The 172,991-nt window shown below is 39.8% G+C and carries 153 protein-coding genes and 2 tRNA genes (1 of these 155 only partly in view); 105 read left to right on the top strand and 50 right to left on the bottom strand.

The genetic code is table 11. The annotated features are described in order from the left end of the window. The first annotated feature begins 866 nt into the window (after window positions 1-866). Window positions 867-1,847, top strand: a complete 981-nt coding sequence (locus PPBDW_RS12655) for a sugar-binding transcriptional regulator (RefSeq protein ID WP_036795899.1) — start codon at window positions 867-869, stop codon at window positions 1,845-1,847. A gap of 107 nt (window positions 1,848-1,954) precedes the next feature. Beyond that, a tRNA-Sec gene (locus tag PPBDW_RS12650) sits at window positions 1,955-2,049 on the top strand. Between the two features lie 9 nt (window positions 2,050-2,058). On the opposite strand, the gene selB is transcribed toward PPBDW_RS12650, so the two are convergent. From selB to fdnG, 5 genes are all read right to left on the bottom strand, one after another. Next, window positions 2,059-3,984: a selenocysteine-specific translation elongation factor gene (gene selB, locus PPBDW_RS12645; RefSeq protein WP_036795898.1), complete on the bottom strand. Its 1,926-nt coding sequence runs from the start codon at window positions 3,982-3,984 to the stop codon at window positions 2,059-2,061. Window positions 3,985-4,001: 17 nt separating this feature from the next. Further along, window positions 4,002-4,892 carry a formate dehydrogenase accessory protein FdhE gene (gene fdhE, locus PPBDW_RS12640; RefSeq protein ID WP_036795897.1) on the bottom strand — a complete coding sequence of 297 codons (891 nt, stop codon included), beginning with the start codon at window positions 4,890-4,892 and terminating at the stop codon, window positions 4,002-4,004. A 102-nt stretch (window positions 4,893-4,994) separates the two neighbouring features. Further along, complete coding sequence (locus PPBDW_RS12635; RefSeq protein ID WP_036795896.1) at window positions 4,995-5,630, bottom strand: formate dehydrogenase subunit gamma; 636 nt, start codon at window positions 5,628-5,630, stop codon at window positions 4,995-4,997. After that, window positions 5,627-6,502, bottom strand: a complete 876-nt coding sequence (fdxH, locus tag PPBDW_RS12630; RefSeq protein WP_036795895.1) for a formate dehydrogenase subunit beta — start codon at window positions 6,500-6,502, stop codon at window positions 5,627-5,629. The genes PPBDW_RS12635 and fdxH overlap by 4 nt, the downstream gene beginning before the upstream one ends. A 3-nt stretch (window positions 6,503-6,505) precedes the next feature. Next, complete coding sequence (gene fdnG, locus PPBDW_RS12625; protein ID WP_146145932.1) at window positions 6,506-9,520, bottom strand: formate dehydrogenase-N subunit alpha; 3,015 nt, start codon at window positions 9,518-9,520, stop codon at window positions 6,506-6,508. 946 nt (window positions 9,521-10,466) lie between these two features. Here fdnG and mepA point away from each other — a divergent pair. Further along, window positions 10,467-11,276 (top strand): penicillin-insensitive murein endopeptidase, encoded by an 810-nt coding sequence (mepA, locus tag PPBDW_RS12615; protein WP_107187655.1) that lies wholly within the window; start codon window positions 10,467-10,469, stop codon window positions 11,274-11,276. Between the two features lie 87 nt (window positions 11,277-11,363). On the opposite strand, the gene PPBDW_RS12610 is transcribed toward mepA, so the two are convergent. Continuing rightward, window positions 11,364-11,618 (bottom strand): YfhL family 4Fe-4S dicluster ferredoxin, encoded by a 255-nt coding sequence (locus PPBDW_RS12610; protein ID WP_036795890.1) that lies wholly within the window; start codon window positions 11,616-11,618, stop codon window positions 11,364-11,366. A 5-nt stretch (window positions 11,619-11,623) separates the two neighbouring features. Further along, a complete protein-coding gene (trhP, locus tag PPBDW_RS12605; protein WP_036795888.1) occupies window positions 11,624-13,012 on the bottom strand; it encodes a prephenate-dependent tRNA uridine(34) hydroxylase TrhP in 1,389 nt (462 codons plus the stop codon). 313 nt (window positions 13,013-13,325) lie between these two features. Between trhP and PPBDW_RS12600 the strand changes: the two genes are divergently transcribed. Next, window positions 13,326-14,783: a permease gene (locus tag PPBDW_RS12600; protein ID WP_036795887.1), complete on the top strand. Its 1,458-nt coding sequence runs from the start codon at window positions 13,326-13,328 to the stop codon at window positions 14,781-14,783. A gap of 133 nt (window positions 14,784-14,916) precedes the next feature. Here the strand turns inward: PPBDW_RS12600 and rdgC are convergent, their stop codons facing one another. After that, on the bottom strand, window positions 14,917-15,828 hold the full coding sequence (gene rdgC, locus PPBDW_RS12595; RefSeq protein ID WP_181316444.1) for a recombination-associated protein RdgC: 912 nt from the start codon (window positions 15,826-15,828) through the stop codon (window positions 14,917-14,919). 233 nt (window positions 15,829-16,061) lie between these two features. Here rdgC and PPBDW_RS12590 point away from each other — a divergent pair, with 233 nt between their 5' ends. The 5 genes from PPBDW_RS12590 to PPBDW_RS12570 all read left to right on the top strand — a co-directional run bounded on the left by PPBDW_RS12590 (window position 16,062) and on the right by PPBDW_RS12570 (window position 24,489). After that, complete coding sequence (locus PPBDW_RS12590; RefSeq protein ID WP_036795883.1) at window positions 16,062-17,303, top strand: exonuclease SbcCD subunit D C-terminal domain-containing protein; 1,242 nt, start codon at window positions 16,062-16,064, stop codon at window positions 17,301-17,303. Between the two features lie 5 nt (window positions 17,304-17,308). After that, window positions 17,309-21,106, top strand: coding sequence for an AAA family ATPase (locus tag PPBDW_RS12585; RefSeq protein ID WP_036795881.1), 3,798 nt, complete (start codon window positions 17,309-17,311; stop codon window positions 21,104-21,106). Window positions 21,107-21,284: 178 nt separating this feature from the next. Further along, window positions 21,285-21,974 (top strand): phosphate regulon transcriptional regulator PhoB, encoded by a 690-nt coding sequence (phoB, locus tag PPBDW_RS12580; protein WP_036795880.1) that lies wholly within the window; start codon window positions 21,285-21,287, stop codon window positions 21,972-21,974. A gap of 153 nt (window positions 21,975-22,127) precedes the next feature. Further along, window positions 22,128-23,462 carry a phosphate regulon sensor histidine kinase PhoR gene (gene phoR, locus PPBDW_RS12575; protein ID WP_036795879.1) on the top strand — a complete coding sequence of 445 codons (1,335 nt, stop codon included), beginning with the start codon at window positions 22,128-22,130 and terminating at the stop codon, window positions 23,460-23,462. Between the two features lie 22 nt (window positions 23,463-23,484). Beyond that, window positions 23,485-24,489 (top strand): PstS family phosphate ABC transporter substrate-binding protein, encoded by a 1,005-nt coding sequence (locus tag PPBDW_RS12570; RefSeq protein WP_201798171.1) that lies wholly within the window; start codon window positions 23,485-23,487, stop codon window positions 24,487-24,489. Between the two features lie 88 nt (window positions 24,490-24,577). Here PPBDW_RS12570 and PPBDW_RS12565 read toward each other — a convergent pair whose 3' ends face one another. The 4 genes from PPBDW_RS12565 to PPBDW_RS12550 form a co-directional block, all read right to left on the bottom strand. Beyond that, window positions 24,578-26,734 (bottom strand): autotransporter domain-containing protein, encoded by a 2,157-nt coding sequence (locus tag PPBDW_RS12565; protein WP_036795878.1) that lies wholly within the window; start codon window positions 26,732-26,734, stop codon window positions 24,578-24,580. Window positions 26,735-27,218: 484 nt separating this feature from the next. Further along, on the bottom strand, window positions 27,219-28,742 hold the full coding sequence (gene ppx / locus PPBDW_RS12560; protein WP_036795877.1) for an exopolyphosphatase: 1,524 nt from the start codon (window positions 28,740-28,742) through the stop codon (window positions 27,219-27,221). Then, window positions 28,729-30,816, bottom strand: coding sequence for a polyphosphate kinase 1 (gene ppk1, locus PPBDW_RS12555; protein ID WP_036795876.1), 2,088 nt, complete (start codon window positions 30,814-30,816; stop codon window positions 28,729-28,731). The genes ppx and ppk1 overlap by 14 nt, the downstream gene beginning before the upstream one ends. 115 nt (window positions 30,817-30,931) lie before the next feature. After that, complete coding sequence (locus PPBDW_RS12550) at window positions 30,932-31,438, bottom strand: glycine cleavage system transcriptional repressor (RefSeq protein WP_036795874.1); 507 nt, start codon at window positions 31,436-31,438, stop codon at window positions 30,932-30,934. 175 nt (window positions 31,439-31,613) lie between these two features. Between PPBDW_RS12550 and PPBDW_RS12545 the strand changes: the two genes are divergently transcribed. From PPBDW_RS12545 to phoU, 4 genes are all read left to right on the top strand, one after another. Then, on the top strand, window positions 31,614-33,842 hold the full coding sequence (locus PPBDW_RS12545; protein WP_036795873.1) for an ABC transporter permease subunit: 2,229 nt from the start codon (window positions 31,614-31,616) through the stop codon (window positions 33,840-33,842). Between the two features lie 14 nt (window positions 33,843-33,856). Continuing rightward, window positions 33,857-35,494, top strand: coding sequence for a phosphate ABC transporter permease PstA (gene pstA, locus PPBDW_RS12540; protein WP_036795872.1), 1,638 nt, complete (start codon window positions 33,857-33,859; stop codon window positions 35,492-35,494). 68 nt (window positions 35,495-35,562) lie between these two features. Beyond that, window positions 35,563-36,360, top strand: a complete 798-nt coding sequence (pstB, locus tag PPBDW_RS12535) for a phosphate ABC transporter ATP-binding protein PstB (RefSeq protein ID WP_173425437.1) — start codon at window positions 35,563-35,565, stop codon at window positions 36,358-36,360. A gap of 11 nt (window positions 36,361-36,371) precedes the next feature. Then, the gene (gene phoU / locus PPBDW_RS12530) at window positions 36,372-37,079 is read left to right on the top strand and encodes a phosphate signaling complex protein PhoU (protein ID WP_036795870.1); all 708 of its coding nucleotides are present in this window, start codon (window positions 36,372-36,374) and stop codon (window positions 37,077-37,079) included. A gap of 93 nt (window positions 37,080-37,172) precedes the next feature. Here the strand turns inward: phoU and PPBDW_RS12525 are convergent, their stop codons facing one another. Further along, a complete protein-coding gene (locus PPBDW_RS12525; RefSeq protein ID WP_036795869.1) occupies window positions 37,173-37,913 on the bottom strand; it encodes a copper homeostasis protein CutC in 741 nt (246 codons plus the stop codon). A gap of 219 nt (window positions 37,914-38,132) precedes the next feature. Then, entirely contained in the window at window positions 38,133-38,744 is a 612-nt protein-coding gene (locus PPBDW_RS12520; protein ID WP_036795868.1) for a peroxiredoxin C, read from the bottom strand. A gap of 131 nt (window positions 38,745-38,875) precedes the next feature. On the opposite strand from PPBDW_RS12520, the gene PPBDW_RS12515 reads away from it, so the two are divergent. The 3 genes from PPBDW_RS12515 to aceA all read left to right on the top strand — a co-directional run bounded on the left by PPBDW_RS12515 (window position 38,876) and on the right by aceA (window position 43,425). Next, on the top strand, window positions 38,876-39,778 hold the full coding sequence (locus PPBDW_RS12515; RefSeq protein ID WP_036795867.1) for a hydrogen peroxide-inducible genes activator: 903 nt from the start codon (window positions 38,876-38,878) through the stop codon (window positions 39,776-39,778). A 688-nt stretch (window positions 39,779-40,466) separates the two neighbouring features. Beyond that, the gene (aceB, locus tag PPBDW_RS12510) at window positions 40,467-42,080 is read left to right on the top strand and encodes a malate synthase A (protein WP_054262074.1); all 1,614 of its coding nucleotides are present in this window, start codon (window positions 40,467-40,469) and stop codon (window positions 42,078-42,080) included. Between the two features lie 37 nt (window positions 42,081-42,117). Further along, the gene (gene aceA / locus PPBDW_RS12505; protein ID WP_036795865.1) at window positions 42,118-43,425 is read left to right on the top strand and encodes an isocitrate lyase; all 1,308 of its coding nucleotides are present in this window, start codon (window positions 42,118-42,120) and stop codon (window positions 43,423-43,425) included. A gap of 62 nt (window positions 43,426-43,487) precedes the next feature. On the opposite strand, the gene PPBDW_RS12500 is transcribed toward aceA, so the two are convergent. After that, on the bottom strand, window positions 43,488-43,970 hold the full coding sequence (locus tag PPBDW_RS12500; RefSeq protein WP_036795863.1) for a CBS domain-containing protein: 483 nt from the start codon (window positions 43,968-43,970) through the stop codon (window positions 43,488-43,490). 272 nt (window positions 43,971-44,242) lie between these two features. Here PPBDW_RS12500 and queA point away from each other — a divergent pair, with 272 nt between their 5' ends. The 5 genes from queA to secF all read left to right on the top strand — a co-directional run bounded on the left by queA (window position 44,243) and on the right by secF (window position 49,933). Further along, entirely contained in the window at window positions 44,243-45,295 is a 1,053-nt protein-coding gene (queA, locus tag PPBDW_RS12495) for a tRNA preQ1(34) S-adenosylmethionine ribosyltransferase-isomerase QueA (RefSeq protein WP_036795861.1), read from the top strand. 294 nt (window positions 45,296-45,589) lie between these two features. Continuing rightward, complete coding sequence (tgt, locus tag PPBDW_RS12490) at window positions 45,590-46,717, top strand: tRNA guanosine(34) transglycosylase Tgt (protein WP_036795860.1); 1,128 nt, start codon at window positions 45,590-45,592, stop codon at window positions 46,715-46,717. A gap of 26 nt (window positions 46,718-46,743) precedes the next feature. Then, complete coding sequence (gene yajC / locus PPBDW_RS12485; RefSeq protein WP_036795859.1) at window positions 46,744-47,082, top strand: preprotein translocase subunit YajC; 339 nt, start codon at window positions 46,744-46,746, stop codon at window positions 47,080-47,082. Between the two features lie 37 nt (window positions 47,083-47,119). Beyond that, window positions 47,120-48,973, top strand: a complete 1,854-nt coding sequence (gene secD, locus PPBDW_RS12480) for a protein translocase subunit SecD (RefSeq protein WP_036795858.1) — start codon at window positions 47,120-47,122, stop codon at window positions 48,971-48,973. A gap of 12 nt (window positions 48,974-48,985) precedes the next feature. Continuing rightward, window positions 48,986-49,933: a protein translocase subunit SecF gene (gene secF / locus PPBDW_RS12475; protein ID WP_036795856.1), complete on the top strand. Its 948-nt coding sequence runs from the start codon at window positions 48,986-48,988 to the stop codon at window positions 49,931-49,933. A gap of 265 nt (window positions 49,934-50,198) precedes the next feature. On the opposite strand, the gene suhB is transcribed toward secF, so the two are convergent. Then, the gene (gene suhB, locus PPBDW_RS12470; RefSeq protein ID WP_036795855.1) at window positions 50,199-50,999 is read right to left on the bottom strand and encodes an inositol-1-monophosphatase; all 801 of its coding nucleotides are present in this window, start codon (window positions 50,997-50,999) and stop codon (window positions 50,199-50,201) included. Between the two features lie 243 nt (window positions 51,000-51,242). Here suhB and trmJ point away from each other — a divergent pair, with 243 nt between their 5' ends. From trmJ to PPBDW_RS12360, 22 genes are all read left to right on the top strand, one after another. Then, entirely contained in the window at window positions 51,243-51,983 is a 741-nt protein-coding gene (gene trmJ / locus PPBDW_RS12465; protein WP_036795854.1) for a tRNA (cytosine(32)/uridine(32)-2'-O)-methyltransferase TrmJ, read from the top strand. A gap of 109 nt (window positions 51,984-52,092) precedes the next feature. After that, on the top strand, window positions 52,093-52,608 hold the full coding sequence (gene iscR, locus PPBDW_RS12460) for a Fe-S cluster assembly transcriptional regulator IscR (protein WP_036795853.1): 516 nt from the start codon (window positions 52,093-52,095) through the stop codon (window positions 52,606-52,608). 31 nt (window positions 52,609-52,639) lie between these two features. Then, window positions 52,640-53,854 carry an IscS subfamily cysteine desulfurase gene (locus PPBDW_RS12455; protein WP_036795851.1) on the top strand — a complete coding sequence of 405 codons (1,215 nt, stop codon included), beginning with the start codon at window positions 52,640-52,642 and terminating at the stop codon, window positions 53,852-53,854. A 33-nt stretch (window positions 53,855-53,887) separates the two neighbouring features. Continuing rightward, complete coding sequence (iscU, locus tag PPBDW_RS12450; protein WP_036795849.1) at window positions 53,888-54,274, top strand: Fe-S cluster assembly scaffold IscU; 387 nt, start codon at window positions 53,888-53,890, stop codon at window positions 54,272-54,274. A 17-nt stretch (window positions 54,275-54,291) separates the two neighbouring features. Continuing rightward, window positions 54,292-54,615, top strand: coding sequence for an iron-sulfur cluster assembly protein IscA (gene iscA / locus PPBDW_RS12445; protein ID WP_036795847.1), 324 nt, complete (start codon window positions 54,292-54,294; stop codon window positions 54,613-54,615). Between the two features lie 88 nt (window positions 54,616-54,703). After that, on the top strand, window positions 54,704-55,219 hold the full coding sequence (hscB, locus tag PPBDW_RS12440) for a co-chaperone HscB (protein WP_036796471.1): 516 nt from the start codon (window positions 54,704-54,706) through the stop codon (window positions 55,217-55,219). A 33-nt stretch (window positions 55,220-55,252) separates the two neighbouring features. After that, window positions 55,253-57,106, top strand: a complete 1,854-nt coding sequence (gene hscA, locus PPBDW_RS12435; protein ID WP_036795846.1) for a Fe-S protein assembly chaperone HscA — start codon at window positions 55,253-55,255, stop codon at window positions 57,104-57,106. Window positions 57,107-57,108: 2 nt separating this feature from the next. Further along, the gene (gene fdx / locus PPBDW_RS12430) at window positions 57,109-57,447 is read left to right on the top strand and encodes an ISC system 2Fe-2S type ferredoxin (RefSeq protein WP_036795845.1); all 339 of its coding nucleotides are present in this window, start codon (window positions 57,109-57,111) and stop codon (window positions 57,445-57,447) included. A gap of 128 nt (window positions 57,448-57,575) precedes the next feature. Further along, window positions 57,576-57,773 carry a Fe-S cluster assembly protein IscX gene (iscX, locus tag PPBDW_RS12425; RefSeq protein WP_036795844.1) on the top strand — a complete coding sequence of 66 codons (198 nt, stop codon included), beginning with the start codon at window positions 57,576-57,578 and terminating at the stop codon, window positions 57,771-57,773. A 147-nt stretch (window positions 57,774-57,920) separates the two neighbouring features. Continuing rightward, window positions 57,921-59,204: an aminopeptidase PepB gene (gene pepB / locus PPBDW_RS12420; protein ID WP_036795842.1), complete on the top strand. Its 1,284-nt coding sequence runs from the start codon at window positions 57,921-57,923 to the stop codon at window positions 59,202-59,204. A gap of 111 nt (window positions 59,205-59,315) precedes the next feature. Then, window positions 59,316-60,593 (top strand): aminopeptidase PepB, encoded by a 1,278-nt coding sequence (gene pepB / locus PPBDW_RS12415; RefSeq protein WP_036795840.1) that lies wholly within the window; start codon window positions 59,316-59,318, stop codon window positions 60,591-60,593. Between the two features lie 67 nt (window positions 60,594-60,660). Next, the gene (gene ndk / locus PPBDW_RS12410) at window positions 60,661-61,089 is read left to right on the top strand and encodes a nucleoside-diphosphate kinase (RefSeq protein WP_036795839.1); all 429 of its coding nucleotides are present in this window, start codon (window positions 60,661-60,663) and stop codon (window positions 61,087-61,089) included. 248 nt (window positions 61,090-61,337) lie between these two features. Then, window positions 61,338-62,459, top strand: a complete 1,122-nt coding sequence (rlmN, locus tag PPBDW_RS12405) for a dual-specificity RNA methyltransferase RlmN (protein ID WP_036795838.1) — start codon at window positions 61,338-61,340, stop codon at window positions 62,457-62,459. Between the two features lie 57 nt (window positions 62,460-62,516). Then, a complete protein-coding gene (gene pilW, locus PPBDW_RS12400; RefSeq protein ID WP_036795836.1) occupies window positions 62,517-63,275 on the top strand; it encodes a type IV pilus biogenesis/stability protein PilW in 759 nt (252 codons plus the stop codon). After that, window positions 63,265-64,230 carry a cytoskeleton protein RodZ gene (gene rodZ, locus PPBDW_RS12395; protein ID WP_036795834.1) on the top strand — a complete coding sequence of 322 codons (966 nt, stop codon included), beginning with the start codon at window positions 63,265-63,267 and terminating at the stop codon, window positions 64,228-64,230. The genes pilW and rodZ overlap by 11 nt, the downstream gene beginning before the upstream one ends. Before the next feature lie 16 nt (window positions 64,231-64,246). Further along, complete coding sequence (gene ispG / locus PPBDW_RS12390) at window positions 64,247-65,359, top strand: flavodoxin-dependent (E)-4-hydroxy-3-methylbut-2-enyl-diphosphate synthase (RefSeq protein WP_036795833.1); 1,113 nt, start codon at window positions 64,247-64,249, stop codon at window positions 65,357-65,359. Between the two features lie 104 nt (window positions 65,360-65,463). Further along, the gene (gene hisS, locus PPBDW_RS12385; protein ID WP_036795832.1) at window positions 65,464-66,732 is read left to right on the top strand and encodes a histidine--tRNA ligase; all 1,269 of its coding nucleotides are present in this window, start codon (window positions 65,464-65,466) and stop codon (window positions 66,730-66,732) included. Window positions 66,733-66,745: 13 nt separating this feature from the next. Beyond that, window positions 66,746-67,357 (top strand): YfgM family protein, encoded by a 612-nt coding sequence (locus PPBDW_RS12380; protein ID WP_036795830.1) that lies wholly within the window; start codon window positions 66,746-66,748, stop codon window positions 67,355-67,357. A gap of 10 nt (window positions 67,358-67,367) precedes the next feature. After that, window positions 67,368-68,531 carry an outer membrane protein assembly factor BamB gene (gene bamB, locus PPBDW_RS12375; RefSeq protein WP_036795828.1) on the top strand — a complete coding sequence of 388 codons (1,164 nt, stop codon included), beginning with the start codon at window positions 67,368-67,370 and terminating at the stop codon, window positions 68,529-68,531. A gap of 176 nt (window positions 68,532-68,707) precedes the next feature. Then, entirely contained in the window at window positions 68,708-70,213 is a 1,506-nt protein-coding gene (der, locus tag PPBDW_RS12370) for a ribosome biogenesis GTPase Der (protein ID WP_036795827.1), read from the top strand. A 74-nt stretch (window positions 70,214-70,287) separates the two neighbouring features. Then, window positions 70,288-71,196, top strand: coding sequence for an alanyl-tRNA editing protein (locus tag PPBDW_RS12365; RefSeq protein ID WP_243423013.1), 909 nt, complete (start codon window positions 70,288-70,290; stop codon window positions 71,194-71,196). 441 nt (window positions 71,197-71,637) lie between these two features. Next, window positions 71,638-71,868 (top strand): zinc ribbon domain-containing protein, encoded by a 231-nt coding sequence (locus PPBDW_RS12360; RefSeq protein WP_036795826.1) that lies wholly within the window; start codon window positions 71,638-71,640, stop codon window positions 71,866-71,868. Between the two features lie 70 nt (window positions 71,869-71,938). Here the strand turns inward: PPBDW_RS12360 and xseA are convergent, their stop codons facing one another. Next, window positions 71,939-73,291: an exodeoxyribonuclease VII large subunit gene (xseA, locus tag PPBDW_RS12355; protein ID WP_036795825.1), complete on the bottom strand. Its 1,353-nt coding sequence runs from the start codon at window positions 73,289-73,291 to the stop codon at window positions 71,939-71,941. A 273-nt stretch (window positions 73,292-73,564) separates the two neighbouring features. On the opposite strand from xseA, the gene guaB reads away from it, so the two are divergent. The 3 genes from guaB to PPBDW_RS12340 all read left to right on the top strand — a co-directional run bounded on the left by guaB (window position 73,565) and on the right by PPBDW_RS12340 (window position 78,630). Then, window positions 73,565-75,028, top strand: coding sequence for an IMP dehydrogenase (gene guaB / locus PPBDW_RS12350; protein WP_036795823.1), 1,464 nt, complete (start codon window positions 73,565-73,567; stop codon window positions 75,026-75,028). Between the two features lie 113 nt (window positions 75,029-75,141). Continuing rightward, entirely contained in the window at window positions 75,142-76,725 is a 1,584-nt protein-coding gene (gene guaA / locus PPBDW_RS12345) for a glutamine-hydrolyzing GMP synthase (RefSeq protein ID WP_036795821.1), read from the top strand. A gap of 345 nt (window positions 76,726-77,070) precedes the next feature. Next, window positions 77,071-78,630, top strand: a complete 1,560-nt coding sequence (locus PPBDW_RS12340; protein WP_036795820.1) for an AbgT family transporter — start codon at window positions 77,071-77,073, stop codon at window positions 78,628-78,630. 142 nt (window positions 78,631-78,772) lie between these two features. On the opposite strand, the gene fghA is transcribed toward PPBDW_RS12340, so the two are convergent. Beyond that, the gene (gene fghA, locus PPBDW_RS12335) at window positions 78,773-79,621 is read right to left on the bottom strand and encodes an S-formylglutathione hydrolase (protein WP_036795819.1); all 849 of its coding nucleotides are present in this window, start codon (window positions 79,619-79,621) and stop codon (window positions 78,773-78,775) included. Window positions 79,622-79,711: 90 nt separating this feature from the next. Next, window positions 79,712-80,842 (bottom strand): S-(hydroxymethyl)glutathione dehydrogenase/class III alcohol dehydrogenase, encoded by a 1,131-nt coding sequence (locus PPBDW_RS12330; protein WP_036795818.1) that lies wholly within the window; start codon window positions 80,840-80,842, stop codon window positions 79,712-79,714. Between the two features lie 226 nt (window positions 80,843-81,068). Here PPBDW_RS12330 and PPBDW_RS12325 point away from each other — a divergent pair, with 226 nt between their 5' ends. Next, entirely contained in the window at window positions 81,069-81,959 is an 891-nt protein-coding gene (locus PPBDW_RS12325; protein WP_036795816.1) for a LysR substrate-binding domain-containing protein, read from the top strand. Between the two features lie 13 nt (window positions 81,960-81,972). Continuing rightward, window positions 81,973-82,506: a tRNA adenosine(34) deaminase TadA gene (tadA, locus tag PPBDW_RS12320; protein ID WP_054262073.1), complete on the top strand. Its 534-nt coding sequence runs from the start codon at window positions 81,973-81,975 to the stop codon at window positions 82,504-82,506. A gap of 71 nt (window positions 82,507-82,577) precedes the next feature. On the opposite strand, the gene PPBDW_RS12315 is transcribed toward tadA, so the two are convergent. Further along, a complete protein-coding gene (locus PPBDW_RS12315) occupies window positions 82,578-82,739 on the bottom strand; it encodes a hypothetical protein (RefSeq protein ID WP_181316357.1) in 162 nt (53 codons plus the stop codon). A 274-nt stretch (window positions 82,740-83,013) separates the two neighbouring features. Then, complete coding sequence (gene mltF / locus PPBDW_RS12310) at window positions 83,014-84,504, bottom strand: membrane-bound lytic murein transglycosylase MltF (protein WP_413771881.1); 1,491 nt, start codon at window positions 84,502-84,504, stop codon at window positions 83,014-83,016. Between the two features lie 392 nt (window positions 84,505-84,896). On the opposite strand from mltF, the gene purL reads away from it, so the two are divergent. The 3 genes from purL (at window position 84,897) to glnB (ending at window position 89,846) form a co-directional block, all read left to right on the top strand. Further along, window positions 84,897-88,814 carry a phosphoribosylformylglycinamidine synthase gene (gene purL, locus PPBDW_RS12305; RefSeq protein ID WP_036795814.1) on the top strand — a complete coding sequence of 1,306 codons (3,918 nt, stop codon included), beginning with the start codon at window positions 84,897-84,899 and terminating at the stop codon, window positions 88,812-88,814. 189 nt (window positions 88,815-89,003) lie between these two features. Next, window positions 89,004-89,408, top strand: a complete 405-nt coding sequence (locus PPBDW_RS12300; protein WP_036795813.1) for a hypothetical protein — start codon at window positions 89,004-89,006, stop codon at window positions 89,406-89,408. A gap of 99 nt (window positions 89,409-89,507) precedes the next feature. Further along, on the top strand, window positions 89,508-89,846 hold the full coding sequence (gene glnB, locus PPBDW_RS12295; protein WP_036795812.1) for a nitrogen regulatory protein P-II: 339 nt from the start codon (window positions 89,508-89,510) through the stop codon (window positions 89,844-89,846). A gap of 65 nt (window positions 89,847-89,911) precedes the next feature. On the opposite strand, the gene PPBDW_RS12290 is transcribed toward glnB, so the two are convergent. Further along, window positions 89,912-90,520, bottom strand: coding sequence for a YitT family protein (locus tag PPBDW_RS12290; protein WP_036796467.1), 609 nt, complete (start codon window positions 90,518-90,520; stop codon window positions 89,912-89,914). 366 nt (window positions 90,521-90,886) lie between these two features. Between PPBDW_RS12290 and glyA the strand changes: the two genes are divergently transcribed. The 9 genes from glyA (at window position 90,887) to pgpA (ending at window position 98,475) form a co-directional block, all read left to right on the top strand. Then, window positions 90,887-92,137: a serine hydroxymethyltransferase gene (glyA, locus tag PPBDW_RS12285; protein ID WP_036795811.1), complete on the top strand. Its 1,251-nt coding sequence runs from the start codon at window positions 90,887-90,889 to the stop codon at window positions 92,135-92,137. A 217-nt stretch (window positions 92,138-92,354) separates the two neighbouring features. After that, complete coding sequence (gene nrdR / locus PPBDW_RS12280; RefSeq protein ID WP_036795808.1) at window positions 92,355-92,804, top strand: transcriptional regulator NrdR; 450 nt, start codon at window positions 92,355-92,357, stop codon at window positions 92,802-92,804. Between the two features lie 12 nt (window positions 92,805-92,816). Further along, window positions 92,817-93,983 (top strand): bifunctional diaminohydroxyphosphoribosylaminopyrimidine deaminase/5-amino-6-(5-phosphoribosylamino)uracil reductase RibD, encoded by a 1,167-nt coding sequence (gene ribD / locus PPBDW_RS12275; protein ID WP_054262071.1) that lies wholly within the window; start codon window positions 92,817-92,819, stop codon window positions 93,981-93,983. Beyond that, window positions 93,965-94,621 carry a riboflavin synthase gene (locus PPBDW_RS12270; protein ID WP_036795806.1) on the top strand — a complete coding sequence of 219 codons (657 nt, stop codon included), beginning with the start codon at window positions 93,965-93,967 and terminating at the stop codon, window positions 94,619-94,621. The genes ribD and PPBDW_RS12270 overlap by 19 nt, the downstream gene beginning before the upstream one ends. A gap of 47 nt (window positions 94,622-94,668) precedes the next feature. After that, entirely contained in the window at window positions 94,669-95,772 is a 1,104-nt protein-coding gene (ribBA, locus tag PPBDW_RS12265; RefSeq protein ID WP_036795805.1) for a bifunctional 3,4-dihydroxy-2-butanone-4-phosphate synthase/GTP cyclohydrolase II, read from the top strand. Window positions 95,773-95,974: 202 nt separating this feature from the next. Further along, a complete protein-coding gene (ribH, locus tag PPBDW_RS12260; protein WP_036795804.1) occupies window positions 95,975-96,445 on the top strand; it encodes a 6,7-dimethyl-8-ribityllumazine synthase in 471 nt (156 codons plus the stop codon). Then, window positions 96,445-96,918: a transcription antitermination factor NusB gene (gene nusB, locus PPBDW_RS12255; RefSeq protein ID WP_036795802.1), complete on the top strand. Its 474-nt coding sequence runs from the start codon at window positions 96,445-96,447 to the stop codon at window positions 96,916-96,918. Before ribH ends, nusB begins: the two co-directional genes overlap by 1 nt. 75 nt (window positions 96,919-96,993) lie before the next feature. Further along, entirely contained in the window at window positions 96,994-97,977 is a 984-nt protein-coding gene (gene thiL, locus PPBDW_RS12250) for a thiamine-phosphate kinase (RefSeq protein ID WP_036795800.1), read from the top strand. A gap of 9 nt (window positions 97,978-97,986) precedes the next feature. After that, entirely contained in the window at window positions 97,987-98,475 is a 489-nt protein-coding gene (gene pgpA / locus PPBDW_RS12245) for a phosphatidylglycerophosphatase A (protein ID WP_081045116.1), read from the top strand. A gap of 90 nt (window positions 98,476-98,565) precedes the next feature. Here pgpA and dxs read toward each other — a convergent pair whose 3' ends face one another. The 3 genes from dxs to xseB are packed head-to-tail and all read right to left on the bottom strand — an operon-like array spanning window position 98,566 to window position 101,593. Then, window positions 98,566-100,431 (bottom strand): 1-deoxy-D-xylulose-5-phosphate synthase, encoded by a 1,866-nt coding sequence (dxs, locus tag PPBDW_RS12240; RefSeq protein ID WP_036795799.1) that lies wholly within the window; start codon window positions 100,429-100,431, stop codon window positions 98,566-98,568. 24 nt (window positions 100,432-100,455) lie between these two features. Beyond that, a complete protein-coding gene (ispA, locus tag PPBDW_RS12235; RefSeq protein WP_036795798.1) occupies window positions 100,456-101,358 on the bottom strand; it encodes a (2E,6E)-farnesyl diphosphate synthase in 903 nt (300 codons plus the stop codon). After that, a complete protein-coding gene (xseB, locus tag PPBDW_RS12230) occupies window positions 101,348-101,593 on the bottom strand; it encodes an exodeoxyribonuclease VII small subunit (protein ID WP_036795796.1) in 246 nt (81 codons plus the stop codon). Before xseB ends, ispA begins: the two co-directional genes overlap by 11 nt. A gap of 359 nt (window positions 101,594-101,952) precedes the next feature. Between xseB and pomA the strand changes: the two genes are divergently transcribed. From pomA to thiI, 3 genes are all read left to right on the top strand, one after another. Continuing rightward, on the top strand, window positions 101,953-102,714 hold the full coding sequence (gene pomA, locus PPBDW_RS12225; protein ID WP_036795795.1) for a flagellar motor protein PomA: 762 nt from the start codon (window positions 101,953-101,955) through the stop codon (window positions 102,712-102,714). Between the two features lie 6 nt (window positions 102,715-102,720). Beyond that, window positions 102,721-103,635: a flagellar motor protein MotB gene (locus PPBDW_RS12220; RefSeq protein ID WP_419674997.1), complete on the top strand. Its 915-nt coding sequence runs from the start codon at window positions 102,721-102,723 to the stop codon at window positions 103,633-103,635. Between the two features lie 221 nt (window positions 103,636-103,856). Beyond that, window positions 103,857-105,308 carry a tRNA uracil 4-sulfurtransferase ThiI gene (gene thiI, locus PPBDW_RS12215; protein WP_036795792.1) on the top strand — a complete coding sequence of 484 codons (1,452 nt, stop codon included), beginning with the start codon at window positions 103,857-103,859 and terminating at the stop codon, window positions 105,306-105,308. 100 nt (window positions 105,309-105,408) lie between these two features. Here thiI and PPBDW_RS12210 read toward each other — a convergent pair whose 3' ends face one another. The 8 genes from PPBDW_RS12210 to PPBDW_RS12175 all read right to left on the bottom strand — a co-directional run bounded on the left by PPBDW_RS12210 (window position 105,409) and on the right by PPBDW_RS12175 (window position 112,470). Beyond that, window positions 105,409-106,017, bottom strand: coding sequence for a DJ-1 family glyoxalase III (locus tag PPBDW_RS12210; RefSeq protein ID WP_036795791.1), 609 nt, complete (start codon window positions 106,015-106,017; stop codon window positions 105,409-105,411). Then, window positions 106,010-106,915 carry a 2-dehydropantoate 2-reductase gene (panE, locus tag PPBDW_RS12205; RefSeq protein ID WP_036795790.1) on the bottom strand — a complete coding sequence of 302 codons (906 nt, stop codon included), beginning with the start codon at window positions 106,913-106,915 and terminating at the stop codon, window positions 106,010-106,012. The genes PPBDW_RS12210 and panE overlap by 8 nt, the downstream gene beginning before the upstream one ends. A gap of 108 nt (window positions 106,916-107,023) precedes the next feature. Beyond that, the gene (locus PPBDW_RS12200; RefSeq protein ID WP_036795788.1) at window positions 107,024-107,830 is read right to left on the bottom strand and encodes a nucleoside-specific channel-forming Tsx family protein; all 807 of its coding nucleotides are present in this window, start codon (window positions 107,828-107,830) and stop codon (window positions 107,024-107,026) included. Window positions 107,831-108,152: 322 nt separating this feature from the next. Further along, a complete protein-coding gene (locus tag PPBDW_RS12195) occupies window positions 108,153-109,541 on the bottom strand; it encodes an AmpG family muropeptide MFS transporter (RefSeq protein ID WP_036795787.1) in 1,389 nt (462 codons plus the stop codon). 179 nt (window positions 109,542-109,720) lie between these two features. Next, window positions 109,721-110,089: a hypothetical protein gene (locus tag PPBDW_RS12190; protein ID WP_036795786.1), complete on the bottom strand. Its 369-nt coding sequence runs from the start codon at window positions 110,087-110,089 to the stop codon at window positions 109,721-109,723. Window positions 110,090-110,137: 48 nt separating this feature from the next. Next, window positions 110,138-110,689, bottom strand: coding sequence for a peptidylprolyl isomerase (locus PPBDW_RS12185; protein WP_036795785.1), 552 nt, complete (start codon window positions 110,687-110,689; stop codon window positions 110,138-110,140). Continuing rightward, entirely contained in the window at window positions 110,690-111,265 is a 576-nt protein-coding gene (locus tag PPBDW_RS12180; RefSeq protein WP_230850425.1) for a YajG family lipoprotein, read from the bottom strand. It abuts the gene before it with no gap. An 80-nt stretch (window positions 111,266-111,345) separates the two neighbouring features. Beyond that, window positions 111,346-112,470, bottom strand: coding sequence for a methyltransferase (locus tag PPBDW_RS12175; protein ID WP_036795784.1), 1,125 nt, complete (start codon window positions 112,468-112,470; stop codon window positions 111,346-111,348). A gap of 148 nt (window positions 112,471-112,618) precedes the next feature. On the opposite strand from PPBDW_RS12175, the gene bolA reads away from it, so the two are divergent. From bolA to nqrM, 9 genes are all read left to right on the top strand, one after another. Beyond that, a complete protein-coding gene (bolA, locus tag PPBDW_RS12170) occupies window positions 112,619-112,933 on the top strand; it encodes a transcriptional regulator BolA (protein ID WP_036795782.1) in 315 nt (104 codons plus the stop codon). Between the two features lie 558 nt (window positions 112,934-113,491). Beyond that, a complete protein-coding gene (locus PPBDW_RS12165; protein ID WP_036796463.1) occupies window positions 113,492-114,832 on the top strand; it encodes a Na(+)-translocating NADH-quinone reductase subunit A in 1,341 nt (446 codons plus the stop codon). 3 nt (window positions 114,833-114,835) lie between these two features. Continuing rightward, window positions 114,836-116,080 carry an NADH:ubiquinone reductase (Na(+)-transporting) subunit B gene (locus PPBDW_RS12160; RefSeq protein ID WP_036795780.1) on the top strand — a complete coding sequence of 415 codons (1,245 nt, stop codon included), beginning with the start codon at window positions 114,836-114,838 and terminating at the stop codon, window positions 116,078-116,080. After that, complete coding sequence (locus PPBDW_RS12155) at window positions 116,070-116,861, top strand: Na(+)-translocating NADH-quinone reductase subunit C (RefSeq protein ID WP_036795779.1); 792 nt, start codon at window positions 116,070-116,072, stop codon at window positions 116,859-116,861. The genes PPBDW_RS12160 and PPBDW_RS12155 overlap by 11 nt, the downstream gene beginning before the upstream one ends. Continuing rightward, the gene (locus tag PPBDW_RS12150; protein ID WP_036795778.1) at window positions 116,854-117,486 is read left to right on the top strand and encodes an NADH:ubiquinone reductase (Na(+)-transporting) subunit D; all 633 of its coding nucleotides are present in this window, start codon (window positions 116,854-116,856) and stop codon (window positions 117,484-117,486) included. Before PPBDW_RS12155 ends, PPBDW_RS12150 begins: the two co-directional genes overlap by 8 nt. A 7-nt stretch (window positions 117,487-117,493) precedes the next feature. Continuing rightward, on the top strand, window positions 117,494-118,090 hold the full coding sequence (gene nqrE / locus PPBDW_RS12145) for an NADH:ubiquinone reductase (Na(+)-transporting) subunit E (RefSeq protein ID WP_036795777.1): 597 nt from the start codon (window positions 117,494-117,496) through the stop codon (window positions 118,088-118,090). A gap of 23 nt (window positions 118,091-118,113) precedes the next feature. Beyond that, window positions 118,114-119,337, top strand: a complete 1,224-nt coding sequence (gene nqrF, locus PPBDW_RS12140; protein ID WP_036795775.1) for an NADH:ubiquinone reductase (Na(+)-transporting) subunit F — start codon at window positions 118,114-118,116, stop codon at window positions 119,335-119,337. 160 nt (window positions 119,338-119,497) lie between these two features. Further along, complete coding sequence (locus PPBDW_RS12135; RefSeq protein ID WP_036795774.1) at window positions 119,498-120,523, top strand: FAD:protein FMN transferase; 1,026 nt, start codon at window positions 119,498-119,500, stop codon at window positions 120,521-120,523. An 11-nt stretch (window positions 120,524-120,534) separates the two neighbouring features. Further along, window positions 120,535-120,756 (top strand): (Na+)-NQR maturation NqrM, encoded by a 222-nt coding sequence (gene nqrM, locus PPBDW_RS12130; protein WP_036795773.1) that lies wholly within the window; start codon window positions 120,535-120,537, stop codon window positions 120,754-120,756. 92 nt (window positions 120,757-120,848) lie between these two features. On the opposite strand, the gene PPBDW_RS12125 is transcribed toward nqrM, so the two are convergent. After that, on the bottom strand, window positions 120,849-122,060 hold the full coding sequence (locus PPBDW_RS12125) for a GGDEF domain-containing response regulator (RefSeq protein WP_036795772.1): 1,212 nt from the start codon (window positions 122,058-122,060) through the stop codon (window positions 120,849-120,851). A 243-nt stretch (window positions 122,061-122,303) separates the two neighbouring features. On the opposite strand from PPBDW_RS12125, the gene dinB reads away from it, so the two are divergent. Then, entirely contained in the window at window positions 122,304-123,368 is a 1,065-nt protein-coding gene (gene dinB, locus PPBDW_RS12120) for a DNA polymerase IV (protein ID WP_412457861.1), read from the top strand. Window positions 123,369-123,451: 83 nt separating this feature from the next. Here the strand turns inward: dinB and PPBDW_RS12115 are convergent, their stop codons facing one another. Continuing rightward, window positions 123,452-124,912, bottom strand: a complete 1,461-nt coding sequence (locus tag PPBDW_RS12115; protein ID WP_036795768.1) for an aminoacyl-histidine dipeptidase — start codon at window positions 124,910-124,912, stop codon at window positions 123,452-123,454. Window positions 124,913-125,994: 1,082 nt separating this feature from the next. Between PPBDW_RS12115 and PPBDW_RS12110 the strand changes: the two genes are divergently transcribed. From PPBDW_RS12110 to PPBDW_RS12085, 6 genes are all read left to right on the top strand, one after another. Continuing rightward, window positions 125,995-127,284, top strand: a complete 1,290-nt coding sequence (locus PPBDW_RS12110) for an NCS2 family permease (RefSeq protein WP_036795767.1) — start codon at window positions 125,995-125,997, stop codon at window positions 127,282-127,284. A 69-nt stretch (window positions 127,285-127,353) separates the two neighbouring features. Further along, window positions 127,354-127,812, top strand: a complete 459-nt coding sequence (gene gpt, locus PPBDW_RS12105; RefSeq protein ID WP_036795766.1) for a xanthine phosphoribosyltransferase — start codon at window positions 127,354-127,356, stop codon at window positions 127,810-127,812. A 182-nt stretch (window positions 127,813-127,994) separates the two neighbouring features. Then, window positions 127,995-129,254, top strand: coding sequence for an esterase FrsA (gene frsA / locus PPBDW_RS12100; protein ID WP_036795764.1), 1,260 nt, complete (start codon window positions 127,995-127,997; stop codon window positions 129,252-129,254). Window positions 129,255-129,508: 254 nt separating this feature from the next. Continuing rightward, the gene (gene crl / locus PPBDW_RS12095) at window positions 129,509-129,919 is read left to right on the top strand and encodes a sigma factor-binding protein Crl (protein ID WP_036795762.1); all 411 of its coding nucleotides are present in this window, start codon (window positions 129,509-129,511) and stop codon (window positions 129,917-129,919) included. A 249-nt stretch (window positions 129,920-130,168) separates the two neighbouring features. Beyond that, on the top strand, window positions 130,169-131,323 hold the full coding sequence (gene proB / locus PPBDW_RS12090; RefSeq protein ID WP_036795760.1) for a glutamate 5-kinase: 1,155 nt from the start codon (window positions 130,169-130,171) through the stop codon (window positions 131,321-131,323). 69 nt (window positions 131,324-131,392) lie between these two features. Further along, entirely contained in the window at window positions 131,393-132,634 is a 1,242-nt protein-coding gene (locus PPBDW_RS12085; protein ID WP_036796462.1) for a glutamate-5-semialdehyde dehydrogenase, read from the top strand. A gap of 97 nt (window positions 132,635-132,731) precedes the next feature. Here PPBDW_RS12085 and PPBDW_RS12080 read toward each other — a convergent pair whose 3' ends face one another. The 4 genes from PPBDW_RS12080 to PPBDW_RS12065 form a co-directional block, all read right to left on the bottom strand. Next, on the bottom strand, window positions 132,732-133,274 hold the full coding sequence (locus tag PPBDW_RS12080) for an NUDIX domain-containing protein (protein ID WP_036795759.1): 543 nt from the start codon (window positions 133,272-133,274) through the stop codon (window positions 132,732-132,734). Then, entirely contained in the window at window positions 133,267-133,497 is a 231-nt protein-coding gene (locus PPBDW_RS12075; RefSeq protein WP_036796461.1) for a DUF2897 family protein, read from the bottom strand. Before PPBDW_RS12075 ends, PPBDW_RS12080 begins: the two co-directional genes overlap by 8 nt. A 217-nt stretch (window positions 133,498-133,714) precedes the next feature. Beyond that, window positions 133,715-134,845, bottom strand: a complete 1,131-nt coding sequence (dapE, locus tag PPBDW_RS12070) for a succinyl-diaminopimelate desuccinylase (protein WP_036795758.1) — start codon at window positions 134,843-134,845, stop codon at window positions 133,715-133,717. A gap of 13 nt (window positions 134,846-134,858) precedes the next feature. Next, the gene (locus PPBDW_RS12065) at window positions 134,859-135,212 is read right to left on the bottom strand and encodes an ArsC family reductase (RefSeq protein ID WP_036795757.1); all 354 of its coding nucleotides are present in this window, start codon (window positions 135,210-135,212) and stop codon (window positions 134,859-134,861) included. Window positions 135,213-135,458: 246 nt separating this feature from the next. Here PPBDW_RS12065 and PPBDW_RS12060 point away from each other — a divergent pair, with 246 nt between their 5' ends. Continuing rightward, the gene (locus tag PPBDW_RS12060; RefSeq protein ID WP_036795756.1) at window positions 135,459-135,740 is read left to right on the top strand and encodes a winged helix-turn-helix domain-containing protein; all 282 of its coding nucleotides are present in this window, start codon (window positions 135,459-135,461) and stop codon (window positions 135,738-135,740) included. A 71-nt stretch (window positions 135,741-135,811) separates the two neighbouring features. Here the strand turns inward: PPBDW_RS12060 and PPBDW_RS12055 are convergent, their stop codons facing one another. Both PPBDW_RS12055 and narQ read right to left on the bottom strand, forming a co-directional pair. Further along, window positions 135,812-136,438 carry a response regulator gene (locus tag PPBDW_RS12055; protein WP_036795754.1) on the bottom strand — a complete coding sequence of 209 codons (627 nt, stop codon included), beginning with the start codon at window positions 136,436-136,438 and terminating at the stop codon, window positions 135,812-135,814. Window positions 136,439-136,442: 4 nt separating this feature from the next. Next, window positions 136,443-138,143, bottom strand: a complete 1,701-nt coding sequence (gene narQ / locus PPBDW_RS12050; RefSeq protein ID WP_036795752.1) for a nitrate/nitrite two-component system sensor histidine kinase NarQ — start codon at window positions 138,141-138,143, stop codon at window positions 136,443-136,445. A gap of 305 nt (window positions 138,144-138,448) precedes the next feature. Here narQ and napF point away from each other — a divergent pair, with 305 nt between their 5' ends. The 6 genes from napF (at window position 138,449) to PPBDW_RS12020 (ending at window position 143,057) form a co-directional block, all read left to right on the top strand. After that, window positions 138,449-138,937: a ferredoxin-type protein NapF gene (napF, locus tag PPBDW_RS12045; RefSeq protein ID WP_036795751.1), complete on the top strand. Its 489-nt coding sequence runs from the start codon at window positions 138,449-138,451 to the stop codon at window positions 138,935-138,937. Window positions 138,938-138,956: 19 nt separating this feature from the next. Then, on the top strand, window positions 138,957-139,229 hold the full coding sequence (locus tag PPBDW_RS12040) for a chaperone NapD (protein ID WP_036795750.1): 273 nt from the start codon (window positions 138,957-138,959) through the stop codon (window positions 139,227-139,229). Beyond that, window positions 139,226-141,712, top strand: a complete 2,487-nt coding sequence (napA, locus tag PPBDW_RS12035) for a periplasmic nitrate reductase subunit alpha (protein ID WP_036795748.1) — start codon at window positions 139,226-139,228, stop codon at window positions 141,710-141,712. The genes PPBDW_RS12040 and napA overlap by 4 nt, the downstream gene beginning before the upstream one ends. A 68-nt stretch (window positions 141,713-141,780) precedes the next feature. Further along, on the top strand, window positions 141,781-142,299 hold the full coding sequence (locus PPBDW_RS12030; protein WP_036795745.1) for a nitrate reductase cytochrome c-type subunit: 519 nt from the start codon (window positions 141,781-141,783) through the stop codon (window positions 142,297-142,299). Between the two features lie 29 nt (window positions 142,300-142,328). Continuing rightward, the gene (locus PPBDW_RS12025) at window positions 142,329-142,904 is read left to right on the top strand and encodes a NapC/NirT family cytochrome c (RefSeq protein ID WP_036795744.1); all 576 of its coding nucleotides are present in this window, start codon (window positions 142,329-142,331) and stop codon (window positions 142,902-142,904) included. 15 nt (window positions 142,905-142,919) lie between these two features. Beyond that, on the top strand, window positions 142,920-143,057 hold the full coding sequence (locus PPBDW_RS12020; protein ID WP_065173463.1) for a TIGR02808 family protein: 138 nt from the start codon (window positions 142,920-142,922) through the stop codon (window positions 143,055-143,057). 82 nt (window positions 143,058-143,139) lie between these two features. Here PPBDW_RS12020 and PPBDW_RS12015 read toward each other — a convergent pair whose 3' ends face one another. Further along, complete coding sequence (locus PPBDW_RS12015) at window positions 143,140-143,595, bottom strand: DUF1499 domain-containing protein (protein WP_036795743.1); 456 nt, start codon at window positions 143,593-143,595, stop codon at window positions 143,140-143,142. An 11-nt stretch (window positions 143,596-143,606) separates the two neighbouring features. Next, window positions 143,607-143,957 carry a DUF2956 domain-containing protein gene (locus tag PPBDW_RS12010; RefSeq protein ID WP_036795742.1) on the bottom strand — a complete coding sequence of 117 codons (351 nt, stop codon included), beginning with the start codon at window positions 143,955-143,957 and terminating at the stop codon, window positions 143,607-143,609. Window positions 143,958-144,400: 443 nt separating this feature from the next. Between PPBDW_RS12010 and PPBDW_RS12005 the strand changes: the two genes are divergently transcribed. Then, the gene (locus PPBDW_RS12005) at window positions 144,401-144,847 is read left to right on the top strand and encodes a DUF2919 domain-containing protein (RefSeq protein WP_036796460.1); all 447 of its coding nucleotides are present in this window, start codon (window positions 144,401-144,403) and stop codon (window positions 144,845-144,847) included. Window positions 144,848-144,866: 19 nt separating this feature from the next. After that, window positions 144,867-145,283, top strand: a complete 417-nt coding sequence (locus PPBDW_RS12000) for a hypothetical protein (protein WP_036795740.1) — start codon at window positions 144,867-144,869, stop codon at window positions 145,281-145,283. A 260-nt stretch (window positions 145,284-145,543) separates the two neighbouring features. Here PPBDW_RS12000 and crr read toward each other — a convergent pair whose 3' ends face one another. The 5 genes from crr to cysZ all read right to left on the bottom strand — a co-directional run bounded on the left by crr (window position 145,544) and on the right by cysZ (window position 150,460). Next, complete coding sequence (gene crr, locus PPBDW_RS11995; protein WP_036795738.1) at window positions 145,544-146,053, bottom strand: PTS glucose transporter subunit IIA; 510 nt, start codon at window positions 146,051-146,053, stop codon at window positions 145,544-145,546. Between the two features lie 43 nt (window positions 146,054-146,096). Then, entirely contained in the window at window positions 146,097-147,821 is a 1,725-nt protein-coding gene (gene ptsI / locus PPBDW_RS11990) for a phosphoenolpyruvate-protein phosphotransferase PtsI (protein WP_036795737.1), read from the bottom strand. Between the two features lie 53 nt (window positions 147,822-147,874). Then, complete coding sequence (locus PPBDW_RS11985; RefSeq protein ID WP_036795736.1) at window positions 147,875-148,162, bottom strand: HPr family phosphocarrier protein; 288 nt, start codon at window positions 148,160-148,162, stop codon at window positions 147,875-147,877. 321 nt (window positions 148,163-148,483) lie between these two features. Beyond that, window positions 148,484-149,452, bottom strand: coding sequence for a cysteine synthase A (gene cysK, locus PPBDW_RS11980; protein ID WP_036795734.1), 969 nt, complete (start codon window positions 149,450-149,452; stop codon window positions 148,484-148,486). Between the two features lie 246 nt (window positions 149,453-149,698). Beyond that, window positions 149,699-150,460 carry a sulfate transporter CysZ gene (cysZ, locus tag PPBDW_RS11975; protein WP_036795732.1) on the bottom strand — a complete coding sequence of 254 codons (762 nt, stop codon included), beginning with the start codon at window positions 150,458-150,460 and terminating at the stop codon, window positions 149,699-149,701. A 351-nt stretch (window positions 150,461-150,811) separates the two neighbouring features. On the opposite strand from cysZ, the gene zipA reads away from it, so the two are divergent. From zipA to PPBDW_RS11955, 4 genes are all read left to right on the top strand, one after another. Next, window positions 150,812-152,155, top strand: coding sequence for a cell division protein ZipA (gene zipA, locus PPBDW_RS11970; RefSeq protein ID WP_036795730.1), 1,344 nt, complete (start codon window positions 150,812-150,814; stop codon window positions 152,153-152,155). 140 nt (window positions 152,156-152,295) lie between these two features. Continuing rightward, entirely contained in the window at window positions 152,296-154,314 is a 2,019-nt protein-coding gene (ligA, locus tag PPBDW_RS11965; protein WP_036795728.1) for an NAD-dependent DNA ligase LigA, read from the top strand. Window positions 154,315-154,849: 535 nt separating this feature from the next. Next, window positions 154,850-155,947, top strand: coding sequence for a porin (locus PPBDW_RS11960; protein ID WP_036795727.1), 1,098 nt, complete (start codon window positions 154,850-154,852; stop codon window positions 155,945-155,947). Window positions 155,948-156,023: 76 nt separating this feature from the next. Beyond that, on the top strand, window positions 156,024-156,671 hold the full coding sequence (locus PPBDW_RS11955; protein ID WP_036795726.1) for a YccT family protein: 648 nt from the start codon (window positions 156,024-156,026) through the stop codon (window positions 156,669-156,671). Between the two features lie 49 nt (window positions 156,672-156,720). On the opposite strand, the gene PPBDW_RS11950 is transcribed toward PPBDW_RS11955, so the two are convergent. After that, a complete protein-coding gene (locus tag PPBDW_RS11950) occupies window positions 156,721-156,894 on the bottom strand; it encodes a hypothetical protein (RefSeq protein ID WP_156312892.1) in 174 nt (57 codons plus the stop codon). A gap of 375 nt (window positions 156,895-157,269) precedes the next feature. On the opposite strand from PPBDW_RS11950, the gene gltX reads away from it, so the two are divergent. Both gltX and PPBDW_RS11940 read left to right on the top strand, forming a co-directional pair. Next, a complete protein-coding gene (gene gltX / locus PPBDW_RS11945; protein WP_036795724.1) occupies window positions 157,270-158,694 on the top strand; it encodes a glutamate--tRNA ligase in 1,425 nt (474 codons plus the stop codon). 134 nt (window positions 158,695-158,828) lie between these two features. Then, window positions 158,829-158,904, top strand: a tRNA-Ala gene (locus PPBDW_RS11940). Window positions 158,905-158,945: 41 nt separating this feature from the next. On the opposite strand, the gene PPBDW_RS11935 is transcribed toward PPBDW_RS11940, so the two are convergent. Next, the gene (locus PPBDW_RS11935) at window positions 158,946-159,482 is read right to left on the bottom strand and encodes a hypothetical protein (protein ID WP_036795722.1); all 537 of its coding nucleotides are present in this window, start codon (window positions 159,480-159,482) and stop codon (window positions 158,946-158,948) included. Window positions 159,483-160,349: 867 nt separating this feature from the next. Between PPBDW_RS11935 and PPBDW_RS11930 the strand changes: the two genes are divergently transcribed. From PPBDW_RS11930 to PPBDW_RS11880, 11 genes are all read left to right on the top strand, one after another. After that, window positions 160,350-162,467, top strand: coding sequence for a polysaccharide biosynthesis tyrosine autokinase (locus PPBDW_RS11930; RefSeq protein ID WP_036795720.1), 2,118 nt, complete (start codon window positions 160,350-160,352; stop codon window positions 162,465-162,467). 74 nt (window positions 162,468-162,541) lie between these two features. Next, window positions 162,542-163,432, top strand: coding sequence for an ATP-grasp fold amidoligase family protein (locus PPBDW_RS11925; RefSeq protein WP_054262070.1), 891 nt, complete (start codon window positions 162,542-162,544; stop codon window positions 163,430-163,432). 142 nt (window positions 163,433-163,574) lie between these two features. After that, complete coding sequence (locus tag PPBDW_RS11920; protein ID WP_036795719.1) at window positions 163,575-164,786, top strand: hypothetical protein; 1,212 nt, start codon at window positions 163,575-163,577, stop codon at window positions 164,784-164,786. Between the two features lie 18 nt (window positions 164,787-164,804). Beyond that, window positions 164,805-166,193 carry a lipopolysaccharide biosynthesis protein gene (locus PPBDW_RS11915; RefSeq protein WP_036795718.1) on the top strand — a complete coding sequence of 463 codons (1,389 nt, stop codon included), beginning with the start codon at window positions 164,805-164,807 and terminating at the stop codon, window positions 166,191-166,193. 47 nt (window positions 166,194-166,240) lie between these two features. After that, entirely contained in the window at window positions 166,241-167,311 is a 1,071-nt protein-coding gene (locus PPBDW_RS11910) for a glycosyltransferase (RefSeq protein WP_054262068.1), read from the top strand. Between the two features lie 10 nt (window positions 167,312-167,321). Next, complete coding sequence (locus PPBDW_RS11905; protein WP_036795717.1) at window positions 167,322-168,485, top strand: glycosyltransferase family 4 protein; 1,164 nt, start codon at window positions 167,322-167,324, stop codon at window positions 168,483-168,485. Between the two features lie 161 nt (window positions 168,486-168,646). Next, entirely contained in the window at window positions 168,647-169,663 is a 1,017-nt protein-coding gene (locus PPBDW_RS11900; RefSeq protein WP_036795715.1) for a sugar-transfer associated ATP-grasp domain-containing protein, read from the top strand. A gap of 367 nt (window positions 169,664-170,030) precedes the next feature. Beyond that, complete coding sequence (locus tag PPBDW_RS11895; protein WP_036795713.1) at window positions 170,031-171,038, top strand: sugar-transfer associated ATP-grasp domain-containing protein; 1,008 nt, start codon at window positions 170,031-170,033, stop codon at window positions 171,036-171,038. A 9-nt stretch (window positions 171,039-171,047) separates the two neighbouring features. Next, entirely contained in the window at window positions 171,048-171,920 is an 873-nt protein-coding gene (locus PPBDW_RS11890; RefSeq protein WP_036795712.1) for an ATP-grasp fold amidoligase family protein, read from the top strand. After that, window positions 171,920-172,927 carry an NAD-dependent epimerase gene (locus tag PPBDW_RS11885; protein WP_036795711.1) on the top strand — a complete coding sequence of 336 codons (1,008 nt, stop codon included), beginning with the start codon at window positions 171,920-171,922 and terminating at the stop codon, window positions 172,925-172,927. The genes PPBDW_RS11890 and PPBDW_RS11885 overlap by 1 nt, the downstream gene beginning before the upstream one ends. Before the next feature lie 4 nt (window positions 172,928-172,931). Next, window positions 172,932-172,991, top strand: the beginning of a protein-coding gene (locus tag PPBDW_RS11880; protein WP_036795710.1) for a glycosyltransferase family 4 protein. Its footprint extends 1,053 nt past the window's final position; the window shows 60 of its 1,113 coding nt (coding positions 1-60); the start codon lies at window positions 172,932-172,934; the stop codon falls past the right edge of the window.

The raw sequence follows: 172,991 nt of genomic DNA, 5'->3' as shown, positions 1-172,991 counted from the left end.
AATGATTATGTTACGTGGTAGTTCAGTTGGTTAGGCTCTTTATTAGGAAGCTTAGCGGCCTGTCATGTCGGGGGGCGTGCTGATGTTTGGAATGGTAAGTCCCGTCCACTCCGCCATTATTAAAGAGACCTGAATCTAACGATTCAGGTTTTTTTTCGTCTGTAGAAAATGATTATGTTACGTGGTAGTTCAGTTGGTTAGGCTCTTTATTAGGAAGCTTAGCGGCCTGTCATGTCGGGGGGCGTGCTGATGTTCGGAATGGTAAGTCCCGTCCACATCACATTATTAAAGAGACCTGAATCTAACGATTCAGGTTTTTTTTCGTCTGTAGAAAATGGTAATGATAGCGCGGGCTATCATCCGTCATCTCGAAAGGGAGGCACGAGCTATCCGTGATCTGCTTATCACGTGTTTGAGCATTAAAGAAACCAATAAAAAAGCAGCTAAAACAATAACTCTACAACGTGCTAATAATAGATTCCCTATCTCGTTCGTAACCTCACTGTAGGGAATGACGGCAGAGGGCTTAAATTTAGTCATAAACTTGTTGTGCTTTGATGGCTCGTTACTCTGAGGTGTCGTTATTTGTTGGATATCAATCAATATTATTATATCGAAAATAGCTTTTAGGTTTAGGTGCACCAAAAGCTGTACAAACTGAACACTCTTTAATTATCAATTAGATAGTGATGTGATTTTATTCGGCCTACGGTGTATTAAAAAGATGGTTATGTTTTTGATGATCATGGCTTTTAAAGCTGTACATGGCCATAGGTGTAGCATGTGCGTTAATAACCTCTCGATTTTGATTTGGCAGTGTTAGAATAAGCCATTGATCTAAGTGCCCGTATATGAAGGACAAAGTGATGAGCAGTTTGAATAATGAAAATAATCATGCTGAGAATGATCAGCTGACTGAAATTGCTATTGCCTATTATCAAGAAGGTGCAACTCAGGAAGAAATATCACAACGTTTTGGCATGTCTCGTGCCAAAATTGGTCGTTTACTTCGTCGCGCACGCGATGAAGGGGTGGTTGAGATCACCGTTAAATATCATCCGGTATTTAGTGAAAAGTTAGAACAGCAATTAATTGAGCGGTTTAATCTAAAACGGGCGTTGATTGCATTAGATCAACCTGATGATGAATCTCAACGTCAACAGGTGGCGAGCCTTGTCTCTGGCTATCTTGCTGCGACATTATCTGATGATATGGTGGTAGCTGTTGGGCAAGGGCGAAATATTGCTTCAATTGCCAATCATGTTGGAGTTGTACCACATCGGAACTGCCGTTTTGTGTGTGGTATTGGTGGTACTCACCGTTCTGGCAATGCTATTAATGCCGATCATATTTGTCGTCAATTAGCTAAAAAATATGATGGTATCAGTGAAACGCTATATGCCCCGGCTTATGTTGAAGATATTATTGTTAAAGAAGCATTCATGAAAAATGGCACTGTTAAGGAAACGTTGGATCGCGCTCGTCGCGCTGATGTTGCTTTAGTGGGAGTTGGTGATATGAATGAAAATAGTCATATGGTGAAGTTAGGCTGGTTCACTCCTCAAGAGATAGTAGAAGCACGTATTCGTAAAGGTGTTGTCGGTGATATTGCGGGTTATGATTTTTTTGATAGCCAAGGTAAACAAGCGGATACCATGATGAGTGATCGAGTGATTGGTTTAACCATGGATGAACTACGTCATATTCCAACAGTAGTGGTCACTGCTGCAGAAAATAGTAAAGCATTAGCCTTATTAGGTGCGCTGCGATCTGGGGTTGTCGATGTGCTTGCGACCAGTGTTAGTAATGCTTTAACGATTCTAAATCTTGATCAGCAGATGAAATAGATGGTTATTTAGACAATTGATCTATAAAAGAAACCGCTATCTTAATCAATGCTAGATAGCGGTTGCAGAATATACCTTAAAGCAATAAAATACATTTTCTATATAAAGGAAGAACGTCGTATCCGGTGATGCGTCCGGATTTCAAATCCGGGTAGGGCTGCCAGCAGTCCTGGGTAGGTTCGACTCCTATGTTCTTCCGCCACTTCTCTGTTTATTCTTGCTGTAATAAATCCTGATCTTTTAATTCGCGATAATTAAATTTACGTTTAGTAAAACCAATCTTGTCAAAATATTCTAATAATTGAATTGCAACTTTACGACCTAGCTGACTGATATTTCTAAATTCAGCCGTTTCTAGTTTTTGATGTTGAGCGGTATGTTGACGTACCTCAGTTGCCATTTGTACTAGATATTGATGTGTTACATAACGATCTTTAACGATAGCGGCAACATAGCTTAATTGCGCAAGTTTATAGTTTAATTTGCGAATATCATTTTCATCTTCACCAATTTCAGCAGCAAGATCACGTACCCACCATGGTTGGGGATCACTAATCATCAGTTGTTCTATTTGCTGCCACCATTGTTGCTCAGTTGCGGTGAGCTGTAACTTATGCTCGGCTAAGTGCAACCAACCTCGAGTATTTGCTAACAGTTGTTGATTGAGCAATTGGGTGATAATTGCATTAAAGATAATTTGGGGCTGATTCAGCGCCGTCATTCGATATAGACGATCTTTACCAACACCAAGGTTATCTTGAGCTTGCTGATGATACTGCTTTAAGGTGGTGATAATGTGTTGCTGTAGCGCCTGCTGATAGTTGTTATAACAAAGGTAATCGCCATATTGGTTGATGGCCGTATTCGTGACTAATAGCTGGCTAATAACATCAGCTTGACACTGATGTTGTTCGATCAATTGTTGGTGTGATTGGGGCGCATGCTGGAGCTTAAACTCAATGATATCACTGAGTGTATTTAAGCCTGCGCGTTGATTGAGGTATTCAAGTCGCTGAGGTTTACGTTTGCCACGATTCGGTGGGAGTAGATCAATAACAATTGCGCTGCCAAGGTTGGTTTTTTGAGCAGGATCGCGCAGTAATAAGCGATCTTGTTCGGTTAAACATAATGGCGTATCAAGTGTTATTTCCGCAAGTGCGCTATCGCCACTCGTTAATTGATTATCTTCTAATAATGCAATACGGCCAGTGGTGTGGGTAGCCGCATGGAAAACTTGAATGTTTTGCCAGTGCTTAATGGGTTGATTAGCGTTTAATTTAACCGTGACTCGAGTGATTATTTCCGTAGGCGCAGTGTGTAATAACCAATCACCGCGTTTTAACTGTGCTTTATCAATATCACCGCTAATATTAAGCGCTACCCGTTGATTTGCTGTTGCAAATTCAGCTGATTTACCTTGAGCATGGATACTCTTTACTCGCACAACATGAGCTTGGCTATGGCCTTTTTTAAGGTTGCTATGGCTGACTAAGCACAGGCTATCACCGATATTAATCTGACCATTTAAAGCGGTTCCTGTTACCACTAAACCTGAGCCTTTAACGTGAAACGCGCGGTCAATAGCAAGTTTAAAATTAAGCGTGTTATCGTGCTGCTGTTCATTGTCTGCAAGTTCAATTAGATGTTGTTTGAGAGCATCAATACCCTCATTGGTGACGGCTGAACAATGAAAGATCGTCGCTTGAGTAAACCCATATTGAACTAATAACTGGCTTAATTTAGCTTCGAGTTGCTGCTGTTGCTCAAAGGTAGTGAGATCTGATTTGGTGATCGCCACTGTTAAGCTATCCATGGCTAATAAGCGCAGAATAGTTAGGTGTTCATAGCTTTGAGGCATCATGCCTTCATCACCAGCAACAATTAGCATTGCGTGGTGCGCGGTGCCTACGCCCGCGAGCATATTGGATAGGAACTTTTCATGGCCTGGTACATCAATAAAACCTAAGGTTTGGTGCTGATTAGATTTTGTTGAGTGATAAGCCATAAAAGCATAGCCTAAATCAATAGTGAGCCCGCGTTGTTGCTCTTCTGGCAGTCGATCGGCATTGATCCCAGTAAGGGCATGTAATAGTTTGGTTTTACCATGATCGACATGGCCAGCTGTAGCAATAATCATAACGTTACTCTAAAGCGTTATTGAGCGAGGGGCAGTAAAAAAGGATTAAAGCCACTACGATAGAATTCCATTTGACTAAGTTTTTGATCAAGCACTAGTGTCGCAAGATCATCAGCGATAGGATCTAATTGTGGATTCTTCTCTAGTACCAACATTTTTAAGTAGCTATGGCAATGACCACAAGTTTCAGCGCGAACGCTATCTTCTAGTGATTCACTTTGAAGTTGAATATTTTCGCCATCACCACATTGAGTACATTCCGCACGTAATCGGTGCCATTGTGCTTCACATTGGCTGCAATGTAGGTAACGATGACCACTGCCTTGGATTAAACTTGCGGCAGGTGCGCCACCACAAAGAGGGCAATGTGATTGTTTGGCATTCGCTTCTGGTTGCCATTCTAGTTTGGTATTCGCTACGATTAAGCTCATTAACGTATTAATACAACCCCAAAGGATTATAGCGATATCAGCGGGTACGCGTTCAGCTTGATTTTGCTGTAAAGCATGAAAGTAATGCTGCAATGTTTGTTGATCAATTTGGCTAATATTATCGATAACCTTAACGATATCATCGCTAACAACAGGACGCAGTGCAGAGGTTAGCTGGGTTAGCATTGGGTCTAAAATTGCTTGCCAAGTACCATCAATTTCAACTGGCCATGTTAGTGTTTTCGTTTGTAATTGCTGCTGTACTGCGCTATTAAAAGTATCAACTAAATGCAGTTGTTGCTGCACTATTTGTCCAGCTAATAACAGGTAATCTGCCATAAAAGAATCTTGTGCCAACTGACGTAAACGTGCTGCGCGGGCATGAAAAATGGTGGCGGGATCACCAATAATTAGCGGACTAAAGCCATCACTTTTTTGTTTAATAATGGTGTCTTTATCTAAAATTTTAACGCTCATACAGATATCCAATTATAAGAATACCAACCACGGTAAACCGAGGTTGGTATAGAAATAAAGAACGGATAAACAACGAGGCTTATCCGTTCTAGAGCTATGTTATTAGTGTTGGTCTTTGTTGTCAGATAGAGAACGGAACCAACGTGGGTGATGTTTCTTCGCCCAAGCGGGAGAAACCTTACCTTCTAACATGCCGTCAATAGAGCCTTTTACCCAATACGCCATGTAGGCATGGATAATTAAACTTAAGGCAAATACTAAGGCGGTGACTGAGTGAACAATCAATGCAATACGGATAACATCAATACTGAAGTATGCCGAAAAGTAAGCACGCCATGCGATTAAACCAGTGATCAGTAAAATGAGGCCACAGGCAATAAACTGACGCAGAAGCATTTTTTGACCAGCGTTATATTGACCAGCTTCCGGTACATTTTCTTCGTTTTCAGTTAGTACATCTTTTACTTTTAGCATCCATTGGAGATCACCTTTTTCAAAGTGGTTATGGCTCCAATAACGGATCACAAGGAAAAATAAACCCACTGTCATCACAATTGCACCGAACGGGTGCAAAATACGAGCAAGTTGTGGTGTTCCGTAGACATAGCTAAGGAAGTGCAATGGTGCAAACATAAAAGATAGCCCAGACAATAAAGTCCAGATACCTGTTAACGCAACAGTCCAATGCACAACACGATCTAAAGGCTTATGACGTAAAATTGTTTGGTTCAAACTCATTTCTCATCCCCTTCATCTTCAGCAACACGACTACGACCAACAGTTACACGGTGGATAGCAGCAAGTGCTAATGTACCGACTAAACCGGCTGCTGCTAGTGGCTTAAGATCGTCTTTCCATAATTTCACTGTTTCGCTGATTTTAGGATCTTTAGGGAGATCGTAACGCTCAGGATCAGTGACATCGTGTAGAACATAAATCACATGCGTACCGCCAACACCTTGTGGGTTGTAGATACCTGCTTTTTTATGGCCTTTGGCTTGTAGTGCCGTAACACGTTGGTTGGCATACTCAAGAATTTCTTCACGAGGGCCAAAACGTAGTGCGCCTGTTGGACAGGTTTTAGCACATGAAGGCACTTGACCTGCCTGAAGACGATCAAGACATAAGGTACATTTGTAAACGCGGTTATCAACTGGGTTCATACGCGGAATATCAAATGGGCAGCCTGCGATACAGTAACCGCAACCGACACATTTTTCCGAGTTGAAATCGACTACGCCGTTTTCATATTGCACGATAGCGCCAGGTTCTGGACAGGCTTTTAAACAGCCTGGATCAGAACAGTGCATGCAGCTATGTTTGCTAAATAGCCACTTGAATTTATTATCTTCTTCAATTTCTTTGAAGTGGATAGTGGTCCAAGTTTCAGCGGTCGTATTCGGCGGATTTTGGTAAGAACCTTCAAAGGTACCTACTTTACCGCGTAAGTTGTTCCACTCACTACAGGCATCCATACAGCCTTTACAGCCAGTACAGCATGTTACATCGATTAACTTTGTTACCTGAATTTGACGCTCACGCGCATCAGGAGATGGAGTAATCGACGATGTAGCAGAACTACGAATAATATTCTGTGATTCCATACCCATGGCTTACTTCACCTTCTCTACGTTAACCAAAAATGCCTTGTATTCAGGCGTTTGTGAGTTAGCGTCACCGACACATGGCGATAACGTATTCGCAAGGTAACCCGGCTTAGTATCGCCTTCGTAGCCCCAGTGAATCGGAATACCGACAGTGTGAACTGCTTGGCCGTTAACATGTAGTGGCGTAATACGTTTCGATACATAAGCTTTAGCTACAATAGCGCCACGCTTAGATGTCACACGTACCATGTCAGCATTGTTAATACCACGCTCCTTCGCTAAACCTTCGCCAATTTCTACAAATTGTTCAGGTTGTAGTACAGCATTGAAGTGAGAGTGACTTGTCCAGGTATGGAAGTGCTCAGTCAGACGATAAGTGGTCCCCACGAATGGGTAGTCTTCTTTCGTACCTAGTTGAGCTGCATCATCTTTGAACAAACGTGCCGCTGGGTTTGAAATCACATTTTTATGTAATGGGTTGGTACCAATCGGTGTTTCAAACGGTTCGTAGTGCTCAGGGAACGGACCTTCAGCCATTTTATCAAGAGCGAACAGACGACCAACGCCTTCTGGTTGCATGATAAATGGACCAGCATTGCTTGATGGTGGCAATTTAGCGTTAAAGTCAGGCACATCAGGGCCGACCCACTTGCTACCATTCCATTCAACCAAGATACGTGATTTATCCCATGGTGTGCCGTCTGGACGTGTTGATGCACGGTTGTACAATACTCGACGGTTTGCAGGCCATGACCATGCCCAGTTAGGTGCAATACCTAAACCAGATGGATCGCTGTTATCACGACGTGCTGTTTGGTTACCCGCTTCTGTCCAACTACCAGTGTATAACCAACAAGCTGCATTGGTTGAACCATCAGCCTTTAGTTTACTAAAGCTAGATAGCTGCTTACCGTTAGCATCTTTACCGTTAAGTTCTTGCGCTAACTCTTTAGTATTTGGCGCTGAAGGGATCGCATAGTTCCAATCAAGTGCTAGGATCGGATCAGGGTATGTACCGCCATGTTGTTGATACATATCACGCATCTTCAAGAAGATACCGGCTAAGATCTCTGCATCACCCTTAGCTTCTCCTGGCATGTCAGCAGCTTTCCAGTGCCATTGTAACCAACGTGCTGAACTTACGATGGTGCCATCTTCTTCAGCAAAACAAGCACAAGGTAAACGGAACACTTCAGTGTTAATGCTTGCGGTATCAACTTCATTAACGTTAGGTTTATTCTGCCAGAACGTAGAAGTCTCAGTTGCAAGAGGATCAACAACCACTAAGTATTTAAGCTTAGATAGTGCATCCAATGTTTTTTGCTTGTTAGACATAGAAGCAACAGGGTTGAAACCTTGACAGATATAGCCATTCATTTCGCCTTTGTTCATCATTTCGAACACGCGCAACATGTCATAGCCTTGATCCCACTTCGGCATCATATCGTAACCAAAGTTATTTTCAGCGGTTGCATTTTTGCCGTAGAAAGACTTTAGTAATGACACGAAGAATGCTGGGTAGTGCTGCCAGTAGTTGGTTTGATCCGCTTCAAGTGCCACTGGTGTGTGGTGCTTAAGGTGAGCGGCCAAATCAACATCTTTATCCGATGGTAGTTTTAAGTAACCCGGTAAACTTTGTGCTAACAAGCCAAGGTCAGTAATACCTTGAATGTTAGAGTGACCACGTAAGGCATTAACACCGCCGCCAGCCACGCCCATGTTACCTAGTAGTAACTGGATCATTGCCATACAACGGATGTTTTCAGCGCCTTTAGAGTGCTGAGTCCAGCCTGTAGCATATAAGATAGTCGCAACGCGGTTATCCGCAGCTGTGCTACCTAGTGCTTTACAGACGTGATCAAACATATCAACAGGTGTACCTGTGATATTTGAAACAACGTCAGGTGTATAACGGGCAACGTGATCTTTAAGTAGGTTCCATACACAGCGAGGATGTTGTAGTGATTCATCCTTTAGCGCATAACCTTGATCGTCAAGTTGGTAGAACCAGCTGCTACGATCGTACTGACGTTTCTCGGCGTCATAGCCAGAGAATAGACCATCGTGGAACGCGTAATCATCGCGTACGATAAAGCTAGCGTTAGTGTATGCTTTAACATACTCATGATTCACTTGGCTGCTAGCGATTAGGTAGCGAATAGCACCTAATAAGAAAGCAATATCGGCACCTGAACGGATCGGTGCATAGTGATCAGCTACTGCTGCTGTACGCGTGAAACGTGGATCAACCACAATGATTTCAGCGTTGTTATTTTTTTGAGCTTCAATCGCCCAGCGGAAGCCTACAGGGTGTGCTTCTGCTGCGTTACCGCCCATAACAAGAATAAGGTTGGCATTTTTGATATCAACCCAGTTGTTGGTCATCGCGCCGCGGCCAAATGTTGGAGCAAGACTTGCTACCGTTGGGCCGTGTCAAATACGCGCTTGAGTGTCTACAGGAACCATACCCAAGCCACGGGCAAATTTCTGAGTTAACCAACCATTTTCATTACTTTCCGCTGAGGCACAAAGCATGCCTGTTGTTAGCCAGCGGTTTACTGTGGTGCCTTCATCATTGGTTTTTACCAAGTTAGCATCACGGTCTTGTTTCATTAGTTTAGCGATACGGCTAAATGCTTCGTCCCATGTTAGACGTTGCCATTTATCTGAACCTGGAGCGCGGTATTCTGGGAATTTCAAACGTTGTTCGCTGTTAACAAAACCAGCTAGGCCCGCACCTTTAGGACATAATGCACCACGGCTTACTGGATGATCAGGATCACCCTCAACGTGGAACACTTTTTGTTTAATATTACCGCCAGTAGCACCAGTGCTATACAGTAATGTGCCACAGCCCACTGAACAATAAGAACAGGTATTACGTGTTTCTTTGGCTGCAGTTAATTTGAACTCACGAGCTTGTGCCCATGCTTTTTGCGGTATTGTGGCAAGGGAAGCAATTGTAGTTGTTGCTACAGCCCCTGCGCACAATTTAAATAATTGACGTCTACTTATATTCAATCTCAAAAGACCTTATTAGAAATAAAGAAGATGGTGAAATTTACGAGGTTATTATATGGGTGAATATAATGTCGTCAAATATTGCTATTAGGTAAGGTTTTTTGAAAATTAGAATAAAAAATTAAATAATATATATATATATTTAAATATCATTAATAACTAATGATGTAGTTATCATACTTTAAAGCAAAAAAGAGGTAATTATGATTGAGTGATAATTATTTGCATTTATAGTTGTGGTTGTTTTATTATATTTACTCATGTTTTATTTTTAATGGTAAATATCTTTATATAATACGTTGTAGGCGATTATTTTATTATTGGTTGAAAGTTAAACGCTGCAATAATTAGTTGATTAGTTTGTTTTTTTGTTAACTGAGGATAAATTAATTTTCAAGTAATAATAACTAATTTTGCAATATTTCCTTTTTAATCATAATGTTAGTTTTTTGCTTTTTTTGTTTTTAATCTGTGCATTTTTATATTTAAATATAGTGCTAATAATGGGTTTTTTTATTTAAAAGTAAAATAGACATGAGAGTTTAACTTTTAATGCAATTAATTGAAATCTTAAATGTCAAATATGATATATTTTGGTGTTTATTTAATAGGCGATATTAGATTGAGGATGTTAATAACAGTTTATTTTTTTTATAAAATATTATTTTTTTATAATTATGAACAGTTAATATCATCAGTTAAAGAATAAAGTTGTTGCGTTATTTGTTGTTTGTTGTGACTGAATAATTAATATTTTAATTTAAATGATAACAGTAAAGTAATAATGGTTGTATTTTAGTTACCATGATGTGTGCTCGATATTAGCGTAAATATGCCTATTTTATTGGTAGCTGAATTTTGCATCATTAAACAGTTGCGTTATCATTATGATTACCAATGAGAGAAAGGAAGAGTAATGTATTTAGGGAAGATAATCATGGGCTTGATGCTCATTTGTATGAGCCAAGCTGTGATGGCGACAGCGTGGGAAAAAGTAACACAACCAAGTAGTGGCGATTCAAGTTCGATTGGTTCGTATGCTAATGGCTGTCTTGCCGGTGGTGAAGATTTACCACTTCAAGGTGATGGCTATCAAGTGATACGTTCTGAGCGTGGGCGTTATTATGGCCACAGTGAAATGATTGTTTTTTTACAGCAATTGATGAAGCAATCACAGCAACTAAAAATTGGTAATGTGCTGGTGGGCGATATTGCAATGCCACGTGGTGGGCGCTTCTCATCTGGCCATGCTAGTCACCAAACAGGGTTAGATGCTGATATTTGGTTACGGATACCGGAAAAGCCATTATCACAGCAAGAACTAAAAACAGTTGCTGCACTGCCAATGGTTGATGTGAACAATTACCAGATCATTGAGAAGAATTGGAGCTCTAAGCAAGCACAGCTTATTCAGTTAGCGGCAAGTGATGATCGAGTAGCGCGGATCTTTGTTCATCCAGTGATCAAACAACAGCTATGTAAAACCGAATGGAAGCAGCGCGATTGGCTGAGTAAAGTACGACCTTGGTTTGGTCATTATTATCATTTTCATGTGCGTTTAAATTGCCCAGAAGGCAGTACTACTTGTGAGCCACAAACGCCGCCGCCAGCAGGTGATGGTTGTGGAACTGAGCTTGCATCGTGGGCGCCAAATTATAAAGCGCCAGTAACTACAAAGCCGATTAGCGATGTTAAGCCGAAGCCAAAACCAGTAAAAGTATTACCACCAATGTGTGCAATGGTTTTGAAAAGCTAGTATTGATTGATATTTATATTGATTCAATAAAAAAGCGCCGCCCAGTTAACTGAGTGGCGCTTTTTTTATACGGTTTATTATTGAAAACTAAGCAAGACCTTGCAGGGTGACAAACTTTTCAAGTAGTTCATCGTCTGACTCAACATGCTCAGGATCAGTAATAATGCAATTGGTAATAGGACAAACTGACTGGCAGGTTGGCTTATCATAGTGCCCTTTACATTCTGTGCAGCGATCAGGATTAATTTCGTAAAACTCATCCCCCATAGTGATTGCCTCATTTGGGCATTCAGGATCACACATATCACAGTTAATGCATTTAGTTGTAATGAGCAGCGCCATAATGCTTATTTACCGTCTTTAGGTGCGTGTGGATTACGGGTATCTTCACCGTTACCTAAGTTACGCATTAATAGACCAAAATCTAGATCCATATCAGAAGGCATTGGAATAAACACAAAATGGCCATTGCCTTTAGCGTCGTCAATGATTTCTGATTTACGGTTTTCCATGGTTTCAAGTTTGAAAATAACGTTACCTTTTGGCGTCATTACTTCAAGGCTATCGCCAACAATAAATTTGTTTTTCACTTCAACTTCAGCTAAGTCACCACGGCGTACGCCAGTGAACTCGCCTACAAATTGTTGGGTATCTGAAATTGAGTAACCGTAATCATAATTCTGGTAAGCATCATGGGTGTGGCGACGAAGGAAGCCTTCGGTATAACCACGGTGTGCTAGGCTTTCTAATGTACCAAGTAATGAATCATCAAATGGCTTGCCCGCAACCGCATCATCAATTGCTTTACGGTAAACTTGCGCAGTACGTGCACAGTAGTAGAAAGACTTAGTACGGCCTTCAATTTTTAGTGAGTGCACTCCCATTTTGGTTAGGCGCTCAACATGTTGTACGGCACGAAGATCTTTAGAGTTCATGATGTAAGTACCATGCTCATCTTCAAATGCTGCCATTTTTTCTTCAGGGCGGTGAGATTCGCTCAGCAATACAACATCGTCAATTGGCTTACCCAGTCCTAGAGTATTGTCTGGACGTGACTCAACTTCTTGAATCTGAATTGCGTCTTGGGTTTCAACAATTTGACCAGCATCGTTTTCGACTGCTTTTTCTACTTTGTATTCCCAACGGCATGAGTTCGTGCATGTACCTTGGTTAGGATCGCGTTTGTTGATGTAGCCAGATAACAGACAACGACCAGAGTAAGCCATGCAAAGCGCACCGTGAACAAAGATTTCTAGTTCAGTATCAGGGCAGTGCTCACGAATTTCTTCGATTTCTTCTAATGATAGCTCACGAGAAAGAATGACACGCTCAACGCCTTGGCTCGCCCAGAATTTAACGGTCGCCCAGTTAACAGCATTAGCTTGCACTGACAGATGAATTACTACTTCAGGAAATGCTTCACGAACCATCATGATCAAACCAGGATCTGACATGATAAGTGCATCAGGACCCATATCTACAATCGGCTTTAAATCACGAATGAAAGTTTTAAGCTTTGAGTTATGCGGTTGAATATTACAAACCACGTACAGCTTTTTACCTTGTGCGTGAGCTTCATCGATACCAATTTTAAGGTTGTCGTGATTGAATTCATTGTTACGAACACGAAGGCTGTAACGTGGTTGGCCTGCATAAACAGCATCTGCACCATAGGCAAATGCGTAACGCATATTTTTAAGGCTACCGGCTGGAGATAGTAATTCTGGTTTAAACATTGCTCAGTTCTCTATAGATGTCTGATTCCAAATCAGCCTATAACACCTTGTGCTATAGGGAGGAGGCGAGATTCTACGTTTTTCATTACCATATTGCCAATTTTCTTAAAAATAATTGGCAATGAAAAATCAACACTATTATAGAAGGAGGTATATATTTAATTGGCATTATTTAATTAATTTAGATATCTGCACCTTTAAATACATACTTATTGTGCATTAAGTACATGATTTATATTTTAGTGCACTATATGCTGGTGGTTAGCACAATATTGTCACTAATGAGTGACAGCATACATTAAAGAAGGTAGTTATGATCGGTCACGATATAAGTGGGTTAGTGATCCACGTATTTTCAACATTCGGTAATATGATATGGCAAATTTTCTGGCCGTTAGCGTTTGGCCTCATACTATCGTCATGGATTCGTAATTTTATTCCAGTATCAAGTGTGGTTAAACATCTTGGTAAAACGACTCCTGTGAGTCTTGGTTTTACTACTTTTTTAGGGATGGTGTCGTCATCGTGTTCTTATGCCGCCGCATCGTTATCACATACCTTATTAGTTAAAAAATCAACTGTCGCTAATGCAATGGCATTTTTAGTTTCAAGTACTAACTTGATTGTCGAGATGTTTATTGTCTTAGTTGCATTAATGGGCTGGACGTTTTTATGGGGTGAAGTGATTGGTGGCTTGATTCTGATCGTTACGGTTGGATTTTTATTTAGCCGCTTTTTCCCTAAAGATGTCGAACAAGAAATGCGCCAACATTTAGAGGATGCTCAACCTCAGAAAGCCAGCTGTGGTATGGATATGTCTGAAATGAGCGGTGATGGCAGTGATTGCGGCATGGACATGTCAAAGATGAAGTCTGATGACAGTGATTGCGGGATGGACATGTCAAAGATGAAGTCTGATGACAGTGGTTGCGGGATGGACATGTCAAAGATGAAGCCTGATGACAGTGACTGTGGCATGGATATGTCAAAGATGAAGTCTGATGACAGTGACTGTGGCATGGACATGTCAAAGATGAAGTCTGATGACAGTGACTGTGGCATGGACATGTCAAAGATGAAGTCCGATGACAGTGATTGCGGGATGGACATGTCAAAGATGAAGTCTAACGATAGTAGTGCTATGGATATGGCAGCTAAACCACAATCACCGATGATGGAAAAAATCACTAAATCAGCCGGTTTCTTCCAAATGGATATTGCCATGATTGGTAAAGAAATTCTGATTGGGGTAGTGGTTTCTTCACTCTTAATCGCCCTAATGCCGCAAGATGGTTGGCGCGCACTATTTATTAGTAACGATGCGGGCTTACCGGTTTGGTTACACTCTTTCCTTGATGTGATCATTGGTATTTTTGTGGCGATGATTGCCTATGTGTGTTCAGTCGGTAATCTTATTTTAGCCGCAGCGTTATGGCATGGCGGGATTTCATTTGGTGGTGTGATTGGCTTTATTCTATCGGATGTATTAACGATCCCAATGATTCGTGTGTATCAAAAATACTACGGTAAACGTCCAGCTAAATGGATGGTTGGGTTGTTATTTGTCGCTATTTTATTTACTGGATTATGTGTTGATGCGATCTTTAACGGCTTTGGTTGGGTAACGAGCGATCAAACAGTACGGACGTTAAATCAATCAGGCTTTGGTTTTAATATGACCACAGTAATGAACTTGATTTTCATTCCGCTTTCTATTTGGTATTACAAAGTGGGTAAAAAAGCCAATGCTGGCATGGGTATGAGCATGTAGCAGCTATTGCTTTTAATAATCGTTATACAGTCAGTAGAGTATAAAAAGAGCCGTAACGTGAAATAACGCGACGGCTCTTTTTTTTGTTATCTAGGTGACGTTTTTTGTTACTTACACTCAAGAAAAATTAGGATTAACCTTTATTTTCTAAACCACCGATAACATCAAATAGGTTTGGTAAAAATACTGAGAATTCACCCCCCATTAGTGATAGATCTGCATCAATACGTTGTGCCATATCTTCACGATCGATATCTTCGTTTTGATCTTTGATTTCATCTGAGAATTTAAGACGTTTAACACTTAAGTCATCCGCTAAAATAAAATCAATACGATCTTGCCAATTAAGCGCTAGTTTAGTCACAACTTTATTGGCTTCAATGTGCGCTAGAATCTCATCGCAATTTAAATCTTGCTGCTTACAGCGGATCACGCCGCCGTCTTCTTCAACGGCTTTAAATTCAGCTTCTTCACCAATAGTAAAACCTTGTGGTGATTGGTTGCTACGAACCCACTCTGTAAGAGTTAATGCCAATGGTTTTTCAGACACTACTGGGACTACTGGTAGGCTACCAATAGATTTACGTAATAATGCTAATACATCTTCAGCTTTTTTGTAGCTACCGGCATCAACCACGATATAACCTAATTTAGGCATGATTAACGCATAAGTTTGATGTTGACGACTGAACGCGCGTGGCAGTAAATCCATCACGATTTCATCTTTTAGGGTGTCTTTCTCCGTCTTTTTCAGCTTACGGCCAAGATCTTTTTCCTGCATTTCAATTTTGTTGTTCAATGATTCTTTTATCACTGATGCTGGTAGCATTTTTTCTTCTTTGCGAGCGCAAATTAAAATATTGTCACCAGAGACATGGGTAAACATATCACCATGCTTGCCAAGTGCGTGTGCCCAGCCAAACTTTTGAATATCTTGGCTACCACAAGGGGTAAAGCGGAATTCTTCCAGCTGTTTTTCTATTTGGTCTGCATTTAAGTCAATCTCACGCGTAAAACGGTAAGTCAGTATATTTTTAAACCACATCATGCTAGTCACGCTTCCTAGGGTAAACAGTCGGGGGCTTATCTTAACCTAACCACTGCAAATTACTAAGTGACGTTTGTTATTGAGGTTGCAGATAGCACAATAAGTGACTGAGCTGTTTATTAAAAACAAATTTTTGTGACAGTTCCCCTTTAGTGAGCAAATTGTGTGTGGTTTAGAGCTTCACACGGTACAATCAACAGATTATTACTGGCTTGGTAGCGCACTATATTATGAAGATTATCCATACCTCAGACTGGCATCTTGGGCATCAATTACATGGCTATAACCGTGACTATGAACATCAAGCATTCTTAGACTGGTTAGCAGATGAGCTTGAACAGCAACAAGCTGATGCTTTATTAGTGGCAGGAGATATTTTCGATAGCGCCAATCCACCGGCCAGTGCGTGGCGAATGTTATATCGCTTCCTTGCCCGACTCTCAAAAACATTACCGAAGTTAGATGTGGTGATGATAGGGGGCAACCATGATTCGCCAAGCAAATTGGATGCGCCGCATGAGTTATTAAAAGCGTTTGATTTGCATATGGTCGGCGGTATTCATCGTTTTGCCGATGGCACATTAGATGTTGAACGGATGTTGGTGCCATTAACCAATAAAGAAAAACAAACAGTTGCTTATGTGCTCGCAGTGCCATTTTTACGCAGTGCTGATTTGCGAACCGATAACCTTGATGATAGCGATGACCGCTTAATTAAAGGGGTGGAAGTGCTCTATAGCGAAATGACTCAAGCTGCTCGAACGCTGATGAATCCAGAGCAAGCAATGATTGGTATGGGTCACGCGTATATGGCATCTGGCAAGTTATCTGAAATGTCAGAACGTCGAGTCTTAGGTGGCAATCAACACGCGCTGCCTGCGTCTATTTTTGCTGATGACATGAGTTATGTTGCCCTTGGACACCTCCATTTAGCTCAAAAAGTGGCGAAGAAAGATCATGTGCGTTACAGCGGCTCACCGATTCCATTATCGATGTCGGAGCGTAATTATAACCACCAAATTATAGCAGTAGAATTTGATGGCAATAACGTTAAAGCGATTGAAGAGATCAGTATTCCTCGCTGTGTCGATATGCTTAAAGTGCCAACAAAACCAGCACCGCTAGATGAAGTGTTAGCAGCATTGAAAGCCTTACCTGACGATGAGCTGCCACGTGAACAACAGCCCTTTTTAGAAGTGCATGTATTGCTTGATAAACCACAAGCCTTATTGCGTGAAAAAGTGCTGCAAGCATTAGAAGACAAATCCGTTCGGCTAGCCAAAATTGCGCCGCATTATAGCCAACGAGAGCAACAACATGGCTTACAGCATCGCCGCTTATCTGAGGTCTCGCCTCAGCAAGTATTTGCATTAAGTTGGAATAAGAAATTTGATGGCGAACCAACCGAAGCGATGACTGAAGCGTTTGAAACTCTGTTAACTCACGTTGAAGAACAAGAAGAAGAGAGATAAAAATAATGAAAATCCTTGCGCTTCGTGGCGAAAATTTAGCGAGTTTACAAACCAAATTTGAGATTGATTTTGCTGGTGGCCGCTTAGCTGATGCTGGCTTGTTTGCAATCACGGGTAAAACCGGTGCGGGTAAATCAACTTTACTCGATGCGATTTGTTTAGCTTTGTATGATCGTATTCCGCGTTTGCAATCAAATAAAAAAAATGATGCTGAAATTGGCCGTGATGATGAAGATAACCGTATTAAAGCCAATGATGTCCGCAGTATTTTATCGCGCGGTAAGGGCGAAGGTTTTGCTGAGGTTGATTTTATTGCTAACGATGGCTCACATTGGCGCTCACATTGGCATGTTCGTCGTGCCCGTGGGCGCGCCGAAGGTAAAATTCAAGCAGCTGAACAATGGTTAGAAAACATTGAAACAGGGCAGCGATTTGCCGGTAAAAAACAAGAGTTGCAAGCCGAAATAGAAAAGTTGATTGGGTTAAGTTTTGATCAATTTCGTCGTGCAGTGATGTTGCCACAAGGCGAGTTCGCGGCATTTCTAAAAGCAGGGGCTGATGAACGTGCAGCGCTGTTAGAGCGTATGACTGGCGGTGAAATTTACGGTCGATTATCCATTGCTGCTTATGAACGTGCCAAAGATGAAAAGCTTAAACTGACGCAACTTCAAGGCAAGTTAGGTGATATCGCACTGCTAACTGATGAAGAGCGCGAAGCATTAAAGATTCAATTAGCATCTGCTCGTGAGCAAGTGAATAGTCAGCAACAACAGCTAGATCAACTAAAACAGCACCAAGATGTGTTGGTCAGTGCTGAAAAACTGACTCAACGTATTGCTGAAAGTGAACAGCAGTTAGTGCAAGCTAAGCAAGCCCAACAATTGGCTGCGCCACGTTATCTCCAACTTGAAAAATATGAGCAAGCGCTACCTGCGCGCAGTGATTTCAGCTTATTAACCCAAGCTAAACAGCAACTGGTTAAATGGACAGTCACTGAGCAGCAAACAGGTGCAACGTTAATTGACAAGCAGCAACAACAAAGCCAATTACAATTAAATACTCAGCACAGCCAGCAGCAATTAGTGCAAAAACAACAAGCATTTAATGAGCTTGAACCTAAACTAAAACAAGCGGCAAGCATTGAGCAAAAACGTGATGGTTTGCAGCAACAAAGCGCTGAGCTACAACAGCAGTTAGCTGGCTTAAATAACGAACTCACTACCCAGCGTGAGCAACTAGTGAGTAAGCAAAAGCAACAGCAATCAGCACAATTACAACAGCAACAAGTGATGACTTCTGTTGCTGAAACTCAAGGGATTAAAGCCTTAGCAGAACAGCAAACAGCGATCAAAGATAACATCAGCCAGTTCCAACAAGCACAAGCCAAAGTTACACAATTACAAACCGACATTAAGCAGCGTCAAACGGCATTAGCGATAATTTCTGAGCAGAAAATTCAATTTGATCAACAGCTCTCAGCGCTTGATCAACAACAGCAGCAATTAAGCCAACAAACGGCTGAGCTAGATCTCAATGCATTAGAGCAATTACAAGATCAGCAACGCCAACACTATGGCACTTATCAGCAACTGAGTAGTAAGCTCAAAGAGAGTCTATTCGGTTTGGATAAATGGCATGGATTGTTGCAACAGCGCGATAAATCCCAGCTTCAGCATCAAGGTTTAGTGACCCATATTGCCAGCAGTGAACAGCGTTTAATCGCCTTAGCACCTGAGCTATTGCAATTAGATACGCAACACAAAGAAGTGGAGTTGCAGTTAAACCAAAGCCGAGCCGTGATGAGCTTAGCGGATTATCGTGAGCAATTAGTGGAAGGAGAGTCTTGTCCACTATGTGGTGCGGCTGATCACCCTTATCAGCTGCATAATCCGCAAGTTGAAACCATTATTAGCCAGCAGCAACAACGATTACAGCAATTAGCGCAACAATTGCAAGATAGCCATGCAGAGCAGCGCCAGTTAGCCCAATCTATCGCGCAAGATAAGCAACGTCAAATCGAGCTTGAGCAAGATATATCAGGGCTCAATAATACCATTCAGGGCTTAGTCAATCAGCAGCAATGTCATTGGACGGATTTAATGGCAGTGGATTTGAATGCAATCACCTTAGCGGAAATTGTGTTATCAATCGAAAGTGATTTAGCTCAGCTTTCTCATTATCAAGCGAATTGGTCACAAGCGTTAGATGATGCATCCACTCAAATGCAGCAGATTAAAGTGCAGGGTGAACAGCGCAAGTTGATGATTGCAGATGTGAAGAGAAAACAGCTGCAATTACAGCAGGTAACAAAGCAAGAAGCAGACTTAAAAGAACAATGTTACCAGTTAACTCAGCAGCAAACTCAGGCTCAAGAACAGCTTAATTCTTTTATTGCCCAAGCCGAAACCCAGCAAAAGGTGGTCAATGAACGCCAACAAGCGTTAATGGTCATTTATGGTAATGACGCATGGTTAAGTGCGTTAGCGCAGCAAGGACAAGCCGGCTTTATTGCTGCCCTAGAACGACAAATTCAACAGTATCAAACAAATGTAGAACAACAACAGCAGCTTGAAAAACAACTGACAGAATTAGCGCCGATATTGGCAACGCTAGCTAACAGTGTTCAATATGCCGAGCAACAATCAAATGAGATGATGCTTAAAGTTAACCGTTTGATTGAGGAGCAACAAGCCTGTTGGCAGCAACGTGTTGAGCTTATCGGTGAGCAGCCGTTAGAAACTATTGAACGTGTAGCTAAAGTTGATATAGAACAGCAGCAGCAACAATACCAAAGCCTGCAAACACAACTCAATCAATTAGCGGAAGTAATTGCAGCTGAACAAGCAAAACAGCACAACGCGACCCAACAGTTAGCTGAATCTGAAGCGGTGCAAGACAAGCAGCAACAAGTGTGGCAAACCTGGCTTGAAAAACTGGCTATAACTGAAACTGAATTAATTGCATTGTTAAATAAAGATGAAACATGGTTACAGCAGCTGCGTCGCGAACTTAAACAGTTACAACAAGCTGTATCTCAAGGCGAAACCATTGTTAAAGAAAGACAGCAAGCTAAGAGCGATTATCAGCCGACAGTTGAAGCGGCAGTGCTGTGGTTTAGCCAGCACGAGATCGTTGATGATATTGCTAAACAGCAACAATTATTGTTGCAGTGGCAAGCGGAAAAAGGGCAACTGGATGATCAGGTTTTCCAATTGCGTCAACGTTTAGTTCAAGCAGAACAAGCAGAACAACAAGCGGGGGATTTACGCACAGCATTAGTTACTCAACAAACGCAAACTGAACTTTGGATGGATATGAGCGATTTAATCGGTCAAGCAAATGGCAATAAATTCCGTACCTTGGCGCAAGGTTTAACATTGCAGCAGCTAGTGATTAATGCTAACCATCATCTGCAAGATCTTGCGCCGCGCTATGCATTGCAACCTGTTCCAGGAAGCCCATTAGCGTTACAAGTTATTGATCATGATATGGGTGATGAAGTACGCAGTGTTGAATCGTTATCTGGCGGGGAAAGTTTTCTGGTATCACTGTCTTTAGCTCTGGCATTAGCCTCTTTGGCTGCAGATACTCGACAACTGGGTTCATTGTTTATTGATGAAGGTTTTGGCACCCTTGATCCCGATAGTTTAGAGATGGCATTAGCCTGTTTAGATGCGCTGCAAGCTGATGGGCGTCAAATTGGTGTGATCTCGCATGTTGGCACTTTAGTCGAGCGGATTGGAGTGCAAGTTGCAGTGGAAGCGATGGGAGGTGGCCGTAGTCAAATTGTCATTAAAGGGTAATAAGATTTACGGCAATCGCTAGGTTGTTTTTGTTGTAGTATCAATCGATAAGGCTGTTTTTAATGGTTGTTATTGGTTTTATTAAAACCAGCTTTATCTGTAAAAGTCACAAAAGTGTCATAATTTACACACATAATGACGCATGTCAGAGAAAACAAACGACTAGGTATATTTGATTATGGCAAGACGGATTCTTGTAGTAGAAGACGAAGCACCGATTCGCGAAATGTTGTGTTTTGTACTAGAGCAAAATGGATATCAAGCTATAGAAGCTGAAGATTACGATAGTGCATTAGAAAAAATGTGCGAGCCGTATCCTGAGTTGATCTTAATGGATTGGATGTTACCTGGGGGCTCTGGCATTAACTTGATCAAACATTTCAAGCGTGATGAACTGACTCGCCAAATTCCAGTAGTGATGTTAACTGCTCGCGGTGAAGAAGAGGATAAAATACGTGGGTTGGAAGTGGGAGCGGATGATTACATCACCAAACCATTTTCACCTAAAGAGCTAATGGCGCGTTTGAAAGCCGTTATGCGCCGTGCTTCACCAACTGCTTTAGATGATGTGATTGATGTTCAAGGTTTAAAGTTAGATCCTGTTTCACATCGCGTAACCTCAGCTGATGAGCCGCTAGATATGGGGCCGACTGAGTTCAAGATGTTGCACTTTTTTATGACTCACCAAGAGCGGGTTTATAGCCGCGAGCAATTGCTGAATAATGTGTGGGGCACCAATGTTTATGTTGAAGATCGTACCGTTGATGTGCATATTCGTCGCTTACGTAAAGCGCTTGAAAATGGTGGTCACGATAAGATGATTCAAACGGTACGTGGCGCGGGATATCGCTTTTCAACCCGTATATAGATATCACGTTGTGCTGACGCCAGCAATGGCAAACTATTAACCGTCATTGTTATCGTGAGACTACGATAACAATGACGGTTGTGTTGGTTTTATCGAATAGAAAAATAGCGTAACGGAACCATAGTACTCCTCCGTTGTTGCTAGGAGTAAAACGTGGTGGAAAGATTGACATGGAAAAGGCTGGTTGGGGAGCTGATATTATTCTATCTACCTTGGCTCGTGCTTGGCGCTATTTTTGGCTATCTACCGTGGTTTTTATTAATTGCCACTTGGATTCAACTCGGATGGCATTTTCATAACCAACTTAAAATGTCGAATTGGTTATGGAAAGATCGTAGCTTAACGCCACCTTCTGGTTCTGGCAGTTGGGAGCCTCTCTTTAATGGTATTTATCGTTTGCAGCAACGTAATCGTCGCCGTCGTAAAGAACTCACAACCTTAATCCGTCGTTTCCGTAATGGTGCTGAATCATTGCCTGATGCGGTCGTCGTATTTCGTAGTGAAGGCAACATTGTTTGGTGTAATAAATTAGCTCAGCAATTATTAGGCTTGCGTTGGCCTGATGATAGCGGCCAACCGATTAGCAACTTGCTACGTAGTCCTGATTTTGTGCGCTACTTATCCCGCCAAGCATTTGATACCCCATTAGAAATCACTTCACCAATGAACTATGACCGTACCTTAGAATTGCGGATCATGCGTTATACCGAAGGTGAATATCTGATGGCCGTACGTGATGTGTCACAGTTAAAGCAATTGGAAGGCATGCGACGTAACTTTTTTGCCAATGTTTCCCATGAATTGCGTACTCCAATGACAGTTTTACAAGGCTATCTTGAAATGGCACAAGATCCTGAAATGCTCATGGGGCCGATGTGGGATCGTGCTCATGGAGTCATGACCGAACAATTAGCAAGGATGAATGCATTAGTTGAGCAATTACTGACATTATCTAAAATTGAAGCTGCACCAACAATTGAACTTGAAGAAATAGTTGATGTGCCCGCAATGCTCGATATTTTAGAAAAAGAAGCGATGTCACTTAGTACTAATAAAGATCAATCGTTTACTTTTGAGGTTGATAATAGCTTAAAAGTGTTTGGTGATAATGATCAACTGCGAAGTGCGATTTCGAATTTGGTTTATAACGCGGTTAAACATACTCCAAATGATGCAGCAATCCATGTGCGTTGGTATCGTTCACCAACAGGGCCTCGATTAGAAGTTACAGATAGTGGGGAAGGTATTGCCGCGCAACATATTCACCGTTTAACCGAACGTTTTTATCGAGTTGATAAAGCCCGTTCGCGTGAAACTGGCGGTAGTGGTTTAGGGCTAGCGATTGTTAAACATGCATTAAGTCATCATGATGCTCATTTAGAAATCGATAGTGAGCTTGATAAAGGCAGTACTTTCTCATTTACATTGCCAAATCGATTAGTGGCAGATACAGCACTACCTCATGCAGTAATCAATGATCATCAATAAAAGGTAAGGATACCTCATGCTAATGTCACCGCTAACGAAAATGATCACTATGACGATAAGTGGACTCACTTTGTGGAGTGCGATGGCATTAGTACCTGTTGTAGCCGCGACACCTGCTGTTGTCGTCGTGGATACCCAATTACAGCCTTACCATAAAGTGAGCGGTATCTCTGGCAATTTGTCTTCGGTTGGATCAGATACGTTAGCTAACTTAATGACCTATTGGACTGAAGCGTTTAAGCGCCAATATCCAAACGTTAATATTCAAATTCAAACGTCAGGTTCATCTACTGCCCCTACTGCGCTGGTGGAAGCGACGGCGCAATTAGGGCCGATGAGTCGCGAAATGAAAACCAAAGAAATTGAAGCGTTTGAGAAAGAATATGGTTATAAACCAACAGCAATTAAAGTTGCTGTTGATGCTTTAGCTGTGTTTGTACATGAAGATAATCCTCTTCAAGGCATTAATTTTAAGCAGTTAGACGCGATATATTCGCGGACCTTACGCTGCGGCGCATTAGTGCCAATCACTCGTTGGGGCCAACTAGGGTTACCCAATAGCTGGCAACAGCGAGATATTCAATTATTTGGCCGTAACTCGGTATCCGGTACTTATGGCGATTTTAAAAAGCGCGCCTTATGTCGTGGTGATTTTCGTAATAACGTTAATGAACAACCGGGGTCTGCATCAGTAGTGCAATCAGTATCGACTTCGCTGAATGCGATTGGTTATTCAGGGATTGGTTATAAAACGACGGGTATTCGCGCCATTCCAGTGGCTCGTGAGGGCACTGATTATGTTGAAGCTACCGTTGAAAATTCGATCAATGGTAACTATCCGTTATCGCGCTATTTGTATTTGTATATCAATAAACATCCCAACAAAGCACTCGCTCCGATGGAGCAAGAGTTTTTGCGGTTTATTTTATCGAGTGATGGTCAGAATATTGTACAAAAAGATGGTTATATTCCATTACCAGTTACGATTGTAAATGAAAATATGGTTAAGTTGGGACTTAAAGATTAATTGCTATGTTAAGGCTACTGATAAGATTAGATCTTATTGTCGCCTTAACATAATTTACTAAAACACGCAGAACTTTCTGATTTTACAATCAAAAACTATATCTGTATGCAATTAACTCATTGAGATTATGATGGTCATAAATAACATCAGCATACACATTAGATTGGTCTGAAACTTTCACATTTAACCCAGCAGTCACATTAAGCCAAGTCTTATCATCTTTTACCTGTGCAAATTGACTAACATTTATATCTGTTGCAGTAATGTTATGGCTCTTGTTGAATTTATTATAAACACTAAGTTGAATAAATGGTTGATATAAATATTTACTTTGGAAATCACGGTTTATATTAATACCAACTCGGCCAATAATATTATTTTGCTTAACTGAATCCATTTTTGTGTCAGACTCATAGCCAACTAAATTATAACTATTTTGGCTATAGTTTTGATAAATTAGTTGAGTTTGAGGGATGATATTAATCTTGTGATACTTGAATAAATATCCAGTTTCAATTGAAGATGTGAATATTTTAGAGTTAAAAGATTCAGTTTCATTTGAAATTGTAGGGTTAATTTTAGATTTGTATAACCCAAAACCATTCACAAAATCAAAATAATAGTTAGGTTTTTTGATTGTGGTGTAGTTATAGACGCTTATAGCATCAGTATTATTTACTTCGCTATTATATGAAAAATCTAATTTTCCTAGATTTAACATTAAACCAGAATCAATGTGTTTATTATTATTGTTGTTATAAAATGTATACCCTAATGTTAATGTATTGCTCGATAGTTGACCATCATTAATATTTTGTTTTTTCGAATTATATTTCACCCAAACATCATGCTTTGAGGTGTTAATAAATGATCCCTGACGTTGATATAAACTGCCTGTATTTGATAATGAGTAATCTGATAGTGCTAATGGTGTGTAAACATTAATATAGTTAACTTTATTTAGCGAAGATTGAAGATAATAATCATTATCAATATTTTTTAAGTTATAAACTAATATCCCTCGATTAATAGGTTTGGTCATAGTTATATGATGATTTGAAGATAGATTTTCATTATTAATGATTTTTATACCATTACCAAGCGTATTTCTACCTGTTTTTCCTAACCCACTAAAGTTTAATTTTAAATTTCCAGATATACCGTTCTTAACATTAATTAAATCAGTTGAAAAGTTGTTTAAATTGGACGAGATTTTAACCGTATAGTCACCAGAAATGGAGTTTGAATTTAATGTTACTGGCTTTTTACTTGGAAATGAAATGGTATTGTTATTATTGTTACTTATAATGTTTGAAATAGTTGATGTTCCATTAACATTAATTAATGAACCATTTAATGTTACTGTATCAGCTTTTGAACCTGAATTAGTATTCAAGGTGCTGTTTGTTAAGGTGTTTTTACCATTCATTGAGTTGTTGTTATTTATAATGCTATTATTGGTTGCAGTAACATTAGAAATAACGCCACCAGTATTAACATTGATAATACTGTGATGGCTTTCAATATTATTAATAGTACCTTTATTATTTGAGTTTATGGTGCTATCAGTACTTTTTATTTTATTTATATATCCAGAATTAGTTACATTTATAAGACTATGATTTTCAGCGGTTACATTGTTTTGTGTTCCACCTTTCTTAGATTGAAGTCCAACATAATCATAACTACGATTGAATTTTGAATTTGAAGATACTACTGGCGAATATGTATATTCTCTTCCTCCTTCGGTGTTTATTGAGTTATAAACTTTACCATAATATTCATTAAGCACCCCTCCCTCATTAATTGTACCTTTTGTAACAGAGTTAATACCAGTCCATAAATTACCACCCTTTAATAGGTGAGTGTTAGTGGCATAGGCTTTATTTTTAGTTAATTGCTCAGATAAAGGTTTATCAACCCAATGGCCATTTTTATATTCTTGATTTCTATTCTCCCCGATATTTAAAAAACCATTATTTTCAATGGTGGCATTATTTGACTTAGCGCCTCCATTAACGTAAAAATAAGCTCCCATCCCTGAGGCTGAATTAGTTGTACCTTCGGCTATAGTTTTATTTGCCACAGCATTATCAGTTATCGATAATTTACCATTAGGCATGATAATTACATTATTTAATAGGTCACTTCCGCCATAGTTTGTATTGCTAGTTTTAGATGTGATCGTAATGTCATTAATAGCAGATAAGTTGGGGAGTTGATTAGAATTAAAACCTGAAATCATGATATACCTTATAATAAGACCAAATAAAATTGGAATATATCATTGTCTGGTAGAATTGATTTATTAAAAAATGGATATTTTAATTACGATTTTAATATATAAATATATATTATGTTTATTATAATAGCAATGAATTAATATAACTTGTGGTAGCTATAAAACCAATAAATATAGTAACTTATAAAATCTGTTAATTATATAAAATTATTAGTTGTAATAATGGTTATTGAGTGTGATTATTGTTGTTTTTAGTGTTTTTCGATATTAAATAAACGGTTTCTGATATGTGGATATATTTTATTTAAACTTTGTGGTTATTATGACGCAGTAAAAAATACTTTAATTTTATTTTTCTGCTATTTGAATTATTTTATTAAATTGTAAGTAAAAGATGTAATCAAAGAATATAATATTTACATCTATTCTTATTAAAAGTATTCAAAAGGTACATTTTTATATGGTGTTTAAGTGTTTTTATTGAATATTAGCTATCTAATTCTGCAATAGTTAATTGCCAGCCTGCTTTATGCCAGTATTGTTGCTCTGTTACTAGATCTGCTGCGAGTAGAGTATTGGTTGTTAGCCAATTTTTCGGCAAAGTTAATTGCCAGTGTTCGTTATTGACGGTGAGTATAATCTGCGGTACAGAAATAATATTACGTTGACCATTAAGAGTAACAGCAAGCCGTAATGCTCTTATTAATGGATATAACTGCTTACGTTTATAAATCGTTAATGATGGAACTTCATCAAGTTTCAATCGCTTACGTTGAAAGCGAACTAAGGTTGCGAGTAATGTTTGTTGTTCGACGCTAAATCCCGGCATGATGCTATAGCGTAATAAATAGGCTGAATGGCGGTGAAACCCAGGATAACTAATACTTAAACCAACCTCATGCAATAATGCTCCCCATGCTAGTAAAGTGACTAATTCTGCGTGCTTATCGGTAGGTGATGATTCAATTTGAGTATACAGCGCTATCGCGGTGTTCTTTACGCGTTGAGCTTGAGGCATATCAATATTGTATTGCTGTGCTATTGCTGTAGCAGTACGGCTGCGAATATCGCAATGACGAAAACGTTGTTCCATTTCATACAATAATCCTTCACGCAGTGCTGCGTTTGAAAAATGCATTTCAGTAATATTTAATGCTGAAAAAAGGGCACTTATAATCGCGACTCCCGCAGCAAAAACAGGTTGTCGATCCTCACTTAACCCTGCTAACACTAATTTATGCTGATGTTTGCAAGCAATGAGCGTGGTGATTAATTGCTGTAATCGAGGCTGAGTGAGTATTCCATCATGGTGCCCTTGAGCAATTAATACTGCTTGAATCGCTTTAATTGTACCGGATGCGCCTAATACTTTCTGCCAGCCAAGTTGTTTATATTGATTAACAATCGTTTCTAGCTTTTGATGTGCGGCTAATTGTGCCGCGGCAAAATTGGTTAGGTTGAGTTTACCATCAGCAAAAAAGTTTTTAGTGTAACTCACACAACCGATATGTTTGCTGCAAACCTTATTAGTTTCAAATCCTGAGCCAATCACTAATTCAGTGCTGCCGCCACCAATATCAATCACCAGTCTTTTACCTTGTTCGGGCTGAGTATGGGCGACACCTAAGTAAATTAATCGTGCTTCTTCTGTGCCAGCGATGATTTCAATGGGGTAAGGCATAATGGTTTCAGCACGACGAATAAAAATATCAGCATTACGTGCTTGCCGAAGGGTATAAGTCGCAGCGACACGTACATTTTCAGGTTCAAAACCCTGAAGTCTTTCAGCAAACATAGCTAAACATGCTAATCCGCGTTCAATGGCGTCTTGGCTAAGATTATGTTGATTATCTAACCCTGATGCTAAATGTATGCGTTGTTTATAACGGCTAATAATTTGCAGACGTTGGCCGATAACCCGCGCAATGACTAAATGAAAACTGTTAGAGCCAAGATCAAGTGCTGCAATTTGTCGTGGTTGAGGAGCATGGTGTTGGTTATGACTTGGCATGATGTTTTTGCTCCTTGCGTGCCAGACGGCGTGATTGATCTTCACTGCGTTTTAAATAATTATAAATAGCTGTTTGGGAACGTATTTTACGACGTTTCCCTCGCTTGACATAGTGATTGCTCATTGATTGATCAACAATGCGCGCTTTTACAGTATCGGCCAATTGGAGGTTTATAATATCGATAATACGCTGTTTAAGTTGTGGCGATAGAATAGGACAGCCGACTTCAATTCGCCGATCAATATTACGATACATCCAATCAGCAGAAGAAATAAACACCTTTGGCATGTCATTATTGGTAAAAATATACACTCGAGAATGTTCAAGAAAACGATCAACAATACTAATAATGGTAATGTTTTCACTGATGCCTTTTATATTGGTAATTAGACTGCACATGCCACGGATTATTAATTGGATCTTAACCCCATGTTGACTCGCGCGATAAAGCTGATCAATTAAGCCTTTATCAATTAAATTATTCAGTTTGAGGGTGATACCAGCCGGTCGGTTTTGTTGAGCATGGTAAATTTCATTCTCAATAAGTGCGTATAGACGAAGCCTCGCGTTGGTTGGCGATACAATTAAATAGTTGAAATTAACCTTAGTGGCGGGGTTAGCAATATAATCAAACAATTGTTGTACTTCATGAGTGATCTCTACATGGGATGTAAATAGTGAAAAATCAGTATAGCTTTTGGCGGTTTGCTCGTTAAAGTTACCTGTACCGATATGAGCGTAATGAACTAATTGGTGTTGTTCTTGACGGCTGACAAGGCATAGTTTTGAATGAATTTTTACTTCAGCAATGCCAAATAATACCGTGATTCCGGCTGCGGTTAATTGTTGTGCCCAATCAATATTGGCTTGCTCATCGAATCGAGCTTGTAGCTCTACTACTACAGTTACCTGTTTGCCGTTATGGGCTGCGGTAATTAAGCTATCAATAATGAGTGACTGTTTAGCGGCTCGATAAATATTAATCTTAATTTGGCGAACAGCGGGATCTAACGCTGCTTGATGTACAAAATCAAGCATATGTTGAAAGCTGTGATAAGGGTAATACAATAAAATATCTTGGGCTTTTATTGCGCTAAAAACTGTTTTAGCACCGCTGAAAGAGTAATTATCGATAGTTGGCAACGGAGCATGATTAAGGTATTTATTGCCGATAGTAGGAAAAGTGATTAAATCGTTACAGTGCTGATAACGCCCGCCTACAATAATTGTATCGAAACATGATAGCTTGAGTTGGTTAGATAACAACCGAAGCAATTTTGATGGCATGGTGTGTTGATATACTAACCTGATAGGCTTTGCCGTTAGACGTTGACTTAACTGTAGGGATAGTTGGTGCAATATATCATTGCTATCAGCCTCAAGCTTATAGTCAGCATTGCGGGTTATTTTAAGCGCATAAACGCTGAGCTGAGCTGTTGCGGTTAGATCATTAAAAATATCCCAGATACAGTGACGGATAATATTTTCAATAAAAATAAACTGATGCTGGTTGTTACTGCTAGGGAGTTGCACTAAGCGGGGTAATTTTTCAGTTAGAATTTCAATTAAAACATAATCAACCTTAGAACCTCGGTTGATCATTACCGCTAAGTACGCACAGTTATGCTGTAAACGTTGCACTAAATCAATACTGTTAGTCAGCGAAATCGTCGTAATATGGGGCAGAATATATTGACGAAAATAGGATTTAAGCCATAGTTGCTGCTGAGGGTGGAGTTGATGTTCATCTATCAGATAAATACTTTGTTGTGTCATTTCAATCAGTAGCGCATCATAAATGACATCAAAGGTTTGTTGTGCTTGTAAGCTTCGTTGTTGAATTTGATCTAATAATTGTTGCGCTTGATTATCTTGGCCGTGACTATGTAATAGTTGGCGCTTAACTTTGGCCACCCGCACTTTGTAAAACTCATCAATATTATTGGCATAGATACCAAGAAAACGTACTCGCTCAAGAAGCGGTACTGAGTTGTCTGCAGCCTCTTGTAATACCCGTTCATTAAATGATAGCCAGCTGAGCTCTTTTTCAAGATAACGATTATTGATGGTCATTCGGTGTCAATATCCTTGCTACTTTGCAGCCATCAATATGATATTTGATATAAAATGGCATGGTAAAGCATGATGATTCGCGTTACATTGCTTTAGTGTATGCCATCTGATTGATTTAGCTAAGCGTTTCAATATCTATAGTTAAATCATCTGCTAACTGCTCAAGTTGTTGCTGAATCATATCTGCGTTAATTTCTGGTGGTGTGTGTAATTGAAACTCAGCCACAAAAATAGGGTAGCCCCAGTTAGGTGCGCTTTGAGTCGCGGTTTTTAATTTGGCAATATTAATTCCGAGCAAGGTTAAGTGACGAGTGACTTCTTTAACAATACCACGTCGATCATTGCCAGTAACTGTGAGCTGCTGGGCAACATAAGGTATAGCCGCTTGGGTGTGATCTTCGACGATGTGTATTTGTAGCGCTTCAATTTTCGTTAAAGCTTGGCGCAGTGATATAAAGTGTTCAGTTGCAACTTCTATTTGTATTATGCCTGCAAATTGACCGCCAAGCTGGCTGAGTGAACTCGTTACCCAATTAGCATGATTGAAGTAGACGGTGTCAGATAATTGCTCTACAAGCCCAGGTTTATCTTTACCAATTATGGTTACAATCAGTTGTTTCATCACGTCGGTCCCTTGTCGTTATAACATTATAGTGGCATTTTTTTGTGGTTGTTTTTTAAGCATGGCCGTAAAACGTGATTTAGCCAACTCAAATAATTCTCATGGTTATGGTTGTCATAAATCTGTCATAAAATAGCAATACACTTTTAAGCGTATAAATAGGTTAGAGGTCATAATGGCAAACGCCAGCACATTATTAAGGAAAGAGAACCGCTTTCGCCGTGGTAAAGATACATTAGCCCGGATTGGTGTTACTGCTGGCGGTATTTTTGTTTTGATCACTTTAATGCTGATTTTCTTTTATTTGTTGTATGTGATTGTACCTATTTTTTCGTCTGTTTCTGTTACTCCTAAACAGCACTTTTCATTACCTGTAACCAGTAAAACTGCATTATTAGGGGTTGATGACAGTAATACGATTGCTTACCGTTTTAGTCGTGATGGTAAGGTTACTTTTGTAAAATTACCCTCACAGTCTCAATCAGCCGATGTGGTCAAACAGCAGGTAATTATTGCTAATCCAACCGCATATGGCGTTAGTTTGCCACGTGATGGCATGATCGCTTATGGCACTACGCAAGGTCAGGTGACGATAGTTAAACCCGAGTTTGCATTGACTTTTGCTGATGCACATAAGCAATTGCAACCCAGTATTGAATATCCTTTTGGTAAAACACCGTTAGCGCTCGCGCCAACAGGAGAAGCAATCACTCAGTTAGCTATTTCTGGTCGAGATGATCGCACCGTCGTGGTCGGTAAGACTGCGACTAACCACCTTTATGGCTTGAGTTTACTGCTACCTGAAAATGTCATACAACGCGCGCAAGGTTGGCAGCAGCAGCAGTTTGCAATTAATAATACCCCTGTGAAAATTGATGACTTTCAATTAACACCAGATGGTAAGACGCTGTATGTATTAAGTGGCTCAAATTTATATTTATATAAGTTGACCCCCAAAAGCGCTTTTCTGCGTAAAATTGAAAATGTTGCTACGGGTAGCAGTAAGCCTGTTTCCATTACCTTATTATCTGGCGCTAATTCATTATTAATAACTAACTCTAATAATACTATTTCGCAATGGTTTGAAGCAGTTAAAGAAGGGCAACGGCAATTAATTAAAGTGAGAACGTTTCAGTTCTCGGCTAGCCCCTTAGTGAAAATAGTACCAGAATATTACCGTAAGGGTTTTTTTGCGATTCAAAAAGATGGTACTACCTCGGCTTATTACACTGCCGAGCGCAAGGTAATATACAAAGAAAAAGTCTTTAGCAAAGTACCGACTGATATTGCCATTTCTCCTAAAGCTAATTTGTTAGTGACGTTTGATGATGGTCGTTGGCAGAGTTACCAAGTTAAAAATGCTCATCCTGATATTGGACTCTCATCACTATTACAGAAAGTGTGGTATGAAGGTTATGCTGAGCCTGATTATGTATGGCAATCAACCTCTGCTAGTGATGAATTTGAACCTAAATTAAGTCTAGTACCAATTGTATTTGGTACCCTTAAGGCTGCGATTTATTCGATGTTTTTTGCTATTCCATTAGCACTTGCTGGGGCTATTTACACTGCTTACTTTATGTCAAATAAAGTCAGAAAAGTCATTAAACCGACTGTAGAATTAATGGAAGCATTGCCGACGGTTATTTTGGGTTTTCTAGCCGGAGTATGGTTGGCACCGATTGTTGAGCAATATCTTGCAGGGATCGCACTTGGAATATTCTTTTTACCATTAAGTATTATTGTTGTTGGCTGGAGTTGGTCAATGCTACCGGGGCAATGGCGCTCACGTGTTCCTAATGGTTTCCATATCGCATTGTTAATTCCGGTAATTATAGCGGTGACCTATGGCTGTTTTGGCTTAAGTCCATGGATTGAAACGCAGTTTTTTAATGGTGATTTGCAAGGGTATTTAAACAACCATTTAGGTATTGGTTATGATCAACGTAATGCGTTAATTGTCGGTATAGCAATGGGATTTGCGGTTATTCCAACTATTTTTACCATTGCTGAAGATGCTATTTTCTCGGTACCAGCACATTTAACAAAAGGGTCATTAGCTTTAGGTGCAACCCAATGGCAGACCTTAACCAAGGTCGTATTGTTGACGGCGAGTCCTGGTATATTTTCGGCGATTATGATGGGTTTAGGGCGCGCGGTGGGGGAAACCATGATTGTGTTAATGGCAACCGGTAATACCCCTGTTATGGATTGGAATTTACTCCAAGGATTACGCACCTTAGCTGCAACTATTGCCATTGAGATGCCAGAATCAGAGGTGGGTAGTTCACATTATCGAGTGCTGTTCTTAGCGGCATTTGTATTGTTTGTGTTTACCTTTGTATTTAATACAATTGCTGAAGTCGTTCGACAACGATTACGCGAAAAATACAGTTCGTTATAATAAGTGATACAGCAATGATTAAATGGTTTAAATCTGGTTCACCATGGATTTGGTTAACAGCGGGTGCGGTCAGCTTAAGTTTGGTTGCTGTACTCGGTTTATTATTATTGATTGGTTATAAAGGCTTGAGTTATTTCTGGCCAGCACCTGTATATCAATTTGATGTTAACCTTAATGGTAAACAGCAAGTGGTGATTGGTGAACTTTATCAACGCACTATGGTTCCAGTAGATCAGCTTGCGGATGCTGGGGTTGATGTTAGTCAGTTTACCCAAGACAGTGTGCCGCGTTATTTAATTAAAACCGGTAATCGTGACCAGGGCGCATTAGATTTCTTAACGGTATTAAGTACCCAAATTATTCATCAACAAGTCGCTAATAATATTGCGGTGGTTGAGCGTGAAAGCAATGGTAAGTTTTATGGCTATCCAGTAAAGGTGATCGAAGCTGGTGAACCACAATCGCTATCACAATTACCAGCAGCATTAGCACAAGCCGATAAAGTACGTTCCGAATTACGCTCATTACAAGGCAACGAGATTGCAAATATTAATTGGCATTTAGAACGACTAAGAATTGAAAAACGGCGACTAGAATTAAGTGGTAAATTGACCGCAGATGATAGTTTACGTATTGAACGTGAGCAGGCAAATTACAATACGATTTATAAGAATATTGAAAATCGGTTATTTGCACTACAAGGGCAACTAGACCATGACGCGTTAGTATTACGCGATCAAAGTGGCAATAATGTAACAATTCCAATGATGCAAATTTTGGATATGTGGCGACCAAATAATTTGTCGTGGCTTGAAAAAGTGCAGCATTGGGGACGCCACGTATATAAATTTTTATCTGAAGCGCCACGTGAAGCCAATACTGAAGGCGGTGTTTTTCCTGCCATTTTTGGTACGGTATTTATGGTGCTATTAATGAGCGTAATGGTGACCCCATTGGGCGTGCTTGCTGCCGTCTATTTACATGAATATGCTAGTAATAATCGTTTTACAAAACTAATTCGGATTGCGGTGATTAATCTCGCGGGTGTACCATCGATTGTGTATGGTGTATTTGGGTTAGGCTTTTTTGTGTATATGGTTGGTGGCACTATTGATGATGTGTTCTTTTCCGCCCAATTACCGACCCCGACATTTGGTACTCCGGGAATTTTATGGTCTGCATTGACGTTAGCCATCATGACGTTACCGGTTGTGATTGTGTCAACTGAGGAAGGTTTAGCGCGTATTCCGAGTTCAGTGCGTAATGGTTCATTAGCACTCGGGGCGACACAAGCCGAAACCTTATGGCGAATTGTATTGCCAATGGCAAGTCCTGCAATCATGACCGGACTTATTCTTGCCGTTGCACGAGCTGCGGGAGAAGTTGCGCCATTAATGCTTGTTGGGGTGGTAAAAATGGCATCAACATTACCACTCGATATGCACTTCCCATATGTTCACTTAGATAGAAAATTCATGCACTTAGGTTTCCATGTGTATGATGTCGCTTTTCAGAGCCCTAATGTTGAAGCTGCGCGTCCATTAGTGTACGCCACCTCATTTTTATTGGTGACGGTTATTATCAGTTTGAACTTAACTGCAATTGCTATTCGTAACCACCTTCGAGAAAAATTCCGCGCTTTAGAGCAATAGCTGTGAGTATCAATAACACGAGATCAACTATGTATAACGATCGTTCTCTCTTCACCGACCACTCGCCAATGGGATTGTTTGAGCCGTTGGATTTATCGTTACTGCCTGACGATAAAACGGCATTATCAATCGAAGGCTTGAATCTCCATTATGGTCAAACTCAAGCATTGTTTGATATCAATATGCGGATTGCTAAAGGGCAAGTTACTGCGTTTATCGGTCCTTCTGGGTGTGGTAAATCAACCTTGCTAAGTTGCATAAATCGCATGAATGATCTTATTGATGGCTGTCATATTGACGGTAAAGTCATGCTTCATGGCCAGAATGTGTATGATAATAATGTCGATGTTGCCGCGCTACGACGTCGAGTCGGGATGGTGTTTCAACGACCAAATCCATTCCCTAAGTCTATTTATGAAAATGTTGTTTATGGGTTACGATTACAAGGGATCAGCGATCGACGAGTCCTTGACGATACCGTTGAAAACTCACTACGATCCGCAGCATTATGGGACGAAGTAAAAGGCCGTTTACATGAGAATGCATTTGGTTTGTCGGGTGGCCAGCAACAACGGTTAGTGATTGCGCGTGCGATTGCGATTGAACCTGAAATTCTATTATTAGATGAACCGACATCTGCATTGGATCCGATCTCAACCTTGACCATTGAAGAGTTAATTAATGATCTCAAGGCTAAATATACCGTAATCATTGTTACTCATAATATGCAGCAAGCAGCGAGAGTATCGGATCAAACCGCTTTTATGCATATGGGGGAACTAGTGGAATATACTAGTACCAATGATATATTTACCACTCCCAAAGAAAAACGTACTGAGGATTATATTACAGGGCGTTATGGTTAAGGATCGACAGAATGTTAAATACAATTAGCCTTGGCCGTCATATTTCTGGTCAGTTTAATCATGAATTAGAAAGTATTCGTACCCATGTATTAGCGATGGGGGGCTTGGTCGAGCAGCAATTAGCCGATAGTTTAAAAGCATTGCATAAGCAAAATGAAGAATTAGCTAAGCGAGTGATCAAAGATGATCACAAAGTAAATGCGATGGAAGTCGCGATTGATGAAGCCTGCACCCGTATTATCGCTAAGCGCCAGCCGACGGCGAGTGATTTACGGCTGGTGATTGCAATTATTAAAACTATTACTGATTTAGAGCGTATAGGTGATGTTGCGGAAAGTATTGCCAAAGTTGCTTCTGAGAATTTTACTAATAAGCAGTATAACTTATTAGTATCCCTTGAATCGTTAGGTCAGCATGCGGTGCGAATGTTACATGAGACTTTAGATGCGTTTGCACGAATGGATGTAAAAGCGGCGATCGAGGTTTATCAAGAAGATGACCGTATAGATCGTGAATATGAAGCGATTATACGTCAATTAATGACTTATATGATGGAAGATCCTAATTCGATACCTAATGTCATGAAGGTGATGTGGGCTGCGCGATCGATTGAACGGGTTGGTGATCGCTGCCAAAATATTTGCGAATATATTATCTATTTTGTGCAAGGCAAAGATATTCGCCATACTAATCCAGAAGATATTAAAAATATGTTGTAGCTCGTTACGTTATTGCATCGTTAAAATAAACAGGGACGTGATGATCTATAATGAGATAATACGCCCCGATTAAACGATAGCGTGGCGTTATTGTCACGCCTGAAGCTGAGCGACAACTGCAGCTATGTTTGCTTCACCTGTAATTGGGATCTCAAAATCATCAATATCAGCATTACCCATATGGGCTTGCTTAGCGACGGTGATCATGCCACTTGGGCGAGTAGTTTTGCCTGATAGATGGATCTCATTAATGCCTGTTTGAGTAATAATTTCTTGTACGTTTTGACTGTTAACACCCGCCCCCGCCATAATCTTTAACCGATTACCGCAGTATTGATGCATTTGCTTAATCATGTCTATACCGTCATAAGCGTTAGCGTGTAAACCGGATGTTAGAATTCGTTCACAACCAGCAGCCATAATCGCATCTAACGCTGCTATTGGCTCAACACACTGATCAATAGCACGATGAAAGGTGACCCCCATACCTTGAGCTTGTTTAACGAGGCGAGTAACAATATCGCTGTCTATTAAGCCATGTGGCGTTAATACTCCAATTACAACACCTTGTAATTTTGCCTGCTTAGCTGCATAAATATCGGCTAGCATGATTTCGACATCCTCGCTGCTGAACAGAAAGTCACCTTGACGTGGGCGAATCATCGCATATACGGGAACTGTGGCATATTTAGCTGCGGCATGCATAAATCCGATACTGGGCGTCAATCCACCGAGAGCTAATGATGAACATAGTTCAATACGAGTTGCGCCACCTTGTGCGGCATAACGCAGTGATTCAAGATTATCGATACAAACTTCAAGTTGAATAGTCATTGATTATTAGCAGTCGTATAAAAAGAGGATGTTCAGTGTAGAAGATAATTGCAGAGGGAGCGAATAGTGGCGATTGATAATGTGCGGTGGGTAGAAAATGAAGTTAAAAAAAGGGCTCGGTATATTCCGAGCCTCATTGTATTTTTTATTTGAGCTGACTTTGGCTCTATGTAGCACTAATGCGATTTATAACACCGTGAGCATGGTGTTAATAGGTAATTACTTCTTACCTAGGTCTGCAGTGTGCTCAGATAGGTAGTCTGCTACACCTTTTGGTGATGCATCCATACCTGCTTTACCTTCTTCCCACTGTGCAGGACATACTTCGCCATGCTTTTGGTGGAAGTTCAATGCATCAACCATACGTAGCATTTCATCGATGTTACGACCTAATGGTAGATCGTTAACTACTTGGTGACGAACCATGCCGTCTTCATCGATAAGGAAAGAACCACGGAAAGCAACACCAGCTTCTGGATGCTCAACATCGTAAGCTTTGCAGATTTCGTGCTTAATATCAGCAACTAATGGGTATTTAACTTGACCGATACCGCCATCTTCAACAGCAGTGTTACGCCATGCGTTGTGCGAGAACTGTGAATCAATTGAAACACCAATAATTTCTACGCCTTTCGCTTGGAAATCTTCAAAGCGTTTATCAAAAGCAATTAGCTCTGATGGGCATACGAAAGTAAAGTCTAGTGGGTAAAAGAAAACTACTGCTTTTTTACCTTTAGTAAATTCTGAAAAGTTGAATGTATCAACAATTTCGCCGTTACCTAGAACAGCTGCAGCAGTAAAATCTGGTGCCTGACGACCTACTAGTACCATTTTGGTGCTCCTTAAATATTGGGGTTTGCCAACCTTTTTAGGCGGGCTCCATACTTGGACAAGACAAACTATAGCTAAACTGTTAAATTGAAAAAAGCGGAATAAACAGATTGAAGTAATCGAAAAATACGATGAATAAATTTCCATCACTTAAACAGCTTCATTATTTAGTTACTCTATCGGAAACACATCATTTTGGCGAAGCCGCTAAACGATGTTTTGTGAGCCAGTCGACATTAAGTTCTGGTATTCAAAATCTTGAAGAGTTACTTGATTGTCACTTAGTTGAACGTGATACCAAGGCTAAAACTTTAGTATTTACGTCTATGGGCGAACAAATAGTCAGTAGAGCACGAGAGTTATTAGCTTGTAGTCGTGATCTTGTTGAGCTTTCTCGTTGTTGTGGTGATGGTATGGAAGGACCATTGCGGGTTGGTTGTATTCCGACAATCGCGCCTTTTTTATTATGTGGTTTAGTCCAACAAGTTAATACGTTATATCCCAAGCTCAATTTGCTCTTGCGTGAAGATACCACCACTAATTTATTGGAGGCGCTTCAGCATGGTGAAATGGATGTATTAATTTTAGCATTGCCTGTTGATATTCATGGTATGTCGAGTCAGATTGTCGGTCGTGACGCATTTAAAATGGTGATCAGTAAAAATCAAGCAGCGTCGGTGACAATCCCGCTGCATTATGCTGATCTGCCTGATAAGTCAGTTTTCTTACTAGAGAAAGAGCATTGTTTGACTGAGCATGCGGTATCTGCTTGTAAATTGACGTCTAAAGAAAAAATTAATCCATTTACGGCAACTAGCTTACATACTTTAGTCCAAATGGTTGCTAATGGTTTAGGAACGACATTTATTCCACAGATGGCAATTAAACACGGTATTTTAGAAAATCAAAATCTAGTGGTTATTGAACCACCGGGTCAAGATGCTTATCGTGAAATTGGTTTGGTGTGGAGACCAACATCAAGCCGTACCGCAGCTTTTGAAAAGCTTGGAGAGATCGTTAAAAGTTTACTGTAAGTTCGTTTAATGGCTAATTATGGTATTAAAGCCTCAAGTAATGATAAAAATTATACTGTGATTTTAGGGTAATTATTATGGTTACTTAGGCTTTTTTGTGAGTTCTATATTGACCGAGGTTATATTTAACAGTTTTTAGTTGAATATACTGCTTTTTTACTAATGATTAAAAGATTATATTATCGAGCGATCTATCTATAAGTCGCTGTTTTGTTGAATAAATTTGTTTCAGCGTGCAAATTAATCCCTTTCTTATCCGTTATCCTCTAACACAACTTGTTTTATTATTTTGTTTTTTGGCAGTTAATTATTTTACTAATCATCATCTTATATGAAAATAAGCTATGACTATTTGTTTTAAACGCCTTTTTAACTCAATATTACCATCAGATTTTATGTAATTTAATTACGTAACAACTAACAAAAAATTGTTATTTATGTATAAACTTAAATTCCGAGTAAATAGCTAAGATTTTTGTGAATTTGGTATTTTACATATTTTACGTTTTAAAGTAACTCATTGATAGTATTAGATTTGTATTTTTTGTTGCGTTTCTAGGTACGGTTATTTACTTGCATTCCAACTATGGTTACGGCAACGTAAATATAGGCTTTAAATAATTTAACAGGGAATCATTGCTTTTGTTATTGATAAAAGTAGTGATTAAGTTACATGCTGGAGGCGTATATGATAAAGACAGCCATTCAAGCAAACGATCGTACTCAGTTATTACTGCAGCAACCTCTGACGGAGCAGCAACAACAAATTATAACTGCCGATGCGTTAGGGTTTATTGAGCGGTTAGTTGAACGCTTTGCTGAACGAGTACCGTTATTATTAGAGACGCGAGAGCAACAACAATTAGCGATTGATCGCGGTCAACTTCCTGATTTTATACCAGAAACAAGAGCTATCAGAGAGGCTGACTGGAAAATACAAAATATTCCTCATGATTTACAAGATCGTCGTGTAGAAATCACTGGCCCTGTCGATCGTAAAATGGTGATTAATGCGTTAAATGCTAACGTAAAAGTATTTATGGCTGATTTTGAAGATTCTTTTTCTCCGTCGTGGAATGCGATTATTGATGGTCATCAAAATCTGCGTGATGCTGTTAATGGCACTATTAGTTATACCCATCCCCAAACAGGTAAACACTATCAGCTTAATGATGACCCAGCGGTATTGATTTGCCGTGTTCGTGGTCTGCATCTTCTAGAAAAAAATATACTTTGGAATGGTCAGCCTATTCCAGGAGCATTATTGGATTTTGCACTTTATTTTTATCTTAATCATCAAGCGTTATTAGCCAAAGGTAGCGGTCCTTATTTTTATTTGCCGAAACTACAGGCTTACCGAGAAGCAGCATGGTGGAGTGACGTCTTTAGTTATACCGAAGATGAATTTGGTTTAACTCGCGGCACCATAAAAGCAACAGTATTGATTGAAACATTACCTGCTGCATTTGAGATGGATGAAATATTATTTAATCTTAAAGAGCATATCGTTGGACTTAATTGTGGCCGTTGGGACTATATTTTTAGTTATATAAAAACCTTACGTAATTTCCCTGAATGCATTTTGCCTGATCGCCAAGTGGTGACGATGGAAAAACCATTTCTTAATGCTTATTCACGTTTATTAGTACGTACTTGTCATCGCCGTGGTGCATTAGCTATGGGGGGAATGGCGGCGTTTATTCCAGCCAAAGATCCACAACAGCAAGCATGGGTGTTAAATAAAATCCAAACCGATAAAGCGCTTGAAGCTAATAATGGCCATGATGGTACGTGGGTCGCTCATCCAGGGTTAGCTGATACCGCACGGGCTATTTTTGATGATGTGCTTGGTCAGCGTACCAATCAACTGGATGTGAGCCGTGAACAAGATACACCGATTACGGCAGCAGAATTATTAGCACCTTGTGATGGTGAGCGAACAGAAGCCGGTATGCGACACAATATTCGAGTAGCAGTGCAATATATTGAAGCATGGATTTCAGGTAATGGTTGTGTACCTATCTATGGCTTAATGGAGGATGCAGCGACGGCTGAAATTGCTCGCGCTTCCATTTGGCAATGGATAAAACATGGTAAAACGTTATCCAATGGTCAAGTGGTTACTAAAGCATTATTTACTCAAATGTTGGCTCAAGAAATGCAGGTATTACAGCAAGAGTTAGGCCAAGAACGCATTGATAACGGCCGTTTTGAAGAAGCGACTTATTTGATGTCGCACTTGGCAACCAGCGATGAGTTAGACAATTTCTTAACTCTCAAAGGTTATGACTATTTAGTGTAATAACGGATTACCGCCAATTGACTAGAGGGATATTATTATGACATTAACTCGCCAACAACAAATTGCTGCCCTAGAACAAGATTGGGCTGAAAATCCACGCTGGAAACACGTTAAGCGCACTTATACCGCCGAAGAAGTTGTTAATCTTCGTGGGTCATTTATTCCTGAGCATACTATCGCCCAACGTGGTGCTGATAAATTGTGGGAATTGGTTAATGGTAGCGCTAAAAAAGGTTATGTTAATTGTTTAGGTGCTTTGACTGGTGGACAAGCCGTACAGCAGGCAAAAGCAGGTATTGAAGCGATTTATTTATCCGGTTGGCAAGTTGCAGCTGATAATAATACCGCATCAGCAATGTATCCTGATCAGTCGTTATATCCGGTTGATTCAGTCCCTGCGGTGGTGAAGCGAATTAATAACTCTTTCCGTCGAGCTGATCAAATTCAATGGTCAAATGGCGGCTCTCCTACTGAGGGTGTCGATTATTTCTTGCCGATTGTTGCAGATGCAGAAGCTGGTTTTGGTGGCGTACTTAATGCTTATGAATTAATGCGTAATATGATTGAAGCAGGTGCTGCTGGGGTTCACTTTGAAGATCAATTAGCCTCGGTGAAAAAATGTGGCCATATGGGGGGGAAAGTCTTAGTGCCAACCCAAGAAGCGGTTCAGAAATTAGTCGCAGCTCGTTTAGCAGCAGATGTTGCGGGTACAACAACGTTAGTCATTGCGCGAACGGATGCCAATGCTGCTGATTTGTTAACTTCTGATTGCGATCCATATGATAAAGATTTTATTCTTGGCGATCGCTCTGCTGAAGGTTTTTACCGTGTTCGAGCCGGTATCGATCAAGCCATTGCGCGAGGTTTAGCTTATGCACCTTATGCCGATTTAATTTGGTGTGAAACGGCAAAACCATGTTTAGAAGAAGCGCGTAAATTTGCCGAAGCGATTCATGAACAATACCCTGATCAGCTATTAGCTTATAATTGTTCACCGTCGTTTAATTGGGAAAAAAATCTTGATGCGGAAACTATCGCTAAATTCCAACAAGAATTAGCTGATATGGGGTATAAGTACCAATTTATTACTCTGGCTGGTATTCATAACATGTGGTTTAACATGTTTGAACTTGCCCATGCGTATGCGCAGGGTGAAGGTATGCGTCATTATGTTGAAAAAGTACAACGTCCAGAGTTTGAAGCCGCAGCTAAAGGTTATACCTTTGTTGCTCATCAGCAAGAGGTCGGAACGGGTTACTTTGATACCATGACCAATACCATTCAGGGGGGGAATTCGTCAGTGACAGCATTAACCGGGTCAACAGAAGAAGATCAGTTTAAATAATCGTGTTTGATACGCTGATTAAATTTATCGAGGGGAGCGTTATGCTCCCTTTGTGGGCATGGTTATAATTCTCGTAATATATCAATATCATCAAGATTATCTTGTTCTTGTTCAATCGGATCCACTTCATCTTGCATTTCAAGTAATGTTATCGCAATCGCAACAAAATCACTGTTAGTAATAATGCCAACCAGTTGTTTATTCTCAACCACAGGTAAACAGCCGATCTGGTGTTTTTGCATATACAGTGCGGCTTCTTTGAGGCCTGCATGGCTATCAACACTGAAAACATTACGGTTCATGCAATGTTCAAGTAATGCTTCTAGCGGCGAGTGTGAATGGCTGGCGATAACTGATTTTAAATTAGAGTCTTGAGCAGCAAGTACATCACGTTGAGAAATTAACCCCAGTAAGTGATGATTATGATCGGTAATCGGTATATGACGAATAGACAGGGTTTGCATCATTTCTTTAGCATCAAATAAGCTGCTATTACGTGATAGTGTATGCGGTTTCGGGGTCATCATATCGGCAACTGTAAACATTAAAATCTCCCATTTTCATATAATAGTTGATATGTTTTTTTATTAATCTACTCCTTTGAATGTAGCGAATTATTGGTGATTATCCCATGACAGCGGTCATAAATTTCAAATGTCATAAACGATTAAACTTCAGTCCTTATTGTTAAATAAAGACAGAGTAGATTGTTCGGCGAAAGTTTTTTATGGAAAAGGCGCTTTAATTGCTACGGGGTTTCGCATCTTTGGTGGAGTTAAGTATAATGCCCGCCTGCTGTTATTTAAGGCGTATTACGATGCAAGTTTCTGATTTTGATTTTGAGTTACCGGACGAGCTGATTGCTCGCTATCCACAACCTGAACGTACTGCGAGCCGTTTGTTACATATGACGGGCAATACTGGTGAATTAGCGCATAAAGGTTTTAAAGATGTGTTAGATCTGGTTGAGGCTGGGGATTTATTAGTTTTTAATAATACCCGTGTTATACCTGCGCGTATGTATGGTCATAAAGCGTCTGGTGGTAAAATTGAAGTGTTAGTTGAGCGGATGTTGGATGATAAATCTATTCTTGCTCACGTGCGCGCATCTAAACCGCCAAAGCCTGGTAATGAATTGTTATTAGGTGAAAATGGTGAGTTTTCTGCTGAAATGGTTGCTCGCCACGACGCGCTATTTGAAATTCGTTTTAACAGCGATAAAACTGTCCTAGAGATTTTAGAACAGGTGGGGCATATGCCATTACCGCCTTATATCGATCGCCCTGACGAAGATGCAGATAAAGAGCGTTACCAAACGGTATATAACGCGAAACCAGGTGCAGTGGCTGCCCCTACTGCAGGTTTGCATTTTGACGATAAACTGATGGCTGATTTAAAAGCTAAAGGGGTTAATTTTGCATTTGTAACTTTGCATGTTGGCGCAGGAACTTTTCAGCCAGTACGTGTTGATGATATTAACGATCATCACATGCATTCTGAATATGTTGAAGTACCACAAGAGGTTGTTACGGCGGTTAATGAAACCCGCGCAAATGGTGGTCGTATTATTGCTGTCGGTACCACATCGGTGCGTTCATTAGAAAGTGCAGCACAAGATGCAGTTAAGAATGGTACTGAGTTAAAACCATTTTTTGGTGATACGGAAATCTTTATTTTCCCAGGCTATCAATTTCAGCTAGTGGATGTACTAATTACTAACTTCCACCTGCCTGAATCAACACTGATTATGTTAGTGAGTGCATTTGCTGGTTATGATCATACGATGAATGCTTACCATCAAGCGGTTGCTAATCAATATCGTTTCTTTAGTTACGGCGATTCGATGTTTATTACCCGTAAAAACGTGTGATATTGATTACGTTAACATTTATTAAAAATTAAGTATTTAGGCTGCTTTTTGTTACAATTGCAGCCTTTGTTGTCTTTGCTACATGATGTAAATTTTTTCATGTAGAATTTACAACATAATAAATGCTTTTTGCTCCACTTTATCGTGACGATTATTTATTGTAACGCTAATGCTGTGAGCTACTATGGTCGTTATTAACGGCCATTATTTTTGTGGCTGATCAGGCAATCGCCTGTGGGGCTTAATCCTGTAATGGGAATCTGTCAGATTGTTTCTCTGGCTTTTGGAGGTCTTGTGAAATTTGAATTAGATAAAACTCAAGGGCGCGCACGTCGTGGTCGTTTGCAGTTTGAACGCGGTACGGTAGAAACGCCAGCATTTATGCCTGTAGGTACTTACGGTACTGTAAAAGGTATGACACCTGAAGAAGTTGAAGACACTGGTGCACAAATCATTCTAGGTAATACGTTCCATTTATGGTTACGTCCTGGACAAGAAGTGATGAAGATGCATGGTGATTTACATGACTTTATGCAATGGAAAGGTCCAATCTTAACCGATTCAGGCGGCTTCCAAGTATTTAGCCTTGGCGCATTACGTAAAATCACTGAAGAAGGTGTTCATTTCCGTAATCCGGTTAATGGTGACAAGATTTTCATGGATGCTGAAAAATCTATGGAAATTCAAAAAGATCTTGGTTCTGATATCGTAATGATCTTTGACGAATGTACGCCGTACCCAGCAACCCACGACGAAGCGAAAAAGTCGATGGAAATGTCACTTCGTTGGGCTCAACGTAGCCGTAATCACTTTGATAAGCTTGAAAATCCAAATGCATTATTTGGTATCGTTCAAGGTGGTGTATACGAAGATTTACGTGATGTTTCAGTGGAAGGTTTAACCAGCATTGGTTTTGATGGCTATGCTGTTGGCGGTTTGGCTGTTGGTGAGCCAAAAGAAGATATGCACCGTATTCTTGAGCACACATGTCCAAAATTACCAGAAGATAAGCCTCGCTACCTTATGGGTGTAGGTAAGCCTGAAGACTTAGTTGAAGGTGTTCGTCGTGGTATCGACATGTTTGACTGTGTAATGCCGACTCGAAATGCCCGAAATGCACACTTGTTTGTGACTGGTGGTGTGATCAAGATCCGTAATGCGAAACATAAAACAGATACAACACCACTAGATCCTGAGTGTGACTGTTACACTTGTCGTCATTATTCAAAAGCGTATTTATATCACCTAGATAAATGTAATGAAATTCTAGGTGCGCGTTTAAATACCATTCATAACTTACGTTACTACCAGCGTTTAATGGCAAGTATCCGTAAGTCAATTGAAGAAGATCGTTTCGATGCATTTGTAGAAGAATTCTACGCGCGTCGTGACCGTGAAGTTCCACCATTACAAATTGTATAAATCATAATAAATCGAGGACGTTATAAATGAGCTTATTTATCTCTCAAGCACATGCTGCAACTGAAGGTGCATCTGCAGGTGGTTCACCGTACCAGTTATTCATTATGCTGGGCCTGTTTGCTGTAATTTTTTACTTCATGATTTACCGCCCACAAGCTAAACGTGTTAAAGAGCACAAAACGCTAATGAGCTCGATGAGTAAAGGCGATGAAGTAATGACTAACGGTGGTCTTTTAGGTCGTATTACTAAATCATCATCTGAAAGTGATTACATCGTTCTGGCGCTAAACGACAATACTGAAGTAACTATCAAAAAAGACTTCATTACTGCAGTTTTGCCAAAAGGCACAATGAAGTCTTTATAAGACTATAAAAAAACATTCGCTTTGAAGGATCATAGCAGTGCTTAACCGATACCCTCTGTGGAAGAACTTACTAGTGTTGTTCGCACTAATTATAGGTTTGCTTTACGCACTTCCCAACGTATACGGTGAAGATCCAGCGATTCAAATAACCGGGGCGCGTGGCGCCTCGGTTACTATGAGCGCTTTGGATGCCGTCACCGAAGATTTAAAAAAGAACAATATCCCCTATAAGTCAGTTGTCTTTGAAAAAGGCTCAGTACTGGTTCGTTTTCAAGATACTGATACCCAAATCAGCGCTCGCGATATTCTTAATAGTGAATTAGGTGACAAATATATTGTTGCGCTAAATCTCGCTCCCTCTACCCCCCCTTGGTTAGAAGCTATTGGTGCTACACCAATGAAGCTTGGCTTAGACTTGCGTGGCGGGGTTCATTTCTTGATGGAAGTGGACATGGATGCGGCGATGGAAAAACTATTAGGTCAGCAAGAAGAAACTTTTCGAGTTGAACTCCGCCAAGATAAAATTCGCTATCGTGCCATTGATAAAACGAAAGAAACGGTTTCTGTACGTTTGCGTGATGCCGCTCAATTAGAGCAAGCAAAAGCAGTATTAGAACCGCTTCATCCCGATATGGTGTTTACTGCAAGTGACGCTAAAGGACGTTTTGTTTTAACGGCAAGTTTTTCTGAAGCGCGTCTTCAAGAAATCCGTAATTATGCTGTCGAGCAAAATATTACTATCTTACGTAACCGTGTTAATGAGTTAGGCGTTGCTGAACCATTAGTACAACGTCAAGGCGCTAACCGCATAGTGGTTGAGCTACCGGGTGTTCAAGATACGGCACGCGCTAAAGAAATTTTAGGTGCAACCGCAACGCTTGAGTTCCGTGAAGTGGATAGCAGTGCAGATCTTGCTGCGGCAGCTGCTGGTCGAGTTCCTGCTGGTAGTGAAATCAAGATGACCCGTGATGGTCGTCCTACCGTATTGAAAAAGCGCGTTATTCTAGCGGGTTCTCATATTACTGACGCAACTTCAAGTGCTGATGAATATGGTCGTCCACAGGTGAATATCTCGCTCGATACTGAAGGCGGCAGTAAAATGACGGCGTTCTCACGTAATAATGTCGGCAAATTAATGGCGACAGTATTTACTGAGTACAAAGACAGCGGTAATCGTACTTCTGACGGCAAAGTCATTCTTGAAAAGCATGAAGAAGTGATTAACCAAGCCACTATTCAAACTGCACTGGGACGTAACTTCCGCATTACTGGTATTGACTCACAACCAGAAGCCCACAACCTCGCATTGCTATTACGTGCAGGTGCGTTGATTGCACCAATTTCAATTGTTGAAGAACGCACAATTGGTCCATCTATGGGTCAACAAAATATCGATATGGGTATTCAGGCATGTATCTGGGGTATGGTGGCAGTAATGCTCTTTACCTTATTGTACTACCGTGGTTTTGGTTTGATTGCCAACTTAGCATTGATGATGAATCTAGTCTTGATTATTGGTGTGATGTCGATGATTCCTGGTGCAACTATGACCTTGCCTGGTATTGCCGGAATTGTATTAACCGTAGGTATGGCTGTTGATGCTAACGTGCTTATCTTTGAACGTATACGTGAAGAGTTACGTGACGGTCGAAGCCCTCAGCAAGCGATTCAACAAGGTTATGCGAATGCGTTTAGTACCATTGCTGATGCGAATATCACTACCTTAATGACAGCGATTATTTTGTTTGCTGTTGGTACTGGTGCAATTAAAGGTTTTGCTGTGACATTATCGATTGGTATTTTAACCTCGATGTTTACAGCAATTATCGGCACTCGTGCTGTGGTTAACTTAATCTATGGCGGTAAACGCATAGATAAGTTGTCAATTTAGGAGGGCGCATAAATGAAACAATTATTGAATGCGGATAAAGTTACTGACTTTATGCGTTGGTCAAAATTAGCGTTTATTTTCTCGTTAATGATGATTGCGGCTTCTATTGCGACAATATCGACCAAAGGATTGAATTGGGGCTTAGACTTTACTGGCGGTACGCTTATTGAAGTTAGCTTTAAAGATCCTGCTGATTTACCGTTAATTCGTGAGTCATTGGCAAAATCTGGTTTTGGTGATGCGATTGTACAGAACTTTGGTACTGCTCGTGATGTAATGGTTCGTTTGCAACCCCGTGACGGTGTTAAAGGTGAGACGCTGGGTAACCAGATCATTGAGGCTTTAAAAACTGGAACGGGTCAGCAAGTTGAAATGCGTCGTGTTGAGTTTGTTGGTCCCAATGTCGGTGATGAATTGGCAGAAGCGGGCGGATTGGCGATTTTAATTGCGCTAGTTTGTATTCTGCTTTACGTTTCAGTGCGTTTTGAATGGCGTTTAGCCGCAGGCGCGGTGTTGTCATTGGCACACGATATTATCATTACTGTCGGTATCTTTTCGATATTACAAATTGAAGTTGATTTAACTATTGTGGCAGCATTGCTAACAGTAGTCGGTTATTCACTTAACGATACCATCGTCGTGTTTGACCGTATTAGAGAAAACTTCCGTAAAATGCGTAAACAAACTTCTGAAGAAATAATGAATTGCTCTCTTTCTCAAACATTGAGTCGAACATTAATTACTTCCAGTACAACCTTGTTTGTAGTGATTGCCTTGTTCTTAAAAGGCGGTGCGATGATTCAAGGGTTTGCATTAGCATTATTGATTGGTATTACTGTCGGTACTTACTCTTCAATCTATGTGGCTTCAGCGTTAGCGCTTAAATTGGGGATCACCCGTGAGCACTTAATGCCAACGCCATTAGATAAAGAAGGTGAAGAGCTTGATGCGATGCCATAGTGGTAACTAGTGCGCATGGGTTACACAGCATAATATAAATTATACGGAGTCTTTGGGCTCCGTTTTTTATGACCTAATTTAGCTATGCTTTCGTCATTCTCTAGCTTGATCTTACAAATGAGAGAGGATGTTTATGCGTTATGCTGGTGGCTTTAAGCTGACCAACAAACTATATGATCGGTATAAAGAGATAACTAATAGAAACAAAAACGCCCCGCTGTGAATATCAGCGGGGCGTTTTTATTTAGCGGGTTGTAATCAATGATTACTTAGTCAAAGCATCGCTACCGAATTCACGGATTTTAGCAAGCATTGGCTTAACTACACGTGCGTTACCAGCAACAATGTTGCCAGACGTTAGGTAGTTAGTGTTACCCGTAAAGTCAGCACAGATAGCACCAGCTTCACGCGCGATTAATTCACCAGCAGCAAGTTCCCAAGGCTTTTGGCCTAGCTTGAATACACCGTCAACGCGGCCAGCAGCTAGGTAACAAAGATCCAATGCAGTACAACCTGATTGACGCATGTCATCACATTCTACAAATAAAGCATTTTGGATTTTTAGATAACTTTCAGCGTGTTGTTTAGCAGCAAAAGGAAGACCTGTTGCTAACACAGTACCAGTTAGATCACGTGGCTGAGATGCACGTAGACGTAGGCTGTTAAGTTGCGCGCCTGAACCACGAGTAGCCGTGAATAGTTCGTTACGAGCTGGGTCGTAAACTGCAGCAACTTCTGTACGACCACGCATACGTAGTGCGATAGAAACTGCATAGTGAGGGTAACCGCGAACGAAGTTCTTGGTGCCATCCACTGGGTCAATAATCCACTGACACTCTTTGTCACGTCCGTCTCTATTACCAGATTCAGCTGCGATGATGCAGTGATCAGGGTAAGATTTCAGGATTGTCTCGATGATGATAGCTTCTGCTTCATGATCGATATTGGTAACAACATCATTACCTTTATTAGCAACCTCAATAGATTGAGGTTTTTCTAGAGATTTAATGACATGGTCACCAGCCTTTCGCACAGCGCGAATGGCAATATTAAGCATCGGATGCATAGGATTTTCCCAACGGATGTTAAAGAACTAAAAAGCGGCGGCGAGTATAACAGAGCTATAAAAAAAAGGAAGTGGTTATTTTTTCGACGTTAGCTGGCACTGAAAAAATGAAAATGACGGTATTTTATTTATTGATGGCAGTAATAGGTAATAACAACCATCAAACAGACATGTTTTCTTCATTTTTGTTATGGCTGTGCTACTATCTCTGAGCGTTAAATTAGACTGGAATATAGCGACATCATGTTAGATAAAATTCGCGTTGTCCTCATTGGCACGTCACATCCTGGAAATATTGGTTCTGCAGCTCGCGCAATGAAAGTAATGGGGTTAACTAACCTTGTTCTTGTTGATCCCGCATGTGAGATTGATAGTCATACAATTGCTTTAGCAGCCGGTGCTGCTGATGTAGTTGAGAACGCTAAAATTGTAAAAACATTAGATGAAGCCGTTGCTGATTGCGGTTTGGTTGTTGGTTCAAGTGCACGCTCACGTACACTTGAATGGCCACAATTAGACCCACGTGAAAATGGTATTAAAGTTATTGCTGAGTCTGAACAGCACCCAGTAGCAATTTTATTTGGTCGTGAACGTACCGGCCTTACCAATGAAGAATTACAAAAATGCCATTGCCATGTTTATATTCCAGCTAATCCTGAATATAGCTCATTGAATCTTGCGATGGCTGTGCAAACGATAAGTTATGAAGTTCGTATGGCGTATCTTGATGCGACTAAGCATCAATCTACTGCGATTGTTGATGAATACCCACGTGCAGATGAACTTGAACGGTTTTATGATCATCTTGAAAAAGTGACCAGCCAAACTCGATTTATTAATAAAAATCATCCCGGTATGGTGATGGTGAAACTGCGTCGCATGTTTACTCGTGCTCGTCCAGAGCAGCAAGAGTTAAATATCTTAAGGGGTATTTTATCGTCAGTAGAAAAGACGATTGAAACCTTAGAGAAGAACAATAAATAACAGTGCTAGTAAAAGGGTAAAAGACCTACTGTTTTAGTGGGTTAAATACTTGACCAAATTAGTCAGGTATGAGAGACTGCTTGTATAAATTCAAGTAGGTAGCCATGTTATGAAGTTGACCTCAAAAGGAAGATACGCAGTGACGGCAATGTTAGATGTAGCATTGCATTCACATAATGGACCAGTACCGTTGGCTGATATTTCAGAACGTCAAGGGATCTCACTGTCCTACCTAGAACAACTATTTTCGCGTCTTCGTAAAGCGGGTCTGGTTACAAGTGTCCGTGGTCCTGGTGGTGGTTATCGCCTTGGTGAAGATGCCAGCAGTATTGCTGTTGGTATGGTTATCGCAGCAGTTGATGAATCAGTTGATGCAACTAAGTGTCAAGGTAAAGGCGGTTGCCAAGGTGGCGTCCGTTGTTTAACTCATACCTTATGGCATGATTTAAGTGATCGTATCAGCGGATTCTTAAATAACATCACTCTTGGTGAGTTGATGAAGGATAATGACGTACAAACTATTGCTGATCGTCAGGATGTAATCCTACAAAGTAATAATAAAACATCATTTGCAAATAAAAAATCACACGACAGCGCCCCTATCGGTGTCGATGTCCGCTCCTAGAGACCAGACGTTCGTGTTTTCGGAGAAGAAAATGAAACTGCCAATATATTTTGATTACTCTGCAACTTGTCCTGTAGATCCTCGTGTTGCTGAGAAAATGGTTCAGTGTTTAACTATGGATGGTACGTTTGGTAATCCAGCGTCACGTTCACACCGTTATGGCTGGCAAGCGGAAGAGGCGGTTGATGCTGCTCGTGAGTATATTGCTGAGTTAATCAATGCTGATCCCCGTGAAATTGTGTTTACCTCGGGTGCTACAGAATCTGATAACCTTGCAATTAAAGGTGCTGCCCACTTCTATAATAAGAAAGGAAAGCACGTTATTACATGTAAAACTGAGCACAAAGCGGTTCTTGACCCATGTCGTCAATTAGAGCGTGAAGGTTATGAGGTAACTTACCTTGAGCCTGAGTCAAATGGTCTTATTGATTTGGCAAAACTACGCGACGCAATGCGTGAAGATACTGTGCTGGTTTCTATTATGCATGTGAACAACGAAATTGGTGTTGTTCAAGATATTGCAGCTATTGGTGAAATTTGTCGTGAAAATAAGACAATTTTCCATGTTGATGCAGCACAATCTGCAGGTAAGCTACCGATTGATGTGCAAACTACTAAAGTGGACTTAATCTCATTTTCTGCGCACAAGATTTACGGTCCTAAAGGTATTGGCGCATTATATGTACGCCGTAAACCTCGTATTCGTCTTGAAGCACAAATGCACGGTGGCGGCCATGAACGTGGTTTCCGTTCTGGTACTTTACCAACGCATCAAATTGTTGGTATGGGTGAAGCATTCCGTATCGCTAAGCTAGAAATGGCACAAGATTACCAGCACGCAGTTGATATGCGTGAGCGTTTGCTTAAAGGCCTTGAAGGCATTGAAGAAATGTCAATCAACGGTGATTTAGAGCATCGTATTCCCAACAACCTAAACATCAGTTTTGCGTTTGTTGAAGGCGAGTCATTGTTAATGGCATTGAAAGATCTTGCTGTATCATCAGGTTCTGCATGTACATCTGCGAGCTTAGAGCCTTCTTATGTACTACGTGCATTAGGTCTAAATGATGAACTAGCGCATAGCTCAATTCGTTTCTCTTTTGGTCGTTTTACTACCGCTGAAGAAATTGATTATGCTGTGGCTCAAATTAAAGAAGCAGTCGACAAACTACGTGCAATGTCACCACTTTGGGATATGTTCAAAGATGGCATTGATTTAGATACAGTTGAGTGGGCACACCACTAATCTGCGGTTAGACATTATTCGAGGGAATTTATCATGGCATATAGTGAAAAAGTCATCGATCATTATGAAAATCCGCGTAACGTGGGTTCATTTGACAACGACGATAAAAACATTGGTAGCGGTATGGTGGGTGCACCAGCCTGTGGCGATGTAATGAAACTTCAGATTAAAGTAACTGAAGATGGCATCATTGAAGATGCAAAGTTTAAAACCTATGGTTGCGGTTCTGCTATTGCATCAAGTTCACTGATCACTGAATGGGTGAAAGGTAAAACATTAGACGAAGCAGCATCAATCAAGAACTCTGCGATCGCAGAAGAGCTTGAATTACCACCGGTTAAGGTTCACTGTTCAATTCTTGCAGAAGATGCAATTAAAGCAGCAGTTAGCGATTATAAGAAGAAACACGAACAAAAATAATTTCTGAGGTTTGAAGTATGGCCATTACTATCACTGAAGCGGCAGCAAGTCGCGTATCGACTTTTTTAGCTAATCGAGGCAAAGGCATTGGTTTGCGTCTCGGGGTTCGCACTTCAGGATGTTCGGGTATGGCGTATATCCTTGAGTTCGTCGATGATCTTGACGAAGGGGACCAAGTCTTTGAAGAGCAAGGTGTAAAAATTATCGTTGATGCAAAAAGCATGGTTTACCTTGATGGTACTGAGCTTGATTTTGCCAAAGAAGGCCTTAATGAAGGTTTTCAATTTAACAACCCTAACGTGTCTAGCGAATGTGGTTGTGGTGAAAGCTTCAACGTATAATTGCGCATAGTGTTTTATTAAACCTGGCTACTGGCCGCCATCGTGGCGAGTGAGTTGTCAGGTTTATTTTTTATATATGGTTGCGATTATGAATCATTTCGAATTATTTGGATTACCGTTTCAATTTGATGTTAATAACGGTTTATTAGCAACACAATTCCGCGAATTACAGCGTCGATTCCATCCGGATAACTTTGCCACTGCATCCGAGCGCGATCGGTTACTGTCAGTACAAAAAGCAGCTCAGATTAACGATGCCTTTCAAACGCTAAAAAATCCTGTTTCCCGCGCTGAATATATGCTTTCTGAACGCGATGAAGATATTCGCGGTGAGCAAAAGACACTTCAAGATATGGACTTCTTAATGCAGCAAATGGAGCTGCGAGAAGCGTTGGAAGCGATTTCTGAGTGCGCTGATCCTGAAGCTGCCTTAGTGGATTTTGAACAACAAGCCGCAATTATGTATCAACAACAGCTGCATAAACTGGCACAATTGCTCAATCAAGAAAATTGGTTTGAAGCTGCAGATGCAGTACGTAAGTTAAAGTTTATTGTTAAGTTGCGTGATGAAGTCGAACGTCTTGAAGAATCATTATTCGATTAATCATTCACTTGTGTTATTTAGACAGGAACGATAATGGCATTTTTACAGATTTCTGAACCCGGTCAAAGTGCAGCTCCGCATCAGCAAAAATTAGCGGTCGGCATTGATTTAGGGACGACAAACTCATTAGTTGCAACCGTCCGTAGTGGCGTTGCAGAAACATTGAAAGATGCTGAAGGACGTTCAATTTTACCGTCAGTTGTGCATTATGCGGCGAAGCATGTACTAACCGGCGATGCTGCGCGTGCGTATGCGCAACGCGATCCCGTTAATACTATTCTATCTGTTAAACGTCTAATGGGACGCTCATTGGTTGATATTGAGCAGCGTTATCCGCAATTGCCTTATCAATTTACCGCATCAGAAAATGGCTTACCGCAATTGGTTACCCGCCAGGGTGCGATGAATCCAGTGCAAATATCAGCGGAAATCTTAAAATCATTAAGTCAGCGTGCAGTCGAAAGTTTAGGTGGCGAGCTTGAAGGGGTGGTGATCACCGTTCCTGCTTATTTTGATGATGCACAACGTGCGGGTACAAAAGATGCAGCTAAGTTAGCAAACCTAAATGTTTTGCGCTTACTTAATGAACCAACAGCGGCAGCAATTGCTTATGGCCTTGATTCTGGCCAAGAAGGTGTCATTGCTGTTTATGATCTTGGTGGCGGCACTTTTGATATTTCGATTTTACGATTATCAAAAGGTGTATTTGAAGTTTTAGCCACTGGTGGTGATTCTGCGTTAGGCGGAGATGATCTTGACCAGCTTATTGCTGAGTGGATCCTTATTCAAGCCGAGTTAACAGCAACATTAACACCACAACAGCGTCGTGAATTACAAGATGCAGCTCAACAAGCAAAAGTGGCATTAAGCGATAGTGATAGTGTTGAAATTAATGTCCTTGGTTGGCAGGGTGAAATTACGCGCGAGCAATTTAATGATTTAGTGACACCATTAATAAAGAAAACCTTATTTGCTTGTCGTCGCGCACTCAAAGATGCTGATATCACAATTGATGATGTGATTGAGACTGTGATGGTGGGGGGGTCAACCCGTGTACCATTAGTGCGTGAATTGGTTGGAACATTTTTTGGTAAGACACCATTAACTTCTATCGATCCTGATCAAGTGGTAGCCATTGGTGCCGCTATCCAAGCCGATATTCTGGTGGGTAACAAACCTGACGCTGATATGCTGCTATTAGACGTGATTCCATTGTCATTAGGCATTGAAACCATGGGCGGCATGATTGAGAAAATTATTCCACGTAACACCACGCTACCTGTTGCTCGCGCACAAGAATTTACCACCTTTAAAGATGGCCAAACAGCAATGTCTGTTCATATTGTTCAAGGTGAGCGTGAAATGGTTAATGATTGCCGTTCATTAGCGCGATTTACCTTACGTGGTATTCCACCAATGGCAGCAGGTGCTGCGCATATTCGTGTTACTTATCAAGTTGATGCAGATGGTTTATTGTCTGTAACAGCCATGGAAAAAAGCAGCGGTGTGCAATCATCAATTCAAGTGAAGCCATCTTATGGTCTTTCTGATGATGAAATTGCAACTATGTTACGTGATTCAATGACATTTGCTCAAGATGATAAAGACGCACGTGCATTAGCTGAACAACAGGTAGAAGCCGATCGTGTCCTTGAAGGGTTAATTGCTGCATTGGCAGCAGATGGTGAAACTTTATTAAGTATTCAAGAACGCGGTGAGTTAGAAGCTGTAATGATGGAACTGGTTCAATTACGTCAGAGTGGAGACACTCGTACAATTGAAGCTGGAATTAAGAAAACTGATAAGGCCAGCCAAGAATTTGCGTCACGTCGAATGGATCAATCTATTCGTCAAGCGTTAGCTGGTCAGTCTATTGATGAGGTTTAGGCATGCCTAAGATTATAATTTTACCCAATGAAGAACATTGCCCAGAAGGCGCAATTTTAGAAGCACAATCTGGCGAAACTATCCTAGATGTTGCATTGCGCAATGGCATCGAAATTGAGCATGCGTGTGAAAAATCTTGTGCATGTACCACGTGCCATGTTGTTGTCCGTGAAGGATTTGATTCTCTTAATGAGAGTGATGAACTTGAAGATGACATGCTAGATAAAGCATGGGGACTTGAGCCAGAATCTCGTTTAAGTTGTCAGGCACGAATTGCTGATGATGACTTAGTGGTCGATATTCCACGTTATACGGTTAATCTCGCTTCTGAAGCACACTAATCGAAATACTTAAATAGGTCGCCATAATGGTGGCCTATTTTTTTAGCTATTGGTTATGGTTAAAGTTACTCATCAGAGTTACGGCTACGTAAGTTTGTTATTTTCTATTTAAAAATCGAGGATTTATTATGAGTTTACAATGGATTGATTCGCGTGATATTGCCATTGAATTGATTGAACTATACCCAGAAGTTGATCCAACCCAAGTCCGTTTTACTGATCTAAGAGAGTGGATCATTGCACTTGATGAATTTGAAGATGATATTGATCACTGTAATGAAAAGATTTTAGAAGCGGTGCAAATGTGTTGGATTGAAGAGCAATAATTACAATAACGAAAAAGCCTGTTTTCTTGTTGCCTCTCAAGGTTGATAAGCATAGTCTTATTAGTTACAAAATTAGAATAACAATAACGCAGTAATCAGCTTGTTTTAATTGCTTTAGCTGTGTGATCTTTATCAAGGAGCTTATCAATGTCTACCATGATGTCAGTATTTCTTTCTCATCAAGCAGCGGATAGTCACTGGGGTGCAAATGCGCTGGTGAGTTTTAATACCGAAGGGACTTTTATTCATGTTACCGCAACTGATCCCTTAGGTGATATCCAACGTGCTGCTCGTCGTTTGGACTCACAAGGAATTAAGCAGGTTACACTGATAGGATCTGAGTGGGATCAAGACGCTATCTGGGCTTTTTTACAAGGCTACCGTAATCCTAAAGCTGATAATAATGTGATTTGGTCGGCGTTGAATGAAGCTGATGAAGCTGAATTGCAGGCACGTATTAAAACCATTAACTGGGTGTGCGATATTATTAATCAGCCAGCTGATGTGGTTGCGCCGTCACAACTTGCTGCGCGCGCTGGTGAGTTTATTAAGTCATTAGCTCCTGAACATGTCACCTACAAGATCGTTAAAGGTAACGATTTATTAGATGAAGGTTGGAATGGTATTCATGCTGTTGGTCGTGGTTCTGATCATCGTCCGGCAATGCTACGTTTAGATTACAATCCGACGGGTGATGCAAATGCGCCTGTGTTTGCTTGTCTTGTCGGTAAAGGTATTACCTTTGATTCTGGCGGTTATAGTATAAAGCCTTCTGCGGGAATGGCGTCTATGAAAGCGGATATGGGTGGCGCAGCGTTAGCAACCGGCGGTTTAGCGTTAGCAATGGTACGTGGTCTCAATAAGCGCATTAAATTAGTACTATGTTGTGCTGAGAACATGATTTCAGGCCGCGCATTAAAATTAGGCGATATCATTAAATATAAAAATGGTAAAACTGTTGAGGTGTTAAACACTGATGCTGAAGGGCGTCTAGTATTAGCGGATGGGCTGATGTATGCCAATAGTCAGCATCCAACATTGATCATTGATTGTGCAACACTAACGGGCTCCGCCAAAATGGCACTGGGTAATGATTACCATGCGTTATTAAGCTTTGACCAGGATTTGTCGCGTCGAGCATTAGCTGCTGCGTCACAAGAAGGTGAAGGGATGTGGCCACTTCCTTTAGCTGAGATACATCGTAATATGTTGCCATCGAACTTTGCTGATTTGGCTAATATTTCGAATGGTGATTTTATGCCTGGAGCAAGTACTGCGGCAGCATTTTTATCCTATTTTGTTGATGATTATCAGCAAGGCTGGATGCATATTGATGCCAGTGGTACTTATCGTAAGAGTGCTAATGATCAATGGGCTGCTGGTGCGACGGGTATGGGGGTTAAAACCCTAGCGCGTATTTTAGCGCAATAATTATCGCAAAAAAATAAAGCCTTCTTAATCTACTTTAAGAGGGCTTTTTTTATATTTAAATTACGCTAAATAAAAAATATAGACTATAAATAAAACAAGAGGTTATCAATAATGTTGACAGTAAATTTATCAAAAGAGCCCGCATGCGCTCCTTGGGGCGTTAATGCCTTGATCAGTTATCAAACTGATAGTGTCACTGTGCATTATGGTGATTCATTTAGTTTACGTCGTATTCAGCAGGCTGGGCGTCAAATTCAAGCTCAAGGGGTTGAAGCTGTTAGTTTAAATGGTGACGGTTGGAACTATGAACGTCAGTGGGCATTTTATTGTGGTTTTGCCGCGACGAGGCATACCGTTACTATCAAATGGGCATCAATAGATGAAGATGAGCTCGAGCTATTAAATGCTCGTCGACATAGTCATGATTGGGCGCGTCAAATTATTAATGCAGGCCCAGATAGTGTTTATCCGCAAAAATTAGCGCAAGCGGCAGTACACTTTTTGTCTGAAATTGGTGGCGAGCACATTAGTAGTCAAATGATTGTTGGCGATGAATTACTCGCTGATGGTTGGATTGGTATTCATAGTGTTGGCCGTGGCAGTCAACACCCACCAGTATTGTTGGAAGTTGACTATAATCCAACCGCAGATCCAAGTGCGCCAGTCAGTGCATGTTTAGTGGGTAAAGGGATCACTTTTGATTCTGGTGGCTACAGTTTGAAACCCAGTGCCGGCATGGTGAGCATGAAGTGTGACATGGGGGGCGCGGCAACGGTTACTGCTGCATTAGGTTATGCTATTGCACAAGGCTTAACACAACGAGTTAAACTTATTCTTTGTTGTGCTGAAAACATGGTATCAGGCGATGCTTATAAACTTGGTGATGTGTTAACGTATAACAATGGTGTATCAGTTGAAATCGTCAATACTGATGCTGAAGGTCGACTCGTACTAGCAGATGGTTTGTTACTTGCCTCTGCGACCAAAGCCCCTTTAATTATTGATGCTGCGACGTTAACGGGCGCAGCAATGATGGCAGTTGGCAGCGACTACAATGCTATTTTCGGTTTTGATAAAGCATTGTTAGCACGTGCGCAACAGTTATCTGAATTGGTTAATGAGCCTGCATGGCCATTACCACTTGAAAAATGGCATCAAGATTATTGCCCATCGGCGTTTGCAGATACTGCTAATAGTCGCGTTCAGAAAGGCGGTGGTATGGGAGGCGCATCGAATGCTGCTGGTTTTTTATCGCGCTTTGTCGATACCGATAATAGTCGCTGGATTCATTTCGATTTAGCGGCATGTTATCGTGATAGCGCTGATCCACGTTGGGCAGTCGGTGCAACGGGCTTGGGTATTGCAAATATTGCAGGATTACTGTTGTAAGTAATGGTGCTTATCAGTGGGTACTAAGTAAATGGACAGCAACTAGACTCAAAAGGAAACTATAATAATGACAATAGAAAAAACTTTTTCAATCGTAAAGCCTGATGCTGTTAAACGAAATTTAATTGGCACTATTTATCAACGTTTTGAAAATGCTGGCTTGAAAATTGTAGCAGCCAAAATGCTGCAACTTACTAAAGTTCAAGCTCAAGGGTTTTATGCTGAGCATGAAGGTAAACCTTTTTTTGATGAATTAGTTGATTTTATGACATCAGGCCCTGTAATGGTGCAAGTGCTTGAAGGGGAAGATGCCATTGTTCGTTACCGAGAATTGATGGGTAAAACCAATCCTCAAGAAGCTGCTTGCGGTACTATTCGTGCTGATTTTGCGATTAGCTTACGTTATAACTCCGTTCATGGTTCAGATAGTCCGGTATCGGCAGAGCGTGAGATTGGCTACTTTTTCGCTGCTGATGAGTTATGTCCTCGTAGTTAATGATTGCGCGGTGATGAAAAAATAAGCAAAACCAAATACTAAAGGGAGGCTCAGGCTTCCCTTTGTTATTTTAAGAGCCAAGATTGTTATAAGCGCTAAAATAACCATACAGGGAACGGGTGGAAACCCGCGCATAAAGGCTGTACAATTTCGCGCCTTAAACCCTGATAACTATGATGAGACTGCCAATTGCAGATCTCCGAGTTATAAAGGCGCAGCAATAGTCATTTTTAGTGAGGCACCAACCGATGACAACTGTCAAAATTAATCTGCTGGATTTCGATCGCAAAGGTCTGCGTAAATACTTTGCCGAAGAGCTTAATGAAAAGCCATTCCGTGCAGATCAGATAATGAAATGGATTTATCATTTCGGTTGTGATGACTTTGAGCAAATGAACAATATCAATAAAAAGTTGCGTGAAAAATTACAGCGTGTTGCTGAAATTCGTGCACCAGAAGTATCAAATGCACAATACTCATCTGATGGCACCATCAAGTGGGCAATGCGTGTTGGCGATCAAGACGTAGAAACGGTTTATATTCCTGATGAAGATCGCGCGACGTTGTGTGTGTCATCTCAAGTGGGTTGTGCACTAGAATGTAAATTCTGTTCAACAGGCCAACAAGGATTTAACCGTAATCTACGTGTATCTGAGATTATTGGTCAGGTATGGCGCGCATCAAAAGAGATCGGCCTGCAAAAAGAAACGGGTCGTCGTCCAATTACGAATATCGTAATGATGGGGATGGGTGAGCCATTACTGAACATGAAAAACTTAATTCCAGCATTAGAAATTATGCTTGATGATCTAGGTTTTGGTTTATCTAAACGTCGTGTTACGGTATCAACATCAGGTGTGGTTTCTGGTCTAGAGCAAATGATCGGTACTATCGACGTTGCACTTGCTATTTCACTGCACGCGCCAACGGATGAATTGCGTTCACAAATCATGCCGATTAATGATCGTTGGAATATTGAGACCTTCCTTGATACTGTCCGTCGTTATGTTGACTCAACCAACGCTAACCGCGGTCGTGTAACGATTGAATACGTACTGCTGGATCATGTTAATGATGATATGGAGCATGCACGTCAGTTAGGTCGTCTATTAAAAGATACGCCAGCGAAAATTAACTTGATCCCATTTAATCCATATCCGGGCTCTCCGTACAAAAAACCTAGTAATTCACGTATAGATCGCTTTATGAAAACTCTAATGGAGTATGATTATACGGTAACGGTACGTAAAACGCGTGGTGATGATATTGATGCTGCATGTGGTCAGTTAGTCGGTGACGTTATCGACCGTACAAAGCGAACTCAAGCAAAACTACCTGCGGGTGACGCGATTGCTATTAAAACCCTTTAATTAGATTAGCGATTATAATCACTTCGCGGTTTAACAAGGATGTTAAGGTGAGTAAAAATGATACGATGGATGAAGTATCCATTATTTTCTTGTTTACTGGTGGCAGGATGTGCCACTGTGACGGTAGAAGATAGCGCTGAACAATTTAATGCCATTGATGCTGCTGAAGCGCGAATGACATTAGGATTAAATTATTTAAAAGTAGGTCAGTGGCAACGTGCTCATGAAAATTTGGAGCAAGCATTACATTATGCGCCTCATTATTATCGAGTACAAAATGCCATGGCCTATTATTATCAAAAGGTTGGTGAAATAGACGCGGCAGAAAAAATGTATAAAAAAGCCTTAAAGGATGCACCTGAAAATGGTGATGTTCTTAATAATTATGGGGCGTTTTTGTGCAGTGAGGAACGTTATGACGAAGCCATCAGTGCTTTTGTTAAAGCTATTAATCAACCTTACTATTATCTTATTTCGGCAAGTTATGAAAACGCAGGTTTATGTAGTCGTAAACAAGGCAATAACTTACAAGCGATAGATTATTTTGAAAAAGCACTTTCTCATGATCCATATCGTCCGAAATCAATGTTACAACTGGCACGACTAGAATTAGACGCTAATAATTATAAAGACGCTCGTGTACTGTTGTTTAAATTTAATAAGCGATATGGGTATACAGCAAATAGTTTGTTGTTGCTTATTCAGTTAGAAAACCAAACTGGACGGTTAACTTTGGTCACCAAATACGCTAACTTATTAAAAGAACAATTCCCTAATTCTCAGCAATATCAGAATTATCTAGCCAATGAATACTGAACATAACGATTCACCGCAATCAGATAATGTTGCACGACCAGGCGATATGCTTCGTCAGGCGCGTGAGCAACTTGGTTACTCGCAAACAGATATTGCTAATCGATTACGATTACGTTTATCTGTTATTAATGATATCGAAAGTAACTGCTTTGATAGTGAAAAAATATCTACATTTACCAGAGGGTATGTGAGGTCCTATGCAAAGTATGTTGGTTTAGATGACGTTGCTGTTGTCGCTTTATTAGACGACTACGGTCATTCAAAACCTAAAGCGCAAGAAATGCAAAGTTTCTCACGCCGAACTAACCATGAAGCACATGATAGTCGTATAATGGGACTAACATGGATTTTAGCGGTAATTTTTGTGGGTGTTACTGCTGTATGGTGGTGGCAGAATAGTCATTTAGATCGAGACTCAACACCTGCGGTTGATGTTGCGAATGTTGAAGCATCTACACCAGCGGCTACAACACCCGCAGTGAAACCATCAGCAGCGGTTGCGACTACTGATACTACAGAAGCAAATGCTACAGTAACAGACGTTACAGCGGCTGCGGTAGCGACAGCACCGGTTAATGCCGATGCTAGTCAAACATCGTCAGCGAAGACTGAAACTGCAACACCAGCAGTTGAACCGGTTGCTGTAACGGCAACTGATACTGAAGTAAAAGATACAGCGGCAGTGGCGGCTGTTACTGCAACTGACGTTGAAGCGGCACCTGCATTACAATTAACTTTTACTGCTGATTGTTGGGTTGATGTTCGGGATGCAAATGGTAAACGTCTCGAAAGTGGTATTAAGACGGCTGGTCAAACACTGGATATTGATGGCAAGGCGCCATTCCGAGTTCGACTTGGTGTGCCGAGTGCCGTTAAAATAGAAATTAAAGGGCAACCTTTCGATCTTAGTCGTTATCCGACTGGTCGACCTGTAACCTTAACGTTGCCGCAGTAATAGAGAATGATAAAACATGCATAACGAATCACCCATTATACGTCGCCAATCAAGCCGAATTTATGTCGGTAATGTACCTATCGGCGATGGCGCTCCGATTGCTGTTCAGTCAATGACTAACACCCGTACTACGGATGTAGAGGCAACGGTTGCTCAAATTCGAGCGTTGGAAAAAGTAGGTGCCGATATCGTTCGTGTTTCTGTACCGACGATGGATGCTGCTGAAGCGTTTAAATTGATCAAGCAACAAGTCAATGTTCCTTTGGTTGCAGATATTCATTTTGATTACCGTATTGCATTGAAAGTGGCTGAATACGGCGTTGATTGTTTGCGCATTAACCCAGGTAATATTGGTCGTGAAGATCGTATTCGCTCAGTGGTTGAATGTGCGCGTGACAATAATATTCCAATTCGAATTGGAGTAAATGGCGGCTCGTTAGAAAAAGAAATTCAACAAAAATACGGTGAGCCAACGCCAGCTGCGTTAGTTGAATCAGCGATGCGCCATGTAGAGATTTTAGATCGACTTAACTTTGATCAATTCAAAGTGAGTGTTAAAGCTTCTGATGTGTTTCTTGCAGTTGAATCTTACCGTCTATTAGCTAAGCAAATTATCCAGCCATTGCATTTAGGTATTACTGAAGCTGGTGGTGCGCGCGCAGGTTCTGTGAAATCAGCAGTGGGCCTAGGAATGCTATTAGCTGAAGGCATTGGTGATACTTTACGTATTTCATTAGCCGCTGATCCTATTGAAGAGATCAAAGTAGGATTTGATATTTTAAAATCGCTGCGTATTCGCTCGCGTGGAATTAATTTTATTGCTTGCCCAACTTGTTCGCGCCAGGAGTTTGATGTCATCGCAACGGTTAATGAATTAGAGCAACGCTTAGAAGATATCGTGATTCCAATGGATGTTTCTATTATTGGTTGTGTGGTTAATGGCCCAGGTGAAGCTGAAGCCTCGCATCTAGGTATTGCTGGCGGTAATCGTAAAAGTGCCTTTTATGAAGACGGTATTCGTCAAAAAGAACGCTTTGATAACGATAATGTGATTGATCAACTTGAGGCTAAAATCCGCGCAAAAGCCTCAATGTTAGACCTAAACAATCGTATTGATATTACGCAATAACATAAAATAGTAAAAACCATGCTGTTATTGTGGCAGCATGGTTCACTATTTTTGCAATAAATTATATATTCGATTTAAATCCCCATCGAAAAATGAGAATAATCGTGGCGAAACAAATTCAAGCAATTCGAGGCATGAACGATTGCCTACCAACACAAACTCCACTTTGGCAAAAAGTCGAAGGTACAGTTAAACAAGTGATCAGTGCATATGGTTACAATGAAATCCGTATGCCAATTGTTGAGTCGACACATTTGTTTAAACGTGCAATCGGTGAAGTTACTGATGTTGTTGAAAAAGAAATGTACACCTTTGATGATCGTAATGGCGATAGCCTGACATTACGTCCAGAAGGTACAGCAAGCTGTGTACGTGCTGGTATCGAAAATGGTCTACTTTATAATCAAGAACAACGTTTATGGTATATGGGCCCAATGTTCCGTCATGAGCGTCCACAAAAAGGTCGTTACCGTCAATTCCACCAAGTAGGTGTGGAAGTGTTTGGTATTGATGGGCCTGATGTTGATGCTGAGCTTATCATGATGACGGCTCGTTTATGGCGTGAGCTTGGTATTAATGACCATGTTCGTCTAGAGTTAAATTCTATTGGTTCACTGCAAGCACGTGCAGAATACCGCACCGCATTAATTGCGTTCCTTGAACAGCATATGGATGTGTTAGATGAAGATGCTAAGCGTCGCATGTACACTAATCCACTGCGTGTACTTGACTCTAAAAATCCAGCAATTCAAGAAATTCTTGTTGATGCGCCAATGCTTTCAGCGTACTTAGATCCAGAATCACAGCAACATTTTACTGGATTATGTGAACTATTAGACGCTGCTGGCATCAAATATCAAGTAAATGAGCGTCTTGTACGTGGTTTAGATTATTATAACCGTACTGTATTTGAATGGATCACTGATAGTTTAGGTGCGCAAGGTACAGTATGTGGTGGTGGTCGTTATGACGGTCTAGTTGAACAACTAGGCGGTAAAGCAACCTCATCAGTTGGTTTTGCAATGGGACTTGAGCGTCTGGTATTACTGATGGAAGCACTAGAACAAGACGATGTACGTCGTTCTGTAGATGTTTACATGGTAACTGCCGGTGAAGGTACATTAGCTGCCGGTATGATGCTTGCAGAGAAATTACGAAACCAATTACCTCAGTTACGCATTATGTCTAACTTTGGTGGTGGTAATTTTAAAAAGCAATTTAAACGTGCTGATAACGTAGGAGCAGCTATTGCCCTGGTTCTTGGTGAAAATGAAATTGCACAAAACACCGTAGTGGTTAAAGATTTACATGGCGGTGAACAAACAACCATGGCACAGGACGAGGTTGCCGCGAAGTTGGCAGCATTGATTTAAGAGAGGACAGGAAGTGAACGAGTACGCCACAGAAGAACAACAGGTTGAAGCGATAAAATCGTGGTGGCAAGATAACGGCAAAGCCGTTGTTCTAGGCGCCGTGATTGGTTTAGGCGGTCTATTAGGCTGGCGTTACTACCAGTCTGAAGTCCATGCTGCGAAGCATTTAGCATCAGATTCCTATACTCAAGTAGTTACAGCTCTCGACAATAATAGTAAAACTGCTGTCACTGAAGCGCAAACGTTCATTGAAGCTAATAAAGGCAGTCAATATGCTGTTCTTGCAGCATTACAATTAGCGAAAGTTCAAGTTGAGAATAATGACCTTGATGGTGCGATTGCGCAACTTAACTGGGTGATCAGTAACACTAAAGATAACGCTATTTTACCGTTAGCTGTAACGCGCTTAGCTCGTATTTATGCAGAACAGCAAAAATTTGATCAAGCTTTAGCTGAACTTAAAAAAGTAACGATTCCAAGCTGGAACGAAAATATTGCTGAATTACGTGGTGATATTCTGCTGCAGAAAGGTGATATTCCAGCAGCTCGTGAAGCATATATAGAAGCTCAGCAAGATGGTTCATCACCAGCATTGCAGATGAAGCTTAATGACTTAGCTCAATAAGGCGGACATGATGCATAAGGTGTTAAAACGAGCTTTAGCCGTAGCAGTTGCTGTGAGCGTATTATCTGGTTGTGCCAGTGAAGTCGATTCTATTCATATGGCACCATTGCCAAAAGTCGATAATACCTTCACCCCTAAAACAGATTGGAGTCATGACGTTGGTAACGGCGTTTCTGGCTACTATTCAAAACTGACCCCAGTTGTTGGTCAGGGTAAAGTTTTTGTTGCTGATCGTAATGGTTTGGTTGAAGCTTTAGATCCTAGTAACGGTAAAGTGTTATGGGAAAACGACTTAGAAAAAGATACCCCGGTTAAAATTTCTGGAGGCTTGGTATTAGCTGAAGGAAAGATCTTTATGGGCACCGAAAATGCGGATGTTATCGCATTAGATGCCGAAACAGGTAAAGAAGTTTGGCGGGCTAAAGTTGCTGGTGAAGTGTTATCAAAACCATTAGTAGATAACGGTATTGTGGTTGTTAATACTAGTAGCGGTGTGCTTCAGGCACTTAATGCTGATACTGGTAAAAGCAAATGGCAAATCAGTAATGAGATTCCAACCCTAACATTACGCGGTACTAGTTCTCCGGTTGCGATTGCTGGTGGTGTTTTCTGGGGGCTATCAAATGGCCGTTTAGAAGGTGCTATTTTGGATAATGGCCGTGTGTTATGGCAGCAAACTATTTCAACCCCTAAAGGTTCAACTGAAATTGATCGTTTAGTGGATGTAGATGCTGCACCAGTAATTGCTGGCGATCGTTTATACTCTATCGGCTATAATGGTTCATTAGTATCGATTGATCTTCGTAGCGGTCAAATTGCGTGGAAACGTAATTATTCATCAGCAACAAATTTTGTGGTTGATGGCAACGAGTTGTTCTTGGTAACTGCGAAAGATCATATCGTTGCAGTTGATGCGCGTAGTGGTACTGAACTATGGCAAAATAAAGATCTTCAATATCGTCAACTGAGTGCGCCAGCTGTTATTGATGGTTATTTAGTGATGGGTGATGCTGAAGGGTATCTCCATTGGTTAGATACTCAATCAGGTGAATTTGTTTCACAAGAATCGATTGATGGTAGCGGTATTGCGGTGCCACCAGTTGCGCTAGATGATAATGGTTTTATTGTTGTTACCCGTGATGGTGAAATCAACAAAATGCAAATATCGAAATAAGTCGGTATACTGTCGCTAGATTAATTTGTCGGCTCCAGCTGTCTTATGCAGTTGGAGCCGTTGTTGTTATATCCGTTGTGTATATTATTGTCGGATGAAGATAAGTAAATATGCTTATTTGAGGCAAGAATGAACGGTAAAATGTCAATTATGACTATGAAAAGTAAGAGGTAATTATGATTCCTGTTGTTGCCCTTGTCGGGCGCCCAAACGTGGGTAAATCGACGTTGTTTAATCGTCTTACTCGCACGAGGGATGCACTAGTTGCAGACTTTCCTGGTTTAACTAGGGATCGTAAATACGGTAGAGCTGAGTTAGAAGAGCACGAATTTATTGTTATTGATACCGGTGGTATTGATGGCACAGAGGAAGGTGTTGAAACTAAAATGGCTGAACAGTCATTGGCGGCTATCGAAGAAGCAGACGTAGTACTGTTTTTGGTTGATGGTCGTGCGGGATTAACATCGGCTGATGAAGCAATTGCAAAACACCTGCGTAGCCGTGAAAAGCCAACATTTTTAGTGGTTAACAAAGTTGATGGTATTGATCCTGATACTGCGTGTGCTGAATTCTGGCGTTTAGGTGTTGATGCGATGTTCCAAATTGCAGCAACCCAAAACCGTGGCGTGACAGCACTAATGGAACGCGCGTTAGCCCCATTCTCTGATAAATTGAATGCAGAGTTAGCCGCTGAAAATGGCGAAGACGGTGAATTTACTCTTGAAGATTTAACCTCAGTTGCAGATATCGAGAAAGCAAACCTTTCTGAAGAAGATGCTGAAGCTGCGTATAAACGTCTACAAGAGCAACCAATTAAGATGGCTATTATTGGTCGTCCTAATGTGGGTAAATCAACGCTAACTAACCGTATTCTCGGTGAAGAACGTGTTGTTGTTTACGATATGCCGGGAACAACACGTGACTCTATCTATATTCCAATGGAACGTGATGGTCAAGAATACGTATTGATTGATACTGCTGGTGTTCGTCGTCGTAAGAATATGAGCATGGCGGTTGAGAAGTTTTCTGTTATCCAAACATTGAAAGCTATCGAAGATGCTAACGTCGTATTGTTAGTCATTGATGCGCGTGAAAACATTTCAGATCAGGACTTAAGCCTACTTGGTTTTGTACTGAACTCTGGTCGCTCATTAGTAATTGCAATTAATAAGTGGGATGGTTTAGATAACGACGTTAAAGAGCGTGTTAAATCTGAACTTGATCGTCGTCTTGGTTTTGTTGACTTTGCGCGTATTCACTTTATTTCTGCATTACACGGCACCGGTGTTGGTCACTTATATGAATCAGTTATTGAAGCTTATAAGTCAGCGACTAAGCGTATTAGTACATCATTGCTAACGCGTATTATGCAAATGGCACAAGATGATCACCAGCCACCAATGATCCGTGGCCGTCGTGTGAAACTTAAATATGCTCATGCTGGTGGTTATAACCCACCGATTATTGTTATTCACGGTAACCAAGTTAATGACCTTCCTGGTTCTTACAAACGTTACCTGATGAACTACTACCGTAAGTCATTAGAAATGATGGGTACACCTATTCGAATTCAATTCCAGAATAGCGAAAACCCATTTGAAACGACAAAGCAAAAGTTGACGGTTTCTCAAGAGCGTCAACGTAAGCGCTTAACCAGTGCTTTACACGACCGTAAAAAGTAATTTTAACGATTGTGTGTTGTTTTTAGATGTGAAAGCCCAGCCATAGTGTTGGGCTTTTTTATAAGGAAAATACCATGTCTGCTGTTACTGCAACGATTGCTATGCCTACGATTATTACACCAACCACAGTACTTTTTACTCAAAATAAGTGGCAAATAAACACCACTATTGTATGTGCTGTTGCTGCTGAAAAAAGTGGTACCTGGGTGGTGGTAGAGCAAACCCCTTTTCATCCTGTGAGCCATATTTGGCCAGATCACCCAGCAGATCATGGTGAATTAATCTATCAAGCAGTATCTTATGCTGTGATCGAGTGTGTTGTTGGTGCGATAGAAATAGCGACCCAACAATTATATATCGGGAACGATATCCCTGTTAAACGAGATACCGAAGGTTGGGCATTTGTCGTTGTACATTATATAGCATCAGCGCTGACTATTAGCGCTGGTGCAGAGATAACATTGGTGGTTGATAAAGCTTACCAGCAAGGTTTAAGTCGTGGTCACAGCGGCGGCCATTTATCATCATTGGCATTAAATAAAGTGCTTCATAGTGATTTTTGGCGTAAAGATCCCAGTCGACGCGATGAGTTAAACCATTATGATTTTCATAGCTACGCTCAAGAAAAGAGTATCGTCACTGAAAACTGTAGTACCGATCACTACCGTTTAGGTAAGACATTACGTAAACGAGGCTTAAACAGTGCTGAAATGGTTGCTGCTCTAGCGCAAATAACCTTACAGATTAATCAGCAATTAGCACAATGGATCCAGCTATCAACCCCGATAGTCATGCGTTGTGAGGGTGATAGTTTGACTGACTCGCGCTATTGGCAGTGTGATTTAGGTACTGAAGGCATAGTTGAAATTCCTTGCGGTGGAACCCATGCCAGTTCATTAGCTGAATATAAAATGTTAACGGTTAAATTTGAGGTTATCTCTGATCAAGAGCTAATAATGATCACAACTGCCGTACCCGCTTAAGAGATTGTTAGTTATTATTTAAAATCGTCTGCGGACGATTTTTTTTGCTCTAAATGATAGATATTTATCGAAGTATCTGAAATTTTATGGCTCTAGATCGTATTTATTGTGATTTATTAAATACTGTTATTTGTGTTTTTATATGGAAAGTACAGTTTTTTATGCCATTTAAAATCCATATACAGAATATGTAACTTATGCTTTCGGGATGCGTATTGATAAATATTCTTTTACTACCTGATCGCTGATCGTGGTTAATAAACACGATGATCACCCATAAGGGTAATGATCATCGAGAGGATCATGTGTGTAGTATCGTAGTGAATTAATTAAAACTAGCAGCTGGTCAGCAGCGACTATTTATTGGGTTGTTTTAATTTTAGTGGCATCTAACTCAATAATTTTGCATGCTAGAGTAAATTCATTTAGGAGTTAAATAGCGTGAGTGAAAATATTTGTCCGCAATGTGAGAGTGAATTGAGTTGGAAAGATCAGGGATATTTTTGTGATTATTGCCAACAAAAAGTGACTAAAACGGCATTTTGTCCTGATTGTTCTGAGCAATTAGAGAAGCTGCAAGCCTGTGGTTCAGCAAGTTATTTTTGTAACCACTGCAATGAATTAAAATCAAAGTCTCGTGTTAAAACTGTATTTAATGTTGTTGCTGATTAAGGCTGTAACGATGATATATGCCGCAATAACAGTTACTATTGCGGCATAAGAGATGAGTGGTTATTAATAATTAGTGGTTATTGACTGTGGTATAAATTTTACCGTCAGTAACGGTTGTAATCAGTTGATCTCCCGCTTTAACTTGATCGCAATGGCGAATGACATTGCCTTTATCATCACGGGTAATTGAATAACCACGGCTAAGGGTCGCCAGTGGACTTACTGTATCTAATTTCTCAGCCGCCAAGGCTAATTTATGGTTAGCATTAAGTAAGTGACGATCCATGGCATCTAATAAACGTCGTTTGGCATTGTTCAGCGCTGTGTTATCGTGTTGAAGGCGCTGCTGTGGCGAATAAAGTGATAGCTTATATTGATTTTGAGTAATACGTTGTTGTTGTATTTGAATCTTTTTTAGCATTATCTGCTGTAACTTACGGCTTATATCATCTAAATGTTGTTGTTGTTGATTTAAGCGTAGTTGCGGATGTTGGCGATCTAAACGATGATTTAATTGACTAATATGCTGCTTTTGCTTCGATAAATAAAACTGAATAGCATGCTGTAATTGCTGTTGTTTATGCTTGATCTTATCCGTTTGACTACTGTTATCTCGGCTGATTAATTCTGCTGCGGCTGATGGTGTAGGGGCACGCATATCGGCAACGAAATCGGCAATAGTAACATCAACTTCATGGCCGACCGCACTCACTATTGGGATTTGGCTAGCGGCAATAGTACGAGCAACGATCTCTTCGTTAAATGCCCATAAATCTTCTAATGAGCCACCACCACGGCCAACGATTAAAATATCACATTCTTGGCGCGCATTAGCACGTCCAATCGCTTGAGCAATAGATATCGCAGCACCATCACCTTGAACCATGGTGGGATAAATAACCACGGCTAAACTTGGATCGCGACGTTTTAATACCTGCAAAATATCGTGTAGGGCAGCACCGGTTTTTGAGGTAATAATACCGACACGCTGCGGCTGTTGCGGTAATGGTTTCTTCAATGATTGTGCAAACAAGCCTTCTGCGGCAAGGGTCATTTTTAGCTGTTCAAACTGCTGTTGTAGGCGTCCATCGCCTTCAGGCTGCATGCTTTCAATGATCAGTTGATAGTCGCCACGAGGTTCGTAAATAGATAAACGTGCTTTGACTAATACTTGATTACCATTGCCCGGTTTAAAGCTTACATGGCGATTAGTGCCTTTGAACATCGCGCATTTTACTTGGGCTCGAGAGTCTTTAAGGGTGAAGTACCAGTGGCCAGAGACTGGCATTGAAAAATTCGACAATTCACCAACAAGCCAAACAATCCCCATTTCATTTTCAAGGATCAGACGGACTTGGGCATTGAGACTGGAAACGGTGTAGATACGATCGTTGGATTGGCTTTGAGAAGCGAATAGAGTCACGAAGTGAAGTACCTGCTAACGAATGGGTGGCGGCAGGCGGTCAGAAAACTATCAAATAGAACGAAAAACGCCTAGGCAGATCAATGGACAGATCTTGGCCGTATTTCGTCGACCGCATCACCGGATAGTTAACCGAAATATACTACTCAGCAAATGTTTTTTGTCAATAAAAAAAATAAAAATAATGATAGCCAAACGATTGCTTCATACGTATAATCCGTTCGCAATATTTTAATCTTCTTTGTAAACCTTTAAATTGGTGTGAGATATTGCATGTTACGAATTAAAAAAGAAGCGTTGACGTTTGATGATGTATTATTAGTTCCTGCTCATTCTACAGTCCTACCTAACACTGCCGATCTGCGCACCCGCCTCACGAAAGAGATTGCTCTTAACATTCCTATGCTATCAGCATCTATGGACACCGTGACTGAAGGTCGCCTAGCCATTGCCCTTGCTCAAGAGGGCGGCATTGGTTTTATCCACAAGAATATGTCTATCGAACAACAAGCGGCTGAAGTTCGCATGGTTAAAAAGTTCGAAGCTGGCGTTGTTGCAGAACCTGTTACTGTTAAACCTGATAACACTATTGCAGATGTTAAACGTTTAACCGAAGAAAATGGTTTTGCAGGTTACCCTGTGGTTACAGATAACAACGAATTGATCGGTATTATTACTGGTCGTGATGTACGTTTTGTTACCGACCTTTCAATTAAAGTTGAAGAAGTGATGACTTCTAAAGAGAAACTGGCTTCTGCTAAAGAAGGCGCATCTCGTGAAGAAGTTGAAGCTATCATGCAACAGTACCGTGTTGAAAAAGTATTGTTAGTCGATGATAACTTCCGTCTAAAAGGCATGATTACTGCGAAAGATTTCCAAAAAGCTGAGCGTAAGCCTAATGCTTGTAAAGATGAGCGCGGCAGTTTACGTGTTGGCGCTGCTGTCGGTGCTGGCGGTGGTAATGAAGAGCGTGTTGCTGCATTAGTTGAAGCAGGCGTTGACGTATTACTTATTGATTCATCTCATGGTCATTCTGAAGGTGTTTTACAACGTATTCGTGAAACTCGTGCTTCTTTCCCTAATCTTCCAATTGTTGGTGGTAACGTTGCAACAGCAGAAGGTGCACGTGCACTGATTGAAGCAGGCGTAAGCGCTGTTAAAGTTGGTATCGGCCCTGGTTCAATTTGTACTACTCGTATTGTTACAGGTGTGGGTGTTCCACAAATCACTGCTATTTCAGAAGCAGCATCAGTTGCTGATCAATACGGTATTCCTGTCATTGCTGATGGTGGTATTCGTTACTCTGGCGATTTATGTAAAGCGATTGCTGCAGGTGCATCATGCGTGATGGTTGGCTCAATGTTCGCGGGTACTGAAGAAGCACCTGGTGAAGTTGAATTATACCAAGGTCGTTCATATAAATCATACCGTGGCATGGGCTCATTAGGTGCAATGTCAAAAGGTTCTTCTGACCGTTACTTCCAATCAGATAACGCTGCAGACAAGTTAGTGCCTGAAGGTATTGAAGGTCGTGTTGCTTACAAAGGTTTGATGAAAGAAATCGTGCATCAGCAAATGGGTGGTTTACGCTCAAGTATGGGTCTAACTGGCTCTGCAACGATTGAAGATTTACGTACTAAAGCGGAATTTGTACGTATTTCTGGTGCAGGCATGAAAGAATCTCATGTGCATGATGTAACGATCACAAAAGAAGCACCTAACTACCGTATGGGTTAATTGTTAGGCAGTCAGTAGTCTTTCGACGAAAACGATTGCCTAAGTTGCGAAGTTAGATAAAATCGGGGCTAGATATAGCCCCCAATACATTCAATTTTTGAGATAGCTCTATAATGACCACTACCGCAAATATTCATGATCAACGAATTCTTATTTTGGATTTTGGCTCACAATACACTCAGTTAATTGCTCGTCGTATCCGTGAAATCGGCGTTTACTGTGAGCTTTGGAGCTGGGATGTTGATGAAGCTGATATCCGTGATTTCAATCCAAACGGTATTATTCTTTCTGGTGGTCCTGAAAGTGTAACTGAAGCGGGTTCTCCTCGCGCACCACAGTATGTATTTGAAGCGGGTGTTCCTGTATTTGGTGTATGTTACGGCATGCAGACCATGGCAGAACAACTAGGTGGTAAAGTTGCAGGTTCTGATGAGCGTGAATTTGGTTATGCGCAAGTTAAGATTGTTGAGCAAACTGCTTTCTTAAAAGATATTCAAGATGCAGTTGCTGCTGATGGTACACCATTACTTGATGTGTGGATGAGCCATGGTGATAAAGTAGTAGAAATCCCAGCTGATTTTATTAAAGTTGCTGAAACAGATACCTGCCCATTTGCAGCAATGGCAAATGAAGAGAAGCATTTCTACGGGGTGCAATTCCACCCAGAAGTAACCCATACTCGCCAAGGTATGAAGTTAATTGAAAACTTCGTGATGAATGTGTGTGGCTGTGAAAAGCTATGGACATCAGCCAATATTATTGAAGATGCGATTGCACGTATCAAAGAGCAAGTGGGTGAGGATGAAGTTATCCTTGGCCTATCTGGTGGTGTTGATTCATCAGTAGTTGCAATGCTTATCCACCGTGCGATTGGCGATAAACTAACATGTGTATTTGTTGATAATGGCTTGCTTCGTCTTAACGAAGGTCAGCAAGTAATGGACATGTTCGGTGATAAATTTGGTTTAAACATCGTCCACGTTAAAGCAGAAGATCGTTTCTTAAATGCATTGGCTGGTGTTGATGAGCCTGAAGCGAAACGCAAGATCATTGGTCATGTGTTTGTTGATATCTTTGATGAAGAATCAAAGAAATTAACCAATGCTAAATGGCTAGCGCAGGGTACGATTTACCCTGATGTGATTGAATCGGCAGCATCTAAAACAGGTAAAGCACATGTGATTAAATCACACCATAACGTTGGCGGTTTGCCTGATGATATGGAAATGGGCTTAGTTGAGCCATTACGTGAGTTATTTAAAGATGAAGTACGTAAGATTGGTTTAGAACTTGGTTTACCTTACAACATGCTTTTCCGCCACCCATTCCCTGGGCCTGGTTTAGGTGTACGTGTTTTAGGTGAAGTGAAGAAAGAGTACTGTGATTTGCTACGTCGTGCTGATGCTATTTTCATTGAAGAATTGCATAACGCTGATCTTTACAACAAAGTATCACAAGCCTTTACAGTATTCTTACCTGTACGTTCAGTGGGTGTGATGGGTGATGGTCGTAAATATGATTGGGTTGTGTCGCTACGTGCGGTAGAAACTATCGACTTTATGACAGCTCATTGGGCACATTTGCCATACGATTTCTTAGGTAAAGTATCTAACCGTATTATCAATGAAGTAAATGGTATTTCACGTGTGGTTTACGATATTTCAGGCAAGCCTCCTGCAACTATTGAGTGGGAATAATTCCCAATTTACTTGCAATAATTGAATAATAAAAAGCACCTACGGGTGCTTTTTTTATGGCTGTCATTTGGAGTAAGCAAAGCGATATAGTTCTCGCTTATGGAGTATTGTTAATGGCTTGTTCGATTTATGTTTTTTGTAAGTGTCGTATTAATGATTGGTTACAATATGTTGTGGTAGGTAAGTGCTATAAGTAGGTCTATAACACTGTTTGTTGTGGTAATTTCATTACAATCGTTCAGCGAATATTCAGATTGAAATCGAGCGAAAAAACACAATGAGATCGACTACATGTAAGTAGATCCGCACTGCAAACATAACAGCATAAGAAGGACATGGACTACCATGAACGAAAAAACACTTAAGCAAGCACCGCCTCCATCTACAAGTGCGATGGACAAATTTTTAAATGGTATTGAGCGCGCAGGTAATAAAATTCCTGATCCTGCTTTACTGTTCTTTTGGGGTTTAGTAACCGTTTGGGTTTTGTCTGCGGTGCTATCACAGTTTGATTTTGGTCTTGTGCATCCAGTAACTAAAGACGTAGTTCAAGTCAATAACTTGTTAACTGGCGATGCCATCGCGAGCTTTTTGGCGAACATGGTGAAAAACTTCACTGGTTTTGCGCCATTAGGTATTGTATTGGTTGCGATGTTAGGTGTTGGTGTTGCTGAAGCTTCAGGCTTTATTAATACTGGCCTTAAAAAGATGCTAAATGTTACGCCAGCTAAACTACTTACACCAATGCTGATTTTAGTGGCGATTGTATCGCACACTGCTGCCGATGCAGGTTATGTATTAGTTATTCCACTTGGTGGTATTATCTTCCACGCTGCTGGCCGTCATCCTCTTGCCGGTATTGCAGCTGCGTTTGCAGGTGTTTCAGGTGGTTTCTCTGCTAACTTTATTCCTTCTGGTATCGACCCGTTATTAGCTGGCTTCACGCAAGAAGCTGCACGTATTATGGATCCTACTTATATTGTTAACCCGTTAGCGAACCTAATGTTCACTGGTTTATCATCATTTGTTATTGTCGGTATTGGTTGGTACATCACTGATAAAGTGATTGAGCCTCGCTTACAAAAAACAGCAATTGATGCCGATGCTGAAGAAGCACCTGACATGGGTTCTTTTACACCACTAGAAAGTAAAGCGTTCTCATACGCTGGTTGGACTATGCTAGCGGGTATTGCACTACTAGTTGCTGCTGTATGGCCTGAAACATCGCCATTACGTTCACCAACGGGTGAAGTTGCTGCCTTTAATGCGCCTGTAATGCAATCTATCGTGCCATTGATTTTCATCCTGTTCGTTATTCCAGGTATTATCTACGGTAAAGTAGCAGGTACTTTTAAGCAAAGCAGTGATGTGATTAAAGCAATGTCGACCACAATGGCTGGTATGGCTGGCTTTATGGTAATGGTATTCTTTATTGCACAGTTCTTGGTAGCGTTCACGCAATCAAACTTAGGTACGCTATTAGCACTTTCTGGTGCACAGTTATTACAAGAAATGAATCTACCGGGTCAAGTGACCATCGTTGGTATGATTTTACTAACGGCAAGTGTTAACTTGTTAGTAGGTTCAGCATCAGCTAAGTGGGCATTGATTGGTCCTATCATGGTACCAATGTTAATGGCTGTAGGTATCTCTCCTGAATTAACTCAAGCGGCTTACCGCGTAGGTGACTCAGTATCTAACATTATTTCACCAATGATGGTGTTCTTCCCGTTAGTGGTAGTTTACATGCAGCGTTATGTTAAGAGTTCAGGTATTGGTACATTAGCGTCAATGATGATGCCGTACTCAATTGCAATGCTAGTTGGCTGGACTGTGTTCCTATTAGTATTCTGGACACTAGGTATTCCGCTAGGTGTTCAAGCGCCTTACACTTACAGCATGTAATGATTAGATTTTAATAACGGTAGTTAGCATTAATAAATAGTTATCGTTAACGAATAAAAGCCTCGACCAGTATGACTGTTCGAGGCTTTTTTGTGTTTTATTAATCCCTGTCTGCAAAGAGGAGTTTAATAAAAATCAGTGATTATTTATTGAAGTTTTCAACGTGGAAACGAAGGTGATCGTCAATAAATGATGCCATAAAGTAGTAGCTGTGGTCATAGCCATCTTGCATACGAACTTCTAGTGGATAGTCATTTGCTTCTGCTGCTGCAACAAGTGTTTCAGTGCGAAGTTGGCCATCGTTGTAGAAATTATCGTGGGTGCCTTGATCTACTAGCATTGGTAGTTTGATTTCAGCGATACGCATCAATTCACTTGAATCGTATTGCTTCCAATTCTTAGTATTGCTACCTAAATAACCAGTGAAGGCTTTTTGACCCCAAGCACTATTCATTGGATTAGTAATAGGGCTAAATGCTGATGCAGAGCTGTAACGCTCTGGATTACGTAGTGCAATCATTAATGCGCCATGTCCACCCATAGAGTGGCCAGTAATTGCACGTTGCTCTGTCACTGGGAAGTGGGCTTCAATTAATGTTGGTAATTCATTTACAATGTAATCATACATTTGGTAATGACGGTTCCACGGTGCTTCTGTGGCATTAACATAGAAACCAGCACCAAGGCCAAAGTCATAAGCGCCTTGAGGATCGTCGGCAACGCCGTCACCACGTGGGCTAGTATCTGGAGCAACAATAGCAACACCTAACTCGGCTGCCATACGTTGAGCACCTGCTTTTTGCATAAAGTTTTCATCAGTACAAGTTAAGCCTGATAACCAGTAAATAACGGGTACTTTTTTTCCTGCTGCACATTGTGGTGGCAAGTAAATAGCAAAACGCATATCACAATTTAGGACTTCTGAGCGGTGAGTATATTGCTTATGCCAGCCGCCAGCACTTTTATTACAGCTAATATTTTCTAATGGCATTGGATTTGATCTCTTGTTAAATCTGCGCAGAGTGTAAGTGCTCTGCGCATTTTTTATGGCGTTATTATAGAAAGCTTATGTATATCAAGCTTACTTATCGAAGTGAATAACCGTACGGATACTCTTACCTTCGTGTAATAGGTCGAATGACTTGTTGATGTCGTCTAGGCCCATGTTAAATGAGATGAAGTCATCAAGCTTGAATTCACCTGCCATGTAACGGTCAACGATACCAGGAAGCTCTGAACGGCCTTTAACGCCACCGAATGCAGAACCACGCCATACACGACCAGTCACAAGTTGGAATGGACGGGTAGAGATCTCTTGGCCAGCGCCAGCAACACCGATGATAACTGATTCGCCCCAACCTTTGTGACAACACTCAAGTGCTGAACGCATAACGTTAACGTTACCGATACACTCAAAAGAGTAGTCTACGCCGCCATCAGTTAATTCAACAATCACTTCTTGAATTGGCTTATCGTAGTTCATTGGGTTGATGCATTCAGTTGCACCTAGTTTACGTGCTAGGTCAAACTTACTTTCGTTGATATCAATTGCAATAATACGGCTTGCTTTAGCCATAGTACCACCAATGATTGCTGCAAGACCGATACCGCCAAGACCAAAGACTGCGATAGTGTCGCCTTCTTGCACTTTAGCTGTGTTAAGTACTGCGCCCATACCGGTTGTTACACCACAACCTAATAGACATACTTCTTCAAGCGGTGCTTCTTTGCTAATTTTAGCTAAAGAAATTTCTGGTAGTACAGTGTACTCAGAGAAAGTAGAACAGCCCATGTAATGGAAGATTGGCTGACCGTCTTTGTAGAAACGGGTCGTGCCGTCTGGCATTAGGCCTTTACCTTGAGTTTCACGTATTGCCTGACAAAGGTTCGTTTTACCAGATAGGCAGTATTTACACTTGCCACACTCAGCGGTGTAAAGTGGGATAACATGATCGCCAACTTCAACACTTGTAACGCCTTCACCAACCATTTCAACGATACCGCCACCTTCGTGACCAAGGATCGCAGGGAAGATACCTTCTGGATCGTCACCTGATAATGTGAATGCATCAGTGTGACATACGCCAGTTGCAACGATGCGAACTAATACTTCGCCAGCACGAGGTAACATGACATCAATTTCTTCAACAGAAAGTGGTTGTTTTGGGCCCCATGCGATTGCAGCTTTTGATTTGATAAATTTGTCAGTCATAATCTTCACTCTAATTGTATTTATTTCTACTTCATCAAAAGTAGATGAGAATTGGGTGGAAAGGGAAAAGTAATTATTTTCTTGCCCCGTTTCGATGGTTGCTATTGTATTTGTTTCTCGAATAATGATAATTACCTAAAAGTGCAAATTACTTTTACATATGTGTAATAATCATCAATGTAATGGTCATTATGACGTTCGATCTCGTTATCAATAGGTATCTAAGATGTTTTTATGGGAAGGTGTTACAGAGTTTGTTGCTGTAGCAGAAACAGAAAGTTTTACCGCAGCGTCAAAGCGACTCGGTATTTCTACTGCGCAAGTGAGTCGTCAGGTGAGTGCGTTAGAAAATCGACTTAACACCAAATTATTCTATCGCACTACGCGTAAGGTTTCATTAACTGAAGAAGGTAATGTCTATTACCAACATTGTCGTCAAGTGTTAGATGGTCTTGAAGATGCTGAACGAGCGATCAGTAATTTACGTGGTAAACCGCAAGGGCTGATAAAATTAACAGCACCAGTAACTTATGGCGAAAAGTACATTATGCCATTAGTTAATGATTTTATGTTGCAGTACCCTGAAGTGGAAGTGACAATTGATATGACTAACCGCCAAGTAGATTTGGTGGAAGGCAGTTTTGATCTAGCGATCCGTTTAGGGCGTTTAACCAGTTCATCAATGATGGCTAAGCGTTTGACGAGCCGCACTATGTACGTGTGTGCTTCGCCTGAATATTTACAGAAATTTGGTATTCCACATTCATTATCTGAATTACGCCAACATAATTGCTTGATTGGTAATTATGATCACTGGCGGTTCCAAGAATCAGGTAAAGAAAAAAGCATTCGTGTTAGCGGTACTCTCAATTGTAATAGTGGTTATGGCTTGCGAGATGCGGTTCTTAAAGGTATCGGCTTAGCGCAATTACCCGATTATTATATTGATAAAGATTTAGAGTCTGGTGCGATAGTGCCTATTTTGACTAATTATCAAGAACCTGATGAAGGTATCTGGGCGCTTTATCCACATAACCGCCATTTATCACCTAAAGTGAGAATGTTAGTTGATTATCTCGCTGAGCAATTGCCCCATGTTAGTCATTACGATTTGTAAGTATCGATAACAGATGTCAAATAAAATACTAGAAACTGTATCTATAACAGCAACAGATGATGCTTTTATGCGTAGAGCAATGGAATTAGCAGCTTTAGCTGAGGCTGAAGGTGAGGTGCCTGTTGGCGCAGTGATCGTTCATGATGGGGTGATTATTGGTGAAGGTTGGAACCGTTCTATTGGTCATCATGATGCTACTGCACATGCAGAAATGATGGCATTACGTCAAGCTGGGCAAACATTACAAAACTATCGTCTAATTGATACCACCTTGTATGTGACTTTAGAACCTTGTCCTATGTGTGCTGGTGCGATGGTGCATAGCCGAATTGGCAAAGTAGTATTTGGTGCGCATGATGCTAAAACTGGCGCTGCTGGTAGTACCATGAATTTGCTTAGTTACGAGGGGGTTAATCATCATGTTCAGTATCAAGGTGATGTACTTGCTGCTGAATGTCGCGCGCAGTTACAAGCTTTTTTTAAGCGTCGTCGCGCAGAGAAAAAAGCCGCAAAGATAGCAGTAAGACAACAGCAAGATGATGTTTGAGGTTGGGTAGTACTAAATAAAATAAGCTCGGCAGTTATTTATTGTTATATAAATTATTCCGAGCTTGTTGTTTAGTGCGTTGAGCAAGAGTGTTCTGTGGTCGACGTTAGAATGCAGCTACGTTGACGCCAGAGAATTTTTTTACGGATATTACTGCTTAGGCGTTTACGGCGCGTTGCTGCTGAGGTAATACGTTTCGCGATATGCTGAGTTTTTGATTTGGTTAATTTCATGGATCCATCCATTGAGTCGATATCACAGTGAAACAATCAACCAGCGGATAAACATCGCTGTCACTGTGAATCATGCCATTATCTAATGTCGTCAGTTCAATTATGCACAGAGGTGCGCATATTGATAGTGATCTTTATTAGTTAATAATCAAAGGTTGATCAAGCTCCCACTACTAGCAAAAGTAGATGATTATTCTAAGCAATGCGGCCTAAGCCGCAGAGTTTACGTCATGAGATCGAAGCGCCTTGCTTTAAGAACCTATTTTATAATCGTTTACGGTGTAGCATTCGTTTTTAGCGTTACCGTCGCTGGTGTTAGCGATGTTTGCGGAAGGCTAATGGTTTGCAGACCATCAATAATTTTTAAATTTTCATTTTCAAATTTACGACTATGGGTGCGTTCATAGCCAATAATACTTTGGTAATAACGGCGGATCCCTTCAACATAATTTAAGGCTTCATCACCTCGAGCATAACCGTAACGAGATTGAGTGTAATATTTACGTTGTCCCAATAACGGTAGTCGCTGTTTCACATCGACCCAAGTGTTAGGGTTGCCCCCTTGAGCTTTAGTGAGTCGACGCGCGTCCATTAAATGGCCAAAACCGACATTATAAGAGGCGAGTGCAAACCATACTTTTTCATGTTCCTCAACACTATCAGGCACGCGGGCGATCATTTTACGTAAATATTCACTGCCTCCACGAATGCTTTGTTCTGGGTCTAAACGATTGGTGACGCCTACTGATTCTGCTGTCGGTAAGGTTAGCATCATCATGCCTCGTACGCCGGTTGGTGACACCGCTTGGGGATTCCAATGTGATTCTTGATAAGATAGTGCCGCTAACAAACGCCAATCAAAACCATTGGCATACTGTTTAAATAAGGCTTCCCATTGTGGCAAAGTATTATTAACCGCCCGCAAAAAAGCCCGCGTATCAACATAATCAAATTGATCAATATGGCCAAAATATTTTTCTTCCAGTTGAGCAATCGTACCGTTTTGCTTCATCTGTCCAAAAAATTCGATCATTAGAGCATATAAACTATCGTTACTACTTTGTTTAACAAACCAGCTTACGGGTTCATCTTGAGTTAATTCAAGCGCGACGGCGATATCTGGATGAATGCGTTGTAGTAATGCCACATCAACAGAGTCAGCAACGGTATAATCTAACTCGCCTTTAACGACTTTAATTAACAGATCGTTAATGTCTGATTCTGGAATCGATTGCCATTTTAAGCTTGGATGACTTTTACGAATAATATTTAGCTGTTGTTCATAACTAGATTCACTTACGACGGCCAGACGACCGTTATTTTTCGCGAGTTCAGCTAAGCTTCGTGGACGACGTTGGCCTTTTTTATACACCACAATCTGACTGGCATAATAATAAGCTGGAGCGGGATGAAACCCTTGGAGGCGGTCGGGAGTTACCGCGAGTCCTGCGGCAATAATATCAATATCACCACGTTCTAATGCTGGGAATAATTCTGATAAGGTAAACATTGCGGTTATTTCAAGTTTAACCCCAAGCTTTTTTGCAAAGGCTTGTGCTAGCTCATAATCCAATCCTGTTGGACCTTCCGCGCCAATATAGTAGGACAGTTGGTTATTTAAGGTCCCTACCCGTAATACGCCACTCTCCCTAATCTTTTCAAGGCTGGTGGGTTTGTTTTCTTGCCATTGGCAGCCGCTGGTAAGCATGACTAATAACAGAATGCTTATAAAGCGGCGTAGTAGAGTGAAGGATTGAATATTTATCAACTAGGCAGACCTACAGTAAAAATTAACGTCTACTTATATCAAACCCTGTTAATTGCGCAAAGTTGAACGACTAAGTTGATGGGGATAATTTAGAGATTGGAAGAGATAAGTGAATATTAAGTGATTTAATGGTTAAAAAATGACCCAAAAATAACGGTGGTGAGTATTTTTTTGATGTTTTTATAAGGATTGAAAAAAAAACACGCAAACGGTTGCGTCAGGTGTTACGTCACAAAAAAAATTCCATTATACTAGGTGCTCGTGAACAGTCGCGTAATAGTGAAGCAGTGCATTGTAATGTACTAGGTGCTATTGAGGTAAGTTTCTATGGCTGTGGAACTTAGGTCAATATCACTTTTTTTAACCTGCTAATCGAGAGACCTTTGCACATGGAAATTTTGCGTGGTTCACCCGCTTTGTCTGAGTTTCGCGTTAATAAGCTACTTGAGCGTTGTCATGAGTTAGATATGCCAATTACTAGTATTTATGCTGAGTTTACGCATTTTGCTGATGTGGCGGCAACGTTAACGGTTGATGAACAAGCTAAGCTAACAAGTCTACTCACATACGGCCCAACGATTGCAGAGCACGAGCCTAAAGGCTTATTGCTACTTGTTACTCCTCGCCCTGGTACTATTTCTCCTTGGTCTTCAAAGTCGACCGACATTGCTCGCAATTGTGGTTTAACTTCCATTAAACGTCTTGAGCGCGGTACAGCATATTATGTTGAATCATCATCTGCGCTAACAATGTCACAATTGAGTGAGTTGAAAGCATTACTTCATGACCGCATGATGGAAGTGGTGCTGGATAATGTTGAGGCTGCGGCAGCGTTATTTATTCAAGCTCAACCAGCAGCGGTTAAAAGCGTTGATATTCTAGTGGGGGGGCGCCAAGCATTAGAGCAAGCGAACTTAACTTTAGGCCTCGCATTAGCTGAAGATGAAATCGACTACTTAGTTGAAAACTTCACTAAGTTAGGTCGTAATCCTAATGACATTGAATTAATGATGTTTGCTCAAGCGAATTCTGAGCATTGTCGGCACAAGATTTTTAATGCTGATTGGACCATTGATGGTGTCGATCAGCCAAAATCATTATTTAAAATGATTAAAAATACCTATGAGCACAACCATGAGCACGTATTGTCGGCTTATAAAGACAACGCCGCAGTAATGGAAGGTTCTCATGTTGGACGTTTTTTCCCCGATCCACAATCACGTCAATATACTTATCATCAAGAAGATACTCACATTTTGATGAAAGTTGAAACCCATAATCATCCTACTGCAATTTCACCGTGGCCAGGTGCGGCAACAGGTTCTGGTGGTGAAATTCGAGATGAAGGTGCAACCGGTATTGGCGGTAAACCTAAAGCTGGCTTGGTTGGCTTTACGGTGTCTAACTTACGTGTTCCTGGCTTTGAACAACCATGGGAAACTGATTTTGGTAAGCCTGATCGTATTGTGACCGCATTGGATATTATGCTTGAAGGTCCATTGGGTGGTGCGGCATTTAATAATGAATTTGGCCGCCCAAATTTGCTTGGTTATTTCCGTACTTATGAAGAAAAAGTCACTTCTCATGCTGGTGAAGAAGTACGTGGTTATCATAAACCAATCATGATTGCTGGTGGTATGGGTAATATTCGTGCCGATCATGTGCAGAAAAAAGAAATTCCTGTTGGCGCTAAGTTAATTGTACTTGGTGGTCCGGCAATGAACATTGGTCTTGGTGGTGGTGCTGCGTCATCGATGGCATCAGGACAATCAGCAGAAGATTTAGATTTTGCTTCAGTACAGCGTGAAAACCCAGAAATGGAGCGTCGTTGTCAGGAAGTGATTGATGGTTGTTGGCAAATGGGGGATGACAACCCGATTGCCTTTATTCACGATGTTGGCGCGGGTGGTATTTCTAACGCCTTACCTGAGTTAGTTAATGATGGTGAGCGTGGTGGTAAATTCCAGTTACGTGATGTGCCAAATGATGAACCAGGCATGAGCCCACTTGAGATTTGGTGTAATGAATCACAAGAGCGTTATGTATTAGCGATCGCACCTGAAAACATGGCAACATTTGATGCTATTTGTCAGCGTGAACGTGCTCCTTATGCGGTAGTGGGTGAAGCAACGGCTGAGCGTCATTTAACCCTTGAAGACAGCCATTTCGATAACACTCCAATTGATATGCCAATGGATATTTTATTGGGTAAAGCGCCGAAGATGCATCGTGATGCACAAACATTAACGGTTGTTGGACAGCCACTTGATCGCAGTGATATTACGATTGAGGCTGCTACTCAACGCGTATTACGTTTACCGGCTGTCGCTGAAAAAACGTTCTTGATCACTATTGGTGATCGTAGCGTGACAGGATTGGTCGCCCGCGATCAAATGGTCGGTCCTTGGCAGGTTCCTGTTGCGAACTGTGCAGTAACTGCGGCAAGTTATGATAGCTATCACGGCGAAGCGATGTCGATGGGTGAGCGTACGCCTGTTGCCTTACTTAATTTTGGTGCATCAGCTCGTTTAGCTGTCGGTGAAGCGATTACTAATATTGCAGCAACTGATATCGGTGATATGAAGCGGATAAATTTATCGGCTAACTGGATGTCACCTGCAGGTCACCCGGGTGAAGATGCTGGTTTGTATGAAGCAGTAAAAGCCATTGGTGAAGAGTTATGTCCTGCATTAGGGTTAACGATTCCAGTGGGTAAAGATTCAATGTCGATGAAGACAAAATGGCAGCAAGATGGTGAAGAAAAACAAGTTACATCACCATTATCGTTAGTTATTACTGCTTTTGGTCGCGTTGAAGATGTCCGTAAAACCGTTACTCCACAATTGCGTACCGATAAAGGTCAGTCAAGCTTACTGCTTATTGATCTAGGTTGTGGCCAAAATCGCCTTGGTGCAACGGCACTAGCACAAGTTTATAAGCAATTAGGTGATAAGCCTGCTGACGTTGATAGCCCTGTGTTATTAAAAGGCTTTTTCTATGCGATGCAGACCTTAGTCCGTGAGCAAAAACTATTGGCTTACCATGATCGTGGTGATGGTGGGTTATATGTCACCCTAGCTGAGATGGCATTTGCAGGTCACACTGGTATTGAAGTGGATATTAATACTACCGCAACTGATGAATGTGATGACGTGCTGGCAGCACTATTTAGTGAAGAACTTGGTGCTGTGATTCAGGTGCGTAGTGATGATGTTGAGGCTGTCCAAGCGGTATTAGCGGCTAATGGTTTGGAAGCATGCAGTCACATCATTGGCACAGTGATTGATGAAGATATCGTACGTATTTGGAATGGTAATGATTTAGTGCTTGAGCAGAACCGTACCGAATTACGTGCAATCTGGGCTGAAACCACTTACCAAATGCAAGCTATGCGTGATAATCCAGCGGGTGCATTGCAAGAGTTTGAAGCGAAGCAAGACAGCCAAGATCCGGGGTTAAACACCAAGCTAACATTTGATATTAACGATGATGTTGCTGCACCGTTTATTGCTCCAGCGATTAACTTTGGTGCGAAGCCACAAATGGCTATCTTACGTGAGCAAGGAGTTAACTCCCACGTTGAAATGGCAGCCGCGTTTGATCGTGCCGGCTTTGAAGCTAAAGATGTTCATATGAGTGATATTCTTAGCGGTAAGGTACACTTAGATGGCTTTAATGGTTTAGTTGCTTGTGGTGGCTTCTCATATGGTGATGTATTAGGTGCAGGTGAAGGTTGGGCAAAATCAGTATTGTTTAACAATATTGCCCGTGACCAGTTTGCAGCATTTTTTAATCGTCCAGATACGTTGGCATTAGGTGTGTGTAATGGTTGTCAGATGATGTCTAACCTACACGAGTTAATTCCAGGCGCTGATTTATGGCCACGTTTTGTGCGTAATGAGTCTGAGCGTTTTGAAGCGCGTTTTAGCTTAGTTGAAGTACAAAAGAGTGATTCTTTGTTCTTTAATGAAATGGCGGGTTCTAGAATGCCAATTGCAGTTTCTCACGGTGAAGGGCGAGTTGAAGTACGTAATGCTGCTCACCTTACTGCGATTGAGCAATCTGGCACGATTGCGCTTCGTTACCTTGATAACTATGGTAACGTAACTCAAAATTATCCAGCGAACCCGAACGGCTCACCCAACGGTATTACTGGTTTAACGACCCAAGATGGGCGTGTCACTATCATGATGCCACATCCAGAGCGTGTATTCCGTACTGTCGCTAACTCTTGGCATCCAGATGATTGGAATGAAAATAGCCCATGGATGCGTATGTTCCGTAATGCACGGGTTAACTTTAGCTAACGTTGACGTTATCTAGCATTATAAAAGCTGCCATTGTTGGCAGCTTTTTTTATGTGGTAACTATGGCAATTATAAAATTAAGGATGAAGTTGACATTGATCACATTAACCTTGAAAAAACATTGGGATAATTAACGTAACCAATAAGTAAAAATGACCACAGTGTCGTTACAAGGATGAAACAATAATAATGGGATTGGATATTCCCAGCAGTTATCGCCTAATTGGTGCGACTAAATTACTTGCTGTAGTAGTGATTATTGGTCTAATTCAACATGTTGAGATGTTAATTCATGCATTAAGATTTGATTTGCTCGGTATGGTGCCAGTGATTGTCACGATATTGGTCTTGATTTCAGGTGTACTTGCCTGTATTGGATTATTTCTTGGTCAGAAATGGGGGTTTATTCCGCTCTATTTCTATATACCAGCAGTAACATTATTTCTGCAATTTAGTTTGATTCCTTTTATTCCTAATGTTTTTCCTGCTAAATATCATGATATTGCTATTATGGTGATCAATGGCTTGGTATTACTGTATTCAGTGTTGCTACTTTTGCGGCGCATGGAGACTAATTACATTCAAGACTATTAAATGTTATTAAATTACTGCATTGAATCTGTGATAATAACCTTAATTTAATCAAGTCGGTGATCTCGGTCCCGATCTTCTGCTCAGCAAAGGATGATGATAATGAAAAAAATTGAAGCCATTATTAAGCCATTTAAACTTGATGATGTTCGTGAGGCGTTAGCTGAAGTGGGTATCACAGGCATGACAGTGTCAGAAGTAAAAGGATTTGGTCGTCAAAAAGGCCATACTGAACTTTACCGTGGTGCAGAATACATGGTCGATTTTTTGCCTAAAGTTAAAATCGAAATTGTTGTAACAGATGAAGTTGCAGAGCAATGTATTGAAACGATTGTGGAAACTGCACAAACGGGCAAAATTGGTGATGGTAAAATCTTCATGTTTGATATTGAGCGTGTAGTACGTATTCGTACTGGCGAAGAAGATGAAGATGCTATTTAAATTGTGGTGATTAATCATAATTGAGATTGAATTTGGGGCAGCTAAGCAGCCCCTTTTTTATGGGATTATTTTTTAAGTTGGAGAGTTGCAGTATAGCGTTCAGGCTTGTAATTAATTGCCAATACCATATTGATCATAATCACACCCACAATAGACAGTATTAACAACTCTGGACTGATAAATAGACAAGAAGTAATTAAAATCATGCTATCAATCGCAAGTTGAATTTTACCGGCAGAAATTCCAAATTTATGCTGTAGAAAGAGTACCAACACATTAAAGCCGCCTAGGCTGGTGTGATGACGGAAAAGAATTAACATCCCCACTCCCAGTAATAAGCCTCCAAATACTGCGGCAAAAACAGGGTTAAGTACCTCAATGGTGATCAAGTGCGGTAAAGCATCAACCATCACGGAAACTAAGCCGCCACAAAGAATACTGCTAAGTGCAAACCGTTTACCCATTTGAAACCACGCCATTAAATAAAATGGGCAATTGAGAATAAAATACAACCCCCCTAATGAAATCGGTACAAAGTGACTGACTAACAAAGCTAACCCCGCAGTTCCGCCAGTTAATAAATGGCTTTGTTGGAGTAAAAAAAGTCCTACTGCGGCAAATAATGTCCCGGTAAAAATAGCAATAACGTTTTCATAGCTTGGGTGTTTATTGATGTGCACATTATCCTCCTTGTGATGAATTATGATTGTAAAAGGATTAAGGTGTTAACAATAGTTTGCATGTTAAATTAGTGATTGTGGCGCGTATTTAATTATTTACGCCAATGTAAAATAATTGAGTGGGTTTGCGGTGGCTGTCTACATTAATGCGAGGTAAAAAATAGCGTGTAAAATTTAGTTAAACCATCAAGATAATAAATAAAACATCATTTAGTACTTTCTGATTTAGATCAATTTATGTAAGATGGTCGACAGATAAAAAGTAAAACGAAAACGTTTGCGTCCCCGTGGCGCCTAGGTTTGTTGTTTTTCGTTTTTTACTTAAAATAGTATAAAACTTAGCTGAGTCAGGAGATACAGATGTTAAAGCGCGATATGAACATTGCTGATTATGATGCGGAACTATTTGCAGCTATTCAGGAAGAAACTGCCCGTCAGGAAGAACACATCGAGTTGATTGCTTCTGAAAACTACACTAGTCCACGTGTAATGGAAGCGCAAGGTTCTCAGCTGACAAATAAATATGCTGAAGGTTACCCAGGTAAGCGTTACTACGGTGGTTGTGAGTTTGTTGATAAAGCTGAGCAGCTTGCAATTGATCGTGCTTGTCAGCTATTTGGTGCTGAATATGCAAACGTTCAACCGCATTCAGGCTCTCAAGCGAATAATGCTGTTTACATGGCATTATTGAATGCAGGTGATACTGTATTAGGTATGAGCTTGGCACATGGTGGCCATTTAACGCATGGTTCTCCTGTAAACTTCTCTGGTAAGTTATATAACATCATTCCTTATGGTATTGATGAAAATGGTCAAATTGACTATCAAGAAATGGAAGCTTTAGCGTTAGAGCATAAACCGAAAATGATCATCGGTGGTTTCTCTGCTTATTCTCAAGTTGTTGATTGGGCTAAAATGCGTGAAATCGCTGACAAAGTTGGCGCATATTTCTTTGTTGATATGGCACACGTTGCCGGTCTTATTGCTGCTGGTGTTTATCCAAACCCAGTACCACATGCGCATGTGGTAACAACGACGACCCATAAAACATTAGCAGGTCCGCGTGGTGGTTTAATCCTATCAAGCGAAGGCGAAGATCTTTATAAAAAGCTAAACTCAGCAGTTTTCCCTGGCGGCCAAGGTGGCCCATTAATGCATGTTATCGCAGCAAAAGCGGTTGCATTTAAAGAAGCAATGGAGCCTGAGTTCAAAGTTTACCAAGCAAATGTGGTTGTAAACGCAAAAGCAATGGTTGATGAGTTTATCAAGCGTGGTTATAACATTGTCTCTGGTAGTACTGAAAATCACTTGTTCCTAGTGGACTTGATTGATAAAGGTATTACAGGAAAAGAAGCGGATGCAGCACTAGGTGCAGCTAATATTACTGTTAATAAAAATAGCGTTCCAAATGACCCACGTAGTCCATTTGTAACTTCAGGTATTCGTGTTGGTACGCCTTCAATTACACGTCGTGGTTTTAACGCTGATGATGCACGTCAACTTGCGGGTTGGATGTGTGATGTGTTAGATAACGTCAATGATATTGCGGTTATTGAAGCAACCAAAATGAAAGTACTTGAAATTTGTAAGCGCCTTCCTGTTTACGCATAATGTGGTGATGGTGCGGTGATTTAATCCCCATCATTACACGTCATATAAGGCTTGCCTGTTTATAGGTGAGCCTTTTTTGTTTTATTAATAAAGTAACAATTATAATTATTAATGATGATTGTTACTTTTTAAGCCAATTTATTAGAAAAAAAGGGGTGATAGTCTTATTAAAGTGATGAAATGGGTTACACTGAGTCGATTGAATGTAGGAGGCTAAATGCATTGTCCTTTTTGCGGTGCAAATGACACCAAAGTAATCGATTCCCGATTGGTTGCAGATGGCCACCAAGTGCGCCGACGCCGCCAATGTTTAGCGTGTAATGAACGCTATACTACGTTTGAAACGGCAGAGCTTGTTATGCCTCGCGTAGTTAAAACAAATGGTAACCGTGATCCGTTTAATGAAGATAAATTACGCGGCGGTATTCAACGTGCGTTAGAAAAACGTCCTGTGAGTACTGATGATATTGAACGTGCGATCAATAGCATTAAATCTTGCCTTCGAGCAACGGGTGAACGTGAAGTCCCGTCAGAGATGATAGGTAATTTAGTTATGGAAGCATTAAAAGAATTGGATAAAGTTGCTTATATCCGTTTTGCTTCTGTTTATCGCAGTTTTGAAGATATTCGTGAGTTTGGTGAAGAAATCGCCAAGCTGGAACGTTAAGACTAATAAATAATGACACACACTGATCAACAAATGATGTCGCGAGCGATAGCGCTTGCCAAGCATGGCTGTTATACCACCGCACCTAATCCAAATGTTGGGTGTGTGATTGTCAATGATGGCGACATTGTCGGTGAAGGTTATCATTATCAAGCCGGGCAACCTCATGCTGAAGTGTTTGCCTTACGACAGGCACAGCAGCGTGCACAAGGTGCAACGGTATATGTAACCTTAGAGCCTTGCTCTCACTATGGACGCACGCCACCTTGTGCTGAAGCCTTAATCAATGCCAAGGTCGCACGGGTTGTCTGTGCTATGGTTGATCCTAACCCCGCCGTTGCTGGACGAGGTATTGCCTTATTGCGAGCAGCTGGTATTGAGGTTGATGTCGGTGTCTTAGCATCGCAAGCACAAGCACTCAATCCAGGCTTTATTAAGCAAATGTCACATCAAATGCCGTATGTAGAGCTCAAACTAGCGGCGAGTTTAGATGGACGAACAGCATTAGCTAATGGTGTCAGTAAATGGATAACCGGTCCTAAAGCGCGTGCTGACGTACAACATTTTCGTGCGCAGGCTGGAGCGATCTTATCAACCAGTGCGACGGTTATTGCAGATGATCCTTCACTGAATGTCCGCTGGAGTGAATTAGAAGAGTCAGTACAACAAGCTTACCCTCAATCCGCATTACGTCAGCCTATACGGGTTATTATTGATAGTCAGAATCGACTCACGCCTGAATACCAACTGTTTCATCTTCCGGGAGAGACGATCCTTGCTCGAACTGAAATCGGTACAGAAGCGTGGCCTGATTCAGTACAGCAATGGCAAATCCCCACCCAAACTGATAGTCATCAGCTTGATTTAGTTGTTTTAATGTCGCGGTTGGCAAATTACGGTATTAATCATATTTGGGTTGAAGCTGGCGCTCGTCTGGCTGGAGCATTATTGCAACAGCAGCTAGTTGATAGTTTGATTTTATATCAAGCACCTAAGTTGATGGGCAGTGATAGCCGTGGTTTGATTGATATCACTGGGCTGACAGCAATGTCACAAACACCGCTATTAACGATAACTGATGTTGGTATGATTGATTGTGATATTCGCATTATAGCAACCGTACACAATAATAAATCAAGTAGTGAAATTAAGGGTTTATCATGTTCACTGGAATTATAGAAGCTGTCGGTAAAATATCTGCGCTAACACCTAAAGGTGCTGATGTTTCTGTTACCGTTGATTCAGGATTATTAGATTTAGCTGATGTTAAGTTAGGCGATAGTATTGCCACTAACGGCGTATGTCTCACTGTCGTAAAACTGACGGGTAAAGGTTATGTTGCTGATCTTTCATTAGAAACATTAAACCGTACTGCATTTGCAAATTATAAAGCCGGCCAAGTCGTTAATTTAGAAAAAGCCATGTTAGCAACCACGCGTTTTGGTGGGCATATGGTTTCTGGTCATATTGATGCTGTAGCTGAAGTGATTGAGCGGCAGCATATTGGTCGTGCAATTGAATTTTGGATTAAAGTACCGCCACAGCTTGCAAAATATATTTCAGAGAAAGGTTCGGTGGCTGTCGATGGTATCAGCTTGACGGTGAATGCTGTTCGTGGCAATGAGTTTAAATTAACGATTGTGCCACATACTGCTGCTGAAACGACAATGGCTGATTTCAATGTTGGTCGTAAAATTAACCTTGAGGTTGATGTTATCGCGCGTTACCTTGAACGGTTAATGCTTGGTGAAAAAGCAGCAGAGAAACAATCTAAAGTAACGATGGATTTATTGGCGAGAACAGGGTTTCTCGGTTAAGCATTGCTTTATGGTCAATAAAGCAACATAAGAATAAGGGTAGTATTATGGCTTTAAGTAGTGCAAAAGAAATCATTGATGATATTCGCCAAGGAAAAATGGTTATTTTGATGGATGATGAAGATCGCGAAAATGAAGGCGATCTGATTATTGCATCAGAAAAAATCACTCCTGAAGCCATTAACTTTATGGCAATGTATGGTCGTGGTTTAATTTGCTTAACATTAAGTAAAGCGCGTTGTCAGAAATTGGGCTTACCATTGATGGTTCAAGATAATACTGAACAATTTGGTACACCTTTTACCATTTCTATTGAAGCTGCAACAGGCGTAACAACCGGTATTTCCGCCGCAGATCGTGCCCGCACTGTACAAGCAGCCGTTGCTGCTGATGCGACAGCGGCTAATATTGTAATGCCTGGTCATATCTTTCCATTGATGGCACAAGAAGGCGGCGTACTTACTCGCGCAGGCCATACTGAAGCGGGTTGTGATATTGCGCGTTTAGCAGGTCTTGAACCATCAAGCGTTATTGTAGAGATCTTGAATGAGGATGGCACCATGGCGCGTCGTCCACAATTAGAGATTTTTGCTGAGAAACATGGTCTAAAGCTCGGTACAATTGCTGATCTTATTGAATACCGTAATCACCATGAAACCACCATTGAACGTGTTGGTGAATGTAAGCTCAATACTGAATTTGGTGAGTTTGATATGATCACTTATCGCGATAAGATTGATGATCAAATTCATTATGCGTTGTGTAAAGGTGACATTGAAGCTGATGCTGCGACATTAGTACGTGTGCACTTACAAGACACCTTTAAAGATATTCTACAATCAGGTGCGACTCAGTGGACATTGCCTGCAGCAATGCAACGTATCAGTGCAGAAAATGGGGTACTGGTGATACTGAGTAAGCAAGAATCAACTGATAGTATTATTAACAAAGTTAAAAACATTGCGGCTGAGAAAGAAGGCCGACCACAAGTGAAGATGAGTCCATATAATCCATCACGCCAAGTTGGTGTTGGTTCGCAAATTTTATCTGATCTTGGTATTGGTAAGATGCGTCTATTATCATCAAGCACACAACGTTATCATTCACTGTCAGGTTTTGGCCTTGAAGTCGTTGAATATATTTGCGAATAACGATCTATTTTGACTAACAGCATTTAGGTGTTGAGCATTATTATGATTGATAATGTGTGCTTATTGGTTGGTTCTACAACGAATAAGCAATAAATTTTAACAAATCCTCTGAAACCGACGGTTGTGCGTAGCAGACATATCGTAAAGTGTGTTAGACTCCCGCGGTTTCTCAAACCGGAAAGACATAGTCACAGGAAGGCCCATGAAGGTAATTGAAGGCGCCATCGCGGCACCAAACGCAAAAATTGCTATCGTAATTGCACGCTTTAATAGCTTTATTAACGAAAGTTTACTTTCAGGTGCATTAGATGCGCTGAAACGTCAAGGTCAGGTTAGTGAAGATAATATCACTGTTGTTCGTTGCCCTGGTGCTTATGAACTACCGCTTGTTGCCCAGCAAGTCGCGAAGAGTGATCGCTATGATGCTATCGTAGCATTAGGCTCAGTTATTCGTGGTGGAACACCTCATTTTGACTATGTTGCCGGTGAGTGTAATAAAGGTCTAGCACAAGTTGCACTAGAGTATAATACTCCAGTTGCTTTCGGTGTGTTGACTGTTGATTCTATAGAACAAGCCATTGAGCGTGCCGGTACCAAGGCTGGTAATAAAGGGGCAGAGGCTGCACTAAGCGCGCTCGAAATGGTAAATGTCCTGTCCCAAATCGAATCCTAATGGGGGTTACTGTGAAACCAGCCGCGCGTCGTAATGCACGTCAATTTGCTGTACAAGCAATTTATTCTTGGCAACTTACTAAAGGTAATGTTGCTGATATCGAACAATATTTCCTTTCTGGTGATAAGTTTGAAGAAGAAGAACATCAAGCTGATGCGCCTGTATGTAAAGCGCCTGATACTGATGTTAGCTACTTCCGTGATTTATTTGCAGGTGTTGTATTAAGCCATCAAGAACTTGATAGCAAAATGCGCCCATATTTGTCTCGTCCGCTTCAGGATCTAGACCAGATGGAACTTGCACTACTTCGTCTTGCAATGTACGAGATGGTTAAGCGTGAAGACGTACCATTTAAAGTTGTGATTAACGAAGCAATCGAATTAGCGAAACTCTTCGGTGCTGAAGATAGCCACAAATTCGTCAATGGTGTATTAGATAAAGCTGCACCATCTCTACGTAAAAAAGATAAATAATTTTTTATTGCGTTGAGTAAGATGAAAGAAGTCAGCTTATTAGCTGGCTTTTTTTTATTTAGGGAAAAGAGAACCATGGCAAAAAATGAATTTGATATTATCAAACATTATTTCGCACAGCAGCAATTACATCGCGATGATGTCGCTTTAGCGATAGGTGATGATTGCGCCTTAGTTGATGTACCTGCTGATCATTATATAGCGGTAAGTACTGACTCTTTAGTTGCTGGTACCCACTTTTTAGCCGATGCTGATCCAGCATTGGTTGCTTATAAGGCATTAGCATCTAATTTAAGTGATTTAGCTGCAATGGGTGCAACGCCAGCATGGGTGTCATTAGCGTTAACATTACCTACGATTGATGAAGCGTGGTTAGCGCCTTTTTGCCATAGTTTTTTTGAGTTAGCCAATCAATATAATATTCAATTAATTGGTGGCGATACGACTAAAGGTCCATTGAGTATCACATTAACGGTGCAAGGATTAGTGCCTCGAGGTCAAGCATTAACTCGCAGCGGGGCTCAAGTCGGTGATGATGTTTATGTTACAGGTAACCTTGGCGATAGTGCAGCAGGGTTAGCATTGATATTAAACCAACACCACTGTGATGCCAATTTAGCATCGGTGCTTATTGAACGTCATTTTAAAGCCTCTCCTCGAATTAGTGTCGGCGAGTCTTTACGTGGTATTGCTTCGGCTGCATTGGATATTTCTGATGGTGTGGTTGCAGATGTGAAGCATATTGTTGATAGATCGAAGGTAGCAATTGAGATTGACGTTGAGCAATTACCGTTATCTGCTGAATTGTTAGCATTTTGTGGTGGCGATCGACAACGAGCACAACAGTTGGCATTATCCAGTGGTGAAGAATATGAACTTTGTTTTACCGCCCCTACTGCTAAGCGAGATGCATTAAAAGCTGCTTTAGCGCATACTAATGTTAAATATAGTTGCATTGGTAAAGTGAAGGCGGGTAGCAATCTGTCATTATTACAGCTAGGTAAACCACTGACATGGCAATTATCTGGCTGGGATCATTTTGTCGTTACAAATAACTAAGGTATTCGCGTGAGCACAAATCCAAAAGATTTATTAAAAATGAACAATCCTTGGCATTTATTAGCCACAGGGTTTGGCAGTGGTTTAGCAAAATATATCCCTGGTACCATGGGAACGCTGGCGGCAATTCCTTTATACCTTATTCTGGCCCAATTACCTTTTGGTTGGTATTTAGTCGCAGTATTAGTCGCGGCTATTATCGGGATCCGTATTTGCCATATTACTTCGAGTGATATGAAAGTGCATGATCATGGCAGTATTGTATGGGATGAATTTGTTGGGTTCTGGATCACGATGGCGGTTGCGCCAACGGTATCGTGGAAATGGATCTTAGCGGGTTTTATTCTATTCCGCTTTTTTGACATGCTTAAGCCATGGCCGATCAGTTGGTTAGATAAGCATGTTGAGGGTGGTTTTGGAATCATGATTGACGATGTTTTAGCTGGATTTATGGCGATGATATCATTATGGTTCGTTGGCTACTGGTTAGGCTTTTAAGTCATAAGCACTGATAACGAACAATAAAAAAGCCATGAAGTTAATTTTTCATGGCTTTTTTGACAGTATTATTTGAGCTAATCAAAATACTTACTTGGCAAGATACTCAAGAATTTGTTTCTCAATGCCTGGACCGTCAATTTCTAGCATTTGATGCAGCTCAGCTTGGGTACCTTGTTCGATGAAACGATCAGGTAAACCAATAGTTAATACCGGCTTAATGCATTTCTGTTGCATTAGGAACTCAATTACACCGCTACCAGCACCGCCTGCAATAGCATTTTCTTCGACCGTTACTAACACATCATGGTTAGCGGCTAGTTCAAGAATTAATGCTTCATCAAGTGGCTTAACAAATCGCATGTCTGCCACCGTTGCATTCAAGTTTTCAGCAGCATCTAAGCTATAACCTAGCATTGCACCAAAATTTAAAATCGCAACTTTTTCACCTTGGCGACGGACAATACCTTTACCAATTTCTAATGCTGTCATGGTGTCTTCGACTTCAGTACCGAGACCGCAACCACGCGGATAGCGTACAGCGGTAGGTCCTTGATGCTGATGACCAGTGTAAAGCATTTGGCGACATTCGTTTTCGTCACTTGGTGCCATGATCACCATATTGGGGATGCAGCGCATAAAACTAATATCAAACGCACCTTGGTGAGTTTGACCGTCAGCGCCAACTAATCCTGCGCGATCAATGGCAAACATTACCGGTAAATTCATAATAGCGACATCATGAATTAATTGATCATAGCCACGTTGTAAGAAAGTTGAGTAGATCGCCACAATCGGGTGATAACCACCAATTGCCATACCGCTTGCTAGTGTAACGGCATGCTGTTCGGCAATTGCTACATCAAAATATTGGTCTGGGTACTCTTTTGAAAAGCGTACCATACCTGAGCCTTCACGCATGGCTGGTGTAATCGCCATGAGCTTGTCATCGACAGCTGCCATATCACATAACCAGTCACCAAAGATTTTAGAAAAAGTTGGGCTAGTATTTTTCGCTTTAGGCAGTGGCTTTTCGCTTAAATCAAATTTTGGTACGGCATGGTAATTAATCGGATCGGCTTCTGCGGGCGCATAACCTTTACCTTTTTTAGTCATGATATGCAGAAATTGCGGCCCTTTAAGGTGACGCATATTCTTGAGTGTTTTTACTAACTCATCAATATCATGGCCATCAATTGGGCCGATATAATTAAATCCAAGTTCTTCAAACATCGTACTTGGAACAACCATGCCTTTAATATGTTCTTCAGCACGTTTAACGATTTCTTTAATCGGTGGCGCATTAGACAGTACTTTTTTGCCGCCTTCGCGAATCGATGCGTAAAAGTTACCTGCTAGTAAATGGGCTAAGTGGTTACTTAAGCCGCCAACATTTTCAGAAATTGACATCTCATTGTCATTAAGGATGACTAACATATCGCTATGTATATCACCGGCATGGTTCATGGCTTCAAATGCCATTCCAGCTGTGATTGCACCATCGCCAATAACACTGACAACTTTACGGCCAAGCGCTTCTTTTTCTGCCGCAATTGCCATACCTAAACCGGCACTGATTGAGGTAGATGAATGACCTACTGACAGAACATCGTATTCACTTTCGCCACGCCAAGGAAAAGGATGTAACCCACCTTTTTGGCGAATGGTTGACATCTGATCGCGACGACCAGTTAAAATTTTATGTGGGTAAGCTTGATGACCAACATCCCAGATTACGTGATCAAATGGGGTATTATAGACATAGTGAAGCGCAACGGTCAGTTCAACTGTACCGAGTCCGGAGGCAAAGTGGCCGCTGGTTTGGCTAACCGTCTTGAGCAAATAAGTACGTAACTCATCACAGACTTGAGGTAGACTTTCAGCGGGCAATAATCGTAATTCATCTGGCGTGTTAGCTAATGCGAGATGCGGGTATTTTGATATATCCAAAGTCATAACAGTTCGGCGCTTTTACTGATTTTAGTTGTTGCGCTCGATAACATATCGGGCAAAAACTTCCAATTGATAGGTATTGTAAGGTATTGCTGCTAATGCTTGTAGCGCTTCTTGATAAAGTTGTTGTGCTTTTTGTTGCGCACCTTCTAACCCAAGTAAAGCGGGGTAGGTACTTTTATCAAGCTCAAGATCTGAACCTTGAGGCTTGCCTAGCGTTTCAGTGTCGCTGATTACATCTAAAATGTCATCTTGAACTTGAAATGCGAGGCCAATGGCATCGGCATACTTGTCTAGCTGTGGCAGAATTTGACGTCCTTTTTCACCTGCTGCCAGTGCACCTAAGCGAACCGCACAACGGATCAAGGCGCCTGTTTTATGTTTATGAATTAATTCTAGTTGCTCAAGTCCAACATGTTGGCCTTCAGCTTCTAAATCGAGAGCTTGTCCAAGACACATTCCTGCAGCGCCAGATGCTTGTGCTAATTCACTGACCATTGCTATACGTTGTTGATGTCCTTCTGGACTCAAGCGGCCTTGGGCAATAATTTCAAAAGCTAATGTTTGTAGGGCATCACCAGCTAAAATAGCCATGGCTTCATCAAATGCTATATGACAAGTAGGCTGACCGCGGCGTAAAGCATCGTTATCCATTGCTGGTAAATCATCATGAATTAATGAATACGCATGAATGCATTCAACAGCAGCGGCGGCGGTATCGAGATCGTCATAATCGACCCCAAGCATTTCACCAGTTACATATGTTAGGTAAGGGCGCGCACGTTTTCCACCCAGCAGAGTACCATGCTTCATCGCTTTTAGCAGGGTTTGCTCTGAAAAAGGCTGTTTTGTTAACCAATTAATTAAGCATTGGTTGTTACGTTGTTGCAGCGTTTTAAGTGTCTGCGATAGCGATACACTATTCGTCATGGCTTGGCTCAAAGTCAGTTAGTGGCGCATTATCATCTGCGCGTAATAAAATTTCTACTCGTTGTTCTGCTTGAGTTAACTTTAATTGACTGTTACGAGCTAATGAAATACCACGTTCAAATTTCTTTAGCGCATCTTCTAATGGGATATCACCTGATTCTAGTTCATTGACAATGGCATCTAGCTCATCAAGTGCGGCTTCGAATGCCATATTTTCTGGTTTTTTTGCTGCCATATCATTTTCACTCTTATCTAAGTGCAAGAAAAATAACGTAGTGACTATCTAAGGTCAAATTATGTCACAGTAATCTGTGCCACAGACAGTAATTTTCATAGTTGGGATCAATAAATATCACTCAATGATAGAAATAAAACCCTAAATGAAACGTAATTATGGCCGATAAAGAGTTAGCTTGCGGTAGGTAGCGCTATTGATCTTTTATCCTATAGATCGCAATGTTTTATTTTATAAGGCGATTATGGTGTTGCTGTTTGATGAACCGTTAATATTATCCTTATAAATTCTTGTTCTATGTTAACTGGCTGTTAGATCGTTAACGTAATAATTATCAACGGCAGTTAAGGAGATTTTGCGTGGATTTGGCAACTCTTATCGGATTATTTGGTGCATTCGCTTTTATTTTAATGGCAATGTTGGTAGGGGGCGATTTGGTGATGTTTGCCGATGCCTCCTCAGTTTTTATTGTTATTGGCGGTAGTTTGTTTGTTGTCCTGATGAAATACAATATTCATCAGTTTTTTGGCGCGGCTAAAATTGCAGCTAAAGCGTTTATGTTTAAAACCGATAAACCTGATGATCTGATCGCTCAAATTGTCACTATGGCTGATTCTGCGCGTAAAGGCGGTTTTTTAGCATTAGAAGAAATGGAAGTGGGGAATCCTTTTTTACGTAAAGGTATTGATTTACTGGTTGATGGTCATGATGCCGATACTGTGCGGATGATGTTAAGAAAAGACATTGCTTTAACTAATGAGCGCCATGAACAGGGCGCAAGTATTTTTTCATCACTCGGTGATGTTGCACCTGCAATGGGAATGATAGGTACGCTAATTGGTTTGGTGGCAATGCTGTCAAATATGGATGACCCTAAATCGATAGGCCCTGCGATGGCTGTGGCATTGTTGACCACATTATATGGTTCTATCTTGGCTAATATGGTGGCATTACCTATCGCTGATAAACTGATGCTGCGTAAAAATGAAGAACGTTTGAATAGGTTGTTGATTCTTGATGGCGTACTTGCAATTCAAGAAGGACAAAATCCGCGGGTGATAGATAGTTATTTAAAAAATTATCTGCATGAGAAAAAACGTCGATTAAATTTTGATGAATAAGAGCTAATGATGGATTCTTTACCACCAAAATATAAAAAAGGCTCCCCACCATGGATGGCGACATTTGCTGATCTGGCAACGCTATTGATGTGTTTTTTTGTGTTGTTATTGTCATTTTCTGAAATGGATGTACTGAAATTTAAACAAATTGCCGGCTCAATGAAATATGCATTTGGGGTTCAAAATGTACTGGATGTTAACGATATACCGAAAGGCACCAGTGTTATTGCTCAAGAATTTCGTCCTGGTCGCCCCGAGCCGACTCCTATTGAAGTGATCATGCAGCAGACAATAGATATGACCAAGCGCTCCTTAGATTTTCATGATGGAGTATCAGAGCGTGAAGGTGGATCGCGTAAAGACACGGTTACATTAGATGGTGGTAAAAATGATAATACCGACCTTGAACAAAGCGACCAGCAACAGCAAGCTCAATCACAAGATCAGATCACTCAAGTATTAACTCAAGCATTAGCGCGAGAGATCACTGACGATACCGTAGAGATTGAATCGTTTGGTCAACAATTGGTGATTCGCATTAAAGAAAAAGGCGCTTTCCCTGAAGGTTCTGCATTTTTACAACCTAAATTTATACCACTTATTCAACAAATTACAGAGTTAGTGAAAGATGTGCCAGGTATCATTCGTATTAGTGGTCATACAGATAATCAACCGCTAGATTCCGAACTTTATCGTTCAAATTGGGATATCTCATCTCAACGAGCGGTGTCTGTCGCTCAGACGATGGAACAAGTAAAAGGTTTTAATCATCAACGGATGCGTGTTGTTGGCATGGCAGATACTGCACCGATTGCTGATAATAAAACCATTGAGGGGCGTAGTCGTAATCGACGGGTTGAGATTTCAATTGTACAAGGTAAACCTTACTATTCGAAAGAAGTCAGTACTGATAACAACTAATCGTTGAATTTTTTGATGGGATATTTGCTGGTTGGCATGATTGTGACTAAGGTAAACACAACATAAATGCCAATAATAATCGCGCGCCACAGTAAGATAAGTGATGCTGTTAGCATATCCTTGTTTCAGTGGCAGACACCTTGCTGTATAATTTGCGCCTTTAATTCCGTTTGGTACTTTATTCTGTTTGGTACTTTAGACCCAGTGAAGCGAAGTGTGTTATGAAATTTATAGTTAAACCACATCCAGAGATTTTTGTTAAAAGTGACTCTGTACGTAAGCGTTTTATCAAAATTCTTGAATCTAACCTGCGCATTATTTTAAAGCGTCAGTCTGAGTCTGTTAGTGTTTACAACCGTCGCTTTTCATTAGAAGTGAACGAACCTGATGAAACTAAACGTGACATGGTACTTGCAGCATTAACGCAAACACCAGGTATTCACCATTCACTTGAAGTTCAACAGACGGAATTTACTGATCTTCATAATATCTTTGAGAAAACACTAGAACTTGTTGGTGATAGCCTTGAAGGTAAGACATTCTGTGTGCGCGCAAAGCGTGTTGGCCAACATGACTTCACTTCAATTGAAGCTGAGCGTTATGTCGGTGGTGGTCTTAATCAAGCGATTGAGTCTGCAAAGGTAAAACTTAAAAAGCCTGATATTACCGTTAATATTGAGATAGAACATAATCTACTTAACCAAGTATTATTCCGTCATAAAGGTTTAGGTGGCTTCCCTCTAGGTACTCAAGAAGACGTATTAAGCCTTATTTCTGGTGGTTTTGATTCAGGTGTTTCAAGCTATCTCCATATTAAACGTGGCAGTAAAGTACATTACTGTTTCTTTAATCTTGGTGGCCCAGTGCATGAGATTGGTGTTAAGCAAGTTGCTCACTTCTTATGGAAAAAATACGGTTCATCTGCCAAAGTTAAATTTATTGCGGTTGATTTCGATCCTGTTGTGGGTGAGATTTTAGAAAAAGTTGACGATGGTCAAATGGGTGTGATCCTAAAACGTATGTTTATGCGTGCTGCGGGTCGTGTTGCTGATAAGTTTGGTATTCAAGCATTAGTGACTGGTGAAGCGTTAGGTCAAGTTTCTAGCCAAACACTGACTAACCTTCGTATGATTGATAACGTGACCGATACGTTAATTCTTCGTCCGCTAATTAATTGGGATAAAGAAGATATTATCGATGTATCACGTCAGATTGGTACCGAAGATTTCGCAGCGACTATGCCTGAATTCTGTGGTGTGATCTCAAAGAGCCCGACAGTTAAAGCTGTAAAATCAAAGCTTGAGATTGAAGAAGCGAAATTTGACTTTACGATTCTTGATCGCGTTATAGATGAGGCACGAGTGATGGATATTCGTGAAATCGAAAAACAGAGCCAAGAACAAGCCCCTGAGGTTGAATTAGTTGATCTCATTGCTACTGATGCTGTCGTGCTTGATATTCGTAGTCCAGATGAAGAAGATGAAAGCCCGCTAGAATTAGACGGTGTGGAAGTGAAACATATTCCATTCTACAAGTTAGCTACTCAGTTTGGTGACTTACCGAAAGATAAGACTTACTTACTGTACTGTGCTCATGGTGTGATGAGTCGTTTACAAGCCTTATACTTGAAAGAGAATGGCTTTGAAAACGTGAAAGTGTATCGTCCACTGTAAATTAAAGCCTATTGGTCTTGTTTGGCCAATATAGCCTCTAAAAAAGCCCTCATTATGATCTGATCATTGAGGGCTTTTTATTTTTAAACTAAAACGCGCATTAACGTTCAGGCATGACGTCGTAATGCATATTTGGCCATACCACCATTGATTCGGCGATAGGCGCTGTTTTGGCTTTGCTAGTCAGTTGGGTAACAATATCAAGTGCAAATTCTTGCGCAGTGCCTGGGCCTTGGCTGGTCAGTAATCGCGCCTGTTTGTCATATACCACCCGCTTAGGACGCAGTTGTGCTGCAGGAATTTGGTGATGAAAAGCAGGGTGACAGGTCATTAGTGCTTTAGTAAACATATCATTAGCGGCAAACATAATTGCAGGTGTCGCACAGATAGCAGCAATTAACTTACCATCATAGTGGTGCTGTTTAACAAACTCGACCACCAATGGACTATCACGAAAATGCTCGGCGCCAGCAACGCCACCGGGTAATACCACTGCATCAAATTGGTCATCAGCAATGGTTATTAATGCGGTATCAGCGACCAGTTTAATGCCACGTGAGCCCGCAACTATCAACGCACCATCTTCGGCGGCACTGGCAACAATCACTTCAAACTCTGCCCGTTTTAAAATAGCGATGGTGTTAATTGCTTCCATCTCTTCACTGCCAGGGGCAATACAAACGACAATACGAGGACATAATTCATTCATGGTCTTGTGACTCCATGTGTTTAATCGCCTGCCACAATTGTTTATTTATTGGTGTGTCAATGTGGTGGCGCTGAGCTTGTTGGACTAAGTAACCGCTAATATAGTCGATTTCCGTCAGGCGGTGATGAAAAATATCACGATTCATTGATGAATAATTGGCTGCGGTAGCAGTAATAACGGTATCAACTTGGTGGCGCAATTGTTGTTGGGTGGTACTAAACCCTTCCGCTGTCATTACTTGGGCGACTTCGTTACAAATATTATCAAGTTGTGATTGATAACAAGCTTGGGCTAAGTCACCGTTACAGCATTGGTTTACGGCTGTTAGCGGGTTAATTGCACAATTGATGGCTAATTTTTGCCATAGCGGTTGATAGATATTAGCTTGCCATTGGCTTGGAGATAATGCCGCGTTAAAGACTTTAGCAATATTGGATTGTGTTTGTGCTTGCTGATTGATAGCCCCCAGGGATGTTTGTCCTAAGCCTGTATGATGAACCGTTGTTGGGGTCGATTTGAAAGCGGCTTGAGAGGTGGTGGCATAGATAATTGGATTATGGGGTAATAATTGTTGGACTTGATGTTGGCTACCAATACCATTATGCATAATAACCACTACACAATCAGCGCTCAAATAGGGCAGTAGTGGAGTAATTGCTGTGGTGACTTGGAATGCTTTGACTGTAACAATAAGGAGCTCACTGGCTGCGAGAGCATGAGGATCATTACAGTTGAAAGAGTAGTTATTACTGGTGCTGGGTGCGTTCAATTCACTAAAATGGAGCGTTGTTTTTGTCGCGGAACTTCTGGTCCACAATTGCACATTATGCTGCTGTTGGGTTAATTTTACTGCCCATAATGCACCAATGGCACCAGCACCTAACAGGGTTATGTTCACAGTTGAGTCCGTTATTTAGCTAATTTATTGCATGATAACATTGTGACTAATAACGGCGATCAAAAAAGGCGCTATCAGCGCCTTTTTTTATGGTGTTATGCCGTCAGCTTAGAATTTGTAAGATAGGCTGAAGTATTGTGAAACACCTGTTGATTTAAGACCCGCAGAGTCTTTAATGCCGTATACATTGTAGTAAGCTTTGAGGCCGTAACCAACCGCATAGCGATCTGTATGCCATACAAGGCCGTTGTACATTACACCACCGTTGCTTGTTGATGATGCGTTTTCTTTTTTCATACCAAATTGGTAATCAAGGTAACCTTGGTAAGAGATGAAAGTGCCGTTTTCAAAAGTATAAACAGGTTTGAACCAGTTAGTTGATACTTGGTAACCGTTCCAATCTTTTTTGTTCATGTCATACAATGAGTAAACATTGAAGCCCATTTTGCCTAACCATGGCATTTCAATGTCAGAACCTAGACCAACGAAGTAGTTATTAACGCCGCCGTTATTACCACCATAGTTAAATAGTGTCGCAACATACAATTCTTTTACAGGACCGAAAGATAAATCTTTACCAGTTAATGCATCAAGTGAAATACGTGGTGCAAATTTCATGAACATTTTATCTGGTGAAGATGCTTTATCGCTGCTACTAGAGTTAGTTAGGTTAAATACATCAACGTAACCATAAAGATCAAAAATTCCTGAGCGACCACCAAATTCCATTTCTAAGTAGTCGTGACCTGAATGTGCATCTGCAGGACGAGGTAATTCTTTTAGCGCGTACATTAAGTTGAATTGCATCCATTTGTAATCATTCTTATGGATGTTGTCAGAGTAATCTGCCGCATTAGCTAACGAAGGTAGTGCTGTTGCTGCTAAAACGCTTAATGCTACTAGTGATTTGCGCATCTTGATATCTCGCTCATGTTGATCTAGATGGTGGGATTTTGGCCGCCCCGTTTTGTTGGCGCTGATTCTAGTGCTTTATTGCACGTTTGGGAATGAAACGATTGCGTCATCCTTTTCTACTTGTGATCATGATCTAATGTAATCGATTACAGTGATTGTAAAGTGTGATATTGATCCATTGAGTAATGATAAAAGTGAACTTTAAATGTGCTTAATAGACTAACGGGCTTTAATTTTTGGAGGGCGATGTTAGATAATAATGAAAGAGGAAGTTAGCTGTGATGGCTAACTTCCTTTGGCGTGATTATTTTATAACAGGTTTTTAAGGCTGGTGGGTCGGTGTAGCGACAATATTAAGCGCTGAGTTATTGGCTAATATACGAATTAATATCAGTACTGGAATGCCCATTAATGCTGTAGTTAAGAAAAATACGTTATAGCCAAAGTGATCGATATAGACACCGGAGAAACCAGCAATAAATTTAGGGAATAACACCATTATCGAGCTAAATAGCGCATATTGGGTGGCAGAAAATGCGACATTGGTCAGGCTCGACATAAAAGTGATAAATGCTGCGGTTGCAATACCTGCCCCGAGGTTATCTGCTGAAATAACCACAGTTAACATTTCAATATTATTGCCGACGTAACTAAACACAATAAATAACAGGTTAGTGATCGCAGATAACAGTGCACCCAGTGCCAGTATTTTGAGGGTGCCAAATTTACTGACTAAAATCCCCCCTAGTCCAGCACCTGCAATGGTCATTATGACCCCGAAAATTTTTGATACTGAAGCGACTTCATTTTTAGTAAAGCCCATATCAACATAGAACACATTTGCCATTACTCCCATTACAATATCTGAAATACGGTAACAGCTGATTAAAAGTAATATCAGTAGTGCATTTTTGCCGTAACGCTGAAAGAAATCTCGAAATGGCATAATAACTGCGGTGTAGAACCACGCGCTCAAATTAGCATGGTGCTTATTGTAGCCTTTATTAAGCAGTAACTGTTTGTAATCCGCTTCTATAGAATCGATGGCACGATTATCAATTGTCGGTTCTTTGACAATCAAGGTTGTAATAACACCAATCAACATCATGGCTGCCATCATAAAGTAAGCGCTTTTCCAGCCACTCGGATCATAACCTGTGTCTGAGCCAAACCATGCAGCAAACGCTAATGCTCCAGCTCCTGCCATGATCATTGCTAATCGATAACCGGCTAAATAGGTAGCAGATAATGCAGCTTGCATTCTCTCGGTTGCGAGTTCAATACGAAAAGCATCAATAACGATATCTTGAGTTGCAGAGGCAAAAGCGACCATGATGGCAAAAATAGCAAATTGAAGCAGGTCGGTTTGAGGATTACTTAACGCCATACCGCACAACGACAAAATAATCACAATTTGTGAAAATAGCATCCAGCCACGACGACGGCCAAATAGGCGTGAAAAAATAGGTAATGGAAAACGATCTACAAGTGGTGACCATGCCCATTTAAAACCATACGCTAAAGCTACCCAGCTAAAAAAACCAATACTGGTTTTACTTACATCAGCCTCTCGCAGCCAAAAAGACAGGGTACCAAACACTAATAAGATTGGTAAGCCTGATGAAAATCCGAGAGCTAACATGATTAAGGCTTTAGGGTTAGCATAAACTCGCCAGCCTTGGGTATTTTGTTGAGGTGTCGCTTTATCCATATCTTCCTCTGGCAACCAACGTAACAATACTCGTCGTTAGCATACTGAATATTTGAGATTTTTGCTGTAAAACTAAAGCTTAGCAGCTATCAAAAATATACGCATTGACTTGATGATTATCAGACAAATATTTTACTATTTAATTCTATTTAATCGCAGATTTAGATAAATTAGTAACACTAAGGACGATTTATTGCAGTAACTTCAGGGGATGGACCAATATTGAGTAAATAGCAGCTGAGGGTTGCTACTTTGTGCTGAATAAAGCGATCTCCGATTAACTGGTAATCACTGATACCATTTAATGTCTGTACTAAAGACCAATAGCTTGCTTCATATTGATTTGCAGGTTGTGGGTTGTCATGGGGTAGCGTCCACCATTGTGCTAATTGATGGTTAAATAAGTTTTGTAGCTGAATATAACTAATATCACCATGGCTAGCAGCTATCGCATTGAGTGCTAAAACGGGAGCGTTATCGACAACAAATTGTTGCAAACACCGTTCTTGTTCTGGCATTTCAGGACGATTATAAGCAAGTGTCAACATAGACGTCACCTGTTACGTGAGTGACTACGTACAGGTGACGTAATCACATTATTTAATGACTTTCATCGCTTCAATAATAATCGGTTGCGTTGGTATATTTTGCATACCTGTACGTGGATCTGTTGTTGTTTTTATGGTTGCCATTTTTTCAACCACAGGAAAGCCTTTTATTACCTTACCAAATACAGCATAGCCTGTTCGGTTACCTTGGGTATTTAAGAAATCATTATTTGCGAGGTTAATATAAAATTGACGCGTAGCTGAGTTTGGATTCTGAGTACGTGCCATTGCAATTGTTGCGATATTATTGGCCAAACCGTTGTCAGCTTCATTTTTGATTGGTGGGTAGCTAGGGCGCTGTTTTAATGCTTTATCAAAACCACCACCTTGTGCCATAAAGCCAGGAATAACGCGATGAAAAATAGTACCTACATAACTACCATCATCGACGTAACGTAGAAAGTTTTTAGTAGTAATAGGTGCCTTAGCTTCATTCAGTTCAACGGTAAAGTTACCTAAATTGGTTGTAACCAACACTTTTGTGGCTGCGCTAACAGGTAACGCAACTAGCAAGCATAGTGCTAATAAAAAACGCGACATTTATACATTCTCCGTAAGGTATTTATTTAGTTCGCTATCGCTAGCGATTTCGTTGAGGACTGAATTCATGAGTTTATTCATGCTTGTTGCAATATCTTTATCTGATGCCTTTAGTGCATCTTCACGGCTTGAACGGCCTGAGTAACGCTTAATAAATTGTCCATCAGGAGTATTTACTGTTAATTGCAACTGTAACTCACTGTGCATGTTATATTTTACTAGCCCTTGTTTGACTGTGACTAAGGCTTTTTCAACAGTAACCATCATGGTTGATGTAGCACTATCCGTAATGCTAAATCCTTGGCCGCTAAGTTGTTGCGCTAACGCTTGGCGTAATGTGGTGGAAACGGGTTGTTGGGGTTGAATAACTTGCACATTTTCAGTACCGCTATCAATTGCCGCAATATAACTATTCGGTGCCTTATCAACACTGGTAAGGTTGAGGGCTTTATGATTTGCCCATGGCTGTGAGGTAAATACAGCGGTAGGCGTTAATGTAATCGGTGGCGTGGGTTGTGTTGCAGCACACGCACTTAATACTAATGTTGATGCTAGCAGAACGTATTTTTTTATCATAAAGCATTCCCTTTGCTTATTAGTGGAAGTAAGTAACTATTGTCGTTTAAATTTCTATTTAGACGACAATAAGGTTTAGTCTATTTTGTTGCGCGTAAGACAACAAATTTATCATTATGGCCAATGGTGTCGACTTTAGTGAAAATACGATTTAATTTTTCATGGTATTTTAACTGACGATTACCAATGATGATCAACTCGCCATGTGGACGTAATACCCGTTGTGCATCACAGAACATTTGCCAAGCAATGTGATCGGTAATGGTATTGTTTTGATGAAACGGTGGGTTACATAACACCAGATCAGCACTTTGATTGTTAAAGTTATCTAGGCAGTTAGCGACCATAACGTCGAATTTTTCTGTGCTCGCTAGGTTTAATTGTGCATTTTCTTGGCAAGATGCTGTCGCCATAAAACTTTCATCAACACAGGTAATATTAGCGTGTGGGTTTAAACGTGCAGCTTTAATGCCAATAACACCATTACCACAGCCAAGATCAATAATATCTTTGTATTGAGGCTTTGATGGAATGAAATCTAACAAAAAACGACCGCCAATATCTAAGCTATCACTTGAGAATACATTGGCATAGTTAGTGATGGTTAGGTCATGTTCTGGTACTGTCCAGCTTGTTGGCTGTGGCATTGGAGCTGCTAATGACTTATTGACAGTAGTGAAAATTAACCGCGCTTTTTTAACGGCTAGCGATGTTTTAGTTCCACCTAAATATTTTTCAAACAGTTTTAAGGTTGATGAATGAATTTCTTTTACTTTACCTGCGGTGATCACCACACAATCTTGTGGTAATAGATGGCACAGTTGTTGTAACTGCCAACTAAGTAACCGATTATTTTTAGGTTGTTTAATTAAGACTAATTGTGGATTAGTTGGTAATTCAGCTAAACAATCGATAATCGCAATTGCCGGTAAATTGTTTTCATTGAGGTTATTAGTAATGGCTTGTTGAGTAATAAATGAATCAGTTACGGTTGTGACTTGGGCTTGATTTGCAAACCAACAACTTAATGCACCGAAATTATCATTGATGATCAGTACAGGACGTTGAGGATCAAGCTCCATCGCGTGGCAATAATTGATCAAATATTCATCTGCGGCATCCCATGCTTGCAGGGTTTCATTTTTGCGTACTGGAAAACGGGTTAGCGTTAAAGTACGTTGGTGCAAGGTTAGCTCTGGTTTCATTAATAATAACTTTCGAGTATGTTGACGAAATAGTAGAGCATTTTCGCAGAACAGTGAAAGGCTTGAAAGGAAATCTATCAAGTTAACGCCATAATAATGAGCGATTGGTGTCGTTTATGGTAAAAATCGCTTTTAAACTGAGGATATTATGATTCAGCCCCAAATCGAAGCAAAGTTAAAGCACAGTTTTGATCCTGTGCATGTTGACGTAATCAATGAAAGTTATATGCACAATGTGCCTGATGGTTCTGAAAGTCATTTCAAAGTTGTTGTCGTCAGTGCTCAGTTTGAAGGTCAACGGCTTATCACCCGTCATCGAGCGGTAAATCAGTGTTTAGCTGATGAATTAGCAAACCATATTCATGCACTTGCGATTCATACTTATACCGAATCAGAATGGCTGCAACAACTTAATGCGCCAGCATCACCCAAATGTCATGGTGGCTCAACACTTGATAAGTGATAGAGCTATCAATTTTACTAAAGTCGTTAACTAAACGGCTTTTTTTATGCCATTTTGAATAACTTACAGTAATGACTGTGGTTGATTCATATTATTGATAACATGTTAAATAACTCTTTAAAATAATACTGATTATCTCATGATTGATAATAAGTTTGTGTTTATGTTGGTATCATGTGTTGTTGAGTGGTGTTTTTTACAGCATTGTTAAATAATTAGTAAATTTTAAAAATTCATATTTATGTAAAAATATCCCGTAAATGTGCAGTTGATCATATTTATTAGTCAATAAAGCTATTGCGTCTTATTTGTTGCTTGGTTTTCACACGGAATCGCGTGGATTACCATAGAAAAAACGAGTTAATTAGTGGTAGAATCGCGGGCTGAAAAATTACTCGTTTATTAGGTTTGTAGCGAGATAGTTAACTGGATGTTGCGATGCGGAGTCGTTCTGTGGTTGTTGTCACTGCCTGTTTATCGATATCAGGCCAAGGAACGCAGTATCTTAATTACGCAATATGAAAATTCTTTTTTCCCTTTAATGTAGTGCAAGTGCGTATGATTACAATAAAAAAGGGTTTGGATATCCCAATCTCAGGGACTCCAGCCCAGGCGATACATGATGGCAATGCCATTTCTAAAGTCGCCTTGCTTGGCGAAGAATATGTTGGTATGCGTCCTACAATGCATACTCGCGTAGGGGATGTAGTGAAAAAAGGTCAGGTTCTTTTTGAAGATAAAAAGAACCCGGGTGTTAAATTCACTGCTCCAGCTAGCGGCAAGGTAGTTGAAGTTAATCGTGGTGCTAAACGCGTTCTACAATCAGTAGTTATTGATGTAGAAGGTAATGAGCAAATTACGTTTAACAAATATGATGCAGCTCAATTAGCACAACTAGATCGTGCAGTTGTCGTTGATCAATTAGTTGAATCAGGTATGTGGACAGCGCTTCGTACGCGCCCGTTCAGTAAAGTACCTGCTGTTGGTTCAGAATCGAAAGCGATTTTTGTTACTGCGATGGATACTAATCCGTTAGCAGCTAACCCAGAAGTAATCATCAATGAGCAAAATGATGCGTTCATTGCTGGTTTGACTGTGCTTTCACGTTTGACCAGTGGCAAAGTTTACGTATGTAAATCAGGTGCAAGCTTACCTCGTTCGGCTGAAGCTAACGTTGAAGAGCATGTATTTAACGGTCCACACCCAGCAGGTTTAGCCGGTACACATATCCATATGTTGTTCGGTGCTGATGCCAAGAATATTGCATGGAACATTAATTACCAAGATGTGATTGCATTTGGTAAGTTGTTCCTGACTGGTGAAATTTTCACTGATCGTGTAGTAGCGCTTGCAGGTCCTGTTGTGACTAACCCACGTTTGGTACGTACACAAATCGGTGCTTCTATTTCTGAGTTAACAGATTCAGAAATGATGCCTGGTCAATTGCGTGTGCTATCAGGTTCAGTACTTAACGGTGTTAAAGCTGAAGGTGTTCATGGATACCTTGGCCGTTATCACTTACAAGTTTCTGCACTACGTGAAGGCTACGAAAAAGAATTCTTAGGCTGGATTGTTCCTGGTAAAAACAAGTTTTCTGTTACTCGCGCCTTTATGAGCCAGTTCTTCCCAGGTCAGTTGTTCAATATGACAACTACGACTAACGGTAGTGAACGTTCTATGGTGCCAATCGGTAATTACGAAAAAGTAATGCCGCTTGATATTGAACCAACATTATTACTGCGCGACATCTGTGCCGGTGATATTGACAGTGCACAACAGTTGGGCTTACTAGAACTAGATGAAGAAGATCTAGCACTATGTACGTTCGTATGTCCTGGTAAATATGAGTTTGGTCCAATGATGCGTGAGTGTCTGGACAAAATTGAGAAGGAAGGGTAATTCATGGGTTTCAAGAATTTCCTCGAAGGTATCGAGCACCACTTTGAACCAGGTGGTAAGCATGAGCGTTGGTTTGCGTTGTATGAAGCGTTTGCCACTCTTATGTATACACCGGGACAAGTGACGCGTTCATCTGCGCACGTGCGTGACAGTATCGATCTAAAACGTATCATGATCATGGTATGGTTTGCGGTATTCCCAGCGATGTTCTGGGGTATGTATAACGTGGGTGATCAAGCGATTGCTGGTCTTAACCACCTATACACTGCAGATAAACTAACAGCAGTTATTGCTGCTGACTGGCATTACTGGTTTACCCAAATGCTTGGCGGTACGCTATCAGCGTCTGCTGGTTGGGGTAGCAAGATGCTACTTGGTGCAACTTACTTCTTACCTATCTACGCAGTAGTTTTTGCGGTTGGTGGTTTCTGGGAAGTGTTGTTCTGTATGGTACGTAAGCACGAAGTTAACGAAGGTTTCTTTGTAACATCGATCTTATTTGCTTTGATCGTTCCGCCAACACTACCACTTTGGCAAGCAGCTTTAGGTATTACCTTTGGTGTTGTTGTCGCAAAAGAAATTTTTGGTGGTACAGGTCGTAACTTCCTTAACCCAGCACTTGCTGGTCGTGCTTTCCTATTCTTCGCATACCCAGGTCAGATTTCTGGTGACCTAGTATGGAATGCGGCGGATGGTTTTTCTGGCGCGACACCGCTAAGTCAGTGGTCTCAAGGTGGTCAAGCAGACGTAGTTAACACTATTACTGGTCAATCAATCACTTGGATGGACGCTTTTGTTGGTCATCTTCCAGGTTCAATTGGTGAAGTATCAACACTTGCTATCCTTATCGGTGGTGCATTTATTGTTATTATGGGCATTGCTTCATGGCGTATTATCGCCGGTACAATGATCGGTATGATCGTTGCTGCAACGCTATTTAACATTATCGGTTCAGATACTAATCCAATGTTCAACATGCCTTGGCAGTGGCACCTAGTTCTTGGTGGCTTTGCGTTTGGTATGATGTTTATGGCGACAGATCCAGTGTCAGCTGCGTTCACCAATAAAGCAAAATGGTGGTACGGCGCATTGATCGGTGCAATGGCTGTAATGGTACGTGTAGTTAACCCTGCATATCCAGAAGGTATGATGCTAGCGATTCTATTTGCTAACCTATTTGCACCTCTATTTGACAACCTAGTTGTTCAAGGCAACATCAAACGGAGACTGGCTCGTCATGGCAAGTAATAAGGATAGCTTCTCAAGAACGCTGATTTTTGTTGTAGTATTGAGCCTAGTGTGTTCAATCATCGTATCTACAGCAGCAGTTGTTCTACGTCCAAAACAGCAAGAAAATGCGGTACTTGACGTGCAGCGTAATATTCTTGCTGTTGCAGGTCTGCTAAACAAAGACACTAACATCAAACAAACGTATAACCAGTTTATCGAGCCTAAGCTTGTAAACATTGATACTGGTAATTATGTTGATGAAGTTGGTGGTGAAAATGCAGCTAAATACAATCAACGTGAAGCCGCGAAGAATGATAAAGAATCTATCAAACTTCCAGCAAACGAAGATTTAGCAAAGATCATTCGTCGTGCAAATGTAGCGACTGTTTATCTTGTTAAAGATGCAGCTGGCACTCTAACTAAGGTGATCCTACCTATTCACGGTAATGGTTTATGGTCAATGATGTATGCATTCGTTGCTGTTGCAACTGATGGTAATACTATTGACGGCATCACTTACTATGATCAGGCGGAAACTCCTGGACTAGGTGGTGAAGTTGAAAACCCAACATGGCGTGAGCAGTTTGTTGGTAAGAAGTTGTACGATATGAACTTCAAACCTGCAATTAAAATCCTTAAGGGTGGTGCACCTGTAGGTACTGATCACCAAGTTGATGGTCTTTCTGGTGCAACGCTAACAAGTAACGGCGTACAGCATACCTTCGATTTCTGGTTCGGTGCACAGGGCTTTGGTCCTTACCTTGCTAAGTTACGTGCAGGAGATCTGAATAATGGCTGATACTAAAGAAATGAAAAAGATCCTGTTTGGACCTTTTATCAGCAATAACCCAATTGCATTACAAATTCTTGGTGTTTGTTCAGCGTTAGCGGTAACTACTAAGTTAGAAACTGCGTTTGTAATGACAATTGCAGTAACATTGGTAACTGCATTTTCGAACTTTTTTGTATCATTAGTTCGTAATCAAATTCCAAACAGTGTGCGTATTATTGCGCAAATGGCGATTATCGCATCATTGGTAATCGTGGTTGACGAAGTATTACGTGCTTACCTTTACGATGTATCAAAGCAACTATCTGTATTTGTTGGTTTGATCATTACTAACTGTATCGTAATGGGTCGTGCGGAAGCATACGCAATGAAATCAGCACCAGTACCAGCATTTATTGATGGTATCGGTAACGGTTTAGGTTACGGTTTTGTGCTAATTACTGTTGCTTTCTTCCGTGAGCTTTTAGGCTCTGGTAAGTTATTTGGTATGCAGGTATTACCACTGGCTTCTGATGGCGGTTGGTACCACCCGAACGGTCTAATGCTGTTGGCTCCTTCTGCGTTCTTCCTAATTGGTTTCATGATCTGGATTATTCGTACTTTCCGTCCAGAACAAATAGAAGCGAAGGAGTAATAGGAATATGGAACATTATATTAGCCTATTGATTCGCTCGATTTTTATCGAGAACATGGCGTTATCTTTCTTCTTGGGTATGTGTACTTTCCTAGCTGTGTCTAAGAAAGTTAAGACCTCTTTTGGTCTAGGTGTTGCGGTAATCGTAGTACTTACATTATCTGTACCGTTAAACAATCTTGTGTACAACTACGTACTTAAAGATGGTGCGATTTTCCCAGGTGTTGACCTTACCTTCTTGAACTTCATTACGTTCATTGGTGTTATCGCGGCATTGGTTCAGATCCTTGAAATGGTTCTTGACCGTTTTTTCCCGCCGCTATACAACGCGCTAGGTATTTTCTTACCGTTGATCACAGTTAACTGTGCGATCTTCGGTGGTGTATCTTTCATGGTGCAACGTGATTACAACTTCACAGAATCAATCGTCTACGGCTTCGGCTCAGGTGTTGGTTGGATGTTGGCAATTGTTGCGCTTGCGGGTATCCGTGAGAAGATGAAATACTCAGATGTACCTGCGGGTCTTCGTGGTTTAGGTATTACCTTCATCACTGTTGGTCTTATGGCGTTAGGCTTTATGTCTTTCTCTGGCGTACAGCTGTAATCAGGATAAGGAAGGAATAGTCAATGGATATTATTCTTGGCGTAGGCATGTTTACCTTGATTATCCTGGCTCTAGTTTTAGTGATTTTATTCGCTAAATCTAAGCTAGTACCATCAGGTGACATTACTATCTCAGTAAACGGCGATCCAGAAAAAGCGATCACCACAGGTGCAGGCGGTAAACTACTGAATGCACTTTCTGCTAACGGTATTTTCGTATCATCAGCATGTGGTGGCGGTGGCTCTTGTGGTCAGTGTCGTGTGAAGGTCAAATCTGGTGGTGGCGATATTCTACCAACAGAACTTGATCATATTTCTAAAGGTGAAGCACGTGAAGGCGAACGTCTAGCGTGTCAGGTTAACGTTAAATCTGACATGGATATCGAGCTTCCTGAAGAAATTTTTGGTGTGAAGAAGTGGGAATGCTCAGTTATCTCGAATGATAACAAAGCTACTTTCATCAAAGAGCTTAAGCTTCAGATTCCAGATGGCGAAACAGTACCTTTCCGTGCTGGTGGTTACATCCAGATTGAAGCGCCTGCTCATCACATTAAATACTCAGACTTTGATGTACCAGAAGAGTACCGTGGCGACTGGGATAAGTTTAACTTGTTCCGCTACGAGTCTAAGGTTGATGAAGATATCATCCGTGCTTACTCAATGGCAAACTACCCAGAAGAGTTCGGTATTATTATGCTAAACGTGCGTATTGCTACGCCGCCGCCTAATAATCCTGATGTAGCGCCTGGTCAAATGTCATCATTCATCTGGTCACTAAAAGAAGGTGACAAGTGTACTATTTCGGGTCCATTTGGTGAGTTCTTCGCTAAAGACACTGACAATGAAATGGTATTCGTAGGTGGTGGTGCAGGTATGGCGCCAATGCGTTCTCATATCTTCGACCAACTTAAGCGTCTACACTCTAAGCGTAAGATGTCTTACTGGTACGGTGCACGTTCTAAGCGTGAAATGTTCTATGAAGAAGATTTTGATGCATTAGCTGCTGAAAACCCTAACTTTGTATGGCATTGTGCACTGTCTGATCCACAGCCTGAAGATAACTGGGATGGCTACACTGGCTTTATTCACAACGTTCTTTATGAAAACTACTTACGTGATCATGAAGCACCTGAAGATTGTGAGTACTACATGTGTGGTCCACCAATGATGAACGCAGCTGTTATCAGTATGCTGAAAGATCTTGGTGTTGAAGATGAAAACATTCTATTGGATGATTTCGGCGGCTAATGATTAGCCCTTCGCCTTGAAAGAAGGCTGGCCTATTATGGCCAGCCTTTTTCGTCATTAATGAATTGTAATGTTATTTTTATTGTGGTTATTATCTTGAGGTAATAGCGAATGATGGTCACTAGAGTAAAAATTACCTTTATTTCATTGGAGTAGTTGAATGAAAATGTTCCTGATACGGGCTGTGGTTGTAGTTACAGCATTGTTAGCACTTGCCGGCTGTAGTGATCAGCGTCAGCAAATCACTATTAATGGCTCGACGATGGGAACCTATTATTCAATTAAAATTATTAATCAAGACGGTTTGCCTACCGCGAAAGATATTCAACAAGAGATCGACCGTCGTTTAGAGCTGGTTAATGATCAAATGTCGACTTACCGTCCGAAATCTGAATTAAGCTTATTTAATCAGGCACCAGCAAATCAACCATTTCCAGTATCAGCTGCAACAGCTAAAGTGATCACTGAAGCATTACGAATATCTAAAGTAAGTGATGGTGCTTATGATGTAACAGTTGGACCCGTCGTCAATTTATGGAGCTTTGGTCCTGAAGCGCGTCCTGAATCTATTCCAACGGATAAAGAAGTCGCAACTCGTCTTTCTGAAGTTGGTTATCAACACCTACAGGTACTAGCAGGTAATAAGTTGGTAAAAGATGAAGCTAAGCTGTATGTTGATTTATCTTCTATTGCTAAAGGTTACGGGGTTGATGTTGTTGCTGACTATCTGAAAGATGATCTTCATGTGAAAAATTTCATGGTCGATATTGGTGGTGAGTTACGTCTACAAGGCAAAAATAAAGCCAATGTATTATGGCGGATTGCGGTTGAAAAACCGGTTGAAAATGAACGAGCAGTACAAGAAATTTTACAAGCAGGTGATATGGCTATCGCGACATCTGGTGATTACCGTAATTACTTTGATGAAAAAGGTGTACGCTATTCTCACTTGATTAACCCTAAAACGGGTCGTCCAATTGATAATCATGTAGTATCAGTAACGGTTATTGCACCATCATGTATGACGGCTGATGCTTATGCGACAACATTCTCTGTAATGGGAGAGGATGAATCAATTGCATTAGCAAACCAAGAAAATATCCCTGTAATGTTGATTGTAAAAACCAAAGATGGCTTTGTTGAATACAAATCAAATACCTTTGAGCAATACGTAGATAAAAAATAATAGAGGCATCCATGGCAATTTATTTAGTAACATTTGCTGTTTTTCTACTGGTTATTATTGCAATGGCAGTAGGTTATATTTTCCAACGTAAATCGGTGAGTGGCAGTTGTGGCGGGTTAGATGGGATTGGGATCGCTAAAGAATGTGATTGCCCTGAACCTTGTGATGCCCGTAAAAAGCGTGAAGCTCGTGCTGCACGTCAAGCTGAGTGGAAAAAGAACCAGATCATTTAAGTAGCTTGAATACTATTAGGTAAGTCATTACTTACTATAAAGCCTAAGTACGACCTCTGAAGTCATACTTGGGCTTTTTTATGTCATCATCACTATTGAACTAGACAGTTACGACCCTGTTGCTTAGCTAAATAGAGGTTATCATCAGCCTGTTTGATTAATAGATTAAGCGTATTATGGGCATATATAGCCCCAATACTTATGGTTACTTTGATATAAGTATCTTGATACGGAATGTTGAGGGTTGCAATGCGAGTACGTACTAACTCTAAAGTCTGTAAAAAAAGACGTTGAGGGCCATTATAATAAATACAAAATTCCTCTCCTCCGAAGCGAGCTACAATTGCTTCGGGAAAATGGGCTGCAATAACTTTACTGATTGTCACCAATACAGCATCACCGCCATCGTGGCCATAGCTATCGTTCACTTTTTTGAAATGGTCAATATCAATCATGGCAATATTTTGCTTGTCTTTAGTGGTTGGTGTATTAGCAAAAAAGTAGCGTCTATTCCATAATCCTGTGAGTGTATCTTGATTGGCCATTTTATAGAGCTGCTTAGCATTGTCTTTCATATTTAAAATATGATGGATACGACAATAAAATTCTTCTTGGTTAAATGGTTTATATAAGAAATCGTTGGCGCCTGCTTTTAGAAATTGTGCTGTTAAGGTGTGATCATTACTGGCTGATAAGCCTAATATAGCAATATCATCACGGTTATATTGATGCCGAATTTCTTGAATCATGGTGATGCCATCTTTTTTAGGCATATCATTATCAGCAATAATTAAACTTATATCGTCAGCTTTGGCAAGTAATGTAAGTGCTTGCTCGCCGTCTTCAGCTTCAATAACGGTCAAGTTTTGTTTTTCAAGTAGCTGGCAGATATGTCGTCTTATTGTTGGGGAATCTTCAACGACTAAGGCTTTATAACCAATGTTGGCTTTTAAACGCTGTAATAATGGAATTAGGTAGGCAATAGAAGCTGGGCTGTCTTTTAATAAATAATCCAATACACCTTTGGTTAATATTTGCTCCCTAATTTGATCATTATATTGCGCTGTTAGCACAATCGACTTTAGCTCATGGCTTAAAACAACATCAATAATTTCGCCATTTTCCGCATCAGGTAAGCAATAATCAAGTAGTGCACAAAAGAAAGCATGTGGTTGTATTAACAGTGATTGTGCTTGCGCTAATGTGGTTGCAAAGATGGCTTCAAACCCTGCTTGTTGAAGTTGATCTTTAAGGTAATGACGAAATGTGCGACTGTCCTCAACAACGAGCACTTGATAGGGCAAACTGAACTCCAAAAAAGAAATAAGGCTCTTTTATTGATAATGGTAATAATAGAATATTAATTTTAGTCATAATCGTTGGTTAATGTCATTTATTTTGTTAATTATTTTATGCTGTAATGTTTGGTTTTATATACAAAATAGGGCGTTGAGATATTTACTATGATTAAGTAAACTGAGGTAATATAGCTGTATATAAAAACAGGTATGTGTTGTGTTTATTGATGAGTATTTGCTGTGACTAATTTGATACCTATTCAACGCAAAATTATCCATGTTGATATGGATTGTTTTTATGCGGCTGTTGAAATGCGTGATAATCCAGCTTTACGTGATATTCCGATCGCTATCGGTGGACGCTCTGAACAACGAGGCGTGGTTAGTACTTGTAATTATTTAGCACGTAAATACGGTGTTCACTCAGCAATGCCGACAGCGAAAGCAATGAAACTATGTCCGCATTTAACCTTAGTTCGTGGAAGGATGGATGTGTATCGCCAAGTTTCACAACAAATACGTGCTATCTTTGCGCGTTATACCGATAAAATCGAACCGTTATCATTAGATGAAGCTTATTTAGATGTTAGTGATTGTGAGATGCTTCATGGCTCTGCCACTTTGATTGCACAACATATTCGTCAAACAATTGAACAAGAGTTGCAATTAACCGCATCTGCTGGGATTGCCCCGGTTAAATTTATTGCAAAAGTTGCCTCTGATCTTAATAAACCCAATGGCCAATATGTAGTAACGCCAGAACAAGTTGGTGATTTTGTAGCGGAATTGAAATTGGAAAAGATTCCAGGGGTCGGTAAAGTCACCATTCAAAAATTACATCAGCAAGGTTTGTATGTTGGTCGAGATGTACAAAATTATGCTCAGCAGCAGTTATTGCAACAGTTTGGTAAGTTTGGCCAGTCATTATGGTTACGTGCTCATGGTATTGATGAACGAGAAGTCATTGTTGAGCGTCAACGTAAATCGGTTGGTGTTGAGCGTACCTTTAATAAAAACATCAGCAGTTATGAGCAATGTTGGCAGGTAATTGAGCACTTACATTTAGAATTAGAGCAGCGATTGCGTAAAGTGCGTCCCCAATTGAATATTGCTAAGCAAGGAATTAAATTAAAATTTGCTGATTTTCAACAAACGACAGTAGAACATACTTGCCCCAAGTTGGATAAGCAGCAATTTATTATCTTATTAAAAGAAGCACTCACACGCCAACAAGGTAGAGAAATTCGATTAATTGGTTTAAGCGTTGGTTTAGAGCAAGGATTAAAAGCGCAGCAGTTATCATTTAGTTTTTGATAGCTATCGAAGCTGTTATTGCACTATAAAAAAACGGGCACAGAGCCCGTTTTTTTATTTGGTTTGCGAATTAGCGATGCGGGTTATTTTTTAACCGGAATGTTTTTTAGAATCGCTAACATTTGATCCCAGAACATTTGGACGGTATCAATTTTCACTTTCTCATCAGGAGAGTGTGGGAACTTGATTGTTGGACCAAATGAAAGCATGTCCATTTCTGGGTAAGGTTCTTTAAATAGACCACATTCAAGACCTGCGTGGATCACCATAATGTTAGGCTTGTTACCGTACATTTGTTGGTAAGTATCACGGAAAACTTGCATTATTTCAGAATCTGCATCAGGTTTCCAACCAGGATATGCTCCTGATACTTCGCATTTAGCGCCAGCAAGTGCAGCGAGTGATTGCAACATACCTTCAACGTAGCTACGACCTGAATCGATCAATGAACGAATAAGGCATAGGATAGTTACCTTGTCTGCTTCAGTGGTGATCACACCCATGTTTAATGATGTTTCTACGACACCTTCAATGTCATCGCTCATGCGAATAACACCATTAGGGCATACATTTAAAATATTCATTAAACGAGTTTGATCAGCCATTACCATGATATCTCTAGGTAGTGCACATGTTTCAGTAAAGATAGTAATATCAGTTTCAACATGACCTAATTCAGCTTTAACCATCTGTTGGTATTCAGCGAATAAAGTATTTAGTTGATCAATGTTTGCTGCTGGTAATGTCGCAATGACACTAGCTTCACGAGGTAGGGCGTTACGTAGGCTACCACCGGTGAAGTTATTGATACGTAAACCAAGCTCTTTAGCATGATTAATAAAGAAACGTGCCATTAATTTATTAGCGTTGCCACGGCCAGTGTGAATATCACAGCCAGAGTGACCACCTTTTAAGCCTTTAACCACTAATTTAATTGCTTGATGTTCAGCAGGGATTGCCTCACGTTGAATATCAACGGTTAATGCTGCGTCAACACCGCCCGCACAACCCATGTAAACTTCGCCTTCTTGCTCTGAATCGGTATTCAATAGAATATCGCCTTCAAGCCAACCAGCCTCTAGGCCGAATGCACCTGTCATGCCAGCTTCTTCATCGATAGTAAGCAATACTTCTAAAGGGCCATGCTCGATATCTTTAGCTGCTAGAATAGCCAGGCAAGTTGCCATGCCCATACCATTATCAGCACCTAACGTTGTACCCGTTGCTGTTACCCATTCGCCATCAATGAAAGGTAGGATTGGATCTTGTGTAAAGTCGTGTACTGTTTCTTCATTTTTTTGTGGCACCATGTCAATATGTGCTTGAAGTACAACACCTTTACGGTTTTCCATACCAGCGGTAGCTGGCTTTTTAATAATAACGTTACCGGTATTATCGCGACGAACATCTAGCCCTTCAGCTTGTGCGAAAGACACGATGTATTGTGCCAATTGTTCCTCATATTTAGATGGATGAGGGATTGAACAAATTTGGTCAAAGAAATGCCAAACAGCTTTTGGTGATAGTTGAGTAATTTCAGACACAGTAGCCTTCCTTTATATATACGCGATTGGGCTAGTGTCATTTTGTAGGGTCTTAACCGTAAAATGACAAAATAGGTAGCGAATATTTTTATCGCTTTGGTTTTAGCATATCACTCTGTCTTTAGGGGAGATAGGGCAAATAATAAAATCTTATACCACTGATTTCTGCAGTTATGGTGTCAGTGATGGCGCGATAGTCAACCATAACTATGGTTATGCAGTTAATATGATCAAAGATACCAAAAAGCACTCAAAACGCGATACTTTGAAATATAATAAAACAATAATGTAATAAATTTACATAAAGAGCCGTTTCTCAAGCTAAAAATCCAAAAAGTGTGAGCTAGTTAAAAAAAATGTTGTAAGTTTATTTCGTTTTGGCTATAGTTTAGACAAGCCATGATGATTGGCACAATAATTAACACGATATGTTCAGGATGAACCCGATTATCGCCTCCAAGGAACCGAGAATAAGTGAGCCATGACGGCAACCCACCATCTATTATGTTGGTGTGCTTATGATTTAGGTGATTTAAATGAAAATTTTTTCTTCAATGACACATTTTTGGAATAGTCGCGCGGTATATACAAGTAATTTCTATTACCCAGCGCCTTACCGTTACTAATTAGATTTTATTGTCTGGTTGTTTTACAACGAGACAAACGCAAGTTTGTTCACCCCTTATATTAAGAATATCTCGATAATGCTATCCTGTTATCTGCAACATTCTGCCGCCACTTCTATATTGAAGTGGCGTTTTTTTTATCTGTTTTAATATCATCTCTATTTCTTTGCTTTTATTATCGGTCTTTATTAACCCTTATGTAGCGGTATAAAAAGTAAATGCTCAAAAAACGATCAAGCCAGTTTATCTTTTAATATGCTGATAAATATAGCTAAAAGTACATTTCATTAGAGTGTGTGAATAGCATTAGTTATTGTTTTACGCTTTTCAGCGATAAAATCTGGAAATTGAGTGATCGCATGATTATAATCAGCGCCGAAATGGATTGCGCAATCGTTTTCTATTTCTTAACGTTGTTTGTTTAGTTTATTGCGTATCTCTAAGGAATCGAGAAGCATGCTAGAAAAATTATTTAAACTCAAAGAACATGGCACTACAGTGCGCACTGAGATTATGGCCGGTGTGACTACTTTCCTGACAATGGCTTATATTATCTTTGTAAATCCCACTATGTTAGCCAGTACAGGAATGGATCAGGGCGCAGTGTTTGTTGCAACCTGTTTAGCGGCAATGATTGGTTGTTTTGTTATGGGTTTTTATGCTAACTATCCAGTAGCACAAGCGCCTGGTATGGGGCTAAATGCATTTTTTACTTATACTGTTGTATTAGGTATGGGTCATACATGGCAAGTGGCGTTAGCAGCAGTATTTTTATCTGGTTTGTGCTTTATTGCGCTGAGTGTAATGCGAGTACGTGAGTGGATCATTAATGCAATCCCTCATTCATTACGTATTGGTATCTCCGCTGGTATCGGTTTGTTCTTGGCTTTTATCGCCCTACAAACATCTGGCATTGTGGTTGCAAGTCCTGCGACTTTAGTAACCGCGGGTGATTTAACCAGTTTCTCAGCAATGATGGCAGGGTTAGGCTTTTTCTTAACGATTGGCTTAGTACAACGTGGTTTTAAAGCGGCGGTTTTGATTGCGATTTTAATTGTAACCGCAATCAGTATTATTGCTGGAGAAGTTGATTACAACGGCATTATGTCAATGCCACCAAGTATCGCACCTACCTTTATGCAACTGGATTTTTCTGGAGCGATGGAAGTTGGCTTAATTTCAATTGTGTTTGCATTTTTGTTTGTAGATTTGTTTGATACTGCTGGCACATTGGTCGGTGTTGCGACTAAAGCCAACTTAATTGGCGAAGACGGTAAATTACCACGTCTAAACCGTGCGCTATTAGCTGATAGTACAGCAACCTCGATTGGTGCATTACTGGGTACCTCAAATACGACATCTTTTGTTGAGAGTGTGTCGGGTGTCGCAGTTGGCGGTCGTACAGGCCTAACAGCCGTTACTGTTGGCATGTTATTCTTATCAGCGTTATTTTTTGCACCGCTAGCTGGCATGGTTCCAGTATATGCTACCGCTGGTGCATTGTTTTATGTTGCCATTTTGATGATGTCAGGCTTGGTATCAATTGATTGGCGAGACTTAACAGAAGCTGCGCCTGTTGTGGTTGTCTGTTTACTAATGCCTTTAACATACTCGATTGCAGAAGGTATTGGTCTTGGTTTTATTACCTTTGCGGTAGTTAAAGCGTTAAGTGGTAAGGGACGTGAAGTAAATATCAGCGTTTGGGTTATTTCAGCGTTATTCCTTGCGAAGATTATTTTCTTATAAGTGTAATGTTACTTACACTTACATAAATTTATGCGGTTTTCGAATCGCTGTTTCAGAGGTTGTTTTACTATGAGTAATAAATTCGTCATCACTTGGGATAACATGCAAATGTACACACGTCAGTTAGCAGAGAAATTGCTACCGGCTGAACAGTGGACAGGTATTATTGCAGTTAGCCGTGGCGGTTTAGTGCCAGCTGCTATTTTGGCGCGCGAATTAGGCATTCGTCATATTGATACGGTATGTATTGCTAGTTACGATCATGATCATCAGCGTGATATGAATGTGATCAAGAAAGCTGATGGTGATGGCGAAGGTTTTATCGTGGTTGACGATTTGGTTGATACTGGTGGTACAGCTGAGAAAATTCGCGAATTATACCCACGCGCTAAATTTGTGACGGTATGTGCCAAGCCTGCGGGTCAGCATTTAGTTGATGATTTTGTTGTTAGTATTCCGCAAGATACTTGGATTGAACAACCTTGGGATATGGCGGTTACTTTCGTTGATCCAATTGCTAAAAAGTAATTAAGTTGTCTCGAGCTGATTAATCGATATTGTTATTGAGTGTTGATGATCGGCTTTGGAAACTAAGTTTTATCGAAGACGCTACTTTGTTAGCGTCTTTTTTTATGGATTTAACTTATTGAGGGCCGTTTAGGTATATTATCTAGGTCTATTAAAATAAGTGATATACGTTGGAGGATGCTGTGTCTGAACCGTCAAAACAAAATCTATCAGAGAAGCTATTTGCACCACGTCAAACCAGCAAAGAAACATCGAATATTGTTAAAATTGCGCATGTTCGCAGTGGTGATGTAAACAATGCACTTGATGGTGAAAGTCAGCTTGGTTGGTATCGTGTCTTACGGCGTCCGCAATGGATATGGCAAGGTGTTGATCCTATTGAGCAAGAAGCAATTTTAGCGCGGATTGCAGCCTCAACCGCCCCTCGTACAAGTGAGCATTTATTAGATACTGTTATTGGTTATCGACCAGGTAATTGGACTTATGAATGGTCACAATTAGCGTCTAATTATCAGCAATTAGCACGTACTGCGGCCAATAATGGTGATAAGTTAGCTGCGTCAGAATTGTTATTAAAAGCCAGTACTCATTACAGCATTGCTGCCTATCCTTATATAAAAGGCGATCAACTGGCTGATCAAGCTGAGCTACAAGCTAATCAAAGTTACCGTGAGGCGATTGAGTTACGCCCGCATGATATGCGTAAAATTGATGTTAAATATGAAAATAAGACCTTTGAGGCGTTCATTCATTTACCGCGTACTGATAAGTTATTACCAACGGTAATTGTGAGCGGTGGTTTAGCAACCTTACAAAGTGATTTGTGGCGATTATATAAAGATTATTTAGGCCCTGCAGGATATGCGATGGTGACGTTAGATATGCCATCTATTGGCCATAGTGACCGTTGGAATTTAACGGAAGATACCAGCCGTCTGCATCAAGCATTATTACAACAAATTCGAGATGTGCCTTGGGTCGATAATCGTAACGTTGCCATGGTGGGGTTGCGTATGGGCGGTAATGCTGCCATTCGACTGGGGTTTATGGAACCTACACGTTTAAAAACCTGTGTCAGTATTGGTGGCGCAATTAATAGTTTTCTGACACAACCGAAGTTATTAGATCAAATGCCACGAATGTATTTGGATGTACTAGCATCTCGGATGGGTAAAAATGGTCAAGCAGAAGCAAGCATCAAATCCCATCTACCTGCCTGGTCATTAAAAAACCAAGGTATTTTAGGCCGTCGTCGAGTGGATATTCCAATGTTAGGTATTGGGTTGAAAAATGATCCTATTTGCCCTGAAATGGACAATCAACTGATTGCATTATCAAGTTATGGCGGTAAAGCAATTACTTTACCTGAAAAGCCAATTTATGATGGTTATCATCGGGTGATGACTGAAGTGGTTAAATGGCTAGATGATAAAATGCAGTAACTGCTATATTTAGATCTGAGCTTCAATAGTCGCGGAATTACAGCATAATGTGATTCCGCTTTTTTATAACTAAATATATTGTCATGATATTGTTAGCAAATTTGGTTACTATGGTTTGTCATTTTGTTAAATATTATCCATACTATAAGAAATTATTATTGTGCTAAGCGTGTTTTAATGCGTTATGGATAATGAAAAATGGTAACAAGTACTACTTGCGCATCAAATGCCGCTGACTATGGATGGATAATATAATGACAATCGCAACGAGCTTTCCACCACATGGACGTTTAATGTCTAAATTGACCGCAATTGGTCCTTATCTTCGTGAAAAAAAATCACAGCCACAACGGTTCTTTTTTGATTGTTTAGCCAGTTGTGTTAATGCTGAAAAAGAGCCAGAACAGCGAGAATTTTGGGGCTGGTGGTTAGTAATGACAGCCACCGATACTGGTTATGAATATGAGTATGATTTTGGTCGTTTTAATGCTGCTGGAGAGTGGGTTAATGGTAAATTGCCAGCAAAACATCGAGATGCCGTATTAAAAACCTTGGTTGATTTCTATCCTAAACTGACCTTATTCATTGTTGATGAATGTGAGTTAACGTTAGTCTCTGCAGCAACATTAACTCAAGTACCACTGGCTGAATTATCAGCTCAATAAAACAATTATTATATAGATAATCTATTCCATCACCACTGGTGGCATTAAATTGTGACTTTATGAAATGACAATAAATAAGCACCAATATTGTCACTATGTGGTGTTGTGGTTATTCATTGTGTGTATTTATGCTTAAACAACCTGCTAAAGCCCGTTAATATTGGTTTTGTCATTGTTTTTTTCTTGTGCTTTTCGGTAGGGATTGATACAACAAAGAACATTTATTATTTCAATCTATTGTTTGATCTCATGGCTGATTCAAAAAAATCTAATGCTCAAAAGCAAGACGTTGCCGCTGGTGCTGCAACCCATACAATTGTCGTCAAACTAGGTACTAGTGTGCTAACCGGTGGCACACTAAAACTTGATCGTGCTCATATGGTTGAGTTAGTGCGTCAATGCGCTATGTTACGTAGTCAAGGCCATAAAATTATCATTGTTACTTCTGGTGCGATTGCTGCTGGTCGTGAGCATTTAGGTTACCCCGAATTACCCAAAACGATGGCGAGTAAGCAATTACTTGCAGCAGTTGGACAAGGACGCTTAATTCAAGAGTGGGAAACTTTGTTCGGTATTTATGGGATCAATATTGGCCAAATGTTATTAACTCGCGCCGATTTAAACGATCGTGAACGTTATTTAAATGCGCGCGATATGTTAGTTGCGCTATTAGATAACGGTATTATTCCGGTTGTGAATGAAAATGATGCGGTAGCAACTACCGAAATCAAAGTCGGCGATAACGATAATCTATCTGCCTTGGTGGGCATTTTAGGTGGTGCGGATAAGCTATTATTAATGACTGATCAGGCGGGTTTATTTACGGCGGATCCTCGTAGTAATCCTGATGCAGAACTTATTCATGAAGTACATACTATTGATGATAAGTTACGTAAATTAGCGGGTGGTACTGTCGGCGGTTTAGGTACTGGTGGTATGGCTACTAAGTTACAAGCTGCTGAAGTGGCGTGTCGTGCTGGTATTGAAGTGATCATTGCTGCTGGTCGTCGAGTTGATGTCATTATTGATCTTGCTGCAGGTAACGCTGTTGGTACTCGTTTTCTACCGCTAAAATCGCCGCTTGAAGGTCGTAAACAATGGATTCTTGCAGGTCCACCACCTGCGGGCGATATTGTCATTGATGATGGTGCCGTCATGGCCGTGCAACAGAAAGGCAGTAGTTTACTTGCGAAAGGTATTACACACATAAAAGGCACATTTGAACGTGGTGAAGTAGTACGAATTTTTAACAGTAAGAATGTATTATTGGCACGTGGTATTAGCCGTTATTCAAGTGATGATATGGCTAAAATTGCGGGTAAACACAGCCATGATATTCATCATGTTTTAGGTTATGAGTATGGCCATGCAGCAATTCATCGTGATGATATGGTTGTTATTTAATAGCTGTGGTAAGTCACATCAATCAGTTAATTCGAATTTAATGAAGGAATTATTGTGAATCTTGAAATAATGGGACATGCTGCGCAGCAGGCTGCGTTTGAATTAGCCACCACAGCAACAGCAGTCAAAAATACTGCATTAGCAATTATCGCTAATGAATTAGAAGCTAACCAAGTTGCTATTCTTGCCGCTAATAAACGAGATATCGATGCTGCTGTAGCAAGCGGTATGTCAGAGGCTTTAATTGATCGGTTATTGCTTAATGAAGCGCGTATTAGTGCGATTGCTAATGATGTGCGTAACGTGATTAATTTAAATGATCCTGTTGGTGCTGAACTTGATAGTCGTGTACTTGAAAATGGTATGCGTTTAAGTCGTCGTCGTGTTCCATTAGGTGTTGTCGGCGTGATTTATGAAGCCCGTCCTAATGTGACTATTGATATTGCAGCGTTATGCCTTAAAACAGGTAATGCCAGTATTTTGCGTGGAGGACGAGAGACCTTCCATTCAAATATGGCGTTAGTTGAAGTAATTCAGGCGGCATTAGCAAAAGCAGGTTTGCCGGCGGCATCAGTGCAATACATTGATCAACCCGATCGCGAATATGTGTCACAGTTACTAAAGTTAGATCAATATGTTGATATGATTATTCCGCGTGGTGGTGCCGGCCTACATAAAATGTGTAAGGAAAATAGCACTATTCCGGTGATTATTGGTGGTTTTGGTATTAGCCATATGTATATTGATGATAGCGCCGATCTATCTCGTTCATTAGATGTGGTGGAAAATGCCAAGGTACAACGTCCTTCCGCATGTAATTCACTTGATACATTATTGGTTAACGAGCAAATAGCCGCGACTTTCTTATCGCGTTTAGTTGAACGGATGAATAAAGCGCAAGTAACATTCGTTGCTGATGATGCTGCGTTTAACTTACTTGAAGGTAAAGCGAGTTTATTACGTAAAGCTGAAGATGGTGATTTTGATACTGAATGGCTAAGTTATACCTTAGGCGTTAAAGTGGTTGCCAATGTTGATGAAGCTATTTTTCATATGCGTAAACATAATGCGAGCCATTCAGATTCGATCTTAACTAACAACCTGCAATCGGCTGAGCGGTTTGTGAATGCTGCAGGTTCTGCGGCAGTATATGTTAATGCTTCAACCCGTTTTACTGATGGAGCGCAATTTGGTTTAGGTGCCGAAGTTGCCGTTTCAACTCAAAAATTGCATGCACGCGGTCCTATGGGTCTTGAAGAACTGACGAGCTATAAGTGGGTCGGTATTGCTGATTATTTAAGTCGTCCGTAATCTCGCCGTTATGTGATTAATATCAAAAGATAATAAATATCAAAAAAGCTGCCGTAAATGGCAGCTTTTTTATTGGTTTAGATTTGCTATTAATCGCTTAGATCGCCTGTTTGAGTTTTGCTAGCCCATAAGCGGCAATGGTAACGCAGTCTTTTAATTCACCATTGATAATCATTGCTTCAAAATCGGCAATGGAAAAAGATTGGCTGATTAAATCTTCTTCTTCAATATCTCGCTGTTGCTCTGGCGCTGTACGTAATTGGGTTGCTAAATAGATATGACAGGTTTGATTTAAAAAACCATAAGCAATAAATTGACTCCCGAGATAAGTCATTTTACTCGCGATTAATCCCGTTTCTTCTTGTAGTTCACCTTTAGCGAGGTCAAGATGATTAGCATCAGGATTTGCTTCCCAAGCCCCTTGTGGGATCTCCCAGCAGCGTTGCTGAATGCTATACCTAAATTGCTGTACTAAGTGAATGTAGCCATTATCAATCGCTAAAATAGCGGCACAATCAGGCTTCTCTACGACGCCATAAATACCTTCGGCACCACTTTGACGTTGGATTTTATCTTCTCGTACTGTCATCCATTTATTTTGATAAACAATACGGCTGTCTAATTTTTTTATATCAGTCATTTTTATCCTGCGGGTTACTCTTTTCTAGCATATGGTTATCATCCTGAATCTGATTAGTATCAGATTTTTCTGATGGCTGAGATTCATCATGTGGTGGTTGTGGCGGATGTCTTTTTTTGAGTCCTGTTCGCATATAGGCAGTATATTTTAACGCGGCAATATTACTGGCAATAACCGCAATAATAATCACACAAATTACCCAAGGATTAAAAAACCATTCCATATTCACCTCACAATGATAATTTTCATTTGAACCCATCAAATGCATCACTACAGTTGATAATGAACCATAAACTAGGGTGATAGAATACCAATAATATGCATTAGCTGCGATGATTTACTTATGATAACAATGCATAATTATCTATCAATTATCGCATGATTAGCTGTTCAGTGGCGTTATCTGAACAGCTATGATTATGGTCAAAAATCATGGGTGGTTATAAAATCTTACTCAGGATACGCTGGTACATATCAGTAAGTTTTTCAAGATCAGTGACTTTAACGCATTCGTTGACTTTGTGGATAGTGGCATTAACGGGTCCAAGTTCAACGACTTGTGCACCTGTACGTGCGATGAAGCGGCCATCAGAAGTGCCACCTGTTGTCAGTAATTGTGGTGGCGTATGGTTTATTTCAGTGATAGCAGCCACAACCGCATCAACTAAAGTACCACTGTCAGTTAAAAATGGATGCCCGCTTAACGTCCATTTCAAATCATAATCTAATCCATGCGCATCAAGTATTGAATGTACTCGACGTTTAATATCAGCATCGGTTAATTCAGTGCTGAAGCGAAAATTAAATTGCACTTTAAATTGACCTGGAATGACATTGGATGCCCCTGTACCTGCTGCAACATTGGGAATTTGAAAGCTCGTTGGTGGAAAGAAGTCATTACCATCATCCCAATGGGTTGCTGCTAATTCGGCCAAAGCGGGTAGTGCTTTATGGATCGGATTATTGGCTAAGTGAGGATAGGCAACATGGCCTTGAATACCATTCACTATCAGATCGCCAGTAATTGAGCCGCGACGACCATTTTTAACAATATCACCAACAGCATGAGTGCTTGATGGCTCACCGACAATACACATGTCTATTTTTTCATTACGTGCTTCCAGGGTATCGACAACACGAGTTGTCCCATTAATGAAAGGCCCTTCTTCATCGGAGGTAATCAATAATGCAATCGAGCCGTTATGATTCGGATTTTGAGCAATAAAACGTTCAATCGCAACCACCATGCAGGCAAGTGAACCTTTCATATCTGCAGCGCCACGTCCATGTAAGTAGCCGTCAATAATCGTTGGTTCAAAAGGAGGGGTATGCCATTGTTCTACTGGGCCTGAAGGCACAACATCAGTATGGCCTGCAAACACAAACAATGGCGCTTGTGTACCACGGCGAGCCCATAGATTGGTCGTATCTTCAAATACCATCGTTTCAATAATGAATCCCAACGCTTGTAAGCGTTCGATCATTATTGTTTGGCAGCCGGCATCTTCGGGAGTAACTGAAGGGCGACTCATTAAATCTTTTGCGAGTGTAATAACGGGACTGTCAGACATCCTTGTATCCTTGTTATTTAGTAAGAAAAATAGCTTGGTATTGATCAGGTTTAAAACCGAGGTAGTAATTATTATTATGTTTTAATAATGGTCGTTTAATCATTGCGGGTTGTTCTAGCATTAATTGCAATGCTGTTTCACGGTTTAACTGCTCTTTTTGTTCAGCCGTTAATTGACGGAAAGTCGTACCACGTTTATTGACCATTGCTTCCCAACCTAATGCCGCTTCAAAGGTTTCTAGTAACGCAAGATCAAGACCATTGACACGATAATCATGAAATTGATACGCAATATTTTCAGCTGCGAACCAGTGCTTCATTTTTTTGATGGTGTCGCAATTTTTTATACCGTAAGCAATTGTAGTCATATTTGGGCTGGCTTTTTTATAATAAGTAAGTCGTCTTTTATAGCGAGATTATCGGGTTATCGCAACCGTTGCACTTTATTGGTTGTTATTTACAGTAAGCAACAAGAATGATGATTATCATGAAAATGAGATCAAACTCGCTTTTATTAGTATCCATAATGATTAAACCGAAGACCTCGTTGATCAAACGCAACATCCTCATTTGAGAACTGGCAATAATAGGCACAGTATATTATGGAGGCCCCAATGGAACTGAATCCAGTTTTTGCCCGTAGACTTTATCTGGCGTTACTTGTTGAACATACAGAGCGCCCTAATGTTCCTCGTCTAATTGAACAAACAGGTTGGCCACGACGGACAATTCAAGATGTATTAAAAGCCTTGCCTGGATTAGGCATCGAATTGACTTTTATTCAAGATGGACGACGCCATAATGATGGCTATTATAAATTAAGTGATTGGGGACCTTTTGATCTGCAATGGGTTGAGTCACGAGAACAAGATTTAATAACATCTTTAGCATTGTAAGTCATAATAAGCATCGCGCGGGTGTTATATCGACCGCAGTGTATTTATTTGCACTGCGGTTTTTTATAACATTAGTATCCTAATGTTTGTAAATAAAGTACGGTTGCTGCAGTGCGTGATTTTACTTGCAGTTTACGCAATAAACTTTTCATATGTACTTTGACTGTTGCTTCTGAAATAAACAAAGACTCAGCAATGACTCTATTTGTATGCCCTTTAGCAACTTCTTGTAATATTTGATTTTCTCTATCTGTCAGGCTTGATAAAATCGTATTGTCATCACTGTTATTACTTAAAAAAGCCGTCACAATCTCGCAGTATGCTTTACCCCCCATTAATGCAGTTTTTAATAATGCAATCAACTCGTCAGGTTCAGTATCTTTGAGTAAATAGCCATCAGCACCGGCATCGATGAGTGCTTTAATATCAGTATGATTATCAGATACCGTTAGAATAACAATACAAGCATCAATACCTTCATTACGTAATGTAATTAGGGTGTCTAAGCCAGACATACCTTTCATATTGAGATCTAATAAAATAAGATCAACGGGGGTTTTATGTGCAAGTGCTATCGCTTCATTGCCATTACTGGCTTCACCAATAACATCAAATTCAGCTTCAAAACTGAGCAATTGCCCAATACCCCGACGCATTAACGGATGATCATCGACGATCATTACTTTCCAAGCTGACATATTTTTATCCCTCAGATAATGCAAATTGCAACTTAACTTGGCTGCCAAAACCAATTTGAGAATGAATGGTTAATTGACCTTTTAAGCATGAGGTGCGTTCTTGCATGATATTTAAACCATAGTGATTAAGTTTCGATTGCGAGGGATCAAATCCAATCCCATCATCTGTAATTTCAACGCTAATTATGTCTTGATGTTGGTGGCAACAAACTCTGATATGGCGGGCATTAGCATGCTTAATCGCATTGAGTACTGCTTCTCGAATAATCTGTAATAAATGGACTTGATTATGAGCAATCAGAGCCATTGAGGGTAATTGGTTATCAATGTTAAATTGCGCTGAGGTTTGTTCTCGTAATGGAGCCAGTAATTGAGTGAGTGCCTCACTAAAATTGGCTTCTTTAATGGTTAGCCTAAATGTACTTAATAGTTCCCGTAATTGGGTGTAAGCATTAGCTAATTCTTCATCAATAGTTTGTACCGTTTGCCATTGGTTATTATTGGTATCAGTCGTGACGTTGAGTTGTCGCTTTAATAAGGTTAATTGAATTTTTAGATATGATAATGATTGTGCTAGTGAGTCGTGCAGTTCACGGGCAATCGTGGCTCGCTCTTCCATTAACAGTAATTGTTCTGTCTGTTTTTGAGCGCGATTGTAATAAATTCCGCGACTTAAAATATTGGCAATATTTTCGATCAAAGCGAGATCTGGACAGGGTAGCTGATATTGCCACCATAATTGGCCCATCGTCTCGCCATCAATGAGTAATTGTTGCTGATGCCAAGCGGTTGATTGGTGTTCACCGACGATGATTTCTGTGGTGGTGCCATTGGATTCTTCAATAATGAGTTTGGCAGCTGTTAAACCATCAATTGCAATTAAGGTTTCTAACATATGTTGGAAATGGTGGTGAGTTAAGCGACTAACGGATAGTTGTTGTGAACAGTTATAAAGTACTTTGAGTGATTCATTAGCATGGCGTAGACGGTGAGTTTTCTCACTAACGCTTTGTTCTAAATCCGAGTAAAACTTATCTAAATCTGCCGCCATTTGAGTAAATGTACGCGCAAGAATACCTAATTCATTGCCACTATTATTATTGATGGTTAATGCAAATTGATGCTGCTTAATTTGTTTACATCCCGCCATTAACTGGTTAAGCGGCACTACTATTTTTCGTTGTGTAAACTGAATCGTAAATAACACCACCATTAAGATAAGCAATAACCCCATCGCACTAATTAATGCTAACAGATGTAATTTGTTTTCGGATGATTGTTGTAACTCAAATACAAATTGATCAATGCGGTCAACAAAAGGGGCGACTTGAGCTAAATATCCGTCTTTATCTATTTGATCTAACTGTGAACGTACTGCCTGCCAAGTTAACACTAATTCAGTGTAATGATTCTGTATTTTCTGCGGTACATACCAATGGTGCAATGCTTGCATGGTTGGTGATGTTAACGATTGTTCAAACGCAACGGTATGGCTGCTAAGCAGCGGTGATTGAGTTTCAATATCAAATGCTAATCGATAACTTTGCATTCTTAATGAGCCAGCAGTATTGATGGCAGCAGCATCGTTCAGACTCGAAACTAACATGCACAACGCTAAGCTGATTGTGGTTGAGACCAAAAACAAAATTGCCACCATTGAACGACCAATTGTAGTGGTAACTGAATTAACTTTTTGTTGGTGCATTATTAGGGGGTGACCTGTTGATGTGAATAGTTATTAATAGAATGAGGCGGCGTTAATCATCTCTTACTGTCATATTTATCATTTTAATTTTTAGATGACGGATTACGCGATAAATTTGCCAAATATTAGACATTATCCCGTATGTTTTATTGATCTAGAACAAGGTATAGGGGTAATTACCCCTTAGGGGGTATGTTCGTAGTTATGACGATATTTAAAAATAACGTAAAAGAACATTAATAGAAAGTGAATAGTAACAAAGAAAATGATTTGTAACCATTTACGGTTAAGCGAAAGGAGGGGCTGTGATAAATCGTTCGCGTCGAAGCTTATTTACTCGCCAACGGCCATCTCAACAGCAGCGTTTGCCTTGGATAAAGGATGAAAACACCTTTATTGACCAGTGCCAGCGTTGCAATGCTTGTGTTGATGTTTGCCAAACTAAAGTCATTGTTAAAGGCGACGGTGGTTTTCCTATGGTGGATTTTCATCATGGGGAAGGAGAATGCAGTTTTTGTTATCAATGCGCGCATGTATGTCCCGAGCCATTATTTGAACCACAGCAACAACCACCTTGGCAACAAACCGTGACAATTAATTCATCTTGTATCGCATTGAATAATATTGAGTGCCGCAGTTGCGGTGATCAATGTGAAACTCAGGCTATAACCTTTGCTCTACAAGTGGGAAAGGTTGCCCAACCGATGATAAATGATGCTGCTTGTAGTGGCTGTGGTGCATGTATAAGTGGCTGTCCAGTGGCTGCGATTGAAATGATAACGCCTGCAGTTTAAAGAATTAGAGAGAGTAAACATGACATTACATGAAGTGCATACCTCAAGCCTTATCGTTCACGTTAAGCCACAATATTTAGCAGCGATTAGCCAACAAATTTTAGCAATACCAAATACTGAAATTCCTGCGACAAGTGAAGAAGGTAAAATTATCGTAGTACTTGAGACAGAGAACCAAGGCTACGTAACTGATGCAATTGATAAAATTAATAATTTAGACCATGTGTTAATCACTTTTTTGGTCTATCACCATATTGAGCACTATGATTCACAAGCTGAGGGTAAGCTATGAAAATGACAAGAAGAGCATTTGTGAAAGCGAATGCTGCAGCGTCTGCTGCTGCGGTAGCGGGTATTTCGTTACCAGCATCAGCAACGAATTTAATTGTGAGTTCTGATGAAACCAAAATTAAATGGGATAAAGCGCCGTGTCGTTTTTGTGGCACTGGTTGTTCAGTTCTGGTCGGGACTAAAAATGGCCGAGTCGTGGCAACTCAAGGTGATCCTCAAGCACCGGTGAATAAAGGCCTTAATTGTATTAAAGGCTATTTTTTATCGAAGATAATGTACGGTAAAGATCGTTTACAAACGCCTTTATTACGTATGAAAGATGGTCAATATCATAAAGAGGGTGAGTTTACACCTGTTTCATGGGATTACGCCTTTGATGTGATGGCTGAGAAGTGGAAAGCTGCGCTTAAAAAACAAGGCCCATCGGGGGTTGGTATGTTTGGCTCGGGTCAATGGACCGTCATGGAAGGCTATGCTGCGTCTAAAATGATGAAAGCGGGCTTCCGTTCTAATAATATCGATCCTAATGCTCGCCATTGTATGGCATCTGCGGTAGTAGGGTTTATTCGTACCTTTGGTATTGATGAGCCAATGGGCTGTTATGACGATCTTGAACATGCTGATGTGTTTGTGTTGTGGGGCTCAAACATGGCGGAAATGCACCCAGTATTATGGACGCGACTAACTGATCGCCGTTTGAGTCATCCTCACGTTAAAGTCAATGTGTTATCGACTTATGAACATCGTTCGTTTGAGTTAGCCGATAACGGCATGATTTTCCACCCTCAAACTGATTTAGTGATTGCTAACTATATTGCTAATTACATTATTGAAAATGATGCCGTTAATTGGGATTTTGTGAATAAACATACCCATTTTAAACGTGCTCAAACCGATATTGGTTACGGTTTACGTGATGATAATCCATTACAAAAACAAGCTGCGAACCCTAATTCTGGCGATTTATTTCCAATGACGTTTGAAGAATATAAAGCGTCAGTGGCGGATTATACTCTTGAAAAAGCCTCCCAAATGTCAGGTGTAGAGCCTGAAAAATTGGTTGAGTTAGCTAAATACTATGCTGATCCTAAACTTAAGGTGATGTCATTGTGGACTATGGGTATGAATCAACATACTCGAGGTGTATGGATGCAAAGTTTGGTTTATAACTTGCATTTATTAACCGGTAAAATCTCAACCCCAGGAAATAGTCCATTTTCATTAACTGGTCAGCCTTCAGCGTGTGGTACTGCGCGTGAAGTAGGCACATTCGCTCACCGTTTACCGGCCGATTTACTGGTAGCTAATCCTAAGCACCGAGCAATTGCTGAAAATATTTGGAAACTGCCTGAAGGTACTATTCCACCTAAACCGGGTTATCACGCAGTACAGCAAGATCGAATGCTGAATGACGGTAAATTGAATGCTTACTGGGTGATGTGTAATAACAATATGCAAGCGGGTCCAAATATTAATGAGGAACGTTTACCAGGTTACCGCAATCCCGATAACTTTATTGTATGTTCAGATCCTTATCCTACGGTTACTGCGCAAGCCTCTGATTTGATTTTACCAACCGCAATGTGGGTCGAAAAAGAAGGCGCTTACGGCAATGCTGAACGCCGTACTCAGGTTTGGTATCAACAAGTAAAAGCGCCAGGTGAAGCTAAATCTGATTTATGGCAGATCATGGAATTCTCAAAGCGATTTAAGGTTGAAGAAGTCTGGGATGAGGAGCTGCTTAATAAGATGCCGCAATACCGTGGCAAAACTATGTACGATATTTTGTTCCGTAATGGCCAAGTTGATAAGTATCCATTAACGCAAGCACAGCCATTAAATGATGATGCGCAAGCGCAAGATTGTTATGTTCAAAAAGGCTTATTTGAAGAATATGCTAGCTTTGGTCGAGGTCATGGACATGATCTTGCTCCTTATGAAACTTATCATAAAGTGCGTGGTTTACGTTGGCCTGTTGTTAATGGCAAAGAAACTCAGTGGCGCTTTAAAGAAGGTTCTGATCCGTACGCTAAAAAAGGCTCGGGTTGGGATTTCTATGGTAAACCTGATGGTAAGGCACTTATTATTTCAGCGCCTTATGAAGCACCACCAGAAGTGCCTGATAAAGATTACGACATGTGGCTTTGTACCGGACGAGTGCTAGAACATTGGCATACTGGCACTATGACTCGTCGTGTACCTGAATTATATAAAGCAGTACCTGATGCGTGGTGCTATATCAATCCTCAAGACGCCAAAGCTCGTAATCTTCGTCGTGGTGATGAAGTTTTATTAGCCTCTCGTCGAGGTGAGGTGCGCTGTCGAGTAGAAACTCGTGGTCGTAACCGTCCTCCTGTTGGATTAGTTTTCGTACCGTTTTTTGATGCCAATATTTTAGTCAATAAATTGATTTTGGATGCTACAGATCCATTGTCGAAACAGACAGATTTTAAAAAGTGTCCGATTAAGATCACCAAGATCTAATTCATTAATTCAGCGAACGAGGCTTGTCGTTCGCTGTGACTAGAATATACCTAGCAACGGAGAACAGCATGAAACGATTATTTTTTGCAGTATTAGTCGCAGGGCTGATGCTTACAGGTATCGCTCATAGTGATGATAGTGATTCGGCAACAGCAACGACCACCGCTGCGAATATTGCAGCGGCAGCTAAATTAGATAATCCCGGTGGTATCGGCGGACTTGAATCATTACGAGGTATGACAGAGTTAGAGACCACACGCCCAGCCGATCCTATGAAGCATTATCCTAAAGATCAGGGAGTGATTGATAGTGATTATGTTTATCAGCCACCACTTATTCCACATACTATTCGTCATAATGAAGTCTCGCTCAATGCCAATAAATGTCTTGCTTGCCATAGTTGGAAAAACGCCAAAGAGATGAATGCAACTAAGATCAGTGTGACGCATTATATATCACCTCAGCAAGGCCAAGTGTTGTCTGATGTTTCACCAAGTCGTTATTTTTGCTTACAGTGCCATGTACCTCAAGCAGATGCTGAGCCATTGGTTGAAAATGATTTTAAACGCGTAAATGCATTACGTTAATCGTGACTGAATAGTAAAAGGGCTTATCTATGAAGTTGTTAAAAACATTTTGGTTACGACTAAAAACACCCAGCAAAGTCGCGGTTGGCTTAGTACTTTTTATGGGGTTTATGGGCGGGTTATTATTCTGGGGCGGATTTAATACCGTGATGGAAAAGACCAACTCTGAAGAATTCTGTGCAGGGTGTCATGCGCCAATCGTGAAAGAGATCCAAGAAACGATTCACTTTTCAAACCGTTCAGGAGTAAGAGCGATTTGTTCTGATTGTCATGTACCGCATAATTGGACCGACAAAATTGTCCGTAAGGTGCAGGCATCAAAAGAAATCTACTCACATATGATGGGCACTATTGATACCCCTGAAAAATTCAATGCTCGCCGTGGTCATCTTGCCGAGCGAGAATGGCAGCGAATGAAAAACAATGACTCTCAAGAATGTCGTAATTGTCATCAGTTCAATTATATGGATTTTTCTGAGCAAGCTCCACGTAGTGCAAAGCAGCACTCAACTGCATTAGCATCCGGTGATAAAACCTGTGTTGATTGCCATAAGGGGATTGCCCATAAGTTACCTGACATGAAAGATGTGTCAGGGTGGCAATAAACCAAAGGAGCAATGATGAGTACTCTAGAATCAGTAATTTGGCATGTACTGGGTTATGCTGCGATGCCGATGATCATTTTATTTGGTTTTGTAGCAGTTGCGGCGGTGTGTGTATGGTTGTTGTCGTTAGGTAAAGATAAAAAACTGGATTAAATAGTTATAACAACATGATCTTTAAGCCATGGTTGCGGTAGTGAATACTAAAGCAACCATGGTTTTTTTGTTATAAGGCATGTTAATTGCTGGTGGTGGTATCGTGTATCAGTTGCTGCTTGACTAATAACGATCTAAATTGTTGAGCTCGTTTACGGTTAACCCCAAAATCGGAGTAACCACTACGGGAAATAGATCTTACGTGCAGCTGTTGGGCTTGTTGTTTAACTTCGAAGTCATCAATGAATCCAAACACCGCACTACGGACTTCAATGTGAAAATAACGGTCATCATGTTCAACGAGTTTTGCTCCAGGTAGCGTTTGTGCTAGCGCTATAATCTCTGCCCAGCTTTGTATACCTTTAGGTGTGAGCATAAAGGGGGCGAGTTTAAATTTTTCACGTTGCTCGATAGTTGATACACAATGGGATTTATTATCGCATGGCGTGTCTATTTGACGTTGCCATGGCGTTGATTGTGGATCAGCGCAGCCAGTTATTAATCCACTTAATGCTGTTATAAAGCCAACAATCTTCATATTTTTTCTCATCATAGTGTATTGGTGTAAGTTAAATAAACGCCGAAACCAATCCAAGAAGCAATGATGATTCCCCAAGGTAGCCAATGCTGCTTATAGATAATTTGCTGGGCAACCGCTGGAGTGTCGATTATTTCGGTTTGATTATTTTTAGTTTGGGCGTTTTTCTTTTTTAATTTATCGCGCTCCCTTGCTTTGGCTTTTTGTTGTTTTTTATATTGTTCAATGCCTTTCTGAATTCCTTGTGCGATTAGTTTGGTTTGCTCTTTGGTTTGGCCTTCTTTTTGGGTTGCTTTAGCGACTCGTAATGCTTCTATTTGTGTTTCTGCAGAAGGAGCAGCGTTCTTTTTTATGGTTGTCATGCGCACTATTGACCTTTCTGATGAATGATAATTGATTGAGATTATATCTGATTACTCAATCTTAGCAGTAGTGTTGCCATATATGTGGTTGTTGTTATATGTGTTGAGATTTATATATTTAGGTTTTTTTGTATGAAAATTACAGTTTTAGATGAATATGGTGTTAATAGTATATTCATATTGTAACTTTATGATTAAAAATAATTTAGTTTGATATTTTGTCATTTGTTGCTGGTTAAAAAATAGCCATTGGTTGTTGGTTTTAGATCAAAAAACGTGACTTGCTAGGCAATATAAATAAATGAAAAGTGCGGTGATCCACAAAAATAGCGCTTAAATTGTACTTAATATGCGTTGATCGATTAGAGTCGAAATCAAGCCATAGTGTGCTGATGTTGTCTAGATTGATGCGTGTTGAGTTGAACATGTGTGAGGAAAGTTGTTTGCTTTATCCTATCAATGCCTACGATGATCATGGGCAGTTAAAATTAAATAAGATGCTATGGCTGGCACTGATTTTTAATGCGAAAGCACTGGTGATTTTTGTCATGGCAGGTGTTAGTCGAACTCAAGGAGGACAACTTCTTGAATTGATTTACCCACTGCGAGACACACTTTATATCGGCATGGTGTTAGGAATGCCAGCCTTATTATTAATGTGGTTATCAGGTCAGCGCAATAACAATAATAAGTTTATACATTATTTGTGGCAGCATGGAAAAAAATTATTAATAGCTGCTTACAGTATCGATTTTGCTTTGCAAATATATCACCTCGTGTTGAGTCAAGGCGCATTTTCTTGGGTGCGCGCATTAACCTTGTTGTTAACAGTTTGGCTTGGATTGTATTTAGTTCGAAGCTCACGAGTAAAAGATGTATTTGCACATTAGCTTGTAAGAGGTAGTCATAATGGAAAAGTTCGCAATGGGTAAAGGGCAATTATTTCTAAGTACATTATTGAGCCCATTAGCAATGGCTGATTGGTTGCTGGATGTAAGCTTTGAAATGCATAGTGCTTGTCGTCTACGCCAAATGGTAAATACATCATTGTCATTATTACCTGGCGAAGAAACCATTTTTTTTGAAGGCTTAAGCCAAGATAATCATCATTCATACCGTGAAGTGGTTGGTAGCGCACAATTGTTAGATGTTTCAGCAGATAGCGTGAGCATTGCATTTCAAGTACAAGAGCGATTAGATGATGGCGGTTGGCGGACGATTCTGGCACAAACATTATCGACAGGATTAAATATGCCGACGCTATTTGAATCAGGTGAGCCTAGTTGTGAACATGTAAAATTACAGGTTGAGGTGATGACTGCATAAGTTGTTAACTATCTTGATGTATTATCAGACCATAAACGCGACTATTTATAGTGGCGTTTTTTTATGGGTGTATTTTATGACAACAGTAACCCTAGGTTATCGCTGAGAGATGTAAGCCCATGATTGAGCCTATGGTATTAAATCGAAGGATTAAGGCGTGTCTGAGCCTTTGAGGCTTGTTTGTGTAAGCGTAAATGAATTTTATTCGACATAAAAAAACGCAGCTAAAAAGCTGCGTTTTTATTAAGATATCAACAATCTTATTTCTTGATGCGTAGTACTGGTGTTTCACCAACGTTTACAGCACCAGATAGCTTGATCAACTCTTTGATCTCATCCATGTTAGAGATAACTACAGGCGTCAATGTTGACTTAGCTTTCTCTTCTAGGATTGCAAGATCGAATTCGATGATAGTGTCGCCAACTTTAACAGTTTGGCCTTCTTCAGCGATGCGAGTAAAACCTTCGCCTTTAAGTTCAACAGTATCAATACCGAAGTGAACAAAAAGCTCGATGCCATCGTCAGACTCAATAGAGAAAGCGTGGTTAGTTTCGAAAATCTTACCAATAGTACCGTTTACTGGTGCAACCATTTTGTTGCCAGTTGGTTTGATAGCAATACCGTCACCAACAATTTTTTCAGCAAATACTACATCAGGCACATCTTCGATGTTAACGATTTCACCAGAAAGAGGTGCGATAATTTCAATTGCACCAGCTTCGCTGCTGTCGTCAGAAACCATTTTCTTTAATTTGTCAAACAGACCCATATCGTTGCTCCTAAGCGTTGTTATTTTATCTGCTGCTATATTATTAGCAGATGGTCTTTTCTGCGATGAATTTTTCTACGTGCTCTTCAATCTCAGCTGCAGTTGGAAGAGTCAATGCGTACTCTGCCATTGCTTTAACGTCAGCAAAGTTAGCATTACGGATAACTTTCTTAACGCGAGGGATAGAAATTGCACTCATGCTGAACTCGTCAAGACCCATACCTAATAGCAGTAGGGTAGCACGTTCGTCGCCAGCAAGCTCGCCACACATACCTGTCCACTTACCTTCAGCGTGAGAAGCATCAATAACTTGCTTGATCACAGTAAGTACAGCAGGAGATAGCGGATTGTAGAGATGAGAAATAAGCTCATTACCACGGTCAACTGCTAGAGTATACTGGGTTAAATCGTTGGTACCAATACTAAAGAAAGAAACTTCTTTAGCTAAATGGTGCGCAATCGCTGCTGCTGCTGGTGTTTCAACCATAACACCGATTTCGATGTTAGCGTCAAATGCCAAGCCTTCAGCGGTTAATTCAAGCTTAAACTCTTCAATTGCTGCTTTTAATTTACGTACTTCTTCAACCGAAATAATCATCGGGAACATGATACGAACTTTACCGTGAGCTGATGCTCGCAGAATAGCACGGAATTGGTCACGAAGAATTTCAGGACGATCTAGGCTGATGCGAATTGCACGCCAACCCAAGAATGGGTTCATTTCTTTAGGAAGATCTAAGTAAGGTAGATCTTTATCACCACCGATATCCATAGTACGGATAATCACTGGCTCGCCATGCATTGCTTCTGCAACTTCTTTGTATGCTTGGTACTGTTCTTCTTCTGTAGGCAGAGAATCACGGTCCATGAACAAGAATTCAGTACGGTATAGACCAACGCCTTCACCACCGTTACGGTTAACACCATTACAGTCTTTAACTGTACCAATGTTGCCGCATACTTCAACTTGCTTACCATCAAGTGTAATAGCAGGAAGATCTTTTAGCTTCGCTAATTCTTCTTGCTCTGCTTTATCAGCATCACGGATAGCTTTAAATTTGTTTAGCTCATCGTCAGTTGGGTTGATAACAATCTGGTTATTGATTGCATCAAGAACAAGCATATCGCCGTTCTTAACTTGAGATGTAATAGTGTTAGTTCCTACAATTGCAGGAATCTCTAGTGAACGTGCCATGATAGAGGTGTGTGAAGTACGACCACCAATATCAGTAATGAAGCCAAGAACGAACTCTAGATTAATTTGTGCAGTTTCTGATGGTGTTAGGTCATTAGCGACCAAAATCACTTGCTCATTAATAGCACTTAAATTAATAACATTAATGCCTAACGCATTCTTAACAAAACGGCTACCGATATCACGAATATCACTTGCACGTTCTTTTAAGTATTCATCATCAAGAGATTCAAGCGTTTGTGCTTGTTCTTCAATGACTGAATAAATCGCATAATCAGCTGAATGCTTATCTTTAATAAGGGCTATAATTTCTTCTTCTAGCTCCTCATCTTCCAGCAACATGATGTGACCTTCAAAGATGGCTTCTTTCTCTTCACCAAAGGTGACACGTGCTTTTTCTTTGATAACTTCAAGTTGTTCTGCAGATTTTTTTCGAGCGTCGAAGAAACGTTGAATTTCGTTATCGATCTGGTCTGCAGCGATTGGAGTTTTGTTTAGAACAATCTCTTCTTCTTGCAATAGCAATGCTTTACCGAAAGCAATACCAGGAGATGCCAGGATACCTGAAATCATAGCCTTACCTTTAATTAACTAAAAACTGGAACTCGTTTGTATACAAACTTAGCTTAGATTTCGCGGAACATTGCGATTTCAGCACCGTCGTGCATTTCTTTAAGAGTTACTAGCTTATCAATTGCTTCTTGAGCTTGTGCACCTTCAGCTGCGATAGTAATAACTGCACCTTTAACTAGGCCAAGAGTTTGAAGCTTAAACAAGCTTTTAGCACTTGCGCTTTTACCGTTTGAAGTTACTGTGATGTCTGCTTCAAATGATTTTGCATCTTTAACGAACTGTGCTGCTGGACGAGTGTGTAGGCCGTTTGGTGCAGTGATTTCAACTTGCTTCTGATACATAATGTCACCCCGATTTAGATATAGTCGTTATATTAATAGTTTGCTTTATGAGCTATAACCTATGTGATTATAAATCTCAGCATATTATTCAAGCAGTATAAACTACCTAATAATATGTTGTCTTAGCTTTAATCCAAGTCAAAGTTTTATGAGAAACTTTTTTTGATATTAATCAAAATTGACTAATAGTTGTCCTTTTATTTTGATGCTAAAAATAAAGCGCATCAGCTTTATAGTAAAGCTGGGAATAAAATGCAACAAAAAAGCCCACAAAGGGGCTTTTTGAGTGTGGATATTCCTATCTAACATCGCAAAATGTGATCACTGTTGGGTTTCTTTTTCTGTAAAGATACCAGCGAAAAGTGCGGTTGATAAGTAGCGTTCACCCGAACTCGGTAAAATTACCACGATATTTTTATCCGCAAATTCTGGTCGAGCAGCAATGTTATTGGCAGCAACAACAGCAGCTCCTGATGAAATTCCAGCCAATATACCTTCTTCATCCATTAAACGACGCGCCATTTCAATCGCATCATCAGAGCTGACTTGCTCAATTTCATCTATAAGGGCTAAATCAAGGTTGCCTGGAATGAAGCCAGCACCGATACCTTGAATTTTATGTGGTGCAGGTTGAACTGTATTACCATTTACGGTTTGAGTGATCACTGGGGATTCTGCTGGCTCTACTGCAACGACAGTAATCGCTTTACCTTGTTGTTGTTTAATATAACGGCTAACCCCTGTAATTGTACCACCTGTGCCGACACCCGAAACGAAAACATCAATTTCACCATCGGTTGCATCCCAGATTTCAGGCCCGGTAGTTTGTTCGTGAATAGCGGGGTTCGCAGGGTTATTAAATTGTTGTAGTAGTAGATATTTACTAGGGTTTGAGTTGACTATTTCTTCTGCTTTATCAATCGCACCTTTCATGCCTTTAGCCGCTTCAGTTAGAACAAGCTTTGCCCCAAGAGCTTTTAATAATTTACGGCGTTCAAGACTCATACTTTCTGGCATGGTTAGCGTTAGTTTATAACCACGAGCAGCAGCCACAAAAGCAAGAGCGATACCTGTATTACCACTGGTTGGCTCTACAAGTTCAATCCCTTCTTTCAATAGGCCATTTTTTTCTGCTTCCCATACCATGTTGGCGCCGATACGACATTTAACACTGAAGCTTGGATTACGCGCTTCAATTTTTGCAAGCACCTTACCATTACTGACACGATTAAGACGTACCAGCGGGGTGTTACCAATAGTGAGAGAGTTATCTTCGTATATTTTGCTCATACTTCGTTCCTTCGTGACAAATTAGACTCAATGTTGAATAGATTAAGCATATACCTGTCTCGATATTTGCAAAGTAATTAATGGTTATATCTTATTGTTATTATGTGATAGTTGCTACTATTATTAATTAATTGTAGCAAAAAGGTTGCGTAATTTATTGTCGAGGTGGGATTTATTTGTGGTGGATAAAAAAGAAAAGGCCAATAGCACTATAGCTATTGGCTTTAATTTAAAACTTAATTGAGATTAGTAACGTTTAAATTGGGTGCGATAATGATCAACCCACATTGCTGTTGCTCCACAAACGGCAACGGGCATTACAAATAAGTTAATAATAGGTACCATGGTTAGTAACATCACAACGGCACCAAAACTTAATGCTTGACCTCGTTTTTGTTTAAGGGCATCTCGCATATCAGGGAAAGGCACTTTATGATTATCAAAAGGGTAATCAACATATTGAATTGTCATCATCCAAGCGTTGAATAAGAACCATAGTACTGGCGCAACAGTTTGGCCAATAGCTGGAATCCACATTAAAATGAGTAATCCAATCGCTTTAGGTAGATAATACTTAAGCTTGGTCCATTCACGACCCATGGTTCGAGGTAGATCTTTTAGTAATGCTTTGAAACTATCATCTGGTGGTGTTTGTCCGGTGAGTTTCGCTTCAAGGTATTCGGCTAATAATCCATTAAACGGTGCTGCAATCCAGTTAGCAATTGTACTAAAGAAGTACGAAAATGAAACTAAAGCAGCAATAGCCAGTAGTGGCCATAAGATATAGGAAAGCCATTCCAGCCAGTTAGGTAAATAGCTTAACCAATGATCAATCCAGCCGCTCAAATGGCTTAATAATGTCGCAAAAGCGCTACCGAGTAATACAATATTTATTAGTAGCGGGATGAGAACAAAACGGCGCGTACCTGGTTGAGAGGCAAGCTGCAGGCCTTGGAAAAAATAACCAGCACCACTGGTTGCTGACTTAATATTATGCTGTTGTGGCATTTCTCTCTCCTGAACAAGTATTTTTTAGTGATTTACTGTTCATTTGTTTAGATTTCTTTATGAATGTTAATTGCCGAGGTAGGATGGAATCAACCAACAAAATTGTTGTCATTACTTTGACGATAAAATAAAAATGATGAGTAACAATACAAAAATGATTTAAATTTGTACAAAAATTACTAAGCTTACACTATCTTGATGGAATCTCGATATTCATCTTCTCATTGTCAAGTGAGTTTTGGTACAGTAAGTCATTCGGTGAGAAATTCTAACTAGATACTAAGTTTCCTAGTAGATTTTTTTCTATTATTAACCCCGTAAAGGGACAACGAGTTAATTTAGAGTATTCATATGCAGGAATTGCGTCTGGTTCTTATTATTGTTGGTGCGTTAGCAATTGCAGCGCTTCTTTTTCATGGTCTATGGACAAGTAGAAAAGAAAAGCCAGCTAAATTTGGTGAGAAACCACTAAGTAAAATAGATGAAGCAAGTCTTGATCGTCAAGATATTGCCCAAGAGAGTGTTAGTGACGTCCGTGTTGTGAATAGTGCACCGGAAGTGACAGAAACTAAGTCAAATCAACCGGAGGCTACTGTAACAAAATCAGCTTCTAAGCGTAAAGAGCCTGGTTTTAGTTTTGGTGAACGTCCTCAACATGATCCTTTATTGGGTGAAACAGCTCCCCAAAGTGTAACCTCGACGCCGAAAGTTGCAACTCATGAGCGTATTGAGCCACAGATGCACATTGGAGCTGCGCCTCAACCAGCCGTTGCGCCTCAACCAGCCGTTGCGCCTCAACCAGCCGTTGCGCCTCAACCAGCCGTTGCAGCTCAACCAGCTGTTGCGCCTCAACCAGCTGTTGCGCCTCAACCAGCTGTTGCGCCTCAACCAGCTGTTGCGCCTCAACCAGCTGTTGCGCCTCAACCAGCCGTTGCAGCTCAGCCAGCCGTTGCAGCTCAGCCAACAGTTGCAGCTCAGCCAGCCGTTGCAGCTCAGCCAGCCGTTGCGGCTCAGCCAGCCGTTGCAGCTCAGCCAACAGTTGCAGCTCAGCCAACAGTTGCAGCTCAGCCAACAGTTGCAGCTCAGCCAACAGTTGCAGCTGAAACTGTTACAACCCCAACTCCTATTTTTACGCCTGTCGTTGAAGATGATAAGCCACAAGAACGTGCTGTTGAGAATGTTGCAACTGAAGCTGTTACAACAAAAACACCTGAGCCTGAAATTACACTAGAACCAGAACAAATCCCTGAACCTGAAGTATTACCTGAACCAGAGCCACTACCACCAAGCTATTTATCTGTTTGTGTGCATGCGCGTAAAGGTAAGGTATTGCGCGGGCCATCATTATTTGCATGTTTAGAGCGTAATGGTTTGATTTTTGGTGAAAACTCAGTTTTCCATCGTCATGCTGATTTAGCGGGTACTGAGCCTGTTATTTTTTCTGTAACTAATTTGCTTAACCCTGGTACGTTTCCTGAAACCAATTACCAGCATTTTGAAACGCCAGGCATTGGCTTTTTCTTAATGTTGCCATGTTATGGTAAAGCGTCGAGTAACTTTAATATGATGTTACAAACCGCACAGCAAATTGCCGATCAACTGAATGCAGATGTGATGGATCAAGATCGTGTCATGATCACACCGAACCGTATTGCAGCATATCGAGAAAAATCAGTAAAATATAATCAATGTTAATCAAATAAATTATTATTACTGATTCAAATTCAGGCTCCCTCGGGAGCCTGAATTTTATTGTATCTATTGTTATAACCGTAATGATTTGAAGTTTTGTTATCAGATTCATTAATCAACATTTTCTTCAGGTAGGAATTGAAATGAGCACCGACCTTCAGCAACAACTTGCCAGCTTAAAACAACAACTCGATTATCATGGCCATCGTTATTACGTTGAAGATAACCCTGAAATACCAGATGCTGAATATGATCGTCTGATGCAACAATTATTGGCGATTGAAGCCGAACATCCCCAGTGGGTAACCAATGACTCTCCTAGCCAGCGTGTTGGTGGAAGTGCGCTTGATGGTTTTACGCAGGTTACCCATGAAATTGCGATGTTGTCATTAGGTAACGCATTTAATGATGATGATTTACGTGATTTTCAAAAGCGACTTCAAGATCGATTACGTGATAGCAGCAGCATTAGTTACTGTTGTGAGCCGAAATTGGATGGCCTAGCGGTTAGTCTAATGTATGAAAATGGGGTGCTTGTGCAAGCGGCAACCCGTGGTGACGGCGCAACGGGGGAAAATATTACTCATAACGTGCGTACTATTGGTGCGATTCCATTGCGGTTACGTGGTGATGATTGGCCACAGCGATTAGAAGTGCGTGGTGAAGTTTTTATGCCTAAAAAAGGGTTTGAGGAGCTTAATGCGACAGCGCTTAAAAAAGGTCTTAAAACTTTTGCTAATCCACGTAATGCAGCAGCAGGTAGTTTACGTCAGCTAGATCCTAAAATTACAGCAACTCGTCCACTCAGTTTTTATGCATATGCAGTAGGTGTAGTTGAAGGACGTGAGTTAGCGGATACTCAATATCAACGTCTATGTCAATTAAAAGCGTGGGGACTGCCAATGTGTCCTGAAATTCGTTGTGTAGACAGTATTGAAGCTGTGATTGAATATCATCAAATGATTGGAGAAAAACGTCAATCTTTAGGATATGAAATTGACGGGGTGGTGATCAAGGTTGATCAATTGGATTTGCAATCACAACTTGGATTTGTTGCGCGTGCACCTCGCTGGGCAATTGCGTATAAGTTTCCGGCTCAAGAAGAAATGACACTGTTAAAGAATGTTGAGTTTCAGGTTGGGCGTACCGGTGCTATTACACCGGTTGCGAAACTTGAACCAGTGTTTGTTGGTGGTGTTACTGTCAGTAATGCTACGTTACACAACGCTGATGAAGTGGCTCGATTAGGGGTTATGATTGGTGATACGGTGATCATTCGCCGTGCTGGTGATGTGATTCCACAAATAGCAGCAGTCGTTGAGTCTCGTCGTCCTGCTGATGCGACTGCTATTGTGTTTCCGACCGAGTGTCCGGTGTGTCAATCGAAGGTTGAGCGAGTAGAAGGTGAGGCTGTTGCTCGCTGTTCTGGAGGCTTATTTTGTCAGGCTCAACGCAAAGAAGCACTGAAGCATTTTGTATCGCGTAAAGCATTGGATGTTGATGGCTGTGGTGAAAAAGTGATAGAGCAGTTGGTTGATCGTGAAATGGTTACAACTCCAGCTGATTTGTTTAAGTTCAGTGCTGGAGAAGTAACGGTACTTGAACGGATGGGCCCTAAATCAGCGCAGAAGTTAATTGATGCACTAATGGCTTCAAAGCAAACTACATTAGCGCGGTTTATTTATTCATTAGGTATTCGTGAAGTGGGTGAAGCTACTGCGGCTAATGTCGCGAATTATTTTGAAACCTTAGAAGCGATTAGCCTGGCATCAAAAGATCAACTAATTAAAGTGCCAGATGTGGGTGAAGTGGTTGCGGCACATTTATTTAATTTCTTCCGTGAACCGCATAATATGACGGTTATTGATGATTTATTAGCTCAAGGTATTCATTGGCCTGTAATTGAAAAGCCTCAAGCAGGGGTTGAATTACCGCTCGATGGCAAAGTGGTAGTGCTAACGGGGTCGTTATCACAATTAACCCGTGGTGATGCTAAAGCTGCATTACAAGCTTTAGGGGCTAAAGTAACCGGTAGTGTGTCTAAGAAGACTGATTTATTGGTGGCGGGTGAAGCGGCAGGATCTAAATTAGCGAAAGCTCAAGAGTTGGATATTGAAATTTGGGATGAGCAACAACTGGTTGATTTGATCGCAAACGCATAAAAATAACATCATTTAATATTTAAGCCTCACTGATGTGGGGCTTTTTTATAACTATTATTTAACAACTTATAGTGTAAAGCATGACTAAAAAACTTAATTTTTAGTGTTTATTTAATGGTGACAATGAAAAATATTTTTGATTGACAGCCGTAGTTTATTATTTTGCATATTGCTAATAGTACTATTTATAAAATACGACACTGTTCACAATAATCATTGATTGTTTTTATAATGTATTGTTTTTAAAGGCTTATATTTGATTTTTGGTTTTGAAATGAAAACATATGACATTGATCACGATAGCGCCAAAAGTTTGCACTCAATCATGTTTTCACTATTAAAAAGTAAGTTCTTATTGATGTTTTGCGCTGCGAAAGTAGTCTTAATGTCGAAGTTAATTAAAAGTTCAATTTAAAACGAAATAATATGAATTGGTTGAAATGATTCGACCGACATATAAGAGATTTACTTACTACCTTCGGCGGCCAACCTTTCAGGGGTAAGTAAACAGCTAATATCTTTTAGGAGTTATTCCATGGAAAACATGTTCAAACGTACGCTACTTGGCGCTGCAATCGCAACAGCAGCAATGGCTTCAACTGGTGCTCATGCTGCAATCGATCTTATGGATGGTAAGGTTCAGGTTTACGGTCAAGCTGCTGGTGCAATCTTTATCGATGATAATGACAATGGCACTAATGCTGCATTTTCTGATATGGAATCACGTATTGGTTTCCGTGGCGTAGTTGAGTTTGATAACTTCGCACCTGATATCGTATGGCAGATTGAATCTGGTAATGCTAACGGTGCAGCTGGCTCTTTTGGTGTGCGTGATACATATATCGGTCTTGCGTTTGATAATGTTGGTTCAATCAAATGGGGTCGCCAACTACAAGCAGCTTACAACTACGTTGACTGGCCACACTCAAACCCAGGCTTAGGTAATGTATTTGACTGGAATAACGATATTACTCAAGATGGTAATAACTACTTAGATCGCGCAGACAACACACTACGTTTTGATTCTGTATCTTGGAATGGCGTTGGCGTTCAAGCAACTGTTAGTGGTATGGGTACTAATACTGATGCTATGGTCTCAAGTATTGCGGCAAACTATGCTGGTAGCAACTTTGGTATTCATGCGGGTTACTACCACCGTGGTGCTTACACCGTTACATCTAAAGTCGACTCACCTTTAGTTTCTGATGATGATGGCGGCTGGAAACCAAACCCTAACTTTGGTAAAGACCAGAATACTGAGTACTTCGCGAACTCTTACGCGATTGTCGGTGGTAATGTAGCATTTGGTGACGTGACATTGACTGCTGCTTATAAATACATGATGTCTGATACTGCAACAGGTGATGCTGATCAGAATGCATTCTCTGCAACTGCTCAATATGTAGCTGGTGGTACTTGGTTGTACAAAGTTGGTTACGCAGCAACAACTGATGCAGATGTTGACGGTAAAACACTAGACGGCTCTGCTGATACAGCTATTACTGGTCGTATTGGTTACCTGCTACCAAGCGCAATTATTTACTCTGATGTTCGTCATTACGATATGGGTAATAAAGAGGGTGTTTCTTCAGAGCAGACTCGTTTCCTACTTGGTATGGAATACTACTTCTAAGTTAAAGCCGATCTTTAGTTAGAATTTACAGGTGGGTTTTTATTAACCCACCTTTTTTATTATAGGGAGATTGATTATGAAAAAAGTTGTTATTTTAAGTTCGTTATTAGCGGCAGGTTTTACTTTACCGGCTGTTGCTGATGTTAAAGTTGAATTATCTCCTGAACTAACATTACTAGCAGTCAATGGTTCTGAAGACTTTGGTGAGAAATGGTATAGCAATACTAGAGAAGTAAATTTAAAAGATGGTGATAACCAAGTATTAGTCCGCGTTGAAAAACTTATACCTCAAGCAGGTGATTGGGCAAAGTTTAATTCAAAACCTATGGTTGTTAGTTTTAATGCTAATAACGAAACAGTTAAGTTATCTCCTGCATTTAAGATTGATGGTATTCAGGCTCAGAATGCATTTGAAAAAGATCCCAAACTTGATTTATTAACTCAATCAGGTGAAACAGTTAATTTTAATTTTGCCGTATTGCCTGGTAGTTACTCAGTTCTAACTGGATATGAGAAAGCATTAACAGCCTTTAATTCAAAACAGGGAAATGTTGAATTCCTACCAACTCAAATTCAATCAGCTCCTGTTGTTAATGTAGTAACGACTCAAAAGACAGTTCAAGCTTCAAGTGGAACTGTTATATTCTCATCGGTGCAATCTGACTTCTTATCTCTTTCTGATGTAGAACGCAAAAAATTCCTACAATGGGCTATTATTCAGTAAGTAAAAATTGTAGGTATACCCATATGTTAAAGTATACCTACATTTAAGCTTAGCTAAATACGTACTTACCCTTTTTTATCTCGCAAAACATCGCTGGCATAAATTCGACATTACCATTTTGCAGGTGGCATTCAACAAAGGGGCCGGTAGGTGAGTTTCCTGCTTGTAAGGTGAACGGCATCATAAGCATTACACCAGCACACAGCCCTAAGATTTTTTTCATCATTAGTTCCTTATTTTGAGATGTGGGTAACAAATCACACTTTTAGTTTGGTTTAACACTTGCATTTTCGCAAGTTAAAGCAATTAGGTTTTTGGTCTTATATTTGCGTGTTCTTTGTTGTCTGCTCCATAACTTCCATTGTTATTATTTGTGAGTGTTGTTATCTATTAGTGTTGGTATATGTAGATTACTTATATTCAACCAGTGGCTTACTAAGGCGAGATTCATATCGGTAATTGAATAATAACCAGATTGAATATCTGCTTGTGAAACAGATCAAAGATTGTAGATCTTGGTTACAGTGCTAAAATACTCAACAATAGATTTAGCACAGTAGCTTTTACTGTGTCATCCATCATTCATAAGGTAATCTCAATGACGGTTAAAACTCGCTTTGCACCAAGCCCAACAGGCTTTTTGCACGTTGGTGGTGCGCGTACAGCACTGTATTCATGGCTATTTGCTAAGCACATGGGTGGCGAATTCGTATTACGTATCGAAGACACGGATATCGAACGCTCAACTCAAGAAGCGATTGATGCGATTATGGAAGGCATGGAATGGTTAGAGCTGAATTGGGATGAAGGTCCTTATTACCAGACTAAGCGTTTTGATCGTTACAATGAAGTGGTTGATCAACTGCTAGCAGAAGATAAAGCTTATAAGTGTTATTGTCCGAAAGAGTTGCTTGATGAAATTCGTGAGCAACAAATGGCAGACGGTGTTAAGCCTCGCTATGATGCTAATCATCCAAAAATTATTGCAGCTAATGCAGCAGCAACCGCAGATTCACCATTCTGTATTCGTTTCCGTAACCCGAAAGAAGGCACTGTGATCTTTGATGATAAGATCCGTGGCCATATTGAGATCGCTAACAGCGAGCTTGATGATTTAATTATTCGTCGTACTGACGGTAGTCCAACATACAATTTCTGTGTTGTTATTGATGACTGGGATATGGGTATTACTCAAGTTGTTCGTGGTGAAGATCATATCAACAATACCCCGCGTCAAATTAACATTTATAAAGCATTAGGTGCACCAGTACCTGAGTTTGCACACTGTGCAATGATCCTTGGTGACGATGGCGCTAAACTTTCTAAACGTCATGGTGCTGTAGGTGTAATGCAATACCGTGATGATGGTTTCTTACCGCATGCATTGCTTAACTACCTAGTACGTTTAGGTTGGTCTCATGGCGACCAAGAAATCTTCTCGTTACAAGAGATGATTGATTGCTTTACGCTTGAGTCAGTAAGTAAATCAGCGTCAGCATTCAATACCGATAAATTGTTATGGTTAAACAACCACTACATTAAAACGGCAGCGCCTGAATATGTTGCTAAGTACCTACAATGGCATTTAGATCAAAAACAAATTTCAATTGAAAATGGTCCGGCAATCACTGAAGTGATCACTTTAGTGGGTGAGCGTTGCCATACACTGATTGAATTAGCAGAGCAATCACGCTACTTCTACCAAGATTTTAGTGAGTTTGAAGCTGGCGCGGCTAAAAAGCATTTACGTCCAGTTGCTAAAGATGCATTGGCATTAGCACTTGCAAAAGTTGAAGCGCTTGATGAATGGACAACAGAGAACTTACATACTGTAACGACACAAGTTTGTGAAGAGCTTGAGTTAGGTATGGGTAAAGTTGGTATGCCATTACGTGTGGCGGTTACTGGTCAAGGTCAATCACCATCAGTTGATGCAGTAATGCAATTGATTGGTAAAGAGCGTGTGATTACACGTATTAAGATGGCACTAGATTATATTGCTGCCCGTGAAGCTAACGCGTAAACATTAGTTCTCACACAAAAGCGAAAGCATAACTTATGCTTTCGCTTTTTTTATAACTAGCGTAAACCGGATCACATTTTCAATTTTACAGTGATGACATTGCTTAAAAAGAACAATATTATAACCGATATACAGGGGCTATAGCTCAGCTGGGAGAGCGCTTCGCTGGCAGCGAAGAGGTCATCGGTTCGATCCCGTTTAGCTCCACCAAATTTTAAACCTCGTCAGTTAATGGCGGGGTTTTTTCATTTTTAGAAGCGAGCATTGATAATCGGAAAAATAGATAAATTTTTACTGACAAAAGTACCTGATTTGTCGTAGTTAATTAAGCCAATTTGCACACCTTCATTGATATGATCTGTAGCATTAATCAAACCAAATTGTAGCCCATTTAAGGAAGCGGCATAGTTAAAGCTACCAAACTGAGCACCAGTAAAATTGCCCCCAGTGTAGTTGACTAAACCAAAATCAGCACCTTTAGCTCTGTTGTTATTCCAGTTAGCTAAACCGATCTCTAAACCTGTCATACTTGATATGGTATGGTTAATACCAAACGCTAATCCAAGGTTCAGCCCTGTAAAGTTATCAATAGTTGATAAGCCTAATAATGAAAAGTTAATCCCTGTTACTTGGCTTGTTTGCCCATAAAGCACATTTAAACGGACTCCTGATACATTATCAGCCGGTAAATTAACAGTGGGTAGTGAAAGTTGTATCGGTGTTGCAGCTAGTACTGTCGAGGATAAAAGAGTAGCTGTTAATGCAATGGTTACGAGGGTTAACTTCATCTAGAGTCTCAAATTGTCTGTTATCTATTTTTTAAAACTTATATTAAATATAAGAATATATAGATAGTAACTTTTAGTAAATCAATAAAAATAAGCTTTAAAATTGATAAAATAAGCATTTGTCGATAATCGGTGTTTTATTGAAAACTATTAATATTACTAATTTTATAATTTACTACTCATTATTAATTACAAGCATTTCTTATTGCTATGATATGTATTTATTTTATATTTAATTAAAATAAATACAGTATGGATAGTTAATATATTCACTAGGTGAATTATTTCATGTTGATATATATGTATAGCCGTGTTTGTGGTCGTTTTTAGTACTTAAAATATTTTTTTTATTTTAATATTCTTTTTGATTTTAATTTATTGTTAGTAATTACCAACCTTTAACTTATTGTTTGCTTTAGTTTTTATTTTTTTATTTTTAGGTTTCGGGGTAATTCAAAAGATTTAAATGGTGTTGGATTATTATTTTCTTTACTGTAGAGATGTTTGAAAATAATTGCATGGATTGAAATTAATTAACCATTAAACATTTATTGGTTAATGAATTTTATTATTTAATGTAACTATTAATTAAGTGCCATATATATATCCTTAATCTTTATGGTTTTATATGGTTATAAATAGATTTAACGAGAAAAACAAAAGGTGAGGTAAGATTAAGCGAATGAGGGGCTGTAACCTTAGGGCGGTAGCATATTTAATCATTAGTATATATCTTAATTATTTGTCTGTATGACAGCTCATCGTTAAAGTAAATAATAACTTTGGTGTAATTGTTTACTCTTAATTATTTACTCAAAAAATTTTCAAAACTTCCTTTTAGTTAACCATATTGGATTGAAATCATTCATGACTGCCATTAGTAATAAACAAGTAAAGCCCACTTCGACAGCGAATGAAGAAATCGACTTAGGTAAGATTTTTGGTGTTTTGCGAGATAGTAAAAAATCTATTCTTGCCATTACCATTGTCTTTACTTTATTAGGTCTGATTTATTCTGTTTTTGCGACCCCTATTTATAGATCTGATGTATTGATTCAAGTTGATTCAAAAAGTGATGGTTCTCCAGCATTTGGAGAAGCAATGGCAAAAGAATTTACAACAGAATCTTCAGCGGTCACTGAGATAGAGTTAATTAAATCTCGTCGAGTGATTGGTAAAGCCGTAGATAAGTTAAATTTGACAACATCTGTTACTCCAGATTACTTGCCTATTATTGGTAAAGGATTAGCGCGTTTAACGGGGAGCCAGAGTAGTGCAACGGTTGCTCATTTTATGATGCCTGCTGACGCTCAAAAAAACACTTACAAGTTGAAAATTACTAATGCAGATACTGGTGAGTTTGTAGTAACTGATGAAGATAATAGTAATGTTAAGCTAACAGGTTTTGTCGGCCAGCCAGTTAAAGAGCAAGGATATAGTTTATTGGTAACTGCGTTAACAGGAGTTAATAACGATACCTTTACAGTTAAAAAATTATCACGATTTGATGTTATTGCTTATTATCAAAAATCGCTAACAGCGACTGAAAAAGGCAAAGATACAGGTATTGTTGAAGTATCATTAAAAGGTCAGAATCGATTACAGACTCAAAAGATCCTCAACAGTATTAGTGAAAATTATTACTTAATGAATGCTGATCGAGCGGCAGCTAGCGCAGATAAGAGCTTAGAGTTTTTAAATTCACGCTTGCCGACAATTAAATCAGAACTGACGAATGCAGAAAATAAGCTTAATAAATACCGTGAAGCTAATCAATCAGTTAACATGGAAATGCAAGCGAAGTCATCGCTTGATGAACTTGTTGCTTTAGATGGTCAGATTAATGAATTGAGCTTCCAAGAAGCAGATATTTCACGCAGTTATACTAAAGAGCATCCACTTTACAAAGCGTTAATTGAAAAACGTAATGATCTTCTGGGTCAAAAAGCACGTTTAACACGTAAAATTGATCAAATGCCAGAAACACAACGAGAAATCATTCGTTTAACACGTCATGTTGATGTTAATCAGCAAACATATATGCAGATCCTTAATAAGATTCAAGAACTTGAAATCGTTAAAGCAAGTAGTTCTGCGAGTGTACAAATTATTGATACGGCATCTAGCAGCGCTAAACCTGTTGCGCCTAATCGTATTTTATTAGTTGTTGCCCCTGCAATTCTCGGCTTAATTCTGGGGGCATTAATTGCGCTATTCCGTGTTATTTTAAATAATACAGTTGTTGATCCGCAGCAATTAAAAACAATTGGTCTTCCTGTTTTTGCTTCAGTACCAAAAACACCAAAAGCAAAGAAAACATCAAATGCTATTTTGGCTGAAATTGAGTCAGATGATATTTCAGTTGAAGCACTGCGAACGCTGCGCAATCGTATATTTTTAGCAATGGATAATGCCAATAACAATACAGTATTGCTAACAAGTGCTAGTTCAGTTGCGAAATCTGGTAAAACATTTGTGATTACTAACGTCGCAGCATTGATGGCTGAAGCGGGTAAACGAGTGTTAATTATTGATGCTGATATGCGTAAGGGCAAAATTGCATCAGCACTTAATGGTAAGCAAGTTAACGGTTTAGCTGAATTACTTAGCGGTAAAAATGATCTAAAAACTGTGGTGAAAACATCACAAGTTACTAATCTAGATTATATTTCTGGTGGTGAAAATGCACATTCTCCTGCTGAACTGTTAATGCATAATGAATTTAAAACATTATTAGCATGGGCTGCTGAACATTACGATGTTGTGATTGTTAATTCACCACCAGTATTAGCTGTTGTTGATGCCGCGATTATAGGTGCAGCAGTAGGCACGACAGTAATGGTTGGTTGTTATGGTGCTGATACTTTAAAAGATGTTAAACAAGCAAAACAACAATTTGAAGATAATGGCGTTGAAGTTAATGGTTTTGTACTAAACAACACTATTAAGAAAACAAGTAATCAAGCGATATTTAAAAAATATTGATACGTCAATTTTAAAATAATTATGGCAACTAGGTTGCCATAATTATAATTTTCCTTTGCAAAAAGATATAAGTAATGAGAAAGATAATTAATTTAATTTGTAGTAAAAGTAAATTAGCACGTGATTTGAGGTTTAAATTTAGTTTTATTCGTAAAACTGGATATATACCTTCATTTACTAATCCAAAAACATTTAATGAAAAAATAAATTATAGAAAAAATAATTATAAACATGAATTATTTAGTGTTTGTTCGGATAAAATCAAGTCTAAAGAATATGTAGCAGAAAAACTATCTGAAGATTATATAATTGAAAACTATTATGTTGGCGATAATATTACTACCGAAAAGTTAAAAGAACTATTAGCTGAAAAGGGTGATGTGTTATTAAAAGCTAATCATAACTCTGGCCCTGTTTATTTAATTACAACTGATGCTACTGATGACGAGATCAAACGTAAAGTTGATGATGTAAATAATCAGCTTACGCAAGATTATGGTAAGCGATTAAATGAACCGTGGTATAGTGAAATTAGACCTCGAGTATTAGTCGAAAAAAGATTATTGCCACAAGAGGGTGAAACAGATATTCGTGATTATAAGTTTCATACCTTTAAACAAAACGATGGTAGCTTTAAGATTGTATTACAAGTTGATTTTGAACGAAATGATAACTATACCCGTTCTTTCTTTGATGAAGATTTAAATTGGCTCCCGTTTCATTCTGATATTGCAGCTTGTATTCATACTTCGATAGAAAAGCCTAAAAACTATGACGAGATGCTAGCAGCAGCAAAAATACTTGCTGAACCTTTTAGCTATGTTCGTGTGGATTTTTATAATGTTGATGGTGCGATTTATTTTGGCGAATTAACTTTTGCACATGGTAGTGGTAGAGCAGCATTTTGTCATAAAGTTTATGATTTATGGTTAGGCCGTTTATGGCAAAATGATCCATCATACTAAGATTTATATTGAATGAATATAAAGTCGAAAGAACGCTAATGTTTTTTATTATATTCTTAAATATAAATAATATGTTGCTGAGTTAGTATGCTAACTTAGCAATATTTTATATCAGTTAACTTTATACTGTGAATAAATAAATATGATGACAAATACTAAAATAAGCCAAGTTGTATTTTGGATATCTGTTGCAATTGTTTTCATCGGATTTATGGAAAACATTGATGCTTTAAGATATGACCTAATGGTACCGTTAATAGGGCTAGGATGGATATTACACTTCTTCTATAATGGGAATAAAATTGATACTCAAAGTACGAAGTCATTTATTTATATCTCATTATTAATAGTACTTATTGCGTTACCATCAGTTTTGAAAATCTTTCCTCATGCTCATAATTTGATGAGATATACCTTTTATAGTTTTGCTGTGGGGATGATCGTTAAGGTATTTTCCGCATACAGTGTGTTTGCTTTTTTAAAAGGAGATATTAATAAATTAGAGAAAATGATTAAATATGTGATCATTTTAAATTTATCAATGTTTTTTCTGCAATTTATTGTAGTGTTTCCAACTGGATATTATATTGATCCATTAAGAGCAATAACTGGTGAACATTCACGTTATGGTGGTGGAATGGTTATCCCTGTTATTGGTCAGGTTTATCGTTGTACTGGTTTTTTTGAAGAGCCGTCAACTTATTCTGGGTTTATGGTTGTTCTTTTAGCCTCTAAACTTTATCTAAATCCAAAAGTTGATAGGGTCGTGCTTGCTGTTGCTGCATCAATTATTCTTTCATTTTCAGTTGCTGCAATTATATATGGTTTAGTTATTATTGGTTATTTCTTATTGAAAAGTAAGGCTAGCTATTTAAAATATATTCTATTTTTATTATCTCCATTATTTGCAGCGGCTATTATTGCTATAGCACTTCAGCGTTTAACTTCTTTAGGTGGTGATGCGCAAGATATTCGTAGTAATTTGAATGCGATGGTCTTTGCTCAACAGCTACCTATCTTAATTTTTGGTAATGGTGCGCTTGGTATTATGCCTGCTGCTGCTGAGGTTATGAATAATAGCGGTAATGTATTTAAGCTTGGTATTGCGTCGTTAAATGATAATGGCATGTGGTTGTTTTTTATTATTAAATTTGGTTTTGTTGGCTTAGCAATGATAATGTCTTATCTGTTTTTTAAATCAAAGTCATTATTAAATAGAATTATGTTATTAGTTATATTCTTAACTAAATTAAGTTTTCTATATTTTGGGTTTATATTCTATTTCTTTTTAGTGTTTAATAATAAACCGGTATTAGAGGAGGATGCTAATGAAGCAGAAAGTGAAGTCGAGTAAACAAAGGAATCTGTTTTTGTGAATATTCGAGAATTCAAAGCTTTTTTTTGGAGCTTTATTGATGGTGTTGGTTCTCAAGGTAGCCAACTAATTATTACTATCATGCTAGCCCGATTACTTACTCCTGCTGATTTTGGTGTTATTGGTTTAATATCAGTCGTGGTGTATATATCTAATGTTATAGGTAATGGTGGCTTAAATAGTAGTTTAATTCGAAAGGCTAAAGCATCAGATGATGATTTCACCTCGGTATTTGTCTTTAATGTGACTCTTGGTGTTGTGCTTTATGCTATTGTTTTTTTCTCATCAGGTTTTTTGGCACATTTTTTAAATTTACCACAAGCAGAAATTTATCTTAAAGTTTATGCTTTAAGTATTATATTTACAGCTTTTGAACAAATTCAAAGGGTTACATTAACTTTAGATCTTAATTTTAGAACACAAGCTAAAATTACATTATTCTCTGTGATTTTTAGTGGTGTCGTCGCGTTAGTGCTAGCTAATTATGGTTTTGGCGTTTGGGCTTTGATTATCCAAACGGTTGTATTGTCATCAGTTAGATGTGTGATTTTTTGGTGTGTTATTCGTTGGCAACCAAAAGGGCACTTTAATATGCGTTTATTGTTAGAGCATCTTAATTTTGGTTATAAGTTGCTACTAGGTAATCTTGTTGATGTCGCATATCGATATATGTTTAATTTAGGTATTGGTAAATTTTATTCTGTTACAGATTTAGGTTTCTATAATCAGGCAACAAAACTGACTGAAGTACCTTCAATAACAATAACTGCAGTTGTTCGTCGAGTAAACTATCCAATAATTAGTAAATTAAGAAATAATAATAAGTGTTATTTTGGTAATTTAATAAATATTGCATCGTATATTACAAGTGTTTATTTACCTATTTCATTATGGCTATCTTTTAATTCTCATGATGTAATTTCATTACTATTAGGCGAACGATGGATTGGCGCTAGTTCATTTTTATCAATACTCGCTATTGCATTTTTTATCGTACCGTTATCTAATTTATTCGGCAATATATTATCAGTTGAAGGACGTACAGATTTATATTTTAAAATAAGATTAGGAGTTAAATTATTCCTTGCGGGGTTATTTTTCCTTATTCATTCTTATGGTATTTTTGCTGTGTTATTTTTCATCATGTTTGCGACTATTTTTGAATGGCTTGTTAATATTATAGTTTCATATAAATATTTCAAATTTCCTGTTTTTAAATATTTTAAGAGATTATTTTCAATTGTTATTCCAGTCGTTATTTCAAGTTTTTTAGTTAATAATTATATTAGTATAGATTCGACAATAGGTAATTTGGCTGTGAAGTTAATAGCAAGTATGATCGTACCTGCTTGTATCTTGTTTTTACTATCGAAAGAAAAAGTTTAATTAACAACCTTTATTAATTACTTATTTAAATTTTATTTGGTTATCATATGTCACAAAAAAGTATAGATTTATTTATAGATGCAATAAGGAAAGGTGGAGCTGAACGAGTTTGTGTTAATTACGCAAATTATTTAGTTGATAATGGCTATAAAGTACGCATTATTCTTTTTAGAGTATATGAAGATTCTTATATTGACCTTTTAGATGATCGTATTGATGTTATATATTTGCATTGTCATAATGCATCATCAATGATAAAAAAAATAAAAGCAACAAACTTTACTTTTGCTAGTACAGTGATGACATTTAATCATCAAATTTCTATTGCACTATGGTTTTATCGTCATTTTAAAGGGGGTGTTAATTTTAAATTGATTGCTCGTAATGTGAATTATCTCAGTCGTGATTTACATACTCCTGAAAACTCAATTAAAAAACTAGCTACTATTTTACTTACCAAAATAATTTATCGAAGAATTGATTGTTATATTGCTCAATGTAATGATATGAAAGATGACATGGTAAATTATCTTTCAGTTCCAGAGAGTAAAATTACAGTTATCTATAATCCAGTATCTACAAGTATTTACAAAAAGGATGATGTAGAGAAAGATATTGATGTTTTATTTGTCGGTCGAATTAGTAAGCAGAAAGGGTTAGAATATTTAGTTCCTGTAATAGATAATATTATTAGTAAAAATAGAGCTAAAGTTTGTATTATTGGTAAAGGTGTACTTGAAGAGCAATTAGATAAAGAATTATCTAATCTTGAAAAAAAACATAATATTGAGATTTTGCGAGTACGCTCAACTGATGATGTTAATGGTTACTATAATCGTTCTAAGTCTACGATATTAACATCTCTTTATGAAGGGTATCCAAATGTTTTAGCTGAATCATTAACTGCTGGAACACCTGTCGTTTCATTTGATTGCCAAAGTGGCCCTAATGAAATTATTCGAGATGGGGTTAATGGTTATTTAATTCCATGCTTTAATACTGAATTATTTGTTGAGAAATTAAAGTTAATTCTTGATGGCGAGAAGCTACCTGATATTCGAGACTTTAATAGTAAATATAGCTTTAACCTTCTAGAAGAATTAATTAATAGAGAGTAGAGAATAATTAATGAAAAGAAAAATTCTAGTTCTGAGCGATTATCGGGGTGGCGGTGGAGCTGGTCATGTAGCTATGCAATCTGGAGCCTTGCTCTCAGAGCAAGGTTATAATGTTGATTATATTTTTGGTATGGATTTTTTTAAGTTTAACGCCTTAGGGTACTGTTATAATTTAAAAGCTAAAAATATTATTAGAAAGAAATTAGCAATTAGTAAGCCTGATATTATTTTAATTCACAATTTTGATAATTTATGGAGTCCATTATTTTTAATCGAACTTAATAAATATAAAGAAAAGAGCGGAGCAAAAGTTATTATGACAGTCCATGATTATCATATGGTTTCAGCTTCTAACTCTCTTTCTTATTATGACGATGGAGAAAAGAAATTTTTTGAGAATATACCATCATTTAAAGAATTAGTGACAAAAAAATTAGATAAGCGTAGTTATATTCATGGTCTAGCACGATTAGTACAATGGTATCCGTATTACTCTTTATTAAATATACAGAAAACGTTTGACCATTTTATTTGTCCAAGTGAATTTATTTATAGTAAAGTCGTCCAGCGTTTTAACCCTTCGATTGTAAGTGTTATACATAACCCAACATCAGCAACGATTTCATCGTACCAATTTCATGATGATAATATAGTAATTACTTTTGCTGGACGTTTAACTAAAGATAAAGGAATTTACGACTTTCTGAAAGCGATTGCAGATTCGAAACTTGTATCAACTAAGCATCTTGTTATAAATATTATAGGGCAAGGGTTTTATTTTGATGATATAGCGAATTTGAAAGACACTTTAAAAAATCAAAATATAGATATTCTGTTACACGGTTTGCAAGAGTTTAAGGTGGTTAAATCTCTTTTTGAGAATTCATCATATGTATTATTGCCTTCACTTTGTTATGAAAATGCTCCATTAACACTTGTAGAGGGGGTGTTTGCAGGCTGTAAAATTTTAACAATGAATTATGGTGGCATGGCTGAAATTGCAAATAAGCTTGACGATTCAATTTTAATGGATGATTTTAGCTCAACATCTATTCAGATGGTTTTGGCAAAATTAAATACAGATAAAGAAAAACAGGCTACATTGAATGACTTTTATCTAGATTATTCTAATGATAGCTATATATCAAAAATTGAAAAATTATTTCATAATTAAATTAATTATGTTTCTTTTTGGTACTAACAGTATAAAAAGGATTTAAATACTGTTTTACTATTTTAAATATTTATCGGTTTATTAAATAACAATATAATATACATATTTATCGATATATTAAATAACAATATAATATAAGTATTGGTAGTGAAAGGTTTAAAATGAAAAATAGTTTTTTACGTCGCCGTATTTTTGATTTTCGTGCAGGAGTAAAAGATTTAATTTGGGGAATGAAAAATCCAGAATCTTTTAAGCGAAAAAACAATCTCAGTCCAATAATGGGAAGATTTTCATCTTATAAATTTGAGCAACTTTCTGGTGTGCAATCGAATGATTATCTTTCTGATTCTTTTTATTTTAATAAAATGGAAGGTAAAATAAATAAGTTTGAGTTAAGTGATTATTTCAACCATAAAGGTTATTTACCCTCTATTTTGCAATCCAATGCGATTCCATTATTGATTAATTATATCTCTGGTGTCGTTTATGATGCTGACGATAAAATTATTGATGTTAGTATTGTGGCTAGCCGGTTACGTAATGATCCGATTAATGAAGAGTTTGTTATTAAAAGGAGTGTCGGTACTGGTGGTGGAGAAAGTGTTGAGATTGGTAATGCAGATAAAATTATTCCGTTCTTTAATCTTTATTGCAAAAAGAAATATGATTTTGTTATTCAGCCTTTAGTTAAACAGCATGATAAATTGGCTGAGTTTAATCCTTCATCATTAAATACGGTGCGTATTATGACATTAGCTTATGATGGTAATGTTCACCATATTTCAAGTATGGTGAAGATGGGAGGCCCTGGCGGAAGAATTGATAATGTTAGTGCTGGTGGTTTATGCATTGGCATTAAAAATGATGGTTCATTAACAACCTTTGGTTTTGATTGTAACTTGAATAAAACGACGCGTCATCCGCAAACTCAGCTTGAGTTCCCAGATAATTATAAAGTGCCTTTCTTTAATGAGATGGTTGAAGTTGTCAGGGAAAAACATAAATTATTTAAGAGCCATGGCATAATTTCATGGGATGTTAGTGTAGATAATAATGGTTACGTTACTATTGTTGAATGTAATACCGCATGGAGTGGCTTAGAGTCTCATCAAGCATTTCATGGGCCAGTATTTAAAGACCACATGACATATATAAAGAATATTAATCAGAAGCATTAAATACTATTGTAAAAGAATGATAAATTATCTTTTTTGATAAACATTTAGACTTAATATCCTTTATTTATCCTGAATTTAGAAGTCAGCTCAAATTATTAGTTAGTTTATCGAAATGTAAATGCTTATAATAGTTAACACTTAATGTTGAGTTGCTTTTATATTTATAGTTAATTAATGACATTAAACAACTGTGAATATATCAATGATAAATCTTTTGTTTTTCATTGTTTTTTTATATGTTTTATTCGTGTCATTATTTTCATACTTTAATCTGCCTGTGAGTTTGAGATACTAGTTAATAGCGACCTGTGTATAATATAGAGCTTTTCATTATGTTAATAATAAAATTATTATATAAGGTAAAAGAATGAAAGATAGCTTTCCTCGTCGCTTTGCTTATGAGATTTTAGCAAATATCAGATTTATTAAATATGGTATGAAAAATCCAAAATCTATAAAGTATAAAAATATATTAAGTCCATTAACAGGTCGTTTTTGGAGTTATAGATATCAAGATGTTTGTGGTATCGAATCAGATAAGTATTTATCTGAACCTTTTTTTTACAATAGATTAGAAGCAAAAGTTAATGATTTTGGGCTAAATAAATTTCTTGATCACAAAGGCTATATTTCAAATATCTTAAATGGTAATACCGTTGCAATTATCGCAAATTGTATCGCTGGAACTATTTATGATAGTAATGATAAAGTTATTGAATTTAATGATTTAGTATTATTGCTTGAACGATCAGACCCAAATTTAGAATTTGTTATTAAACGGAGTATTGGAACCGGAGGAGGTAATGGTGTTGAAATTGGAGTTGCAAAGCATATTGTCCCATTTTTAAAATCCTATTTTGATGCTAAATATGATTTTGTAATTCAACCAGTTATAACTCAGCATGATGATTTGGCTATTTTTAATCCATCATCAATTAATACTGTTAGAGTGATGAGTTTTGCTTATCATGGCAATGTATATCCTATTTCAACAGTATTGAGAATGGGTAACGGTGGCCGTATAGATAATTCGGCAGCCGGGGGAGTATCTATTGGTGTCGATAATACCGGTAAGTTACGTGATTTCGCTATTGATCACGATTTTAAAAAATACTATCAACATCCGGGAACATCAATTAATTTTTCAGATGGTTATTTTATTCCTTATTTTAATGAGTTATTGGAACTTGTTAGAGATAAGCATAAGCTTTTAAAAAGCCACGGTATCATTTCGTGGGATCTGACTGTCGATAATGACGGGAATATGTCAATTATCGAATATAATGCAGGTTGGGGAGAAATAAATTTCCATCAAGCAAATAACGGTCCCATATTTAAAAATCATATTAAATATATTAGATGTATTAATAAGTGAGGTTGTAACGTGGAAAGTCTAGAATTTAGATTGTTCTCCAAGATTATCTCTAAAATACCAATAAAGACACGATTACAAATTTTATTTTTTCGTAAATTTAAGCGATTTATTAATTTTGATAATCCTCGGACATATAACGAAAAAATTCAGTGTAAAAAGATTGCAGACCGCAGTGAATTATTAACGATTGGCGCTGATAAAATAAAAGCCAAGGAATTCGTTAAGAAAATTGTACCTGAATTGTATTTACCCAAAATATTATGGGTGGGTGACTCTCCTGAGTCGCTTGATAATTTAGATTTATCAACGTTACCTCAGGATTATGTATATAAAGCTAACCATACTAGTCAGACGCTTGAAATTATTCGTCATGGTAATCATCTTTCTAAATCAAAGATGAAAGGGTTAGCAAAAGACTGGCTGAAAAAAGATCAGTCTGGTGCATTAGGTGAGTGGGCATATGAAAATATTCCGCCACGGGTATTTATTGAAGAATATCTTGAGTTTAATGGTCATGAGCCAGACGATTACAAATTATATGTTTTCAATGGCAAAGTTGGCTTCATTCAGTTAGATTCTGGTCGCTTTACAAGTATGACCCGTAATCTTTATGACACCAATTGGGAAGAACTTGGGTTTGAGTATCATCACCCTCGTCGTGATCCAGCTCCACCGAAGCCGGAATATATTGATGACATGATCCGTATTGCTGAAAAAATTGGTCAACAATACGATTTTGTTCGGGTCGATTTATATTTTTACAAAGGAAAAGTAACGTTTAGTGAACTGACTATGTATTCAGCATCTGGGTTTTTAACTATGCCTGATGATTGGGATCTAAAAATCGGTGATCTATGGACACAAAATTATAAGGTGAAATAATGAAATATTTAGTGACTGGTGCTGCAGGGTTTATCGGCGCAAAAGTAAGTGAAGAATTATTAAAAAAAGGCCATGACGTTGTTGGTATTGATATCATCAATGATTATTATGACGTTGCGTTAAAAGAATCACGCTTAGCACCACTACTAAAAGACAGTAAATTTGTCTTCAAGAAAATTGATATTGCTCATTCTCAAGATGTACTTGATTTATTTGCTGCCGAAAAATTCGATCGCGTTGTTCATCTTGCCGCTCAAGCTGGTGTACGTTATTCGATTGAAAACCCAATGGCGTATGCTGATAGCAACCTTGTAGGCCACCTTAATATTTTAGAGGGTTGCCGTCATAATAATGTTGCTCACCTTGTTTATGCATCATCAAGTTCAGTATATGGCCTTAATGCGAAAACACCATTCTCAACTGCTGATACTGTTGATCATCCTGTTTCACTTTACGCTGCGACTAAAAAATCTAATGAGTTAATGGCTCACTCGTACTCGCATTTGTACAATATGCCAACCACGGGATTACGTTTCTTTACCGTTTATGGACCTTGTGGTCGTCCAGACATGGCACCTTATATTTTCACCAAGAAAATTTTGGATGGTGAAACTATTGATATCAACAATAATGGTGATATGTGGCGCGACTTTACTTACATTGATGATATTGTTGAAGGCGTTATTCGTATTGCAGATGTTATCCCTACTCGTAATGATCAGTGGACGGTTGAGGAAGGAACGCCAGCTTCAAGTTCTGCGCCGTACAGTGTTTATAACATCGGTCACGGTAGCCCAATTAATTTGATGGACTTTATTAAAGCTATCGAAGCTGAATTAGGTATTGAAGCAACAAAGAATTTCCGTGGCATGCAACCTGGTGATGTGTACCAAACTTACGCTGATACGCAAGACTTATTCAAAGCAACTGGCTATACCCCTAAAGTAGGTGTTAAAGAAGGCGTTGCGAACCTCGTTCGTTGGTATAAAGAATTTTATAATAAGTGATCCCATGGCGAATATAGCTATATCTGCCAATACGAGTTGGTATTTATTTAATTTTAGAAAGAAC

The organism is Photobacterium kishitanii, from assembly GCF_000613045.3.
In the GTDB taxonomy this organism is placed as follows: domain Bacteria; phylum Pseudomonadota; class Gammaproteobacteria; order Enterobacterales; family Vibrionaceae; genus Photobacterium; species Photobacterium kishitanii.
Note: the sequence above shows the minus strand (reverse complement) of the source record. Positions and strands in the feature narration are given on the sequence as shown.

Bases quoted from the DNA above. Each gene is read 5' to 3' on its own strand.
- PPBDW_RS12655 (WP_036795899.1), top strand. From the start codon at position 867: ATGAGCAGTTTGAATAATGAAAATAATCATGCTGAGAATGATCAGCTG.
- selB (WP_036795898.1), bottom strand. From the start codon at position 3,984: ATGATTATTGCTACAGCTGGCCATGTCGATCATGGTAAAACCAAACTA.
- fdhE (WP_036795897.1), bottom strand. From the start codon at position 4,892: ATGAGCGTTAAAATTTTAGATAAAGACACCATTATTAAACAAAAAAGT.
- PPBDW_RS12635 (WP_036795896.1), bottom strand. From the start codon at position 5,630: ATGAGTTTGAACCAAACAATTTTACGTCATAAGCCTTTAGATCGTGTT.
- fdxH (WP_036795895.1), bottom strand. From the start codon at position 6,502: ATGGGTATGGAATCACAGAATATTATTCGTAGTTCTGCTACATCGTCG.
- mepA (WP_107187655.1), top strand. From the start codon at position 10,467: ATGCTCATTTGTATGAGCCAAGCTGTGATGGCGACAGCGTGGGAAAAA.
- PPBDW_RS12610 (WP_036795890.1), bottom strand. From the start codon at position 11,618: ATGGCGCTGCTCATTACAACTAAATGCATTAACTGTGATATGTGTGAT.
- trhP (WP_036795888.1), bottom strand. From the start codon at position 13,012: ATGTTTAAACCAGAATTACTATCTCCAGCCGGTAGCCTTAAAAATATG.
- PPBDW_RS12600 (WP_036795887.1), top strand. From the start codon at position 13,326: ATGATCGGTCACGATATAAGTGGGTTAGTGATCCACGTATTTTCAACA.
- rdgC (WP_181316444.1), bottom strand. From the start codon at position 15,828: ATGTGGTTTAAAAATATACTGACTTACCGTTTTACGCGTGAGATTGAC.
- PPBDW_RS12590 (WP_036795883.1), top strand. From the start codon at position 16,062: ATGAAGATTATCCATACCTCAGACTGGCATCTTGGGCATCAATTACAT.
- PPBDW_RS12585 (WP_036795881.1), top strand. From the start codon at position 17,309: ATGAAAATCCTTGCGCTTCGTGGCGAAAATTTAGCGAGTTTACAAACC.
- phoB (WP_036795880.1), top strand. From the start codon at position 21,285: ATGGCAAGACGGATTCTTGTAGTAGAAGACGAAGCACCGATTCGCGAA.
- PPBDW_RS12570 (WP_201798171.1), top strand. From the start codon at position 23,485: ATGTCACCGCTAACGAAAATGATCACTATGACGATAAGTGGACTCACT.
- PPBDW_RS12565 (WP_036795878.1), bottom strand. From the start codon at position 26,734: ATGATTTCAGGTTTTAATTCTAATCAACTCCCCAACTTATCTGCTATT.
- ppx (WP_036795877.1), bottom strand. From the start codon at position 28,742: ATGCCAAGTCATAACCAACACCATGCTCCTCAACCACGACAAATTGCA.
- ppk1 (WP_036795876.1), bottom strand. From the start codon at position 30,816: ATGACCATCAATAATCGTTATCTTGAAAAAGAGCTCAGCTGGCTATCA.
- PPBDW_RS12550 (WP_036795874.1), bottom strand. From the start codon at position 31,438: ATGAAACAACTGATTGTAACCATAATTGGTAAAGATAAACCTGGGCTT.
- PPBDW_RS12545 (WP_036795873.1), top strand. From the start codon at position 31,614: ATGGCAAACGCCAGCACATTATTAAGGAAAGAGAACCGCTTTCGCCGT.
- pstA (WP_036795872.1), top strand. From the start codon at position 33,857: ATGATTAAATGGTTTAAATCTGGTTCACCATGGATTTGGTTAACAGCG.
- pstB (WP_173425437.1), top strand. From the start codon at position 35,563: ATGGGATTGTTTGAGCCGTTGGATTTATCGTTACTGCCTGACGATAAA.
- phoU (WP_036795870.1), top strand. From the start codon at position 36,372: ATGTTAAATACAATTAGCCTTGGCCGTCATATTTCTGGTCAGTTTAAT.
- PPBDW_RS12525 (WP_036795869.1), bottom strand. From the start codon at position 37,913: ATGACTATTCAACTTGAAGTTTGTATCGATAATCTTGAATCACTGCGT.
- PPBDW_RS12520 (WP_036795868.1), bottom strand. From the start codon at position 38,744: ATGGTACTAGTAGGTCGTCAGGCACCAGATTTTACTGCTGCAGCTGTT.
- PPBDW_RS12515 (WP_036795867.1), top strand. From the start codon at position 38,876: ATGAATAAATTTCCATCACTTAAACAGCTTCATTATTTAGTTACTCTA.
- aceB (WP_054262074.1), top strand. From the start codon at position 40,467: ATGATAAAGACAGCCATTCAAGCAAACGATCGTACTCAGTTATTACTG.
- aceA (WP_036795865.1), top strand. From the start codon at position 42,118: ATGACATTAACTCGCCAACAACAAATTGCTGCCCTAGAACAAGATTGG.
- PPBDW_RS12500 (WP_036795863.1), bottom strand. From the start codon at position 43,970: ATGTTTACAGTTGCCGATATGATGACCCCGAAACCGCATACACTATCA.
- queA (WP_036795861.1), top strand. From the start codon at position 44,243: ATGCAAGTTTCTGATTTTGATTTTGAGTTACCGGACGAGCTGATTGCT.
- yajC (WP_036795859.1), top strand. From the start codon at position 46,744: ATGAGCTTATTTATCTCTCAAGCACATGCTGCAACTGAAGGTGCATCT.
- secF (WP_036795856.1), top strand. From the start codon at position 48,986: ATGAAACAATTATTGAATGCGGATAAAGTTACTGACTTTATGCGTTGG.
- suhB (WP_036795855.1), bottom strand. From the start codon at position 50,999: ATGCATCCGATGCTTAATATTGCCATTCGCGCTGTGCGAAAGGCTGGT.
- trmJ (WP_036795854.1), top strand. From the start codon at position 51,243: ATGTTAGATAAAATTCGCGTTGTCCTCATTGGCACGTCACATCCTGGA.
- iscR (WP_036795853.1), top strand. From the start codon at position 52,093: ATGAAGTTGACCTCAAAAGGAAGATACGCAGTGACGGCAATGTTAGAT.
- PPBDW_RS12455 (WP_036795851.1), top strand. From the start codon at position 52,640: ATGAAACTGCCAATATATTTTGATTACTCTGCAACTTGTCCTGTAGAT.
- iscU (WP_036795849.1), top strand. From the start codon at position 53,888: ATGGCATATAGTGAAAAAGTCATCGATCATTATGAAAATCCGCGTAAC.
- iscA (WP_036795847.1), top strand. From the start codon at position 54,292: ATGGCCATTACTATCACTGAAGCGGCAGCAAGTCGCGTATCGACTTTT.
- hscB (WP_036796471.1), top strand. From the start codon at position 54,704: ATGAATCATTTCGAATTATTTGGATTACCGTTTCAATTTGATGTTAAT.
- hscA (WP_036795846.1), top strand. From the start codon at position 55,253: ATGGCATTTTTACAGATTTCTGAACCCGGTCAAAGTGCAGCTCCGCAT.
- fdx (WP_036795845.1), top strand. From the start codon at position 57,109: ATGCCTAAGATTATAATTTTACCCAATGAAGAACATTGCCCAGAAGGC.
- iscX (WP_036795844.1), top strand. From the start codon at position 57,576: ATGAGTTTACAATGGATTGATTCGCGTGATATTGCCATTGAATTGATT.
- pepB (WP_036795842.1), top strand. From the start codon at position 57,921: ATGTCTACCATGATGTCAGTATTTCTTTCTCATCAAGCAGCGGATAGT.
- pepB (WP_036795840.1), top strand. From the start codon at position 59,316: ATGTTGACAGTAAATTTATCAAAAGAGCCCGCATGCGCTCCTTGGGGC.
- ndk (WP_036795839.1), top strand. From the start codon at position 60,661: ATGACAATAGAAAAAACTTTTTCAATCGTAAAGCCTGATGCTGTTAAA.
- rlmN (WP_036795838.1), top strand. From the start codon at position 61,338: ATGACAACTGTCAAAATTAATCTGCTGGATTTCGATCGCAAAGGTCTG.
- pilW (WP_036795836.1), top strand. From the start codon at position 62,517: ATGATACGATGGATGAAGTATCCATTATTTTCTTGTTTACTGGTGGCA.
- rodZ (WP_036795834.1), top strand. From the start codon at position 63,265: ATGAATACTGAACATAACGATTCACCGCAATCAGATAATGTTGCACGA.
- ispG (WP_036795833.1), top strand. From the start codon at position 64,247: ATGCATAACGAATCACCCATTATACGTCGCCAATCAAGCCGAATTTAT.
- bamB (WP_036795828.1), top strand. From the start codon at position 67,368: ATGCATAAGGTGTTAAAACGAGCTTTAGCCGTAGCAGTTGCTGTGAGC.
- der (WP_036795827.1), top strand. From the start codon at position 68,708: ATGATTCCTGTTGTTGCCCTTGTCGGGCGCCCAAACGTGGGTAAATCG.
- PPBDW_RS12365 (WP_243423013.1), top strand. From the start codon at position 70,288: ATGTCTGCTGTTACTGCAACGATTGCTATGCCTACGATTATTACACCA.
- guaB (WP_036795823.1), top strand. From the start codon at position 73,565: ATGTTACGAATTAAAAAAGAAGCGTTGACGTTTGATGATGTATTATTA.
- guaA (WP_036795821.1), top strand. From the start codon at position 75,142: ATGACCACTACCGCAAATATTCATGATCAACGAATTCTTATTTTGGAT.
- PPBDW_RS12340 (WP_036795820.1), top strand. From the start codon at position 77,071: ATGAACGAAAAAACACTTAAGCAAGCACCGCCTCCATCTACAAGTGCG.
- fghA (WP_036795819.1), bottom strand. From the start codon at position 79,621: ATGCCATTAGAAAATATTAGCTGTAATAAAAGTGCTGGCGGCTGGCAT.
- PPBDW_RS12330 (WP_036795818.1), bottom strand. From the start codon at position 80,842: ATGACTGACAAATTTATCAAATCAAAAGCTGCAATCGCATGGGGCCCA.
- PPBDW_RS12325 (WP_036795816.1), top strand. From the start codon at position 81,069: ATGTTTTTATGGGAAGGTGTTACAGAGTTTGTTGCTGTAGCAGAAACA.
- tadA (WP_054262073.1), top strand. From the start codon at position 81,973: ATGTCAAATAAAATACTAGAAACTGTATCTATAACAGCAACAGATGAT.
- PPBDW_RS12315 (WP_181316357.1), bottom strand. From the start codon at position 82,739: ATGAAATTAACCAAATCAAAAACTCAGCATATCGCGAAACGTATTACC.
- purL (WP_036795814.1), top strand. From the start codon at position 84,897: ATGGAAATTTTGCGTGGTTCACCCGCTTTGTCTGAGTTTCGCGTTAAT.
- PPBDW_RS12300 (WP_036795813.1), top strand. From the start codon at position 89,004: ATGGGATTGGATATTCCCAGCAGTTATCGCCTAATTGGTGCGACTAAA.
- glnB (WP_036795812.1), top strand. From the start codon at position 89,508: ATGAAAAAAATTGAAGCCATTATTAAGCCATTTAAACTTGATGATGTT.
- glyA (WP_036795811.1), top strand. From the start codon at position 90,887: ATGTTAAAGCGCGATATGAACATTGCTGATTATGATGCGGAACTATTT.
- nrdR (WP_036795808.1), top strand. From the start codon at position 92,355: ATGCATTGTCCTTTTTGCGGTGCAAATGACACCAAAGTAATCGATTCC.
- ribD (WP_054262071.1), top strand. From the start codon at position 92,817: ATGACACACACTGATCAACAAATGATGTCGCGAGCGATAGCGCTTGCC.
- PPBDW_RS12270 (WP_036795806.1), top strand. From the start codon at position 93,965: ATGTTCACTGGAATTATAGAAGCTGTCGGTAAAATATCTGCGCTAACA.
- ribBA (WP_036795805.1), top strand. From the start codon at position 94,669: ATGGCTTTAAGTAGTGCAAAAGAAATCATTGATGATATTCGCCAAGGA.
- ribH (WP_036795804.1), top strand. From the start codon at position 95,975: ATGAAGGTAATTGAAGGCGCCATCGCGGCACCAAACGCAAAAATTGCT.
- nusB (WP_036795802.1), top strand. From the start codon at position 96,445: ATGGGGGTTACTGTGAAACCAGCCGCGCGTCGTAATGCACGTCAATTT.
- thiL (WP_036795800.1), top strand. From the start codon at position 96,994: ATGGCAAAAAATGAATTTGATATTATCAAACATTATTTCGCACAGCAG.
- dxs (WP_036795799.1), bottom strand. From the start codon at position 100,431: ATGACTTTGGATATATCAAAATACCCGCATCTCGCATTAGCTAACACG.
- ispA (WP_036795798.1), bottom strand. From the start codon at position 101,358: ATGACGAATAGTGTATCGCTATCGCAGACACTTAAAACGCTGCAACAA.
- xseB (WP_036795796.1), bottom strand. From the start codon at position 101,593: ATGGCAGCAAAAAAACCAGAAAATATGGCATTCGAAGCCGCACTTGAT.
- PPBDW_RS12220 (WP_419674997.1), top strand. From the start codon at position 102,721: ATGATGGATTCTTTACCACCAAAATATAAAAAAGGCTCCCCACCATGG.
- thiI (WP_036795792.1), top strand. From the start codon at position 103,857: ATGAAATTTATAGTTAAACCACATCCAGAGATTTTTGTTAAAAGTGAC.
- PPBDW_RS12210 (WP_036795791.1), bottom strand. From the start codon at position 106,017: ATGAATGAATTATGTCCTCGTATTGTCGTTTGTATTGCCCCTGGCAGT.
- PPBDW_RS12200 (WP_036795788.1), bottom strand. From the start codon at position 107,830: ATGCGCAAATCACTAGTAGCATTAAGCGTTTTAGCAGCAACAGCACTA.
- PPBDW_RS12195 (WP_036795787.1), bottom strand. From the start codon at position 109,541: ATGGATAAAGCGACACCTCAACAAAATACCCAAGGCTGGCGAGTTTAT.
- PPBDW_RS12190 (WP_036795786.1), bottom strand. From the start codon at position 110,089: ATGTTGACACTTGCTTATAATCGTCCTGAAATGCCAGAACAAGAACGG.
- PPBDW_RS12185 (WP_036795785.1), bottom strand. From the start codon at position 110,689: ATGTCGCGTTTTTTATTAGCACTATGCTTGCTAGTTGCGTTACCTGTT.
- PPBDW_RS12180 (WP_230850425.1), bottom strand. From the start codon at position 111,265: ATGATAAAAAAATACGTTCTGCTAGCATCAACATTAGTATTAAGTGCG.
- PPBDW_RS12175 (WP_036795784.1), bottom strand. From the start codon at position 112,470: ATGAAACCAGAGCTAACCTTGCACCAACGTACTTTAACGCTAACCCGT.
- bolA (WP_036795782.1), top strand. From the start codon at position 112,619: ATGATTCAGCCCCAAATCGAAGCAAAGTTAAAGCACAGTTTTGATCCT.
- PPBDW_RS12165 (WP_036796463.1), top strand. From the start codon at position 113,492: ATGATTACAATAAAAAAGGGTTTGGATATCCCAATCTCAGGGACTCCA.
- PPBDW_RS12160 (WP_036795780.1), top strand. From the start codon at position 114,836: ATGGGTTTCAAGAATTTCCTCGAAGGTATCGAGCACCACTTTGAACCA.
- PPBDW_RS12155 (WP_036795779.1), top strand. From the start codon at position 116,070: ATGGCAAGTAATAAGGATAGCTTCTCAAGAACGCTGATTTTTGTTGTA.
- PPBDW_RS12150 (WP_036795778.1), top strand. From the start codon at position 116,854: ATGGCTGATACTAAAGAAATGAAAAAGATCCTGTTTGGACCTTTTATC.
- nqrE (WP_036795777.1), top strand. From the start codon at position 117,494: ATGGAACATTATATTAGCCTATTGATTCGCTCGATTTTTATCGAGAAC.
- nqrF (WP_036795775.1), top strand. From the start codon at position 118,114: ATGGATATTATTCTTGGCGTAGGCATGTTTACCTTGATTATCCTGGCT.
- PPBDW_RS12135 (WP_036795774.1), top strand. From the start codon at position 119,498: ATGAAAATGTTCCTGATACGGGCTGTGGTTGTAGTTACAGCATTGTTA.
- nqrM (WP_036795773.1), top strand. From the start codon at position 120,535: ATGGCAATTTATTTAGTAACATTTGCTGTTTTTCTACTGGTTATTATT.
- PPBDW_RS12110 (WP_036795767.1), top strand. From the start codon at position 125,995: ATGCTAGAAAAATTATTTAAACTCAAAGAACATGGCACTACAGTGCGC.
- gpt (WP_036795766.1), top strand. From the start codon at position 127,354: ATGAGTAATAAATTCGTCATCACTTGGGATAACATGCAAATGTACACA.
- crl (WP_036795762.1), top strand. From the start codon at position 129,509: ATGACAATCGCAACGAGCTTTCCACCACATGGACGTTTAATGTCTAAA.
- proB (WP_036795760.1), top strand. From the start codon at position 130,169: ATGGCTGATTCAAAAAAATCTAATGCTCAAAAGCAAGACGTTGCCGCT.
- PPBDW_RS12085 (WP_036796462.1), top strand. From the start codon at position 131,393: ATGGGACATGCTGCGCAGCAGGCTGCGTTTGAATTAGCCACCACAGCA.
- PPBDW_RS12080 (WP_036795759.1), bottom strand. From the start codon at position 133,274: ATGACTGATATAAAAAAATTAGACAGCCGTATTGTTTATCAAAATAAA.
- PPBDW_RS12075 (WP_036796461.1), bottom strand. From the start codon at position 133,497: ATGGAATGGTTTTTTAATCCTTGGGTAATTTGTGTGATTATTATTGCG.
- dapE (WP_036795758.1), bottom strand. From the start codon at position 134,845: ATGTCTGACAGTCCCGTTATTACACTCGCAAAAGATTTAATGAGTCGC.
- PPBDW_RS12065 (WP_036795757.1), bottom strand. From the start codon at position 135,212: ATGACTACAATTGCTTACGGTATAAAAAATTGCGACACCATCAAAAAA.
- PPBDW_RS12060 (WP_036795756.1), top strand. From the start codon at position 135,459: ATGGAACTGAATCCAGTTTTTGCCCGTAGACTTTATCTGGCGTTACTT.
- PPBDW_RS12055 (WP_036795754.1), bottom strand. From the start codon at position 136,438: ATGTCAGCTTGGAAAGTAATGATCGTCGATGATCATCCGTTAATGCGT.
- narQ (WP_036795752.1), bottom strand. From the start codon at position 138,143: ATGCACCAACAAAAAGTTAATTCAGTTACCACTACAATTGGTCGTTCA.
- PPBDW_RS12040 (WP_036795750.1), top strand. From the start codon at position 138,957: ATGACATTACATGAAGTGCATACCTCAAGCCTTATCGTTCACGTTAAG.
- napA (WP_036795748.1), top strand. From the start codon at position 139,226: ATGAAAATGACAAGAAGAGCATTTGTGAAAGCGAATGCTGCAGCGTCT.
- PPBDW_RS12030 (WP_036795745.1), top strand. From the start codon at position 141,781: ATGAAACGATTATTTTTTGCAGTATTAGTCGCAGGGCTGATGCTTACA.
- PPBDW_RS12025 (WP_036795744.1), top strand. From the start codon at position 142,329: ATGAAGTTGTTAAAAACATTTTGGTTACGACTAAAAACACCCAGCAAA.
- PPBDW_RS12020 (WP_065173463.1), top strand. From the start codon at position 142,920: ATGAGTACTCTAGAATCAGTAATTTGGCATGTACTGGGTTATGCTGCG.
- PPBDW_RS12015 (WP_036795743.1), bottom strand. From the start codon at position 143,595: ATGAAGATTGTTGGCTTTATAACAGCATTAAGTGGATTAATAACTGGC.
- PPBDW_RS12010 (WP_036795742.1), bottom strand. From the start codon at position 143,957: ATGACAACCATAAAAAAGAACGCTGCTCCTTCTGCAGAAACACAAATA.
- PPBDW_RS12000 (WP_036795740.1), top strand. From the start codon at position 144,867: ATGGAAAAGTTCGCAATGGGTAAAGGGCAATTATTTCTAAGTACATTA.
- crr (WP_036795738.1), bottom strand. From the start codon at position 146,053: ATGGGTCTGTTTGACAAATTAAAGAAAATGGTTTCTGACGACAGCAGC.
- ptsI (WP_036795737.1), bottom strand. From the start codon at position 147,821: ATGATTTCAGGTATCCTGGCATCTCCTGGTATTGCTTTCGGTAAAGCA.
- PPBDW_RS11985 (WP_036795736.1), bottom strand. From the start codon at position 148,162: ATGTATCAGAAGCAAGTTGAAATCACTGCACCAAACGGCCTACACACT.
- cysK (WP_036795734.1), bottom strand. From the start codon at position 149,452: ATGAGCAAAATATACGAAGATAACTCTCTCACTATTGGTAACACCCCG.
- cysZ (WP_036795732.1), bottom strand. From the start codon at position 150,460: ATGCCACAACAGCATAATATTAAGTCAGCAACCAGTGGTGCTGGTTAT.
- zipA (WP_036795730.1), top strand. From the start codon at position 150,812: ATGCAGGAATTGCGTCTGGTTCTTATTATTGTTGGTGCGTTAGCAATT.
- ligA (WP_036795728.1), top strand. From the start codon at position 152,296: ATGAGCACCGACCTTCAGCAACAACTTGCCAGCTTAAAACAACAACTC.
- PPBDW_RS11960 (WP_036795727.1), top strand. From the start codon at position 154,850: ATGGAAAACATGTTCAAACGTACGCTACTTGGCGCTGCAATCGCAACA.
- PPBDW_RS11955 (WP_036795726.1), top strand. From the start codon at position 156,024: ATGAAAAAAGTTGTTATTTTAAGTTCGTTATTAGCGGCAGGTTTTACT.
- PPBDW_RS11950 (WP_156312892.1), bottom strand. From the start codon at position 156,894: ATGAAAAAAATCTTAGGGCTGTGTGCTGGTGTAATGCTTATGATGCCG.
- gltX (WP_036795724.1), top strand. From the start codon at position 157,270: ATGACGGTTAAAACTCGCTTTGCACCAAGCCCAACAGGCTTTTTGCAC.
- PPBDW_RS11935 (WP_036795722.1), bottom strand. From the start codon at position 159,482: ATGAAGTTAACCCTCGTAACCATTGCATTAACAGCTACTCTTTTATCC.
- PPBDW_RS11930 (WP_036795720.1), top strand. From the start codon at position 160,350: ATGACTGCCATTAGTAATAAACAAGTAAAGCCCACTTCGACAGCGAAT.
- PPBDW_RS11925 (WP_054262070.1), top strand. From the start codon at position 162,542: ATGAGAAAGATAATTAATTTAATTTGTAGTAAAAGTAAATTAGCACGT.
- PPBDW_RS11920 (WP_036795719.1), top strand. From the start codon at position 163,575: ATGATGACAAATACTAAAATAAGCCAAGTTGTATTTTGGATATCTGTT.
- PPBDW_RS11910 (WP_054262068.1), top strand. From the start codon at position 166,241: ATGTCACAAAAAAGTATAGATTTATTTATAGATGCAATAAGGAAAGGT.
- PPBDW_RS11905 (WP_036795717.1), top strand. From the start codon at position 167,322: ATGAAAAGAAAAATTCTAGTTCTGAGCGATTATCGGGGTGGCGGTGGA.
- PPBDW_RS11900 (WP_036795715.1), top strand. From the start codon at position 168,647: ATGAAAAATAGTTTTTTACGTCGCCGTATTTTTGATTTTCGTGCAGGA.
- PPBDW_RS11895 (WP_036795713.1), top strand. From the start codon at position 170,031: ATGAAAGATAGCTTTCCTCGTCGCTTTGCTTATGAGATTTTAGCAAAT.
- PPBDW_RS11885 (WP_036795711.1), top strand. From the start codon at position 171,920: ATGAAATATTTAGTGACTGGTGCTGCAGGGTTTATCGGCGCAAAAGTA.